A 177,158-nucleotide genomic window follows, 5' to 3' on the forward strand; every position below is an offset into this window, starting at 1 on the left:
TCGGACCACCCTCGGCAATAGACTCTAGGCCCAGCCTACGCCCGCCCCCCGCGCCCCGCAACGGGGAAGATCAACCCGTATTCCCAAACCCGCGCCCATCGCCTATAGAGCGCGCATGTCAAGCAATCCGCCCGACCTCCGCCCCGATCTCGCGCGTGCCCGCGTCACCGAAACCAACCGTCCCGGCCAGCCGACCATCGGCATGGTCTCCTTGGGCTGTCCCAAGGCGTTGGTCGATAGCGAGCGTATCCTGACCCGCCTGCGGGCCGAGGGCTACGGGATATCGCCCGACTATTCCGGCGCGGATGCCGTCATCGTCAACACCTGCGGCTTTCTTGATTCCGCCAAGGCCGAGAGTCTTGAAGCCATTGGCGAGGCGCTCAATGAGAACGGCAAAGTGATCGTCACAGGCTGTCTCGGCGCGGAACCCGACTATATCACCGGCGCGCACCCCAAGGTTCTCGCCGTCACCGGACCGCACCAATACGAACAGGTCCTCGACGCCGTGCATTCCGCCGTGCCGCCCGATCCGAACCCGTTTGTCGATCTCCTGCCCGCCTCCGGCGTCTCGCTCACGCCGCGCCATTTCAGCTACCTGAAGATTTCCGAGGGCTGCAACCACGCCTGCAAGTTCTGCATCATCCCCGATATGCGCGGCAAACTCGCCTCCCGCCCGGCCCACGCCATCCTGCGCGAGGCGGAAAAGCTCGTAGAGAACGGCGTGAAGGAACTCCTCGTCATCTCGCAGGACACCTCCGCCTATGGGCTCGACCGCAAGTACTCCACCCACCCGTGGAAAGACCGCGAAGTGCGCAGCCATATCACCGACCTCTCCCGCGAGTTGGGCCAGCTCGGAGCATGGGTGCGCCTGCACTACGTCTACCCCTACCCCCATGTGCGCGACCTGATCCCGCTCATGGCCGAGGGCCTCATCCTGCCCTATCTCGACATCCCCTTCCAACATAGCCACCCCGATACGCTCAAACGCATGGCCCGCCCCGCCGCCGGTGCCAAGACGCTCGACGAGATCGCCAAGTGGCGCGAAACCTGCCCCGACATCACCCTCCGGTCGACCTTCATCGTCGGCTATCCCGGCGAGACCGAGGCGGAATTCAAACACCTCCTCGACTGGATGGACGAAGCGCAACTCGACCGGGTGGGATGTTTCCAATACGAAAACGTCGACGGCGCCCGCTCCAACGCGCTGCCCGATCACGTGCCCGAGGAGGTCAAACAAGACCGCTGGGACCGCTTCATGGAAAAGGCCCAAGCCATCTCCGAGGCCAAACTCGCCGCCAAGGTGGGCAAGGTCATGGACGTGATCGTCGACGACATCGACGAAGACGGCATCGCCACCTGCCGCACCAAGGCCGACGCCCCCGAGATCGACGGCAACCTGTTTATTGATGAGGGGACGGAAGGGCTGTCGGTCGGCGAGATCGTCTCGGTCGAGGTCGATGAAGCCGGGGAATATGATCTTTGGGGAGAGATTAGAACTCAGCTTCGCCGATAACATCCAACACGGCATATGCATCTGGCGTTAGCGAAGAATAGTATTGCGATCCTGTGCGACGTTCTAACACCAGGTTTTTACGCATGAGGCTCGAAACAGCTGCTTCGTACTCGACCCTCGCCCGTTCTAGATTTGCAACCGTGCGAACATTCCCCTGCAACCAGTCAAGAAAGAACGTTCTAGCCTCTGAATCTAGCCGTGTAAAATAGTTCGCGTTCCTAGTGCTATGCGTCCACCTTTTCTTGGCTTAAATCTGAAGAACAATTCTCTCACACTCATCTAGACCTTCGACCCTACTGGCTACCTTTGGGAAAGCTACCTCATCAGAGCTGTAGTCCTTAGCTTCCTTGATTTCTCGAAATTCATCGATAGCTTTTTTTAGTTCATCTCTGGTCTTAGGATCTTCGATTGTTTCTTCGATCTCTTGATTGATTTGCGCTTCTCGAAGCAGTTTTTCAGCATATATCTCTTTCTCCCTGTTGCGCTCTTCTGCCCAAGCGTTTTTCTTTTTGAGCCGTCGATGGGAAAATTCATCGTCGCGTGTTCTAGTGCGGCTCACTGGCTCACTAACAACGCGATGTGCCCAATCATTGATAAATGGCAACCCTAAAGAAAGTGCAAACCCGATTAGCATAGGAAGGAAAGCCAGCGTCAATAAACTCGTATTTTCATCAAAGTAGTTGAACTTCGTAACTACTCGCACATCAGCAAAAGCAACAAAGAACAGAGCCTTCCAGTTGACAAATATGAAGGCGATAGCGATGGACCCCAAGACATTACTCTTAACTCTCGCACCCCAAGCTTCATATAATTCTTTCAAATATTCCATGCGATATCTCTCTGGCTTTGGGAAAGCAAAACACCCTTTCGTAGTCCAAGTCCAGCGCCCTGGGGGGCGGGGTCGGGCGCGATGCATGATGCCCAGCATCATGCGTTCATGTGGATAGGGCGCTACGGACCCACCAACCCCACAATCACCACAACCCAAGCCACTCCCGCCGCAATCGCCGTGACCGCGACCGCCGCGCTTCCGGCGTCCTTGGCTTGTCCCGCCAAAGGGTGCTTATCGAGCGAGATATGATCCACGGCCCGCTCCAACGCCGTGTTGAACAACTCCGCCGCCAGCACCAAAACGCCCAGCGCCAGGATCAACGCCCGCTCCGCGACGCCAAGCGGCAACCAAAGCGCAAACCCGGCAGACACCACATTCGCCCAAACCCATGTGCGAAACGAATGCTCATGTCTCCATGCATCGACACAGCCGCGCCACGACCACACAAGCCGCCACTTCAGACGTTTCAGGAAATACAACATGGACTCCTCCGGGCCAAAATTTTGCCCCGATCCCCCATGCAAATCAAGGATTTAGAAGATAAGCGCCACGATCCACGCCACGCCCGTGGCCAGCGCCGTGAGCATCACCGCCGCGCTCGCCGTGTCCTTGGCTTGCCCCGCCAGCGGGTGCTGCTCCGTCGAGGTATGATCGACGGCGCGTTCCACCGCCGTGTTGATCAACTCCACCACCATCACCAAAAGGCCAAGCGCGAGGATCACCGCGCGTTCGCCCCCCGTGAGCGGCAGGACGAACGCCAGCACCGCCGAGACGACATTGCAATAGCCCCAGGCGCGAAAGGAATATTCCTCGCGCCAGCAATGCAGAAACCCGGCGACACTCCACCGGGTCCGTTCAATCGTGCGCGTGATGAAATACATGCAGCCCTCCGTAACGGGCCGAGCATGCCGCGCCCGCGCTCTCGATGCAACCGCTCAGGACTCTGCGGCGAGATCCTCGAGAAACCCCTTGTTGAGGCAATAATCCGGCGCGTGATCGGCATGGGCATGGCCCTGCTGCCAGCCCTGACATTCGCCGGTCTTCTGACAATGCGTGCAGTTCAGCACCGCGCTGCGATAGCGCGCCGCGAGATCGGGATGGGCCTCGAACGCCTCGGCCCAATCCACGCCAAGCTTGTCCGACATCCCCGAGACCAAATCGGCATGTTGGCCGAATTTCTGAAATAGGTTCATTGTATCTTCTCCGTTTCAGGCCCTTCCGGCCGCATCCTTCAATCTGTCGAATAGCTTTGCGTGCGGGCATCCCTCGGGGGCGTGATCTGCCCTCCCCGCCTGATGCGCGAGCCAGTATTCGCAATCCGCCACATGGGTGCAGCGGCGGCAATTTGTGACGAGGTCGGCATAGCCCTTCTGCGTCAGGTGCCCCTCGGCCATCGCCTCGCTGAGCGAAAGCCCCATGACCCGCGCCACGCTCCGCGTCATCCAGAAATGCCGGGCCGGATCGCCCAGCGGCTCTACCTTGCTCATGGCTCCACCTCCTCAAGCGCCTCCTTCAGGCGAAGGAACCGCTCCCGGTTGATACAGGCTCCCGGCGCGGCCCCGTCCTGTGCGGTCTCCTCGGCCGCAAGCCACCGCTTGCAGCCCTCGGTCCAATCACAACCTCGGCAGCTCTGCACCATCTCGGCCCAATCCGCATTGCTGAGGTCCGCCCGCGCCATCGCGGCGACAAGATCGGTCTCGGTCGCCTGCGCCATGCGCTGCACAAGCCAGAAATGGGAATTCGTGTCGCCAAGTGGTTTCATGCGCTGTCTCCTGCGAGCCGGGTCATCAGGGCGCGGTTGCGGCAATAGACCGGCGGTGCCTCGGCCCGTGCCTCCTCGCGGTCGAGCCAATGCGCGCAATCCTCGGGGTTCGCACAAGCCACGCAGCGCAGAACCGCCTCCGACACCTCGTCAAATGTCATGCTTCCGGTAAGCACCGCCGCTTCGAGATCAATGCCAAGCCGATCCGCAACGCGATCCATGAGCGCGGCGTGGTGGCGTAGGGTGGATTGGTCTGTCATGGGTGGCGTCCCGGTTTGAAATCGAGTCAGAGGCTAACACGCCCGCGCCCTGCGCCCATTGACCTGCGTCAACCGCCAAAGGGCGCCCTGATGACCTCGATCAAGCCGCCCGCGCCTCGAGATAGGCCCGCACACAGTCCTGCACCCGCCGGAACCGATCGCCGCCAAGCTTCACGCCCCCATACCAACGCGTCACCACGACCACATGATCGTGCAGCCCTTCGCGTTCAAGCATGCGCAGGATGACCATTCCCGCGCCGCTCTCGCCATCGTCGCCCTTGAGCGGCGTGCCATCCGACAGAAGCACGGCCCAGGTGTTATGCGTGGCCTTGGCAAACTTCTTGTCCCGCTTGAGCGTCTTGAGGAAGGCATCCGCCTCCTTCCGGCTCGCCACGGGGCCGCCCGAGACCGCATATTTCGATCCCCGGTCGCTTAGGACATTGGCAAGCTGCAACATGGCCGTCAGAGTCCCGCCGCTGTCTCGCGCACCACATCGATCCGAAGCGCGTTCGGCGGGTGTGTGCCAAGGAACGCATTGCCCGGATCGGGGATACGCCGGAAATATTCGGCCCCGCGCACCGGATCATAACCCGCCTGATGCGCGATCACCGTTCCCATTCGGTCCGCCTCGATCTCGTAATCCTTGGAATACGCCCGCGACCCGACCGTCGCCCCGATATCCAAGGCGGAATCGACCGTCTCGGCACTCGCCCCCGCCAGCGTGGCAAGAACGCCCACAACCACAGCCCCGGTCACGGTATCGCGTTGCTTGCGCCCGAGATGCCCCTCGATGTGATGCGCCGCCTCATGCGACATGACAAAGCCAAGCTCGTCATCATTGCGCGCCCCCGCGATCAGCGCGGCGGTAAAGACGATCTGCGGCCGCCCTGCCCGGTCAAGACTCTGATAGGCATTGGCCGGTGCATCCGCCCGCGGATCGACGCGAATGTTGAAATCGCAATTGCTCCCCGCCGGAAGTCTGTCCCGGCAATAACGCTCTGCAACCGGTTCGACCCGTCGCTGCACGGGCAAGAGCCGCGCCTCTGCCCGACTCACGCTATTGGAAGGGGCAGGCTTGGACACAGCCTGCGGTGCAGGTTCCACACAGCCGACAAGGACAAAAGCCGCACTGACGGCCAAGGCGGTTTGAACGATCTTACGCAATGGGGCACCCAATGTTTGGTGATGATCTTCTAGCCCGGAACTTAGGAAGGCGCGGCGCAAGGGTCCAGTGGGAAACCGGTGCCGCACTGACCTGTGCGCAAACCTGCGCAACGCCGATCACAACCCCAAGGCCCTGAGGCGCGGTTAGGCCCCTCCCCGACAATTTGCAACCATCTGACCCGCACCACATACAATGGTTGATTAGTACACCTTTGATCTATACCTTTTAATGTGTTGGGTGTTTTCCTGATTCTTTTGCATGGTTCTTAAGTGTTGGTAAATCAAGAATACGCTTGTCTTGAGGGTTGGCCGTTTTGAGGAGAGTCACCTTCTCCACTTCGACCGGTGTCGTGCAGTCCGTGTTCCAATCCCCGGACCATACGACCAAGATAAACGCCGCCCTTGCCCCATCTTCAAGCGACCCCAGTATTCTTGAGCCTTCAGGGAACACCCAACACCTCCCCGACGCAGACCCTGCCGGTTTCGGCTTCGGGCACGTGATCACGGCGGTTTGGATCAACGAAACCTACGTCGGGCATTTCGATCACGACCGCCGCAAGGCGTATTTCAACCTGACCGGGCTTGACCTGCCGCCCACCGACCGAACGCATACGCTCCTGCGCCACGCGCTGCATGTCATATTGGGTGTCTTCGCGATCACCGCAATTGGCCTTCTCTTTAGCAGCCAGGTTCTTCTCGGTATTCTATTCCTATTCTTCTATTGCGCTTGGGGCTGTGGCGCGCTCTTGCTCGAAGCCCGCAGGACACACCGCCTGCACGCACGGGTTCTTCGCCTTTGCATGGCGGAAGGCCACCGTCTCTCCCCCGAGCGGTATGCAGCACAGGCCCCGCTCGACAAGACAACGCCCCCCAAACAGGCCCAGCGCCCCGCCGCAGTGTCCCAAGAACACGCCCTGTTGTCGGTACGCGCCTCTTAGCGCCGGGTGCTTTCGGCTGACCGCTTGGCCGTGCTGCGCGCCGCGAATTCCATGAGACGCTTGAACTTCGGGCAATCCATATGGGTCTCCGCCGGGCACTCCGCGACATGACGAAGCGCATCGCGCAACCGCGTGAGGCCACGAATCTGCTGGTCCAACGCATCCGCCCGCAGGTGTAGCTCTGCACGCGGCAGTTGCGGCGTACCGTCCTTGGCAAACATGCCCTTGATGTCCTCAAGCGAGAACCCCGCCATCTTCCCAAGCGAGATCAGCGCAAGCTGCGTCACGACCGGCGCATCGAATTGCCGTCGCAACCCGTGCCGTCCGACCGATTGAATAAGCCCGACCTCCTCGTAATAGCGTAGCGTCGAAGACGGCAGACCGCTTTGCTCTGCGACCGTTCCAATGTCGAGAAGTTTCATGCTTGACCTCAAGTTGACTTCAAGTGGCAGGGTACATCCTCAATGCCATTCCACGCAAGAGGAACCCCATGAGCACCCCCGAGAACGCCCACACCCCTCTCTCCGTCCTGAGCACGCTCACGGCCGCAACGCTGACCGCATCGCTCGGCATAAGCATCGCCTCGGTCCTGCTGCCCACCCTCGCACGCGACTTCACCGCCTCGATGTCGGACGCGCAGTGGATCGTGCTCGCCTACCTGATGTCCATGACCATCGCCATCGTCTCGGCTGGCCGACTGGGCGACCTGTTCGGCCATCGCCGCATGCTGATCGCAGGTCTTCTGCTGTTCCTCGCCGCATCGGTTCTCTGCGCCCTCGCGCCAAGCCTGACGGTCCTTCTCTTGGGGCGGACGGCGCAGGGGCTCGGCGGCGCAATCCTCATTGCCCTGCCCATGTCGCTGGCCCGTGATGCCGTTCCCGCCGAACGGCTTGGCTCGGCGATGGGCTTGTTGGGCACGACATCGGCGCTCGGAACCGCGCTCGGGCCGTCTCTCGGCGGTTTGCTCCTGACATGGGGGGATTGGCGCATGGCGTTCTGGCTCCTTGCCGGGGTGGCGGCGGTAACGCTGGCCCTCGCCATCGGCGTGATCGCACGCGACCCCAAACGCGCGCCCGTCGCGCTCGGCGAACTCGATCTGCCAGGAAGCCTCGTGCTGATGTTGGCTCTCGCCGCCTATGCCCTTGCAACAAGCGGCGGCGCCCAAGGCCTTTCGGTCTCGCCGACCCTCCTCATCCCCGCCGCCATTGCCGCCTTCGCGCTCTTCGTGATCGTTGAAACCCGCGCCCGCGCACCGCTCGTCCCCATGGCCTTGCTGCACGACCGGGCCACCGGCCTCGGCTTTGCGATGAACCTCGCCATCGGCACGGTGATGATGTCGACGCTGGTCGTCGGCCCTTTCTTCCTCGCCTTCTCGTTGGGCCTGAGCGAGGCGCAGGTCGGCCTCGTGCTGGCAGTCGGGCCCGCCGTCGCCGCGGCGGCCGGCATTCCGGCCGGGCGGCTCACGGATCGGCTCGGCGCACGGCGGGTGATGATCTTGGGCCTCGTGCAGACCATCCTTGGGCTTCTGGCTCTGGCAATCTTGCCAAGGGTCTTCGGCGTCTACGGCTATATCGCCGCGCTCATCGCTCTGACGCCTGCGTTCCAGATGTTCCTCGCCGCCAACAACACCGCCGTCATGTCCGGCGCCTCGATGGCACAACGCGGCCGCCTCTCTGGCTTGCTCGGTCTATCGCGCAACCTTGGCCTGATGACCGGGGCTTCCGCCATGTCGTCTCTGTTCGTCGCCGTCCTCGGCACTGGCGACGTGACACATGCCCCCGCGCAGCAGATCGCCCATGCCTTCTCGATGACCTTTGGCTGCGCAGCCCTGCTCGCCCTGTTCACTCTGGCCCTCGCCAGCCTAAGTCACCTCGGAGAGCGCCCCGCCGCCGCGCCTCGGCAAACCCACTGAGCCGCCTTGGTCTAGCTCAACTGCCCGCGCTGCATCATCGGGGTGCAGCCGAAAGCGGTGCGATAGACCCGCGAGAAATGCCCCGGACTCTCGAACCCACAAGCAAGGGCCACGTCAATGATCGACATCTCCGTCTGTACAAGAAGGTGCCGCGCGCGCTCGAGCCGCATCTCCATGTAATATTTCTTCGGTGAAGAGTTGAGATACTTGCCAAAGAGCCGCTCAAGCTGCCGGACGGATATCCCAAGCTCCGCCGCGATTACAGCGGGCGAAATCGGGTCTTCGAGATGCTGCTCCATGCGGGCGATGGCGGCGGCCATATGCGGGTTGCGCATCCCGTTGCGCGACTGAAGCGAAACCTTCTGCGCCGCCGTCGCTTCGCGCACTGCGTTATAGACCATCTGATCGGCCACAGCGACCGACAGGTCCCGGCCATGATCCTGCGCAATCAAGTGCAGCATGAGATCGGCCGTCGCCGTCCCGCCCGAAGCCGTCGGATGTTTGGCATCCGCGACAAAGACATTCCGCAGCAGATTCACCTCCGGAAACTTTTCCATGAAACTGTCGTGGAATTCCCAGTGAATAGACGCGTCCCGCCCGTTCAGAAAGCCACCGATCGCCAAGACCCAGCTCCCGGAACACAGCGCGCCGATACTGGTGTTGGTCAACCGCGCCTTGCGCCGCAATGCGCGCAATAGAACCGAGTGGTCCTTCGACTGCATCCCGATCCCCGATAGCACGAAAACCCGGTCGCATTCCGGCAACGCGTCAAACCTGTGTTGAACGTCAAACCTTGTGTTGTCCGAGCTCTTCGCCGTCTCGCCATCAAGCGACGCATAAGACCAGTGGTAGAGCGTCTCGCCCGAGATCAGGTTGGCAATCCGCAGCGGATCGACCGCGCAGGCAAAGGCCATGTGGGTAAAGTCCTCGACAAGCGCAAAGACGATATGCTGCGAAGCGGACATTGCGATCACCTCTCAAGAAAGCCGAACGCCCCCAAGGGGCCGCCCAGCGACGTGTCACAGGTTGGCTTTTGCGCGGTCTCTGCGCACTTTGCCGGACTTGTCCAAGCCCTCTGCCCGCAAAAAAGCGTCGTTCTGGAATGCGGTCTCATGGGTCTCTCCCTGCCTTCTACAGATCGCTCGGATCTTAATTGTAGACAATATGTATTTTTCTGTTCTACACAACATCTCACAAAACACAATGACACGCAAAGATTCGCACGCGCGGCGTCGGAGACAGATTCATGAGCCAAAAAACAATCAGCAAGAAAGCGACCTGTGTCGAAGATCTGCGCCGTCGCATCCTGACGCAGGATTTCGAACCGGGAAGCTATCTGGAAGAAGCCGAAATCGCAGAGGCCTACGAGATCTCCCGCCCGCCCCTGCGCGAAGTGCTGAACCAGCTCGCTGGCGAGGGCTATGTGGTCCTGCACAAGAACCGCGGCGCTCAGGTTGCGCCCATGACGCACAAGACCTTGCGCAATTTCTTCATGGCAGCGCCGATGCTCTATGCGGCGGTGTCCCGATTGGCCGCCGAACATGCCACCAAGGCCCAGATCATGCGCCTGAAAGACACCCAGACCCTGTTCCGCAAAGCGATCCGCGATGGCGACACCGCCGAACGCGCCTTGATGAACCAACGCTTTCACGCCGTCATCGGCGAGATGGCCGACAATGAATTCCTGACACCAAGCCTGCGGCGTCTGCTGATCGACCACACCCGTATCGCTATGTCTTTCTACAACCCCCGCAACAAATCCATGGCAGAGCAGCGCAGCATCGCGGCCGATCAGCACGATCAAATCATCGAGTTGATCGAAAAAGGCGATGTCGAAGGCTCGGCCCAACTGGCCCTCGACCACTGGGAACTCTCGCGCGCCGAGATCGAAAGCTTCGTGACCCCGGTCGGCATCCAAATCCCCCTTGGCCGCGCGCCCGGGGAACCAACCCTGAAAGGAGCCTCATGAAATTCGATGGCATCTATACCCCTGTTATCACGCCGCACCGCGATGATGGCAGCATCGACCGTGACTCCTTGGCGGCACAGATCGAGTATCTGATCGACTCCGGCGTCCATGGTCTGATCAACGGCGGCTCGACCGGCGAATATTACGCCCAGAGCCTCGAAGAACGGATGGACGTTGCAAGCTACGTCAAAGACGTGGTCGGCGACCGCCTACCGGTGATTGTCGGCACCGTGTCGATCCGGCTCTCGGAATCCATCGCGATGGCGGAACACGCGGCCAAGATCGGCGCCTCTGCGCTTCTGGTCGGTTCGCCGCCCTATTCCGTTCCGACAGAACGCGAGAACGCCCTCAATGCGCTGGCCATTGACCGCGCCGCGGACCTGCCGATCATGCTCTACAACTACCCCGGCCGTATGGGGATCGACATGGGCGAAGAGTTTCTCGACCGCGTCGGCCGTAGCCGCAACTTCTGCGCGATCAAGGAAAGCTCGGGCGATATCAACCGAGTGCACCTTCTGGCACGGGACTACCCGCATATCCAGATGTCCTGCGGCATGGACGACCAAGCCCTCGAATTCTTCGCATGGGGCGCAAAAAGCTGGGTCTGCGCCGGCTCGAACTTCCTGCCCAAAGAGCATGTCGCGCTGTGGAACGCCTGCCGCGTCGAAGGCGACTTCGACAAGGGCCGTCGGATCATGTCGGCGATGATGCCTCTGATGCGCGTCCTCGAACAGGGCGGCAAGTTCATCCAATGCGTCAAATATGGCTGCGAAATGATGGGCAACTACGCCGGTCCTCCGCGCCCGCCGCTGCGCCCCCTCAACAAGGACGACAAACGGCAATTGGAACAAGTGGTCCGTGTGCTGAAACGCACGGTGGCAGACATCGAAGCAGGGTCGAAACCCGGCACACAGGCGGAGGCAGCGGCATGAGCGACCTTTTGACAACCGAAGAATACAAAGCCATCGCGGCAGGTCTGACCCTGCCCACACAGGCCTTTGTCGACGGAAGCTTCCGTCCGGCCCAAAGCGGCAAGACCTTTGACACGATCAACCCGGCGACAGGGGAAGTCCTGGCCAAACTCGCCGCATGTGGTGGCGAAGACGTGGATTTCGCCGTGCAGAAAGCCCGCGATGCCTTCGAAGATGGCCGCTGGTCCCGCCTGCACCCTTCCGAGCGCAAAGACGTTCTAATCAAGCTGGCAAAGCTGATGACGCGCAACGCCCGTGAACTCGCGGTCATGGAAAGCCTCGACAGCGGCAAGACGATCTACGACTGCGAAACCGTCGATATCCCGGAAACCATCCACTGCCTGAAATGGCACGCCGAGTTGATCGACAAGATCTATGATCAGGTCAGCCCGGCCTCAGACGATCACATCTCCATGGTCGTGCGTGAACCCGTCGGTGTCGTCGGCCTTGTCCTGCCATGGAACTTCCCGCTCCTCATGCTGGCGTGGAAGATCGGCCCGGCCCTGGCCGCGGGCTGTTCGGTGATCGTCAAGCCCGCCGAAGAGACGTCACTGACGGCCCTGCGCGTTGCCGAACTGGCGATGGAAGCCGGTGTCCCGCCGGGTGTCTTCAACGTATTGCCCGGATCAGGCCCGGATGTGGGCGAACCCTTGGGCCGCCACATGGATGTTGACGCGCTCAGCTTCACCGGTTCGACCGAAACCGGACGGCGCTTCCTGCGCTATGCCGCCGAAAGCAACCTCAAGGAAGTCACGCTCGAGATGGGCGGCAAGAACCCGGCCGTGGTGCTGGACGACGCCGAGAACCTCGACCGGGTGGCAGCGCATATCGTCAACGGTGCCTTCTGGAACATGGGCGAGAACTGCTCGGCCTCCTCGCGGCTTATCGTGCAACAAGGTGTGAAGGACGCATTGCTCGAACGTATCAAGGCCCACGCCCGCGAATGGCCCATGGGCGATCCGCTCGACCCGCTGAACCGCGTCGGCGCCCTGGTGTCGCAAGAGCATTTCAACAAGGTCTGTTCCTATCTTGGCAAAGGGCCGAAGGTTGTCATGGGCGGCACCGCGAAAGACGGCTTTGTCGAACCGACCATTCTCGATGTCGCCGCCGACGCGCCGCAGGCCCGCGAAGAGATCTTCGGCCCGGTCCTGTCTGTCTTGACCGTTGAAAACTTCGACGAAGCCATCGCACTGGCCAACGCGACCGAATACGGGTTGGCCGCCTCGATCTTCACCGCGAATATCAAGCGCGCGATCCGTGGCGCCCGCGCCATCCGCGCCGGAACCGTGACCGTGAACAGCTTTGGCGAGGGCGATATCTCGACGCCGTTCGGCGGCTTCAAGGCAAGCGGCTTTGGCGGGCGCGACAACGGCATCCACGCGCATGACCAGTACACCCAGCTCAAGACGATCTGGCTCGATCTGGCCGACGACGCGGACGAGGCCGTGAATTGACCCACCTCCAAACCGATAAGCTGTCGGCCCTTCCGGGGCCGGCAGCATGGAATGCCATACTCGGGCCCGCCCCCGACTACGCCCCGCTGCAAGGGGCCCAGACCGCCGACGTCGTCGTCATCGGCGCCGGGTTTGCCGGGCTCTCTGCCGCCCGCCGCGTCCGCCAGATCGAGCCCGAGGCAAAGGTCGTCCTGCTCGACGCCAGCCGCATCGCCGAAGGCTCGGCGGGCCGGAACTCGGGCTTCATGATCGATCTCCCGCACGAGTTGACCTCGGACGACTATGCCGGAGCTGGCGACGACCGGGCAATGATCAGCCTCAACCGCGACGCCATCGCCTTCGCGGCGCAAGCGGTGGACGAGTATCAGATAGACCCCAACTATTTCGATCGCGCGGGCAAGGTGAATGGCGCGGCAAGCGCGACGGCACATGCCCACAACGAAAGCTACGCGCGCCACCTTGCCTCGCTCGGGGAAGCCTCCGAAATGCTGGACGCCAAGGCCATGGCCGCGCTGACAGGTTCGCATCACTACCAATCCGGGCTCTACACACCCGGCACCGTGATGCTGCAACCCGCCGGATACATCCGCGGGCTGGCGGCAGGGCTGGCACGCGACGCGGTGACCATCCACGAAAACAGCGCCGTCCTCTCCCTCACCCGCGAAGGACAGGCCTGGAAGGTGACAACCCGCTCCGGCGAGATCAGCGCTGGCCGTGTCATCCTGACCGTAAACGGCCATCTGGAAAGCTTCGGCTTTGAGAAAGGCCGGCTGATGCAGCTTTTCCTCTACGCCGTGATGACCCCAGAGCTCGACCAAGACGCCTTGGCAAAGCTCGGCGGACAAGACCGCTGGGGCATCACCCCATCAGACCCGATGGGAACAACCGTGCGGCGCATTGATACCGGTCAAGGCGGCAACCGCATCGTCACCCGCACCTGCGCGACCTTGGCCCCCGGACGGCGCGTCGGCCCCGGCCATGTCGCACGAGCAGCGCGCGTGATGCAGAAGAAATTCGACACCCGCTTCCCCAAACTCGCCGGAATGCAAATGCAACACGCCTGGGCCGGCCATCTCTGCCTGACGCTGAACGGCGTGTCGGTGATGCGCCAACTGGACGACGGCCTCTATTCCGGCTGCGTGCAAAACGGCCTCGGCACCGCGCGCGGGACGTTGACCGGGATCGGCGCGGCAGAGCTCGCCTGCGGCGTGCAAAGCCCCATCACCCGCCACTTCACCGCCGAAGCAAAGCCCAAACGCCTCCCCCCACAGCCCTTCCAACAACTCGGCGCCAACGCCGTTTTGCGCTGGAAAGAATGGACAGCACGGGCGGAGTGAACAGCAGCCTTGAGGTCAAAGCCAACCCATTGCGCGGCCACAGCGTTGGGGAATGTGGGTGGGGAGTGGGCGTTCGTTGCTGTCGCGAAGTTGTCAAGTAGCAAACTTCCAAAGCTGACGTTCGATTGCTTTGGCGCATTCACGAGGGACAATGTTGGAGTACATTACTTTGATTCCTTCATATTTAGATGCAAACTGTTATGTGGGCTCCAAAGCTCTCCCGAATTGCCATCAAGCAGATTCGCAAAGATAAGCCAATGCGTAACCACTATCGGAAGAAGCTCAACAAGCTGTTGTCGCGGACTGGCGACGAAGAGTTTATACAGCTCTTGTGGGCCACCCATATTCTACAAACAGATAATCCCGATCCAGCGCTCAAATTCTTTCTGCCTGAAACCATTCCTGAAGGGGCAATCAGCGCGAAGATGCCAAGCAAATATTCGATACATAAATGGGAAATCGAGACGCTGGCAAATGAGTTGATGACGGTTCCAAAAGCCAAGTTGAAGAGAAACCGCCCGATAAGAAAATTGCGCTGCGACCACTTTGGCGCTGCGACGGATTGCGTAAACTGGCTCCCAAGTTGGAAAACGTCGAATATCGTGTCCAGAAGAAACGTGAAGAAATATTCATCGAAATGGGGCGCATCGCTGCGCGCCAGTTCGACTGGCAACGTGGCTTTGTTAACATTCCACAGTTTTACCGAAACGCCTTTGTTTATGGCCAGGGGCCTTGTGCCGCGCAATTCGAGAGAGCGCACGGAATCACGCTGAACCGTTTTTCACAAATCGGGTTCATGCTCTACGTCTCATTGACCAACTTCCCAGTTGTTCGGAACGACAAGTCTTGGGTGGACATGGGAGTCGAGTGGGAGGAAGTCGAAAGAGTCTTGGCGCTGATAGCATTGCCGTTTCCAAAGGCTTCGGCCCTGGCAAGAGACAGGCGGCGCAAAATGATCCACACGGCAGACAAACCGAGCATCCTTCGGCAGGCTCCCTGCTTGCGCTTTGGCGAAGAGGGCGAAAGAATACGCGCACCAGTGCCGGAACTTATCCTTGAGCGTGTCACATCTGGCGTATTCTATGACGTGGTGGACGGCGGCGGTCCGATTCGAGACGACTACGGAAGGCGGTTCGAAGACTACTGTGTGAGGTACCTTGCTGAAACGTTGCCCGGTTTCGAATGGGAAAGAGAATTCAAGTACCGGAAAAAGCCGAACAAACTCGATACCCCAGACATTCTTTGCAAGCTGAGTGACCAGATTTCAGCCGCATTCGAATGCAAAGCAACGCGTATGTCGCAACAAGCAATGTTTGGAATGAACCCGATTGAGGACCGAGGCTATCAAGACATAACGAAGGCTGTTTTCCAGCTATGGCGGTTCTTCTCACACTGCCGGCGGGGCTATGTTGGAAGGGCTGTGAGCGATGAAGCTATTGGCGTCGTGCTAACGCTGGACAACTGGCTTGTGATGGCTGAGACGCTGAGGAAGCAAGTTCTTGCAGACGCCGAAAAAATGGCGCTTGAGAAGGATGCCGATATTTCCGAGGCAGACAGGAAACCTATCGTCTTTGTTGCCGTGCCTGAATTAGAGCGCGCTCTATCGACTTCAACGGAGGCGACCTTGTTGCAAGCCTTGAAGTCATCCAACTCGGAAAAGTATCGAGGTTGGCGTTTGGACGGCGTTCACAAAGATTTGGTTGCTGGCACAGCTCATCCAAATCGAAACTATCCGTTTGCTGATGAACTTGGAAAACTACTCCCTTGGTGGGATGAACTGAGTGAATAGTGAACTAAGCGACGAGATAACTAGACATTGCTTGTCTTTTCAATGGCTTGGCAGAAAGGACTCGCAGCAGCCCTTCGCCGCAGTGGACTTGAGGGTCGCAATTGGCCGCTCGCACCAAACCAGACTGACACCTATAAGGTCAGCTCTGTCTCGCAAAGCTGTCCTTATCAATAGTCCTGGTTGAGCTCATCAGCCGCAGGGATTTCCCGTTCGCGACGCGCAATGAAGTCCCGCAGTTCTTCGTCCTTCGCCACATCAAGCTTCGGCTCCTGATACTCGGACAAGAGCTTGCGGGCGTGCTCGAGCGCGCGCTGGGTGATCTCTTTCGACCCTTCCGCGACCCATTGCTCGATTGAGTTGTTGTCGAACAGCTCGGGCATGAAAAAGGCCGTCTGGAAATTGTCCTGCGTGTGCGGGTGGCCAAGGTAATGCCCCCCCGGTCCCACGTCCGGCACCGCAGAAAGCGCTTGGTCGAAATCGCCCCATTGCGGCCCTTGGGCCATGCGGTGGCCCATGGCGCACTGCTCTGCATCGACCACAAACTTGGCCACGGAACAATGCATCCCGGCTTCGTTCCACCCGGCACTATGCCAGATGTAATTGGCGCCCGCATGCAGGACCGCCGACAGTGTCGTGGCCGATTCATAGCCCGCCTGCGCGTCAAAGGTCTTCGCCCCGCCCAAAGTGTTCGAGGTCCGCCACGGCACCCCGTAGTGCCGCGCCATCTGGCCGATCATAAAGTTCATCAGGCTGATCTCGGGCGTGCCTGCCATCGGCGCACCGGATTTCATCGAGACCGTCGAAAGATAGTGGCCATAGATCGCCGGACAGCCGCGACGGATCACCTGCGTATAGGCCAGCGCGCTCAACGCTTCGGCATTCAACTGCGCAACCGACGCCGGGACCGACGCGGGCGTGTTCGCCCCGCCAAGCACGAAAGGCGAGCACAAGACCGGCTGATTGCGTTTGCACAGCGCCCGCATTGCGCCCAGCATCGTTTCGTCCCAGACCAAAGGCGAGTTGCCGTTACAGTTCCCCGTGGTGACCGGATTCTGCTCCATGAAGTCCTCGCCAAACAGGATGGCGCACATGGCCATCACATCCTCGGCGTTCTTCGGACTGGTGGTCATCGCCATAAAGGTCTTGTCGGAATGCTTCATCGACGAATAGGTGATGCGCAGATGCCGCTGGCTGATCGGATGGTCATAGGGCTCGACAATATGGTGCGCCGAGGAATGCAATGCGGGCATCATATGCGCGAGCTTGTGGAACATCGCGAGATCGTCAAGCGTCGGGTTGCGGCGCACATCGTCCAGATCGCGCAGGAAGGGCGCACCGGTCATCGGAACAAAGATCGAATGCGGCCCCCCAAGGCGCACGTTCTTGGCCGGATTGCGCGCCGAATAGGTAAAGTCCGCCGGGATCGTCGCAATCAGGTCGCGCACCAACCCGCGGTCGAGATAGACCCGCTCACCCTCTACCTTTGCACCAGCTTGCTTCCAGTCTTCCAGCGCAATCGGATCGCGAAACACCACGCCCACGTTTTCGAGGATATCCATCGAGGCGGCGTCGATCTTCTCGACCTGTGCGCCGTCCATCACCTCGCAAAGCGGAATGGCACGGGTCAGGCCGGGTAGCATGGTGAAATCCCGGGTGGTGCGAAGCGTCCGGCGTGCCGAGCGTCCGCCGGAACGCGCGCGGGGTCGGGCCAAAGTGTCGGTCATATCCAGTCTCCTTTGCGATTGAGACGATATTGGACAGCCCGGCACGCGCGCTCACGCAGAATTGCGAAGCGGGTCTCACAAGAAACGACCACGCCCCGCCGGCACAGATCGGCCAGGCTCAGAGCGACAGGCCGACCTGTCTGCCGTCATAGATCGCCGCCGCCGCAAGGCGCGGGGCCGCGGCATCGCCAATGGGAACCACATGCAGCCCGCGCGCGCGCAATTCCTCAAGAAGCGCGCCATCCGCGCGGTTCCCCGTCGCAAGCACAAGCGACTCCGCCGCGATTTCGCGCTCCTCACCGGTCAACAGCGACCGGCACCGCGCCCCGGAAGAGGACCACCCCACAAGCGCGCTTTCAGTGACGAACCCTACCCCCAACCGGGCAAGCGTCTGACGCGCCGGGAAATCCGTCGCGCTGCGGCCCAGATCGCGGGCGATCATCGCATCCGGGGTGACAATCGTGACCTCATGCCCGGCCTCGGCGAGATGCCATGCCGTGCCAATGCCTTTCCAATGCCCGCCCTCGTCCAAAAGAACGACGCGCGGGCCAAGCCGGGCCGCGCGGCCCATCACGTCTTCGCTCGACCAGACGCTGCCGCTCTGGACGCCAGGCAGCTCTGCCACCTGTGGCAAGGCCTTCTGAAACCCGCTCTCCTGCGGTAACGACCCGGTGGCAAGCACGACGCACTCCGCCCCGATATCCGCGATTTCGTCGGCATCGAGATAGTGATTGAACCGCACCGTGACCCCAAGCGCCGCCAACTGCCGCTCGTACCATGCGATCAGGTCCGTGATCTGCGCCCGCCGCGGTTGCAGCCCGGCCAAACGGAACTGCCCCCCAAGCTCCGGCCCCGCCTCGCAGAGCGTGACCTTGTGGCCTCGCTCGGCCGCAACGCGCGCCGCCTCGAGCCCCGCCGGGCCGCCGCCGACGACCAACACGCTCTTTGCCGTCTCCGCCCGCGTGAACCGGTCGCCACCCCAGTCCGCCTCATGGCCAACAGACGGGTTGATCAGGCACGAGATGTAGTAATCACGCCCCCGCCGCCCCCAGCACTGCTGGTTACACGACAGGCACCCGCGGATATCCTCGCTCCGCCCCTCTGCCGCCTTGGTCACTAGATGCGGATCGGCGATCTGCCCACGCACGATTGACACCATATCCGCCTGCCCGGCCCCCACAACGGTATTGGCGTTCTCCGGCGTGCGGATATTGGCTTCGGCGGTCACACGGGCGCGCACCCCCGCTTGTTTGAGCCGTTCGGCCAGATCCGCGCCAAGGTTCTCGGGATACTGAAAGCTGGGGATGATCTTCTGAAAATCGACATAGCTGCCCGCGCCGATGGTGACATAGTCCATCAACCCCTCGGCATCATGCAACGAAACAATCTCGACCATCTCGTCGCGTGTGGGAAAGACACCCGTGGCCGGATCGTCCGACACCGCCAGACCGACGATGAACGCCTCCCCACAAGCGGCGCGAATCCGGCGCAGGATCTCCCTTGAAAACCGCGTGCGGTTCTCAAGACTGCCGCCCCATGCGTCGGTGCGCGTGTTGGAAAACGGGGTCCAGAACTGATCGAGCAGACAATGATAGGCCGCCCAGACCTCGACCCCGTCAAACCCCGCAGCCTGACAGCGGAGCGCGGCCTTCACAAAGGCCTCGATGGTCTCTTCGATCTCGGCCTCGGACATGGCCCGGCTGCCATCATTGTCGTGATAGCTCGGCCCGCCCGAAGGCGACCAGTTCGCATGCCAGCTATTGTCCCAATCGCCATGTGCACCGACGTGATACAACTGCTGGATCATCACCGCGCCCTCGGCCTTACAGGCTTCGGTCAGACGGGCAAAATGCGGGATCACCGCGTCGCTCGAATGCCGGAAATTGCCCCGCGTAAGAACGGCGGCGGCATGCACGGGCATCGGTTCGACCACGATCATCGCCGCCCCGCCTATGGCGCGCTCAAGGTAATAGCCAAGGTGCCGATCCCCGGGCAGGCCATCCTCGGCCATGTTGGTCGTATGCGCCCCGAACACGATGCGGTTGCGCAACGTCTTGTGGCGCAGGGTCAGCGGGCTAAAGATATGTGAGTTGGTCATTCTGCCTCCCAAGCAGAGAGCATCACCCGATTGCGAGCGCGCCCAAGGCACGCCGGGCCGATCGCACGCGGTGCATCAGATATCCTTCATCAGACGCAGCGCGTCATAGATCGCGGCATGGGTGTTGCGGGCGCTGACCGCATCCCCGATCCGGAAAAGCTGAAACTGGCCGTCGGGGTTGCGGGTCACGCTCTGCACCTCACCGCCGATCAAAGCGTCATAGTCCACTGCGCCATGGTTCGATGACAGCGGTTTGAGCTCAAAATAAAGCGTGTCCATCGGCATCGTGCCATAGTTCACCACGACCTGATCATAGGTCTTCTCGCTGGTGAAATCGCTATAGTCGGTGCCGATCACGGCCTTCAAACGGTTGCCGTCGCGCTGAACGTCTTTCAGGCGGCGGGTGACGGTAAAGGTGACATCCTTGTCCTGAAGTGCGCGCATGTAGGGGACAAGGTTCATCGCCATGATGTCGGGCGCAAAGGTGCGGTCCGGGGTCATCACCTCGACCTGGCTACCGGCCTCGGCGGCTATTTCGGCCGCCATCAGACCGGGATGATCGCCGCTTTCATCATAGATGAGAACCTGCGCGCCGGGTTTCACATCTCCCGCGATGATATCCCAAGCACTCACCACCTCGGCCTGCTCCTGCCCGGCTTCGAACAACTCGGTATTGGGCATTCCACCTGTGGCGACAATCACCACATCAGGGTTCAGCGCGGTCACGTCCTCGACCTCGGCCCATGTGTTGAACCGGAATTCCACGTCTCGCGCCGCGCATTGCGCCATGCGCCAGTCAATGATGCTGATCATCTCGCGACGGCGTGGGTTCTGCGCAGTCAGGCGGATTTGCCCGCCCGGGTCCGGCTGTGCCTCAAGAACGACCACATCATGGCCGCGCTCTGCGCTGACACGCGCCGCCTCCAATCCCGCTGGCCCGGCCCCGATGACCACGACCTTCTTGCGGGTCTGCGCCGGCGCGATGCTGTGCGGCATCGTCAACTCCCGGCCCGTCGCAGCATTGTGGATACAAAGCGCATCCCCCGCCTGATAAATCCGATCAAGACAGTAGGTCGCCCCGACACAGGGACGAATATCATCCTCGCGCCCGTCCATGATCTTCTTGACCACATGCGGATCGGCCATATGCGCCCGCGTCATGCCCACCATGTCGAGCAACCCGGCCTGAACCGCATGGCGGGCGGTGGCGACATCCGGGATCTTGGCGGCGTGAAAGGTCGGCATCCCGGTCACCTTCTTCACCTGCCCGGCAAAATCGAGATGCGGCGCGTTCTTCATCCCCTGCACCGGGATCACATCGGTCATCGCCGGGTCGGTATGGATTCGCCCGCGCACCACGTTGAGAAAGTCGACCATCCCCGACTCCGCCAACCGTTTCGAAATCTCGACCCCTTCCGCCTCTGAGATTCCGCCAGCCTCGATCTCATCGGCCGTATAGCGCAGCCCGACAATGAACCCGTCGCCCACGCGCTTGCGGATTCCACCAAGCACATCCATCAATAGCTGCATACGGGTCTCAAGCGACCCACCGCCATACGGCCCATCAAGGTCATTCGTCAAAGGCGACCAGAACTGATCGAGAAGATGGCCATAGACCTGCAACTCGATCCCATCCATGCCCCCCTCTTTCATGCGCTCGGTGGCATCGGCAAAGTCGGTGATGATGCGCTCGATGTCCCAGTCTTCCGCCAGTTTGGGAAAGGCACGGTGCGCCGGTTCGCGATGCTTGGAGGAGGACACCGACGGCAGCCAATCGCCCTTGTTCCACGCCGTCCGCCGCCCAAGATGGGTCAGCTGAATCATCACCGCACAGCCATGATCATGACAGGCATCCGTCAGCTGCCGAACCCACGGCACGACCTCGTCCTTATAGGCCAGAATATTGTTGAACACCGGCGGGCTGTCCTTGGAGACCGCCGCCGAACCCGCCGTCATCGCCAGAGCCACCCCCGCCTTGGCGCGCTCTGCGTGATAGGCCGCATAGCGTTCTTTCGGCATGCCATCCTCGGGATAAGCGGGCTCATGGCTTGTCGTCATGATGCGGTTGCGCAGCGTCAGATGCTTGAGCTGATAGGGCTGAAGAAGGGGATCGTTTGACATTGCAGGACTCCGATGAACTGACAGGACGATTCCAGAAATGTTCACTTGTGTCAATAAATCGTTCATCTCTGACCATTTCCTTGTGACCCGCAAAAGAACCCGCTAGGATCACCGCATGAAAACAAAGCGCGACACCGACGAGAAATCAGGCGGCTGGAGAGGCTCCCGCGAGGTCTGGCTGACTGCCGCCCGCGACGCCTTCATCGAATCCGGAATTGACGCCGTGAAAATTCAGCCGCTGGCAAACCGGCTGAGCCTGTCGCGCACCAGCTTCTATTGGTTCTTCCCGGATCGTGCCGCGCTGCTCGACGCGCTTCTTGCCGAATGGAAAACCGCGAATACCGAAAGCCTGGTGATCGCCACGCAGGACTATGCCGAAACCATCACCGAGGCCGTTCTCAACCTGATCGGCATTTTCCTCGATGATGGCCCGTTCGAAAGGCGGCTCGATCTTGCGGTCCGCGGTTGGGCGCTTCAATCCGATGCCGTCGCCAAACAGGTGCACGCCGCAGACGAAGCCCGGCTCGACGCGATCCGCGCCATGTTCGTCCGCTTCGGCTATGACAAGGGCGAGGCCGACGTGCGGGCGCGCACTGTCTACCTGACGCAAATCGGCTATATCTCGATGCAGGTCAAAGAGACCTTGGCCGTGCGCCTCGCGCGTATCCCCGATTACGTCACCACCTTCTCGGGCCAGCGCCCGACCGAGCGGGAAATGGCCCGCTTTCGCGCCCGGCACGGAGCCGACTGACCAAGGAGCCCCCATGCCTCAGTCTCATCTTTCCCCACTCGCCCACCCCCTGATCTTGCCGTGCGGCGCAACGCTCAAGAACCGCATCGCCAAATCCGCAATGTCTGATTCCCTCGGGGATGGCGCTGGCAACCCGACCGAAGACCAGATCAATCTCTACCGTCGCTGGGCCAAAGGCGGCCTTGGGGTATCGATCATTGGCGAAGTTCAAGGCACCCCTCACTACCCCGAAAAGCCCGGCAATCTGGTCATGAACCGCGATTCGAACCTTGAACGCCTGAAGCAACTGGCCAAGGCGGGCGCAACCGACGGTGCTCAGCTTTGGGTGCAACTGGGTCATGCTGGCGCAATGGCGGACGCTCCGATCAGCACGCCAAAAGGACCGAGCGCGCTTGATCTGCCCGGCTTGACCTGTGGCGCGTTGTCTTTGGACGAAATAGAGGCCCTGCCAGCCGAGTTCGCCCGCACAGCCAAGCTTGCCAAAGAGCTTGGGTTCGGCGGTGTGGAAATCCACGCGGCGCATGGGTTCCTGCTGAACCAGTTCCTGTCGCCGTTGTTCAATCGACGCGATGACGCCTATGGCGGCGCGCTTCGCAACCGGATGCGCCTGCTGCTCGAAGTGATCCGGGCAGTGCGAGACAAGGTCGGACCGGAGTTTCCCGTCGGGATCAAATTGAACGCCACGGATCAGCTTGAAGGCGGTTTCGCCGAAGACGAGGCGCTTGACGTCATCGCCGCAATGGACAAACGCGACATCGACCTGATCGACATCAGCGGCGGCACATACTTCCCCGGTGCGGCGTCCTCTTCTGATCGCGCTGGGTCTGGTCCCTACTTCCTGGATTTCGCAGGCCGCGCGCGCTCAAAGACCAATATCCCTTTGATGGTGACGGGCGGCTTCAAGACATTGGCACAAGCCGAGAGCGCCGTCGCCGAAGGCAAGGCCGACCTCGTCGGCTTGGCACGCGCCCTTGTGGTGGAGCCGGAGCTGCCGTCCTACTGGCTGGCCGGTCAACGGGCCGCGCCTCTGTTCCCCCGTTTCAAAGCCCCGCCCGAAGGCGGCGTTACCGCATGGTATACAATGCAGTTGACCCGCCACGCACAAGGGGCCGCCGCGCTTTCACCCGAAGACATGGACGCCGCGATCGAAGCTTACGCACGCCGAGATGAAGCACGTCGAGAAGTTTGGACGCGCACGTTCAACTGACCGTCCTCGAGTCGAAGCGCTTTGCCTCGCCGCCCGCGCAAGCCCCTTCCGGCAAGCCGCTGCAACGCCCCCCGAAACAAACCATTCCCCTACCCCATGCAATCCGCTAGGCTGATGGCATGTTCAGCATCGAGCACGAATTTGACGCCACGGTTGTCACGCTTGTTGACGAAGGGCCCGCCCCTCTCAAAGAGGATGTCATCATCCAGATGTTCGACGATTGCATCACCGTCGAACAATACGACGCGCGCACGGATACGGTGCAGAAGGTGACCTTCTCCTCGCATCAGATCGAGGAACTCGCCGCCGCGCTCGACCTGCCGGAAGGCGTCTACAAACTGCACAAGCGCGGCACGGAATAGGCCGGGGAAAAGGCTTTTCAAAATGCCTTCCCCAAGCGGTTTCGAAACCGCTTTCGCCCGTTAACCCGAACGCTGCGTTAACGCTTCCCCACAGATGCAATACAGACGCGATACCGACGTAATACCGACGTTGGCTTTGTCGTTAACCTTCGACGCGAAACACCTTGTCGCGGGCGGTCTGGCCGCGCACCAGAACGAGCCGCGATTTCGCCACGCCAAGCGCCTTGGCGAGGAGTTTCTGCACCATTGCATTGGCCTTGCCACCCTCCGGCACGACCGTGACATAGACCCGGATTTGTCCGTCCTCATCGCGCTTCACGGCATTGCGCGAGGCCTTCGGCGTCACCCGCACGGCGATCTCTGTGCCGGGCGCGGCAAGGGCTGCGAATTCGTTGGACATTCGGGTGGGCCTCCATGGCGTCTGCGCGCCTTTATGGCCTGTGACGCCACGCCATGCAAACCGCAAAAACCTGCAAAAACAACTGGAAAGTGGTTGAATTTCCGGCCTTTAACGACAACATGCCAAGCGTGAACTCACTACGGAAACGCCCATGCCAACCCCCAATCCGGCCGCGCTCGAGTTTCTCCTGACGCGCCGCTCCCGCCCCGCCAAGACCCTGACGACACCGGTGCCAACCCGTGCCGAACTCGCGCCCCTGCTCGAGGCGGCGCTACGCAGTCCCGACCACGGCAAGCTCGAACCCTGGCGCCTCCTCGTCCTCGAAGAGGCCGCCCTGCACCGCCTCGGCGATGCTGTCGGCGCCCGCGCCGCCGCGCTCGGGCTGGACGAGGTGCAAACCGGCAAGGGGCGCACCCAATTCGACACCGGCCACCTCGCCGTCGCCGTCATCGAATCCCCCGTCATCGCCGAAAAAGTCCCCGCCATCGAACAAACCTACTCCGCCGGCGCCGTCTGCCTCGCGCTTCTGAACGCGGCGTTGGCGTCGGGCTGGGGGGCGAATTGGCTTTCGGGCTGGCCCTCGCATGATGCTGTTTTCCTTCAGGAATCCCTCGGCCTCGCCCCGCACGAACGGCTTGCAGGGCTGATCCATATCGGCACCGAAACCGCCGCGCCGCCAGAGCGCCCGCGCCCCAGCATCGAGGACAAGGTGACATGGGTCTCTCGCTGATCTTCTCGTCGTTTTTCGCCGCCCTTTCGCAGATGGGCGACCGCCGGTTCCGCAAGGTACTCGGTCTTGGCATCGTGTTGACAATCGCGCTGCTCGTCGGGGCCTATGCCGGGCTACTGACCCTTTTGGATTTCGTCGTCGGGGAAGAGGCCTACGTTCCCGTCATTGGCGAAGTGACATGGCTCGATGATCTCCTGAGCTGGTCCTCGTTGATCTTCATGGTGGTGCTGTCGGTCTTCCTGATGGTGCCCGTCGCCTCGGCCATCACCTCGATGTTCCTCGACGAGGTGGCCCAGGCTGTCGAAGATCGGCATTACCCCAACCTGCCCGCCGTGCCGCGCATGCCCTTCTCGGATGCATTGCGCGATACGCTCGCGTTCCTCGGCGTGCTGATCGTGGCGAACCTTTTGGCGTTTATCCTCTACGCGTTCTTCTCGCCCTTCGCGTTGTTCATCTTCTGGGGTCTGAACGGCTTTCTGCTCGGGCGCGAGTATTTCCAACTCGCCGCCATGCGCCGCTTGGGGCGCGACGGGGCCAAGGCCCTACGCAAGAAGCATTGGGTGACGATCTGGATCGCAGGCACACTGATGGCGATGCCGTTGTCGCTGCCGCTGATCAACCTCGTGATCCCGATCTTCGGCGCGGCGACCTTCACGCACCTGTTTCACGGGCTGAACGCCCGCTCCGAGGCGCGGCCACGCGGGTTCTGAAACCTTGTCTATTCACCCACAGGCGGCAGGCGGTTCATCCAATCAAAGTCGCGCACGGTGATGATGCCTTGGCTGATGATCCAAAACAGGATCAGCCAGATCACCGCGGCAACGCCGGTGGTGATCCATGCCTTGGCCTTAAGGTTATGCTGCGCCGGTGCACCTGCATGGGTGCCCTCCACGATCTCGCCCACGTCTCCTTGGGTCTTGAGCCGGATCGGGATCACGATCAGCAGGGTCAGGAACCAAAGCACGGCATAAAGCACGAGGGCGGAAGTGATCGACATGGGCGCAGTCCTAATCTAGCGGCGACAGGCGGGACAATAGCCCGCCTGCGCCCGAGTTCAAACCGGGATTCGTCCTGCCTCAGACTTGCTCGAGTTCCACGAGGCAGCCGTTGAAATCCTTCGGATGCAGAAACAGGACCGGCTTCCCATGCGCGCCGATCTTCGGCTCGCCCGAGCCAAGCACACGGGCGCCGGTTTCCTTGAGATGATCACGCGCGGCGATGATGTCATCGACCTCATAGCAGACATGGTGAATGCCGCCCGCCGGGTTCTTTTCAAGGAAGCCGTTGATCGGGCTATCCTCGCCAAGCGGGTAGAGCAGTTCGATCTTGGTATTGGGCAGTTCGATGAAAACCACGGTGACGCCGTGATCCGGCTCGTCCTGAGGGGCACCGACCTTTGCGCCAAGCGCCGAGCGATACTGCTCCGAGGCGGCTTCGAGATCCGGCACGGCGATAGCCACGTGGTTGAGACGACCGATCATGTCCTTATCCTTTCCATATCTTTGCAAAACTTGCGCACCTTATGGGCCGGGTGCCGCCCGCATGCAAGAGGGTCAGACCGCGCACAAGGTCTTTCCGTTGCCGCACTTAACCCTTTGTTAGCCAAGCCTGCCTAGCCTCAACTCCAGTGCCCCTGATCACCCGCTGCCGAGGACCAAGACGATGGATGATTTCCTTTCGCAAACGCCCCACCGCCTGCCGACGCCCCAACGCCCGCTTCTGGGCCTGACGGTGCTTGTTGTCGAGGATAGCCGCTTTGCCTGCGACGCGTTGCGCCTCTTGTGCCTGCGCTCCGGTGCCCGCATCCGGCGCGCGGATTGCATTGCCTCTGCCCGTCGCCACCTTCAGGTCTATCGCCCGTGCGTCGCCATCATCGACATGGGCCTGCCGGATGGCAACGGCGCCAGCCTTATCTCAGAGCTTGCCGTCGCCATACCGCGCATTGACGTCATCCTCGCGACCTCTGGCGATACCGCGTTTGAAGAAACGGCGCGGCAGGCCGGGGCCGATGGCTTCCTCGCCAAACCTTTGGACAACCTTGCCACCTTTCAAACGGCCATTCTCGATAAGCTGCCGCGCGATCGCCGCCCCGTCGGCCCGCGTGCGCTTTTCGATGAAACGGTGCGGCCCGACCCCGTGGCCGATCATGACGATCTCTGCCACGCGATGGATACGCTTTCTGGCGATGGTCGGGGCGAGGCGATCGACTATGTCGCGGGATTTCTCTCTGGCATCGCCCTAAGCGCGCGGGACCAGCCGCTCCACAAAGCCGCCGAGACGGTTGCGCGAGGGCGCGCCAATGGCCGAATGCTAAACGCCGACCTGTTGCGCCTGACGCAGGTTCTCAAGAAACGCTTGGCCGAGCCCGTTCCGGTCTAAGATCAAAGGCTCGGGTCGCTGCTTACCCGGACAAGCCGCGTCAGATCGCTCAGACGCTCGACTTGTGCCCCGCGTGCGTCAAAATTTCCCGGCGCAAGCCAAACCTCGTATGCGGCAGCCAGCGCCGGCCAATCACTATCAATCGCCGCGAACCATGCCGTATCCCGGTTGCGCCCCTTGACGACGCTATGCTGGCGAAAGACCCCCTCATAGCTGAGCCCAAGCCGCTCGGCCGCGCGGCGCGACGGACGGTTAAGCGCATCACACTTCCACTCAAAGCGCCGGTATCCATTGGCAAAGGCCCATTGCATCATCAAGACCATCGCCTCGGTCGCAGCCCGCGTCCCCTGTAGCTGTGGCGCGAGGTTGATATGGCCGATCTCGATCGACCCGGCTTCTGGCTTGATCCGCAGATAGCTCACCACCCCACCCCAAGCGCCCCGGTCCTTGTCATAGATCGCGTAAAAGAACGGATCCCCCGCGCCGGTGATCCCCTTGACCCATCTGTGATAGGCGGCTGCGGAATGAAACGGGCCATACGGCAGATAGTCCCAGACCGCATCCTGCCCCTCGTAGGCACGAAACAAGAGCGCGGCATGGGTCTCGGCCTGCAAAGGCTCAAGCCGGGCATAGCGCCCGTCGAGCACCACGCCGGTCGGGGCCGGCGGCGGCGACCACCCGTCTACTGGTGCGCCTATGGGTCTGTCTTCGGCCATACTGCCTCCACTGTATCAGCAAGAGACTGGCACAAAGCCCGCGCGTGTCCAAGCTTTTCGTGGTGTGACAGGGCCTTAGCGGATCAAGCCCGGATCAGCGCCCATCTCGAGCCCGGGAAACACCGTGGTTTCGAGGTGATCCCGCTCCAAGCCGAATGCTCCGCGCATCGCCCAAGCGGCCCAAGCGCGCACGTCGCTCGTCGGCATAAGGTCGCGCCGATCGTAAAGCGCCGCCTCGGCAAGCCCCGGCCACGCGCCATACACCTGTCCGCCCCGCACTGCGCCCCCGGCCAGAAGCATCGCGCCACCGGTGCCGTGATCCGTGCCACGCGTACCGTTCTCGCGCACCGTGCGGCCAAACTCTGTCATCGCGACAACCGTCGTCTTGCCCCAGACATCGGCACCAAGCCCGTCCTTGAGGCGCAAAAGCACCTCTGACAACCGTCGAAGCGGGCGGGCCAGCGTATTGCCTTGGTTCACATGGGTGTCCCATCCACCGATAGAGAAGCTCGCGATCCGCGCCGCGTCGCGTAGTTGCAGCGCAGTGAAATCCGCGATCCTGAGATGCCCTTCTCTGCCGCGGATCGCGCCGCCTTGCATTGATGTCATCATGTCCGCCTCATCCTTGGCCATGACAGAATCCCCATCGGAATCCGCAAGCAACACCGCCTCGGCCATCGCTGCGGCAAGGACCGGATCATCCTGCATCGTCATTTCAAGAAGCCGCAGACCCTGCGCACTCAGGGACAGGTCTACATCGGGCGACCAGCGCGACACCGGCATTTCTCCCGTACTCAGCAGCATGTTTTCCTGCCCGATGGCATAGGTCGTCTGCGCTGTGACCCCCGGCACACCTTGGAGCATTCGATTGAGCCAGCCATCCCGCACGCCACCTGACAGGTCGACAATCCCGGCTTCGAGAAGGTCTTGCCCGTCAAAATGGCTGCGTCGGTCGCGGTAGGGGGTCGACACGGCCTGCACCGCCGCCAATTCCCGCGCACGCCAAAGCGGCATCAGGTCGGCAAGCGCCGGGTGCAGTCCAAAGTACCCATCAAGATCAAGCGCGCTATCCCGTGTCGCCGCAAGGCCGGGCCGCGCCGCTGCGAAATCCGCATCGCCCCACGGGCGCACCGCGTCCAACCCGTCCATCGCCCCGCGCAAGATGATGACGACAAGACGATTGTCCCAAGGGGCTGCGGCAAAGCTGACCGGTGTGACAAGCGGGCTCGCCGCCGCCGAACACCCGATCGCCGCCGCTCGGAGAAGGAAGTCGCGCCGTGTCTGTGTCCGTGCCATCTCGCCTCTCCCTCAGTATCTCTGGAACGCCGGGGCCATAAGCACAAGCGCCACGCCCTCTCTGCGGCTCTCGGCGGCCCTCGCGGCGAACCGAACGCTCTCTGGTGCACCGGGGCCAAGGGCGACCTCGACGAACTCTCGCGGATCCGGACCCGCCTGCCCAAGAAGCTCCGGAAGAGAGAGCGCCCATTGCAGCCGCCCCGCCATACCCTGCGGTGTCGTCCAGGCACTGTCCTCTTCGGCCCAACCGTCCGGGCCGATCGGGCGCTCCCACGGCTGACCCATTCGCATCAGGGGGCGGCGCAGGTTTTGGTTGATCTCTTTGTAGCCCCACGGCGAAAGCACCGCTGGCGCCGCGTCCAACGCCCGCAAGCTCGACGCCACAAAGGCAATCGGCCGTTTGATATTGCCCGGCCCGGCCCACGCCGCCGGATGTCGCAGCATCGCCTCGTATACGGCCGGTAAGTCGCCCCCGGTCTCAAGGAACCGCGCCTCCATCGCCGCCACAAGGTCGTTCTCGGGCTGATCGGCAACGAAATGCACCGCAAGCTTCCAAGCAATATGGCGTGCCGTGGCCGGATGCCGCGCGAGATCGCGCAACACCTCGAGCACCGGGGCGATCCTCGGAGCCCCGCCATAGAGCTTCCCAAGCACGGTCTCCGGCCCCGGCTCTACGGCCTTCTTGCGAAAGAGGGCGCCCCGCTGTGGCGTCCAATCGAGGCCCGTGAACAGCTCGGCCAGTTGCCGCACATCGCCTTGCGTATAGGGCCCGTCCACGCCGAGCGTATGCAACTCGAGCACCTCGCGCGCCAAGTTCTCGTTGAGGCCGCGACCGGGCTTGTTGCGCCCCTGGACGCTATTTGGCCCGATGGAGCGATCCTGATTGAGGAAGTTGAGCATCAACGGGTGCGTCACCGCCGCGATGAGAAGATCTTCGAACCGCCCAGCAAGATTGGGACGCACGGCCTCTTCTAGGTAGGGACCGGTACCTGCCCGGATCACTGCGCCCTTGCCATAGGCCGTAAAGTGATCGCCCCAGAACGCCGCCAAGCGCTCGCGAAACCCGGTCCGCGTTTCGATCCGGCGCAGCATCGCCTGCCGCATCCAGCCAAGACCATCGCGATAGGCTTTCCTGCTGATCGCCTTCTGCCGCGCCTTTGCTGCGGCACGCGCGTCTTCGCTCATATCTTCAGAACGCGACGCCTTGCGGCTTATGGCGCGTTCTGCAATCCGTGCCCGGAATTCATCAAAGGGTTCAATCGGGAAGCGCCGGGCCATCTCATCGCGCACACGCACCCCGTCGAGCATCTCTTCGATGCCAGTCGGTGGCGCAATCCGCGGCGATAGCCCAAAGCCAAAGCGCGTCTCTGCACGTATCGGATCGAATCCCATCCTGCCCTCTCTCGACACCCATAGGGTCACACGCAGGCTACACCCACCGCCGTCGCCTGTTCAGAGGGAAAAACGCCCCCGGCGAAGACCCGCGCATGAAAAAGGCCGCCCCAGATCGGGACGGCCTCTCGCAATCTCTATCGCGGCGCTTAGTCCTGCGGGATGACGCGCAGGCCAAGTTCCATGAGCTGGTCGCTCGTCGGATCGGACGGCGCGTTCATCATAAGGTCTTCCGCGCGTTGGTTCATCGGGAACATCACGACCTCGCGAATGTTCTGCTGATCGGCAAGAAGCATCACAATACGGTCCACACCCGCGGCACAGCCCCCGTGCGGCGGCGCGCCGTATTTGAACGCGTTGACCATGCCGCCGAACCGCTTGCGCACTTCGTCCTCGCCATAGCCCGCGATCTCAAACGCCTTGAACATGATCTCCGGCTTGTGGTTCCGGATCGCACCCGAGACAAGCTCATAGCCGTTGCAGGCGAGGTCATACTGGAACCCCGTCGCCGAAAGCGGATCATTCTCAAGGATATCCATCCCGCCTTGCGGCATCGAGAACGGGTTGTGGTCGAAATCGACCTCGCCGGTTTCTTCGTCCTTCTGGAAAATCGGGAAATCGACGATCCAAGCGAATGCGAACCGGTCCTCATCAAGAAGTCCAAGCTCCTTGCCGATGACATCGCGCGCGCGGCCCGCGACCGCCTCAAACGACTTCGGCTTGCCACCAAGGAAGAAAGCCGCATCGCCGACGCCGAGGCCAAGCTGCTGGCGGATCGCCTCGGTGCGTTCCGGGCCAATGTTCTTGGCAAGCGGACCGGCCGCTTCCATGCCGCCTTCGACCTCACCGGACTTGAGCTTGGCCTGCGCTTCCTTGACGGAAATGCCAAGTTCCTGCGCCACGCTGTCGGCGGTCTTATCGCGCCAGAAGATATAGCCCATGCCGGGCAGGCCCTGCTCCTGCGCGAACTTATTCATGCGGTCACAGAACTTGCGCCCGCCGCCGGTCGGGGCCGGAATGGCGCGAATCTCGGTGCCGTCCTGTTCAAGCAGCTTGGCGAAGATCGCAAACCCTGAGTCGCGGAAATGATCCGATACGACCTGCATCTTGATCGGGTTGCGCAGGTCCGGCTTGTCCGTGCCATACCACTTGGCCGCGTCCGCATAGGAAATCTGCGGCCACTCGGCATCGACTTTACGGCCCCCGCCGAACTCTTCGAACACACCCTGAAGCACCGGCTGGATCGTGTCGAACACGTCCTGCTGGGTGACGAACGACATCTCCATGTCGAGCTGGTAGAAATCGGTCGGGCTGCGGTCAGCGCGCGGGTCTTCGTCGCGGAAGCACGGCGCGATTTGGAAATATTTGTCGAAACCGGCAACCATCATCAGCTGTTTGAACTGCTGCGGGGCCTGCGGCAGGGCATAGAACTTGCCCGGATGCAGGCGGGACGGCACGAGGAAGTCGCGTGCACCTTCCGGCGACGAGGCAGTGATGATCGGCGTTTGGTACTCGCGGAACCCCTGATCCCACATGCGCTTGCGCATCGACATGACCACGTCAGAGCGCAGCTTCATGTTCTCCTGCATCACCTCGCGACGCAGGTCGAGGAAGCGATACTTGAGACGGGTTTCTTCCGGATACTCCTGATCCCCAAAGACCATGAGCGGAAGTTCGTCCGCCGCGCCAAGCACCTCGAGATCGCGCACGAAGACTTCGACCTCACCGGTCGGGATCTTTTCGTTCACGAGATCGGCGTCACGCGCCTTCACGTTGCCGTCGATGCGGATACACCATTCGCTGCGCACCTTCTCCATCTCGGCGAAAACCGGGCTGTCAGGGTCGCAGAGAACCTGCGTGACGCCATAGTGGTCGCGCAGGTCGATGAACAGGATGCCGCCATGGTCGCGGACACGGTGGACCCAGCCCGAAAGGCGGACGGTGTCGCCCACGTTGGATTTGTTCAGGTCGGCGCAGGTATGGCTGCGAAAGGCGTGCATGGTCGCTCCCCGGTGACAGGTGAATAGTGAAGTCGCGCCGATACACCTTTTCGCGCCAGCAAAGTCAAGGGAACAGGGCGTGAAAACCGTTTAAAAAGGGCGCACCACATTGCCGGAATAGAAATAGATGCCAAGCCCGGTGAGAAAGACAAGGTTGCCCGCCACCGCGTGCAGCAGAACCGCAAGCGGAAAAGACCGCCGGATTTCATAGGCCCAGGCAAAGACAAGCCCGCCCGAGAAGGTCATCGCCGCCACGACCCAATTCCAATACATCAGATGCGCAAGCGAAAAGATCGCCGCATTGAGGATGATCCCATGATGCCCTTCCGGAAGGATCGCACCATAGCGGCGGAAAAAGAGGGGACGAAACACAATCTCCTGCGGCAGCGCCGAAAGCACCGGGTATAGAAGCAAGATCATCAACAGGAGCATCGGCTCGTATTGCAAGAGGCTGAAGGCGGATGCCGGCTCGAACGCATAAACCACGGCAAGACAGGTCAGAAAGACCGACACGGCAAACACCGCCAAGAACCGCAAGCTGATCGCCCCGTTGCCCTGCCGCAACTCGCGCCAGTGAAACCCGTCCGTCGCATGCAGCAGCACGACCCCAAGCGCGGTCAACGCGAACAAGGCCGAGAACATAACCGTCGCTGGAAGCAGCGCCGCAATCGCCACCGGGGCAATCACGAAGAACAAGAGGAACTCCGCCCAGAGCCGGCTCTCCGAGGCCGGGGCGACGAGATGTCGATAAGGCATGGTATTTCCTTCGCGGCGCGCTGTTCTTTTGAGATAGGCAAGGCAGCAGGCGGTTCAAGCACTTCTCGCGCCCCTAAGCGAACCGACCCGTCCCGGCGTGTTATTTTCGCCCCGACTCGGCCCGATCCCCCCTTGCACCTTGTCCCGCGATGTCTATAACCCACGACAATTTGCGTATTCGGGCGAGTCTGCTTTCGCAATCGCCCCAACACCCGAGGTCTGCCATGCCCAAAAGAACCGACATCTCCTCGATCATGATCATCGGGGCCGGCCCGATTGTGATCGGTCAGGCCTGTGAATTCGACTACTCGGGGGCGCAAGCGTGTAAGGCGCTGCGCGAAGAGGGCTACCGCGTGATCCTCGTGAACTCGAACCCGGCAACGATCATGACCGACCCGGGCCTCGCGGATGCGACCTATATCGAACCGATCACCCCCGAGGTCGTCGCCAAGATCATCGAGAAGGAACGCCCCGACGCGCTCCTGCCGACGATGGGCGGTCAGACTGGCCTCAACACCTCGCTCGCCCTTGAAGAGATGGGCGTGCTCGAGAAATTCGGCGTCGAGATGATCGGTGCCAAGCGCGACGCGATCGAAATGGCAGAAGATCGCAAGCTGTTCCGCGAGGCGATGGATCGCCTCGGCATCGAGAACCCCCGCGCCTCCATCGTCACCGCGCCCAAGAAAGAAAGTGGCGAGGCCGATCTCGAGGCGGGTGTGCAACTCGCGCTTGAAGAACTTGAAGACATCGGTCTCCCGGCCATCATTCGTCCCGCCTTTACCCTCGGCGGCACCGGCGGTGGCGTCGCTTATAACCGCGAAGACTACATCCACTACTGCCGCACCGGCATGGATGCCTCGCCGGTGAACCAGATCCTCGTCGACGAGAGCCTTCTGGGCTGGAAGGAATACGAGATGGAGGTCGTGCGCGACAAAGCCGACAACGCCATCATCGTCTGCGCCATCGAAAACGTCGATCCGATGGGCGTCCACACCGGCGACTCGATCACCGTCGCACCCGCGCTGACCCTGACCGACAAAGAATACCAGATCATGCGCACGCACTCGATCAACGTGCTGCGCGAGATCGGCGTCGAGACCGGCGGCTCCAACGTGCAATGGGCGGTGAACCCCGAGGATGGCCGGATGGTCGTCATCGAGATGAACCCGCGCGTGTCGCGCTCTTCGGCGCTGGCGTCCAAAGCGACCGGCTTCCCGATCGCCAAGATCGCCGCGAAACTCGCCGTCGGTTATACGCTGGATGAGCTCGACAACGACATCACCAAGGTCACGCCCGCCTCGTTCGAGCCGACCATCGACTATGTTGTCACCAAGATCCCGAAATTCGCTTTCGAGAAATTCCCCGGCTCCGAACCGACGCTCACCACCGCGATGAAATCCGTGGGTGAAGCCATGGCCATCGGCCGCACCATCCACGAGTCGCTCCAGAAAGCGCTCGCCTCGATGGAATCGGGCCTGACAGGCTTTGACGAGGTCGAAATCCCCGGCGCACCGGACAAGGCCGCCGTCATCAAGGCGATCTCGGTCCAGACCCCGGACCGCATGCGCACCATCGCCCAAGCCATGCGCCACGGCCTGACGGATGACGAAATCCACCACGTGACGATGTTCGACCCGTGGTTCCTCGCGCGCATCCGCGAAATCGTCGAGACTGAGGCCGCGATCATCGAAAACGGCCTGCCACAAGACGCAGACGGCCTGCGCAAGCTCAAGATGCTCGGCTTTACCGATGCCCGCCTTGCCAAGCTGACCGGCTACAAAGAAAGCGACGTGCGCAAGCGCCGCGTGAACGCCGGTGTCACCGCCGTATTCAAACGCATCGACACCTGCGCCGCCGAATTCGAGGCCCAGACCCCCTACATGTATTCCACCTACGAAGCCCCGATGATGGGCGAGGTGGAGTGCGAGGCGCGTCCTTCCGACAAGAAGAAAGTCGTCATCCTCGGCGGTGGCCCGAACCGCATCGGGCAAGGGATCGAGTTCGATTATTGCTGCTGTCATGCCTGTTTCGCCCTGACCGACGCGGGCTATGAGACGATCATGATCAACTGCAACCCCGAGACCGTGTCGACCGACTATGACACTTCGGATCGCCTCTACTTCGAGCCCCTCACCTTTGAGCACGTCATGGAAATTCTCGAGACCGAGAAACAGAACGGCACGCTCCATGGTGTTATCGTGCAGTTTGGTGGCCAGACCCCGCTCAAGCTCGCCAACGCGCTCGAGGCCGAAGGTATCCCGATCCTCGGCACGACGCCCGATGCGATCGACCTCGCCGAAGATCGCGAACGCTTCCAAGCGCTGGTAAACGAACTGAGCCTCAAGCAGCCCAAGAACGGCATTGCAGCAACCGACGCCGAGGCGCTCTCGATTGCCGAAGGCATCGGCTTCCCGCTGGTGGTGCGCCCGTCCTACGTTCTTGGCGGCCGCGCGATGGAAATCGTCCGCGACATGGCCCAGCTTGAACGCTACATCACCGAGGCCGTGGTGGTCTCCGGCGATAGCCCCGTCCTCCTCGATAGCTACCTCTCTGGTGCCACCGAGCTTGACGTGGACGCGCTCTGCGATGGCGAGAACGTCCATATTGCGGGCATCATGCAGCATATCGAAGAGGCCGGCGTGCACTCGGGCGACTCTGCCTGCTCGCTGCCGCCCTACTCGCTCTCGGCGGATATCATCGACGAAATCAAACGTCAGACCGTGGCCCTTGCCAAGGCGCTGCACGTGGTCGGCCTGATGAACGTGCAATTCGCGGTCAAGGACGGCGATATCTACCTCATCGAAGTGAACCCGCGCGCCTCGCGTACCGTGCCCTTCGTCGCCAAGGCCACCGACAGCGCCATCGCTTCGATCGCTGCGCGCCTCATGGCTGGTGAACCGCTCTCGAACTTCCCCGAGCGCCCGCCCTATGAAGAAGGCGCAGACATCTCGACACCGCAGCCCATCGCCGACCAGATGACGCTCGCCGATCCGATGATGCCTTGGTTCTCGGTCAAGGAAGCCGTGATGCCGTTCAACCGCTTCCCCGGCGTGGATACGATCCTCGGCCCGGAAATGCGCTCGACTGGCGAAGTCATGGGCTGGGACCGCTCCTTTGCCCGCGCCTTCCTCAAGGCACAGCTCGGTGCAGGCATGATCCTCCCGCAAGAAGGCAAGGCCTTCATCTCGATCAAGGACGAGGACAAGACCGAGTTGATGCTCGACGCGGCCCGCACCCTGACCGACATGGGCTTCACCATCGTCGCCACCTTCGGCACCGCAACTTGGCTGACCGAACAAGGCGTCGCCTGTGAGAAAGTGAACAAGGTCTACGAAGGGCGCCCGAACATCGTCGATCTCTTGAAGAACGGTGACATCTCCCTCGTGATGAACACGACAGAAGGGGCACAAGCCGTCAACGACAGCCGCGAAATCCGCGCCGTCGCCCTGATGGACAAAATCCCCTACTTCACCACGGCCGCAGCCTCCCACGCCGCTACCCACGCCATGAAGGCGCGTGAAGAGGGCGACATCGAGGTGCGCTCGCTTCAAGGGTAGAGCCTGCTACCAGAAAACGAGAAAGGGCGGGCCACATCGGACCCGCCCTTTTCGTCTTGATCGCATTGACCGCAGAAGCCTTGGCACAATGCCCTAGTGGCCCGCCATCTCCGTGACACGCCGGGCGATCATCTTCTTGTCAAAAAGCATATCGGCAAGGCGTTTCGCCCCTGCAAGCTCTTCGCCCGTCGAAGCGTCCATCAACTGGTCAATGAGGTATTGCTCAAGCTGATCCTGTCGGCAGGGTTTCTCCGGCTCGTGCCACCCAAGCGAACACGACATCGCGCGCTCCTCGGCCACCGGCGTCGGGTCTGCAAGGGCCTCTGCCGTCGCGTCGTCAACGAAAACGTTTCCCTCGATACCGGCGAACTTTCGGATGCGGTTGATACGATCCTCGGTGCAGTCCAGCAACGCCGCCATCGCCGCAACCTTGCCCATGGGCTTGGTGCTGCCAACATAGTCATAGGGCGCGCAATCCGAGCGTTTCAGAACGCGGTTCATGATCGGATCAATGACCGTCACGATATCCGTGATTCCGGAATTGCGCGCATATTCAAGCGAGGCCGCCATGAGTTCACAGGTGGCATAGCTGACCGAATTGCGCGAGTTGCCGCGGTCAAGCACCTCAGTGTCGACACAGAACCGCGTGGATTCCCAAAGCGTCGCACTTCGCAGCGGCGCTTCACCATCCAGAATGTCCGAGAACACATCCGCAAGCATATGCGGCCCGGTGGTCTGCAACGCCCGCACACAGGACACAACCCGTCCCTCATCGTTAAGCCCGATGACATAGGCCGGATCGAGCGCATCAAACTGGTCGACCTCCTTGCCATCCACGATATCAACTTCCCAACCCAGACGGTCCCCAAAGACCCTTGCCCGAAGTGCGAACATCTCATCGAGAACCCTGCCATACCGATGGCGGTTCATACCGTCGATAATCAAGATCATGACTGTCCCTCCAAAACTAGGTTTCTGGGGAAATCATGCGCCTTTGTGGAAAATTCTACTATTGGGGAAATCCCGTAGGTTCGCCCGACCTGCCCCGACGTCGCCCTTTAGTCCGGGCAGATCAGGCCCATCCCGATCGCGCGTCCGACCGCCTGCGCCGTCGTGAGCGCGCCGAGCTTGGTGCGGCCCGACCGCAGGTGCACCTCGACGGTCCGGCTCGAGATCGACAGGATATCGGCCACGTCCTGTTGCGATTTCCCGGCTGCGATCCATTGCAGGATTTCCGTCTCCCGCTTTGAAAGCGCCGGATGCATCAAGGTGCGTGTCAGGGCATGTGACCGCACCACATTGTCATGCAACTGCACCGCCGCACCCTGCAAGTCACTCAGGATCTTCGACTTCAAGAGCTGCCATTCCCGGTCCGGACAGTCCCGCGTCACACTGAACAGACCGATATCGCCGAACGGCCCACGCACTGGGATCGTCAGCCCCTGTTCCGCGATGCCGAAATCATGCGCGTCGCGAAAGATCGTCTGAAACGCCGGGGCGCTGCGCAACCCGTGCCAATCCACCGGGGCAATGCTACGCCGGGCAAGGATCAAGGCCGGGTCTTTGTGCTGATAGCCACGCTCGACATAATGGGTCTGCCATTCATCCGGATAATTGACGAACCCATGCACGCTTCCGGCAATCGGATTGACCCCGGCATAGGCCGCATAGTCCAACTCATGCGCCTCGCAGACCTCATCTAGGAACAATCTGAGATTGTTCTCGGGATAGGGAACTTTGCTAAGGTCGATAACGGACAATGGAGCCTCTTCTCTCTGGCATGATGCAGCGGGGTTCGGCGCTCACTCTGATTATTTTCCATTCAATCCCGCCCCAAAGCAAGGAGAAAGGCATAGATCGCCGCTCGGTGCGATCGCGACAAAGCCGCGTAATGCTCTGCCAAGGCTTCGGTGCCCGAACCAAAGGCAACCCCTGTCGCACCGACTTGGGGAACCGGTCGCTCTGCCCAATCAAACAAGCCTTCCACAGGGACATCAAGGCAATCCGCGATCTCAAAGAGCTGCAATGCCGTCGCACGTCGACGCCCCTCTTCAAACGCGGTTACTGTCGCTTCGGAAAGGCGCGCCCGCCGGCCCAACTCTCCGGGGGTCATGCCAACCCGCTCACGCGCCTTTGAAAGGCTCTTGCCTAGCAGTTGATCTATTTCGGTCATGGAATCGGTACTCAGAACTCGCTTACACGCCAAGTATCCGCCGAACCGTCACATCATACAATCAAAAGATGTTTAACAGATTAGTCTTTCTCGCCCGCCGAGAGCGGCACATCAATGTAGAACGTGGTGCCCTTTCCGACTTCGCTCTCATAGGAAATGGCCCCGCCCATCCGCTCGATCAGGATCTTCGCGATATGCATCCCAAGGCCTGAACCGCCAGACACCTTGGAGGCGTTGAAATCGACCTGATTGAACCGGCCAAAGACCTGATCCTCCTTGCCGGTCGGAATGCCAATCCCGCGATCCTCAATAGAAATCCGAAGATGCGCCCCATGCATCGCCGTGGCACAGACCACCTCGCCGCCTTCCGGCGAGAACTTGACCGCGTTTGAGATCACATTTCCCACAACTTGCTTGAGCCGGTGGGGATCGACCCGGAGTTTCTGGTTCACATTCTTTGACTGGTTGACCAGCCGCACATCTGTCTCTGCTGCAAAGGCCTCGTATTCCTCGATGACATTGCGCAGGAACTCGTCCGCATCCAGATCCTGAAGGTTGAGCGTGATGGTGCCAAGGTCAAGCTTCTGCAGATCAAGAACATCATCAACCAACTTCAAAAGCCGCAGACTGTTGCGCTGTGCGATCGTCAATAGGTTCCGAAGCGGCTCGCTGATCTCTCCCATCGGACCATGAAGCGCAAGGTCAAGCCCGCCTTTGACCGATGTCATGGGCGTGCGCAGCTCATGGCTGATCATGGCAAGGAACTGAGACTTTGCTTGGTTCGCCGCTTCTGCATGCGCCAGCGCCTCTCGCAGGGCTTCTGCGGAACGCTCGATCTCGGTGATATCGACAAGGGACACGGTCCACCCCAGATGAGCGTTCTTGTTTTGGATCGGGCTTTCGATCGGCAGGATACGTAGCTTGAAGAACCGCTCTCGCAGGCTGATCGCCTCATCATGGTCAAAGGAGCCCGTCTCAATCAGATCACGAAGAATAGGCCCAATCTGCTCCAACTGCGTGAGCGATTGTCCTTGCCGTAACTTGTCCTTGCCAAAGAACGTCCGCGCCGACGCATTCGCGCCCACGACATGCCCCTCCGTGTCGACGATGATCGCCGGGTCTTGTGTGGCATAGAAAAGAAGAGTCCGCCCCTGCGCCGCTGTGTCCATCATCGTGTTGTTGAGCAGTAACCAACTCAGCGCAATGAGCGCCACCGCGAACATGAACGGCGTCGGGTCGAAACCGTAGAACGTCAGGCCCCAAACCACATAACCAAGATTGGCGGTCAACGGCGCAATCGTGATGATAAACAACACACTTAGGAACGGCCGGATAATGTCCTTTGCCTTGAGATAGGCATAGATCAAAACCCCTAGCGCACCGACCACAAAGATGTAGAGGAAGGCCGCCACCAGATAGAAGAGCGGCCCGTGGTCGAAATAGACATAGTCATACCCCGCCTCCGACATCAGCCGCGTATCGGTGCCGTAGAGAAGGTGCGTGTACCTGTTGGTCAGCACGATCAGCCCAACCACCAGCGGCACTCCGATATAAAGCAACCGCCGCTTGGGTCTGGCGCGCGCCGATCGGTTCATCGTGTAGTCGTAGATGAAGAACGACCACGCCATCGGCAAAAGCGTGATCCCCGGCCATGCCGCAAGCGACCATCCGACCTTACAGGCTTCGCCCTGTGACGCGAGATCGAATGTCACCGTGAACAGCCACCAAAGCATGGCCGCCAAGGTCAGGACAAAGGCCGGTTTGCCGGGAAAACGGTTGTTCCGCACGATCCAGAGCAGTACCGCCGCGCACACCACCCAGAGCGCCGCAGCGGTCGTCGGGGCAATCGTAAAAACCAGATTCGAGAAGCACGTCATTCCCTACACCTACAACTCCTACTTGTGCCGAGGAAAGCACAGAAGCGCCTGAGAAGACAGTTTTCTCCACGCTGCCCCGCCCCCTCCAGTGCTGGAATGCAAAGACCCGCCCCAAGCGGAACGGGTCTCTGTGATTGTCGCACATACGCGTTACAGACGCGATACCGACGCAATACCGACGTGGGTATTAGACCTTCTGCTGCGTGTATTTGCGCAGTTCCTTGCGGGCGACCTGACGACGGTGAACCGCGTCCGGACCATCCGCAAAACGCAAGGTCCGAACCTGAGTCCACGCTGTTGCGAGCGGCGTATCCTGCGAGATACCGGTGCCGCCATGCACTTGGATGGCTTCGTCGATCACCTTGGTTGCAACGTTTGGTGCCACGGTCTTGATCATGCTGATCCAAGGCGCCGCTTCGCGCGGATCCCCCTGATCCATGACCCAAGCCGCCTTGAGACAGAGAAGCCGAGCTTGCTCAATCTCCATACGACAATTTGCGATAATGTCGTAGTTGGCCCCAAGATGTGCGATCGGCTTGCCAAAGGCTTCGCGATCAAGAGCACGCTTGCAGAACCGCGTCAGGGCCGCTTCCGCCTGACCGATGGCGCGCATGCAGTGGTGAATTCGTCCCGGCCCAAGCCGCCCTTGGGCGATCTCGAAACCGCGTCCTTCGCCAAGAAGCATGTTCTTGGCCGGAACACGCACATTGGTGAACCGCATATGCATATGCCCGTGCGGCGCGTCGTCCTGACCATAGACCATCATCGGGCGCACCGTCTCGATACCCGGCGTATCCGCAGGCACGACAATCATCGAATGCTGCTGATGCCGCGGCGCATCATCCCCCCCGGTCTTCACCATCACGATATAGACCTTGCACCGGGGATCCCCCGCTCCCGACGACCAATATTTGTCTCCGTCGAGCACGTAGTCATCGCCATCACGCACGCAAGGCATTGAAATGTTTGTTGCATCCGAGCTCGCCACGTCCGGCTCGGTCATCAGGTAGGCCGAGCGGATATCGCCGTTGAGAAGCGGTTTCAGCCACTGTTCTTTCATCTCGTCCGAGCCGTATTTCTCGAACACTTCCATGTTTCCAGTGTCCGGCGCGGAACAGTTGAAGACCTCAGCCCCAAGCGGTGTCTTGCCCATCTCTTCGGCGAAATACGCGTATTCCACTGTGGTCAGGCCAAAGCCCTTGTCGCTGTCTGTCAGCCAGAAGTTCCAGAGCCCCCGCTCGCGCGCTTTGGCCTTGAGGCCTTCAAGAATCTCGGCCTGCCGCTCGGTAAAGGTCCAGCGGTCGCCTTTCTCGATCTCAGCGTGGTATTCTTCTTCCAAGGGCATGATCTCGTTTTCGATCATATCCTTTACCTGCCCCAGCAGGTCTTCGATTTCCGGGCGAACTCCCAGTTGCATATCAGCCTCCCAAACACTTCTGCGCTCATAACATGGCGTAGCGTCAAACCCCTTGTCCATGCTGCACATCAAGAATGACGCAGGGTCGCGATCCCTCCGCGCCCCTGCCCCTGCGCACGGTCCCGAAGACCTCGTCACAATTTCCACAAGAAACCGCGATTCAGGGCTTGCACCGCACCGAAAGCCCCATTAATTAGCCCCTCACCGTTGGGGTGTAGCCAAGTGGTAAGGCAACGGTTTTTGGTACCGCGTACCGCAGGTTCGAATCCTGCCACCCCAGCCACTTTCTCTTCTATAGAATTTTCGCCTTTCACCGGGAAGTTCGGCCTTCCCGCGGTCCTCGCGGCGGGCGCTTCAGGACAGAGACATGGCCTACTGATTGGTAAATATCGGACAGTCCGCTGCGGTATCGCGTGTGTACTCCGCGCATCCTGACTTGCACGAAGGCGAGGGTGCATTATTCACGATCGTTACCTTCGTCGGGTAGGCATTCAACGGCCATTTTTTGATCACACCATCGAATCGCACCGCGCAGAAGATTTTGTTGTCGCTGATGTCGACTTCATTTCGGATCAACGTATGTCCTAGTGGTGCTATATTGCTCAACGCCACCGTCTGAAGCTGGCTGTTGCCGCGCACCAAAAGGCCTTGACGAATTTCATCGATGTTCGAAAGCCGAATGCCCAAGAAGCCAGAGTTCCGTTCTACGAACAACGACCCGCACAAGGGGCCTGATCCCCCCGCGCAAGCGCTACCGATCTTCTCGAGTTTGGCGAACCCGACGAAAAGGAGTTCCTGGTTATCTGATACATATGCTGCCCCACCGATCTCTTGCAAAGCGTTGAAGAAGATTTGCTTCATCGGCTTCCAGACATTGCGCTCCAATCGGAAATCCCCACCGATGCGTTCAAGCATTGGCAGGAACACCGGCTGGCTCAGGCTCGAGATCTCTTCGAATGCGGTGAATTGCTTGGCATCGGCGACCCTCAGATCTCCCACCACCGACTTGAGGCGTGGCGCTGAAATGAGCTTCAGGTTCTCGTTACCGTTGACTTCGAAACCACCGCCAATGGTCTCAAGATCCGGCAGCCAGATCATCTCGATACCGGTATTGCCATTGATGAAGAGGTTGCCTTTGATCTCCTTGATCCCCGGCAAGACAACGGTCTGAACGCTGTCCTTTGTCTCGATGTAGATGTGGTCGGCTGAGAGGAACTGGCCGGACTTCAGCGCCTGCATATCCATCGGTGAGCGCACGAAAGTCTCGCCCGCGAGATGGCGGTCAATGGCGGCGTCTGGCGCATCCTGAATGACACAGCGGACGCGCCCCACGCGCATGTCCTTTTGAATCCATCCGTTTTGGTCATTCACACCAAGGAAGCCCATGGATGCCGTGCCGGTGTTCTTCCGCAAGTCCGCCGTCGCTGAAATCGTGGTCCCCGCCGATGTGAAGACGTCATCTAGAACGCGCTCTCCGTAGGACATGATGGAGAGAAGCTCTTTGACCGTGGGAAGGCGCCAGCGCTCGCCACCCAGAGTTTGGCCGGAACACGCCGCCGCCGCTTCCTGATACCCGAGCACCGCGTCGTTTCCGCTGCTATCGGTGAGCGGAGCCGACATCCATTTCAGCCCTGTCACCGCATCCTCGACAGTGTCCCCATCTACCAAGAACCTTGTTGTTGGCGTCGGAGCGCTCAGGAACCGATCATAGACACAGCGATAGCGCAGCGCATCACGCGCATAGGCATCAGTCACCAAACCGATCGCCGTGCTCGTGCCGAGCTTATAGTTTACGGCCCACTGGTTCTTGACGCGCCCTGAGCGGTTTTCCGGCGAAGACGTCCAAAACATCTTGGCCATCTCATCGCCAAGTATCGGGTGGACGTAGCCATCGAGACGGGTGAAATCCATAAGAGACAAGGCTTCGGCCCTCGTCGGTAGCCGCAAGAATGGCAGGGGCCTGTAGACATCTCGACCATAGCGGGTGCAGCGATAGCCGGCGCGCTGCAGGTGAACCTCTTCCGTATCCATCTCGGGCCACCAGCCTAATCCGGAGATAGGATCGCTCCGTGTGTCATTGTTCTCGATCTTGAAGCTCGGGGAATCCGCGACCACTCCGAAAGATCCGGCCTTGCCTGGCGCAACTGGCCAAGCTTCGTTCAGGGGGGCCGCAGGTTGTGGACGCCCTTCCGCACCTTGGATCGCCGCCAAGAGATCGAGCCTGGGCTTCGTCGCATCAAGCCCTGTGCCAGCCCGCAGGTTCCGAACAGGTGTGCCCGTGCTCACCAGTCTTTGCTCTCGTTCCTCCGGTGTCATCGTCGGGAAGAGCGAGGCCAAGGCCGCGATAGCCCCGGAGACATGCGGCGCGGCCTGAGATGTGCCGGAATCGTTCATGCCGGCGGCCAAGATCTGCGCACCGGGTGCCAACATCTTTAGCCAACGCGCATGGTTGGAGAAACACGCAACCTGATCGTACTCGGACTGGGTATCTGTGCAGGCAGATGTTGGGTAAGTGACCCCGCCGACATCTGCATCATACACAGCTCCGACCGATAGGATCGCGGATGCACAGGCAGGCCGGGGCATACCATCGGACCAATTGCTATTGCCGGACGCGGCAACAACGTTGATCCCCGCCAAGCGCGCGCGCACCGCGGCGGCGGCATAGGGATCATTGGACATGCATTCACCCTGTGTACGCTTTATCTTTTCCCCCAGGCTCAGGTTCATCGCAACGATATCGTAAATACCTTGGTTCGCGATGACCCAATCCATTGCGGCGAGGATACTCACCGTGGAGGCATTGCGGCCGTTGAAAACATCTAGTGCGAGGATGTCTGTCCGGGGGGCAATGGCGGTGATGATCGCTGCCACGTTCGTACCATGGCCATCGTCATCCGGCTGGCCATCGTCAGGCGCGAAATCGGCCGCAAACTGCACCCTGCAAGATCCACCAGGCACAGAGCACCCATAAGGCGATGCCCGAAAATCGACACCTGTATCAAGGACGGCGACAGCAGTCCCCTGCCCAAAGTCCCGTGGCGTTTCCCCGGTCAGGCGTTCGATTAGGTCGCGATTGATGATCTTTGTGCTTTCCGTCGTTTGGGTCGACAGAGTGCTGTTCGGTTCAATCGACTCGACCAGATCGTCATTCGCAATCCTGCCGCGAAGCTCGCTACCCGCCTCAAGTATTTGAAAGATCGGAAGTTTGGGAAGCTCCGGGCCCAAGAATAACCCACAGGCACGTGAGTTGAGCAGGATTTTGTCTTTGTTGCGAGCCGACAAACGCACGGCATCGTCGAGATCCTTCGCAGACGGTCCCCCCACCTTTTCCTCTTGGGATGTCTTGAGCACAACCAACTCTCCCCCGGCGAGGTCGGCAGCAGGATCAGGGGTGTAAGGCGTCGCCGCCGTCGCGTCTCCTATAGCACTTTCAACGCGCACCATTCCTGAAGAAGCCTGCGGCTCGGCTATCGCGATAATCTGACGATCCGTCCTGCTAAGAATACGCGGTTCGCTATCGCCAAGGAAAAGCCTCAGCCCCTTCGCATCTAAGTTCTGACCTTCCACGCAAATCACGGTCCGGACATTCGAAGGCGATGTGCTGGGCTGGAAACTTGTGATTTCAGGCGGCCGTTCAACGTAAGTGAAGATAGGTTCTTCTTCGCTGGTTCCGTCGCTGTTGCGCACTTTGACAACCACCGGGCCGGACTGCTCCGACGCAGGAGCAAACGCTTCGATCGAGGTATCCGTCGAGGATCTCACGCGCCCTTCGACACCGCCAAACGTCACTTGGACATCACCTGTGCCGAAATCCTCACCATTCACTGTGACCAGGGTTTCGCTCCCAATATACCCTTCGTTCGGCACAACCGAGAGCACGCTTGGTTTGCAAGACGCCAGCAATAGGATTGCACACATGCCCGCGATTGCATTGCGTATCGTGTCAAAAGTCATTCTGAAATCCCAAGAAAAAATCGATTCTCTCAGAGCATGGTATGTCGAATGACCGCAGGACCAAGAAAAATCTTGGCGGCGCGCTCTCGGCTTTCGACCATCGAAGCCCGGGGAAAACGAGAGAAAAGATCAGGCCTCCGGGCGCACTGCCGGGAAGGCCCAAGGAGCCGCGAAAGGTATTCTAGTGGCTCTCAGCCGCCTAGCCTTGGCTCAAGGACGGTAGGAACCCGGCGTGCGATTTGTCCATTTCCGAAAGGCCCGATGGAAATTCTCAGGCGCAGAAAACCCGGTATCAAAGGCGATTTTCTCGATACTATCTGAACCTTGCTGAAGGGCGCGTATGGCCATGTCTCGGCGTAGGGCATCTTTGATGGACTGAAACGATGTGCCTTCCTCTTTCAGGCGGCGATTGAGGGTCCGTCGGGTCATCTTGAGCGCCGCTGCGGCTTCGGGAAGTTGGCACGATTGCCATTCGACACCATAAAGGAAGGCACGGACGCGGAGGCTGTGCGTATGCGCGCGCGATCCGGTAAATATCCAATCGAGAGGTGCGCGCTCAAGGAATACCGAAGCCTCTTCCGGGCTGCGTGTGGCGGGGCGCGTGAACTGGTTTGGGTCAAACCGAATACACGTCTGAGCCGACGCGAAGCGCACGGGACAGGGAAAGATGACAGCGTAATCCGCAGCAAAATCCGGGCGCGGGAAGGCAAAGCGCACTTCCTTGACCGGCGTTTCTATGCCCGCCAACCAAGACAACAACCCATGCGCCAGCTTCAACAAGAGCATATGCCCAAAGCGCTGCGGCGTGGCGTCCTCTGCATAGGGGTGCAACACGAGCTCCACGTCTTCGGGTCCGCTCCGAAGATCGAGACGAAAGTCATCTAGAAGCAGGTTCCAGTAGGTTGAGAAACGATAGAGCGCCGAAGGCAAACTGCGCGCCTCCCGCATGACGGTGACAAGGTGTTGCAGCGCGCGCGGCCGAATAGGGCGGCTCCAGAGCCCCATCATCTCATCTCCGGTCTCGGGCGCGGCAAGCTGATAGAGCCGCGTGATTTCATCGAGGGTCACGCGCTGCGAGGGCGCCATCGGGCCGATTTGCATCCCCGAGCGACGCAGCAGCGACTCCATAACGTCAGGCGCGCATCGAGAGTCGAGCGCGTCGAGCCAATCCTGAACAAAAGCGGCGGACACTGTGGTTAAAGATATCGGATCTTGGTGGGTCACAGACAGATCCCATTGGCGCAATCGGATAGTAGTTTGGCAACAAATGCACTTCTGCGCAATCGTTTCCGGCGCTATATGGCGAAAGGTCATAGTTTTCCGGCAAGGAGTTCCACATGTCATACCAACCGCCATCAAAGGATCTGTTGTTTTGTATCGAGCACCTGTCCCATTGGGAGACGGTGTCTGAGCTCGAACCTTATGCCGACTACGACCTTTCAGACATTCAGGCCGCGCTGGACGGTTTCGGCCGTTTCTGTGCCGAGCAAGTCGCGCCCCTATCGCAGATCGGCGACGAACTTAGCGCCACATTCGACAATGGGCGCGTGACGCTTCCAGAGGGGCACGCTCGCGCTTACGCGCAGTTCGTCGAGATGGGCTGGCAATCACTGACTCATCCTGCCGAGTTCGGCGGAATGGGCCTGCCGCGCGCCGTCGGGGCCGCAGGTGTCGAGATGCTGAACGCAGCAGACATGAGTTTTGGTTTGTGTCCGCTTCTGACCGATGGAGCGATTGAGGCCTTGCTCCTGACCGGTTCGGAAGATCAGAAAACAACATACCTTGAACCGCTCATCGCAGGGCGTTGGTCGGGTACCATGAACCTGACCGAACCACAGGCGGGCAGCGATCTTGGGCGTGTGGCAACAAAGGCCGTGAAACGAACCGACGACACGTATGGGATTACCGGCACCAAGATCTTCATCACCTATGGGGCCCATGATCTTACGGAAAACATCATTCACCTTGTGCTCGCCCGCACCCCTGATGCGCCTGCGGGCCCGAAAGGCCTAAGCCTTTTCATCGTGCCGCAAAAACTCCTGAATGAAGACGGTGTTCCTGCGACGGAAAACACCGTGACCTGTGTCAGCATCGAACACAAGCTGGGCGTCCGGGCGAGCCCCACAGCGGTCTTGGACTATAGGGACGCGACCGGTTTCCTGATCGGAGAAGAGAACCGCGGCCTAGAATATATGTTCATCATGATGAACGCCGCACGCTTCTCTGTTGGCGTGCAAGGCATCGCGACATCGGAGCGCGCCTATCAACGCGCACTTGCCTACGCGCAAGACCGGGTCCAGAGCCGTCCGGTCAACGGATCGGCCAAGGATGCCGTCGCGATCATCGAACACCCGGATGTACGTCGGATGCTTCTGCGCATGCGCAGCCTGACCGAGGGTGGACGCGCCATGGCGGCGGCGACGGCAGGTTTGTTGGATATCGGCCACCATCAGAAAAACCCGGAAGCGGCGGCACTGGCTGAATTCATGGTGCCACTGGTCAAGGGGTTCTGCACGGAACGCGCGGTGGAGGTCGCCTCGCTCGGAGTGCAAATCCACGGCGGCATGGGCTTCATTGAAGAAACCGGCGCGGCGCAGCACTATCGCGACGCCCGCATCCTGCCAATCTACGAAGGCACGACGGCCATTCAGGCCAACGACCTTTTGGGCCGCAAGGTCATGCGGGATGGTGGGGAAACCGCGCGACGCTTCTCTGCGCAGATCGCAGAGACAGAGGCGGCATTGGCCCAAGGCGACGCCAATGCACAGGCCATCGGTGCGGCCCTGACGCTGGCCCGTGCGGAATTCGATGCCTCGTTGGAGTGGCTCCTAGAAAACAGCCGCAGCGATATCGATGCGAGCTTTGCCGGGTCCGTCCCGTTCTTGATGCTCACCGGGACGCTTGCCGCGGGATGGAAACTCGCCAAGGCGGCGCTGGCCGCAGAGGCGCGCCTGCAGACAGGTGAAGACCCGGCGTTCATGACCCAGAAAATCGCCACCGCGCTCTTCTACGCCCAGCATATCCTGCCGGAGTGCAGCGCAGAGAAAGCACGTATCTTGCATGGTGCTGGCAGTGTTCTCAACGCCGCTTTCCCCGAATAACAACCCGCGAAAGGACTTGATCGATGAATGATGTCGTAAACCCCGACACCTATGAGACCCTTGCCATTTCCGAGCACGACAACGGCCTCTACGTGGTGAAACTCAACCGCCCCTCCAAACGCAATGCATTGGACGTGCTGACCATCGAAGAGTTGATCCGTTTCTTTAGCAGCGCGCGCATGGCTGGGGTGAAAGCGGTTGTGCTCGCCGGCGAAGGCGCGCACTTCTGTGCGGGCTTGGATTTGGTTGAACATTGGAAAGCCGATCGCAGCGCAGATGATTTCATGCATGTGTGCCTGCGGTGGCATGAGGCCTTCAACAAGATGGAATATGGCGGCGTGCCCATCATCGCGGCCTTGCAGGGGGCGGTCGTCGGCGGCGGCCTCGAACTTGCCAGCGCAGCGCATGTCCGTGTGATCGATTCCGGCACCTATTTCGCCCTGCCGGAAGGCCAGCGGGGTATTTTCACTGGTGGTGGCGCCACGATCCGCGTCTCTGACATGATCGGCAAATACCGCATGATCGACATGGTTCTAACAGGGCGCGTTTACCAAGGACAGGAAGCCGTCGATCTTGGCCTTGCACAGTATATCGTCGAGGATGGCACCAGCTTTGACAAGGCCATGGAACTGGCCGAGAAAGTCGCGCAGAACTTGCCGTTGACCAACTTCGCGATCTGTTCAGCCGTGAGCCACATGAACAATATGTCTGGCATGGACGCGGCATATGCTGAGGCTTTCGTTGGCGGCATTGTTAACACGCAACCCGCCGCCCGTGAGCGCTTGGAAGCCTTTGCGAACAAGACGGCCGCCCGCGTGCGGCCCAAAAGCTAAGGCGCCCCGCACCACACGATAATACTGGTCGGGCACCTGCGCCATCGCACTGCCCGACCAGACCAGCAGGCGCATTGCTCCCCAATCGCGACCGGCCTTCCCCAAAAGCTCAGCCCCGTTTCGTTCTCCGCATTGGCAGCAATGCCAGAGCGCAAGCCATTCTAGCCCTCTCACGGGTTGCAAAATGCTATGTTATATCATAACAGATTCTTCAAACATCGCTGACCAAGTGACCTAGGCAAAACCCAATCGCCGCCCGGGACAATCTCATCCAACGTTTTGAACACCTAACAGGAGCGCAATATGACCAAGCAAGATACCCGTCTCCCCGTCACCGTCCTTTCCGGCTTTCTAGGGGCCGGGAAAACCACATTGCTCAACCGTGTCCTCAACAACCGCGAAGGCCGCCGCGTGGCTGTGATCGTCAACGATATGTCCGAGGTAAACATCGACGCCGATCTCGTGCGTGAGGGGGCCGGGCTATCGCGATCCGAAGAGAAACTGGTCGAGATGTCCAACGGCTGCATCTGCTGCACCCTGCGCGATGATCTTCTCAAGGAAGTGCGCCGGTTGTCCGAAGAAGGCCGGTTTGACTACCTACTGATCGAATCGACCGGCATCTCCGAACCTCTGCCCGTGGCTGCCACCTTCGATTTCCGCGACGAACTCGGCGAAAGCCTCTCCGATGTGGCGCGGCTGGACACAATGGTAACCGTCGTCGACGCAGTGAACCTGTTGAAGGACTTCTCGAGCCACGATTTCCTCGCTGACCGTGGCGAAAGCCTCGGTGAAGGAGATGACCGCAGCCTTGTCAGCCTGTTGACCGAACAGATCGAATTCGCCGATGTGGTGATCCTCAACAAGACGGCCGATGCCGGGGCCGAGCGCACCGACGCGGCGCTAAAGATCATCCGTGCGCTCAATGCGGACGCAAAAATCATTCAGACAAACCATTCCGATGTGCCCGCTGGCGCGATCCTCGACACCGGGCTCTTCGACTTCGACAAGGCGCATGAGCATCCGATGTGGGCGCAAGAGCTCTATGGTTTCGCCAACCACACACCCGAAGACGAGGAATACGGGATCACCTCCTTCGTCTATCACGCACGCGCACCGTTCGATCCCGCCAAGGTCCATGCGGTGCTTGCGGGCGACCTGCCCGGAGTGATCCGCGCCAAGGGTCATTTCTGGATCGCCACACGCCCGGAATGGGCTGCCGAGTATAGCCTAGCTGGTGCTCTGTCATCGGTGACGCCGCTCGGGCGCTGGTGGGCTTCGGTGCCACAAGAACACCTGCCCGCCCACCCCGAGGCCCAAGCGGAAATCGCCCGCAACTGGGTTGAGCCTTGGGGGGACCGTCGCCAAGAGATTGTCTTCATTGGCGTTGACCTCGACCGCGAGGCCATCTGCGCCAAGTTGAATGCGGCACTGGTCGACGGGGAGGACTTTGCGCCTGACACATGGAAGACACTGGCAGATCCCTTCCCACAATGGGGGGCCCGCCGGGTTGCTTGATCGCACCACCGTCTGAGCGCTCCTGCGCTGCCATTCGCAGCGCAGGAGCGCTCAGTGATCTGAAAGGACCAACTCTTGATCAAGACGGCGGCGTACGGCCTCGGGATCAAACCGGTTCGCCTCGCCGATCAAAACGAGCGTGCATCCCTCTTGCTCCCGCGCCGCGGGAGCAAGGCTCGCCCGACGCCCCACGAGTTGAAACAAAACGCTTTCGCCCGGCTTCTCGCGGAAGGTCAGAAAGCCTTTCGCGCGAAGCAACTCGCCGGACAACGTGCCGATGATCCGTTGAAACCGGGGCATGGACACCGCTCCCTTGTATGACCATTCAAGGGTGGTAAAGCGTCCGCTATCGATCACAGGTCGCGCCGCATTCGCCGTGCGTGTGGTCCCGCGCCCGATCAAGTCACGCACCGCAAGCGTCGAACCGTCCTGCCCGAACACCGCCGCCTTGCCCATCGCGCCAAGGCGGGCTGTCAAAGAGGCCACCCGGTCATCCCCTCGCGGAACTTTCGAAAGCTGCACGATATCTGCACTTGCGATCTGCGCTTGCCAAAGCGCGTCCTTCCAACGGTCCGGCGTCGCCAAAAGGTCCTCGGCATCGGCCAGACAAAGGATTGTATCTAGTGTCACCGCCTGCCAGAGCACCGGGTCCATGAGCCCCGACACGATCCCCTGCGGGTCTGCAATACCGCTGGCTTCGATCACGATCAGGTCGGGCGCCGACTCGCGCAAGACCTGCCGCAGAGTCCGCAGCAGATCCCCCTGCAGGGAACAACAAATGCACCCGTTCTTGAGGCCAATCACATCTTCTGTCGCGGTCTCGAGAAGCGCGGCATCAATGTTGATACTGCCGAAATCGTTGACGATCGCGGCAATACGCATCCCGTCGGAGTCCTTTAGGATATCGTTGATAAAGCTCGTCTTTCCGGCGCCGAGAAACCCGGTGACCAGCAGGATCGGAACTCTCATCCCTGTGGGCAACGGATCGGCTGACCTGGCGCGGCGTCAGTGTCGAGAACACCATCCACAATCACGCTCGTACCTGCCACGATCAGATGTGCGACGCCTTCAGACGCGCGGTTCATATCGGTGAAGGTTGCCCGGTCTGTGACGGTTTCAGGGTCGAAGATCGTGATATCCGCGTCGAACCCTTCGCGTAGCCGCCCCTTCTGTGCGATTTGTGGCGCGCAACGTTCGATGACACGTGCCGGGTAGAGCGTGCATTTCGCGATCGCTTCCACAAGAGGCATGGTCTCGCGCTCGCGCATGTATTCACGCAGGAACCGGGTAAAGGTCCCCGAAGACCGCGGATGCGCCGAAACCTCCGGTGGCAAGGGCCAATCGTTGCCATCATAGATCGACCCATCCGGCCGCACCCAGGGCATCGCGTCCGATGCGATAGACGCGCCCGGATAGGTCACCGACGCGTCGAGCATGCGGCGATGCTCTGCATCTGCTTCCACATCAAGATAGTGCCACATCACAAGATCACTCGGGTCTTCATGCGCCGCGCTCAATAGATCATCGCGGTCGGCGAAACGGTGGTGGTTCTTGACCAACTCAATTGCGTTATAGGGGCTGCCTGTCCGTTTGGTGAACTCTGGATCGGCAAAGAACCCTGCCCCGACGACGGTTGATCCCGTGCCATATGGGTAGGCCTCGGTTGTGACCGGCAAGCCCTGCGACTGCGCTTTGGCAATCACCTCGACCACCCGGTCGATATCCTGAAGGCTGGTCGAGTTGAGATGGCAGATATGCATATGCGCACCGGTCGCTCCGGCAAGTCCGATCAATCGAATATAGGCATCGACAGAGCTCTTCGGGTCGATATTCGCCATATAGGCGATGTGGGTATAGGTCGGGCGGTCAAACTCGGCTGCCAGATCACAGATCAGCGATAGCTCTTTCATCCCGGCACCGGGGAGATAGCCATTCGGCATCCCGATCCCGATCGCACCTTCCTCAAGAGCCTGCCGGGTGATCTCAACGATCTCATCTGTCTGTTGCGGCGTCGCGGCGTCCGTCGTCCAGCGCAGGTCGTTCGACGCAGCCATGTGATCAATCGGGTTCTTGGTGCCATCTGGGGTAAATCCACCAAAGGCCGCACGACGGGCAAACCCCCAAGCTGCGGCCGTGCCATAATGCAAAGCGCGCGGCACGGTCGCCTGATGCGCGTACCACTCCCCTACCGGCAAAGAGCCGACCTCAAGCTCAAGCGCGGTGGTCACCCCATCAAACGCCTGCATCCGGTCCGCCGCAACCGACTGGCCATGCGCATGGATATCAATAAAGCCGGGAGACACCGCAAGGCCCGTCGCGTCGATCTCACGCGTCGCAGGTCCAAGCTCTGTGCCGACCGCCGCGATGATACCATCCGACACCGCCACATCACAGATTTCGTCAAACCCGGTCTCTGGGTCGATCACACGTCCATTCCGGATCAAAAGATCATGGGTCATTGCTGTATCTCTCCTGCAAAAGGGTCTTCCGTCTTCGGCCAGAACCTGTCGTCTCGCTTGGTATAGGGGATAATCGTATAGTCAGGCGGGATCGCGCCCGGCGTCGCAAGGTGGATCACTTCCGCAGCAATTGGCGCAAAACCATCGTAGAAATGCTGCGACGATTTCACGACGATGATCTTCATCTTCGCAAGATCCAGTCCGAGGCTCTCGAAGGCTTCGGGATGGAAACATTGGGTCCGCCGCGTGTTGACGATGAGATGCACCCCGTCCGCTTCGAGCCAAACAGCCTCGCCCATCCCCATCTCGGCTGTACCAAGGTGTTGCACCGCATTCGTTGAAACGCCCCGCACCGTCACCGTGAGATCGACCGGATCGCCCGACATTGGACCGATTTTGCCACCGATCCGAACGGGCATGACCGCCCCAACGCCTGCATCCATGCACATTGCAACAAGGACGGGATCCCAGAAAATGCCAAAGGCGATATCGCGCAAACCGCGCTGGAGCGCCGCCTGCAAGACAAAGGTTGAATCCGAAGGCGCGCCGCCGCCCGCATTGTCCGCGAAATCCGCAAGCACAACGGGATGGGCCGTGGCCGACACAGCGCGATCAAGCCCCTCCTCGAGCCCCGGAAAACTGCGCAATTCGTGGCGCATCTCCCAAAGTTCCTGACCGAGGGCGCGAGCGCGCTCAAAAGCCAGCTCGGGGTCGCCATCGGAAATGACCAGCGTCCGGGTGCCGACCCGCGGGCTATCTCCCCAAGGGAATCCATGGGCAAGCGAAACAGACAGGATCCCCCCCTGTCCTTCCATCGCCGACATACGATCCACATATCCCCGCACCGGTTCGAACGGGGTGTGATACATCGCCATCATCCGACAATCGTAGTCCCGCATGACGGGCTGTGTCTTCCCTTCCGCCGCATCGGCACAGAGACGAAACAGGTCTTCGGCTCGCTCGGTAATGTCGATATGGGGGTATTCCTTGTAACAGACGATCGCCGTCGCCGCCTGCATCATCTCGTCGGTCAGATGGCAATGCGGATCGATCTCAAGTCCGATGGTCGCATCCGGGCCAACAATCGCCCGTGCACGTTGCAACATGTCACCTTCGCAATCGTCATAGCCTTCGGCGATCATCGCGCCATGCATCGACAAGAGGACGACATCGACTGGCATCGCCGCCTCGAGATCACCGAGGATATCGTCGCGCATCGCCTCGTAGACAGAACGCACCGTTGGCCCTGCGGGTTGCGCATAGGTCGCCAGCCCTTCGACAACCTCCCAGCCCTTCGCCTCGGCCATGCGGCGCCACGCAGTCACCGCCGTGGCGTAAAGACCGGCCTCACCTGTCGAGGCGGTCTTCGAGTATAGGTGTTCGCGAAACCCGCTCCACCCGGTGGGGATCGGCGAGAAGGAATTGGATTCCGTGGCAAGCGAGGCCATGAACATTTTCATGCGACAACGTCCGTATCTGGGTCCGCCTCAGAGGCTCCGGCAGGCGCTTCTCTTGGCAAGGCCAGCCGAGCGATATCCGCGAACACGTGAATGATGATGAAACTAAAGGCGATCGGGATGGCGATTCCGAAAACAAGCATCGGCACATCCATCGTCTCCGCCTGCCGCCCGGCAAGCCGCGCAATGTAGCCCCTCGCCGGGTTCATGCCCGCGCCGAAGATACAAAACCACAAGGTCACCGAAACAAAGATCAGAACGCCCACGCTTCGGATCAGCGTCGTCAAGACACCGAGCGGCCCGCGCAGCAACAAAGCCTCAGGAAAAAGCGTCGGGTCGGCTTTGAACCGGAACGCGCAGGACGCCCCCATAAGACCGCCCCAGACCATCGAGAACCGGGCGAGCTCTTCTGTCCACGCGGGCGGTTGAGCAAGGACATAGCGGGCGATGACCTGCCACGACGCCGCCATCAACATGACGAGCACCGCCAACACCGCGACGACAAGTCCGACGCGGTTGAGCTGGACCGAAAGACGGTCCAACCCCTGTGCTATGCGACGCGCGGTGCTCACCGGCCGACCGCGCTTTTCCAGGCCTCGAAGGCACCTTCCGGCATCTCCACCGCCTCATAGAGCGGCTGCGACGCCTCGCGGAACTTCGCCCGCTCTTCATCGGTCAGGCGGATCACCTCGATGCCGGCCTCTTCGAGATCGGTGAAGACCTGTTCGCGCTGCTTGACGAAAGCACGGTTGGCGTCATGGGCTTTCTGCGCCGCCTCGTCGACGATCGCGCGTTCTTCGTCGCTCAAGCCCTGATACCAGTCCTCCGACGCAATCGCGATCCGCACTGAGGCCGAAGTCTTCACGTCGGTGAAGTAGTTGATGAACGAGGTGTGACCATAGACGAGCGGCACAAAGGGCGGGTTGATATAGCCTTCTGCGACCCCGGTCTGAAGCGCGTTCGGCACCTCGGACCATGACACGATCGTGCCTTTCGCGCCCCAGGCTTCAAAGGTCTGGATCTGAAGTTCGTCCAAAGCGCGCATCCGCAACTTCGAGAAGTCGTCAAAGCTCCGGACTGCTGATTTGGTGGTGAAGATCCCGGAAGGCTGACCAAGGTAGACCAGGTCAAGAACCCGCACACCATGTGGTGTCGTGCCGGCGTTGATCCGCGCGAGCATACCGCCTTTGTCGAGCGCCATGTCGAGTTCGTCGCCATCCTTGAAGAAGAACGGCATCATGCTGCCAAAGATCGTGCCGTCAAGCTGACCGGCTGACTTCGCATCCGACATCGAGATCTCGAGAAGCCCAGTGCTCACCTGGTCAAGGCGCTCGGCCTCTTCGCCAAGCGAGTTGCGCTCGTATTCGACGGCGCTCATGCCGTTGGCATTGAGATGTTCGCCAAAGGTGTGGGCCCAGACATAGGTGCCCGACTGTTCGAGGTCCGGCGGGCCGTCCAGCGCGATCTTGACTTCTGCCTGCGCTGGCAGGGCCAACATGATGGCCGCGGCCGACGCCGCAATATACGTCTTGATGTTCATAGTTTTCTTCCTCTCCGTTGTATTTTTCTAGTGCCAAAGCCCCATCATGCGCGGAAGGGCGAGGCTGATCTCTGGCACTGCCACGAGCAGGCCCAGAACCACGATTTCCGCCAAAACAAAGGGGATGATTTTCCGCGCGAGATCCCAGTATCGGACCCCGGTCACGGTCGAAACGATCAGCAGGCACCCACCCAGAGGCGGCGACACAAGGCCGATCGAAAGGTTGAAACAAATCACGATGCCGAGGTGTACCGGGTCGGCCCCGTTCGCCAACGCGACAGGCGCAAGAAGCGGCACGAGAAGCGCCAACGCAACGGTCACGTCAAGCACCATCCCCGCGATAATGAACAGGACGTTCATCACTAGGAGATAGCCCACCGGGCCAAGCCCCATCCGCTCCACCAGCGCGGCAAGTGCCTGCGGAATACGTTCGAGCGCGGCAAGATGGCCAAAGGCCGCGACCGCGCACAGGATCATAAAGATTGACCCAGTCAGCACAGCCGTGCGCGACAACGCCTGCCAGAAGTCCGCCCGGTTCAGGCCCTCATAGAACCACGCCACTGCTGTCGCGGAAACAACGGCCACCGCGGCGGCCTCGGTGGGTGTCATCCATCCAAAGACAATCCCGCCCACGATGATGATCGGCAAGGACATGGCCGGCAGCGCCTTCCAGATCGCCGGCCCGATGGGCGGAGCCTCTCCCTTGGCAACTCGGGGGTGATCCTCGCGCCAGGCATACCAACCGTTGATGATGAACAACGCCATGGCCAGAACGAGACCCGGCAGGATCCCTGCCACGAAAAGCGCTGCGACCGAGGTCTGCATCAGCGCGCCATAAAAGATGAGGATGATCGAGGGCGGCACAATCGGCCCGATGATCGAAGAGGCCGCCGTGATCGCCCCAGCGTAGGCCGCGGAATATCCCCTTTCCCGCATCGCCGGGACGAGCGTATTCGACAACGCCGCCGCATCGGCCACGGCAGAGCCGGAGATACCAGCAAAGAACACCGAGGTCATGATGTTCACATGCCCAAGCCCACCACGCAGCCGCCCAACAAGCGCCATCGACAAGTCGATCAGCGCCTTTGTGACTCCGCCTCGGTTCATCACCTCACCCGCGAGAATAAAAAGCGGCATCGCTAAAAGGGAAAAGACACTGATCTGCGAAAACACCTTCTGCGGCATGATCGCGAGATAGCGCGTCTTCTCCTGCGCCACGAAGGCAAGCATCGCCGAGCCACCGATGACATAGGCCAGGGCCAACCCCGATGCGAGAAAGACGAAAGCTGCGGCGGGAACGAACCAAATCATGCTGCCACCTCAAGACGCTCGGGTGACACGCTTGCAGGGTCGAACCCGGTCTCCATGACCCGCGCTGGCATCTCTCGTTTCTGGATCGCTGCCGCTGCGTATTGCGCCAAGCCAGGCGCAGATTGAATACCGTACCCCCCCTGCCCCGCGAGCCAGAAGAACCCCTGCGCCACGTCTGAATACCCAACCACAGGCACCCCGTCGGGCACAAAGCTGCGCAATCCGGACCAGCTGTTCTCAATCCGGCGAATATCAAGATCGAACGCCGTCATGATCCGGTCGGCACAGATCGCGATATCAAGCTCTTCTGGCTGTGCATCGCAAGGTGCCGAAGGGGTCTCATCCGCCGGGGAGATCAACAAACGCCCGGCATCCGGTTTGAGATAGAACTGCTCTTCGACATCAATGGTGATCGGCAAATCGGCCGTGGCAATGGTCGGATGATCCGCGATCATCATCGCAGTCCTGCGCTTCGGGGTGAGTGCGATCCGTTCCGCGCCCGCCATCTGTCCGACCACATCGGCCCATGCGCCGGCCGCGTTGACAACGACCGGGGCACGCAGCGTGCCTTTCTTGGTGATCACGCACCAATCATCGCCCTCCCGCTCAAGCGCCGTAACTTCTGCGCCTGTTTCCAAAGTTCCACCCAAGGCGCGGAACTGGCGCAGGTATCCCTGATGCAAGGCGTGCACATCGATATCCTGCCCCATCTCGTCGAGCATACCATCGCTCGCATAGTCGGGCCGCAGCATGGGCTGGTGCGCCGCAAGCTCGTCACCGCTCAGACGCTGAACCCGCGTCTCCCGCGACAAGGCCTCGGTCAGAGCCTCAAGAACACCGCGCTGTTCGGGCCGCGCGATCATCAGAATCGGGCGTGGCGCGAAAAGAGACGTATCGGTGAAGCCTACAGGCGGGTTGCGAAAAAAGCTCTCGGAGGCACGGGTCAATTCCCGGATCGGCGTCGGACCATAGCAGGGCGCAAAAACCGCGGCGGAACGGCCCGTCGTGTGGTAGCCCGGTTGGCGCTCCATTTCGAGCATCACAACCTTTGCAGAGCCCGCCAACTCAGCCGCTACCGACGCCCCTGCAATTCCGGCACCGATCACAACGATGTCCGCCTGATTATCTTCTACCGTCGCCATATCTCGTCCTGTCGCTTCGCTTGCGATCAGAGTTGATGGATTCGGATTTTATTACAAGAAAAATTTTCCTATACGAAAATTTCTTTGATTTTCAGCTATGATACTGCCGGAAATCGTGGCAAATACCCGCGAAGCCAGCATAGGATGAAGCATGTCTTACAAAAGTGAAGTGGGTCAGCGCCTCAGAGTGCTGCGCAAATCAGAGCAAATGACCCTCGCAGAACTGGCAAAGCGGTCTCAGGTCTCGGTCTCGACGATCTCCAAGATCGAAAACGGCGCGCTCTCTCCTACGCTCGACGTCATCCTAAAGCTTTGCGATGGGCTCTCCGTATCAATCAGCGACCTTGTCTCGGGCTCCGATACCAGTAAGCCGCGCTCCTCCGCCCCCAATAGCCGCTTTGCGCCAAGCTACAAGGGCGAAGGCGCCCTCATAAGCACACCGAACTACGACTATTACTATCTCTGCCCGGACGTGAAGAACAAATTCATCGTCCCCATCCTCGCACGCTTGAAGGCTCGCGATCTAAAGACCTTCGGAGAGCTCTTCCGCCATGGAGGCGAAGAGTTTCTCTATGTGCTCGATGGTCAGGTCGAAGTGCATAGCGAACACTACGCCCCTATCACGCTCTCCAAGGGCGACAGCGTCTATCTCGATAGCCAGATGGCGCATGGATACCTGAGCACCGGCGAGGCGCAGGCCGAAGTCCTATGCATCTGCACAGAGCCGCAGGCCCAAACCGTCTAAGGCACTTCTGCCTACAGATTGGCACGAACGCCGGTTGCGGACGCCATGCCTGACTTATACGGTGCGAACCGAATGACGGCCACGGCATCCCCATGGTCCGACGCGATGAGTGTATCCAATTTATGGCTTCAGCAAGCAGCATTTCCGGCTTTACGCCCCTCCAAAGCCTGATCTGGCCCGAGACGGGTATCTGCACAGAACGCGACCTGTATTTCCGCCTTCACCGTCCAGCAGGCCTGTCGACGGAACACCGCACGATTTCCTTTGCCGCTGGCGGCGTGGTTGAGACAAACACCTGGTTCAACCTTTTCAACATCGGCAAATGGCGGCGACACTGCGACCTCCAGAGCCTCTTTCTTGCGCTCTCCGGACAGGGTTCGTTCGAGATATCGGTATTTCTCGCATATCCGAACCGCTCTTGGGAACGGCTCCTGAATGAAACCCTGACCCTGACCGCAGACGGCCCAACCCGCATTGATCTCGCCCACGGGTTCGACGAGACCTATGACGAAGGCGTGCTGTTTTTCGAACTTCAGGCTCTTGGCGACGGTGCGTTGACCGGTGCGGAATGGCAAACCGTAGACTCCCCTCGCCGCACGCCCGACCTCGCGCTTTCGGTCACCACCTTCAAGCGCGAAGACGAAGTAAACCGCACCATTGCGCGCTTTGAGGACTACATCGCCCAAAGCCGTCACCGCGATCACATGCGCATGGTGATCGTCGACAACGGGCAATCCCTGACACATACCGACACCGACCGCCTGACGATTATTCCGAACGAGAACCTCGGGGGATCGGGCGGCTTCGCGCGCGGACAGTTAGCGGCCGCCGATCTCGGTGCGAGCCATTGTCTCTTCATGGATGACGATGCCTCGATCCATATGGCAAGCCTTGATCGCACCTACCAATTTCTCGCCTATGCCACGGATCCCGCCACCGCCGTTGCCGGCGCAATGATCAACGCCCAGCACCGCTGGTCGATCTGGGAGAACGGGGCGATCTTCGACAGGCGGTGCAAACCTCTCTTCATGGGCACAGACCTGCGCGATCCACGCCAGGTTTTTGATATGGAGTTTGCCACCACCGGGACGCCGCCCAACCAGCTCTATGGCGGCTGGTGGTATTTTGCCTTTCCGCTGGCACAGGCAAGGCACATGCCTTTTCCGTTCTTTGTACGCGGCGACGATGTGAGCTTTTCCTTGGTGAACGATTTCAACATCGTGCGCCTCAATGGTGTCGTCTCTTTCCAAGAAAGCTTTACCGACAAAGAAAGCCCGCAAACCTGGTATCTCGACCTACGCAGCCACATGGCCCATCACCTGAGCCTACCCGCAATGGAGGTTGGCCGCTTCGCAGTCCTGAAAATCGCGATCTGGTTCTTCCTGCGCAACCTGCCGCGCATGCACTACGATACGCTCGCCGCGATCAATCTCGCGATGGCGGACACGCTGCAAGGACCAGAGTATTTCGCCGAGAACGCCGACATGGCCCAGCGCCGGGCTGACATCAAATCTCTGACACAAGACGAAAACTGGCGACCGACCGAGGGACCGACACCGACAAGTGCCCGACGGAGACTGAACCCGGATCGCACCGCATTACGCCTGCTGATGATGCTAAGCCTAAACGGCCACCTGCTGCCGTTCTTCTCGCGCTGGGGCGATACGCTCGTGCTGCATTCGGAGGAGCGCGGCAATATCCGCAAGACGTTCGGCGCAAGCAAGGTCACCTACCTGAGCGCGAACCGGAAATCCTCTTATACGGTGCGCCATTCCAAGCGCAGGCTATTTCGTGAGGCAGGGCATTTTGCGCTCTATGCGATCACCTTCCTGCTGCGCTACAAGCGCCTGACAGAGGCCTATAGAGACGGCTACCAGACGCTGACCGCTGAACCGTTCTGGCGTCGCAAACTGGGACTGGTGTCGCCCGACAGCCACGACAAAGTGGCCTAAGAGGCAAATCGAACTGCCCAATGGGCAACAGGAGTGAAGATGAAGGTTATCCTGTTCATAGGCCATCACAAGGTCGGATCGACAGCGCTACAGGACTTCCTGAGCCGCAATCAGGTTGCCTTGATGAAGTCCGGAATTCTCTATCCCAGCACGGATTTTCAGGGCATGTCCCTTGCCCTTGGAACGGCTGCCGGGCTGTGTGAACCGCCCAAGGACATCCCGCTCAACGCCCGCGAGCCTCATAACGCGCTGGCTTTCCGTATGCTCAGCAGCCACAAGCTCGGAAAGGTGCCGCCTTTTCATACGGATCTTCCCGGCCTGCCGCAGATGAAACAGGCACTGCAACAGCAAATCCAGTTTCTCAAACCACACACCGTCATTCTCGCAAGCGAGGTCTTTTCAAATTTCGCGCGCGGCGGGGCACCGATCATCGAAGACCTGATCGACGTATTCCCGGTGCAGGCCGAGATCACCATCATTGCAACCCTGCGGCGCATTGATGAATACCTCGCGTCATGGCACGGCCAGCGGCTCAAATTCGGTCATGAGCTCTCTCCGCTACGACAAGACGGGATCGACGAGTATTTTGACGGGATTCATTTCGACTATCGCGACATGTTGCAATGCTGGCTCGAAACCGTGCCAGAGGCCCGTTTCGTTATCCGCGACTACGCAGAGGTCCGGGCAAATGGCGGTTCGGTCACAGACTTTTTCGCCCAAGCAGGTGTCGACCTCCCACCAGACCTCGTATCAGAGCGCCGGTCCAACCGCTCCCTGCATCGCGGCGTCTACGAGATTGCTCGCCTCGGCAACCGTGCCCTTCCGCCGCCGCAAGCACAGCTCCTGCGTGAGACCCTGCGCAGGATGACGCCAGAGCTGGACCTGCCACCCTCACATGACATTGAACTTTTCGGTGCAGAGAACCGTGCCCGCCTTCAAGAACGGTTTGTCCACGTACAGGACTATCTCGCAGAGATCACCGGCAAGGCTCCCTTCTTTGCAAACGCCGACGCCGTCGCAACGCCCTGCCCCGTGCCGGAGATGGAGATCTTCCCCAAAACCGTGAAGACAATGAACGCACGCATGCCGAGGCTCGGTATTCCGAAGATCCGCAAATTCCTCCGGGAGCTCGAAGATCAAGAGTTCTCCCCCACCGCCCGCACGCAGGACACCACGGCATGACCAAAGAGCTCATCATCCATCTGGGCGATACCAAAACAGGATCAACCTCGATTCAGCAGGCACTTGTAAATGGCGCCTGCGAACTTCCCGGCAAGAGTTACTACTTCCCGACACATTCCAATCACAACCTGCTGGCGCACTCGCTGACGCAAAAGACGCGCCTCAATGAACAACCCGCTCGGTTCAAGCGCATCGCAAAGGCTCTGGATCAAAGCGATGCTGACTTTGGAGTCATTTCCGCCGAGCACTTTCAGTTCGTCCGCCCAAAGGTGCTACTCGAGGCGATTGAGACCTATCTTCCGGCCTACAAGGACAATATGCGCCTTGTCGCCTATGTCCGCCCGCATCCGGAAAAAATCCTCTCCGCCTTCTCCGAACGCCTCAAGCTCGGCGAAGAGATCAAGAGCGTGCCTGCCTTCTTTGAACGCACAAGCAAACGTGGGATCTTCCTCTATCATCCCCGCTTCAAACGCTGGAGAAACATCTTCGGCGATCGCTTTGAATTGCGTCCCTTCGCGCGCAGTTATCTCCACGATCAAGATGTGGTGAGCGATTTCTTCCACTTCATGCTCGGCACGTCCGATTTTGAACTGGCGAAAACGGTGAATGCCAACACGTCCCTGACCCTCGGCCAACTCGCGCTTCAACGCGAGGTGCAGCTCATTCTGCGCGATACGCTGAAGGGCCTTGAAGACATGCGCTACGACGAAGCAAGAACAGCGATTGGCCGCTTGCTTGCCGAATACATGCGGACTGGCGACCTCGGCGCGCGTGACGACAAGCTTCTCATTCCCGCGTCTCTCGTGGGGCCGATCCAGAAGTTTTATGCCGCCGATGCCGAAGCCATGGACGCAGACTTTTTCGAGGGCACCCCGATGACCGACGCCTTGGCCAAGATGGACGACAAGACCATCGACACGCCGCAATCGCTCGAGGCCAAGGACCATTTCTCCAAAGAAACGATCGAAGCATTCCATATCTTCAGCAGGATGTTGGGTGATATGGTGCGCCTGAGACCACAGAGACTGCGCGAGACCCTGACCGAGACCCGCCGCCATCTGGGATTGTCCTAAGCCGCTCTAGCGACGCGGGCGCACACCGTTGAGGAAAAGGCGAATGGCGCGGTCGCGCCGTGCCGCACGATCATTGGCGAGGCGCGCAATCCGGTCCGGGTCGAGCATACAGTGGATGGTATCGCCAAAGACCATATCCACCAAAAGCTCTGCCGAAGGAGCGATCTCTTCCGGGGCGATCTCAACTTCTCCTACCCGCGCTGCGCGCCTCAACTCATCCGTCAGGAACGTCGCCACCTGCCCCGGCCCCTTCCGGCTTAGGCTACGCCCGAGATCGGGGAAGTTTCGCACCTCCGCAACGATGATACGCAAGATTTCAATGGGAAGCTCCGGCGCGTCCATCGTCGGATCGAACGTCAGCAGAATGCGCAGCCGATCTTCAAGCGACGCACTGCGTTCATCGGGGCGCAAGGGTCGGAAAATCGTGTCGCTGATCCGTCGAAGCGCCGCCCCGAGAAGCTCTTCGCGACTGCGATACAAACTGTAGAGCGTGCGTTTCGACATACCCGCCCGCTGCGCAATATCGGCCACCGTCACCTCTTCCGCACCGCGTTCCGACAAAAGCGCAATCGCGCAATCAAGAACCAACGCTTCCCGCTCTGCCGGGCACATCTGAACCGGCCTCCCCCGGCGACGGCTGGTCTGCGCTTCGGAAAGTGCCGGTTCGCTGGGCATATGAAAGGCTCCTTGCTGGGCATAACGAAAGGTTCACAGGATCATATCCTATCCAATCTTTACAAAACCCTCCAGTTTCCTTATCGCCGCAGGTAACCATCCGCCACCGTGGCGGCAGACCAATCCCGGAGTCCACATGTCGCGCCTTCGTCTTTTCGCCCCGATCTTCACCCTCGGGCTTGTCCTGTCGTTCAACGCGCCAAGCGCGCAAGCACAGCAGCAAGGCGGAGAGCGCCCGCCGACACCTGTCACCGTGGTGACGCTGAAGACGCAGGATGTGACCCTTTCCTCTGCCTTGCCCGGTCGTGTGACCGCCTCAGGCGTTGCCGAGGTGCGACCACAGGTCAGCGGCATCGTGATGGAACGCATCTTCGAAGAAGGCCGCCCTGTTGCGAAAGGTGACCCGCTCTACCGCATTGATCCGGCCACCTACGAGGCCGCCAAGGCCGCCGCCGAAGCCAATCTCGCACAGGCCGAGGCCCAGCTCCGCTCGGCCCAGCGCGAAGAAGCCCGCCAGAAAGAGCTGCGCGAACGCAATGTCGCAAGCCAACAAGCCTTTGATGATGCCGTCGCCGCCCGCGACGTGGCCGAAGCCGCGGTCAAAGTTGCAGAGGCGCAGGTGCTTTCGACAACCATCGATCTCGACCGCACCACCATCACCGCCCCCATCTCCGGCACCGTCGGTCTGAGCCAGACAACCCAAGGCGCGCTTGTTACGGCTGGGCAAACCACCGCCCTGACCGTCATCCGCAAGCTCGATCCGGTTTATGTCGACGTCACACAATCCGCGTCCGAGCTCCTGCAATGGCGCCGCTCTGGACAGGAACTTGCTGAAGAGGCAGGAGCCGTCGTGACCCTGCGCCTTGCCGATGGCGAACCCTACGAGCACGAAGGCATTCTCGCCGCCGCCGAACCGCATGTGAACGAACAGACCGGGGTTATCGTCCTACGGCTCGAGTTCCCGAACCCCGACAGGTTCCTGTTGCCGGGCATGTACGTGCAGGTGGCCATGCCCCAAGGCATCGTCCAAGACGCCATCCTCGCGCCGCAGGAAGGTGTGACACGGGATCGTCGGGGCCGCCCGACGGCCATGGTCGTCACCGCCGAAAATGTCGTCGAAAGCCGGGAACTGACCGTGCAGCGCGACCTTGGCAACCACTGGGTCGTCACAGAGGGTCTTGCGCCCGGCGACCGCATCATCGTCGCGGGCCTGCAAAAGGTCTCGCCCGGCATGACGGTCGCCCCCGAAGAACGCGCGGAAGCGCCTGTAGACAACTGATCCAAACCCCGGGGAGTCCATCATGGCCCGCTTCTTTATCGACCGCCCCGTCTTTGCCTGGGTGATCTCGATCCTCATCATGGGGGTCGGCCTTCTGTCGATCTACACCCTACCGATCGCGCAATATCCCAAGATCGCACCGCCCTCTGTCCGCATCAACGCGCAATATCCCGGCGCGTCTGCGGAAACCGTCGCCAACACGGTAACCCAGATCGTCGAACAGCAAATGACCGGTCTCGACGGCATGCGCTACATGTCGTCCTCATCGACCTCTGCGGGCACGGCAAGCATTACTCTGACCTTCGAGGCCGGAACCGACCCGGACGTGGCGCAGGTGCAAGTGCAGAACAAACTGGCACAGGCAACACCGCTGCTGCCCGAAACCGTGCAACGCCTCGGCGTGCAGGTGCAAAAAGCGTCGTCTTCCTTCTTCATGGTGCTGGCGCTGATTTCCGAGGATGGCCGCCTCGACCAAGCCGACCTCTCGGACTATCTCAGCTCGAACCTCGTGGATGAGTTCAGCCGCATCGAAGGCGTGGGCGGCGCACAGGTGTTTGGCGCGCAATACGCCATGCGCATCTGGCTCGACCCTTCAAAGCTCGCCGCCTTCGAGATGACGCCCTCTGATGTCGTGAATGCGGTCTCTGCCCAGAACGCCCAAATTTCCGCCGGCGCTTTTGGCACCCTGCCTGCCCCAAGCGGGCAACAGCTCAACGCAACGATCACTGCGCAATCGCTCCTGTCCACGCCCGAGGACTTCCGTAACATCGTCCTGCGGGCTGAAACCGATGGCGGTCTTGTGCTCCTGCGGGATGTGGCACGTGTCGAAATCGGTGCTGAAAATTACGCCACCATCGCCCGCTACAACGGTCAGCCCGCCTCGGGCATGGCGCTCAACCTCGCTTCTGGGGCCAACGCGCTCGATACCGCTGAACGGGTAAAACACCGCATCGAAGAGTATAAGGAATTCTTCCCCGTAGGGGTCTCCTACGTCATCCCCTATGACACCACACCCTTCATCGAGATTTCCATCCACGAAGTGCAAAAGACGCTGTTCGAAGCCATCGGCCTCGTCTTCCTCGTGATGCTTCTCTTCCTGCAGAACCTCCGTGCGACGCTTATCCCGACGCTCGCCGTGCCGGTCGTGATCCTCGGCACCTTCGCGATCCTGTCGATCACGGGCTTTACCATCAACACACTGACCATGCTCGCCATGGTGCTCGCCATCGGCCTGCTTGTGGATGACGCCATCGTCGTGGTCGAAAACGTCGAACGCATCATGGAAGAAGAGGGCCTCTCTCCGCGTGAGGCGACGCGTAAATCCATGGGCCAGATCACCGGTGCCCTGATCGGGATCGCACTCGTTCTGTCCGCGGTCTTCGTGCCGATGGCCTTCTTCGGTGGCTCCACCGGTGTGATCTATCGCCAGTTCTCGATCACCATCGTCTCGGCCATGGCGCTTTCGGTGCTGGTCGCCCTGACCCTGACTCCGGCCCTCTGTGCCACGCTCCTGAAAGCCAAGGATGCCCACCATACGCACCGCGGCCCTCTCGGCTGGTTCAACATCGCCTTCGAAAAGGTGACAGGCGGGTATGCCGGGACGGTTGGCCACGTGATCCGCCGCCCCTTCCGCGTTCTCGTCCTCTATGCCGCCCTTGGCTATGGCATGGTCTTCCTGTTCAACAACACGCCAACGGGTTTTCTCCCCGATGAAGATCAGGGCATTTTGATGACCCTCATCCAAGGCCCGACCGGCGCCTCCGCCGAGCGCACGCTCGACGTGGTGAAACAGGTCGAATCCCATTTCCACGGAGCCGAAGGAGAGAACGTGGAATCCGCCTTTGGCGTCGTCGGGTTCTCTTTCGCCGGCCAGGGTCAAAACATGGGCCTCGCCTTCGTGCGCATGAAAGACTGGGACGAACGCCCCTCGCCCGCGCAATCGGTGCAGGCGGTGGCGGGCCGTGCCTTCCCGGCGTTCTCAGCGATCCGCGATGCGATGGTGTTCCCCATCGTGCCACCCTCGGTCATCGAACTCGGCAACGTCTCGGGCTTTGACTTCTACCTTCAGGCGCAAGGCGGTCAGACCCACGAACAGCTCCTGAACGCCCGCAATCAGCTCTTGGGCATGGCAGCACAAAGCCCGCTGATCGGCTCGGCCCGCCCCTCGGGCCTCGAAGATGCCGCACAGTTCAAGCTCGATATCGACTGGCGCGCTGCCGGGGCGGTTGGGGTGAGCCCTGCCAATGTCGGCACCACGCTCAACATCGCGTGGGCCGGGGCCTATGTGAACGACTTCAACGACAATGGCCGCATCAAGCGCGTGTATGTCCAAGGCGAACCCGATAGTCGCGCCACACCCTCGGACCTACAGAAATGGCGCGTCCGCAACGCCAGTGGCGATCTTGTGCCTTTCGCCAACTTCACCACCGAAAGCTGGGAATACGGCCCCCAAGGTCTGACGCGTTACAACGGTGTGCCCTCGATGCAGGTCCAGGGCTCGCCCGCGCCCGGCGTTTCGACCGGCGACGCCATCGCCGAAATAGAACGCCTCGTCTCGCAACTCCCGCCCGGCTATAGCGTCGCATGGACGGGTCTCTCTCTCGAAGAACTGGATTCCGGCGGTTCCGCCCCGATGCTCTATGCGCTCTCGCTGGCCGCGATCTTCCTTTGCCTCGCCGCGCTCTACGAAAGCTGGGCCATTCCCTTCTCGGTCATGCTGGCTATGCCGATCGGGGTGCTTGGCACCATGGGCGCGGCCTATTGGTTCGGCTTTGAAAACGGTGTCTTCTTCCAAGTCGGCCTGCTGACCGTGATCGGCCTCACCGGCAAGAACGCGATCCTAATCGTGGAATTTGCCCGCGAACGGTTCGAAGCAGGGGAAGACCTCTATACCGCCGTCCGCGAAGCGGCGCGGCAACGCTTCCGCCCGATCATCATGACCTCGCTGGCCTTCTCGCTCGGTGTCGTGCCTCTCGCCCTGTCGAGCGGCGCGGGCGCGGGTGGGCGCACGGCCGTCGGCTCCGCCGTGCTTGGTGGCACGATCACTGGCACGGTGCTCGGCGTCGTCTTTGTACCGCTCTTCTTCGTGCTTGTGGCGCGCGTCTTTAGCCGCAAGCGTGTCGCCGCACAGAAAGGCGCCCCGGCGCCCGATACTGCGCACTAAACTGGTCTCGGCGCGCGGCTCATGGCGCGCGCCCGGTCTACGCATTGCCAAACGGCTCTGAGACCCCCATCTTTCCTCCTGACACTGCACCCGGAGGAAATCCCCATGCTCGATATCGACCGTTCCGCGCCCGTGATGGTCACAGGCGCGACAGGCTATGTTGCGGGCTGGATCGTCAAAGCCCTGCTCGACGCAGGCCTGACCGTTCATGCCCCCGTCCGTGATCCTGCCAAGACCGAAAAGACCGCCCACCTGACCGCACTGGCCGAAGCCGCGCCCGGCGAAATCCGCTTCTTCAAAGCCGACCTGCTAGAGCCCGGTTCCTATGGCGAAGCGATGCAGGGGTGTTCCGTGGTGTTTCACACCGCCTCGCCTTTTATCGTGAACGTCAAAGACCCCCAGCGCGACCTGATCGACCCCGCCGTCAAAGGCACGCGAAACGTCCTCGAAGAAGCCAACCGCACCGAGAGCGTGCGCCGCGTTGTCCTGACAAGCTCCTGCGCCGCGATCTATACCGATGCCATCGATTGCGCCTCTGCGCCCGGAGGGATGCTGACGGAAGACGTCTGGAACACCACGGCTTCACTCGACTATCAGCCCTACTCCTACTCCAAGACACTGGCCGAGAAAGAAGGCTGGACCATCGCGGCAGAGCAGGACCGTTGGGATCTTGTCGTCATCAACCCGTCTCTCGTGCTTGGCCCTGCGATCAACGACCTGCCCACTTCCGAAAGCTTCCGCATCATCAAGATGCTTGGCGACGGCACCATGAAGGCGGGCGCCCCCAAGCTCGGGCTTGGCGTGGTCGACGTGCGTGACCTCGCCCAAGCGCATCTCGCCGCCGCCTTCACCCCCAAAGCCGAAGGCCGCCATATCACTTCAGGCCACGGCACCAACACGTTCGAGATCGCCACACTGCTTCAGGACAAGTTCGGCGCGGATTATCCGCTCCCCAAGCGCCCCCTGCCGAAATGGCTCTTCTGGCTGCTCGCCCCGACCGCGGGCGTGGAACGCAAGTTCGTCTCCCGCAATGCCAACATTGTCTGGAAGGCGGACAATTCCAAGGGACGCACCGCGCTCGGCCTGACCTATCGGCCGCTGAAGGAAACCGTCGAAGACATGTTCGCTCAAATGGTCGAACGCGGCGCCTTCACGAAAAGCTGATACATTTTCCGCGATCCTTCCAGTCGCTGGAAGGGTTGCGGGCCTCCATCCTTCCAAATACTGGAGGGTTGTCGCGCGCCGTTCGCGCGTTCAGGAGGCATGTCATGACCACGCTACGCTTTGAGATCGACGGAATGAGCTGTGCCGGATGCGCCGGACGGGCTGAACGCGCGCTTCAGGCCATGCCGGGACAGACTTCCGCTGCGGTGAACCTCGCCAACACGATGGGGACCGTCGACCTTGATGGTGCAAAGGCCGCTGACATCCGCGAGACCCTGAAGAGCGCAGGCTACCCGGCCCGCGAAGAGAACATCACGCTCGATATCTCCGACATGAGCTGTGCCTCCTGCGCCGCACGGGTCGAGGCCGCACTACAAGAGGTGCCCGGCGTTCTCGAAGCATCAGTCAATCTCGCCTCCGAAACCGCCCAGGTACAGGTGCTGCGTCGGTCCGTCGCTGCGACCGACCTCGCCGCTGCCGTGCGCGCCGCAGGCTACACCGCGACACCCCGCACGGACGAAACCACCCGCGACGCCGGGGCCGAGGAAGCTGCGAAAGTCGACGATGCCCGCCGCATCGCCCTGATCTCCGCCCTCCTGACCCTACCGGTTTTCCTGATCGAAATGGGCGGCCACGCGATCCCCGCCCTGCATCACTGGATCATGGCCAATATCGGCCAGAGCCAATCCTGGCTCCTGCAATTCGTGCTGACGAGCCTTGTCCTGATCTGGCCCGGCCGCGGCTTCTTCCTGAAAGGCATCCCGCTTCTCTTGCGCCGCAGCCCCGACATGAACTCCCTCGTCGCCATGGGCGCCTCTTCCGCATGGGGCTATTCGACCGTTGCGCTTTTCGCACCTGCGATCCTGCCGCCTGGCGCACGCTATGTGTATTTCGAGGCCGCCGCCGTCATCGTCACACTGATCCTCGTCGGACGCTGGTTCGAAACCCGCGCCAAGGGCCGCACAGGCGGCGCGATCCGCAAGCTGGCTCGTCTCAAGGCCGATACCGCCCGCGTTGAACGCGACGGCAAGGTCACCGAGGTTCCCGTCGATAGCGTCACTGTTGGCGATCTCCTGCATCTGCGCCCCGGCGAACGTCTCGCCGTCGATGGCACGGTCGATTCCGGCGAGAGCTATGTCGACGAAAGCATGATCACGGGCGAACCGCTCCCCGTTGCGAAAGCCAAAGGCGACACCGTGGTCGCCGGGACGATCAATGGCGACGGCGCCCTGATCTACCGCGCCACGGGCGTTGGAAGTGACACCATGCTCGCCCGGATCATCACGATGGTGGAACGTGCCCAGGGCGCGAAACTCCCGGTGCAGGCGTTGGCGGATCGCGTGGTGCTGATCTTCGTGCCTGCGGTGATCCTTGTTGCTGCGCTCGCGCTGTCGGGTTGGCTCGCCTTTGGACCGGACCCGCGCCTGCCGCACGCCCTCGTCGCCGCCGTCTCGGTGCTCATCATCGCCTGCCCCTGCGCCATGGGCCTCGCCACGCCAACCTCAATCATGGTCGGCACCGGGCGCGCCGCCGAACTCGGCGTGCTTTTCCGCAAGGGCGAAGCGCTGCAAAGGCTCGAAACCCTCTCGGTTGTCGCGTTCGACAAGACCGGAACCCTGACCGAAGGCCGCCCCACACTGGCAACCCTGTCCCCCTGCACCGACATTGCGCCGGACACCCTCCTGCGCCTTGTCGCCGCTGCCGAGGCCCCTTCGGAGCACCCAATCGCACGCGCCATCACCGCCGCCGCCAACGAACAAGGGCTTACCCTGCCCAAAGCCGAAGGGTTCTTGGCCATTGGCGGCTTTGGCATCCGCGCCACGGTCGAGGAAAAGACTGTCCTCATCGGGGCCGCCCGCCTCATGACGCGCGAAGGGATCGACGCTGCCCCCCTCGCAGACGATGCCGAAGCACTGGCCGCGCGCGGCGAGACCCCCTTCTATGTCGCCATCGACGGCACCCTTGCAGGGTTGATCTCTGTCGCCGATCCGATCCGCCCAACCGCCCGCGCCGTCGTCAATCGCCTCAAGGCCATGGGCAAGTCTGTCGCCATGATCACCGGCGACAGCAGCACCACAGCCTGCGCCATCGCCGCCGATCTTGGCATCGACCATGTTGCGTCCGAAGTCCTCCCCGAGGGTAAAGCCGCCGAAGTCGAGGCTCTGCGCGCAGCACACGGCCCGATCGCTTTCGTCGGAGACGGGATCAACGACGCCCCCGCCCTCGCAAGCGCCGACACCGGGATCGCCATCGGCACGGGCACCGATATTGCCATCGAAAGCGCCGATGTCGTCCTCATCGGACCGGACCTCTCGGGCGTCGTCACGGCCATTGACCTGTCGCACCGCACCATGCGCAATATCCGCCAGAATCTGTTCTGGGCCTTTGCCTATAACATCGCGCTGATCCCGGTCGCGGCGGGCCTCTTCTACCCCCTGCTTGGCTGGCAGCTCTCGCCGATGCTCGGTGCCGGGGCTATGGCCCTCTCCTCTATCTTCGTGCTATCCAATGCTTTGCGGCTGCGGCGAGTCTCTCCGTCCGCGATCTCGCCAGCACGCGAGGAGGTATAGTATGAATATCGGAGAAATTTCCAAACGATCCGGCGTCCCGGCCAAGACAATCCGCTACTACGAGGATATTGGCCTGATCCAACCGGAACGTACTCCGAACGGGTATCGTGTCTTTTCGGAAACGGATCTACACCGTCTCTCCTTCCTTGGACGCGCGCGAAAACTCGGCTTTTCGATCGAAGACTGCCGGGCCCTCATTCGTCTCTACGAGGACGAGGCCCGCGCCAGTGCAGAGGTCAAGGATTTGGCCATGAACCATCTCGGTCGGGTCGAAGAGAAAATCGCGCAACTTCAACACATGCGAAATTCCCTGGTCGAAGTGATCGAGGATTGCGCCGGGGATCATAGCCCGGACTGCGCCATTCTCGACCGTCTCGCCGGGCGTATGCTCTAGAAGGACTGGACGCCGGGCCGCGGGGCCTTACTTTGCCGGTCATGACTGTTTCGATCCATTGGTTTCGCCGTGATCTGCGGCTGTCCGACAACCCCGCCCTGTCCTACGCCGCCAAGCGCGGCGCGCTTCTACCTGTCTACATATTGGAAGAGGCCGATGCCCCCGGCGGGGCGACCCGTGCTTGGCTGCACCGGTCTCTTGAAGCCTTGAACGCAGCGCTGACTGGGGCGCTGCACGTCTACAGGGGCGACCCTGCCGAGATCCTGCCCCGCCTTGCCGAAACCCACGGCGCCGAGACCCTGACATGGAACCGCCGCTATGACGCCCGCGGCATGGACTGCGATACAGCGCTCAAGACCGAGCTGCGCACCCGTGGTCTCAATGTGCATTCCGCGAACGGAGCCCTCCTGTGGGAACCAATGGATGTGAACAAGGCTGATGGCACACCCTATCGCGTATTCTCGCCCTTCTTCCGCAAAGGCTGTGCCGCCGCCGCACCACCGCGCGAGCCGCTTCCTGCGCCGTCGATTGCCTTGCTCGATGTCCCGAATGACACCGCCCTTGATGATCTCGCCCTGCGCCCGACACCGGCTTGGGATGAAGACGTGCTCGCGGATTGGACGCCCGGCGAAGCAGGCGCAACGGCCCGCCTTGAGGCCTTTCTCGAAGAGGGCCTTTCCGGCTACAAAGAGGGGCGCGACATACCATCCGCGCCACATGTCTCGCGCCTCTCACCACACCTCGCCTTCGGGGAAATCTCACCCAATACGGTATGGTATGGCGCCAAGGCACAACCCGCCTCCCGCGATCGCGATCATTTCCTGTCGGAACTCGGCTGGCGCGAATTCTCCTACAACCTCCTGTTCCATAACCCGGACATGGATTGGCAGAACCTCAACCGCAAATTCGATGGCTTCCCCTGGCGCGATGCCCCCGACCTCCTGACCGCATGGCAAAAGGGCCAGACCGGCATCCCCATCGTCGATGCCGGGATGCGAGAGCTTTGGCAAACCGGCTACATGCACAACCGCGTGCGGATGATCGTGGCCTCTTTCCTCGTCAAGAATTTGCGCGTGCATTGGCGCCACGGCCTCGCTTGGTTCCACGACACGCTCTTTGACGCCGATCCCGCCAACAACCCGGCAAGCTGGCAATGGGTGGCCGGATCAGGGGCCGATGCTGCACCCTATTTCCGTATCTTCAACCCGGTGACACAATCGGCAAAGTTCGATGCCGAAGGTGCCTACCTGCGCCGCTATGTGCCGGAACTCGCCCGCCTCCCCGACAAGCATCTCCATGCCCCGTGGGAGGCCCCAGCCGAGGTTCTGCGCGGGGCGGGAATCGTTCTTGGCACGGACTATCCCCACCCGATCGCCGACCTGCGCGAGTCGCGGCAAGGCGCGCTTTCGGCCTATGACCAGATCAAAGGCAGCCCAAGCTGACGCGGCGTTATCGCTACCACGCGGGAACCGGCCAATCTTTATCGCTAACACCATGATTGGCTGCCAAAAGCCCCCTTTCGTCATGGGAGGGAGCCGTCTATACCCCGCCTGAATTCAGGACGAAGGGATACCTCATGACCGTGACTGTTGGCATCAACGGGTTTGGCCGCATTGGCCGCTGCACCCTCATGCACATCGCCGAAAGCGCCCGCGACGACGTGAAGGTCGTCAAGGTGAACGCCACCGGCCCGCTCGAGACCGCAGCACACCTGATCCGCTACGACTCTGTGCATGGCCGCTTCCGCAACGAAGTCAAGATCGGCGACGGCATGATGGATCTCGGCGCAGGCGAGATGGAGATGTTCTCGACCTATGACATGGACGAACTGGACTGGTCCGGCGTCGACGTGGTCATGGAATGCACCGGCAAGTTCAATGACGGCGACAAAGCCAAGGCCCACCTCGACCGCGGTGCCAAGAAAGTGCTTCTGTCCGCTCCCGGCAAGAATGTCGACAAGACCATCGTCTTCGGTGTCAACGACGAGATGCTCGAAGCCTCGGACACGATGATCTCCAACGGCTCCTGCACCACCAACTGCCTCGCGCCGGTGGCCAAGGTTCTGCACAACGCTTTCGGCATTGAATCGGGCATCATGACCACGATCCACGCCTATACCGGCGACCAACCGACCCTCGACCGTCGCCACAAGGATCTCTACCGCGCCCGTGCCGCCGCCATGTCGATGATCCCGACATCCACCGGCGCCGCCAAGGCGCTTGGCGAAGTCCTTCCCGATCTCAAGGGCAAACTCGACGGCTCTGCCGTGCGTGTGCCGACGCCGAATGTCTCCGCCGTGGACCTGACCTTCGTGGCACAAAAAGACGTGACCGAGGCGGACGTGAACGCTGTCATGGCCGAAGCCGCCGCCGGCGCCATGAAAGGCGTCCTCGGTTACACCGAAGAGAAACTCGTCTCCGTCGATTTCAACCACACCAGCGAAAGCTCGACCTTTGCCGCCGACCAAACCAAGGTCATCGGCGGCCGCCTCGTGCGCGTGCTGGCATGGTATGACAACGAATGGGGCTTCTCCTGCCGCATGGCCGACGTGGCCCAGAAGATGGGCTCCATGTAAGCCTAGGCAATCGCCTGCAAAACTTGCGCCTCCGGGCGGTCTGAGGCATACCTTTGCCCAAGGACCACCCGGAGGCGCAATTCGTTATGACCAACCCGATCGCCGTTTTCCTGGCCGTGCTGATCTTCTCCGGCCTGGCATACGATCTTATCTGGCTCGATGGTCAGGCGACGCTTCTGCTCGCCCGCAAGTTCTTCCAACTGGTCGAGTGGGTCGCCTTCTGGCGCTAGTCCATCCGCACCTTGACCCAGACCTTGCCGCGCACTGGCACATCCCACTTGAGATGCACTTCGTCGCCATTGGCGCCTTTCTCGACCTCAACATACGGCATCGTATAGACCGGATTCCCCGCCCCATCCTCGATCCGCCCTTTCGCGACCACAGACTCGACCGTGCGCGCGCGCCATTCAAACGGTAGCCGCCCCTGCGTCTCGACGACCCAAGTCTGTGCCGCGCTGTTCTGGTCATGCTCGACCAAAAGCGGATTGCGCATCCCGTCACCGACCGCGTGATAGGTGTTGCCCTCGACATGGATGTTCTTGCTCTTGGTCTTATCCAACTCGGCAAAGCTGGTATCGATCCGGTCCACCCGGTCGATATGCCCGTTGATCGAACGGAACTTGTTCCCGGTCACGGTGAACCCGGTGAAATAATGGTTCGCCCCATGCGGTTTCACCACGAGATAGGCAAACCACGACGCCACATGCCCGGACAGGAACACATTGTCCGTCACCGAAAGCGCACTGAAAGAGTAGCCGCTGGTAAAGTCAGGTTCCGCCTCGTACTCGTTGCTCCATTCAATCGTGGCATTGTCGATATAGTTGCCATCAATGCTCGCCGCACAATGCGCCGCCCCAAGCAAGATTCCCGCCGTGCGAAGTCCCGCAGGCTCTGAATCGCCTTGGAAGAAATGGTTGCCCGTGATGATCGAGTTTGTCCCGCCGATCACAAGGAAATGGCGAAACTGGCTGGCCCTGTTGTTGCGGATTTTCACATCATTGGCATTGGTGTTGATCGCCACCGTCTCCCGATCTTGCGCCGGGGTGCCACCCTCGCGCGTCTTGAAATCGCAGCGGTCGACAAGCATCCCCTGACACCCGTCCCCAATACTTGTGATCGCGCGCCAGCCGGGGCGGTTGAAATGGCAATCCTTGACATGAAACGCGACCCCCGCCGCAGACAAGGCAATCCCGCTCGCGACAGAGTTGCAAAGGAACTCGATCCCTTGAACCTCGAAAGAGCTGATCTTGCTGAAGCCGGTGAAATCGAGCACGTATTTGAACCGCGTGAAGGTAAAGGTCTGCGTGCCCTCCGCATCATAGAGTGGTTGCGAAAGCGTGATCTCCTGCGTCGCTTCGTTCTTGTCCTTGACGTAGATCTCGCGCCCGACACCGCTCCCCGTGACATGACTGCCAATGGCGATATTGGCCACGTTGGTCACATTGGTCAGCGTCCGCGACTGGTTCGAGTCATAGCTCGCCACCGAAGTGACAATATCCGGATCCCAGACCGTATCACCCGTGACATAGAACTGCCCGTTGCGGATCACCCGCCGCTGTTTGTATTCCGTGCGATTGGCGACGATCGCCTGAAGGTCGAGCGGTTCATCAATCGTCACCCGTCGACCGCCCATATCAAGCGATTCATGGTCTGCGTTGTTGAGAAGCGACTGGAACATCTTCTTGAACCCAAGCGTTTCATCCCCGAACGCATCGATATAGGCCGCCAGCTCGAAATTCTTGGTCAATGAGAAATACTTGTCCTCCGGCATCGTGACCGTCCCGACGAACCGCACCGGCGTGTTGAAGGTCACGTTGTCGTCGAGAAAGAACACCCCCTCCGAGACCAAAACCTCGCGCCCGTTCGCCGCATCGTCCGCAGCGGCAAAGGCGGCCGAGTCATCCGTGACCCCATCGCCCACCGCGCCGAAATCGCGCACATCGACCCAATCCATCATATCGCGCAAGAAGGCGCTGGTGACATCCTCGATGCTGATGTCGTCGATACGCACCACACCGCCAATCGCCCCGGTGAGGTCGAGCCCGAAATGCCCGTAGACAGGTTCCGAGCCCCAGGTCATGTCAACACCGCCGCGCGCGCCTGTGCCGATGATCGCGCTGACCTCAACGACCGATCCATAGGAGGTCAGCGTCACCTCGTCGCCCGCCTCCACAAGGCCGCTCACGTGGTCACCGCTGCCATCCCCGGCCCAGGCCGCGATACGCACTTTCGGAAGGTTGCCAGACACCGCCTTGACCCGCGCTGTGACCCGGAGGTAGCACCCGGGCAGGATCGGCGTCTCTCCCATATAACGGAGCTTCTGAACCGCCTCGAGCTTCACCAGCTCGAGACAGCCGCCAAAATCCGCATCTGCCGGAACAAGCGCCGCATTGACCGCGCCGTCATACGTGTCCGATCCCGGCGTGCCATCGCCGCTCGACCACTGGGCCAGCCCCGCCGCAAAGGCCGGTGGCATCAACAAAAGACCGTCGGTAATCGCCTTGTTCATCTCTTCCCTTTCCTGATCGCTCAGCGCATGGGGCGCATGACTTCGGAAAGGGAAATATCAACCGCGCCTTAACGCGCCCCGACAGCACCGTGACGGTGCCTGTCGACCCAAGCGATTTCGAAAAACCTTGCCCGCCTCAGACGCCCACATCAGGAAGCGGCAGGCGCTGCACCGCGTTGATGCGCCACGCGCCCTCATGTTCGACCATCTGGTAGTCGAATAGGTGCATCGCCCCGCCACTATCCTCGACCAGCACCTTTTGCCAAAGATTGCCCGCAATCTCGCGCCGTTCAAGAAGCCGGACATACCCCGGTTGCCAGACTTCAGGATATCCCGTCCGTACCATCGTGCCGAACCGCTCTGACGAGCCAAAGAAGCGCTGAAGTCTCGGGCTGGCATAGGAAAACGCATCCTCGACATCGCCCGCCCGAAACGCATCCATCTGCGCCCCGATCACCTGTTTTATTCCTTGCTCAGAGGCGCTCGCCGCGAGCCCCCAAAGCGTCATCGCCATCACCAAGATCATCCGCATAGCGTTTCCTCCTTACCCGGAGAGCTAGCGCAATCGCCGAGCGCGACCAGACCGCCTAAAGCGTTTCGACTTATACTTGAGGCACGAAGATAGGGCGAAACGCGCGCAACGTTCCTATGTTGCGCGCGTTTCGCGAAAAGCTGAGCCTCAGGTTTTTCTCGAAACGCTTTAGCCAAGCACCCAGCGGAACGCCCGGCGTAGCTCGGTCACCGCGTCGCCCTCAAACCACGCCCCATGCGCAATCACGATCCGCTCCGGTTCCCAGCCGATCATCTCCTCGATCCCGGCGCGCAGCGTGTCGTGATGACCCATGAAACTCATCTGCATGTCGCGCGGCATCTGCCCGTCCGGCGCGATGATCCGACCGAACCGCCCGGCGATTCGCATCCACCACGGGATCTTCTCCGGCTCGAAATTCTCGATCAGGTCGGTCAGGATCAGGGTCTTCGACGCCTCGTGAAAGAACACCGCCTCGCGGTGAATCTTGCTGCCTTCGATGATCCTTTGCTTGATCTCCCCGCGCCATGGCGCCTCTGCCGCATCGCCCCGCAGATCATGGTCAACCCGCATCGCGACGCCGTGCTTTTCCGCCCGTTCCGCAACGCCCGGCGCGGCCCAGGCCTTGGCCTCGGGATAGACCTCCTGCCACGCGCCCACATAGGCATAATGGATCCAGTTCGGCGCGATGAGATGCCGGATCGGCCCCAACGCCTCGAGCGCCCGCGCCAAAGCCGCATCATAGGCGACCGGCGAATGCAGCCAGAGATCGCCATTCGCCAGCCGCACCACGGTCATCCGCGTTGAAAACGGCATGCCGTAAAACCGGATCGCGGGGCCATCCACGATCCAGATATCTTTGCCAATCGGCTTTAACGTGTTGAGCGGTTCATATCCGGTTGCCATGGCCCAATCCTGCGCCATGGCCCCCTGTCGATCAAACCAATTCGCCGGCCAGCGCCTTGTTGATCAGCGCAACGCTCTCTTCGACGCCATAAAGCGCGATGAACCCGCCGAAACGCGGCCCCTGCGATGCACCCAAAAGCACCTCGTAAAGCGCCTTGAACCAATCGCGCATCGGGTCGAACCGTTCGCGGCCAACCGAGAACACCACCGACTGAAGCTCATCGCCATCCACCGGGCCATCATAAGCCACAAGCTTGTCGCGCAACTCTTCAAGCGCCTCACGCTCAAGCTCTGTCGGCGCGCGGTAGACCTTCGTGGGCTGCACGAAGTCCTCGTAATACTTCACCGCAAAGCCCGCCGCCGCATCGAGGTCCGGGTGGCTCTCCGGCGTCGCCTCTGGCGCATAGCGGCGGATAAAGCCCCAGAGCGTTTCCTTGTCATGCGCCGAGGCAACCGACGCAAGGTTGAGCAGCATCGAGAACGGCACGACCATGTTCGACTGCGGCACCTTCCCGCCGTGGATATGCCACACCGGATTGTTCAACTGCGCCTTGAGATCTTGTCCGTGATAGGCCCGAAGCTGCTGGTGGTATTCATCAACCGCCTTGGGGATCACATCGAAGTGCATCCGCTTCGCCGTCTTCGGCTTCTGATACATGAAGTAAGACAGGCTCTCGGTGCTCGCATAGGTAAGCCACTCGTCAATCGACACACCATTGCCGCTCGACTTGGAGATCTTCTGCCCGTTCTCATCAAGGAAAAGCTCGTATGTGAAATGCTCCGGCGCCCGCCAACCGAGGATACGACAGATCTTGTCATAGATCGGCGTGTTGGTGCTGTGGTCCTTGCCATACATCTCGAAATCGACCTCGAGCGCCGCCCAGCGCGCGCCGAAATCCGGCTTCCACTGAAGCTTTACGTTGCCGCCGGTGACAGGCAGGGTCCATTCCTTGCCGTCCTCGTCGTCAAAGGTGATCGTATGATCCTGCGCGTTCACCTCTTTCATCGGCACATAGAGAACCCGTCCCGTCTCGGGATGGATCGGCAGAAAAATGGAATAGGTCTGGCGACGCTCTTCACGCAGGGACTTGAGCATCACCTCCATGATCTCGTCGTATTTCTCGACCGCGCGCTTGAGCACCTCGTCGAACTGCCCCGACCCATAGAATTCAGTTGCCGAAAAGAACTCATACTCGAACCCAAAGGTATCAAGGAACCGGCGCAGCATGGCGTTGTTGTGATGGCCAAAGCTCTCATGCGTGCCGAATGGATCCGGCACCGAGGTCAGCGGCTTTTGCAGATGTGTTTGCAATTCCTCTTGGTTCGGCACGTTACCCGGCACCTTGCGCATTCCGTCAAGGTCATCAGAGAAACAGATGAGCCGCGTCGGAATATCCGAGATAAGCTCGAACGCGGTCTTGATCATCGTGGTGCGCGCCACCTCGCCGAAGGTGCCGATATGCGGCAGGCCCGACGGCCCATAGCCTGTCTCGAACAGCACGTAGCCCTTCTCGGGCGCCTGCTTCTGATACCGTTTGAGCACCCGGCGCGCCTCTTCAAAGGGCCAGGCTTTCGAAACGAGGGCAGCTTCGCGCAGTTCAGACATTCTTACTTCTCCAGTCGAGCGTCGCCCGCCCCATGCGGACCGACTTCCGGGGTCTATTGTGCCGTTGCAGCATCGTCAAGATTTTAGGGGCGAAAACGGCGTCCTACTCCAAGCCGAAGCCGATTCAGAACAGCTTGTCCCGCCGCCTCAAACCACCCCGGCGCGCGCGACGATCCAGTCGAACACCGCCCGCGCATCGACCCGCGCCGCAAGCCCCTCGCGTAGCGCGATATGATAGCCGCGATCCGAATGCGCCACCTCGTCGCCAAGCCGCAGCACCGCACCGCTTTCAAGAAACTGCTCAAGAAGCCCACTCCAGCAGAGGCATATCCCCTGCCCGGCAAGGGCTGCGTTGACGAGATGGGCATAGGAATTGAAATCAAGCTCCCGCACCCGGCCCGGCATCGCGCGCCCCACCGCCTCGAACCAGCTTGGCCAGTCGTGCCAATGGCTTCGCGCGCTCTCCATCGTCAACAACGTCAGCCCCTCGAAATCGACCGCGTCCGGCGCAAGCCCCCGGCGCTGTAGATAGAGCGGGCTGGCCACCGCAAACACCTCGTCACCAAGGATTCGCTCTTCCCCCGCGACGCTTGTATCCGGAAGGCCAAAGCGCACGGCAACATCGCCGGGACGCTCTGGATCACCATGTTCTTGGCTGATGATGCGAATGGTGATCTCGGGAAAGGCCTCTTCGAGATCACCTAGGTTCTGGATAAGCCAGTATCCGACAAATCCTGACGGCGCGCTAACGGTGACGACGCGCCTGGCCGCGCCGCGCCGGAGTCGCTCTACCACGGTCTCGATCGACCCAAAGCTCGCACGCAGCGTCTGGGAAAGCTCTCGCCCTTGTTCTGTTAGCTGTATTGGCTTTCGGCTTCGGTCAAAAAGGTGGCACCCGAGATCCGCTTCCAAGGCTGAAATCCGGCGCGAGATGGCCGGCTGTGACACGTTCAGCTCCTGCGCCGCTCCGGTGAGCGTGCCATGGCGCACCGCGGCATAGAAGGCAACGAGACCGGAGAAGGCAGGCAAGCGTACAGACATCATAACCTCAGCGTATAGTATCATGCCCTTTTAGCGGATTGTCAGAAGGCCGAAAACCCCGTTACGTGAAGCGACAGGAGAACACGCCATGACCATGCACACCGACGCCGCCCCGTTCGAGATCGACTTCGACGAAACCTTCGACGCGCCGACCCCGGACAATAGCCCCTTTGCGCCCTCCGACCGCGCCTATTCCCTCGATAGCGCGGATGTTCCCCTCGAAGGCGGCACCGATCCGACCTTCGGCACCGTGCGCTGGCGGACCCTCGTCAACGGCCATTCGGACGATCCCAAGGATCTCGTCTTCGGCATCGCCGAATTCGAAGCGGGCGGCACCCTCCTGCCCCATCGCCACCGGCAAGCCGAGATTTACTTTGGCCTCGAAGGCGACGGCGTCGTGACCATCGAAGGCGTGGCGCACCGTATCGCCGCCGGCGTCGTGATCTATGTCCCCGGCGAGGTCGAGCACGGCACAGTCGCGGGTCCCGACGGCCTCAAGTTCGCCTACGGCTTTGCCGAGCGGAGCTTTGCCGAAATCGACTACCGCTTTAGCGCGCAAATGGCCTGACAAGGCGGCAAGCCCTCTTGCTGGCACGGGGCGCGATGCCTATTCTCTGACAGTGGTCAAGAATAAGGATGAGCGCCCGTGCCCCAAGACACCCCGACCCCCCTCACACCGCAGGATAGCCTCGTGGCTGTCATGGTCGCGATTTCCGCCTCGGACGAAAACATCCGCACCGCCGAACTCGTCAAGATTCAATCCGCCGTGAACAACCTCCCGGTCTTTGCGAGCTATGATCTCGACCGGCTCAAGTTCGTGTCGCAAACCGTGTTCGATCTCTTCGAACAGGAAGACGGCCTCGCCGCTCTATTCGGCCTCATCCGCGACAACCTCCCCGAGCGTCTCTACGAGACCGCCTATGCTCTGGCCTGTGACGTGGCCGCCGCCGATGGCGCCATCGCCGAAGCTGAACTGCGCCTGCTCGAAGAGATCCGCTATGAGCTCGAGATTGATCGCCTCCATGCTGCCGCGATCGAGCGTGGCGCGCGGGCCCGGCACATGACGTAACCACACGTTTGCGTGAAGAGGTTTTGACAAACCGCCTATCGCTGCGTCAACATCGTCCGACAGATTTCCTAACTGACCGGACTCCATGCGTTTTTCCCTGATTGCCGCGACGCTCCTGACCTTGGCGCCCGCCTTGCCCGCCTTTGCCCAACCCCTCATGGGACGCGACCTCGTCGCCCACGGCCCGCAAAGCTATTCCGTCTCTCTGTCCCAGACCCCCAAGGCGCCAAGCACCGTGCTTGCTCTCGTCGACAAGTCCGATCAGCACCTCAAGGTCTTTGTCAACGGTCGGCAGCGCTATACCTGGCCCGTCTCCACCGCCCGACGCGGTAAGATCACGCCAAATGGCGAATACACCGCCTATCTCCTGTCGCGCTATCACAAGTCGAGCCTCTACAACGATGCGCCGATGCCCTACTCGATCTTCTTTCATAGCCACTATGCGATCCACGGCACCGATCAGGTCTCGCGCCTCGGGCGCCCGGCCTCGGCCGGCTGTGTGCGCCTGCATCCCGACCATGCAAGCGTCCTCTTTGACCTGACCAAACAGGTCGGACTCGAGAACATGAAAGTGGTGATCCGCGACTAAAGCGACCGCCCTAGCCGTGATCGGCATAGAGCGCATCCCAACGCTCGATAAGCCGCTGTTGCAGGTGGCGCGCCTTATGGACCCAGCGCCGCGCCCCTTTCGGGCGCTCCCTGTCATGTGCCGGCACCGCCGCCCGCGCCTCGAGATCTGCGCTCAGGATCGCAAAGGCAAGCATCCGCCCGTTGTGCAATGTCACATAGCCCGCAAGCCCACTGACAAAGTTGAGCGTCCCGGTCTTGGCCTGAACGCTCATCGGCGCGCCTTCCTTGACCCGGCCCTTGGCATCGCGCAGGCGGATATCCTTGAGGATCGGGCGCAGCACATCGCGCCGCTTCGCCGCCGCCAAGGCGCGGACCAACTCGTCCGGCCGCATCCGTGACGCCCCGCCAAGCCCCGAGTGATCGACCAGCGCCGCATGCGGCATGTTGAGCGCCTCATGCGCCCACGCGCTCATCGCCGCCGCCGACTCCGCCAGTGTTTCGATCGCGACGCCCCGCGCCTTGCTCGCCGCCATCCCGACCATTTCCGCCGTGAGATTCGTCGAATAGCGCAGCATCCCGCGCAGGATTTCCCGAAGCGGCTCGCTCAAATGGAAGGCCACGACCCGCCCCTCTGGCACGCCAAAATCAAGCTTTGCAGGCTCAAGGACAATGCCATGCGCCCGCGCCAAGGTGCGGAACACGTCGCCCGCGTATAGCTCGGGCTGGCGCACCGGCAACCACCGCGCGCCGCCCCGGCCCAGCGCTCCGCTCGCCACGGTCCAGACGTCCTGCGACCCCTTGGATTCATAGGTGTAGACCGGAAGCGCCCGATCCGCGACGGCGATCTTGGCAATGCTCACGTCGGGCCGATACTTGGCCGAGCGCGCGTCCATCGTGACACTGTATCCCTCGGCCGCCGGCTTCCATTCGAAATGCACCCGGTTGAAATTGAGGCTCAACCCCGAGACCGCCGGGCTATACCCCGCGTGGGCAGGCTGAACCGGATCAATGCTGCGGATCGACGGCAAGGCCGCCCCGTTGACAAGGAACCGCCCCTTGACCTCGTGGATGCCCGCCTCCTTAAGCCCCCGCGCCAGATCGCCAAGCGCATCTGTGTCAAAGGTCGGATCGCCTCCCCCGACAAGGATCAAATCGCCCTTGAGAATCCCGTTCGAAATCTCGCCCCGCGCCATGAGACGGGTGACAAAGCGATGCTCCGCCCCAAGCGTCTCAAGTGCGTACATCGCCGTCACCGCCTTGGTGACGCTCGCGGGCGGCAAGGTCGCCTCAGGTTGATGCCCTTCGAGAATCTCTCCGCTTTCCACATCGGCCAACGCAAAGCCCACCGCGCCGGAAACCCCGGCCCGGCGAATAAGCTCTCCCGCCCCCGGCGCCGCGCGCTTGGCAAACCCTTTCGGGCGAAGCTTCGGTCGCAAGGATTGCCCCGGCGGACCTGCCAAGGCCGCACTGCCCGCAAGGGAGGCGCTCAACGCTATGAAAACCCGACGTGAAACACTCTGAACCATGGCAAGACATTAACCCCACGTCACAGCCCCCGGCAAGCCGCAGCCCGCTCACAATCGCGCTTCCGACGTCGCACCCCCCATGCTATCGCCCTCTCCATGGGACAGGCCATCTTCATCATGTTCATCGCCATGTCGATGATCCCCTCCGGCGACACAGCAGGCAAGCTCTTGACCATGGAGCATGGCGCCTCGCCGCTGTTTGTGGCCTGGTCTCGCTTTGTGATCGGCACCGCGCTGGCCCTGCCCTTCCTCAATGGCGAAACGGCACGCCTTCTACGCGACTGGCGCATCTGGCTGCGCGCCCTGCTGCTCACCGGCGGCATCACCTCGATTCAGACCGCGCTTCAAACCGTGCCTGTCGCCGATGTCTTCGCCGCCTTCTTCGTCGGCCCGCTCCTAAGTTACGCGCTCTCCGCGCTTCTGCTGCGCGAAACGATCACGCCTGCGCGCACCGCGCTTATCGCGCTCGGCTTTGTTGGCGTGCTTCTGGTGGTGCGCCCCGGCCTGTCGCCCACTCCGGGCATCGGTTTCGCCCTCCTCGCGGGGTGTTTCTATGGAGCCTTCCTGACCGCTTCACGCTGGCTGTCCTCTGTCGGCCGCCCAACCTCTCTGTTCTTTACCCAACTCGCGCTCAGCGCCCTGTTCCTGACGCCCTTCGCCTATGCTTCCCTGCCGCCCCTGACCGCAACCGTAGGTGCGCTGACCGTCGCCTCGGCGTTGTTTTCCGCCGGAGGCAACCTGCTCCTGCTCTATGCCTATGCCCGCGCGCCCGCCTCGCAACTCGCGCCCTTGGTCTATTTTCAACTGATCGCCGCTACAGGCTTGGGCTGGGCCGTGTTCTCCGATCTGCCCGACGCCTGGACGCTGACCGGCCTCGCCCTCATCATCACCTCAGGCCTCGCCTCGGCCCTCCTCGCCACTCGGCCCGCCAAGGCCTGACCCACTCTTCTTCTCTGGAGAAATACTCGGGGTGAATTGAGCCAAAGGCTCAAGAGGGGCAACGCCCCTAGCGCACCCAACCGCCGCGCGCACGGATGGCCGAGGAACTCACATCAACCATCGCCACGTTGACATAGGCCCAGGCCGGCGCCGCGCGCCGCCCAAGCCCCTGCGCCGGAACCCGCGCCTCGCGGAAGACCTGTGCCGCCTTCGCCGTGCGCCCGGCGATCCGATCCCCGGGCCGCGCCATGACACCGACCGGCACCCGCGCCATAATCTCGCGCCAGTCCTTCCAGCGATGAAACTGCGCCAGGTTATCCGCCCCCATGAGCCAGACGAACCGCACACCAGGACACACCGCCTGCAACCGTGCAATCGTCTCCGCCGTATAGCGCGTCCCGGCACGCGCCTCGACATCGCTCACATGCACGCGCGGATGCTGCATCACCGCCCGCGCCGCCGCCATCCGCCGCTGCAAATCCGCTGGCCCCTCGGCCTTCAAAGGATTGCCCGGACTGACAAGCCACCAGACATGATCCAAGCCGAACCGCTTCAGCGCCTCGCGCGTGATATGCACATGGCCCTCATGGGCCGGATCGAACGATCCTCCCAACAACCCGATCACTTGGCCGGGGCGCGTATGCGGCAATCCCAAAGTCATTGCGCTTGCATCGCTTGCGGCCCGCGCCCTGTCAACAAGAACCCCTTGACCGCCCCCATTGGTTGACCTAAGCAAACTATTAAAGTTGACGAAGGTAAACCAAATGCACAACTCCGCCGACATCGTCCGCGTCCGCCGCTTCTACCGCGCCGCCACGCGGGACACTGGCGCGCTCGACCAATCCTTCCTCGGTCGTGGCCGCCCCCTCGGCCCGGCCCGCGTGCTGCATTCCGTCGCGCCAGAAGGCACGCCCGTCGATACGATCCGAACCTATCTCGACCTCGACAAAACGCTCCTGAGCCGCTTCCTGCGCGGCCTCGCCGACGAGGGCCTCGTGACGCTCGACACCGACCCCGACGACCGCCGCCGCCGCATCGTCCGCCTGACCGACACGGGCCGCACCGAACAGGCGCTTTATAACAAACTCTCTGACGACCACGCCGCCGCGCTCCTGTCCCGCGCCAAGGATCGCACGGCCCTCCTCGCCGCCATGGACCTCATCACGATGACCCTGAACCAGACCCACATCACGCTCCGCGAAACCGACCCGCAGCATCCCGACGCCGTCGCCTGCCTCGAAGCCTATTACGCCGAACTCGCCGCGCGGTTTGAAACCGGCTTTGATGTCTCTCTCTCCCGCGACCCCGACGCCGCCGACATGCGCTCCCCCCGCGGCGCCTTCCTCGTCGCCTACCGCGACGACGCCCCCATCGGCTGCGTCGGCCTCAAAGGCTCGGACAAGGGCTACGCGGAAGTCAAACGCCTCTGGGTCTCCCCCGACGCCCGCGGCTTGGGGCTGGCCAAACGCCTGATGGACGCCACCGAGGACGCCGCCCGCGCCTTGGGCATCACCACCCTGCGCCTCGACACCAACTCAAGCCTCCCCGAAGCCGTCCGCCTCTACCAAACCACCGGCTGGACCTCCATCGACCGCTTCAACGACGATCCCTACCCGGATTACTTTTTCGAAAAACACCTCTGACCATGCGCGTGCTCAGCACGCGCAGCGCCCGAACCGCCCCCACGGGGCGGGCGCACACATCGCCACAATCAAAAGCACTCCCCAGCCCTCATAGGCCGGGCTTCAACCCGGCAATAACCTCACAAATCGCATTTTAGATAGTTCTTGAGAACATCCACCCACACACTTCTGGCATTAAATCCTTTTACCAAACCGTCGCCCGCATCCTTTGTGAATGCTCCCATGCCATGTTGAATCATATATCGTGGCGAATGCGTGGGAGGCCCCACTTGCTTCTGAACGGCACAGAGCTGCTCATGCCTCGTTGACCCGGCGGCACCAAAACGCTCAAACGCACGCGACATCCTCTGTTCCCATGTTGCCCCACCGGCGTTGTGTAGGTTCAGGGCCAACACCCGCCCGGCTTGATGCGCCGTTCGGTCCTTCACGCGACGAATATCAAAAGCAGCCCGTAGCTGCATCACTACCAACATTTCCACCGCCTGGTCGTCTTTCCCCTCGCGAAAACACGCACGTACACCACCGGCAATATCAGCCGGTGAGTACTCATTACGGATTTTCGATATTTCCAGACATGGCACATCATTCGTCGCTTCGAGATTACCTTCGGCGGCATGGTTTGTAACCTGTGCAACCACTGGCGTCGCAAGAGATACCGCAAGAAACAGCAATCTCAGTATGTGAATTCTCCTATGTTCCATGCTTCCACAATTGCCCTTTCCCTTCCTCTTGGCTAGACCCGCTGAAACACGTTTTCCAACCGGAGTCGCGCAGCAATGGCATCTTACCAGTACGTCTACCACATGCAGGGGGTCTCCAAGACCTATCCCGGCGGCAAGAAATGCTTTGAGAACATCCACCTCTCGTTCCTGCCCGGCGTGAAGATCGGTGTTGTCGGCGTCAACGGCGCCGGTAAATCGACCCTGATGAAGATCATGGCCGGCCTCGACACCGACTTCACCGGCGAGGCCTGGGCCGCCGAGGGCGCCAAGGTCGGCTACCTCCCACAGGAGCCGCAGCTCGACGAGAGCCTCTCCGTGCGCGAGAACGTCATGCTTGGCGTCGCCGAGAAGAAGGCCAAGGTTGATCGCTTCAACGAGATCGCCATGCAGATCGCCGAGGATTATTCCGACGAACTCATGGAGGAAATGACCACCCTTCAGGACGCCATCGACGCCGAGAACCTCTGGGATCTCGACAGCCAGATCGACATCTCCATGGAGGCCCTGCGCTGCCCGCCCGACGATGCCGACGTCAAAACCCTCTCGGGCGGGGAACGCCGCCGCGTCGCGCTCTGCAAGCTGCTGCTCGAAGCGCCCGACATGCTCCTCCTCGACGAGCCGACCAACCACCTCGACGCCGAGACCATCGCCTGGCTGCAACAGCACCTGATCGACTACAAAGGCACGATCCTCATCGTCACCCACGACCGTTACTTCCTCGACGACATCACCGGCTGGATTCTCGAACTCGACCGCGGCGCGGGTATCCCCTACGAGGGCAACTATTCCGCATGGCTCGAGCAAAAGGCCAAGCGCCTCGAGCAAGAAGCCCGCGAGGACAAGTCGAAACAGAAAACCCTCGAACGCGAACTCGAATGGATGCGTCAGGGCCAGAAAGCCCGCCAGGCCAAATCCAAGGCCCGTATTCAGGCCTATAACGAACTCGCCAACCAGTCCGAGCGCGAAAAGATCACCCGCGCCCAGATCGTCATCCCCAATGGCCCGCGCCTCGGCTCCAAGGTCATCGAGGTCGAGGGCTTGGGCAAACACATGGGCGACAAGCAACTGATCGAAGACCTCTCGTTTTCGCTCCCGCCCGGCGGCATCGTCGGCGTCATCGGCCCCAACGGGGCCGGTAAATCGACCCTGTTCCGCATGTTGACCGGTCAGCTCGAGCCCGACACAGGCACGGTCGAATATGGCGACACGGTCCAGCTTTCCTACGTCGACCAATCCCGCGATGACCTCAATGATGGCGACACCGTCTGGGAAGCGATCTCCGGTGGGGCCGAGATCATCGAGCTGGGCGATGCACAGGTCAACTCGCGCGCCTATTGCTCGTCCTTCAACTTCAAGGGCGGCGACCAGCAAAAGAAACTCTCGCTCCTGTCGGGCGGGGAACGCAACCGCGTCCACATGGCCCGGCTCCTGAAAGAAGGCGGCAACGTCCTCCTCCTCGACGAACCGACCAACGACCTCGACGTGGAAACCCTCCGCGCCCTCGAAGACGCCCTCGTCGATTTCGCCGGTTGCGCCGTGGTGATCTCGCACGACCGCTTCTTCCTCGACCGCATCTGTACCCACATCCTCGCCTTTGAGGGCGACGCGCATGTGGAATGGTTCGAAGGCAACTTCGAGGACTACGAAGAAGACAAGAAACGCCGCCTTGGCCCAGACGCGCTCGAGCCGAAGCGCTTGAAGCACAAGAAGTTCACGCGATGATCAATCGGGGCGGCCTTCTTCGGGCCGCCCTTCTCGTTTTCGGCCCCAGCGCCCGCCCTGGGGGGCGGGTCGGGCGCGATGCAGGATGCCGAGCATCATGCGTTTGTTCGCTCAAATCCCCACCCCCTAGACTCCTCACCCCTTAATCTGCCAACCTTCCTGCACCCAATAGGGAGGCTCGCATGATCCGGTTCCGCTCGTTCCTTGCCCTTCTCGCCACGCTGACGCTGGTTGCCTGCGCGGCGGCCACGATCCCGCGCGACGCCGAGACGACGATCATCGCCCTGCGCCATGCCGACCGCGATCTGGAACAGCTCAACGCCAAGGGCCGCGCCCGCGCGGCGGCGCTTCCGGCTGCACTCTCTGACTACAAGATCGACGCGATCTTCTCCCCCGGCATGGACCGCAACCGCGACACAGCCGCGCCGCTGGCCAAGGCGACGGGCCTGCCCGTGACGATCATCACCACCGACAAGGTCGCCGCCCAGATCACGAGCCGCTATCCCAAGGGCACGGTCGTCTGGGTCGGCAACAAATCGAACCTGACCCCGCTTTGGGAAGACCTCGCCGCGCCCGGCCCCGCCCCCCTCGAATACGGCGATCTCTTCATTGTCCGCCTGCACCCGGATGGCCGCCGCACCGTCACACGTCGTCACGTCGCCCCATAAGCGCGGCCTCATTCCGCGCCACCCGCGCCTCAAGCGCCGCGTCGAGCTTTACCTCCTCGGCGATCTTCATCTGCACCCATGTCCTGAGAAGCCGGTTGATCCGCGATTGATACCCCTTGCCCATCGCCTTGAAGACCTTCGCCACCGACTTGTCGAGGTAGAGCGAGATCTTTTCCTTCGGCTCCTCGGTCGGGATATCCGCCTCAAGCGTGTGCCACGCCTCCGGCACCTCGTCACGGATATCGGCATCAATAAGCCGCTCGCGGCGCAGATAGGTCAGATCCCAGATGAGCTGCGACCGTGCCGCTTGGGCGGCTTTCGTCTGAGGGCGTTTTCTCGTCTCTGTCATGGGCAGGTCTCCTTTGCGGCCATCCTCGCAAACCCGCCTTACCCTCGCCTTAGCGCCCCGCACGCTGCACCACCGCGATATAGACGCAATACCGACGTGATACCGACGTGGGTTTTTCCCCTCCTGAACGCAAAAGGCCCCGCCATGTGGCAGGGCCTATGCGTGAGTGGTGTGGCGGGATTTAGAAGGCCTTGCCTTCCTTCGCGCCGAGCTTCTTGAAGACAATCGCCGCCGGGCAGAACCCGGTGATCGACGATTGCATGAGGTTCGCTCCGACGAACACTGTCAACCACATGAAAAGCGGCGAGACAAAGACGGTCAGCGCAACGCTAAGCAGCACCATACCGCCAGCGAACATGAACATGATGCGATCCAAGCACATTGTTTTTATTCCTTTTTCCGGTGCCACAGCCCAAGAATCAGCGCGGCTTCAGGAACGACAATACGCGAGTGGAAATAAATATTCAATAGTCAGAATATAACTCACTCCGGCGGCACGGGACGCGGGCTGCCATCGTCGTCAATCGCCACATAGGTAAAGACGGCCTCGGTGACCTTTTCCATGTGAAGCGCCCGGTGACGCACCACCCAGGCCTCGATCTTGATCCCCATCGACGACCGTCCGACCCGCTCGACCCAGGCCCAGACGCACAGGATATCCCCAACCCCCACAGGCCGAATGAACTTCATCGCATCCACCGCCACAGTCGTCACCCGCCCCTTGGCGCGCGCCGCCGCGACGATGCCGCTGGCGATGTCCATCTGGGCAAGCACCCACCCCCCGAAAATATCGCCATTGACGTTGACATCCGCAGGTGTCGCAACCGTGCGCAGGGTGGCTTCGCCTTCTGGTTTGATCTCTTCGCTCATTGCCAGTTTCCTCTTGTTTTGCCCAAGACTAACCCTATGCGACCTCACAAGAAAGCTGGTAGAAGCACGCATGACCGAAGACACCAGTTCAGAGCCATTCGACATCGTCGTGATCGGGGCCGGCCCCGCCGGAAGCGCCGCGGCTTTCTGCGCCGCGCGCGCAGGTCTACGCGTCGCCCTTGTCGACAAGGCGCGCTTCCCACGGGACAAGCTCTGCGGTGGTCTCTTCACCGGTCGGAGTCGCGCCTATTACCGCGAGATTTTCGGGCAAGAGTTCGAGACGGACCGTGCTGTTAACCTCTCGGAAATCGAGTTCTGGTATCAAGATCGCCGCCTTGCCCGGCTCTCGGATATTCCGCCGGTCAATCTCACCATGCGTCGCGATCTCGATGCGACGCTTCTGGATCATGCGCTTGCGGCTGGGGCCGAGGATTTCACGGGCCGCGCCATCGCAACGCTTGATGATGCGGGTGTGGCGCTGCGCAACGGGACGCGGCTCGAGGCATCGGTGCTGATCGGTGCGGATGGCGTCAATTCCATCACCGCGCGCCATCTCTTTGGCGCCCCTTTCGACAAAGAAACGATCGGTTTCGGGCTTGAGATCGAAGCCACCCCAGAGGAACAGCCCCCAAAAGATCACCCCCTGCGCATCGACTTTGCCGCCGCCACATGGGGCTATGGCTGGTCCTTCCCAAAACAGCACTCGACAACCGTCGGCGTTGGCGGATTGCACGCCCCAAACCCGGATATGAAGGCGCATTTTTCTACGTATCTTCAATCACTTGACTTGCCTGACGACACCCGCCGCTTCAAGGGGCATTACCTGCCCTTCGGCGATTTTCGCAAGGCTCCGGGACGGGCGCATATCCTGCTTGCCGGAGATGCGGCAGGGCTTGTCGATCCGATCACCGGTGAGGGCATCGCGCTTGCCATGAAGAGCGGCCAGCTTGCCGCCGAGGCCGCCATGGCCGCGCTCCGCGACGGACGTCCAGAGACCGCCTACACCCGCTACCACACCGCGCTACGCGACATGCACCGGAGCTTGCGCATCGCGCGGATGCTGCGCCCAATCATCTTTGCGCCACGCTGGCAGGGCGCTTTTACCCGCACCTTCGAACGCTCTGGCACGGTGCGGATGCAATACATGCGCCTCCTCGCGGGCGAGGTTGAATATCCCGAATTGGCCCGCGCCGTGCTGCGCCGCCTGCCGCGTTATCTCATGAACCGGATCAGACGCTCGCGCGGACCCATTTGACGATCGCCCCCGCAGGCATCGCCCCGGATTCACGCGCCCGCTCGCGCCCCCCGGCAAAGGCCGCCATGGTCGGTATCCCCCGGATACGGTATTTCGCGCCTGCCTGCGGGTGATCCTCGGTATTGAGCTTCACAAGCCGCGCCTGACCCGTAAGCTCTTGCGCAGCCTGCTGAAATTGTGGTGCCATCTGGCGACACGGACCACACCACGGCGCCCAGAAATCCACGACCAAAGGCACCTCATCATTGCGCGCCGCTTTCTCAAGCGTCGCAAGATCGACCTCAGCGACTTTCGCTTTCATCAAGGGCGCGCCGCAGGTGCCGCATTTTGGCCCGGCGCCGAGCTTGTCCTCAGGCACCCGGTTGACCTGACCACAATCGAAACAGGTGATTTTCTTGCCGCTCATGAGTTTCGCTCCGAAATCACATTCATTTTTTCATACATAAGGCTTCGGTCACGTTTGTGAACCCCGGCCAAGCATCAGCGGCAGCAACACCGGGAGGATGAGGAGCCGCCCAAGATGGCAGGCCGCGACGAACCCGGCATCCGCTCCGAGGATCGCGCCCATAGCGATCATCGTCTCAAGGCCGCCGGGCGCAAAAGCGACCACGACATGCGCAAGCGGCATGGCAAGAAACCCCGCCACAGGCACCGCAATCAGAACCGTCAGGCCAAGCGTCACTGCCGCCGCGCTCAACGCCGCAAGAAGCGCGCGCCAGAGATCGCGGAACGTGATCCCGCGAAATCGCGTCCCGATCAACGTGCCAATGGTCGCGAACCCCGCAAGCGCGATGGCCGGATGCACCGCTCCCGGCGTGAGATCAAAGAAATGCGCAATCGCCGACACAAGAAGCCCCGCGATGAGAAAATGCGCCGGCACCCGAAGCCGCTTCAAAACCGGACCTAGCGCACCGCCAAGCCCGAGAAGGATCGCCATCGCGCCGACCCCCATGATCTCCTGCGCCATCGGAAACGAGGTCTCGACATCCGCGCCAAGCCCGCCAAGCGCGAAGGGAACAAGCACCGAGAGGATCAGGACGCGCACCGTCTGGATCACGGTGATCCGCTCGGCATCGGCATGAAGCGCCGAGGACATGGCCACGACAAAGCTAAGATGCCCCGGTGACGCTGCCAGAAGCGCCGCGCGCCGCTCAAATCCAAACGCCGCGACAAGCAGCCAGCGATTGACGAGCAGGATCAAGACCATCAACCCCGCCAACGCGGCAAAGGCCACGGGCCAGCGCAGCATTGCCTCGCGCGCAGCCGCGTTCATACCCGCTCCGATGCCGACACCCACGACAAGGAATGCCACGTTGCGAAACGGCACGGCAAGCCCAAGCGGCACCCCGGCAAGGCTCAGCAGACTGATGAAAAGCGCAGGCCCGGTGATCGGAAAAAGCGGCAGCCCGACCCACGCACCAAGCGCCGCCCCGACCGCGCCAAGCGCCAGCGTCACGAGCGTTTGCACGACCGGGTTTGCATCGATGAAGAACCGCATGTCCCGCGCTACCACATTGCTCTGCCTCGAAAAAGCAAAAGGGCCGGAGGTCTCCCCCCGGCCCCTTTCCCGCTCCCCGCGGGTCAGGCTCAGTTCAGAGCCTTATCCGTGATCGCATGGGTCCATGCGCCTTCCGGCTGCTTTGTGATGACCGGATCCGAGCCACCCGACAGAAGACTGTCAACGGTGCGCTGATAATCGGCCGGGTCAAGCGCGCCGTTCGAACCGGCGGTGAGCTTGGCCACTTCCGTCATCATGCGGATCTGGTGTTCCTCGGTCTGTGCGCCCGATGCGTCGTTATCGAGAACGATCATCGCCGCGTCTTCCGGGTTCTCCTCGGCCCATTTCCAGCCCTTCATCGAAGCGCGCACGAAACGCACCATCTTGTCGACGAAGGCCGGATCTTCGAGGTTTTCCTCGAGGACATACATGCCATCCTCGAGCGTCGCGACGCCCTGATCCTCATACTTGAACACCACGAGGTCATCCGGGGTCAGGCCCGCATCGATCACCTGCCAGTATTCGTTATACGTCATGGTCGACACACACGCCGCCTGCCCCTGAAGAAGCGGATCGACGTTGAAGCCCTGCTTGAGAACCGTGACGCCATCCTCGCCACCGTCGGTCGAGAGGCCAAGCTTGCTCATCCAGCTCAGGAACGGATACTCGTTGCCAAAGAACCAAACACCGAGCGTCTTACCCGCGAAATCGTCGGGGCTTGCGACGCCTGCATCCTTGCGGCAGGTGAGCATCATGCCCGAGGATTTGTAGGGCTGCGCGATGTTGACCAGCGGCAGACCCTTTTCGCGGCTGGCAAGCGCCGACGGCATCCAGTCGAGCACGACATCAGCACCGCCACCGGCGATGACCTGCGCCGGTGCGATATCCGGGCCGCCCGGCTTGATCGTGACGTTGAGGTCTTCTTCCTCGTAGAACCCCTTGTCGAGGGCGACATAATAGCCCGCGAACTGGGCCTGCGTGACCCATTTGAGCTGGAGCGTAACGTCATCGGCGGCCTGCGCCATCGACGCCGCGAGGCCAAGCGCCGCAGCGCTCATTGTCTTCATCATGGTTTTCATTTTCTTTCTCTCCTTGTTGGACTTGGCTATTTGGACTTTGGTCTTTTCTTTGCTCAGCCTCTTTGTGACGGGTGCCAGAAGGTGACTGCCTTTTCGAGCAGTGCGACCCCGCCATAGAACGCGGACCCCACCACAGCGGCAACAACGATCTCGGCCCAGACGAGGTCGAGCGCGAGTTGCCCCACGGATGTGGAAATCCGGAATCCCATGCCCTTGATGGGCGAGCCGAAGAACTCGGCCACGATGGCGCCGATAAGCGCGAGCGTGGTGGCGATCTTCAGGCCATTAAAGATGAACGGCATCGCTGCGGGCAAGCGCAGTTTGAGCAGCGTCTGCCCATAGCTTGCCGCATAGGTGCGCATCAAATCGCGCTGCATGTGATCGGTCGCCTGAAGCCCCTGCACCGTGTTGACGAGCATCGGGAAGAACACCATCACGACAACGACCGCCGCCTTGGATTGCCAGTCAAAGCCGAACCACATCACGAGGATCGGTGCCATGCCGATGATCGGCAGCGCGGCGACGAAATTGCCAACCGGCAGAAGGCCGCGTTGCAGGAACGGGAAGCGGTCGATCAGCACCGCAATGAGGAACGCCGCACCGCACCCAAGGATATAGCCCGACAAGGCGCCCTTGATGACGGTCTGTACGAAGTCCTCCCAGAGGATACCCGTCGAGACCCCGAACCGCGCCGCAATCATCGACGGCGGTGGTAGGAGCACGGGCGAAATCTCAAGCCCGCGCACCATACATTCCCAGATCAGGATCAGCGTGATCCCGAAGATCGCCGGAACAGCAAGCCCCGTCGCCCGCGTCTTCGGACGCCGCGACAGAAGGACATTGCTCCACCAACCAATCGCCCAGATGGCGAGCCCTGCGATTACCCAGATCATCGCACCATCCCCATCCGTTTGAGAACCACAGTCTGCATAAGCCCGATCAACCCGACAAGCGCCGCCGCAAGGGCCGCCGCCGTGATGAGCGCGCTCCAGATCTGGATCGTCTGCCCGTAGTAGCTCCCCGCGAGAAGCCGCGCGCCAAGGCCCGCAACCGCGCCAGTCGGCAATTCGCCCACGATGGCCCCCACGAGGGACGCCGCCATCGCGATTTTGAGCGAGGTAAAGAGATAGGGCATCGACGACGGCAGGCGCAGTTTCCAGAACTCCTGACCGCTGGTCGCGTTCCATGTTTTCATCTGGTCAAGCTGCATGTGATCGGGGCTGCGCAGCCCTTTCACCATACCGACGACGACCGGGAAGAACGAAAGATACATCGAGATGACCGCCTTCGGCAGCAGCCCGGAAATCCCGACCGCGTTGAGCACCACGATAATCATCGGCGCAATGGCAAGGATCGGGATGGTCTGACTCGCGATGACCCAAGGCATCACGCTCATATCCATCGTGCGGTTGTAAACGATCCCCACCGCCAGCGCGATACCAAGCGCCGTGCCAAGCGCGAAACCGAGAAGCGTCGAGGATAGCGTCACAGTGCTATGGAACAGAAGCGAGCGCTTCGAGAAGGCCCGCCCTTTGACGACCATCTCGCCTGTGGTTTTCCAGATCTCCTGCCCAACCTGATGCGGCGCGGGGAGTTTCGGTTTCTTCTGGCTCATCGTGTCCGCGACAAGCTCGGAAAAACTCAACTCAACCCCTGCCCGCTTGGCCTTGTCCTGCGCCCACGGCGCATTCAACGCGAGCGTCCCGGCGTACCAAAGCACGAAGATCGCGATCACCACCGTGACGATGGGGCCAAGCCTATGCCAAAGCCCCGCCATCACGCGTCGTCCTCGTGGCCCGCGCGAAGCCCGTCACGGACCCGGTGCGCGATCTCGATAAATTCCGGTGTATCGCGGATTTCAAGCGGCCGTTCCTTGGGGAGCGGGCTGTCGATCACGTCGGTAATCCGCCCCGGCCGCGGACTCATCACCACGATCTTGGTCGAGAGATAGACCGCCTCGGGGATCGAGTGCGTGACGAACCCAATCGTCTTGTTGGTGCGCGCCCACAGCTCGAGAACCTGCTCATTGAGGTGATCGCGCACGATCTCGTCCAACGCCCCGAACGGCTCATCCATCAAAAGAATATCGGCATGGAAGGCAAGCGCCCGCGCAATAGACGCGCGCTGCTGCATCCCGCCCGAAAGCTGCCAGGGGAACTTGCGCTCGAACCCGTCAAGGTGGACCAGCTCAAGAACTTCCTTCACCGCCGCGTCCTGCTCGGCCTTGCTCACACCCATGATCTCGAGCGGCAGGCGGATATTGCCGCCAATCGTGCGCCACGGATAAAGCCCCGCGTGCTGAAACACATAGCCATAGGCACGCGCCTTGCGGGCCTCTTCGGGGCTGACGCCGTTGACCGTGATCTCGCCCGCCGTGGGCTTTTCAAGGTCCGCCATCACCCGCAGCAAGGTGGTCTTGCCACAGCCCGACGGGCCGATGAAGCTCACGAAATCGCCCTTCTCGATATCGAGGTTGACGTCTTTCAGGGCATGGACCGGACCATCGTTGGTCTGGAAGGTCAGCGACAGGTTTTTTGCGCTGATCACAGGTTCGCTTGTCAAAGTCTTCGCTCCGCTGGCCATTTTGGCTTGCTTGTTGGCCGCCCCGCCGGGTCTGGCGGGGCCGCAGGTTTCTGTCTTAGATGCCCGCCGGGATGTTCATCGGGTCCCGGTGAATCTGTTTCGGGGCGGTAAGCTCTTTCCACTTCGAAAGCGCCACATTGGCACTCGGGAAGGCCGGACGCGGCACGAACCGGCCCCGACCGGGCTGCGGCTGGCTGTTTTGCCCCCAAGCCCAGATCACTTCACCCCGGCTCAAGGTGTAGCGCGACTGCGCCTTGACCTCAAAGCCCTCAAACACGTTGTAGTCGAGAATCGAGTGATGGTTCGAGGCGCTGATCGTCTTGGTGATCTTCGGATCCCACACCACGATATCCGCGTCCGCGCCCTCCACGATCGCCCCTTTCTTGGGGTAAATGTTGAGGATCTTCGCCACATTGGTCGAGGTCGCCGCAACAAATTCGTTCGGCGTCAGGCGGCCGGTCTCGACCCCTTCGGTCCAAAGCACGGCAAGCCGTTCCTCAAGCCCGTTCGAGCCGTTCGGGATCTTGGTGAAATCGGCAACCCCCATGCGTTTCTGCTCGGTCGAGAACGCCGCGTGGTCCGTCGCCACGACCTGCAGGCTCCCGGCCTGAAGCCCGGCCCAAAGGCTATCCTGATGATCCTTGTTGCGGAACGGCGGGCTCATGACCCGGCGCGCGGCATGGTCCCAATCGGTGTTGAAATACTCGCGCTCATCAAGCGTCAGGAACTGCACCAGCGGCTCGCCATAGACGCGCATCCCCTTCTGGCGCGCGCGCCGGATCGCCTCATGTGCCTGCTCACAGGAGACATGCACGATATAAAGCGGCACACCGGCAGCATCCGCGATGGTGATCGCCCGGTTCGCGGCCTCACCCTCGAATTCCGGCGGGCGCGAATAGGCGTGCCCCTCCGGCCCGGTGATCCCCTTCTCAAGCATCTGCGCCTGCATATCGGCCACAAGGTCGCCGTTCTCGGCATGCACCATCGGCAGCGCGCCAAGCTCCTTACAGCGCTTGAACGAGGCGAACATCTCGTCATCCTCGATCATCAGCGCGCCCTTATAGGCCATGAAGTGCTTGAACGAGTTGACGCCCATATCCACGGCGTCTTTCATCTCTTCAAAGATGGTCTCATTCCAGCCCGTGATCGCCATGTGATAGCCCACGTCCGAGCAAATCTGCGGCGCGCTCTTGCGGTGCCATTCGTTGATCGCGTTCTTGATCGACCCATCTTCGCCCGGAAGACAGAAATCGACGACCATCGTCGTGCCGCCCACGGCCGCGGCCCAAGTGCCGGTCTCGAAGGTCTCGGCGGCAGTGGTGCCCATGAAGGGCATCTCGAGGTGCGTATGCGGGTCGATCCCGCCGGGGATCACATAGGCGCCTTCCGCGTCGATATATTCGTCGCCCTTGAGGTCTTCACCAATCTGCTTGATCGTCTCTCCCTCGATCAGCACATCCGCTTTCCATGTCCGGTCGGCGGTGCAGACCATGCCGCCCTTGATAACCTTGGTTCCCATTGTTCTTCTCCCTGTCGGCAAGGGACGCCCCCCTTGCATCTTCTTGGTTGAAATACCTCGGGGGTCCGGGGGCTGGCCCCCGGTCCTCCTTTATCCGTTCACTCGACGATCTCTGCCGTCTCGAGAACCGCATGCAGAAGCACATCCGCCCCCGCTGCGGCCCAGTCTTTGGAAATCTCTTCCGCCTCGTTATGCGAAAGCCCGTCCACGCAAGGGCACATGACCATCGCCGTCGGCGCCACCTGGTTGATCCAGCAGGCATCATGCCCCGCGCCCGAGATGATATCCTTGTGGCTATAGCCAAGACGCTCCGCCGCGCCCCGGATCGCGCCCACGCATCCGTCGTCGAACTTGACCGGGTCGAACCCGCCCACTTTCTCAAAGGAAATCGTCAGGCCCATATCATCGGCGATCTTCTGACCTTCTACCTTGAGACGGTTCTCCATGTCGGTGATCACGTCAAGCTCGGGGCTGCGGAAATCGACGGTGAACACCACCTTACCGGGGATCACGTTGCGCGAGTTGGGATACACATCAATATGCCCCGCCGCGCCAACCGCATGAGGCGCGTGGCTGAGGGCAATCTCGTCAACCTTCTCGAGAACGCGCGCCATGCCAAGGCCCGCATTGCGGCGCATCGGCATCGGGGTCGAACCGGTATGCGCGTCCTTGCCCTCGATCGTAACTTGCGTCCAGCTAAGGCCCTGCCCATGCGTGACAACGCCGATATCCTTGCCTTCCGCTTCAAGGATCGGTCCCTGTTCGATATGCAGCTCAAAGAAGGCATGCATCTTGCGTGCGCCAACTTCTTCCTCGCCGCGCCAACCGATCCGCTTCAGCTCGTCGCCAAAGGACTTGCCCTCCGCATCCTCGCGCTCATAGGCCCAATCCTGCGTGTGGATGCCTGCAAAGACACCGGACGAGAGCATCGCCGGGGCAAACCGCGTCCCTTCCTCGTTGGTCCAGTTGGTGACAACGATCGGGTGTTTCGTCTTGATGCCAAGGTCTTTCATAGTCCGCAGGATTTCCAGCCCGCCAAGCACGCCGAGCACCCCGTCATACTTGCCGCCCGTCGGCTGCGTGTCGAGATGCGAGCCGACATAGACCGGGAGCGCCTGCGGGTCGGTGCCCGGATATTCAGCAAACATATTGCCCATCTGGTCGAGCCCCATGGTGCAGCCCACCGCCTCGCACCATGTCTGGAACAGGGCGCGGCCCTCGCCATCCTCGTCCGTCACGGTCTGGCGGTTGTTGCCACCCGCCACGCCGGGGCCGATCTTGGCCATCTCCATGAGACTATCCCAAAGCCGGTCGGCATTGATCTTGAGGTTTTCACCGGGCGCCGCCATCTCGTATCTCCCTTGCTTGCCGGGCCGGGGGCTGCATTTTTCGGCACTCACCCCGCCCGCTGCTTGCTTTTTATGTCCTCCCGGCGTCCGGTCCGACTGGACTCTTGCGCTCGGGTAAATCCTGACCATATGGTCAATGTGAGGCCACCACAGTCTGACCAACCGGTCAAGATTTTTCTCCACAGGGATTTTCCCATGCCGCGCGCGCAAAAACCAAACAGCAAAAAAGAACGCCGCCTGGAAAGCGAAAAGCTTATTTTGGATGCAGCGGAAAAAGTCTTTGCCGAGGCAGGCTTTGGCGGTGCCACGATGCAGCTCATCGCGGACCTTGCTGGGCTTCCCAAGGCCAACCTGCACTATTACTTCCCGACCAAGGAATCTCTTTATCGGCAAGTGGTGCAAAACATCTTTCAGATCTGGCTCGAGGCCGCGGACGTCTTTGACAAGGCCGATGGCCCGGCCGAGGGAATCGGTGCCTATATCGACGCCAAGATGGAAATCTCTCGTCTGCACCCCGCCGGGTCCAAGGTCTGGGCCTCCGAAGTCATGCACCGCGCGCCGGTGATTCAGGACTATCTCGAGACAACACTGACCGAATGGACCGAAGGGCGCGCCGCCGTGATCGACCGCTGGATCGCCGAGGGGCGCATGGCGCCTGTCGACCCTCGCCATCTGCTCTATATGCTGTGGGCCACAACCCAGCACTACGCCGACTTCAACCACCAGATCGAGACACTGAACGGTGGGGCCCCGCTTTCTGAGGCGCAATGGGACGCGGCCAAGAAAAGCGTGAAAGAGATCATCCTGCGCGGTATCGGCATCCCCGCGTGATTTCGTCCGCTGGACGCCCCGCCCGGTCTGACGTATCCTCGCCCCCCCGACCACGGATCAGGACAGGCGTCATGGCTGAACCCGCCACCAAGAGCGAGAAGAAACCGAGCCGCATTCAACTGCGCAATCGCAAACGCATTCTCGACGCTGCGCTCGAGGTTTTCGCCCAGCACGGCTTTCGCGGTGCCACCCTCGACCAGATCGCCGCAGAGGCCGGACTGTCGAAGCCCAATATCCTCTATTATTTCTCCGGCAAGGAAGAGATTCACGTCACACTCCTGAATCAGTTGATGGAGACGTGGCTTGACCCGCTCGCGCATCTCGACCCCGAAGGCGACCCGGTCGAGGAGATCCTCGCCTATGTCTATCGCAAGCTCGACATGGCGCGCGAATTCCCCCGTGAAAGCCGCCTTTTCGCCAACGAGATCCTGCAAGGCGCGCCGCGCATGCGCCCGCATCTCGAAACCGCGCTGAAACCGCTTTTCGACGCCGAATGTGCACTGATCCAAAGCTGGATCGACGCGGGCAAGCTCGCGCCGCTCGATCCACGTCACCTGATCGTATCGATCTGGGCCACGACCCAGCATTACGCAGATTTCGACGCTCAGCTTCAGGTGCTCATACCCGGCGACGAAGACGTGATCGACGGCGCACGCACGTATCTTGACACGATGTTCCGCAAGATGCTCGCCCCCTGACATCCCCTGACACCCGGACATGAAAAACCCGGCGGGAAGGAGAACACCCCGCCGGGTCTCTTGTCGTGGGTGGGCTGCAACCTGCCTACCCTGCACAGAGAGCTTGTGCTGTTACTCCGCCGCCTGCGACGCCGGGTTGTTCGGATGCGCAAGCCAATTGCCATATTCCGCCGCAACCGGCTGGCCCGTGCGCTCGTCCATCTCGCCGGGGGCAAGCGTGCGCATGGTGATGCAATCCTCAACCGGGCAGACATTCACGCAAAGGTTACAGGCGACGCACTCGTCGTCCTTGACCCGGAACACCCGATCCTCGGTCATCTCGATCGCCTGATGGCTGGTATCCTCACAAGCCGCATAGCAGCGCCCGCACTTGATACAATCATCCTCGTTGATAACCGCCTTGGTCACGTGGTTGAGGTTGAGATACTGCCAATCGGTGACATTCGGCGTTGCCATACCAACGAAGTCGGCAGTGCTCGTATGGCCCTTCTCATCCATCCACTGGCTCAGGCCCGAGATCATCTCCTGCACGATCTTGAACCCATAGGTCATCGCCGCCGTGCAAACCTGCACATTCCCCGCGCCAAGCGCCATGAACTCCGCCGCATCGCGCCATGTCGTGACGCCACCAATGCCGCTGATCGGGAGGTTCGCCGTCTCCGCATTGCGCGCGATCTCGGCCACCATGTTCATCGCGATGGGCTTAACTGCCGGACCACAATAGCCCCCATGCGTGCCCTTGCCGTCAATCGTCGGCATCGGCGCCATCACATCGAGGTCCACCCCGGTGATCGAGTTGATGGTGTTGATGAGGCTGACCGCATCAGCGCCCCCCTTCATCGCCGCCGTCGCCGGGTTGAGGATATTGGTGATGTTCGGCGTCAACTTGACGATCACCGGCATCCGCGTGTTCGCCTTGCACCAGCGCGTGACCATCTCGACATATTCCGGCACCTGTCCCACGGCCGATCCCATGCCGCGCTCGGCCATCCCGTGCGGACAGCCAAAGTTAAGCTCGATCCCGTCTGCGCCCGTCTCCTCGACCAGCGGCAGGATCGCTTTCCACGCCTCTTCCTCGCACGGCACCATGAGCGAAACGATCACCGCACGATCCGGGTAATCCCGCTTCACCGCCTTGATCTCCTGAAGGTTCGTCTGGAGCGGGCGGTCCGTAATAAGCTCGATATTGTTGAGGCCCAAAAGCCGCCGATCCGCCCCGTGGATTGCGCCATAGCGCGGGCCGTTGACGTTGACGACGGGCGGACCTTCCTCGCCAAGGGTCTTCCAGACGACCCCGCCCCACCCCGCCTCAAAGGCGCGGCGCACGTTATATTCCTTGTCCGTCGGCGGCGCAGAGGCGAGCCAAAACGGGTTCGGGGATTTGATCCCCACGAAGTTGCTTTGAAGATTGGCCATGTCGCTGATCTCCCTTTCTTACGCCGTCAACGCGGCGTGGATGTCTTCGGCGGCATCGCGCCCTTCGGCCACTGCGGTCACGGTGAGGTCATCCCCCCCGCTCGCACAATCGCCCCCGGCCCAGACGCCTTTGACGCTCGTGCGCCCCGCGCCGGTCACCTTGATCTTGCCGCGCTCCGTCTCCGGCAGGGCCGCGCCCTCAAGGGTCTGACCGATTGCCTTGAAAACCTGGTCGGCGGCAATACGCACCGTCTGGCCCGTAGGCTTGAGATCGTCATCGGTATATTCGAACTCGATCTCGCGCACCGCGCCATTGCCGATCACGGCCTTGGGCGAGGCATTGGTGATGATCCGCACGCCTTTCGACGCCGCTAGGTCTTGCTCAAAGACGCTGGCATTCATCCGCTCCCGGCCCCGTCGATAGACAAGGCTGACGTTCAGCGCGCCCAGAAGTTTCGCCTGAACCGCGGCATCCACCGCCGTCATGCCGCCGCCGATCACAACCACGTCGCGCCCGATGGCCACATCCCCAAGGTCCGACGCCTGGCGCAGCTCGGCAATGAAGTCGACCGCGTCAAGAACGCCGCCCTTCTCCTCGCCATCGACGCCAAGCGCATTGACCCCGCCAAGCCCGATCCCAAGGAACACCGCATCATAATCGCCCTTGAGCGCCTCGAGCGTCAGACCCGCGCCAAGCGCCTTGCCGGTCTCAACGGTGATCCCACCGATCTTCAAAAGCCAGTCGACCTCCTTCGCCGCGAAATCATCGACCGACTTGTAGCTCGCAATGCCGAACTCGTTGAGCCCGCCCGGCTTCTGGCGCGCATCGAACACGGTGACGTCATGGCCATGCATCGCCAGCCGGTGCGCCGCCGCAAGACCCGCAGGCCCCGCCCCGACCACCGCGACGCGCTTTCCCGTCGCCGCGGCGCGCTCGAACGGGTGCACCCCCGCCTGCATGAGCGTGTCCGTCGCATAGCGTTGCAGCCGTCCGATCTCGACCGGCTTACCCTCCGCCGTCTCCCGCACACAGACCTGCTCACAGAGCGTCTCCGTCGGGCAAACCCGCGCACACATACCCCCAAGGATATTCTGGTTCAGGATCGTCTTGGCCGCCGCCTCCGGCGTGCCGGTCGCGATCTGGCGAATGAATAGCGGGATGTCGATATCGGTCGGACAGGCGTCCATGCAGGGCGCGTCGTGACAGAAGTAACACCGATCCGCGGCGACCAGCGCCTCGTGATCCTCGAGCCGGGGATGCAAATCCCCGAAATTGTCGGCAAGCTGGTCGGGGCCAAGACGCCCTCCCACGATACCTTCGCTCAACGGTGAATTGGTCATTCCTCTCCCCATGTCATCGTTTGGCTAATGGAATCAGGCTGTCACGGGTTCTGTTTTTTATCAACTGGTAAAATTTAAACTGGTGGCCAAAAAACTTCAGATGCCCGAAAATTCAGCGAATTTTGCCGCTCATCGCGAGGCGTTTCGCCAGACAATGCTTGCGAAAAAACCGACTCTCGCGGATACTCACCGCGCAACGTTACCTCTATCGACCTACTGTTCCTTCGGCTCAGGCACTCGATTTTGCACTGACCGAGCCACGCTGCCGCAGGATCGCGGGCAGTTACGATACAGACAGGAGATACGACGATGGCAACTGGCACCGTCAAATGGTTCAACACCACCAAAGGCTACGGCTTTATCGCACCCGATGAGGGCGGCAAGGACGTATTCGTTCACATTTCGGCCGTGGAACGTTCCGGGCTGACCGGCCTCGCCGACAACCAGAAGGTCACTTACGAACTTCAGGCCGGCCGTGATGGCCGCGAAAGCGCGGTGGACATCGCTCTGGCCTGATCCGCCGGCGCGACTGACAGATTTCGAAAAGGGCGTGAGGGCTTCCTCCCGCCCTTTTTTCATACGCAAACGCCCCTGCTTCTCCTTTGCCCAAATACTCCCGCCGGAGGCGTCCCATCCAACGCAAAAGGCGCGCCGCCCGCAAGCAACGCGCCGTTTTCTCAACCCGCGACGGGCCCGGACCCGGCCTTGGCCGGGGCTGGGCGAAACCTGCGGCGGCGTAAGCCGCCCCCGCTTTAGTCCACGTAGTCTTCCATCGGCGGACAGATACAGACGAGGTTGCGGTCGCCATAGGCATTGTCGACCCGGTTGACCGGCGGCCAATACTTATCGACCCGGAAAGACCCCGGCGGGAAACAGCCCTGCTCGCGGCTATAGGGCCGGTCCCATTCACCCACGAGGTCTTGCGTCGTGTGCGGCGCGTGTTTGAGCGGGTTGTTCTCCGCATCCATCTCGCCCGCCTCGATGACGCGGATTTCCTCGCGGATTGCCAGCATCGCATCGCAGAACCGATCGAGCTCGGCCTTGGTCTCGCTCTCCGTCGGCTCGATCATCAGCGTGCCCGCCACGGGCCAGCTCATGGTCGGCGCGTGGAACCCGCAATCCATCAGGCGCTTGGCAATATCATCGACCGTCACGCCCGCGCTTTCGGCAAAGGGGCGCGTGTCAATGATGCACTCATGTGCAACCCGGCCCGTCGGCCCTTTGTAAAGGACGTCATAGGCCCCCTCGAGACGCTTAGCGATGTAGTTGGCGTTGAGGATCGCCGCCCGCGTGGCCTGCGTCAGGCCCTCTCCCCCCATCAAGAGGATATAGGCCCAGGAGATTGGCAAGATCGACCCCGACCCGACCGGCGCCGCGCTGACTGCGCCCGCCTTCTCTGGCAGGTGCGGCACGAGATGCGCCTTGACCCCGATCGGCCCCATGCCGGGACCACCGCCACCATGCGGGATGGCAAAGGTCTTGTGCAGGTTGAGGTGGCTCACATCCCCACCAAGATCGCCGGGCCGCGACAGGCCCACCATGGCGTTGAGGTTGGCGCCGTCGATATAGACCTGCCCACCATGCTCATGGGTGATCGCACAGACCTCGCGCACCGTTTCCTCGAACACACCATGCGTCGAGGGGTAGGTGATCATGCAGCCTGCAAGCTCGTTCGAGTGTTTCTGCGCTTTCGCAAGGAAATCGTTGAGATCAATGTCACCGTTCTCGCTCGACTTCACCGGCACGACCTTCCAGCCAACCATCTGCGCACTCGCCGGGTTGGTGCCATGCGCGCTCATCGGGATGAGACAGACATTGCGATGCCCCTCGCCCCGCGCCGCGTGATAATCCGCAATGGTCAGGAGACCGGCATATTCCCCCTGCGCGCCAGAATTGGGCTGCATCGAGAAATCGTCATAGCCGGTAATCTGGCAAAGCTTCGCGGTGAGATCGTCAAGCATCTCGCGATAGCCAAGCGCCTGATCCTCTGGACAATAGGGATGTAACAACGAGAATTCGCGCCAGCTTACCGGCATCATCTCGGCGGCAGCGTTGAGCTTCATCGTGCACGACCCAAGCGGGATCATCGCCCGATCAAGCGCAAGATCACGATCCGCAAGGCGGCGCATGTAGCGCATCATTTCCGTCTCGGCGCGGTTCATGTGGAACACCGGATGGGTGAGAAAATCGCTCCGGCGGTGCATGTTGTCCGGCACGCGATACTCGGCCTCGAAATTGTCATCCTTGCGGTCGATCCCAAAGGCTCGCCACACGGCCTCAATCACTGCCGGGCGCGTGGCCTCGTCCACGGTGATCCCTACCCGTGTCTCGCCGACCGGGCGCAGGTTGACGTTCTCGTCCACCGCCGACTTGATAACCGCCGCCTGAAGCGGGCCCACATCGACAGTGATCGTGTCGAAGAACACCTTGGGATCTACCTTGAACCCCGCCGCCTCAAGCCCATTGGCAAGGCGCACGGTCTTGCGGTGAATCCGCTGCGCAATCGCCTTGAGCCCCTTCGGCCCGTGGAACACCGCATACATCGACGCCATCACCGCCAAAAGCGCCTGCGCCGTGCAGACGTTCGACGTCGCCTTTTCGCGCCGGATATGCTGTTCGCGGGTCTGGAGCGAGAGACGATACGCCTTGTTGCCGCGCGCATCGACCGACACGCCGACAATCCGCCCCGGCATCTGCCGCTTATAGGCGTCCTTGGTCGCCACATAGGCCGCGTGCGGCCCGCCATATCCCATCGGCACGCCAAAGCGCTGGGTGGTGCCCACGGCGATATCCGCCCCCATTGCACCCGGCTCTTTCAGCAGGGTAAGCGACAGCGGATCGGCACTGATAATCCCGATCGCCTTGGCCTCATGCAGCGCCGCAATATGGTCGGTGAAATCCCGCACGTGCCCATATGTGCCCGGATACTGGAAAATCGCGCCGAAAACCTTGTCGGCCTCCAACTTGTCCGGATTGCCGACGATGACCTCGATGCCAAGCGGCTTTGCACGGGTCTGGATCACAGCGATATTCTGAGGGTGGCAATCACGGTCGACAAAGAACGCCTTGGCCTTCGATTTCGACACCCGCTGCGCCATGGTCATCGCCTCGGCACAGGCCGTCGCCTCGTCAAGAAGCGACGCATTGGCAACCTCAAGCCCCGTCAAGTCCGACACCATGGTCTGAAAATTCAAGAGCGCCTCAAGGCGGCCCTGCGAAATCTCTGGCTGATACGGCGTATAGGCCGTGTACCACGCCGGGTTCTCAAGGATGTTGCGCTGGATCGCGGGCGGCGTCACCGTGCCGTGATATCCCTGCCCGATAAGGCTTGTCAGAACCTTGTTCTTCGCCGCCGTGACCCGCATCCGATAAAGCAACTCGCGCTCCGAGAACGGCCGCCCGAAATCAAGCGGTGCCTCTTGCCGGATGCTCTTGGGCACCGTGTCCTCGATCAGCGCATCAAGGCTTTCGGCCCCAACCACCCCAAGCATGTCGGCCATTTCCTCGGGCGATGGCCCGATGTGGCGGCGGTTGGCGAAATCATACGGCAGGTAGTCCGTCGGCGTGAACGGCATGGTGTCCTCCATAACTTACCCATCGGCGCTCCGGCATCGGTCGCGCCCTGCCCTCTCGGGCGTCATTTCCCTTGCAAACCCGGCACACCCCGCGCCGGACAGTCGCGCGTCAGCCCACGAAGTCCTTGTAGGCCGCCTCGTCCATGTAATCGTCCATCTGGCTGGCATCCGCGGGCTTCATCTTGAAGAACCACGCATCACCAAGCGGGTCTTCGTTGACCTTGCCCGGATCCTCGACCAAGGCCGCGTTGACCTCGACAATCTCGCCATCAAGCGGCGCAAGGATATCGCTTGCCGCCTTGACCGACTCGATGACGCAAACCTCGTCATCCTTCGACACCTCGGTGCCTTCTTCCGGCAATTCGATGAACACCACATCGCCAAGCTGCTCGCTCGCGTGTTCCGTGATGCCCACGACAACCACGTCATCCTCGACGCGCAGCCATTCATGTTCTTCGGTGAATTTCATCTTCCGAGGTCTCCCTGTTCGTTCAACGTTTGAAACCGGCCGGCACGAAAGGCAGTCTGACAACCTTCACAGGCATCCGCTTGCCGCGCACCTCGCCAAAAAGTTCGCTATCCTTGCTCGCATATTCCGCAGAGACATAGCCCATGGCAACAGGTCCGTTGACGCTCGGACCAAATCCGCCGCTCGTCACCGTTCCGATGGGCGCACCGCCCTCGTCACTTGCATAGATTTCCGTACCGCCGCGCATGGGTGCCCGGCCCTCCGGCAAAAGACCAACCCGCTTGCGTGCCACGCCCTCGGCCATCTGGCCTAGGATCGCCTCCGCGCCGGGGAAACCACCCGCACGCGCTCCGCCCGTGCGCCGCACCTTCTGGATCGCCCAGGTCAGTGCCGCTTCGACCGGGCTGGTGCCCGCATCAATATCGTTTCCATATAGGCAAAGCCCGGCCTCGAGCCGCAGACTGTCACGCGCGCCAAGGCCGATCGCCTCGACCTCCTCCATCTCGAGAAGCGCCCGGCAAAGCGCCTCTGCGCTGCCGTCCGGAACCGAGATCTCGAACCCGTCCTCGCCGGTATAGCCCGAACGCGACACCCAACAGTCCACGCCCAAGATCTCGACCGTCGCCACATCCATGAACCGCATCTCCGCAATCTCCGGCGCGAGCCGCGACAACGCGGCCTCCGCCTGCGGCCCCTGAAGCGCGACAAGCGCCCGGTCCGTGATCGTCTCAACCGTGATCCCCGGCTCCAACGCCGCCTTCATCCGCGCGATATCCGCCGCTTTGCAGGCCGCGTTGACCACAACGAAAAGATGATCGCCCCGGTTGGCGAACATGAGATCGTCCTCGATCCCGCCTGTGTCGTTGGTGAAAAAGCCGTAGCGCTGGCGCCCCGTGTCAAGGCCAAGCACATCCACCGGCACAAGGCCCTCGAACGCTTTGGCAATCGCCTCGAGGCTCTCGCCGCGCAGGATCACCTGCCCCATATGGCTGACATCGAACAGCCCAGCCTCGGCGCGGGTATGAAGATGCTCCTTCATGACGCCGAGCGGATATTGCACCGGCATCTCGTATCCCGCGAAAGGCACCATCTTGGCGCCAAGCTCCAGATGAAGATCGTATAGCGGCGTGCGCTGCAACGCGTCCATGGTCTCGCTCCCTGTCTTCCGGAGCGTCTTCTGATCATGAAGGCATCCGGCATCACTCTCTCGCGCGAATGTGGCCCGCGCGGGCAATGCCCCCTCTGTCCTTTCGCCTGAGATCGCTATCCCTTCGGCGGCCTGCCTCTCGCAGGCTCTCTCCAGAGTGTTATCGGTGCGTGTCGGTCCCTGTGGCCTGAGAGTTTCCGGGGCGGTTGCTCCTTCGGCACCGGGTCAACCCGGTTCTCCCGACTCGCGTCAACCGATACCTAGTGTTATGCGGAGGCGCTGACAAGCCCTGCCGACGCAGCGCCACGCTCGCGGCAATTCCGCGGCGCAAGGATATCAAGCAACGCCGCGTTGTTGCAGACCAGCGCATTCAGCGTCACACCGTCAAGAACGTCATAGAAGGCTTCCGCCGCATCCTGCAACGCCACCCGCAATAGGCAGGCATTGACAAGCGGGCAGGAGTTGTCTGCATCCGCGAAACACTCTGCCAACGGCACAGGGGCCTCCATGTGGCGGAAAATCTGGCCAACCTCGATCTGTTCCGGCTCAAGCGCAAGCTCGATGCCGCCGTTGCGCCCGCGATGGGTATGGATGATCCCCATCTGGCCCAATTGGTTGATCACCTGCGCAAGGTGGTTCTCGGAAGATTTGCACACCCGCGCAATCTCCGCCTTGGTCACAAGACGGTCGCGGTGCGCCGCGCAAAACATCAGCACGCGGATCGCAATATTGGTTCTTTTCGTAATACGCACAGTCTTCTCCGAACTAGGGTTATGGCCGAAAACATCCACGGAAAATGCGGGTTTTGACGCCTAAATGCTTTGACATGGATCAACAGATACTAGTGAATGTCGGCCAATATGCACCAAAAATACTTCTTTGGCTATGGAAGTCTCGTGAACCGCGCCACCCACGCGTATGGTCAGGCCCGTCCCGCGCGACTGTTCGGTTGGCGACGAATCTGGCGCCATACCGACCTGCGACCCGTGGCCTATCTGACAGCGATCCCCGATCCGGACTGCGCCATCGACGGGCTGATCGCGCATGTGCCCGGCGACGACTGGCGCGCACTCGACATCCGCGAACACGCCTATGATCGCGTCGCCGTCTGCGATGACGTCACCCACGACGCGCCCGACCCGATCCACATCGCCGTCTATACCGTCCCCGAAGGCAAACACGGCCGCCCAAGCGCTGAACACCCGGTGCTGCTCTCCTATATCGACACGGTGGTGCAAGGCTACCTACAGGAATTCGGCGCGTCCGGCGTGGCGCATTTCTTCGCGACAACCTCAGGCTGGTCCGCCCCGATCCTCGACGACCGCTCCGCTCCGATCTACCCGCGCGCCCAGACCACGACCGACGCCCTGCGCAAACGGGTCGATACCCATCTCGCGCACCTCGCCACAACGCGCATCCCGCTGGCCGAGGCACACCCGTCCCTTAGGCGCTGACGCCCGGATCTTCCTCTTGCTGAAAATATCCCCGCCGGAGGCCATCCGAGGAGCCGCGCCGGAGGCGCGGGGACGAGATATCCTGCGCGCGGCCCTGGCCGCGCACATTCAAGCGACAGACCTTATCCGCGCGCCTTCACCACCTGCAAAAGCGGCATCACCGCGCTCATGTCCGGCCCGTTGCTCTGTCCGGTAAGCGCCTTGCGGAGCGGCATGAAAAGCCCCCGCCCCTTGCGGCCCGTCGCCTCTTTCACGGCCTTGGTCCAAGTGCCCCAGGTCTCGCCGTCAAACGGCCCCTCGGGCAAAAGCGCCATCGCCTCGGCGATGAACGCGCGGTCTTCCTCGTCAATCTCCGGCTCCGCGCCGTTGGCGAACAAATCCCACCAGGTGGCAAGGTCCTTGCGCGTGACGATATTCTCGCGCGTCACCTCCCAGAACTGCTCGGCCAGATCATCCGGCACGCCCGCCGCCTTCACATCCGCCGCCATCGCCGCGAAAGGCTGTTCATGCAGGATGCGTGCGGTGAGCGGGTAAAGATCCTGCTCGTCGAACTTCGTCGGGGCCGACCCGAAATGGCCGATATCGAACCCATCAGCCACCTCGTCCATGCTCTCGCGCAACTCGACCGGATCGGACGACCCAAGCCGCGCCATCAGGCTGACAAGCGCCATCGGCTCAACGCCCGCGGCGCGCAGATCGCGCAGCGAAAGTGTCCCCAAACGCTTCGAAAGCGCCTCGCCCTGCGGCCCGGTCAAAAGCGAATGGTGCGCAAATTCCGGCACCGCCCCGCCAAGCGCCTCGATGATCTGAATCTGCGTCGCGGTGTTGGTGACGTGATCCGACCCGCGCACCACATGCGTCACCCCGAAATCCACGTCATCGCAGACCGACGCAAGCGTATAAAGGAACTGCCCATCGCCGCGAATAAGAACCGGGTCCGACACGCTGGCCGCATCAATCGACAGATCCCCAAGGATGCCATCGGTCCATTCGATCCGCTCTTGAATGAGCTTAAAGCGCCAATGCCCGTTGCCCCGCTCCGCGCGCAGCGCCTCTTTCTCCGCCTCGGACAGATCGAGCGCAGCGCGGTCATAGACCGGCGGCTTGCCCATGTTGAGCTGTTTCTTGCGCTTCAGGTCCAACTCGGTCGGCGTCTCGAAACACTCGTAGAACCGCGCCTTCTCGCGCAGCTCTTCAGCCGCCTGCTCGTAACGCTCGAGCCGCGCCGACTGGCGCTCCATCCGGTCCCATGTGATGCCGAGCCATTCAAGGTCTTCCTGAATCGCATCGACATATTCCTGCTTCGAGCGCTCCGGGTCGGTGTCATCGATGCGCAGGATAAAGGTGCCGCCTGCCTTCTTCGCGATGAGAAAGTTCATCAACGCAGTGCGCAGGTTGCCAACATGGATATAGCCCGTGGGAGAGGGCGCGAAACGTGTCGTGGTCATGGGAATCTCCGGATATCGCGCGCTACCTCTCATACGCGCGCGGTTTTGTCCATAAGAAGCCCGCACCAGGTGCCGTTCCCGCCGGACACACAAAGTTGACATGGCGGCGGCGCCGTTCCGCGCTACCCTCTCAGACACGCACATATCAGGAGGACACAGGAAATGCCCTTGAAGACCCCCCATATCAATCGTCGCTCAGTCCTGCTTGGCGGAGCAGCCCTGCCGCTCGCCGCTGCAACGGCCTCCCCCGCCCTCGCCGCTGCCGAGATGATGGGCGTCGGCACCACCCGCTTCAATCGCGTGAAACTCGGTGGGTTCGAAGTCACCACGTTGCTGGCCGGAACCCGCACCGTGCCCAATCCGCAAACCATCTTCGGCATGAACGTCGATGCCGATACCTTCGCCGCCGCCTCTGCCAAGGCCAATATTCCCACCGACGCGGCACAGTTCTTCTTTACCCCGACCGTGGTCAATACCGGTTCCGAGTTGATCCTCATTGACACCGGCCTCAACCCCGCAGGCATCACCGCCGCCCTCGAGACCGCAGGCTATCGCCCCGACCAGATCGACACCGTGGTGATCACCCATATGCACGGCGACCATGTGGGCGGGCTGATGGGCGACGGCGGAGAAACCTTTGCCGGAGCCAAATACGTGACGGGTGCGGCCGAATTCGACGCATGGGACATGGCGGGCAACGACACGTTCGAAGCCAAGGTCCGCCCGCTCGAAGACAAGATCGCCATGATCAAGGGCGGCGATGCGGTTGCCTCAGGCGTGACCGCGATCGAAGCCTTCGGCCACACCCCCGGCCACATGGCCTACATGCTCGAAAGCGAGGGCAAACAGCTCGTGCTCGGTGCCGATTTCGCCAACCACTATGTCTGGTCCCTCGCCCACCCCGACTGGGAAGTGAAATTCGACCGCGACAAAGAAGCCGCCGCCGCCACTCGCCGCAAAATGCTCTCGATGATGGCCGGGAGCGAGATTCCCTTTGTCGGCTATCACATGCCTTGGCCCGGCATCGGCTATGTCGAAACCCGAGGCGACGGGTATCACTATGTTCCGGCGAGCTATCAGCTTATGCTCTAGGTCCAAACGGACCAGAGACCGGAGACACGTCCCTTGCAGGACATCCTGACGATGACGCTGAACCCGGCGGTGGACATGTCCACCGCCGTCGACCACGTGGAGGCCGGGCCGAAATTGCGCTGCGACCGGCCCGCTGTCGATCCCGGCGGGGGCGGCATCAACGTCTCCCGCGCCATTCGAACCCTTGGCGGGCAAACCCGCGCCCTTGTCGCCGTGGGCGGATCGACCGGCAAGACGCTGCGCCACCTTCTGCTTGATGAAGGCATCGCCTACCTGCCCTTCCGCGCCCCCGGCGAAACCCGTCAGAGCCTCGCTGTGACAGACCGCGACAGTGGCGCGCAATACCGCTTTGTCCTGCCCGGCTCAGACTGGAGCGCGGCGGATGTAGAGCGCCTCCTCGACATGATTCCCGGCATCGTGCCAGACGGCGGTTTTGTCGTGCCAAGCGGCAGCCTGCCGCCCGGCGTACCGCCCGACTTCATCGCCCGGCTCTGTGCTTTGCTGTCCGGACGCGATGTGCGGGTGGTCGCGGATGTGTCCGGCACCGCGCTCGAGGCGCTTGTCGCGCGCCCGGCTCCCGGTCTCGACACGCTGCGCATGGATCAGCACGAAGCCGAGACCCTGCACGGCGCGCCCCTGCCCACACGCACCGACACCGCCGGTTTCGCCCGCGCCCTCGTCGGCAAAGGCGTGGCCCGCACCGTCATCGTCGCACGTGGCGCCGATGGCTCGGTCCTTGCCACCGCCGCCACCGCCCTTCACGCCGCCGCCGCAGATGTCCCGGTGCAAAGCCGTATCGGCGCAGGCGACAGTTTTGTCGGCGCCTACACGCTCGCGCTGGCGCTGGGTGCCGACCCCGGCACCGCCCTGCAACGCGGTGCGGCCGCGGCAAGCGCGGCGGTGATGACAGGCGCCACCGACCTCTGCACCCGCGCCGACGCCGAGCGCCTCCTGACCGACTGCCCGCTCACGGTTCTGGGCTAAGGAAGAACGCGCCGCCCGCCCCCGCGAGGGGGCCGGTCGCCCCGGCCCGCCACCGCGGGCATCGCACCCTCACCGCAAAGACATCGACTCAGGAGACGTCCAGTATGAGTATTTTCGCAGAGAAGAAACGGACCCCCGCTCTTCTTCTCTGTTCCAAATACCTCCGGGGTGAATGGCCGCTTGCGGCCAGAGGGGCAGCGCCCCTTTCGCCCTATCAAGACGCGCCCGCATAGGGCGCGCAGAGGTCTAGCTCTTGTCGCGGAAGCGGTTGACGATCGGATAGCGGCGATCCAGCCAGAACGCCTTTTTCGAAAGCCGTGCGCCGGGGGCGGACTGGAACCGCTTGTATTCCGAGATGTAGAGCAGATGCTCCACCCGTTTCACCGTCTCACGCGCGAACCCCGCCGCGACGCACTCGGCGACCGAGCGCTCCTCGTCCACCAGCATCGTCAGGATCGCGTCCAGCTCGTCATAGGGTGGCAGGCTGTCCTCGTCCTTCTGATCCGGGCGCAGCTCGGCGGAGGGGGGCTTGTCGATGATCGACACCGGGATCACCTCGCCGCCGGGGCCGTTCATCCAGTCGCGATGCACGGCGTTGCGCCAGCGGCAGGTCTCGAAGACCCGTGTCTTGTACATGTCCTTGATCGGATTATAGCCGCCCGCCATATCGCCATAGATCGTCGCGTATCCCACCGCGACCTCGGATTTGTTGCCCGTGGTGAGAAGCATCTCTCCGAACTTGTTGGAAAGCGCCATGAGCAAAAGCCCCCGCAGGCGGGACTGGATATTTTCCTCAGTGATATCCGGCGCCGTGCCTTCGAACAGGGGCGCCAGCGCCTCTGTCACCGCATCGCGCGGCCTGGAGATCGGCAGATAGTCATAGCGACAGCCCAATCGCTCGGCGATGTCCTTTGCGTCATCAAGCGAGCCTTGCGAAGTATATTCCGACGGCAGCATCACGCAGCGCACATTCTCCGCCCCGAGCGCATCGACCGCGATCGTCGCCACGAGCGCCGAGTCGATCCCACCCGAGAGACCAAGAAGCACCTTGGAAAACCCGGTCTTTCCCATGTAATCGCGCAGCGCTTCTGTGCAGACGCGGTAATCCTGTTCCTCGCCCGCGGGCAGCACCGCCTTTTCGCCATGCGCCGCGCGCCAACCGGTATCGGTGCGGGTGAAATCCACATGCACCACGCGCTTGTCGAAGACCGGGAGCTGCACCGCCAGCTCACCACCGGGGTTGAGCACGAATGAGCCGCCGTCAAACACCTGATCGTCCTGACCACCGACCATGTTCAGATAGACCAGCGGCAGGCCTGTCTCGATCACCCGGGCGACCATGTGGCTCATGCGGCGGTCGAACTTGTCGCGATAATAGGGCGAACCGTTGGGCACCACGAGAATCTCCGCACCGGTCTCCTCCATGGTCTCCGAGACATCCTCAAACCACGCATCTTCGCAAATGGGTGAGCCGACCCGCACGCCACCCACGTCATACGGCCCGCCAAGAGGCCCGGCATCGAACAGGCGTTTTTCGTCGAAGACCGTGTAATTCGGCAGGTGGTGCTTGCGCTGGCGGTGCACGATCTTGCCACCGCGACAGACGAAATAGGCGTTATAGAGCGCCCCGTCCTCTGCCAGCGGCCCACCAATGGCAAGCACCGGGCCATCGGCGCAATCGCGGGCCAGCGCCTCGATCTCCGCCATTGCGGCCTCTTGAAACGCTGGCTTGAGGATCAGGTCTTGCGCGTTATAGCCAGTGATGAACATCTCCGGCAGCGCCACGAGGTCCGCCCCCGCCGCTTTGCCTTCCTGCCAGACGCGACGCGCCTCGGCGGCGTTGCCTTCAAGGTCGCCCATCACCGGGTTGACCTGTGCCATGGTGAGACGGAAACTGTCGGCCATCAGGCTCTCCTGTCGCATTTCTTCGTCGCAGATTTAGCAGATGCACGCGTGAGGGGAAGAGCCAAGGCAAAAGGCGTTGCCCCGAAACCGCCCCTGTTCTAGGATTCGCAAAACGCCACGCACGTGACCGGGCTTGGCCCGAGGGGATGAATATGAGCAGAAAACAGGCGATCACAAAGCGGACGATCACTCTCGCCGTTCTCATGGCCATGGGTGCATGGTCTGCGCCCGTGGCGGCGCAGGATGGGGAAATCCTGACCAAGCAATATGATGACGGCGGCGTCTATGAAGGCACCTTCAAGGACGGGCTGCAACACGGCACCGGAAGCTACCGCCTCCCCAATGGCTATGAATATACGGGCGCATGGGTCGAAGGCGAAATCCGCGGCGAAGGCCAGGCACGCTTTCCCAACGGGTCGGTCTATGTCGGCGAGTTCGCCAAAGGCAAACCCGAAGGCATCGGCAAGATCACATTTACCGACGGCGGCACCTATGAAGGGGAATGGAAAGACGGCAAGATCAACGGCCAGGGCGTCGCGGTCTATGCCAACGGGGTGCGCTATGAGGGCGGGTTTAAGAACGCCATGCATCACGGCAAGGGCACCATGCTGTCGCCCGGTGGCTACGTCTATGAAGGCGATTGGGTCAATGGCGTCAAGGAAGGCCAAGGCACCATCAGCTATCCCGACGGCGCCACCTACCAAGGCGAGATCGTCGCGGGCGAACGCTCTGGTCAAGGCGTGCTGACAACCGATGACGGTCTCATCTACGAAGGCCTCTGGGCAGCGGGCCAGATCGAAGGCACGGGCAAACTCATTCAGCCCAATGGCGATATTTACGAAGGCGATCTCGTCGCCGGACAGCGTCAAGGGCAAGGTCGGGTGATCTATGCCAATGGCGACACCTATGAAGGCAGCTTTGAAGCCGACAAACGCCACGGCCAAGGCGAATTCAAAGGCGCGGACGGCTATCACTATGTCGGCAACTGGGTCGCTGGACATATCGAAGGCAACGGCACCGTGACCTATCCCGACGGGTCGGTCTATGTCGGAGAATTCCGCGAAGACCTCGCCGATGGCACTGGCAAGATCACCTACCCGGACGGGTCGACCTATGAAGGTGAATGGGAAGCCGGGGTGATCGAAGGGTCCGGCACTGCAACCTTCGCCAACGGGCTGACCTATGTCGGCCAGTTCCACAATGCCCGCAACCACGGGCAGGGCGTGATGACCTATTCGACAGAGACCGGCGACTATCGCTACGAGGGCGAATGGGTCGACGGCCAGCGCCATGGCATCGGCACCGCCTCCTACCCGGATGGCTCGGTCTATGAAGGCCAGTTCGCCAACGGCCAGCGCCACGGTGTCGGCGAGATCACCATGGAAGACGGGTTCAAATATGCCGGTGAATGGCAAAACGGCGAGATCAGCGGCCGCGGCGTCGCAACCTATGCCAATGGCGATGTCTATGAAGGCATGTTCAAATCCGGCAAACGTCAGGGCGAAGGCACGATGCGCTATGCCAGTGGCGACGAAAGCTCTGGCACCTGGGAAAACAACGCCCTCAAGACCGACGGGTAATTCCTAATCGAGAGGGGGCGCTCCCGCCCCTTTCGCGGCGCAGCAAAGCTGCACCCGAAAGCGTTGGGCGTGGCTGGGGGACGCTGTCCCCCAGACCCCCTGAGGTATTTTCACCAAGAAGAAGACAAGGCGCTTCACCAGGGAAGACGCGTGCCATCCCAGCTATAGAATTGACCCGTGTCGGCCGGAGTGAGGTTTTCGAGCACTGTAAGAAGGTTCTCGGCGCTTTCCTCCGGGCTATGCTTCCGGTGCGCCTTGTGATCCGCGGTAAATTGCGTCGCCACGGTGCCCGGATGCAGCGTCACACAGATCGCCTCTCGATGAGAACGCGCCAGTTCTATGGCGCCGGTGTGGACGATCTGGTTCAGCGCCGCCTTGGCCGCGCGGTAGCTATACCAACCGCCCAACTGGTTATCCCCAATGGACCCGACCTTCGCCGAGATCGCCGCAAAGACCGCCCGCCGGTCGCGGCGCAAAAGGCGCGGCGCATGGCGCAGGATCAGCGCCGGGCCGATCGCATTGACCGCGTATTGATCCGCAAGCGCCGCCGCGCTCAGGCTGCGCAGGGATTTCTCTGGCGGCTGGCCCGCACCATGAAGCGCCCCGGTCGCGACGAAGATCATGTCGACCCCCGGTGTCACCCCGCCGAGCACGGCCTCGACCGAGGCCTCGTCGGTGATCTCCAGACCGTTTTCGCGCCGTGATAGCCCCGTCACCGCCACGCCGCGTGCAGCAAGCGCCGCACAAAGCGCGCCGCCAATACCGCCCGAGGCGCCGATGACCAATGCCCGTGTTCCTGTCATGGGGGGCAAAGGTGGCGCAGGACGCGTGGAAGTCAATCGCCCTGCTTTGCCGCGATCTGCAAAAAGCCTCTTCCCTTTTGGACCATGTTCCGTATAGTCCGCCCCCATGACACGGGTTTCTCATATCCACATTGCACAGGTTGCCGCGCGCGACCTGCGTCCCCGTGACCTCCTTCTTCTTCTCAGCCTCCGCTGAGCGCGCTTCGGCGCGGGCCGCTCAGTATGGACAGCGCCGACCCCGAATAGCCGACCCCAGAAGAACACGAGACAATCGACATGACTGATACCAAACCCCAGGACCGCGTCCTGATTTTCGACACGACCCTGCGCGACGGTGAGCAATCCCCCGGCGCCACCATGACCCACGACGAGAAGATCGAGATCGCGGGCATGCTCGACGAGATGGGCGTCGACATCATCGAAGCGGGCTTCCCGATCGCCTCTGAGGGCGACTTTGCCGCCGTGAGCGAGATCGCCAAGAACGCTGTCAATAGCCGCATCTGCGGCCTCGCGCGCGCCAATTTCGCCGATATCGACCGCTGCTGGGAGGCGGTCAAACACGCCGAGAAGAACCGCATCCATACCTTCATCGGCACCTCGCCGCTGCACCGCGCGATCCCGAACCTGACCATGGACGAGATGGCCGACAAGATCCACGAGACCGTGACCCGCGCCCGCAACCTCTGCGAGGACGTGCAATGGTCGCCAATGGACGCGACGCGCACCGAATGGGACTATCTCTGCCGCGTGATCGAGATCGCCATCAAGGCGGGCGCCACCACGATCAACATCCCCGACACCGTGGGCTATACCGCGCCAGAGGAATCGGCCGACCTGATCCGCCGCCTGATCGAAACCGTGCCGGGCGCCGATGAGGTCATCTTCGCGACCCACTGCCACAACGACCTCGGCATGGCGACAGCCAACGCGCTGGCCGCCGTCGCAGGCGGTGCACGTCAGATCGAATGCACCATCAACGGCCTCGGCGAACGCGCCGGCAACACCGCCCTCGAAGAGGTGGTGATGGCGATGAAGACCCGCCACGACATCATGCCGTGGACGACCGGCGTCGACACCACCAAGATCATGGCCATCTCGCGCCGCGTCGCGACCGTGTCGGGCTTCCCGGTGCAGTTCAACAAGGCCATCGTCGGCAAGAACGCCTTCGCCCACGAAAGCGGCATCCACCAGGACGGCATGCTGAAGAACCGCGAGAACTTCGAGATCATGCGCCCCGAGGATATCGGTCTCGCAGGCACCTCGCTGCCCTTGGGCAAACACTCCGGCCGCGCCGCGCTGCGCGACAAGCTCGAGCATCTGGGCTTTGAGCTGGGCGATAACCAGCTCAAGGACGTGTTCGTGCGCTTCAAGGATCTCGCAGACCGCAAGAAAGAGGTGATGGACGACGACCTCATCGCACTGATGCGTGTGGGCGGGGACGACGAGAGCGATGCGCTCAAGCTGGTGTCGATGAAAGTGATCTGCGGCACTGGTGGTCAGGCCGAGTCGACCGTCGAGATGGAGATCAACGGCAAGGACATCTCGGCCACCGCCTATGGCGATGGCCCGGTGGACGCGACCTTCAAGGCCGTGCGCGAAATCCATCCCAACGAGGCGCGCCTGCAGCTCTATCAGGTGCACGCCGTGACGGAAGGCATGGACGCACAGGCGACCGTCTCGGTCCGCCTCGAGGAGAACGGCAATGTCGTGACCGGCCAATCCGCCGACACCGACACCGTGGTCGCTTCGGCCAAGGCCTATATCAACGCGCTGAACCGCCTGCTGGTGCGGCGCGCCAAGATGGGCGAAGGCGCCGACACGCGCGAAATCTCCTATCGCGACATGAGCTGAGCCAGCGCCAAGAGGTTTCGAAACCGCTTGAAAAACGTGTTGCGAAACACGGTCCCCAAGGCCCCTCGAAGGGCCTTGGGCACCTCTCAGAAGGAGAAACCCCCATGAAAACCCTTCTGATCCATACAGGCGGCACGATTGGCATGGTGGCGACCGACGCGGGATTTGCCCCGGCCGAGGGGGTGGTCGAGGGTTTTCTCGCCGCCCATGCACCCGATACCGTCGACCTCTGCCTGCTCTCCCCGCTCATCGATAGCGCCAACGCGACGCCCGCCGACTGGGGCCGCATCGCCGCGACCATCGCGGACCACTACGCCGCCTATGACGCCTTCCTCGTCACCCATGGCACCGACACGCTCGCCTATACCGCCGCCGCGCTCTGTTTCGCGCTTGAGGGGCTAGGCAAGCCGGTGATCCTGACCGGAGCAATGTTGCCGCTCACGGTCGAGGGCTCGGACGGCGGACAGAACCTCCTCGACGCGATCGTTGCGGCGCATGGCGCGCCCGCCGGGGTCTGGGTGCAATTTGCCGGACGCCTCTTGCATGGCGCGCGGGTGCGCAAATCCCATTCCCGCGCCTTGGATGCCTTTGCGGCCGATCCCTCCGACATCGCTCCGCGCCGCCTTGGGGATACGCTCCTGCGCCATACGACCGGCCCGGCCAAAACGGCCTTTCTCTCGGTCGCACCCGGCGTCCCAACCGACCTCTTCCAACATGCTGCCGAGACCTGTGACGGGTTGATCCTGCGTTGCTACGGCTCGGGCACCGTCCCCGGAACCCCCGGCCTCGCCCGCGCGCTCGCCACCGCCCGCGCCCGCGACATCCCCGTGCTCGCCGTGTCTCAATGTCCCGAGGGCGGCATGGTCCTTGGCACCTACGCCGCCGCCGCGATCCTCCTCGATCATGGCGTGATTGACGGGCGCGACATGACGGTCGAGGCCGCCTATGCCAAACTCGCCTATACCCTCGCCGAAAGCCACGATCCAGCCACCCGCCGCGCCCACCTCGAACGCTCTCTTTGCGGCGAATTCACTCCCTGAGCGCGCGTACCGTTCACCTCGCCGCCGCGCGAAACCGCACAGACGCGATACCGACGGAATACCGACGTGATACCGATCCGCGTTTCCCGGTCTGCCAATGCGTTAACCTGACCCATGAATCACGGGCGGAAACACGCTGATTTCCCCTCATGTGGCCTTTCCGTCGCCCCCTCCCATGACTATAAGGGGCATCGGCCCGGGATTTGCAGAGTCGCGGGCCCAAATGGAATTTCTGTGGGAAGAAATACGTATGCTGGGAAATCTGGGCGGTCTGTTCACCTCCGACATGGCCATCGACCTCGGAACGGCGAACACGCTGGTCTATGTCAAGGGGAAGGGCGTGATCCTGTCCGAACCCTCCGTGGTCGCCTATCACGTCAAGGACGGCGTCAAGAAGGTTCTCGCCGTCGGTGAAGACGCCAAACTGATGCTTGGTCGAACCCCCGGCTCCATCGAGGCCATCCGCCCGATGCGCGACGGCGTGATCGCCGATTTCGACGTGGCCGAAGAGATGATCAAACACTTCATCCGCAAGGTCCACAAACGCTCGACCTTCTCCAAGCCCAAGATCATCGTCTGCGTGCCCCACGGCGCAACCCCCGTTGAAAAAAGGGCTATTCGTCAATCGGTTCTGTCCGCTGGCGCCCGCCGCGCAGGCCTCATCGCCGAACCCATCGCAGCCGCCATCGGGGCTGGCATGCCGATCACCGATCCGACCGGCAACATGGTCGTCGACATCGGCGGCGGCACGACCGAAGTCGCCGTTCTCTCGCTTGGCGATATCGTCTACGCGCGCTCTGTCCGCGTCGGTGGCGACCGCATGGACGAGGCGATCATCAACTACCTGCGCCGCAACCAGAACCTCCTTGTCGGAGAGTCGACCGCGGAACGCATCAAGACCCAGATCGGCACCGCCCGCATGCCCGATGACGGGCGTGGCACCTCGATGCAAATCCGCGGCCGCGACCTTCTGAACGGCGTGCCCAAAGAGACCGAGATTTCACAGGCCCAGGTGGCCGAAGCGCTTGCCGAACCGGTGCAGCAGATTTGCGAAGCCGTGATGACCGCGCTCGAAGCAACGCCGCCGGACCTCGCCGCCGACATCGTCGATCGTGGCGTGATGCTGACCGGCGGTGGCGCCCTCCTCGGCGACCTCGACCTCGCCCTGCGCGAACAGACCGGCCTCGGCGTCTCCATCGCCGATGAATCGCTGAACTGTGTTGCCATGGGCACCGGCAAGGCGCTTGAATACGAAAAGCAACTGCGCCACGCCATCGACTACGATAGCTGAGGCCCGCGCCGCCCGTCTGGCGCACCATGCGCAACGAACCTGAGTAGGGGAAAGCTTGGCCCGGGATCGGACACAAGGCGAAGACTATATCGCGCCGCTCAAGCGGCTTCTTCTGGGCGTGCTGATCGTTGTTCTGCTCGGGATCTTCCTCGTCTGGCGCATCGATTCTCCCCGCGTTGAACGCTTCCGCGCCCAAGTCGTCGACCGCGTCATGCCCTCGTTTGACTGGGCCATGACCCCGGTTACGACAACCGTCGCGCTCTTCAGAGACCTGCAATCTTATCAACGCCTTGCCGAGCAGAACCGCGAGCTGCGCCGCGAGTTGCAGCAAATGAAAGCCTGGAAAGAGGCCGCGCTTCAACTCGAACAGGAAAACGCCCGCCTGCTCGATCTCAACAACGTGCGCCTTGATCCGCGCCTGACCTTCATCACCGGCGTTGTTCTGGCTGATAGCGGCTCTCCGTTCCGCCAGTCCGTGCTGCTCAATATCGGGTCGCGCGATGGGTTGGTGGATGGCTGGGCGGCGATGGATGGCATCGGGCTCGTCGGTCGCGTCTCTGGCACTGGTGACAATACAAGCCGCGTGATCCTACTCACCGATAGTTCCTCGCGTATTCCGGTGATCGTCCAACCCTCAGGCCAACGCGGCCTCGTGGTCGGCGACAACACCCCCGCGCCGCATATCGACTTTCTCGAGAACCGCGAACTGGTGCGGCCTGGTGACCGGGTGATTTCCTCTGGCGACGGAGGGGTTTTCCCGCCCGGCCTCCTCGTCGGTCAGGTGGCCAGCGATCCCGGTGGTCGCCTGCGTGTCCGCCTTGCCGCCGATTACGAGCGGCTCGAATACCTGCGCGTGCTGCGCCATCACGGACGCGAACGCATCCACAATCCCGGCGCCCTGATTGGTCCCGAACTGCCTGCTGCCTCCTCTGCCCCTGCCCCGTCGTCCGAGGCCACGGAGGGGGACAATGGCTGAGTCTGGCGCACGCTCTCCGAAATGGCCCATGCGGCTTGCCTATATCGGGCTGTCGCTCCTGTGCCTTGCGCTGGCGCTGCTGCCGTTTCAGACCGTGCCGCGTGGCTGGGCCGGGCCTGACTGGATCATGGTCCTGACCCTCGCATGGGCCGCGCGCCGCCCGGACTATGTGCCGGTGCTTGCTGTGGGCGCCGTGGTGCTCTTGGCCGACTTCCTCCTGATGCGCCCGCCGGGGTTGCTCGCGGCGTTCATGGTCATCGCCCGCCAGGCCCTGCGCAAAAGAACCATCGCACTGCGCGATGCCTCCTTCCCCAATGAATGGCTGACCATTGCTGCGCTGATGATTGCCATCGCGCTGGCAGAACGGCTCGCCTATGCTATCTTCCTGCTTGATCAGCCGCCACTTGGCCTTGCCCTCATGCGCCTTGTGACAAGCATCGTCGCCTATCCGGTTGTGGTCTTCGCCTCGCAGTTCCTGCTTGGCCTGCGCAAACCACAACCTGGCGACGGAGACACCTTTGCGAGGCAGCCATGAAACGCCCCGTTGCAGATACGGCAGAAAGCCATCGTCGCCTGACCCGGCGCGCGCTTCTCCTTGGTGGCGCGCAGATCGGATTCATGGCCATGCTCGGCCTGCGCATGCGGCATCTACAGGTCGATCAGGCCGATCAATACCGCCTTCTGGCCGAGGAAAACCGGATCAACATCCGCCTCTTGCCGCCGACACGTGGCGAGATTTTCGACCGGAACGGCACGCCCCTCGCCGTCAATCAACCCTCCTACCGCATCACCATCGTCCGAGAAGACGCAGGCGACGTGGACAAGGTCATCGACCACCTGTCGACCCTCGTCTCTCTCGATCCGGTAAAGCTCGAACGCGCCCGCACCGAGATGGCCCGGTCGGCGCCGTTCCTACCGGTGACGCTCGCCGATCACGTGAGCTGGGAAGAGATGAGCCGCGTTGCCGTCAATGCCCCCGCCCTGCCCGGCATCACGCCCGAGGTCGGCCTGTCGCGGCGCTACCCGATCAAAGGCGACTTTGCCCATGTCGTCGGCTATGTCGGCCCAGTGTCCGACTATGATCTCTCCAAGATCGAGGACCCGGATCCGCTCCTGCGCATCCCGCGCTTCCAGCTTGGCAAGGTCGGCGTCGAGGCCAAACACGAAGACCTGTTGCGCGGCAAGGCCGGGACCAAGCGGGTCGAGGTGAACTCTGTGGGCCGCGTCATGCGCGAGCTTGACCGCCGCGAGGGCCAGCCCGGCGCCGACCTGCAACTGACGCTGGACCAAACGCTTCAATCCTATGTGCAGGCCCGCCTCGGAGAGGAAAGCGCCGCCGCCATCGTCATGGATTGCGAAACCGGCGACCTACTCGCCCTGAATTCCGCGCCGAGTTTCGACCCCAACCTCTTTGTCACCGGGATTTCCGTCGCCGACTACGGCGCCCTGACCGAGAATACCTATCGCCCGCTGGCCGCCAAATCCGTTCAAGGCACCTATCCGCCCGGCTCGACCTTCAAGATGGTCACCGCGCTGGCCGCGCTCGAAGCGGGAGTCATCGATTCCGAAGACACCGTCTGGTGTCCGGGCCACCTCGAGGTCTCCAACCGCCGGTTTCATTGCTGGAAACGGGTCGGCCACGGGCACATGACCCTGCAACAAGCCCTCCGCGAAAGCTGTGATGTCTTTTTCTACAAGGTGGCGCTCGAGCTTGGCATCGACAGGCTTTCGGCCATGTCGGAACGCCTTGGTCTTGGACAACGCTTTGACCTGCCGCTCTCCGGGATCGCCAGCGGCCTCAACCCGTCTCGCGAATGGAAAGAAACCGTGCGCGGCGCACAGTGGCTGGTCGGCGATACGGTCAACGCGTCGATCGGACAGGGCTTTGTCCTCGCTTCGCCCTTGCAACTGGCGGTGATGACGGCCCGCCTCGCCACTGGACGCGAGATCATGCCGCGCCTCGTGAAATCCATTGATGGCGTCGAGACAGGCGGCGGTCCCGCTGAGCCTCTTGGCGTGAACGAGAACAACCTGCGCCATATCCGCAAGGCGATGTTCGACGTGTCCAACAACCGCCGCGGCACCGCCTACGGTAGCCGCATCATCGACGATGCCTACCGCATGGCAGGCAAGACCGGCACCAGCCAGGTCCGCAACATTACCGCCGCCGAACGGGCCGCCGGGGTGACTCGCAACGAAGACCTGCCGTGGGAGCGCCGCGACCACGCGCTCTTTGTGAACTTCGCGCCCTACGATGCGCCGCGCATTGCCGTGGCCGTCGTGGTGGAACACGGCGGGGGCGGCTCGACCGCCGCCGCGCCCATCGCCCGTGACATTACGCTGCGCGCCTTGCATGGCAGCACACCGCCGCTCGAGGCCTACCCGAGGAAAGACCGCGACCGCATCAAGAGCCAGCAGGAGCGCCTCAACGCCCTGATCCCTGATCGCGACGGCAATGTCGGGGGGGATCGGGTATGAGCTATCTCGAGTATTCGATCAAACATGTCCCCACCGGCCCGCGCAAACTCCTCTACCTGCATTGGCCGCTGATCCTCTTGCTCTGTGCCGTCGCCGGGGTTGGCTTCCTGATGCTCTACTCGGTCGCAGGCGGCAATCCGGATCCATGGGCCGAACCCCAGCTCAAACGCTTCGGCATGGGCCTGACCCTGATGCTCATCGTGGCCATGGTGCCGATCTGGTTCTGGAGTAGCCTCTCGTGGATTGCCTATGGTGGCACGATCCTCTTGCTCATCCTCGTCGAAGTGATGGGCAGCGTCGGTATGGGCGCGCAACGCTGGATTGACCTTGGTTTCATGCGCCTACAACCCTCGGAGCTAATGAAGATCACCCTCGTGATGGCGCTTGCGGCCTATTACGACTGGCTCTCGCCCAATCGCACGTCGCGCCCGCTCTGGCTCTTGCCACCGATCGCGCTCATCCTCCTGCCCACAGCCCTCGTGCTGCGCCAACCGGACCTCGGCACCTCGATCCTCCTGCTCGCGGGGGGCGGCATGGTGATGTTCATGGCGGGCGTCCACTGGGGCTATTTCGCCGCCGTGATCGCCATGGGCGTCGGCCTCGTGACCGCCGTCTTCCAGTCGCGCGGCACGACGTGGCAGCTCCTTAAGGACTACCAATATCGCCGCATCGACACGTTTCTTGATCCTTCAAGCGACCCGCTCGGTGCAGGCTATCACATCACCCAATCCAAGATCGCCCTCGGCTCTGGCGGCTGGACCGGGCGCGGCTTCATGCAAGGCACACAATCGCGGCTGAACTTCCTGCCCGAGAAACACACTGACTTTATTTTCACGACACTGGCCGAGGAATTTGGCTTTGTCGGGGGGATGTCCCTCCTGACGCTCTATGGGTTCATCATCGTCTTTTGTGTCATCGCTGCCCTGCGCAATCGAGACCGCTTTTCTTCGCTCCTCATGCTGGGCATTGCGGCCACCTTCTTCCTGTTTTTCGCCGTCAACATGTCGATGGTCATGGGCATGGCCCCCGTCGTCGGCGTGCCATTGCCGCTCGTGAGCTACGGCGGTTCGGCCATGCTGGTGCTGCTCGTCGCCTTCGGTCTTGTGCAGAGCGCCCACGTGCATCGCCCGCGCTAAGGCGGGCTCCCGCCCCTTTGCCCCGCGGCAAAGCCGCGCCTCAAAGCGTTGGGCGTGGCCCCACGCGCGCCGCGCGCGGGGCCCGCGAGGGGCCAGCCCCTCGCCTTGCTATTGCCTCGGCCAAAGCAAGGCTCACCCCGGAGTATTTTCGCAAAGGTGAAGTTCGGGAGAACGGGTTGCCACCGCGCGCCAGATATGGCCTCACTGGCGAAACGCAGCGAAGGGAACCTCCATGTCGATTTTTCACTTGGCCTATAACGTCACCGACCTTGCCGAAGCGCGGGCGTTTTACGGCGATCTCCTGGGATGCACCGAGGGCCGCAGCACCGAGACCTGGGTCGATTTCAACTTTTTCGGCCACCAGATTTCGCTTCATCTAGGCACCCCTTTCGCCACCGCCGCGACAGGCCATGTCGGCGATCATCTCGTGCCCATGCCGCATCTCGGCGTGATCCTCCCCAAGGCGGACTGGGACGCGCTGGCAGCCCGGCTCGAGGCCGCCGGCGTCGAGTTCGTCCTTGCGCCTTTCACCCGCTTCGCCGGCGAGCCCGGCGAGCAAAGCACCATGTTCTTCCGCGATCCCTCCGGCAATCCGATCGAGATCAAGGGCTTCGCCGATATGTCCGGAGTATTCGCCACATGATCAACGTCCTTTTCGCCGCCCGCCCCGAACGCTGGGCCACCTACGAAACCCCGCTACGCAAAGCGTTTGCCGAGGCTGGTCTCGATGTGGACCTGCGCACTGAATTCGCGCCGGATGAGGTGGATTACATCGTCTATGCCCCCAATGGCGACGTGCAGGATTTCACGCCCTACAGCCGCTGCAAGGCCGTGCTGAACCTCTGGGCCGGGGTCGAGGACGTGGTCTCGAACCCGACCCTGACCCAACCGCTCGCCCGTATGGTCGATCACGGCTTAACCCAAGGCATGCGCGAGTGGGTGGCGGGCCACACGCTGCGCCATCACCTCGGCATGGACCTGCACATTCACGGCCAGGATGGCGAATGGCGCAGCTTCGTACCGCCGCTTGCCGAAAATCGCCCCGTGACGATCCTCGGCCTCGGGGCTCTCGGGCGCGCCTGCGGCGAGACACTGGCAAGTCTCGGGTTCCCGGTCACCGGTTGGAGCCGCAACCCGAAGGAGATCGAAGGCCTGACCTGCCTTCACGGCGCGGATGGCCTGCGCGCCGCGCTCTCCACCGCGGAAATCCTTGTGCTGCTCCTTCCCAACACCCCCGCGACCGAGAACACGCTGAATGCCGAAACCCTCGCGCTCATGCCCAAAGGTGCCTGCATCATCAATCCCGGACGTGGCCCCCTGATCGACGACGACGCGCTCCTCGCGGCGCTCGATACGGGCCAGATAGGCCATGCGACACTTGATGTCTTCCGCACAGAACCCCTGCCGTCGGACCATCCCTACTGGGCCCACCCCAAGGTCACGGTCACGCCGCATATCGCCTCGGAAACCCGCCCCGGCACGGCAAGCGAGGTCATCGCCGAGAATATCCGCCGCGGTGAGGCGGGCGAACCTTTCCTGCACCTCGTCAATCGCGAGGCCGGCTACTAACGCACCCCGACCCGCTCTTCCTCTTGCCGGAAATATCCCGGGGTGAGCGTTGCTTTTGCCGCAGCAAAAGCAACGTGAGGGGCTGGCCCCTGATCTGCGCCAAAGGCGCTCATCCTGTGCGCCGCCGTGGCGGCGCGCCGCTGGACTACCGGAGCTTGGGGGGATTGTCGGGATCGCTACCGGGCATTACCGGCGTGTAGTCGCGCGGCTGTTCCGGCTCGGGCAGGTCAAAGCGCAACCCCACCCGCGCGAGCTGTGCCGAGACCGGGTCACTGCTGGCAAAAAACGCCACATCAAGCGCCCCCGCTTCGATCCCGGAAAAAGTCAGCGCCTCAGACACCGCCTTGGCCAAGGCCCCCTGTGCCGCATCCACCGCATCCACGACCCCAAGAAGATGGCCCTTGGCGCCGCTCTCATAGGTCACACCGACAAGGTAAGCGGATTTCGCCAACCCCGCCGCCGTGGCAAGCTTCTGATCCAGAGCGCTGAGCAAGATCTCCGGCAATCCTGTCGGGCGCTCGAAACTCTCGGCCCGTGCCGCGATCTCGTCCGGCGCATGCGTCAGCGTCTCCGTCAGCCAGCCCAGCGCCTCCGGCGGGATCAGGATCGACGACGGCGCCACCTCGAGATTGACCGCAAGACCGATCCCTTGATCACCCAGCATCGAGGCGATGATCCGCCCCGAGAGCGCCGCATAGGGCGCGGGCTTGCCAACAAATTGCGTCAGGCGCTCCTCGGTGTCGAACACGAGGACAAAGCGGTGATCCGAGAGGTCGAACACCTCCGGCGCGATCTTGTCATCCGCCGCTTCCTTGCTCAGCAGCAGGAAAAGCTCCACATCCGCCAGCCGTTCAAAGAACCGAAGGCGGGCGGCATCATCCTGCGCTGCGGCCTCCATCGCCGCATGCGCGCGGTCCAGCGGGGTTTCTTCACTCATCGCAACACCTCTTCGAGCCTCTGGCGCAGGTCGGGCAAAAGCTCTGCCTCGAACCACGGGTTTTTCCTGAGCCATGCCGTATTGCGCCACGACGGATGAGGCAAGGGGTAGAGCTCCGGCGCATGGTCGCGCCAGCGTCGCACCGTCTCGGTCACACCAAGTTTGCCACCCAGATGCCATTTCTGCGCATAGCCCCCGACAACCAGCGTCAACCGCACCTCGCCAAGTGCTGCCATCACACTTGCCCGCCATGTCTTGGCACAAATCGGCGGCGGTGGCAGGTCACTGCCCTTGGCATCATAGCCCGGAAAGCAAAACCCCATCGGCAGGATCGCAAACATGTCGCGGTCATAGAACAGGGCCTCGTCAATCCCGAGCCACGCCCGAAGCCGATCCCCAGAGGGATCCGTAAACGGTCGTCCGCTCTCATGCACCCGCGCGCCGGGGGCTTGCCCGACAATCAACACCCGCGCGCCGGGCCGGAACCAGACCACAGGCCGCGGACTATGCGCCGTCGCAGTGTCCTTGAACCGCTCGGCGCAAAGACGGCAGGCGCGAATTTCCTGAACCAGATCGTTGCTCATGATGTGCGAGTGTGCGTCAAACGCGGCCGAACGGGAAGAGGCAGTCATTTCGAACATCGTCGAAATAATTCTTGCCCGCCAGAAATCATTTCGATATTTCTAAAAATATGAAACGCGAATCAACAGACGATATCTCGCTCACCGTCGCCGCCTCGACCTTTGCGGCGCTCGGCTCGGAACAACGGCTCTCGGTGCTGCGCGTGCTTGTGCGTGCCGGCGAAGAGGGGCTGTCCATCGGCGAGTTGGGCAACCGCACCGGCGTGACCGGTTCGACGCTGACCCACCACATGAAGATCCTGGCCCAGGCGGGCCTCGTCACCCAACAGAAGCAGGGCCGCTCGATCATTTGCGCAGCGGTCGCTTACGATGAAATCCGCGCGCTTTCCGCATTTCTGCTCAAGGAATGCTGCGCCGATTGCGCGTCTCCGAACAAGGACCACGACCATGGCTGACACGACCCACGGACACACCCCGCTTTCGAGTCGTTGGAAACAGATCGACAAGGCCTGGCTCGCGCTTGTCGTCATCCTCGCCTTGCAGGCCATCTTTGATTTCGCCCATCTCGGCGACACGATCCGCTTTGCGCTCGAGGCCTTGCTTAGCACCGCGCCTTTCATCCTCTTTGCCGTGCTTGCCATCGGCTATCTCAAGGCCTCAGGCGCCGAGAACCTGCTCGCCAAGGCTTTTGAGGGGCGCGAGTTGCGCATGATCGTCTTCGCTGCGCTTCTGGGCGGCCTCTCGCCCTTCTGCTCCTGTCAGGTCATCCCCTTCATTGCCGCCCTTCTTGCTGTGGGCGCGCCACTCTCGGCGGTCATGGCTTTCTGGCTCGCATCGCCCCTGATGGACCCCGCGATGTTCTCGATCACCGCAGGCACCCTCGGCCTTGACTTCGCCATCGCCAAGACTTTCGCCGCCGTCGGCCTTGGCCTCATGGGCGGGGCGCTGACCATGCTCTTTGCCAAATCCGTGGTCTTTGCAGATCCGCTGCGTGAGAAACCACAGGTCGGGGGCTGCTGTGGCGTCAAGAAACCTTTCTCGGGTGCACCGGTTTGGAAATTCTGGGGCGAGGCAGAGCGCCGCGAGAGCTTCCGCGAAGCGGTGGTTGAGAACGGAGTGTTCCTGCTCAAGTGGCTTGCCATCGCCTATGTCATCGAAGCGATCATGATCCGCTATGTCCCGGCAGACCTTGTCGCGGGGATCCTCGGGGGCGCGGGCGTCGTGCCGATCATGCTCGGCGCACTTGTCGGGGCACCGGCTTACCTCAACGGCTATGCCGCCGTGCCGCTGGTCGATGCGCTCCTGCAACAGGGCATGTCGAACGGTGCCGCGATGAGCTTCGTGATCGCAGGCGGCGTAAGCTGTATCCCCGCCGCCATCGCGGTCTGGGCACTGGTGAAACCACGGGTCTTTGCCGCCTATATCGGCTTTGCCATGCTCGGCGCCTTCCTTGCCGGTCTGGCCTGGCAATCCCTCGCCTAAGTCCCTTTGAGACAGAACAAACATGTGCGGCAAAATACTCTTTTTGCCGCACATGGCTTTCTTTGCACCGGGTTTCGTTGCCCGAATGGCGAATTTCGGCTACTCCCTGTTGAACGATAAAAACAAAGAAGACCAACAGTGGAGGCCCCATGTATCGCGTCTGGAATTTTCTGACCGAGTATTCGCTGCTCCTTATTCTCGGCGCGGTGATCGCGCTGGTCTGGGCCAATGTCGATTACACGAGCTATCATGACTTCGTTGAAATGGTCCTCTGGGACCACGCCCCGATTGGCCATGCTCATGGCGAGTATCGCACCCTGACGCTGCACTACCTCGTCAATGACCTCCTCATGGCCTTCTTCTTTGCCATCGCGGCCAAGGAAGTCTGGGAGGCCGTGATCCTCGAGAACGGCAGCCTGCGCGGAAAACGCGCCGCGACGCCGCTCTTTGCCACGGCGGGTGGCATGTTCGGTCCGATCGCCGTCTATCTCGGCCTTGCGATGGTGCTTGGCTCAGATACCTACAACGCTGTCGCCAATGGCTGGGCCATCCCGACCGCGACAGATATCGCCTTCTCCTATCTCGTCGGTCGCCTCGTCTTTGGCGCAGGCCACCCGGCGGTGCGCTTCCTGCTGCTCTTGGCGATTGCCGATGACGCTGCGGGCCTCATTATCCTTGCGATCTTCTACCCTTCGGGCGATCTCGCGCCGGAATGGCTCCTTGTGTCGCTGGCCGCCGCGGTGAGTGTCTTTGTCCTCGCCAACTGGCTCCCGCGTCACCTCGACCGGGGCAAGCAACACCGCCCCAACTCGACCTTCGTGCGCAAGACCCTCTCGTTCCTGCCCTACCTGATCGCCGCCGCCGTAAGCTGGTATGCCTTCATGCGTTCGGGGCTTCACCCGGCGCTCGGCCTCTTGCCCATCGTGCCGACGATCCCCCACGCAGACCGCGCCTTCGGGATTTTCTCCGAGGCCGAAACCCACCTGCATGACCTGTTGAACGAGATCGAACACGCTCTGAAAACCCCGGTCGAAGTCGTCCTGTTCTTCTTCGGCCTCTGCAATGCGGGGGTGCAGTTCTCCTCGATGGGCGACGCCACATGGCTTGTGCTCGCAGGTCTCCTGATCGGCAAACCCGTCGGTATCCTCATCTTCGGCTGGCTCGCCGCCGTGCCATTGCGGCTCGGGATACCGGAGGGCATGCGCATCATCGACCTCGTGGTGATCGGCTTTGTTGCCGCCATCGGCTTTACCGTTTCGCTCTTTGTGGCCTCTGTCGCCTTCGACGCCGGGCCGGTGCAGGATGCGGCCAAAATGGGCGCGCTCCTGTCCTTCGGGGCGGCTCTTATCGCGATCTTCTCGGGAAAACTCTTCCGCGTCGAAAAGCAGGACTTCTAAGGCCAATCCCCCTGAAAACCGCAAGAAACCGGCACCATCGTGCCGGTTTTTTGTCTCTTATCGTCAAATTCTTGCCGCAGAGAGTTGCTAAAAACCTATATAAACAACATTATTGAGGCCCAAGACGCCGTACAGAGCGTTAATCCAAACCCGTTAAAAGGTTGGCCGGAGCAGAGCCGGAGCGTCCAATGCTCGAATTCGACAACGTGAGTAAGTCCTTCTGGACTGGGAGTCAGCGCAAGGTCATCCTTGATCGCGTGTCCTTTCGCGTTGAACTTGGCCGCTCCCTTGGCATCCTCGCCCCGAACGGCACCGGCAAGACAACCCTGATCAACATGATGGCGGGCCTCGAGAAACCCGACGAGGGCGAGATTCGCCGCTCTTGCCGGATCTCTTTCCCGCTCGGTTTCATGGGCGGCGTCGTCAGCAAACACTCCGCCGTCGAGAATAGCCGCTATATCGCGCGCCTCTATGGTCTCGACCCCGACTATGTCGAGGCCTTCTGCCGCTGGCTCTGTGGGCTGGGTGAGTATTTCGAGCAACCCCTCGGAACCTATTCCTCGGGGATGCGCTCTCGTTTCACCTTCTCGTTGCTTTTGGCTCTCGATTTCGACATGTACTTGATCGACGAGGGCATGCCGTCTTCAACGGATGTGGAGTTCAACAAACGCGCCGGTGACGTCCTCAAGGAACGCCTGCGCACCACGACGATCATCATCGTTTCGCACAAACCCAAAGTGCTTGAAAAATTCGCCCGTTCTGCGGCCGTTCTCCTGAATGGCCAATTGTACATGTTTGATACCTTGGAAGAGGCCGCGCAGCTCTATGACTACCAAACCCAAGGCTAAAAAGTTCCGTATCCGGCGCAGTGCGCCGACCTCTGGCACCGGCACCCCCGAGGCCGAGCAAGGCAATGATCTGCCGGCGCATCGCTTTACCGGCGAGATGCCAGAGACGACGCCGTCTCGACAAACCCCGCCACAGACCACAGCCACACCGCCCGCGCCGCAACCGCCGCTCAAGCCAAGCGCCCCGCAGGGCGCACCGCAAAGTCCGGCTCAAGGCGCGACAAGCCCGGATCAGGAAATCGACGCGATCAAACGCGAAGGCCTGACCGGCCGACAGCTGCGCATGGCCCGCCGCATGGCCCAGAAGAATGGCCTTGCCGCAACCTCCGATTATGACGCGGTGCGCCTGTTGCGCGCCAACGGCCTTGACCCGTTCCAGCGCACCAACATGCTCGAGCTGGTGGTGCCGGATGGCGGCACCGGCGGCGACGACGGGGGCCGCGTACAACTGCCCCAAACCCTGCCGATGGGCGGCAATACCCTGCCGTCGACCGAGACCTATTCGCAATCCCCCGCAGAGAAGCGCGCCCGCGAAATTGGCGAGATCCAGCGCGACATCGCCAAGCGCCGCCGCCGCCGTCTCGCGCTCTTGTTCACACGCCTCGCGGTCTTCGTCTTCCTGCCGACGATCATTGCCGGGTGGTATTTCTTCTCCATCGCCACGCCGATGTATGCGACCAAGTCGGAATTCCTCATCCTCCAGGCCGACAATGCGGGCGGTTCGGGCATCGGGTCTTTCCTGTCTGGCACGCAGTTCGCCACCAATCAGGATTCCATCGCGACCCAATCCTTCCTCGTCTCCAAGGACGCCTTGGTGCGGCTCGACAAGGACGAGAATTTCAAAGAGCATTTCGCCGATCCCTCGATCGACCCAATTCAGCGTCTGCCGGAAAACCCGACCAACGAACAAGCCTACAGCCTCTACAAGAAATACGTGAAGGTGGGGTACGACCCGACCGAGGGTGTGATCCGCATGGAGGTTTCCGCCGCCGATCCTGAGGTTGCGGCCCGCTTCTCGCGTGCCTTGATCTCCTACGCGGAACAGCGCGTCGATGACCTTTCCCAGCGCAAGCGCGAAGACCAGATGCGCGACGCCCGCAGGGGGCTCGAGAAAGCCAAGAAAGAGCGCCGCGAAGCGCAGGCACAGCTTGTCTCACTACAGGAAGGCTCGCTGGTGGATCCGGAGGGCCTCATCGCGTCGCTGCGCTCACAGATCTCCAACGTGCAGATCCAGCTTCAGGAAAAAGAGCTGCAACTCGCCGCGCTCGAAGACAACCCGCGCCCCAACCGTGCGCGTGTTGAGGGGGTGAAGGGCGATGTGCGCCGCCTTCAGGATCTGCAAGCCCAACTCGAGGCCAAGATGACCGACGCCACTGCCGGTGGCTCATCTCTGGCCCAGAAAACGGCGCAGATTCAGATGGCGCAGGCCGACCTCGCCACCGCTGATCTCTTGATGCAGACAGCGCTGCAGACACTCAAGCAGACCGAACTCGAGGCCAACCGGCAAGTGCGTTACCTGACAACGAGCGTCGAGCCTGTCGCCTCGCAGGATCCGTCCTATCCGCGCGCATTCGAGGATACGATGCTTGCCTTCCTGATCTTCTCGGGCATTTACCTGATGATCTCGCTCACGGCCTCGATCCTTCGGGAACAGGTCTCCTCCTAATCCAAATGGACTCGTCCACCTGATGAAACAGATTGATATCGCCGGCCTCACGGTCGCCAACGACTTGCCGCTGACCGTCATCGCCGGCCCCTGCCAACTCGAAAGCGCCGACCACGCGCAGATGATCGCGGGCACCATGAAGGAGGCCTGTGACGCCGCCGGGGCGCAATACGTGTTCAAGGCCTCCTACGACAAGGCCAACCGCACGAGCCTGTCCGGCAAGCGCGGTCTTGGTCTCGACGCAGGGCTAAAGGTGTTGCAAGGCGTCAAAGAGGCGATCGGCGTGCCGGTGCTGACCGATGTCCATACCGAGGCCCAGTGCGCCCCCGTGGCCGAGGTCTGTGACATCCTGCAAATCCCGGCCTTCCTCTGCCGCCAGACCGATCTCCTCGTCGCCGCCGCTGCGACCGACGCCGTGGTCAACGTCAAAAAAGGCCAGTTCCTCGCACCGTGGGACATGGACAATGTCGTGGCCAAGCTCGAAGGCTCCGGCACCGAGCGCATCATGCTGACCGACCGCGGCACGTCCTTCGGATACAACACCCTTGTCGCCGATATGCGCGGCCTGCCCCGCATGGCGCAAACCGGCTATCCGGTCATCATGGACGCCACCCATTCCGTGCAACAGCCCGGTGGCCAGGGCGGCTCTTCTGGTGGTCAACGCGAATTTGCCCCGGTCATGGCCCGTGCTGCCGTGTCTCTCGGAATTGCCGGAGTTTTCATCGAAACCCATGAAGATCCGGACAATGCCCCCTCCGACGGGCCGAACATGATACATTTGCACCACATGCCTACCCTAATAGACACATTGATGGCCTTTGATCGTCTGGCTAAGGCTAACCCAATTCAAATCTGATCTATTTGGTGAGACCCCCCATGACCAAACCTGCCGCGACCGTGACCCCGAACACCTGGGAATTCCTGCGCGACCCGATGATGACGCCGACCGGTTTCCGCGAATATGACGCGCGCTGGAAATACCCGGATGAAATCAACCTCCCCGGCATGACGGCCCTCGGCCTCGGCATCGGCACCCAGATGCGCGCCCACGGCCTCGACCCCGTGATCTCGGTCGGCAACGACTACCGCGACTACTCGCTCGCCATCAAGAACGCTCTCATCATCGGCCTCATGCAGGCAGGCATCCACGTCAAGGATATCGGCCCCTGCATCACACCGATGTGCTACTTCTCGGCCTTCCACCTCGGCACGCCCGCCGTTGCCATGGTCACGGCCTCGCATAACCCCAACGGCTGGACCGGGGTCAAGATGGGCTTTGACATGCCCCTGACCCACGGCCCCGACGAGATGGCCGAGCTCAAGGACATCGTTCTGAACGGCAAGGGCGCGCCCCAGCCGGGCGGCTTCTATGAGCCCGTCGCAGGTGTCTGGGACGCCTATATGGACGACCTCGTGGGCGATTTCAAAATGACCCGCAAGCTCAAGGTCGTCTGTGCAACGGGCAATGGCACCGCCGCCGCCTATGCGCCCGCCCTCTTCGAACGCCTCGGCGTCGAGGTGGTCGATAGCCATACCACGCTCGACTACACCTTCCCCAACTACAACCCGAACCCCGAAGCCATGGAAATGCTGCATGACATGGCCGATAACGTGAAGGCCTCTGGCGCCGACATGGCGCTTGGCTTTGACGGCGATGGCGACCGCTGCGGCGTGGTCGATGACGAGGGCGAAGAGATTTTTGCCGACAAGGTCGGTGTCATCATGGCCCGCGACCTGTCCAAGCTCTACCCGGGCTCGACCTTCGTGGCCGATGTGAAATCCACCGGCCTCTTCGCCTCCGACCCCGAGTTGCAGAAACTCGGCGCCAAGGCCGACTACTGGAAAACCGGCCATAGCCATATGAAACGCCGCGTCCACGAGATCGGCGCGCTCGCGGGATTCGAGAAATCGGGCCACTACTTCCTCGCCGGAGACGTGGGTCGTGGCTATGACGACGGCATGCGCGTCGCTGTGGAAATCTGCAAACTGATGGACCGCAACCCGGATATGAAAATGTCCGACCTGCGCAAGGCGCTGCCGAAAACATGGTCCACACCGACCATGTCGCCCTATTGCGCCGACACCGAGAAATACGAGGTGCTCGATCGTCTTGTGCAGAAACTCGTCGCCAAGCACGACGCGGGCGAACCCCTTGCCGGTCGCCCGATCCAAGAGGTCGTGACAGTGAATGGCGCGCGCGTCATCCTCGACAACGGCTCTTGGGGCCTCGTGCGTGCATCGTCCAATACCCCGAACCTCGTCGTGGTCTGCGAAAGCTCTGAGAGCGAGGCCGAGATGCGCGCCATCTTCGCCGACATCGACGCCGTGATCCGCACCGAACCCTCGGTTGGTGACTACGACCAGACGATCTGAACGTGACCACGGGCCGGGGGGCCAGCCCCCCGCCCCCCCCGAGGTTTTGTCGCCAAGAAGAAGATCAGGGCGTGCGCTTCAAGCCGCCAACCCGCGCCCTTTCAAGAGCGCCTCCACCCCCGGAAGCCGTCCGCGGAACCGCTTGTAGAGGTCCGCCGCCTCGACCGATCCCCCGGTCGACAGGATATGCGCCTCGAGCGCCTGGGCGGTCTCCGCGTCAAACGCATCGCCTGCTTCCTCGAAGGCCTCGAACGCGTCGGCATCCATGACCTCGGACCACATGTAGGAATAATACCCGCTCGAATACCCATCGCCAGAAAACACATGCGCGAAATGCGGCGAGGCATGGCGCATGGTGATCGCGGCGGGCATCCCGAGGCCCTCCAAGACCTCCGCCTGCATCGCCATCACATCCGCCGGGGCCGCGCCCTCATGGAACGCCAGATCGACCAGCGCCGAGGCCACATACTCTACCGTCTGGAACCCCATGTCGAAATTCGCCGCGCCAAGCACCTTGTCGAGCATCTCTTTGGGCATCGCCGCGCCCGTCTCCGCATGGGTTGCGAACTCCGCGAGCACCTCGGGCACCTCGAGCCAATGCTCATAGAGCTGCGACGGAAGCTCGACGAAATCGCGCGCCACGGAGGTGCCGGAAATCGACTCATAGGTCACATCCGACAGCATCTGGTGAAGCGCATGGCCGAACTCGTGGAACAACGTGCGCGCATCGTCATAGGAGAGAAGCGCCGGATCGCCCTTGGCAAAGTTGCACACGTTGATGACCACCGGCCCCTGCTCCTTGGGGAATTTCGCCTGAGACCGCATCGCCGAACACCACGCGCCCGACCGCTTTGATCCCCGTGCGAAATAGTCTCCGATGAACACGGCCACATGTTTGCCTCCCCGCGTGACCTCCCACGCCCGGCAATCGGGATGGTAAAGCGGCACATCGAGCGGCTTGAACTCCAACCCGAAAAGGCGATTGGCACAGGCAAACGCCGCCTCGATCATCCGGTCGAGTTGCAGGTAGGGTTTGACCTCCGCCTCATCGAGATCATGCTCCGCCTTGCGTCGCTTCTCCGCGTAATAGCGCCAGTCCCACGGCGCGAGGTCGTCATTGATCCCATCCTCGCGCATCATCTCGGTCAGCACCTCCGCATCCGCTTCGGCTTGGCGCTTGGCCGGCCCCCAAACCGCCATAAGCAACTCGCGCACCTTCTCAGGTGTGCCTGCCATCTGCGTCTCTAGCTTGTAGTCGGCAAAACTCTCATAGCCGAGAAGCTTGGCCCGCTCTTCGCGCAGTTTGAGGATTTCAGCAGCGATCTCGCGGTTGTCGGTCTCGCCCCCGTTCGCGCCTCGTGCGGCCCAGGCCTTGAACGCCTGTTCACGCAAGTCACGACGCGGCGAAAATTGCAGGAACGGCGTGATGAGCGACCGCGAGAGCGTCACGACTGGCCCCTCCTGTCCCTTCTCTTCGCCCGCTGCCCGCGCGGCATTGACGACGAAACCGGGAAGCCCTTCGAGATCCGCTTCGGTGAGCGGCATGAACCAACCGCTTTCATCCGCAAGAAGGTTCTGGGTGAACGCCGTGCCCAACTCGGCCAGCCGCCCCATGATCTCCTGCATCCGTTGATCCGCCGCGCCAGTCAGCGCCGCGCCCGAGCGCACGAACCCGCGATGCGTCAGCATCAGAACCCGCGCCTGTTCCTCCGTGAGGTCAAGCGCATCTCGTTTTTCCCAGACCTCGGCCACCCGCGCGAACAACGCCTTGTTCGACGAAATCGCCGAGAAATGCGCTGCGAGCTTGGGAGAAAACGCCCGCTGCAATTCCTGCCGCTCGGGATTGCTATCCGCGCCCGCCACCGTGAAGAACACCGAAAGCACCTTGTCGAGCGCCTCGCCCGCCGCCTCGAGTGCCTCGACCGTGTTGGCGAAATCCGCCGGGCGCGAGTCCTCGGCAATCGCCTTGATCTCGGCATCATGCGCCGTCAGCGCCGCGTCGAGCGCAGGCGCGAAATCTGCGTCGGAAATGGCGTCAAACGGGGCGATCTCAAACGGGGTGTCCCACGGGGACAGGATCGGGTTGGTCATGGGCGTTTTCTCCTTTGCGCCTAACCTAAGCCTGCCTACGGGATGCGCAATGGCCGACCTACGCTTTACCGCAAACCGGGCACCCCTCGCGCCGCTTGAGCGTGATCTTCCGGCTCTCGCCATAAAGCGCGTCATAGATGAGCATCTCGCCGCGCAACACGGCGCCCGCGCCGGTGATGATCTTGACGGCCTCGACCGCCATCATCGTGCCAACCACCCCCGGCAACGGCCCGATCACCCCTGCCTCTGCACAGGATGGCGCAAGCCCCGCCGCCGGGGCCTCGGGAAAGACGCATTCATAACAGGGCGCCCCCGCCTTCGGGTCGAATACGCTGAGTTGCCCTTCCCATTGTGAAAGCGCGCCGGAAACAAGCGGCACCCCCGCCGCGACACAGGCCCGGTTCACAAGGTAGCGCGTCTCGAAATTGTCCGTCCCGTCAAGGACAAGATCATACTCTGCCACAAGTGCCGCCGCCGTCTCTTCGTCGAGACGCCGCTGGTAGGGCTTCACGATGACAAACGGGTTCTGTGCTTCCATGGCGGCCTGTGCCGAAAATACCTTGGGCATGCCGATCGCATCATCGCGATGGATCACCTGCCGCTGGAGGTTCGAGTTGTCGACATCGTCATCATCGACAACACCGATCGTACCCACACCCGCCGCTGCAAGATACAAGAGCGCGGGCGAGCCTAACCCCCCAGCTCCGACGACCAAAACCTTGGCATCCTTGAGCTTTTTCTGACCCAAACCACCAACCTCGCGGAGCACGATATGACGCGCATAGCGGTTGAGCTCGGTGTCGCTGAACGGTCCTTCCTGTGCGCTGGACTCGCCTTCCGGCTCCCGCACCCGAGCCCGAAGCCAGCGAAGCCCCGCGCGGTAGAACGCCACGATCACCGCCGCACCGCCCACGATAGCCCAGAGCGCCGGACTCTCTCCCGTCGCCATGCGCAACGGATGCCCATCCGGCAGCACGAGATGCGCGCCCAACACCGCAGCCCACAATAGCGCCACCATGGACCAACGCGCCCGGTGCGGCGCGCCCATAAAGGCCCCGATCCCCCAAAGAACCGCCGCCATGATGAACACCAACGCCATCAGGCCGTCCCCGTAGACCCGAACCCGCCCGCGCCGCGCGCGGTCTCGTCAAGGCTTTCGACCGTCTCAAACGTGGCCTGCACCACAGGGGCAACGATCATCTGCGCAATGCGCGCGCCATGGGCGATGTGAAACGGCTCTTGGCCTGCGTTCATCACGATGATCCCAAGCGGCCCGCGATAATCGCTGTCGATGGTGCCCGGGGTATTGGGCAAGGTGATCCCGTGCTTGAGGGCAAGCCCCGAACGCGGTCTGATCTGCACTTCATATCCCAAAGGAATCCCAATCCGAAGCCCGGTCGGCACAAGCACCCGCTCTCCGGGGGCAAGCGTCACCCCCTCGCGGGCGTCTTGTGGAAAATTGGCACGGATATCCGCCCCTGCCGCGCCTGCGGTCTCGTAGGAAGGCAGCGCGACCTCCCGGTCCGCACCCTCAAGCCAGTTGAGCCGGATTTGCACCACGGCACTCCCTCCGTTGTTGCTATAGTGAGCCGAGCGCTGTCGCGATCCGCTCGGCAAGCTGATGCGCAACCTCGTGCTTGCCCATGCGCGGCCAATGCTCTGCACCCTCGTCTGAAATGAGTGTCACAGCATTCTCATGCCCGCCCATGATCCCGGTTTCCGGGCTGACATCATTGGCCACGATCCAATCACACCCCTTGCGCGCCCGCTTGGATGTCGCGTTGGCGATCACGTCGTCGGTCTCGGCGGCAAAGCCAATGACAAGGCCGGGCCGTCCCGCCTCCATCTGGCTCACCGTGGCGAGGATGTCGGGATTCTCCGCAAACTCAAGCGCCGGAATCCCGCCCTTGGTTTTCTTCAACTTGCTGTCCGATGCGCTTGCCACGCGCCAATCGGCCACGGCGGCGGCAAAGATCGCCGCATCAACCGGCAGCACACCCTGCACCGCCTCAAGCATCTCCTGCGCGGTTTGAACTTCGACGATGTGCACCCCTTCGGGGCGCTCCGCATCTGCTGGGCCTGTGACAAAGACAACTTCTGCCCCCATCACGGCAAGCGCACGGGCAATCGCCGTGCCCTGCGCACCCGAGGAACGGTTGGCGATATAGCGCACCGGGTCAATCGGCTCATGCGTCGGTCCCGAGGTGACAAGGATCCGTCGCCCCGCAAGCGGCCCTTCGGCCAGCGCAGTCTCGATTGCGTTGACGATTTCCTCAGGCTCCGACATCCGCCCCGGCCCGTATTCGCCACAGGCCATATCGCCCTCGTTCGGCCCCACGACCATGACGCCATCCCCGCGGAGCGTCGCGATATTGCGCCGTGTCGCCGGATGCTCCCACATGCGCACATTCATCGCCGGCGCAATAAGAACCGGGGTATCCGTCGCCATGAGAAGGGTCGAAGCAAGGTCATTCGCGTGACCGCCCGCCATCTTCGCCATGAGGTCCGCGGTTGCCGGGGCCACCACGACAAGATCGGCAGAGCGTGAAAGCTGAATATGGCCCATCTCCGCCTCGTCCGTGAGGTCAAAGAGGTCGCGATAGACCTTCTCCCCCGCCAGTGCCGACACGGCCAGCGGGGTGACGAATTCCGCCCCCGCTTTGGTCAGGACCGGCGTGACCCAAGCACCGCGCTTGCGCAACTGCCGGATCAGGTCGAGCGACTTATAGGCGGCAATACCGCCCGCGATGATGAGGAGAATTCGTTTGTCGGTCAGCATATGAGCGCCCGCTTCTTCAGGGTTTTCCGGAGACTATGCCGTGGGGACGATGGAAACAAGCGATGCGCATCTTTCCTAGTCCTTCTTGAACCCTGCACAGGGGTCTTCGCGCTCCGCTTCCTGCGTTACGATCCATGCATTATGCGGCGGCGTGTCTTCCGGCGCGCGTTCAAGCTGGCCGATGCTGGTGACGCTGAGACGTTCCGGCAAAAGACGCGGCGCACCCCAGTCGAGCCGCGCATGGCCATTGCCAGTAATGACAACAACTGGTCCGCCAGTCTCGTCATGGGCACGCACGATTTCCCGCGCCATGGTCGCATCACGCAACCGCTGACCAAGCACCATCCCCGGCAAAAGCGTTTCGGGAAGCGCATCGCAATGCGCCCTCATCTGCGCCGCTTCGCGCTCGGCCTGTTCTTCTTCCGCAAGCGGCGCCGCGAGACCATAGAGATCCGCACCCTCGCCAAAACTGGCCGTCGCGTCGCCGCCCATGATCGCTTCGCGCACAGCCTCCCGCGGCACAAGCGCGCCATAGATCTGCGCATCCTTCGCAGCGGCGAAAATCGGGTAATACATGTCAAAACTCGGCCAACCGCTCTCGGCCCAGCCCAGCGCCTCCGACAATGCCGCCTTATCCTGAAGAAGCTCCGGCGTGACCTTGGCCGCTGTCTCTGCGGTGATCATCTCGAACACCACGGCCTTCGGTCCAAGCGCCGCGATGGCCTCGGCCTGATTGGCGTGGTGCCACGGGTTGTCATGCAACTCACCAAGAAACACCACGTCTGCGCCGGGCAGCGTGGTGATCTTATCAATGGTGATTTCTTCTGCGAGTGCGGGGGCCGCGGCAAGCGCGAGAGCCAGAATCATGCGTTTCATGACACGAAGTCATGCACGCCCACTCCCTGCTGTTCAAGACGACGCCGCATCTTCTGAAGCGCTGCCGCCTCAAGCTGACGCACCCGCTCTTTCGACAGGCCCATCTCGTCCCCAAGGCTCGCCAATGTGCGCGGCTCATCATCAAGCCGCCGCGCCGCAAGGATATGGCGTTCGCGTTGGCTCAGGCCCTCCATCGCATCCAGAAGCTGCCCCCGAAGCGACTCGACATCGCGCCGCGCCTCAACGGTTTCCGCGCCCGCCGCGGCCTCGTCCTCCAAAAGCTCGAGCCATTCACGCCCGCTCTCATCCGTGCTCTGGCGCGCATTCAGAGACATATCGCTCCCCGACATCCGGCCAAGCATCATCTCGGCGTCTGTTCGGCTCACGCCAATCTCGCTGGCGATCTTCTCAACGATCTGATGCGTATCGAGGCTCTCGCCCCGCGCCATCGCCTCGCGCTCGAACTGCGCACGCACGCGGTTGATGTTGAAGAAAAGCGATTTCTGCGACGTCGTAGAGCCGGTACGCACCACGGACCAGTTGCGCATCACATGATCCTGAAGCCCGGCTCGGATCCACCACACAGCATAGGTCGAGAACCGAACACCGCGCTCTGGATCGAACTTGTCGGCCGCTTTCATCAGGCCAAGCATCGCTTCTTGGATCAAATCATTCTGGCTCACCCCGGCACGCCGGAATTTGCCCGCCATCGAGATCGCAAGCCGCATGTAGGCCCGGATCAAACGGTGCAGCGCCGCCGCATCCCGCTTGTCCCGCCATGCGCTGGCAAGCGCGAGCTCGGTCTCGGCATCAAGCATTTCCTGACGCATCGCATTGCGCGTCAATTCCCTGTTCACATTGGATTGCAGGCCCATCTTGGCATCCTTCCTCCTTGCGCTTTCATGGGGAATTACGCAGGTTGCGCCGGATTGGATCACATTTGGCGACAGAAAAGATGCTCTCGAACTTCACCTTCGTGCTCGGCGGCGCGGCCTCAGGCAAATCGCTCTACGCGGAATCCCTCGTGACAGGGACCGGCGCACCGCGCGTCTATATCGCTACGGGCGAGGCTTGGGACGAAGAAATGCGCACCAAGATCGCCGCCCATGTGGATCAGCGCGGCCCCGGCTGGCGCACGATCGAGGCGCCCCTTGATCTTGCCCCGGCGCTGGCCTCGGTGTCCCAGGACGAAGTCGCCCTGCTCGACTGTGCAACCATGTGGATGTCGAACCAGATGCTTGCCGAAAACGATCTTGAGGCCGAGACCGCCCGCCTGCTCGAGGCGCTTGCCGCCTGTAAGGGCAAGGTCGTCGTGGTCTCTAACGAGGTCGGCATGGGGATCGTGCCCGAAAACGCCCTCGCCCGCCGCTTCCGCGATGTGCAGGGACGCCTCAACAAACGCCTCGCCGCCGCCGCAGATACCGTGCTGTTTGTCGCTGCGGGCCTGCCGCTCACCATGAAAGCCCCGGCATGAGCCGCCTGTTCCTCGTCCGCCATGGTCCGACCCATGCGCGCTCCATGGTCGGCTGGTCCGACCTGCCCGCCGATCTTTCCGACACCGCCGCCCTGGCTCGGCTCGACGCGCACCTCCCCGACGACGCCCTCGTCATAAGCTCGGACCTGTCGCGCGCCGTGACAACTGCCGACGCCATCGCGGGCGCCCGCACGCGCCTGCCGCATGATCCCGACCTGCGCGAAATTCATTTCGGGGACTGGGAACTCAAACGCTTCCCCGATATCGACGCCGAAGACCCCGGCCTCGCTCGTGCCTTCTGGGAAACACCGGGCGATACGGCCCCTCCCGGCGGCGAAAGCTGGAACAGCGTCTGCGCCCGCGTCGATGCCGCCGTAGACCGCCTCTTGGCTGCACATCCGGGCCACGACCTCGTCATCGTTGCCCATTTCGGCGCCATCTTGACCCAAGTCGCCCGCGCGGGTGCCCTCTCCGGCGCCGAGGCCTTTGCCCACAAGATCGACAACCTTTCCGTCACCACGATCAGCACCCTGCCCAATTGGGGTGCGGAGAGGATCAATCACTGCCCGTGATGGACCTCTCAGAAAGTTTCATTTTGTCGGGGCCCACGGCCACGCTAGCCTGAGCGCATGACATATACGCTCTATATTGGTGACTTCACCTATTCCTCATGGTCCCTGCGCGGCTGGCTTCTGTTTGAGAAGTTCGGCATCCCCCGGCGCGAGGTCCGCATTGATTTCAATACCGATGACTCCGTGGCCGATCAGCTTGCCGCGCTCTGCCCCCCGGCCCGCACCGTTCCGACTGTCGTAACCGAGGATGGCGCGATCCTCTCGGAATCCCTTTCCCTCGCCGAGGAACTGGCAAGCCGCCACCCCGAGGCGCATCTGTGGCCCTCGATCCCGCTGGCCCGCGCCACGGCCCGCACCCTGACCTCCGAGATGCACGCCGGGTTTACGGCCTTGCGCGGCGACTGTCCGATGAACCTCGCCACCGCCTATCTTGACTCAGACCCCTCTGACGCGGTGCTCGCCGATCTTGCCCGGCTCGAAACCATCTGGAGCCACGCCCGCGCAACATGCCGTCCCAATGGCCCTTGGCTCTGCGGCGACTATAGCATCGTCGATGCCTTCTATGCCCCGGTCGCCGCACGGCTTGCCGGGTATAACCTACCGATGGGACAAACCGCCCGCGCCTATGTCGCCGCGCATCTCGCCGACCCGGCCTTCCGCCGCTGGCGCGCCATGGGACTCGCGAAAAAGGAATACCTGCCGTGGTATGCCAAGGACTACCCGACGCGCGATTGGCCCGGTCCAACGCCGCGCGTCGCCAAGGCCGTCGACGGAACAGAGGCCGAGAACGGCGCCTGCCCCTATTCCGGTAAACCGATCACCCATGTGCTCGAAATGGAGGGACGGCGCTTTGGCTTCTGCAATGCCTTCTGCCGCGACAAGACGGTCGCCGATCCGACGGCATGGCCCGCTTTCATGGCCTTGGTCGAGGGCCAATAATTCTCGACAATCATGGACCAGGCGATTGCGAAATCGCTTGGTCCTCGCACTCCGCACCACCGCGATACAGACGCAATACCGACGTGATACCGACGTTGCTTTTCAACGGGGTTTTTCAGGCCCCGTGGCTCCGATCATAACCATTCACAGCCGGGCTTTCCCACCCCGCGAGCGCACCCTTACGGGGCTGAAACACTTCCACGAGAAGCGGATAACAGGCCGCCGTATCCGAGGAATGCTCGCTCGAACAATCGCCGCCGGGACAGGCGCTCAACGCGCCAAGAAGGTCAATTTCCGCAAAGAATTCAAGGTAATCACCGGGCCGCACCGGTGAGGCCTTCATGAAATACTGCCCTGTATCCCGCGTGAACCCGGTGCACATGAAGACATTGAGAACGTCATGCACATGGGTCTCGGCCTCGGCCAGCGACAGCCCCCTCTCCTCTGCGAGCGCCCGCGTCAGGTTCGAGTGACAACAATGATGGTATTGTGACCCACTCAAGAGATTCCCCGTATAAGGATCACACCGCGTCCCAATCACGTCATGCACCGAGCCGCCGAACGCGTCCATCCCGTACCAGCCGAGCGTATCTTCCGTGATCGTCGCCATCGGCCTCAGATACGGGAAAGAGGACCACATCCGCTCCCCTTCCGTCAGGTGTGTTCCGTGCAAAGCTCTTGATTTTCCAGAGTAAAATTGCTCCGTAAGATCATTGGCATTCCACAGGTTGAGATCACCGACCTGCGGCCCCTCAACGCTTGAAATCCGGAAAAAGGCGCCCGCCGGAACGTGAAAACACTTCGCATCCCGCGCTGGCATTAACACTTCATTAACCTTTTCGGCCCCCTCCCGCGCGGCCCGATAAAGCGCCATCGGCGGCTCCGGCAGGGTCTCGTTCGGATAACAAATCACCGGCCGGATCGCGCGGCGCTCGTCTGCATCTGGTGGCGGGGTTCGGGTCATGGGCGGCCTCCTTCAACTCCCTGCCACCCTGCCCCGAACGCCCGCCGATGAAAAGCGCTCTCGCGCTCCTCAGATGATCTCAACTGCCAGGGGCGGGAACCCGTTGAAGCCGACCGAGGAATAGCTCGACGTGTAGGCCCCGCAGTTGCGGATCATGATCTTGTCGCCCGCCGCAAGCCCCAACGGAAGCTGCACCGGTTGTTTCTCGTAAAGCACATCCGCGCTGTCACAGCTCGGCCCCGCAAGCACGCACGGCCCGGCGGGCTGCATGTCTTTCGCGGTCGCAAACTGATAGCGGATCGCCTCGTCCATGGTTTCAGCAAGCCCCGAGAATTTCCCGATATCGAGATAGACCCAGCGATGCAGCTCACAGTCAGATTTTCGTGAAACCAGAAGGACTTCCGCCGCAATCGCACCCGCCGAGGCGACCATGCCACGGCCCGGCTCGGCCATGATTTCCGGCACTTCGCCAAAGCGTTTGCGCACCTGTTTCATCACATTCGCCGCATAGGGCGTCGGGGCCTCAACCGGGTCGCCATAGAAGGCCGGGAAGCCGCCGCCGATATTGAGCACGCGCAGGTCATGCCCCGCCGCTTTCGCCGCGTGCCAAACAGTCGCGACGCGCTCCAGAACCGGTGCCCACATGGCCGCGCGGCGGGTCTGCGAGCCGACATGAAAGCTCAGGCCCGCCGCATCGAGCCCGAGATCGCGCGCCAAGTTCAAAAGCGCAAGCGCCTTGCTCGGCGCACAACCAAACTTGCGCGTCAGCGGCCAATCCGCTTCGCTATTCTCGACGATGAGGCGCAGCACGACGCTCGCGCCCGGCGCATGTTCTGCAATCTTTTCAAGCTCTTCCTCCGCGTCGAATGCGAACTGCGTCACACCCGCTTGATGCGCAAAAGCGATATCCGCCACCCGCTTCACGGTGTTGCCAAAGGAAATGCTCTCGGCCCGCGCGCCCACGGCAAGACAGGCTTCGATCTCACCCCGGCTCGCCGCGTCGAAGGACGAGCCTTCCGCCACCAACGTGGTAAGCACCTCACGCGCCGGATTCGCCTTGACGGCATAGTGAATCCGCGCCCGGTCAAGCCCGGCCTTGAGCGCGCGATAATTCTCCGCGACCTGCGCGGTGTCGATCACGAGGGTCGGTTGATCGAACGTGTTCTGCCAGATGAAATCTTCGAGTCGCGAACGGGTAGAAACAGCGGCGCCAGCCACTGAGGTCAGGTGAGCAGTCATGGTCATCTCCAAAAGGACCCGGCCGGATCATCCGACCAAATTGCAAAAGGAGACGTTACCGTCGCTGCGTAACCATGGAGAGGGCCCCTACGACAGAGGCGCGTGCGTTGGCGTCTGATCGCGCATATGGGGCCAAACGATGAGTCGATCAATCCCTTTTCTGCATGGCCGTGAAAAAATCTGCACAGGCCTCAGACCGCCCGCCCCGCCGCGCGCCCCGAGAAGATACAGCCGCCAAGGAACGTGCCTTCAAGGGCGTTGTATCCGTGATACCCCCCGCCGCCGAACCCGGCGACCTCTCCGGCGGCAAAAAGCCCCTCAAACGCGCTGCCATCCGGGCGCAGAACCTGCCCTGTCTCGTCCGTGTGCAACCCACCAAGCGACTTGCGCGTCAGGATATTGAGGCGCACCGCGATGAGCGGCCCGGCCTCCGGGTCGAGAATGCGATGCGGCTTGGCCGTGCGGATGAGACGGTCGCCCCGATAGGCGCGCGCGCCACGGATCGCCGTGACCTGCGCGTCCTTGGCAAAAGGGTTTTCGATCTGCGCATCCCGCGCCTCGATCTGCGCCCGGATGTGGTCGAGAGCGACCGGCACATCCGGCGTGATCCTGTTCATCCCCGCGACCAACGCCTCCAGCGTATCGGCGACGACGAAATCCTCACCATGGTCCTTGAACGCTTCCACAGGCCCCGGTGCCCCCTTCTTGAGCACCCGCCCCCGGATGACCTCTGACCACTTGCCCGAGGTGAAATCCGGGTTCTGCTCTGACCCCGAAAGGGCAAACTCCTTCTCGATGATCTTCTGCGTCAGGATGAACCAGCTATGCTCATGCCCAGTCGAGAGGATACGCCGTAGCGTGCCAAGCGTGTCGAAACCGGGCAGGAACGGCGCTTCCATCCGCTCCCCAAGTGCATCGAACCACATCGAGGACGGCCCCGGCAGGATGCGGATCCCATGGTTCGGCCAGATCGGATCCCAGTTCGCGACCCCCTCGGTATAGTGCCACATGCGATCCCCGTTGATGAGGCCCGCGCCCGCGCTTTCCGCGACGCGCTGCATCTGTCCATCAACGTAATCCGGCACCCCGGCAACCATGCGTTTGGGCGCAGGTCCAAGCCGGTCTTCGGGCCAATAGTGGCGCACCATGTCATGGTCGCCCCCGATCCCGCCCGTGGTCACGATCACGGCCTCGGCCCGGTGCTCGAAATCCCCCACGACCTCTCGATTGGTTGACCGCCCCCGCTCTGCGCCGTCTTCGGCGAGAACATCGCCCCGCACGCCCTTGACCGCGCCGTTCTCGACGATCAGCCCTGTCGCCTTGTGCCGGAACCCAAAGCGGACCTGCCCGGCCTCTGCCGCCTGCCGCACGAGTAGCTCGAATGGCGCGACAACGCCCGGCCCAGTGCCCCAGGTGATATGAAACCGCGGCACGGAATTGCCATGCCCATGTGCCATCTCCCCGCCCCGCTCGGCCCAGCCGACCACGGGAAACCAGCGCATCCCCAAGGACTTGAGCCAGCCACGCATTTCCCCGGCGGCGAAATCGACATAGGCCTCGGCCACCTTTCGGGGATTGGCATCCTCTGGTCGGTCGAACTGTGCCGAGCCCATCCAGTCACCAAGGGCAAGCGCAGGACTATCCTTGATCCCCATCCGGCGCTGCTCGGGCGTGTCGACCATGAACAAACCGCCAAGGCTCCAGAACGCCTGCCCGCCAAGGCTCTGTTCGCCCTCCTGATCGAGAAGCAAAACCTTGCGCCCACGCGCGGCGGCCTCGCTCGCGGCCACCAACCCGGCCAAACCGGCCCCGACGACGATCACATCTGCCATACCGTGTCCTCCCTTGCCGGAAGGCTACCCAAGGCACGGGTCGATCGCCAAATGAAACCTGACGTAAAGAAAAAGCGCCCCGCAAGCGGAGCGCCTTTCGAAAACCGAATGGAAGGGGAAGATCAGGCCGCCTTGACGTATTCGTAGTAGGTCTCGGCATCCTGCGGAGCTTGGGCCTTGGCAACCGGCTTGAGCGGCGGGGTGTAGTAGGCATAGGCCTGCTCAAGAAGTTCCAGCGCGCGTTCCGCGATGTTTTCCGGCGTGTTTTGCGAGTTCGACATGGGTCTCTCCGTTGTGTCAGAACTCCTCCCTTGCCCGGTACCTAACGACACCAGATACGAAAGACACCTGTCAAAAACTGCATCCTCGCTATGCGTCGAGCGCAAATTTCCCTTGGGTCAGCAATAGGGTAGCCCCAAAGAAAAACCCCCGACGCGCGCGGCATCGGGGGTTTCTGAAACTGCTTTGTGGGCGCGATCAGATGTTGCGCTCGACCATCATCTTCTTGATCTCTGCGATGGCCTTGGCCGGGTTGAGACCCTTCGGGCAGGTCTTCGCGCAGTTCATGATCGTGTGGCAACGATAGAGCTTGAACGGGTCTTCAAGCTGGTCAAGACGCTCGCCGGTCGCCTCGTCGCGGCTATCGATGATCCAGCGATACGCATGCAAAAGCGCCGCCGGGCCAAGATAACGATCGCCATTCCACCAGTAGCTCGGGCAGGAGGTCGAGCACGAAGCACACATCACGCATTCATAAAGCCCGTCGAGCTTCTTGCGGTCCTCGATCGACTGGCGCCATTCCTTTGCCGGACGGTTGGTCTTGGTCTCAAGCCACGGCATGATCGACGCGTGCTGAGCATAGAAATGGGTGAGGTCCGGGATAAGGTCTTTCACCACCGGCATATGCGGCAGCGGGTAAATCTTTACGTCGCCCTTGATCTCGTCCATGCCGTAGATACAGGCCAGCGTGTTGATCCCGTCGATGTTCATCGCACAGGAGCCACAGATCCCTTCGCGGCAAGAGCGGCGGAAAGTCAGGGTCGGGTCGATCTCGTTCTTGATCTTGATAAGCGCATCAAGAACCATCGGACCACAGGTATCCATGTCGAGGAAATAGGTGTCCACCCGCGGGTTCTTCCCGTCATCGGGGTTCCAGCGATAGATCTGGAACTTGCGCACGTTGGTTGCGCCTTCGGGCTTGGGCCAAGTCTTACCAGTGGTAATCTTGGAGTTCTTCGGAAGTGCAAATTCAACCATGGCTCAGTCTCCTTGCTTGACCGCGGTGCGCTCGTGGGAAAGCACCTGCCGTCCCGCATTGCGTGCGTTGCTGGGGCCTGTCGCATACGCGCGGCAGGCTGGGTTGGGATTAAGAGAGCACGTCACAGGACGACCTCCCCTGAAATCGTGTTCTCCCGTGCGATCCGACCGAGGATTTCGGCGTCGGCAGGGAAAAGGGTTTGGATGCGGGCGACAAGCGTCTCGTCGCGCGCGGCAATCTGTAGAACGGCCTGATAGAGCGGGTTCTGCATCATCTCGACGAACCGTCGATCCGTTGCAAGCTCGCCGCTCTCGGCGGCCTCTTTCTGAAAGGACGAACCGCCCCCATAGCGCGTGACCTGCCCCAGACCGTTGTCGCGAAGGTCCAGACCAAGCGCGGCAAGACACTCGGCGCGATAACCTGCGTCCGCGACCCAGCGATCATAGCAGATCGTGACTGCATCCCCGCCCTCGATCACCTCGCCAAGCAGGTCGGCATATAGATCGACGCCACGCAGGATCACCGCCATGCGACGCGACACGCTATAGCCTTCGTTCGGCTCGAGCTTCTTGGTGAGCGACGCCGCCCAGTTCAGGAAGCCTCGATAGACAAGCACCTCATGATCAATGAGGCCCCGGTCGAAATGCCCCGAAAGCGGTTTGCGCGGGCGGTCCTGTGCCGGCGAATGGTCCTCGTAGGAGATCAGGAGAAGCCCCCCGTCCCCAACCTCTGCACCATAGGCGGCAAGATCCGCCTGCGCCTTGTCGGTTACAAGCTTGCGGTCGTTGACCTCGGCCGAGGCGAATGCATCGAGCGGATGCGCGCCGCGACGGCAGTTGTTGAGGAAAAGCGCGCCGCCCTCCGGAGCATTGCGCTGAAGCCACGAGGCGATCGCATGATTGCCCGACCGGCGCATCCCATGCATCCGCAGCACGAGACCCGGCTCAAAGCCGAGACGCGCCCGAAGTGCCGGTTTGCCCATGAGGCCGTCCGCCATCGCGTTCATCGCTCCTCTCCCGCGCCACATTTGCGCACGGACCCGCACGGCCAATGGCCGATCAAGCGTGATATGCTCCGGGTCCGCAACAAACGCGTCTCCTTAGAACGTCCGCGCCTTGGGCGCGATGGTCTTGAGAGAAATCCCGCCTTGGTCCTCGGTGGTGAGCGGATCAACGATCACCGGACGATAGGTAAGATCGACCTTGTTGCCTTCGACGCGGCTGACGGTGTGCACACGCCAGTTCTTGTCGTCACGTTCCGAGAAGTCCTCATGTGCATGGGCACCGCGCGATTCCTTGCGCGCCTCTGCCCCGGTAATCGTGGCAAGCGCGTTCGGCATCAGGTTGGTGAGTTCGAGCGTTTCCATCAGGTCGCTGTTCCACACAAGCGAGGTATCCGTCACCTTCAGATCGTCAAGCTTGGCCGCGATCGCGGTCATCTTCTCGACGCCTTCCTTGAGGGTCTTGTCGGTGCGGAACACGGCAGCATCGGCTTGCATCGTCTTCTGCATCTCAAGGCGCAGCTCGGCGGTCGGCACATTGCCCTTGGCATTGCGCAGCCCGTCGAAACGGTCAAACGCCTTGTCGACCGACGCTTGGTTGAGAACCGGGTTCGGCGCCTCTGCATCGACAACCTTGCCGGCACGGATCGCAGCGGCGCGGCCAAAGACCACGAGGTCGATGAGCGAATTGGACCCGAGACGGTTCGCCCCGTGCACAGACGCACAGCCCGCTTCGCCGACGGCCATAAGGCCCGGCACAACGGCGGTCGGATCGTCTGCGGTCGGGTTGAGCACTTCGCCCCAGTAGTTGGTCGGAATACCGCCCATGTTGTAGTGCACCGTCGGAATGACCGGGATCGGTTCCTTGGTGACGTCCACGCCGGCGAAGATCTTCGCGCTTTCCGAAATCCCCGGCAGACGCTCTGCAAGCGCTTCGGCAGGCAGGTGGCTAAGGTTCAGGTGGATATGATCGCCATCGGCGCCCACACCACGACCTTCGCGAATTTCCATCGTCATCGAGCGCGAAACATAGTCCCGCGGCGCGAGGTCTTTGTAGGTCGGCGCATACCGTTCCATGAAACGCTCGCCTTCGGAGTTGGTCAGATACCCGCCCTCACCGCGCGCGCCTTCCGTGATGAGACAGCCCGAACCGTAGATGCCGGTCGGGTGGAACTGCACGAACTCCATATCCTGAAGCGCAAGGCCCGCACGGGCCACCATGCCGCCGCCGTCACCGGTGCAGGTATGGGCCGACGTGGCCGAGAAATAGGCACGGCCATAACCGCCGGTCGCCAGAACAACCATCTTGGCGTTGAAGATGTGCATGGTGCCATCATCAAGCTTCCAGCAAACCACACCCTGACACTGACCATCGTCGCTCATGATGAGGTCGATGGCGAAATATTCGACGTAGAACTCAGCGTTGTTCTTGAGGGACTGCCCATAAAGCGTGTGCAGGATCGCGTGTCCGGTCCGGTCGGCCGCAGCACAGGTACGCTGTACCGGCGGGCCTTCACCATACTCGGTGGTGTGACCGCCAAAGGGGCGCTGATAGATCTTGCCTTCCTCGGTGCGCGAGAACGGCACGCCATAGTGCTCGAGCTCATACACCGCCTTGGGTGCTTCACGGGCGAGGTATTCCATCGCGTCCGTATCGCCAAGCCAGTCCGACCCCTTCACGGTGTCGTACATGTGCCACTGCCAGCTATCCGGCCCCATGTTGCCAAGCGAGGCGGCGATCCCGCCCTGAGCGGCCACAGTGTGCGAACGGGTCGGGAAGACCTTGGTCACGCAAGCGGTGCGCAGGCCCTGTTCGGCCATACCGAGCGTGGCCCGCAGACCAGCGCCACCGGCGCCAACCACGACCACGTCATATTCATGTGTTTCGTATTCGTAAGCAGCCATCTGTCGAAGCTCCGAGTCTTAAAGGGCGATGCGCGCCAGCGCGAAGAGGCCAACGCCCGCGATGCCATATGCGATGCAGGTGAACGCGATGATGAGGAACTTCTTCTGAAGCCCGCGGGAGTAATCCTCGATCACCACTTGGATGCCATGGCGGAAATGCACCATGGCAACGAGGATCGTCAGAGCCGCGACAATCGCCGGGAAGGGGCGCTGGTAATAGGCCAGAACCTCTTCATAGGACGAGCCGAGCACACAGCCAAAGGTGATGACGAAAAGCGGGATGAGCACGGCAAGGCCCACGGCGCTGATCGTCTGGCCCCAGAAATGCTCGGTGCCGTGACGCGAAGAGCCGCGATATTCGGCGCGTTTGCGGTCGGTAAGAAATGCCATTGTCCGATCCCTCCTCAGAGAACCAGCGCGCCGAGAACGGCAAGGATGACGGACCCGAAGATCACCATCCAGCCAAGACGCTCGGCCTGTTTGAGTTCAAAACCCCGGCCCGTGTCCCAATACAGGTGACGCAGCCCCGACAGGAAGTGATAACAGACCGCCCAGAGCGCGGCGAACATCACAAGATCGCCGAACCACGAGGTCATGAGCCCGTTGACGAAGGCGAAATATTCCGGCCCCGATGCGGCGGCCAGGAACCACCAAACAACAAGAACCGCCGCGCCCAGCAGGGCCACGCCGGTAATACGGGCAAAAATCGACGATACCGAGGTGAGCTGTGGGCGGTAGATCGACAAGTGCGGCGAAAGCGGGCGATTGCCCCTGTTCACATCAGCCATACTGAATCCTCTCAGTTTTCCTTGCGTTCTTACTAACGCTTTTTTGCCCTATGTCACTGTAGTGACAGCGCAAACACATGGTTTTTTTAACCTGAGAGGGCGAAAAATGGGAAAAGAACGGGATATGTGATCACGTTTTTCTTGGCCGTGATCACACATTCAAATCCGACTAAAATAATTGGATTTGCGACGAGTCGCGAAACGGCAGCGCAGGAAGACCCGCGCCGCCGCGCTTTGTCAGAGCGGCATCAACGCCCAATAGTCCAGATCGAGGAGCACATCCGGCAGGTATTTCCCGTCCTCGCCTTTGAGCGCGAAAGGCGCCCCGCCCTTGGTCGCCACGAGACGCAGACGGATTGCGCCGACGCCCGGCACATTGGTCTCTGCCTTGTCGAGCACTTCCGACCACGCCTTGACCGTCAGACCCGAGAACGCCGGGTTGGCATGCGCGCCACCATTAAGACCGACGATCATCTGCGCATTGGCAAGACCATTGAACGAGAGCGCACGCGCGAGGCTGATGATATGACCGCCATAGATGAGCCGTTGGCCATCGGGGCGGAAGGTCGCGTCGAAATGCACCTTGGCCGTATTCTGCCAAAGCCGCGTCGCCATCATGTGCTCGGCTTCCTCAAGCGTCACACCATCCACATGGTCAATCGTCTCGCCGATCTCATAGTCGCCCCAGCGATGCGCCTCGCCCGCCAGCGTGAAATCATAGTTGGAGAAGTCGAGGCCCTCGGGGATCACGAGATCCTCTGCCGCGATCACCTTGGCAAGCTCCGGCACAACCGTTTCCGGCGCCGGTGCATCCACATCACGTTTGCGCACCATGACCCAGCGCACATATTCCATCACGACCTCGTCGTTCTGGTTCATGCCGCGCGTGCGCACATAGACGACGCCGGTCTTACCATTCGAGTTCTGCTTGAGCCCGATCACTTCCGAGGTCGAGCGCAGCGTATCACCTTCGTAGACCGGCTTGAGCCAGCGCCCTTCCGCATAGCCAAGGTTCGCCACCGCGTTGAGCGACACATCCGGGACCGTCTTGCCAAAGACCACGTGAAACGCCGCAAGATCGTCGATCGGCGCTTTCGGCAGGCCGCTCGCCCGCGCGAATTCATCCGACGAATAGAGCGCGTGACGCGCCGGGTAGAGCGCATGATAAAGCGCCCGCTCGCCGCCTGAGACGGTGCGCGGCACCGCGTGCTCGATCACCTGCCCCAGCGTGTAGTCTTCGAAAAACCGGCCCGGATTGGTCTTGGCCATTAGTGCTCTCCTAGTTTTGTCTCGGGCGTGTAGGTTCCTTCGACCTCCTTCACCACTGCCTGACCGCAACGCATAATGCCCTTGGCGGCATCGAACGCATAGGTCGGCGAGCCGTGAAGCTCCCAGCCCTTGTTGAGGGCCTCCGTCACCTTGTGACAAAAGGCCGATGTGTCGTCTTCACTTAGAAATCTGTAGAGTTTCATGGCGTTAGCTCGGATAGGGCCAGGGGCCGACCCAGAAATGCACATAGCCGATCACCACCATGAGGATGAGAGAGCCGACAAGGAACATCCCGTCCTTGGCATAGGTGCCCTTCGGCCCCGGTGTCCAGTTCGGCTCGGTCCGGTTGATGACGATGACCTCGGCCACGGCCCAGGCCAGAAGCCCGCCAAAAAGGATCACAGAGGCCACGTCGCCATTCACCAACAGGTGCGCAAAGGCCCAGGCCTTGAACCCTGTAAGCATCGGATGCCGCATTCCCGCAAGGATACGCCCGCGCTTTGGCGCCGGGCTCATCATGAAGATGGCGATCAACACGAGGAAGTTGTTCACATGCACCGCCCAACCGGGCTTACCCCAAAGGTCGATGATCTCGGCACGCTGATAGCCGATCACCATGAGAACCACCGCCGCGACCAGCGCCAGTGCCACAAGCCCCTTGCCGCCATTGCCAAGCTTGGCCCGCGCCTCCGGCATGAGCCGCTTGAAGAAATGCGCCCCGGCCCAAAGCAGAACGCCTAGTATAAGAAGTGCCATATCCGTCTCCCTGTTTTCGCGTTGGGAGAAACTTAGCCCTCAAGCGCGGCGATTGCATCTGCCTTGGCAAGAATTTCCTTCGCCGTCGCCACGTGCAGGTTCTCGACGATCTTCCCGTCCACGACGGCAACGCCCTGCCCGGCGGCCTCGACCTCCTCAAACGCCGCGATCTGACGGCGGGCAAGGTCGATTTCGTCCTCGGTCGGGGCGAAGGCTGCGTTGGCAACGTCAACCTGCGCCGGGTGGATGAGTGTCTTGCCGTCCATCCCCATATCGCGGCCCTGATCGCATTCCGCCTTGAGGCCCTCGACATCCTTGAACGCATTATAAACGCCGTCCACGATCACGATCCCCTCGGCCTTCGCGGCAAGGAGGCACATCGAAAGCGAGGTCAGCATCGGAAGACGATCCGGACGGAACCGGCACTGAAGCTCTTTGGCAAGATCATTCGTGCCCATCACGAACCCGCTCAATTGCGCGTGCGCCGCGATCTCGACCGCGTTGAGCATACCCCGCGGGGTTTCCATCATGGCCCAGATCGGCTTGTCCCCAACCAGAGCGGCCAGCGCATCAACCTGTGCCGCGCTCTCGACCTTCGGCAACAGGACCGCGTCGCAATCCATCTCGGCTGCGGCCTTGGCATCCGCCTCACCCCATTGGGTATCAAGCCCGTTGATCCGCACGATCCGCATACGCGAGCCATAGCCCCCCGCCGCAAGCGCCGCTTTGAGCGTCTCGCGGGCATTGTCCTTTTCATCAACCGACACCGCATCCTCGAGGTCGAAGATGATCGCATCGACCGGCAGGGTCTTGGCTTTCTCCAAGGCCCGCTCTTTCGAGCCGGGAATGTACAAAACCGAACGATAGGGGCGTGCGCGCTGATCCATGAGTCTCTCCGTAATTTTGTTGCGCGGAATGGGCCATTATTTCCCGAAAACTTCAAGCCTGAATTTGCCGCAGCGCAGAAGAAACCCCGCGTCTCGATGAGAACAAACCGGGTCCGCCCGCCCGTTTAACGCTGATTTCGCGGCTTTTGCTGAACCTCAGGCCATAGAAAACCGAAAGGGCAGCCTCATGAAAAACAAGTCGTCTAAACTCCTCGCCGCCACGATGGGCCTCGGCCTCCTCGTCCTCGCCGCCGCTCAGGTCAAGGCACAGACCCAGAACTGCGCCCCGCGCGACGTGGTGCTTGAAAAGCTGGCCGAGGACTTCTCCGAGACCCGCCGCGCCATCGGCCTTGGCGCCGAGAATGTCGTGGTCGAGATCTTCGCCGCCACAAGCGGAAGCTGGTCAATCATCGTCACCTTCCCCAATGGCGCAACCTGCCTCGTCGCCTCCGGCGAAGCCTTTGAGATGATCGTAGAGCCGCTCCCGGCCAAGGGCGACAAGGTCTAGATGACCGCATCCCAGATCAGCCTCGCCCCGGTGAGGCTGAGCAGCACATAGGTCAGGCCAAAGAACACGCGCTCTGAGACCATGTTATGCGCCCTGACCCCAAGCCACGCCCCAAGAAGCGCGAAAGGTGCGAGCCACAGATCGAACCAGAGCGTCTCGAGCGTGAACACCCCAAGCACAGCATATGGCACCGCCTTGGCGATATTGATGATCCAGAAACTGAGCACCGTCGTCGCCTGATAGGCCGTCTTTCCAACACCGCGCGACAAAAGATAGACGGCGACGGGCGGCCCACCCGCATGGCTGATGAAACTTGTGAACCCCGCCGCGACTCCGGCCAGCGCCCCCGCCCAGACCGGCAACGCCTTGTGCCGCGCCTCGCCCGGCCAAAGACGCCAAATCACAAAGCCGAGCGCCACCGCTCCGATCAGAAAGCGCAGCACATCCTCATTGGCCACCGCCATGAGCGCCACGCCAAGCGCCACACCAGGCAACCCGCCCGCAATCAGCACCTTCGCATCGGGCCAGCTCCACCTCTTCCAATAGGGTCGTAGCGTGGCGAGATCGATCAACATCAAGAGCGGCAGCATCAACCCCAACGCCTCTGTTGGCGGCAGCACGAGCGCCAGAATCGCCGCGCTGGCAAAGGCCGCACCCGAGCCGAAACCGCCCTTTGATACGCCCGCAAAAACCACTGCAGGCGCGGCAATCGCAAAAAAGCCAAGATCGAAATTCACCCTACAGACCCCTCGAAAGTCCCGTATCTGCGCGACCTTACGGGGCTTTGCCTGCTCTGCCCAGAGCCTGCTTCCCGCTGCGCTGCGGCGCAAAAACCTTGCGTTGCGGGTGTTTAAGGCCTAAGCCACCGGCGATATTTCAACCGGACCGGAGAAAATTCCATGGCCAGACCCAAGATTGCCCTTATCGGCGCAGGCAACATCGGCGGCACCCTCGCCCACCTCGCAGCCCTCAAAGAACTTGGCGACGTTGTTCTTTTTGATATCGCTGACGGCCTGCCCCAGGGCAAGGCACTGGACATCGCAGAATCCGGCCCCGTCGAGAAAATCGACGCCGCCATGTCCGGCACCAGCGACTATGCTGACATCGCTGGCGCAGACGTCTGCATCGTGACCGCAGGTGTGGCCCGCAAACCCGGCATGAGCCGCGACGATCTTCTTGGCATCAACCTGAAAGTGATGAAATCGGTTGGTGAAGGCATCGCCGCCCACGCACCGGACGCATTCGTCATCTGCATCACCAACCCGCTCGACGCGATGGTTTGGGCCCTGCAGAAGTTCTCGGGCCTGCCCGCGCACAAGGTCTGCGGTATGGCTGGCGTTCTTGACTCCGCGCGCTTCCGTCACTTCCTCGCAGAAGAATTCAACGTTTCGATGCGCGACGTAACCGCGTTCGTTCTGGGTGGCCACGGCGATACCATGGTGCCGTCGGTGCGTTACTCGACCGTTGCAGGCATCCCGCTCCCCGACCTCGTCAAGATGGGCTGGACCACGCAAGAGAAACTGGACGCCATGGTTCAGCGTACCCGTGACGGTGGCGCCGAAATCGTCGGCCTGCTGAAAACCGGCTCGGCATTCTATGCACCGGCTGCCTCGGCGATCGAAATGGCCGAAGCCTACCTCAAAGACCAGAAACGCGTTCTGCCCTGTGCCGCCTATTGCGATGGCGACCTTGGCGTGAAGGACATGTATGTCGGCGTCCCGACCGTGATCGGCGCAGGCGGCATTGAGCGTATCGTCAACATCAAGCTCAACAAGGAAGAGCAAGAGATGTTCGACACCTCGGTCAACGCCGTCAAAGGCCTCGTGGACGCCTGCAAAGGCATCGACAGCTCGCTCGCATAAACCGCGACCGACCAAGCCCTTACGAGAAAGCCCGGCCCCTTTGGCCGGGCTTTTTCCTTGCCCCCGCGTCACCGTCGGCCACGGCGCACAAGCCGCGTCAGGCCAGATTGACGCCATTCTAGGCGCAAAGCATTGATTCCCTCGAATGTAACGCCAACTTCCGATTTGTGATCACTATATTTTTACCTGTGATCACAAATAGCGGAAAAATCCCCTGAATCGAAGAAAACGCTTAGAAACCTAGGCGGCCTGTGCCACAACGCGCGACAAATCGCAGCAAGATGGGACAGTTCCATGAACATCCACGAATATCAGGCGAAAGCTCTGCTTCGCTCCTATGGCGCCCCTGTTTCCGAGGGCCGTGTCGTTCTCAAGGCAGAAGACGCTAAGACCGCAGCAGGCGCACTCGACGGTCCGCTCTGGGTCGTCAAAGCGCAGATCCACGCAGGTGGTCGCGGCAAAGGCTCTTTCGTTGAGGCCGACGCGGGCGAAAAAGGCGGTGTCCGCCTCGCCAAGTCGGTGGAAGAAGCCGCCGAAGAAGCCAAGAAGATGCTGGGCCGCACCCTTGTGACCCACCAGACCGGCCCGGCGGGCAAACAGGTCAACCGCATCTACATCGAAGACGGCTCCGACATCGAACGCGAACTTTACCTCGCCTTCCTCGTCGACCGCGTGACCTCGCGCGTCTCCATCGTGGCCTCGACCGAAGGCGGCATGGACATCGAAGAAGTTGCCGCCTCGACCCCGGAGAAGATCCTCTCCTTCTCAATCGACCCGGCCACCGGCTACATGCCGTTCCACGGCCGCCGCGTCGCCTTTGCCCTCGGCCTGACCGGCGGCCAGGTCAAGCAATGCGTCCAACTCCTCGACAAGCTCTACCGCGCCTTCGTCGAGAAGGACATGGAGATGCTCGAGATCAACCCGCTGATCGTTATGCCCGATGGCAACCTCAAACTGCTCGACGCCAAGCTCGGCTTCGACGGCAACGCGGTCTACCGTCACCCGGACGTCTCCGAACTGCGCGACACGACCGAGGAAGATCCCAAGGAACTCGAAGCCTCCAAGTACGACCTGAACTACATCGCGCTCGACGGTGAGATCGGCTGCATGGTGAACGGCGCGGGCCTTGCCATGGCGACCATGGACATCATCAAACTCTACGGCGCAGAGCCTGCCAACTTCCTCGACGTGGGCGGCGGCGCGACCAAAGAGAAAGTCACCGAAGCGTTCAAGATCATCACCTCGGACCCGAACGTCAAAGGCATCCTCGTGAACATCTTCGGCGGCATCATGCGCTGCGACATCATCGCCGAGGGCGTCATCGCCGCGGTGAAAGAAGTCGGCCTGCAGGTTCCGCTCGTTGTCCGCCTCGAAGGCACCAACGTTGAGAAAGGCAAAGAGATCATCTCGACCTCCGGCCTCAACGTCATCGCCGCCGACAACCTCAGCGACGGCGCCGAGAAGATCGTGAAGGCGGTCAAGGGCTGATGCGGCGCGCAACCGCCTTTCTCGGAGCGATCGCCTGTGCTGCCCTCGCTGGCTGCATGGGACCGTCCAATGGTACGCTCGAGAACCCACGCACGACCGACAAAGACGGTCGCGCCGTGGTGTCCGCAGCAACGGCCTCGCAGGCATTCCTGGACGCTTGCTATAAAACGTCCGGGTCGCGCAACGGGGTCAAAGCCTATGCCAAACGGAACGGCTACGAGATCACGAGCGATGACGACCTGTTCTTCACCGCACGTGCCCCGTCCCGCTCTATTAGCGTCATGCGGCTTGATACCGGTATCTGCGCGGTCATGTTCGACGCGGGCATCCCGAATGCCAACGCTGGTGCGCAAGCGGCCCAGATCTTGCTTCCCAAGGTCAAGGCCAAGAGCATCGGCGGCAAGAAAGGCGGCGGCCAGATCAGCCTCAAGACGGCCAAGGGCAGCGTCATTGTCGGGAACAACGCCCGCCTGAAAGCTGACGGTGCTTCCATCACCCTCTACAAGCCCTAGGCCCTCGAAATCAAATCATGGGCGCATAGCGGCGTCCGACACATTGTTAAGGAGAACGCCAAAATGGCAATCCTCGTAGACGAAAACACCAAAGTCATCTGTCAGGGCTTCACCGGCTCGCAGGGCACCTTCCACTCCGAACAGGCCATCGCCTATGGCACCAAGATGGTCGGCGGCGTCACCCCCGGCAAAGGCGGCACGACCCACCTTGACCTGCCTGTCTTCAACTCCGTGCACGAAGCCAAGCACGTGACCGAGGCCAACGCCTCCGTGATCTACGTGCCGCCGCCCTTCGCGGCCGACTCGATCCTCGAGGCCATCGACGCCGAGATGGAACTGATCGTCTGCATCACCGAGGGCATCCCGGTCCTCGACATGATGAAGGTCAAGCGCGCGCTCGAAGACAGCACCTCCAAGCTGATCGGCCCGAACTGCCCCGGTGTCATCACGCCGGACGCCTGCAAGATCGGCATCATGCCCGGCCACATCCACAAGCGTGGCTCGGTCGGCGTTGTGTCGCGCTCGGGCACGCTCACCTATGAAGCCGTGAAGCAGACCGCCGACATCGGCCTAGGCCAGTCGACCGCCGTCGGCATCGGTGGCGACCCGATCAAGGGCACCGAACACATCGACGTGCTCGACATGTTCCTCGACGACGACGAAACCAAGTCGATCATCATGATCGGTGAGATCGGTGGCTCCGCAGAAGAAGAAGCCGCCGAATTCCTCAAGGAACAGAAGAAAAAAGGCCGCTGGAAACCGACCGCTGGCTTCATCGCAGGCCGCACGGCGCCTCCGGGCCGCCGCATGGGCCACGCAGGCGCCATCGTCGCCGGCGGCAAAGGCGGTGCCGAAGACAAGATCGAAGCCATGAAATCGGCTGGTATCGTCGTCGCTGATAGCCCCGCGGGCCTCGGCGAAGCGATGCTCAAAGCGATCGAGATCGGCTAAGCATGACGATCCGTCCGGCATATGCATCTAAGGCAGCGCCTGTCCCTCATGGGGCGGGTGCTGTCCGGCTATGCCGTCGGTCTCTGCGAGCAATCGTAGCTGGGGTACTTTTTGCATTCGCCGCGCTGAGGGTCGAGGCCGCTTCGGAAGATGCTCTTCAAAGCCTCATAGACACCTGTTCAAGCACAAGCGCCGCTTTCCCCAATACGATTGAAGAAGACCTTGTCGCCTCCGGGTGGCAAATGATTGCTCCGAAAGACATCGACTTAATTGCTGGTCTAGAGGCGGATTTGATCCTTGCCACTGATATAAGGGAACTGAACCGGATCGGCTTCAAAACAGAACCAGACCCGGAATTTTCCGCCCGGAACGAGCGTCTTTGGACTGAATGGCGGGCACGAAATGAAAAGATACTTCTGCCTATTCTTGAAAACACCGTCAGCACTAGATGGCAAATCGCGCTTCGCCACGAAGGCGGTCATTTCGCTTGGTTATTTGGTGTCGAAGGTTTCACACTGAGCTGTCGAGGCTATTCTCTGAATCCAGCTCCGCTGCCAAAGCAACTAGCCCAAAACGCACCTGCCTCTGACCCCGAGACAGGTAGAGAAGAGTCGGGCGTCATCACCCGCATCAAACGCGCCCAGAAAGACGACAGCTCAGCAATGAGCTTTATTGGGGCGATCCTTTCGACGGAAAGACTCGAACCATACTTTGTTGATCACAAGCCTCGCCTCTCAACTTTTGCTGCGGTCGACAAAATGTTCCTTAGGACGAAATGACATGACAGAACAAAGCCCAAACGACATCTTCCATGCCTCCTCCTTCATGCAGGGGCATAACGCGGAATATCTCGAACAGATGTATGCCCGCTATGCCAACGACCCGAACGCGGTGGACGAGGCGTGGCGCGACTTCTTCCGCCAGCTTGGGGATGACGACATGTCGGTCAAACGCGAGGCCGCCGGTCCGTCCTGGCAGCGCGCCGACTGGCCGCCGCAGCCCGCCGATGAAATGACCTCCGCCCTGACCGGCGAATGGCCCGAACCCGTCGAGGCCAAAGCCGCAGGCGACAAGATCAAATCCAAGGCCGCCGAGAAGGGCGTCGAGGTAACCGATGACGCGATTCAGCGCGCCGTGCTGGACTCGATCCGCGCCCTCATGCTCATCCGCGCCTACCGTATTCGCGGCCACCTGATTGCCGACATCGACCCGCTCGGCATGCGCGACCAGACCCCGCACCCCGAACTTGATCCCAAGTCCTACGGCTTTACCGACGCCGATATGGACCGCCCGATCTTTATCGACAAGGTGCTCGGCCTCGAGATCGCCACCATGCGCCAGATCGTTGAGATCGTGAAGCGGACCTATTGCGGCACCTTCGCGCTCCAGTACATGCATATCTCCGATCCCGAACAGGCTGGCTGGCTCAAAGAGCGGATCGAGGGCTATGACAAGGAAATCACCTTCACCCGCGAGGGCCGCAAGGCGATCCTGAACAAGCTTGTCGAGGCCGAGGGCTTCGAGAAATTCCTGCACGTGAAATACATGGGCACCAAGCGTTTCGGCCTTGATGGCGGCGAGGCGTTGATCCCGGCGATGGAACAGGTGGTCAAGCGCGGCGGCAACCTCGGTCTCGAGGAAATCGTGATCGGCATGCCGCACCGTGGCCGCCTTTCGGTGCTCGCCAACGTGATGCAGAAACCCTACCGCGCGATCTTCAACGAATTCCAGGGCGGTAGCTTCAAACCCGAGGACGTGGACGGCTCGGGCGACGTGAAATACCACCTCGGTGCCTCCTCTGACCGCGAATTCGACGGCAACAAGGTGCACCTGTCGCTGACCGCCAACCCCTCGCACCTCGAGGCGGTGAACCCGGTCGTGCTCGGCAAGGTCCGCGCCAAACAGGATCAGCTCGGTGATGCCGAACGCCGCAAGGTGATGTCCATCCTCCTGCACGGCGACGCGGCTTTTGCCGGTCAGGGCGTCGTGGCCGAATGTTTCGCCCTTTCGGGCCTGCGCGGCCACCGCACCGGCGGCACCATGCATATCGTGGTCAACAACCAGATCGGCTTTACCACTGCGCCGCACTTCTCGCGCTCCTCGCCCTACCCGACGGATAACGCGCTCGTCGTCGAAGCCCCGATCTTCCACGTCAATGGCGACGATCCCGAGGCCGTGGTGCACGCCGCCAAAGTCGCAACCGAGTTCCGCCAGAAATTCGGCAAGGACGTGGTCATCGACATGTTCTGCTACCGCCGCTTCGGTCACAACGAGGGCGACGAGCCCATGTTCACCAACCCGGTGATGTACAAGCGGATCAAGAAGCATAAGACGACCCTGACGCTCTACACCGAGCGCCTCGTTCAAGACGGCCTCATCCCCGAGGGCGAGATCGAGGACATGAAGGCCGCCTTCCAAGCCAAGCTCAACGACGAGTTCGAGTCGGGCAAAGAGTTCAAGCCGAACAAAGCCGATTGGCTCGACGGTCGCTGGGCGCATCTTGACCGCGAAGACGGCGATTATCAGCGTGGCCAGACCTGGATTTCCGAAGAGACGCTCAAGGATGTTGGCACCGCTCTGACAACGGCGCCCGAGGGCTTCCCGCTGCACAAAACCGTGGGCCGCCTTCTTGAAGCCAAGAAAGAGATGCTCAAGACCGGCAAGGGCTTTGACTGGGCCACCGCCGAGTCCCTGGCCTTTGGCTCGCTCTTGACCGAGGGCTACCCCGTGCGCCTCGCCGGGCAGGATGCCACCCGAGGCACCTTCTCGCAGCGCCACTCCGGCCTCATCAACCAGGACACCGAAGAGCGTTACTACCCGCTCAACAACATCCGCAAAGGCCAGTCGCAATACGAAGTGATCGACTCCGCCCTTTCGGAATACGCGGTGCTTGGCTTTGAATATGGCTACTCGCTGGCCGAACCGAACGCCCTGACCCTCTGGGAAGCCCAGTTCGGCGACTTCGCCAACGGCGCACAGATCATGTTCGACCAGTTCATCTCGTCGGGCGAAGCCAAATGGCTGCGTATGTCGGGCCTCGTCACCCTCCTGCCGCACGGCTTCGAAGGTCAGGGACCGGAACACTCTTCCGCCCGCCTCGAACGCTTCCTGCAAATGTGCGGTGGCGACAACTGGATCGTGGCCAACTGTTCGACGCCTGCGAACTACTTCCACATCCTGCGCCGCCAGATTCACCGCTCGTTCCGCAAACCGCTGATCCTGATGACGCCGAAATCGCTCCTGCGTCACAAGCTCTGCATCTCCGAGGCCGAGGACTTTATCGAAGGCTCCTCCTTCCACCGCGTCCTCTGGGACGATGCGCAGAAGGGCAACTCCGATACCAAACTCAAGGCCGACAAGGACATCAAGCGCGTCGTCATGTGCTCGGGCAAGGTCTACTTCGATCTCCTCGAAGAACGCGACGCCCGCGGCATCGACGACATCTACATCCTGCGGATCGAGCAATTCTACCCGTTCCCGGCCCACTCCCTCATTCAGGAGCTCGACCGCTTCAAAGGGGCCGAGATGGTCTGGTGTCAGGAAGAGCCGAAGAACCAGGGCGCCTGGACCTTCATCGAGCCGAATATCGAATGGGCCCTGACCCGCATCAAGGCCAAGCATACCCGCCCGGTTTATGCCGGTCGCCCGGCCTCGGCCTCGCCCGCAACGGGCCTCGCAAGCCAACACAAAGCACAACAAGCAGCGCTGGTGGATGCCGCGCTGAGCATGGAAGGAAACTAACCCATGACCGAAGTTCGCGTCCCTACCCTCGGTGAATCCGTGACCGAGGCCACCGTCGCCACATGGTTCAAGCAACCCGGTGACGCCGTTGCCGCCGACGAAATGCTCTGCGAGCTGGAAACCGACAAGGTGACCGTCGAAGTGCCCGCCCCCGCCGCTGGTGTCATGGGCGAGATCGTGGCCGCCGAAGGCGAAACCGTCGGTGTCGATGCCCTGCTCGCCGTCATCAACGCTGGTGACGGTGCCGCAGCAGCCCCCGCGCCCAAGGCCGAAGCGGCCCCCGCCGCAGCCCCGGCAGAGTCCGGCGGCGATAGCGTCGATGTGATGGTGCCCTCGCTTGGTGAATCTGTGTCCGAGGCCACCGTCTCGACTTGGTTCAAGGCTGTCGGCGATAGCGTCGCCCAAGACGAAATGCTCTGCGAACTGGAAACCGACAAGGTCTCCGTCGAGGTGCCTGCACCCGCCGCTGGCGTTCTGGCCGAAATCGTAGCCGCCGAAGGCACCACCGTGGACGCAAGCGCGAAACTCGCGGTGATCTCGTCCTCCGGCGCCGTCGCGGCGCCTGCCGCGGCCCCGGCGGCCGCTGCCCCGGCCGCATCGACCGGCAAGGACGTTGAGAACGCGCCCTCGGCAAACAAACTGATGGCCGAGAAGGGCATCGACCCGGCAACCGTCCAAGGCTCGGGCCGCGACGGTCGCGTGATGAAAGAAGATGTGCTCAAGGCCGCCATTGCGCCCGCCGCCGCACCGGCCCCGGCTGCTGCGCCGCGTGCACCGGTCGCCGCCGATGACGCCGCACGCGAGGAACGGGTCAAGATGACCCGCCTGCGTCAGACCATCGCGCGCCGCCTCAAGGACGCCCAGAACACCGCCGCGATCCTCACCACCTATAACGAGGTGGACATGACCGAGGCGATGGCGCTCCGGAAGCAGTACAAGGACGAGTTCGAGAAAAAGCACGGCGTGCGCCTCGGCTTCATGTCCTTCTTCACCAAGGCCTGCTGCCACGCCCTCAAAGAGGTGCCCGAGGTCAACGCCGAGATCGACGGCACCGACATCGTCTACAAGAACTATGTCCACATGGGCATCGCTGCGGGCACGCCCCAAGGCCTCGTCGTGCCGGTCATCCGTGACGCCGACAAGATGTCCTTCGCCGAGATCGAGAAAGCCATCGGCGAGAAAGGCCGCCGCGCCCGCGACGGCAAGCTCTCCATGGCCGAAATGCAGGGTGGCACCTTCACCATCTCCAACGGTGGTGTCTATGGCTCGCTGATGTCCTCGCCGATCCTCAACCCCCCGCAGTCGGGTATCCTCGGCATGCACAAGATCCAGGACCGCCCGATGGTCATCAACGGTGAGATCAAAATCCGCCCGATGATGTATCTCGCGCTCTCCTACGATCACCGCATCGTCGACGGCAAAGGCGCCGTGACCTTCCTTGTTCGCGTCAAGGAAGCGCTCGAAGACCCGCGCCGCCTGCTGATGGATCTGTAATCGGTGGATCAAAGCCCCACCCTGCGCCAAACCCGTAGGGTGGGTTTTCAACCCACCAACAAACCAAGACTAGGCGGGGCTTCAGTCCGCCATGAAGTTGGAGGCTCCTATGGATCTCGGTTCAGGACTGTCTGCTGCATCAACGGCAATCGGTATTGTAAGAGAGCTGAGAGAGATCGACCGGAGCGTCGATGAGGCTGCCTACAAGCTCAAACTAGCAGAACTAACTGAAGCCTTAGCAGACGCAAAACTCGCGCTTACTGACGCTAAGGTCAAGGTTGCGGATTTGGAAATGGCTCTCGCAGATGCAACCTCAGGTGAAATCTGCCCGAAATGTAAGGTGGGCCGACTACAGCTAGTCAGTACTAGGCCAAAACTGCAAAGGGGATTAAACCACTTTGGTGTAGAGGTTTGGGATTTTCAGTGCGATAACTCAGACTGCGCATTTGAAAGCTCGAAACTCCATGATCCACACGGAGTTCTGCCCGCAGAAGCTCGCAAGAAATGACCCCCGAACTCACCGCCCTTACCCTCGCCGCGATCCTTCAGATCGGCCAGATCGTCCTCATGGCGGTCCCTGCCAATCTCGAGCTTGGCACGGGCAAGACGCTCTCGCCCCGCGATCCGGACCGGCTCAAGAAGCCGCTGATGGAACAGGTCTCGCGCCGCACCGCGCGGCTGCACCGGGCAATGAACAATCATTTCGAGGGGCTGATCCTGTTTTCCATCGCCGTGCTGGTGGTCACACTGGCCGAGAAATCGACTCCGTTCACCGCCGCCTGCGCCTATACCTACCTTGTCGCCCGAGTCCTCTATGTCCCGGCTTATGCCTTCGGCTGGGTGCCGTGGCGCTCGCTATTCTGGGCCGTGGGGCTACTGGCGACGCTCCTTCTTCTCGTGGCGGCACTCCTGTGACACACTGAAACCGCACCGACGCAATACCGACGCGATACAGACCCCTGTTTTCGCCCCGCACCAAAGGACAAGACCCATGGCAACGCATATCCTCTGGCAAGCCGATGTCGCCGATTTCGACGCCTGGCTCAACGTGTTCAAGGCCGATGCCCGCTCCCGCAAGGCCGTTGGCATTGTCGATCTCAATGTCTGGCGCGACCCGGATCAGCCGAACCACGCCGTTGCCCTTTTCGCCGTGGCCGATCTCGACAAGGCGCGCGCTTTCTTTGACTCCGAAGAACTCGCCATGCACCTTGAACGCGATGGCGTCACCCATGTGAGCCTCAAGATGCTGACCCCGGCCTGACCCGGCAACCGACGGAAAAGAAAAGAGAAACGCGTATGACACTCGAACTCGCCGCCTTGGCCGCAACCGCCCTGATCCACCTCGTTGCCGTGATGTGGTCGCAGAAATCGCTCGAGTCCGATATCGGCCGCAAGGCCAATGTCGGCACCCGTGAAGGCATCGAAGACCGCTGCTCCGAGACCACGGGCCGCCTGCGTCGCGCGCTCTCGAACCATACCGAGAATATCGGCCCCTTCATCATCGCTGTCGTGCTGGTCTCCCTGACCGAGAGCAACTCGCTCTTCACCGCCGCCTGCGCCTGGATCTTCGTCGCCGCGCGCGCCCTCTATCTCCCGGCCTACGCCAACGCCTGGGTGCCCGGCCGCTCTTATCTCTATCTCATTGGACTCGCTGCCACTTTTGCAATGATCATCGCGAGTTTCTTCTGAATTACACGCCACGCGTCTCCCCGCGTTTTCAAGAAAGGACCATCCCCATGTCCCAATATGACGTCATCATCATCGGCGCCGGCCCCGGCGGCTACGTCTCCGCCATCCGCTGTGCACAGCTCGGCCTCAAGACCGCCGTGGTCGAAGCCCGCGAAACCCTCGGCGGCACCTGCCTGAACGTCGGCTGTATCCCTTCCAAAGCCCTCCTGCACGCGACCCATAGCCTGCACGAAGCCCAGCACAATTTTGCCGACATGGGCCTCAAGGGAAAAGCGCCCTCGGTCGACTGGAAACAGATGAAGGAATACAAATCGAACGTCGTCGGCCAGAACACAGGCGGCATCGAATTCCTCTTTAAAAAGAACAAGATCGACTGGCTCAAAGGCTATGGCACCATCGAGGCCGCGGGCAAGGTCAAGGTCGGAGATACGACCTATGAGACCAAGAACATCGTGATCGCTTCCGGCTCTGTGCCCTCCGCGCTTCCGGGTGTCGAAGTCGAGAACGACAAGGGGATCGTCGTCGATTCCACCGGCGCGCTCGACCTGCCGAAAGTGCCCAAGAAAATGGTCGTGATCGGCGCAGGCGTCATCGGGCTTGAGCTCGGCTCCGTCTATGCCCGCCTCGGCTCTGAGGTGACGGTCGTGGAATACATGGATGCCGTCTGCCCCGGCATGGACGCAGACGTCCAGCGCAGCTTCAAGCGCATCCTTGAGAAGCAAGGCCTCTCCTTCATCATGGGCGCCGCCGTGCAAGGCGTCGAGGCCACCAAGACCAAGGCCAAGGTCAAGTATCAGCCCAAGGCCGGCGGCGATGAAGAGGTGCTCGACGCCGATGTCGTTCTCGTCGCCACGGGCCGCAAACCCTTTGTCGAAGGCCTCGGCCTCGACACGGTTGGCGTCAAGATGACCGAACGCGGCCAGATCGCCACAGACGCCCATTGGGCGACCAACGTGCCCGGCATCTACGCCATCGGCGATGTCATCGAAGGCCCGATGCTCGCCCACAAGGCCGAGGACGAAGGCATGGCCGTCGCCGAGGTCATCGCGGGCAAGCATGGTCATGTGAACTACGGCGTGATCCCCGGCGTGGTCTACACGACCCCCGAAGTGGCCACCGTCGGCGCAACCGAGGCAGACCTCAAGAAAGACGGCCGCAAGGTCAAGACCGGCAAGTTCATGTTCATGGGCAACGCCCGCGCCAAAGCCGTGCATCAGGCCGAGGGCGGCTTCGTCAAGATCATCACCGACGCCGAAACCGACCGCGTGCTTGGCGCCGCGATCATCGGCCCGGCCGCGGGCGACATGATCCACGAGATCTGCGTCGCGATGGAATTCGGTGCCTCGGCGCAGGACATCGCCCTGACCTGCCACGCCCACCCGACCTATTCCGAAGCCGTGCGCGAGGCCGCGCTGGCCTGCGGTGATGGCCCGATCCATAGCTGATTCCCGGCCTTCAGAAATCAGAAACGGCGGGCCTCTCGGTCCGCCGTTCTTCTTTCAAGCCCAAGAACTTTCTAGAAAACACTTCCGCCGCAAAAGCCTTCCAAAGACTATTTCGGCGCTACCACATCGACTTCGCCGCCCGCTCGGCCCAGCCCTCATCATAGGCCGCGCCGCCCTCTTCTCCGTCCGAGGCTTCGGCAAGCAGCGCGCCCACCGTGGGCAGGTCCGCGCTTTGGTCTCCGCTCTCCCATAGCTGCGCCCGCATCGGCGCACGGGCACATTGGCTGTAGATTTCGCCGATGCGGATCACGATGACAGAACGCGGATGCTTGCCTTTGATCTCGAAGATCTCGCAAAGCGCGGTGTCTGTCGTGACCTTCGCCCGCCCATTCACGCGCACAACGGTGTTTGACCCCGGCACCATGAAAAGAAGCGAAATGCGCCCATCGGCAACGATATTGCGCAGCGTGTCCATACGGTTGTTGCCGCGCCAATCCGGTAGGGCAAGCGTCTGATCATCCAGCGCCCGCACCACAGGACCATCATCGCCCCGCGGGCTGCCATCCGTGCCGTCTGGCCCGACGGTCGAGACGATGCAAAAGCGCGAAGACACTATCCATTCGCGATAAAGCGGCGTCAGGCGATGCACCACCTTGCGGAGCGATGCCGCCCCCGGCGTGCCATAGAGCGCCTCAAGCGTTGCGATGTCCTCAACGTATGGCATCTGCGTCAAACCCCGCTTCGCGCATGAGCGCATTGGACCGGTCTTCGACCACTGTCTCGAGATGCTGCATGAATGGCTCCTGGCCACGGCCCGGCGCGATCGGGTCGAGGAAATCAACCACGGCCAACCCAGGCGTGCGCAGCATGGTGCCCTTGGGCCAGAACAGCCCCGCGTTGGTCGCCACAGGCACCGCCGCCTGCCCCGTTTCCTTGTAGAGGACGTAGGGGCCAACCTTGTAGGGTCGATACTGCCCCGCCGGAACCCGCGTGCCCTGCGGATAGATCACGAGCTGTCCCGGCGCCACGCGCCCGCTGTCCACATCCTCAAGCATGGCCTTGATCGCCGCGCCCCGCTTGCCGCGCCGCACCGGCACACAGCCGAGCCGCCATGCGTAAAGGCCGATGATCGGCGTGAACATCAGCTCGTATTTCATGATGAAACGCGGCTGAGGCACCGCGTTGAAGATCATAAGGATGTCGAGGAACGACTGATGCTTTGCCGCGACAAGCACGGCATCTGTAGGCACCGTGCCGCGCACTTCGCTGCGGATACCCACCATCCAGCGCGCGGTCCAGATCGCCCAGCGTGCATAGCTCTTGCAGGCCATCATCGCGCCCTTCGGCGAAAAGATCGCCCAAGGCAGAAACACGATCCCCATCACGAGCATCATCACTGCATTCTGCACCACATAAAGAATGGACAAAGCCCAGCGTATTGCGATCATCAAGCCAACTCCCTCAAGACCCGCCGCGCGGCCTGTCCGGTCGCGAGATAGGCCACCGCCCCCGCCAGTGGCGGGGTCAGCAGCGGCCCGAACCCACCCCCCCCCCCGGACCCCCCCCCCCTTTTCC

At 61.7% G+C, this 177,158-nt stretch carries 168 protein-coding genes, 1 tRNA gene and 1 riboswitch (1 of these 170 only partly in view); of the genes, 79 read left to right on the forward strand and 90 right to left on the reverse strand.

Features of this window, described 5'->3' with window-relative positions:
- On the reverse strand, nt 1 holds a 1-nt sliver of the coding sequence (locus MK745_RS06765; protein ID WP_243612523.1) for an AsmA family protein. The gene continues 1,946 nt to the left of window position 1, outside the view; just 1 of its 1,947 coding nucleotides falls inside the window; only part of the start codon is in view: it crosses the left edge, with 1 base visible at nt 1; its stop codon lies beyond the left edge, outside the window.
- A gap of 114 nt (nt 2-115) precedes the next feature.
- Between MK745_RS06765 and rimO the strand changes: the two genes are divergently transcribed.
- The gene (gene rimO, locus MK745_RS06770; protein ID WP_243612524.1) at nt 116-1,513 is read left to right on the forward strand and encodes a 30S ribosomal protein S12 methylthiotransferase RimO; all 1,398 of its coding nucleotides are present in this window, start codon (nt 116-118) and stop codon (nt 1,511-1,513) included.
- Between the two features lie 247 nt (nt 1,514-1,760).
- Here the strand turns inward: rimO and MK745_RS06775 are convergent, their stop codons facing one another.
- From MK745_RS06775 to MK745_RS06815, 9 genes are all read right to left on the reverse strand, one after another.
- A complete protein-coding gene (locus MK745_RS06775; RefSeq protein ID WP_243612525.1) occupies nt 1,761-2,342 on the reverse strand; it encodes a type IV secretion system protein in 582 nt (193 codons plus the stop codon).
- A gap of 122 nt (nt 2,343-2,464) precedes the next feature.
- Nucleotides 2,465-2,827, reverse strand: a complete 363-nt coding sequence (locus MK745_RS06780; protein WP_243612526.1) for a diacylglycerol kinase — start codon at nt 2,825-2,827, stop codon at nt 2,465-2,467.
- Nucleotides 2,828-2,878: 51 nt separating this feature from the next.
- Complete coding sequence (locus tag MK745_RS06785; RefSeq protein ID WP_243612527.1) at nt 2,879-3,226, reverse strand: diacylglycerol kinase; 348 nt, start codon at nt 3,224-3,226, stop codon at nt 2,879-2,881.
- Between the two features lie 54 nt (nt 3,227-3,280).
- Complete coding sequence (locus MK745_RS06790) at nt 3,281-3,538, reverse strand: DUF6455 family protein (protein ID WP_243612528.1); 258 nt, start codon at nt 3,536-3,538, stop codon at nt 3,281-3,283.
- Between the two features lie 15 nt (nt 3,539-3,553).
- A complete protein-coding gene (locus MK745_RS06795) occupies nt 3,554-3,832 on the reverse strand; it encodes a DUF6455 family protein (RefSeq protein ID WP_243612529.1) in 279 nt (92 codons plus the stop codon).
- The gene (locus MK745_RS06800) at nt 3,829-4,107 is read right to left on the reverse strand and encodes a DUF6455 family protein (protein WP_243612530.1); all 279 of its coding nucleotides are present in this window, start codon (nt 4,105-4,107) and stop codon (nt 3,829-3,831) included. The genes MK745_RS06795 and MK745_RS06800 overlap by 4 nt, the downstream gene beginning before the upstream one ends.
- On the reverse strand, nt 4,104-4,367 hold the full coding sequence (locus MK745_RS06805; protein WP_243612531.1) for a DUF6455 family protein: 264 nt from the start codon (nt 4,365-4,367) through the stop codon (nt 4,104-4,106). The genes MK745_RS06800 and MK745_RS06805 overlap by 4 nt, the downstream gene beginning before the upstream one ends.
- 100 nt (nt 4,368-4,467) lie before the next feature.
- Entirely contained in the window at nt 4,468-4,824 is a 357-nt protein-coding gene (locus MK745_RS06810) for a YigZ family protein (RefSeq protein WP_243612532.1), read from the reverse strand.
- Between the two features lie 5 nt (nt 4,825-4,829).
- Nucleotides 4,830-5,531: a M48 family metalloprotease gene (locus MK745_RS06815; RefSeq protein WP_279391757.1), complete on the reverse strand. Its 702-nt coding sequence runs from the start codon at nt 5,529-5,531 to the stop codon at nt 4,830-4,832.
- Between the two features lie 314 nt (nt 5,532-5,845).
- On the opposite strand from MK745_RS06815, the gene MK745_RS06820 reads away from it, so the two are divergent.
- On the forward strand, nt 5,846-6,469 hold the full coding sequence (locus tag MK745_RS06820; protein ID WP_243612533.1) for a hypothetical protein: 624 nt from the start codon (nt 5,846-5,848) through the stop codon (nt 6,467-6,469).
- Here the strand turns inward: MK745_RS06820 and MK745_RS06825 are convergent.
- The gene (locus MK745_RS06825; protein WP_243612534.1) at nt 6,466-6,891 is read right to left on the reverse strand and encodes a helix-turn-helix domain-containing protein; all 426 of its coding nucleotides are present in this window, start codon (nt 6,889-6,891) and stop codon (nt 6,466-6,468) included. The two genes, MK745_RS06820 and MK745_RS06825, sit on opposite strands and share 4 nt — an antisense overlap.
- 68 nt (nt 6,892-6,959) lie before the next feature.
- On the opposite strand from MK745_RS06825, the gene MK745_RS06830 reads away from it, so the two are divergent.
- Nucleotides 6,960-8,381 carry an MFS transporter gene (locus MK745_RS06830; RefSeq protein WP_243612535.1) on the forward strand — a complete coding sequence of 474 codons (1,422 nt, stop codon included), beginning with the start codon at nt 6,960-6,962 and terminating at the stop codon, nt 8,379-8,381.
- A gap of 11 nt (nt 8,382-8,392) precedes the next feature.
- Here MK745_RS06830 and MK745_RS06835 read toward each other — a convergent pair whose 3' ends face one another.
- Complete coding sequence (locus MK745_RS06835; protein WP_243612536.1) at nt 8,393-9,346, reverse strand: GlxA family transcriptional regulator; 954 nt, start codon at nt 9,344-9,346, stop codon at nt 8,393-8,395.
- A gap of 281 nt (nt 9,347-9,627) precedes the next feature.
- Here MK745_RS06835 and MK745_RS06840 point away from each other — a divergent pair, with 281 nt between their 5' ends.
- The 6 genes from MK745_RS06840 to MK745_RS06865 all read left to right on the forward strand — a co-directional run bounded on the left by MK745_RS06840 (nt 9,628) and on the right by MK745_RS06865 (nt 15,901).
- Nucleotides 9,628-10,350, forward strand: coding sequence for a GntR family transcriptional regulator (locus MK745_RS06840; protein ID WP_243612537.1), 723 nt, complete (start codon nt 9,628-9,630; stop codon nt 10,348-10,350).
- On the forward strand, nt 10,347-11,282 hold the full coding sequence (locus MK745_RS06845) for a dihydrodipicolinate synthase family protein (protein WP_243612538.1): 936 nt from the start codon (nt 10,347-10,349) through the stop codon (nt 11,280-11,282). Before MK745_RS06840 ends, MK745_RS06845 begins: the two co-directional genes overlap by 4 nt.
- Nucleotides 11,279-12,775 (forward strand): aldehyde dehydrogenase, encoded by a 1,497-nt coding sequence (locus MK745_RS06850; RefSeq protein WP_243612539.1) that lies wholly within the window; start codon nt 11,279-11,281, stop codon nt 12,773-12,775. The genes MK745_RS06845 and MK745_RS06850 overlap by 4 nt, the downstream gene beginning before the upstream one ends.
- Complete coding sequence (locus tag MK745_RS06855; RefSeq protein ID WP_243612540.1) at nt 12,772-14,112, forward strand: NAD(P)/FAD-dependent oxidoreductase; 1,341 nt, start codon at nt 12,772-12,774, stop codon at nt 14,110-14,112. The genes MK745_RS06850 and MK745_RS06855 overlap by 4 nt, the downstream gene beginning before the upstream one ends.
- Before the next feature lie 257 nt (nt 14,113-14,369).
- Complete coding sequence (locus MK745_RS06860) at nt 14,370-14,885, forward strand: hypothetical protein (protein ID WP_243612541.1); 516 nt, start codon at nt 14,370-14,372, stop codon at nt 14,883-14,885.
- A gap of 179 nt (nt 14,886-15,064) precedes the next feature.
- On the forward strand, nt 15,065-15,901 hold the full coding sequence (locus tag MK745_RS06865; protein WP_243612542.1) for a hypothetical protein: 837 nt from the start codon (nt 15,065-15,067) through the stop codon (nt 15,899-15,901).
- Nucleotides 15,902-16,068: 167 nt separating this feature from the next.
- On the opposite strand, the gene MK745_RS06870 is transcribed toward MK745_RS06865, so the two are convergent.
- The 3 genes from MK745_RS06870 to MK745_RS06880 form a co-directional block, all read right to left on the reverse strand.
- Entirely contained in the window at nt 16,069-17,625 is a 1,557-nt protein-coding gene (locus MK745_RS06870; protein ID WP_243612543.1) for a trimethylamine methyltransferase family protein, read from the reverse strand.
- Between the two features lie 118 nt (nt 17,626-17,743).
- Nucleotides 17,744-19,723: an FAD-dependent oxidoreductase gene (locus MK745_RS06875; RefSeq protein ID WP_243612544.1), complete on the reverse strand. Its 1,980-nt coding sequence runs from the start codon at nt 19,721-19,723 to the stop codon at nt 17,744-17,746.
- A 75-nt stretch (nt 19,724-19,798) separates the two neighbouring features.
- Nucleotides 19,799-21,844, reverse strand: a complete 2,046-nt coding sequence (locus tag MK745_RS06880; protein ID WP_243612545.1) for an NADH:flavin oxidoreductase — start codon at nt 21,842-21,844, stop codon at nt 19,799-19,801.
- Between the two features lie 115 nt (nt 21,845-21,959).
- Between MK745_RS06880 and MK745_RS06885 the strand changes: the two genes are divergently transcribed.
- From MK745_RS06885 to MK745_RS06895, 3 genes are all read left to right on the forward strand, one after another.
- Nucleotides 21,960-22,595, forward strand: a complete 636-nt coding sequence (locus tag MK745_RS06885; protein WP_243612546.1) for a TetR/AcrR family transcriptional regulator — start codon at nt 21,960-21,962, stop codon at nt 22,593-22,595.
- Nucleotides 22,596-22,608: 13 nt separating this feature from the next.
- Nucleotides 22,609-23,802, forward strand: a complete 1,194-nt coding sequence (locus MK745_RS06890) for an NADH:flavin oxidoreductase/NADH oxidase family protein (protein WP_243612547.1) — start codon at nt 22,609-22,611, stop codon at nt 23,800-23,802.
- Between the two features lie 119 nt (nt 23,803-23,921).
- Nucleotides 23,922-24,164, forward strand: coding sequence for a hypothetical protein (locus MK745_RS06895; RefSeq protein ID WP_243612548.1), 243 nt, complete (start codon nt 23,922-23,924; stop codon nt 24,162-24,164).
- Nucleotides 24,165-24,306: 142 nt separating this feature from the next.
- Here the strand turns inward: MK745_RS06895 and MK745_RS06900 are convergent, their stop codons facing one another.
- Nucleotides 24,307-24,564 (reverse strand): DUF167 domain-containing protein, encoded by a 258-nt coding sequence (locus tag MK745_RS06900; protein ID WP_243612549.1) that lies wholly within the window; start codon nt 24,562-24,564, stop codon nt 24,307-24,309.
- A gap of 151 nt (nt 24,565-24,715) precedes the next feature.
- Between MK745_RS06900 and MK745_RS06905 the strand changes: the two genes are divergently transcribed.
- The gene (locus MK745_RS06905) at nt 24,716-25,294 is read left to right on the forward strand and encodes a nitroreductase family protein (RefSeq protein WP_243612550.1); all 579 of its coding nucleotides are present in this window, start codon (nt 24,716-24,718) and stop codon (nt 25,292-25,294) included.
- Nucleotides 25,279-26,004 (forward strand): EI24 domain-containing protein, encoded by a 726-nt coding sequence (locus MK745_RS06910; protein ID WP_243612551.1) that lies wholly within the window; start codon nt 25,279-25,281, stop codon nt 26,002-26,004. The genes MK745_RS06905 and MK745_RS06910 overlap by 16 nt, the downstream gene beginning before the upstream one ends.
- A gap of 8 nt (nt 26,005-26,012) precedes the next feature.
- On the opposite strand, the gene MK745_RS06915 is transcribed toward MK745_RS06910, so the two are convergent.
- Together MK745_RS06915 and mce are read right to left on the reverse strand one after the other, a co-directional pair.
- Nucleotides 26,013-26,291 carry a DUF1467 family protein gene (locus MK745_RS06915; protein ID WP_243612552.1) on the reverse strand — a complete coding sequence of 93 codons (279 nt, stop codon included), beginning with the start codon at nt 26,289-26,291 and terminating at the stop codon, nt 26,013-26,015.
- 79 nt (nt 26,292-26,370) lie between these two features.
- Nucleotides 26,371-26,775 (reverse strand): methylmalonyl-CoA epimerase, encoded by a 405-nt coding sequence (gene mce, locus MK745_RS06920; RefSeq protein WP_243612553.1) that lies wholly within the window; start codon nt 26,773-26,775, stop codon nt 26,371-26,373.
- Between the two features lie 181 nt (nt 26,776-26,956).
- Between mce and MK745_RS06925 the strand changes: the two genes are divergently transcribed.
- Nucleotides 26,957-27,673, forward strand: a complete 717-nt coding sequence (locus MK745_RS06925) for a response regulator (protein ID WP_243612554.1) — start codon at nt 26,957-26,959, stop codon at nt 27,671-27,673.
- A gap of 2 nt (nt 27,674-27,675) precedes the next feature.
- Here MK745_RS06925 and MK745_RS06930 read toward each other — a convergent pair whose 3' ends face one another.
- From MK745_RS06930 to MK745_RS06950, 5 genes are all read right to left on the reverse strand, one after another.
- The gene (locus MK745_RS06930) at nt 27,676-28,389 is read right to left on the reverse strand and encodes a GNAT family N-acetyltransferase (RefSeq protein ID WP_243612555.1); all 714 of its coding nucleotides are present in this window, start codon (nt 28,387-28,389) and stop codon (nt 27,676-27,678) included.
- A gap of 75 nt (nt 28,390-28,464) precedes the next feature.
- On the reverse strand, nt 28,465-29,685 hold the full coding sequence (locus tag MK745_RS06935) for a DUF1501 domain-containing protein (RefSeq protein ID WP_243612556.1): 1,221 nt from the start codon (nt 29,683-29,685) through the stop codon (nt 28,465-28,467).
- Between the two features lie 12 nt (nt 29,686-29,697).
- Entirely contained in the window at nt 29,698-31,077 is a 1,380-nt protein-coding gene (locus MK745_RS06940; protein WP_243612557.1) for a DUF1800 domain-containing protein, read from the reverse strand.
- Between the two features lie 149 nt (nt 31,078-31,226).
- Entirely contained in the window at nt 31,227-33,077 is a 1,851-nt protein-coding gene (gene aspS, locus MK745_RS06945; protein ID WP_243612558.1) for an aspartate--tRNA ligase, read from the reverse strand.
- Nucleotides 33,078-33,167: 90 nt separating this feature from the next.
- Nucleotides 33,168-33,833: a CPBP family intramembrane glutamic endopeptidase gene (locus MK745_RS06950; RefSeq protein ID WP_243612559.1), complete on the reverse strand. Its 666-nt coding sequence runs from the start codon at nt 33,831-33,833 to the stop codon at nt 33,168-33,170.
- Nucleotides 33,834-34,057: 224 nt separating this feature from the next.
- Between MK745_RS06950 and carB the strand changes: the two genes are divergently transcribed.
- Nucleotides 34,058-37,390 (forward strand): carbamoyl-phosphate synthase large subunit, encoded by a 3,333-nt coding sequence (gene carB, locus MK745_RS06955; RefSeq protein ID WP_243612560.1) that lies wholly within the window; start codon nt 34,058-34,060, stop codon nt 37,388-37,390.
- 93 nt (nt 37,391-37,483) lie between these two features.
- Here the strand turns inward: carB and MK745_RS06960 are convergent, their stop codons facing one another.
- From MK745_RS06960 to MK745_RS06980, 5 genes are all read right to left on the reverse strand, one after another.
- Nucleotides 37,484-38,341, reverse strand: coding sequence for an acyl-homoserine-lactone synthase (locus tag MK745_RS06960; protein ID WP_243612561.1), 858 nt, complete (start codon nt 38,339-38,341; stop codon nt 37,484-37,486).
- 107 nt (nt 38,342-38,448) lie between these two features.
- Nucleotides 38,449-39,150, reverse strand: a complete 702-nt coding sequence (locus MK745_RS06965) for an autoinducer binding domain-containing protein (RefSeq protein ID WP_243612562.1) — start codon at nt 39,148-39,150, stop codon at nt 38,449-38,451.
- Nucleotides 39,151-39,212: 62 nt separating this feature from the next.
- On the reverse strand, nt 39,213-39,563 hold the full coding sequence (locus MK745_RS06970) for a helix-turn-helix domain-containing protein (protein WP_243612563.1): 351 nt from the start codon (nt 39,561-39,563) through the stop codon (nt 39,213-39,215).
- Between the two features lie 80 nt (nt 39,564-39,643).
- The gene (locus MK745_RS06975; protein ID WP_243612564.1) at nt 39,644-41,440 is read right to left on the reverse strand and encodes a sensor histidine kinase; all 1,797 of its coding nucleotides are present in this window, start codon (nt 41,438-41,440) and stop codon (nt 39,644-39,646) included.
- 187 nt (nt 41,441-41,627) lie between these two features.
- A complete protein-coding gene (locus tag MK745_RS06980; RefSeq protein WP_243612565.1) occupies nt 41,628-42,857 on the reverse strand; it encodes an acyl-CoA dehydrogenase family protein in 1,230 nt (409 codons plus the stop codon).
- Between the two features lie 208 nt (nt 42,858-43,065).
- Here MK745_RS06980 and MK745_RS06985 point away from each other — a divergent pair.
- Nucleotides 43,066-43,140: transfer RNA gene (locus MK745_RS06985), tRNA-Gln, on the forward strand.
- Between the two features lie 89 nt (nt 43,141-43,229).
- Here the strand turns inward: MK745_RS06985 and MK745_RS06990 are convergent.
- Entirely contained in the window at nt 43,230-46,814 is a 3,585-nt protein-coding gene (locus MK745_RS06990) for a S8 family serine peptidase (protein WP_243612566.1), read from the reverse strand.
- Nucleotides 46,815-47,024: 210 nt separating this feature from the next.
- Nucleotides 47,025-48,038, reverse strand: a complete 1,014-nt coding sequence (locus MK745_RS06995; protein ID WP_243612567.1) for an AraC family transcriptional regulator — start codon at nt 48,036-48,038, stop codon at nt 47,025-47,027.
- Nucleotides 48,039-48,151: 113 nt separating this feature from the next.
- Here MK745_RS06995 and MK745_RS07000 point away from each other — a divergent pair, with 113 nt between their 5' ends.
- The 3 genes from MK745_RS07000 (at nt 48,152) to MK745_RS07010 (ending at nt 52,263) form a co-directional block, all read left to right on the forward strand.
- Complete coding sequence (locus MK745_RS07000; RefSeq protein WP_243612568.1) at nt 48,152-49,915, forward strand: acyl-CoA dehydrogenase; 1,764 nt, start codon at nt 48,152-48,154, stop codon at nt 49,913-49,915.
- A 23-nt stretch (nt 49,916-49,938) separates the two neighbouring features.
- Entirely contained in the window at nt 49,939-50,748 is an 810-nt protein-coding gene (dmdD, locus tag MK745_RS07005) for a methylthioacryloyl-CoA hydratase (protein ID WP_243612569.1), read from the forward strand.
- Nucleotides 50,749-51,051: 303 nt separating this feature from the next.
- Nucleotides 51,052-52,263, forward strand: a complete 1,212-nt coding sequence (locus tag MK745_RS07010) for a GTP-binding protein (RefSeq protein WP_243612570.1) — start codon at nt 51,052-51,054, stop codon at nt 52,261-52,263.
- 51 nt (nt 52,264-52,314) lie between these two features.
- Here MK745_RS07010 and MK745_RS07015 read toward each other — a convergent pair whose 3' ends face one another.
- The 7 genes from MK745_RS07015 to MK745_RS07045 are packed head-to-tail and all read right to left on the reverse strand — an operon-like array spanning nt 52,315 to nt 60,172.
- Nucleotides 52,315-53,232, reverse strand: a complete 918-nt coding sequence (locus MK745_RS07015) for a CobW family GTP-binding protein (RefSeq protein WP_243612571.1) — start codon at nt 53,230-53,232, stop codon at nt 52,315-52,317.
- Nucleotides 53,229-54,722: an amidohydrolase family protein gene (locus MK745_RS07020; RefSeq protein ID WP_243612572.1), complete on the reverse strand. Its 1,494-nt coding sequence runs from the start codon at nt 54,720-54,722 to the stop codon at nt 53,229-53,231. The genes MK745_RS07015 and MK745_RS07020 overlap by 4 nt, the downstream gene beginning before the upstream one ends.
- Nucleotides 54,719-56,182, reverse strand: coding sequence for a M81 family metallopeptidase (locus MK745_RS07025; protein ID WP_243612573.1), 1,464 nt, complete (start codon nt 56,180-56,182; stop codon nt 54,719-54,721). Before MK745_RS07025 ends, MK745_RS07020 begins: the two co-directional genes overlap by 4 nt.
- Nucleotides 56,179-56,751, reverse strand: a complete 573-nt coding sequence (locus MK745_RS07030) for a TRAP transporter small permease (RefSeq protein ID WP_243612574.1) — start codon at nt 56,749-56,751, stop codon at nt 56,179-56,181. The genes MK745_RS07025 and MK745_RS07030 overlap by 4 nt, the downstream gene beginning before the upstream one ends.
- Nucleotides 56,748-57,719: a TRAP transporter substrate-binding protein gene (locus MK745_RS07035; RefSeq protein WP_243612575.1), complete on the reverse strand. Its 972-nt coding sequence runs from the start codon at nt 57,717-57,719 to the stop codon at nt 56,748-56,750. Before MK745_RS07035 ends, MK745_RS07030 begins: the two co-directional genes overlap by 4 nt.
- A 27-nt stretch (nt 57,720-57,746) precedes the next feature.
- A complete protein-coding gene (locus MK745_RS07040; protein ID WP_243612576.1) occupies nt 57,747-59,030 on the reverse strand; it encodes a TRAP transporter large permease in 1,284 nt (427 codons plus the stop codon).
- Nucleotides 59,027-60,172, reverse strand: coding sequence for an NAD(P)/FAD-dependent oxidoreductase (locus MK745_RS07045; RefSeq protein ID WP_243612577.1), 1,146 nt, complete (start codon nt 60,170-60,172; stop codon nt 59,027-59,029). The genes MK745_RS07040 and MK745_RS07045 overlap by 4 nt, the downstream gene beginning before the upstream one ends.
- 151 nt (nt 60,173-60,323) lie before the next feature.
- On the opposite strand from MK745_RS07045, the gene MK745_RS07050 reads away from it, so the two are divergent.
- The 4 genes from MK745_RS07050 to MK745_RS07065 all read left to right on the forward strand — a co-directional run bounded on the left by MK745_RS07050 (nt 60,324) and on the right by MK745_RS07065 (nt 65,124).
- The gene (locus MK745_RS07050) at nt 60,324-60,917 is read left to right on the forward strand and encodes a helix-turn-helix domain-containing protein (protein WP_243612578.1); all 594 of its coding nucleotides are present in this window, start codon (nt 60,324-60,326) and stop codon (nt 60,915-60,917) included.
- Nucleotides 60,918-61,039: 122 nt separating this feature from the next.
- On the forward strand, nt 61,040-62,869 hold the full coding sequence (locus MK745_RS07055) for a hypothetical protein (protein ID WP_243612579.1): 1,830 nt from the start codon (nt 61,040-61,042) through the stop codon (nt 62,867-62,869).
- A gap of 39 nt (nt 62,870-62,908) precedes the next feature.
- Entirely contained in the window at nt 62,909-64,051 is a 1,143-nt protein-coding gene (locus MK745_RS07060; RefSeq protein WP_243612580.1) for a hypothetical protein, read from the forward strand.
- On the forward strand, nt 64,048-65,124 hold the full coding sequence (locus tag MK745_RS07065) for a hypothetical protein (protein WP_243612581.1): 1,077 nt from the start codon (nt 64,048-64,050) through the stop codon (nt 65,122-65,124). The genes MK745_RS07060 and MK745_RS07065 overlap by 4 nt, the downstream gene beginning before the upstream one ends.
- Before the next feature lie 6 nt (nt 65,125-65,130).
- On the opposite strand, the gene MK745_RS07070 is transcribed toward MK745_RS07065, so the two are convergent.
- On the reverse strand, nt 65,131-65,799 hold the full coding sequence (locus MK745_RS07070; RefSeq protein WP_243612582.1) for a TetR/AcrR family transcriptional regulator: 669 nt from the start codon (nt 65,797-65,799) through the stop codon (nt 65,131-65,133).
- A gap of 136 nt (nt 65,800-65,935) precedes the next feature.
- Here MK745_RS07070 and MK745_RS07075 point away from each other — a divergent pair, with 136 nt between their 5' ends.
- The 8 genes from MK745_RS07075 to MK745_RS07110 all read left to right on the forward strand — a co-directional run bounded on the left by MK745_RS07075 (nt 65,936) and on the right by MK745_RS07110 (nt 77,174).
- Entirely contained in the window at nt 65,936-67,078 is a 1,143-nt protein-coding gene (locus MK745_RS07075) for an efflux RND transporter periplasmic adaptor subunit (protein WP_243612583.1), read from the forward strand.
- 22 nt (nt 67,079-67,100) lie between these two features.
- On the forward strand, nt 67,101-70,241 hold the full coding sequence (locus MK745_RS07080) for an efflux RND transporter permease subunit (RefSeq protein ID WP_243612584.1): 3,141 nt from the start codon (nt 67,101-67,103) through the stop codon (nt 70,239-70,241).
- Between the two features lie 105 nt (nt 70,242-70,346).
- The gene (locus MK745_RS07085) at nt 70,347-71,405 is read left to right on the forward strand and encodes an NAD-dependent epimerase/dehydratase family protein (protein ID WP_243612585.1); all 1,059 of its coding nucleotides are present in this window, start codon (nt 70,347-70,349) and stop codon (nt 71,403-71,405) included.
- A 104-nt stretch (nt 71,406-71,509) separates the two neighbouring features.
- A complete protein-coding gene (locus MK745_RS07090; protein WP_243612586.1) occupies nt 71,510-73,975 on the forward strand; it encodes a heavy metal translocating P-type ATPase in 2,466 nt (821 codons plus the stop codon).
- A 1-nt stretch (nt 73,976) separates the two neighbouring features.
- A complete protein-coding gene (cueR, locus tag MK745_RS07095; RefSeq protein ID WP_243612587.1) occupies nt 73,977-74,369 on the forward strand; it encodes a Cu(I)-responsive transcriptional regulator in 393 nt (130 codons plus the stop codon).
- 41 nt (nt 74,370-74,410) lie between these two features.
- Nucleotides 74,411-75,811: a cryptochrome/photolyase family protein gene (locus MK745_RS07100; RefSeq protein WP_243612588.1), complete on the forward strand. Its 1,401-nt coding sequence runs from the start codon at nt 74,411-74,413 to the stop codon at nt 75,809-75,811.
- A gap of 134 nt (nt 75,812-75,945) precedes the next feature.
- Nucleotides 75,946-76,944, forward strand: coding sequence for a type I glyceraldehyde-3-phosphate dehydrogenase (gene gap / locus MK745_RS07105; protein WP_243612589.1), 999 nt, complete (start codon nt 75,946-75,948; stop codon nt 76,942-76,944).
- 86 nt (nt 76,945-77,030) lie between these two features.
- Nucleotides 77,031-77,174 (forward strand): glyceraldehyde-3-phosphate dehydrogenase, encoded by a 144-nt coding sequence (locus MK745_RS07110; RefSeq protein ID WP_243612590.1) that lies wholly within the window; start codon nt 77,031-77,033, stop codon nt 77,172-77,174.
- Here MK745_RS07110 and MK745_RS07115 read toward each other — a convergent pair.
- The 5 genes from MK745_RS07115 to MK745_RS07135 all read right to left on the reverse strand — a co-directional run bounded on the left by MK745_RS07115 (nt 77,171) and on the right by MK745_RS07135 (nt 83,535).
- Entirely contained in the window at nt 77,171-79,453 is a 2,283-nt protein-coding gene (locus tag MK745_RS07115; protein ID WP_243612591.1) for a glycosyl hydrolase family 28-related protein, read from the reverse strand. The two genes, MK745_RS07110 and MK745_RS07115, sit on opposite strands and share 4 nt — an antisense overlap.
- Before the next feature lie 136 nt (nt 79,454-79,589).
- Complete coding sequence (locus tag MK745_RS07120; protein ID WP_243612592.1) at nt 79,590-79,985, reverse strand: DUF4864 domain-containing protein; 396 nt, start codon at nt 79,983-79,985, stop codon at nt 79,590-79,592.
- A 168-nt stretch (nt 79,986-80,153) separates the two neighbouring features.
- Entirely contained in the window at nt 80,154-80,888 is a 735-nt protein-coding gene (locus MK745_RS07125) for a DUF4336 domain-containing protein (RefSeq protein ID WP_243612593.1), read from the reverse strand.
- A gap of 31 nt (nt 80,889-80,919) precedes the next feature.
- Nucleotides 80,920-82,494 carry a lysine--tRNA ligase gene (locus MK745_RS07130; RefSeq protein ID WP_243612594.1) on the reverse strand — a complete coding sequence of 525 codons (1,575 nt, stop codon included), beginning with the start codon at nt 82,492-82,494 and terminating at the stop codon, nt 80,920-80,922.
- A 147-nt stretch (nt 82,495-82,641) separates the two neighbouring features.
- On the reverse strand, nt 82,642-83,535 hold the full coding sequence (locus MK745_RS07135; protein ID WP_243612595.1) for a LysR family transcriptional regulator: 894 nt from the start codon (nt 83,533-83,535) through the stop codon (nt 82,642-82,644).
- An 88-nt stretch (nt 83,536-83,623) separates the two neighbouring features.
- Between MK745_RS07135 and MK745_RS07140 the strand changes: the two genes are divergently transcribed.
- The 3 genes from MK745_RS07140 to MK745_RS07150 all read left to right on the forward strand — a co-directional run bounded on the left by MK745_RS07140 (nt 83,624) and on the right by MK745_RS07150 (nt 85,193).
- Nucleotides 83,624-84,103: a cupin domain-containing protein gene (locus MK745_RS07140; RefSeq protein ID WP_243612596.1), complete on the forward strand. Its 480-nt coding sequence runs from the start codon at nt 83,624-83,626 to the stop codon at nt 84,101-84,103.
- A 132-nt stretch (nt 84,104-84,235) separates the two neighbouring features.
- Nucleotides 84,236-84,604: a tellurite resistance TerB family protein gene (locus MK745_RS07145; RefSeq protein WP_243612689.1), complete on the forward strand. Its 369-nt coding sequence runs from the start codon at nt 84,236-84,238 to the stop codon at nt 84,602-84,604.
- Nucleotides 84,605-84,689: 85 nt separating this feature from the next.
- A complete protein-coding gene (locus tag MK745_RS07150; RefSeq protein WP_243612597.1) occupies nt 84,690-85,193 on the forward strand; it encodes a L,D-transpeptidase in 504 nt (167 codons plus the stop codon).
- A 10-nt stretch (nt 85,194-85,203) separates the two neighbouring features.
- On the opposite strand, the gene dacB is transcribed toward MK745_RS07150, so the two are convergent.
- Nucleotides 85,204-86,700: a D-alanyl-D-alanine carboxypeptidase/D-alanyl-D-alanine endopeptidase gene (dacB, locus tag MK745_RS07155; RefSeq protein WP_243612598.1), complete on the reverse strand. Its 1,497-nt coding sequence runs from the start codon at nt 86,698-86,700 to the stop codon at nt 85,204-85,206.
- Nucleotides 86,701-86,796: 96 nt separating this feature from the next.
- Between dacB and MK745_RS07160 the strand changes: the two genes are divergently transcribed.
- Nucleotides 86,797-87,639 carry a DMT family transporter gene (locus MK745_RS07160; RefSeq protein WP_243612599.1) on the forward strand — a complete coding sequence of 281 codons (843 nt, stop codon included), beginning with the start codon at nt 86,797-86,799 and terminating at the stop codon, nt 87,637-87,639.
- A 67-nt stretch (nt 87,640-87,706) separates the two neighbouring features.
- Here the strand turns inward: MK745_RS07160 and MK745_RS07165 are convergent, their stop codons facing one another.
- The gene (locus MK745_RS07165) at nt 87,707-88,300 is read right to left on the reverse strand and encodes a nicotinate-nucleotide adenylyltransferase (protein ID WP_243612600.1); all 594 of its coding nucleotides are present in this window, start codon (nt 88,298-88,300) and stop codon (nt 87,707-87,709) included.
- Nucleotides 88,301-88,403: 103 nt separating this feature from the next.
- Here MK745_RS07165 and MK745_RS07170 point away from each other — a divergent pair, with 103 nt between their 5' ends.
- Nucleotides 88,404-89,282, forward strand: coding sequence for a GNAT family N-acetyltransferase (locus MK745_RS07170; RefSeq protein WP_243612601.1), 879 nt, complete (start codon nt 88,404-88,406; stop codon nt 89,280-89,282).
- Between the two features lie 119 nt (nt 89,283-89,401).
- On the opposite strand, the gene MK745_RS07175 is transcribed toward MK745_RS07170, so the two are convergent.
- Nucleotides 89,402-89,983, reverse strand: a complete 582-nt coding sequence (locus tag MK745_RS07175) for a hypothetical protein (protein ID WP_243612602.1) — start codon at nt 89,981-89,983, stop codon at nt 89,402-89,404.
- Nucleotides 89,984-90,058: 75 nt separating this feature from the next.
- On the opposite strand from MK745_RS07175, the gene ettA reads away from it, so the two are divergent.
- Entirely contained in the window at nt 90,059-91,726 is a 1,668-nt protein-coding gene (gene ettA / locus MK745_RS07180) for an energy-dependent translational throttle protein EttA (RefSeq protein ID WP_243612603.1), read from the forward strand.
- A 182-nt stretch (nt 91,727-91,908) separates the two neighbouring features.
- A complete protein-coding gene (locus MK745_RS07185; RefSeq protein ID WP_243612604.1) occupies nt 91,909-92,394 on the forward strand; it encodes a histidine phosphatase family protein in 486 nt (161 codons plus the stop codon).
- On the opposite strand, the gene MK745_RS07190 is transcribed toward MK745_RS07185, so the two are convergent.
- The 3 genes from MK745_RS07190 to MK745_RS07200 form a co-directional block, all read right to left on the reverse strand.
- Nucleotides 92,369-92,743 carry a BrnA antitoxin family protein gene (locus tag MK745_RS07190; RefSeq protein WP_243612605.1) on the reverse strand — a complete coding sequence of 125 codons (375 nt, stop codon included), beginning with the start codon at nt 92,741-92,743 and terminating at the stop codon, nt 92,369-92,371. The genes MK745_RS07185 and MK745_RS07190 overlap by 26 nt on opposite strands.
- Nucleotides 92,744-92,924: 181 nt before the next feature.
- A complete protein-coding gene (locus MK745_RS07195; RefSeq protein WP_243612606.1) occupies nt 92,925-93,125 on the reverse strand; it encodes a YgaP family membrane protein in 201 nt (66 codons plus the stop codon).
- 101 nt (nt 93,126-93,226) lie between these two features.
- Complete coding sequence (locus tag MK745_RS07200) at nt 93,227-93,613, reverse strand: acyl-CoA thioesterase (protein WP_243612607.1); 387 nt, start codon at nt 93,611-93,613, stop codon at nt 93,227-93,229.
- Between the two features lie 70 nt (nt 93,614-93,683).
- Here MK745_RS07200 and MK745_RS07205 point away from each other — a divergent pair, with 70 nt between their 5' ends.
- The gene (locus MK745_RS07205) at nt 93,684-94,868 is read left to right on the forward strand and encodes a geranylgeranyl reductase family protein (RefSeq protein ID WP_243612608.1); all 1,185 of its coding nucleotides are present in this window, start codon (nt 93,684-93,686) and stop codon (nt 94,866-94,868) included.
- Here MK745_RS07205 and trxC read toward each other — a convergent pair.
- The 8 genes from trxC to MK745_RS07245 form a co-directional block, all read right to left on the reverse strand.
- Complete coding sequence (gene trxC / locus MK745_RS07210) at nt 94,843-95,274, reverse strand: thioredoxin TrxC (protein ID WP_243612609.1); 432 nt, start codon at nt 95,272-95,274, stop codon at nt 94,843-94,845. The two genes, MK745_RS07205 and trxC, sit on opposite strands and share 26 nt — an antisense overlap.
- A 48-nt stretch (nt 95,275-95,322) precedes the next feature.
- Entirely contained in the window at nt 95,323-96,366 is a 1,044-nt protein-coding gene (locus MK745_RS07215) for an AbrB family transcriptional regulator (protein ID WP_243612610.1), read from the reverse strand.
- An 89-nt stretch (nt 96,367-96,455) separates the two neighbouring features.
- Nucleotides 96,456-97,445, reverse strand: a complete 990-nt coding sequence (locus tag MK745_RS07220) for an ABC transporter substrate-binding protein (RefSeq protein ID WP_243612611.1) — start codon at nt 97,443-97,445, stop codon at nt 96,456-96,458.
- A gap of 53 nt (nt 97,446-97,498) precedes the next feature.
- Nucleotides 97,499-98,338, reverse strand: coding sequence for an ABC transporter permease (locus MK745_RS07225; RefSeq protein ID WP_243612612.1), 840 nt, complete (start codon nt 98,336-98,338; stop codon nt 97,499-97,501).
- Nucleotides 98,335-99,222, reverse strand: a complete 888-nt coding sequence (locus MK745_RS07230; RefSeq protein WP_243612613.1) for an ABC transporter permease — start codon at nt 99,220-99,222, stop codon at nt 98,335-98,337. Before MK745_RS07230 ends, MK745_RS07225 begins: the two co-directional genes overlap by 4 nt.
- Nucleotides 99,222-100,028 carry an ABC transporter ATP-binding protein gene (locus MK745_RS07235; RefSeq protein ID WP_243612614.1) on the reverse strand — a complete coding sequence of 269 codons (807 nt, stop codon included), beginning with the start codon at nt 100,026-100,028 and terminating at the stop codon, nt 99,222-99,224. The genes MK745_RS07230 and MK745_RS07235 overlap by 1 nt, the downstream gene beginning before the upstream one ends.
- Before the next feature lie 55 nt (nt 100,029-100,083).
- Nucleotides 100,084-101,547 carry a dihydropyrimidinase gene (hydA, locus tag MK745_RS07240; protein WP_243612615.1) on the reverse strand — a complete coding sequence of 488 codons (1,464 nt, stop codon included), beginning with the start codon at nt 101,545-101,547 and terminating at the stop codon, nt 100,084-100,086.
- Nucleotides 101,548-101,645: 98 nt separating this feature from the next.
- Entirely contained in the window at nt 101,646-102,896 is a 1,251-nt protein-coding gene (locus MK745_RS07245; RefSeq protein ID WP_243612616.1) for a Zn-dependent hydrolase, read from the reverse strand.
- A gap of 195 nt (nt 102,897-103,091) precedes the next feature.
- Between MK745_RS07245 and MK745_RS07250 the strand changes: the two genes are divergently transcribed.
- A complete protein-coding gene (locus MK745_RS07250; protein WP_243612617.1) occupies nt 103,092-103,727 on the forward strand; it encodes a TetR/AcrR family transcriptional regulator in 636 nt (211 codons plus the stop codon).
- 71 nt (nt 103,728-103,798) lie between these two features.
- Nucleotides 103,799-104,425, forward strand: a complete 627-nt coding sequence (locus MK745_RS07255) for a TetR family transcriptional regulator C-terminal domain-containing protein (protein ID WP_243612618.1) — start codon at nt 103,799-103,801, stop codon at nt 104,423-104,425.
- A 111-nt stretch (nt 104,426-104,536) separates the two neighbouring features.
- Here MK745_RS07255 and preA read toward each other — a convergent pair whose 3' ends face one another.
- Together preA and MK745_RS07265 are read right to left on the reverse strand one after the other, a co-directional pair.
- Nucleotides 104,537-105,841: an NAD-dependent dihydropyrimidine dehydrogenase subunit PreA gene (preA, locus tag MK745_RS07260; RefSeq protein WP_243612619.1), complete on the reverse strand. Its 1,305-nt coding sequence runs from the start codon at nt 105,839-105,841 to the stop codon at nt 104,537-104,539.
- A gap of 18 nt (nt 105,842-105,859) precedes the next feature.
- Nucleotides 105,860-107,182, reverse strand: coding sequence for an NAD(P)-dependent oxidoreductase (locus MK745_RS07265; protein WP_243612620.1), 1,323 nt, complete (start codon nt 107,180-107,182; stop codon nt 105,860-105,862).
- A gap of 309 nt (nt 107,183-107,491) precedes the next feature.
- Here MK745_RS07265 and MK745_RS07270 point away from each other — a divergent pair, with 309 nt between their 5' ends.
- A complete protein-coding gene (locus MK745_RS07270) occupies nt 107,492-107,698 on the forward strand; it encodes a cold-shock protein (RefSeq protein ID WP_243612621.1) in 207 nt (68 codons plus the stop codon).
- Nucleotides 107,699-107,934: 236 nt separating this feature from the next.
- On the opposite strand, the gene gcvP is transcribed toward MK745_RS07270, so the two are convergent.
- The 4 genes from gcvP to MK745_RS07290 all read right to left on the reverse strand — a co-directional run bounded on the left by gcvP (nt 107,935) and on the right by MK745_RS07290 (nt 113,125).
- Nucleotides 107,935-110,757: an aminomethyl-transferring glycine dehydrogenase gene (gene gcvP, locus MK745_RS07275; protein ID WP_243612622.1), complete on the reverse strand. Its 2,823-nt coding sequence runs from the start codon at nt 110,755-110,757 to the stop codon at nt 107,935-107,937.
- Between the two features lie 109 nt (nt 110,758-110,866).
- Complete coding sequence (gene gcvH, locus MK745_RS07280) at nt 110,867-111,226, reverse strand: glycine cleavage system protein GcvH (protein ID WP_243612623.1); 360 nt, start codon at nt 111,224-111,226, stop codon at nt 110,867-110,869.
- Nucleotides 111,227-111,248: 22 nt separating this feature from the next.
- Nucleotides 111,249-112,373, reverse strand: coding sequence for a glycine cleavage system aminomethyltransferase GcvT (gcvT, locus tag MK745_RS07285; protein ID WP_243612624.1), 1,125 nt, complete (start codon nt 112,371-112,373; stop codon nt 111,249-111,251).
- A gap of 164 nt (nt 112,374-112,537) precedes the next feature.
- Nucleotides 112,538-112,625: riboswitch (glycine riboswitch) on the reverse strand.
- 14 nt (nt 112,626-112,639) lie between these two features.
- Entirely contained in the window at nt 112,640-113,125 is a 486-nt protein-coding gene (locus tag MK745_RS07290; RefSeq protein WP_243612625.1) for an RrF2 family transcriptional regulator, read from the reverse strand.
- Between the two features lie 96 nt (nt 113,126-113,221).
- On the opposite strand from MK745_RS07290, the gene MK745_RS07295 reads away from it, so the two are divergent.
- On the forward strand, nt 113,222-113,827 hold the full coding sequence (locus MK745_RS07295; protein WP_243612626.1) for a gamma-glutamylcyclotransferase family protein: 606 nt from the start codon (nt 113,222-113,224) through the stop codon (nt 113,825-113,827).
- A gap of 122 nt (nt 113,828-113,949) precedes the next feature.
- On the opposite strand, the gene gltX is transcribed toward MK745_RS07295, so the two are convergent.
- Entirely contained in the window at nt 113,950-115,275 is a 1,326-nt protein-coding gene (gene gltX, locus MK745_RS07300) for a glutamate--tRNA ligase (protein WP_243612627.1), read from the reverse strand.
- A gap of 162 nt (nt 115,276-115,437) precedes the next feature.
- On the opposite strand from gltX, the gene MK745_RS07305 reads away from it, so the two are divergent.
- Together MK745_RS07305 and MK745_RS07310 are read left to right on the forward strand one after the other, a co-directional pair.
- Nucleotides 115,438-116,367 (forward strand): MBL fold metallo-hydrolase, encoded by a 930-nt coding sequence (locus MK745_RS07305; RefSeq protein ID WP_243612628.1) that lies wholly within the window; start codon nt 115,438-115,440, stop codon nt 116,365-116,367.
- 33 nt (nt 116,368-116,400) lie between these two features.
- Entirely contained in the window at nt 116,401-117,351 is a 951-nt protein-coding gene (locus MK745_RS07310) for a 1-phosphofructokinase family hexose kinase (protein ID WP_243612629.1), read from the forward strand.
- Nucleotides 117,352-117,597: 246 nt separating this feature from the next.
- Here MK745_RS07310 and MK745_RS07315 read toward each other — a convergent pair whose 3' ends face one another.
- Nucleotides 117,598-119,256 (reverse strand): NAD+ synthase, encoded by a 1,659-nt coding sequence (locus MK745_RS07315; RefSeq protein ID WP_243612630.1) that lies wholly within the window; start codon nt 119,254-119,256, stop codon nt 117,598-117,600.
- Nucleotides 119,257-119,459: 203 nt separating this feature from the next.
- Here MK745_RS07315 and MK745_RS07320 point away from each other — a divergent pair, with 203 nt between their 5' ends.
- The gene (locus tag MK745_RS07320; protein WP_243612690.1) at nt 119,460-120,836 is read left to right on the forward strand and encodes an MORN repeat-containing protein; all 1,377 of its coding nucleotides are present in this window, start codon (nt 119,460-119,462) and stop codon (nt 120,834-120,836) included.
- Nucleotides 120,837-120,970: 134 nt separating this feature from the next.
- Here the strand turns inward: MK745_RS07320 and MK745_RS07325 are convergent, their stop codons facing one another.
- A complete protein-coding gene (locus MK745_RS07325) occupies nt 120,971-121,639 on the reverse strand; it encodes an SDR family NAD(P)-dependent oxidoreductase (RefSeq protein ID WP_243612631.1) in 669 nt (222 codons plus the stop codon).
- A 276-nt stretch (nt 121,640-121,915) separates the two neighbouring features.
- Between MK745_RS07325 and MK745_RS07330 the strand changes: the two genes are divergently transcribed.
- The 9 genes from MK745_RS07330 (at nt 121,916) to MK745_RS07370 (ending at nt 131,980) form a co-directional block, all read left to right on the forward strand.
- Nucleotides 121,916-123,490, forward strand: a complete 1,575-nt coding sequence (locus MK745_RS07330; protein WP_243612632.1) for a 2-isopropylmalate synthase — start codon at nt 121,916-121,918, stop codon at nt 123,488-123,490.
- Nucleotides 123,491-123,594: 104 nt separating this feature from the next.
- Entirely contained in the window at nt 123,595-124,530 is a 936-nt protein-coding gene (locus MK745_RS07335) for an asparaginase (RefSeq protein WP_243612633.1), read from the forward strand.
- A gap of 250 nt (nt 124,531-124,780) precedes the next feature.
- Nucleotides 124,781-125,821 (forward strand): rod shape-determining protein, encoded by a 1,041-nt coding sequence (locus tag MK745_RS07340; RefSeq protein WP_243612634.1) that lies wholly within the window; start codon nt 124,781-124,783, stop codon nt 125,819-125,821.
- A gap of 55 nt (nt 125,822-125,876) precedes the next feature.
- A complete protein-coding gene (mreC, locus tag MK745_RS07345) occupies nt 125,877-126,797 on the forward strand; it encodes a rod shape-determining protein MreC (RefSeq protein WP_243612635.1) in 921 nt (306 codons plus the stop codon).
- Entirely contained in the window at nt 126,790-127,332 is a 543-nt protein-coding gene (locus MK745_RS07350; protein WP_243612636.1) for a rod shape-determining protein MreD, read from the forward strand. Before mreC ends, MK745_RS07350 begins: the two co-directional genes overlap by 8 nt.
- Nucleotides 127,329-129,275 (forward strand): penicillin-binding protein 2, encoded by a 1,947-nt coding sequence (gene mrdA / locus MK745_RS07355; protein ID WP_243612637.1) that lies wholly within the window; start codon nt 127,329-127,331, stop codon nt 129,273-129,275. The genes MK745_RS07350 and mrdA overlap by 4 nt, the downstream gene beginning before the upstream one ends.
- Entirely contained in the window at nt 129,272-130,411 is a 1,140-nt protein-coding gene (gene rodA / locus MK745_RS07360) for a rod shape-determining protein RodA (RefSeq protein ID WP_243612638.1), read from the forward strand. Before mrdA ends, rodA begins: the two co-directional genes overlap by 4 nt.
- 232 nt (nt 130,412-130,643) lie before the next feature.
- Complete coding sequence (locus tag MK745_RS07365; RefSeq protein ID WP_243612639.1) at nt 130,644-131,054, forward strand: VOC family protein; 411 nt, start codon at nt 130,644-130,646, stop codon at nt 131,052-131,054.
- A complete protein-coding gene (locus MK745_RS07370) occupies nt 131,051-131,980 on the forward strand; it encodes a 2-hydroxyacid dehydrogenase (RefSeq protein WP_243612640.1) in 930 nt (309 codons plus the stop codon). The genes MK745_RS07365 and MK745_RS07370 overlap by 4 nt, the downstream gene beginning before the upstream one ends.
- 145 nt (nt 131,981-132,125) lie before the next feature.
- Here MK745_RS07370 and MK745_RS07375 read toward each other — a convergent pair whose 3' ends face one another.
- On the reverse strand, nt 132,126-132,917 hold the full coding sequence (locus MK745_RS07375) for an SseB family protein (RefSeq protein WP_243612641.1): 792 nt from the start codon (nt 132,915-132,917) through the stop codon (nt 132,126-132,128).
- Nucleotides 132,914-133,501 (reverse strand): uracil-DNA glycosylase family protein, encoded by a 588-nt coding sequence (locus MK745_RS07380; RefSeq protein ID WP_243612642.1) that lies wholly within the window; start codon nt 133,499-133,501, stop codon nt 132,914-132,916. The genes MK745_RS07375 and MK745_RS07380 overlap by 4 nt, the downstream gene beginning before the upstream one ends.
- A gap of 107 nt (nt 133,502-133,608) precedes the next feature.
- On the opposite strand from MK745_RS07380, the gene MK745_RS07385 reads away from it, so the two are divergent.
- The 7 genes from MK745_RS07385 (at nt 133,609) to MK745_RS07415 (ending at nt 141,264) form a co-directional block, all read left to right on the forward strand.
- On the forward strand, nt 133,609-133,953 hold the full coding sequence (locus tag MK745_RS07385) for an ArsR/SmtB family transcription factor (protein ID WP_243612643.1): 345 nt from the start codon (nt 133,609-133,611) through the stop codon (nt 133,951-133,953).
- Entirely contained in the window at nt 133,946-134,980 is a 1,035-nt protein-coding gene (locus MK745_RS07390; RefSeq protein WP_243612644.1) for a permease, read from the forward strand. Before MK745_RS07385 ends, MK745_RS07390 begins: the two co-directional genes overlap by 8 nt.
- Before the next feature lie 149 nt (nt 134,981-135,129).
- Entirely contained in the window at nt 135,130-136,377 is a 1,248-nt protein-coding gene (locus MK745_RS07395; RefSeq protein ID WP_243612645.1) for a Na+/H+ antiporter NhaA, read from the forward strand.
- Between the two features lie 188 nt (nt 136,378-136,565).
- Complete coding sequence (locus MK745_RS07400; RefSeq protein WP_243612646.1) at nt 136,566-137,225, forward strand: ABC transporter ATP-binding protein; 660 nt, start codon at nt 136,566-136,568, stop codon at nt 137,223-137,225.
- Nucleotides 137,203-138,891 carry a capsule biosynthesis protein gene (locus tag MK745_RS07405; RefSeq protein WP_243612647.1) on the forward strand — a complete coding sequence of 563 codons (1,689 nt, stop codon included), beginning with the start codon at nt 137,203-137,205 and terminating at the stop codon, nt 138,889-138,891. The genes MK745_RS07400 and MK745_RS07405 overlap by 23 nt, the downstream gene beginning before the upstream one ends.
- Nucleotides 138,892-138,913: 22 nt before the next feature.
- Nucleotides 138,914-139,747 (forward strand): 3-deoxy-8-phosphooctulonate synthase, encoded by an 834-nt coding sequence (gene kdsA, locus MK745_RS07410; RefSeq protein WP_243612648.1) that lies wholly within the window; start codon nt 138,914-138,916, stop codon nt 139,745-139,747.
- Between the two features lie 20 nt (nt 139,748-139,767).
- Nucleotides 139,768-141,264, forward strand: coding sequence for a phosphomannomutase/phosphoglucomutase (locus MK745_RS07415; RefSeq protein ID WP_243612649.1), 1,497 nt, complete (start codon nt 139,768-139,770; stop codon nt 141,262-141,264).
- 78 nt (nt 141,265-141,342) lie between these two features.
- On the opposite strand, the gene MK745_RS07420 is transcribed toward MK745_RS07415, so the two are convergent.
- From MK745_RS07420 to MK745_RS07445, 6 genes are all read right to left on the reverse strand, one after another.
- Complete coding sequence (locus tag MK745_RS07420; protein ID WP_243612650.1) at nt 141,343-143,355, reverse strand: M3 family metallopeptidase; 2,013 nt, start codon at nt 143,353-143,355, stop codon at nt 141,343-141,345.
- A gap of 58 nt (nt 143,356-143,413) precedes the next feature.
- The gene (locus tag MK745_RS07425) at nt 143,414-144,454 is read right to left on the reverse strand and encodes a HesA/MoeB/ThiF family protein (protein ID WP_243612651.1); all 1,041 of its coding nucleotides are present in this window, start codon (nt 144,452-144,454) and stop codon (nt 143,414-143,416) included.
- Complete coding sequence (gene dut, locus MK745_RS07430) at nt 144,454-144,915, reverse strand: dUTP diphosphatase (RefSeq protein WP_243612652.1); 462 nt, start codon at nt 144,913-144,915, stop codon at nt 144,454-144,456. The genes MK745_RS07425 and dut overlap by 1 nt, the downstream gene beginning before the upstream one ends.
- Before the next feature lie 19 nt (nt 144,916-144,934).
- Nucleotides 144,935-146,134 carry a bifunctional phosphopantothenoylcysteine decarboxylase/phosphopantothenate--cysteine ligase CoaBC gene (coaBC, locus tag MK745_RS07435; protein ID WP_243612653.1) on the reverse strand — a complete coding sequence of 400 codons (1,200 nt, stop codon included), beginning with the start codon at nt 146,132-146,134 and terminating at the stop codon, nt 144,935-144,937.
- A 75-nt stretch (nt 146,135-146,209) separates the two neighbouring features.
- Nucleotides 146,210-147,010, reverse strand: a complete 801-nt coding sequence (locus MK745_RS07440) for a ChaN family lipoprotein (protein ID WP_243612654.1) — start codon at nt 147,008-147,010, stop codon at nt 146,210-146,212.
- The gene (locus tag MK745_RS07445) at nt 147,007-147,885 is read right to left on the reverse strand and encodes an RNA polymerase factor sigma-32 (protein ID WP_243612655.1); all 879 of its coding nucleotides are present in this window, start codon (nt 147,883-147,885) and stop codon (nt 147,007-147,009) included. Before MK745_RS07445 ends, MK745_RS07440 begins: the two co-directional genes overlap by 4 nt.
- An 80-nt stretch (nt 147,886-147,965) precedes the next feature.
- Here MK745_RS07445 and cobU point away from each other — a divergent pair, with 80 nt between their 5' ends.
- The 3 genes from cobU to MK745_RS07460 are packed head-to-tail and all read left to right on the forward strand — an operon-like array spanning nt 147,966 to nt 149,995.
- On the forward strand, nt 147,966-148,484 hold the full coding sequence (gene cobU / locus MK745_RS07450; RefSeq protein ID WP_243612691.1) for a bifunctional adenosylcobinamide kinase/adenosylcobinamide-phosphate guanylyltransferase: 519 nt from the start codon (nt 147,966-147,968) through the stop codon (nt 148,482-148,484).
- Nucleotides 148,481-149,056 (forward strand): histidine phosphatase family protein, encoded by a 576-nt coding sequence (locus MK745_RS07455; protein ID WP_243612656.1) that lies wholly within the window; start codon nt 148,481-148,483, stop codon nt 149,054-149,056. The genes cobU and MK745_RS07455 overlap by 4 nt, the downstream gene beginning before the upstream one ends.
- A gap of 57 nt (nt 149,057-149,113) precedes the next feature.
- Nucleotides 149,114-149,995, forward strand: coding sequence for a glutathione S-transferase (locus MK745_RS07460; protein WP_243612657.1), 882 nt, complete (start codon nt 149,114-149,116; stop codon nt 149,993-149,995).
- Between the two features lie 115 nt (nt 149,996-150,110).
- Here MK745_RS07460 and MK745_RS07465 read toward each other — a convergent pair whose 3' ends face one another.
- The 13 genes from MK745_RS07465 to MK745_RS07525 form a co-directional block, all read right to left on the reverse strand.
- On the reverse strand, nt 150,111-150,959 hold the full coding sequence (locus MK745_RS07465; protein WP_243612658.1) for an urea carboxylase-associated family protein: 849 nt from the start codon (nt 150,957-150,959) through the stop codon (nt 150,111-150,113).
- Between the two features lie 69 nt (nt 150,960-151,028).
- A complete protein-coding gene (locus MK745_RS07470) occupies nt 151,029-152,204 on the reverse strand; it encodes a type III PLP-dependent enzyme (RefSeq protein ID WP_243612659.1) in 1,176 nt (391 codons plus the stop codon).
- Nucleotides 152,205-152,389: 185 nt separating this feature from the next.
- Nucleotides 152,390-154,030: an FAD-binding dehydrogenase gene (locus MK745_RS07475; RefSeq protein WP_243612660.1), complete on the reverse strand. Its 1,641-nt coding sequence runs from the start codon at nt 154,028-154,030 to the stop codon at nt 152,390-152,392.
- A 122-nt stretch (nt 154,031-154,152) separates the two neighbouring features.
- The gene (locus MK745_RS07480; protein WP_243612661.1) at nt 154,153-154,311 is read right to left on the reverse strand and encodes a hypothetical protein; all 159 of its coding nucleotides are present in this window, start codon (nt 154,309-154,311) and stop codon (nt 154,153-154,155) included.
- Nucleotides 154,312-154,507: 196 nt separating this feature from the next.
- Nucleotides 154,508-155,287 (reverse strand): succinate dehydrogenase iron-sulfur subunit, encoded by a 780-nt coding sequence (locus MK745_RS07485; protein ID WP_243612662.1) that lies wholly within the window; start codon nt 155,285-155,287, stop codon nt 154,508-154,510.
- A 122-nt stretch (nt 155,288-155,409) separates the two neighbouring features.
- Nucleotides 155,410-156,294, reverse strand: coding sequence for a hypothetical protein (locus MK745_RS07490; RefSeq protein ID WP_243612663.1), 885 nt, complete (start codon nt 156,292-156,294; stop codon nt 155,410-155,412).
- Nucleotides 156,295-156,387: 93 nt separating this feature from the next.
- Nucleotides 156,388-158,193: a succinate dehydrogenase flavoprotein subunit gene (sdhA, locus tag MK745_RS07495; RefSeq protein ID WP_243612664.1), complete on the reverse strand. Its 1,806-nt coding sequence runs from the start codon at nt 158,191-158,193 to the stop codon at nt 156,388-156,390.
- Nucleotides 158,194-158,211: 18 nt separating this feature from the next.
- A complete protein-coding gene (gene sdhD / locus MK745_RS07500; protein WP_243612665.1) occupies nt 158,212-158,583 on the reverse strand; it encodes a succinate dehydrogenase, hydrophobic membrane anchor protein in 372 nt (123 codons plus the stop codon).
- Nucleotides 158,584-158,597: 14 nt separating this feature from the next.
- Nucleotides 158,598-158,981: a succinate dehydrogenase, cytochrome b556 subunit gene (gene sdhC / locus MK745_RS07505; protein ID WP_243612666.1), complete on the reverse strand. Its 384-nt coding sequence runs from the start codon at nt 158,979-158,981 to the stop codon at nt 158,598-158,600.
- Between the two features lie 237 nt (nt 158,982-159,218).
- Entirely contained in the window at nt 159,219-160,250 is a 1,032-nt protein-coding gene (locus MK745_RS07510; RefSeq protein ID WP_243612667.1) for a MaoC family dehydratase, read from the reverse strand.
- Nucleotides 160,250-160,453: a DUF1737 domain-containing protein gene (locus tag MK745_RS07515; protein ID WP_243612668.1), complete on the reverse strand. Its 204-nt coding sequence runs from the start codon at nt 160,451-160,453 to the stop codon at nt 160,250-160,252. The genes MK745_RS07510 and MK745_RS07515 overlap by 1 nt, the downstream gene beginning before the upstream one ends.
- Nucleotides 160,454-160,457: 4 nt before the next feature.
- Nucleotides 160,458-161,006: an NnrU family protein gene (locus MK745_RS07520; RefSeq protein WP_243612669.1), complete on the reverse strand. Its 549-nt coding sequence runs from the start codon at nt 161,004-161,006 to the stop codon at nt 160,458-160,460.
- Nucleotides 161,007-161,038: 32 nt separating this feature from the next.
- Nucleotides 161,039-161,893, reverse strand: a complete 855-nt coding sequence (locus MK745_RS07525) for an HpcH/HpaI aldolase/citrate lyase family protein (protein ID WP_243612670.1) — start codon at nt 161,891-161,893, stop codon at nt 161,039-161,041.
- 187 nt (nt 161,894-162,080) lie between these two features.
- On the opposite strand from MK745_RS07525, the gene MK745_RS07530 reads away from it, so the two are divergent.
- Nucleotides 162,081-162,401: a hypothetical protein gene (locus tag MK745_RS07530; RefSeq protein ID WP_243612671.1), complete on the forward strand. Its 321-nt coding sequence runs from the start codon at nt 162,081-162,083 to the stop codon at nt 162,399-162,401.
- Here MK745_RS07530 and MK745_RS07535 read toward each other — a convergent pair.
- Nucleotides 162,398-163,138, reverse strand: coding sequence for a sulfite exporter TauE/SafE family protein (locus MK745_RS07535; protein ID WP_243612672.1), 741 nt, complete (start codon nt 163,136-163,138; stop codon nt 162,398-162,400). The genes MK745_RS07530 and MK745_RS07535 overlap by 4 nt on opposite strands.
- A gap of 162 nt (nt 163,139-163,300) precedes the next feature.
- Here MK745_RS07535 and mdh point away from each other — a divergent pair, with 162 nt between their 5' ends.
- From mdh to lpdA, 12 genes are all read left to right on the forward strand, one after another.
- On the forward strand, nt 163,301-164,263 hold the full coding sequence (mdh, locus tag MK745_RS07540; protein ID WP_243612673.1) for a malate dehydrogenase: 963 nt from the start codon (nt 163,301-163,303) through the stop codon (nt 164,261-164,263).
- Between the two features lie 294 nt (nt 164,264-164,557).
- Nucleotides 164,558-165,751, forward strand: coding sequence for an ADP-forming succinate--CoA ligase subunit beta (gene sucC, locus MK745_RS07545; RefSeq protein WP_243612674.1), 1,194 nt, complete (start codon nt 164,558-164,560; stop codon nt 165,749-165,751).
- Complete coding sequence (locus MK745_RS07550; RefSeq protein WP_243612675.1) at nt 165,751-166,263, forward strand: hypothetical protein; 513 nt, start codon at nt 165,751-165,753, stop codon at nt 166,261-166,263. Before sucC ends, MK745_RS07550 begins: the two co-directional genes overlap by 1 nt.
- A gap of 63 nt (nt 166,264-166,326) precedes the next feature.
- Nucleotides 166,327-167,214 carry a succinate--CoA ligase subunit alpha gene (gene sucD, locus MK745_RS07555; RefSeq protein ID WP_243612676.1) on the forward strand — a complete coding sequence of 296 codons (888 nt, stop codon included), beginning with the start codon at nt 166,327-166,329 and terminating at the stop codon, nt 167,212-167,214.
- A gap of 2 nt (nt 167,215-167,216) precedes the next feature.
- Nucleotides 167,217-167,993 carry a hypothetical protein gene (locus MK745_RS07560; RefSeq protein ID WP_243612677.1) on the forward strand — a complete coding sequence of 259 codons (777 nt, stop codon included), beginning with the start codon at nt 167,217-167,219 and terminating at the stop codon, nt 167,991-167,993.
- A gap of 1 nt (nt 167,994) precedes the next feature.
- Nucleotides 167,995-170,955 carry a 2-oxoglutarate dehydrogenase E1 component gene (locus tag MK745_RS07565; RefSeq protein ID WP_243612678.1) on the forward strand — a complete coding sequence of 987 codons (2,961 nt, stop codon included), beginning with the start codon at nt 167,995-167,997 and terminating at the stop codon, nt 170,953-170,955.
- A gap of 3 nt (nt 170,956-170,958) precedes the next feature.
- Nucleotides 170,959-172,449: a 2-oxoglutarate dehydrogenase complex dihydrolipoyllysine-residue succinyltransferase gene (gene odhB / locus MK745_RS07570; protein WP_243612679.1), complete on the forward strand. Its 1,491-nt coding sequence runs from the start codon at nt 170,959-170,961 to the stop codon at nt 172,447-172,449.
- Nucleotides 172,450-172,558: 109 nt separating this feature from the next.
- On the forward strand, nt 172,559-172,957 hold the full coding sequence (locus tag MK745_RS07575; protein ID WP_243612680.1) for a hypothetical protein: 399 nt from the start codon (nt 172,559-172,561) through the stop codon (nt 172,955-172,957).
- Entirely contained in the window at nt 172,954-173,364 is a 411-nt protein-coding gene (locus tag MK745_RS07580) for an MAPEG family protein (protein WP_243612681.1), read from the forward strand. Before MK745_RS07575 ends, MK745_RS07580 begins: the two co-directional genes overlap by 4 nt.
- A 76-nt stretch (nt 173,365-173,440) precedes the next feature.
- Nucleotides 173,441-173,710: a hypothetical protein gene (locus MK745_RS07585; protein WP_243612682.1), complete on the forward strand. Its 270-nt coding sequence runs from the start codon at nt 173,441-173,443 to the stop codon at nt 173,708-173,710.
- Nucleotides 173,711-173,745: 35 nt separating this feature from the next.
- A complete protein-coding gene (locus tag MK745_RS07590; RefSeq protein WP_243612683.1) occupies nt 173,746-174,138 on the forward strand; it encodes an MAPEG family protein in 393 nt (130 codons plus the stop codon).
- 47 nt (nt 174,139-174,185) lie between these two features.
- Complete coding sequence (gene lpdA / locus MK745_RS07595; protein ID WP_243612684.1) at nt 174,186-175,583, forward strand: dihydrolipoyl dehydrogenase; 1,398 nt, start codon at nt 174,186-174,188, stop codon at nt 175,581-175,583.
- A gap of 118 nt (nt 175,584-175,701) precedes the next feature.
- Here the strand turns inward: lpdA and MK745_RS07600 are convergent, their stop codons facing one another.
- Nucleotides 175,702-176,307, reverse strand: a complete 606-nt coding sequence (locus MK745_RS07600; RefSeq protein WP_243612685.1) for a pyridoxamine 5'-phosphate oxidase family protein — start codon at nt 176,305-176,307, stop codon at nt 175,702-175,704.
- Nucleotides 176,294-177,034, reverse strand: a complete 741-nt coding sequence (locus MK745_RS07605) for a lysophospholipid acyltransferase family protein (RefSeq protein ID WP_243612686.1) — start codon at nt 177,032-177,034, stop codon at nt 176,294-176,296. Before MK745_RS07605 ends, MK745_RS07600 begins: the two co-directional genes overlap by 14 nt.
- Nucleotides 177,035-177,158: the final 124 nt, after the last annotated feature.

Source organism: Shimia aestuarii, assembly GCF_022814865.1.
Lineage (GTDB): Bacteria > Pseudomonadota > Alphaproteobacteria > Rhodobacterales > Rhodobacteraceae > Shimia > Shimia aestuarii_A.

What these genes read in the sequence shown, in the direction of transcription:
- rimO (WP_243612524.1), top strand. Translation starts at nt 116, where the DNA reads ATGTCAAGCAATCCGCCCGACCTCCGCCCCGATCTCGCGCGTGCCCGC.
- MK745_RS06775 (WP_243612525.1), bottom strand. Translation starts at nt 2,342, where the DNA reads ATGGAATATTTGAAAGAATTATATGAAGCTTGGGGTGCGAGAGTTAAG.
- MK745_RS06780 (WP_243612526.1), bottom strand. Translation starts at nt 2,827, where the DNA reads ATGTTGTATTTCCTGAAACGTCTGAAGTGGCGGCTTGTGTGGTCGTGG.
- MK745_RS06785 (WP_243612527.1), bottom strand. Translation starts at nt 3,226, where the DNA reads ATGTATTTCATCACGCGCACGATTGAACGGACCCGGTGGAGTGTCGCC.
- MK745_RS06790 (WP_243612528.1), bottom strand. Translation starts at nt 3,538, where the DNA reads ATGAACCTATTTCAGAAATTCGGCCAACATGCCGATTTGGTCTCGGGG.
- MK745_RS06795 (WP_243612529.1), bottom strand. Translation starts at nt 3,832, where the DNA reads ATGAGCAAGGTAGAGCCGCTGGGCGATCCGGCCCGGCATTTCTGGATG.
- MK745_RS06800 (WP_243612530.1), bottom strand. Translation starts at nt 4,107, where the DNA reads ATGAAACCACTTGGCGACACGAATTCCCATTTCTGGCTTGTGCAGCGC.
- MK745_RS06805 (WP_243612531.1), bottom strand. Translation starts at nt 4,367, where the DNA reads ATGACAGACCAATCCACCCTACGCCACCACGCCGCGCTCATGGATCGC.
- MK745_RS06810 (WP_243612532.1), bottom strand. Translation starts at nt 4,824, where the DNA reads ATGTTGCAGCTTGCCAATGTCCTAAGCGACCGGGGATCGAAATATGCG.
- MK745_RS06825 (WP_243612534.1), bottom strand. Translation starts at nt 6,891, where the DNA reads ATGAAACTTCTCGACATTGGAACGGTCGCAGAGCAAAGCGGTCTGCCG.
- MK745_RS06830 (WP_243612535.1), top strand. Translation starts at nt 6,960, where the DNA reads ATGAGCACCCCCGAGAACGCCCACACCCCTCTCTCCGTCCTGAGCACG.
- MK745_RS06835 (WP_243612536.1), bottom strand. Translation starts at nt 9,346, where the DNA reads ATGTCCGCTTCGCAGCATATCGTCTTTGCGCTTGTCGAGGACTTTACC.
- MK745_RS06840 (WP_243612537.1), top strand. Translation starts at nt 9,628, where the DNA reads ATGAGCCAAAAAACAATCAGCAAGAAAGCGACCTGTGTCGAAGATCTG.
- MK745_RS06845 (WP_243612538.1), top strand. Translation starts at nt 10,347, where the DNA reads ATGAAATTCGATGGCATCTATACCCCTGTTATCACGCCGCACCGCGAT.
- MK745_RS06850 (WP_243612539.1), top strand. Translation starts at nt 11,279, where the DNA reads ATGAGCGACCTTTTGACAACCGAAGAATACAAAGCCATCGCGGCAGGT.
- MK745_RS06860 (WP_243612541.1), top strand. Translation starts at nt 14,370, where the DNA reads ATGCGTAACCACTATCGGAAGAAGCTCAACAAGCTGTTGTCGCGGACT.
- MK745_RS06865 (WP_243612542.1), top strand. Translation starts at nt 15,065, where the DNA reads ATGATCCACACGGCAGACAAACCGAGCATCCTTCGGCAGGCTCCCTGC.
- MK745_RS06870 (WP_243612543.1), bottom strand. Translation starts at nt 17,625, where the DNA reads ATGACCGACACTTTGGCCCGACCCCGCGCGCGTTCCGGCGGACGCTCG.
- MK745_RS06875 (WP_243612544.1), bottom strand. Translation starts at nt 19,723, where the DNA reads ATGACCAACTCACATATCTTTAGCCCGCTGACCCTGCGCCACAAGACG.
- MK745_RS06880 (WP_243612545.1), bottom strand. Translation starts at nt 21,844, where the DNA reads ATGTCAAACGATCCCCTTCTTCAGCCCTATCAGCTCAAGCATCTGACG.
- MK745_RS06885 (WP_243612546.1), top strand. Translation starts at nt 21,960, where the DNA reads ATGAAAACAAAGCGCGACACCGACGAGAAATCAGGCGGCTGGAGAGGC.
- MK745_RS06890 (WP_243612547.1), top strand. Translation starts at nt 22,609, where the DNA reads ATGCCTCAGTCTCATCTTTCCCCACTCGCCCACCCCCTGATCTTGCCG.
- MK745_RS06895 (WP_243612548.1), top strand. Translation starts at nt 23,922, where the DNA reads ATGTTCAGCATCGAGCACGAATTTGACGCCACGGTTGTCACGCTTGTT.
- MK745_RS06900 (WP_243612549.1), bottom strand. Translation starts at nt 24,564, where the DNA reads ATGTCCAACGAATTCGCAGCCCTTGCCGCGCCCGGCACAGAGATCGCC.
- MK745_RS06905 (WP_243612550.1), top strand. Translation starts at nt 24,716, where the DNA reads ATGCCAACCCCCAATCCGGCCGCGCTCGAGTTTCTCCTGACGCGCCGC.
- MK745_RS06910 (WP_243612551.1), top strand. Translation starts at nt 25,279, where the DNA reads ATGGGTCTCTCGCTGATCTTCTCGTCGTTTTTCGCCGCCCTTTCGCAG.
- MK745_RS06915 (WP_243612552.1), bottom strand. Translation starts at nt 26,291, where the DNA reads ATGTCGATCACTTCCGCCCTCGTGCTTTATGCCGTGCTTTGGTTCCTG.
- mce (WP_243612553.1), bottom strand. Translation starts at nt 26,775, where the DNA reads ATGATCGGTCGTCTCAACCACGTGGCTATCGCCGTGCCGGATCTCGAA.
- MK745_RS06925 (WP_243612554.1), top strand. Translation starts at nt 26,957, where the DNA reads ATGGATGATTTCCTTTCGCAAACGCCCCACCGCCTGCCGACGCCCCAA.
- MK745_RS06930 (WP_243612555.1), bottom strand. Translation starts at nt 28,389, where the DNA reads ATGGCCGAAGACAGACCCATAGGCGCACCAGTAGACGGGTGGTCGCCG.
- MK745_RS06935 (WP_243612556.1), bottom strand. Translation starts at nt 29,685, where the DNA reads ATGGCACGGACACAGACACGGCGCGACTTCCTTCTCCGAGCGGCGGCG.
- MK745_RS06940 (WP_243612557.1), bottom strand. Translation starts at nt 31,077, where the DNA reads ATGGGATTCGATCCGATACGTGCAGAGACGCGCTTTGGCTTTGGGCTA.
- aspS (WP_243612558.1), bottom strand. Translation starts at nt 33,077, where the DNA reads ATGCACGCCTTTCGCAGCCATACCTGCGCCGACCTGAACAAATCCAAC.
- MK745_RS06950 (WP_243612559.1), bottom strand. Translation starts at nt 33,833, where the DNA reads ATGCCTTATCGACATCTCGTCGCCCCGGCCTCGGAGAGCCGGCTCTGG.
- carB (WP_243612560.1), top strand. Translation starts at nt 34,058, where the DNA reads ATGCCCAAAAGAACCGACATCTCCTCGATCATGATCATCGGGGCCGGC.
- MK745_RS06960 (WP_243612561.1), bottom strand. Translation starts at nt 38,341, where the DNA reads ATGATCTTGATTATCGACGGTATGAACCGCCATCGGTATGGCAGGGTT.
- MK745_RS06970 (WP_243612563.1), bottom strand. Translation starts at nt 39,563, where the DNA reads ATGACCGAAATAGATCAACTGCTAGGCAAGAGCCTTTCAAAGGCGCGT.
- MK745_RS06975 (WP_243612564.1), bottom strand. Translation starts at nt 41,440, where the DNA reads ATGACGTGCTTCTCGAATCTGGTTTTTACGATTGCCCCGACGACCGCT.
- MK745_RS06980 (WP_243612565.1), bottom strand. Translation starts at nt 42,857, where the DNA reads ATGCAACTGGGAGTTCGCCCGGAAATCGAAGACCTGCTGGGGCAGGTA.
- MK745_RS06990 (WP_243612566.1), bottom strand. Translation starts at nt 46,814, where the DNA reads ATGACTTTTGACACGATACGCAATGCAATCGCGGGCATGTGTGCAATC.
- MK745_RS07000 (WP_243612568.1), top strand. Translation starts at nt 48,152, where the DNA reads ATGTCATACCAACCGCCATCAAAGGATCTGTTGTTTTGTATCGAGCAC.
- dmdD (WP_243612569.1), top strand. Translation starts at nt 49,939, where the DNA reads ATGAATGATGTCGTAAACCCCGACACCTATGAGACCCTTGCCATTTCC.
- MK745_RS07010 (WP_243612570.1), top strand. Translation starts at nt 51,052, where the DNA reads ATGACCAAGCAAGATACCCGTCTCCCCGTCACCGTCCTTTCCGGCTTT.
- MK745_RS07015 (WP_243612571.1), bottom strand. Translation starts at nt 53,232, where the DNA reads ATGAGAGTTCCGATCCTGCTGGTCACCGGGTTTCTCGGCGCCGGAAAG.
- MK745_RS07020 (WP_243612572.1), bottom strand. Translation starts at nt 54,722, where the DNA reads ATGACCCATGATCTTTTGATCCGGAATGGACGTGTGATCGACCCAGAG.
- MK745_RS07025 (WP_243612573.1), bottom strand. Translation starts at nt 56,182, where the DNA reads ATGAAAATGTTCATGGCCTCGCTTGCCACGGAATCCAATTCCTTCTCG.
- MK745_RS07035 (WP_243612575.1), bottom strand. Translation starts at nt 57,719, where the DNA reads ATGAACATCAAGACGTATATTGCGGCGTCGGCCGCGGCCATCATGTTG.
- MK745_RS07040 (WP_243612576.1), bottom strand. Translation starts at nt 59,030, where the DNA reads ATGATTTGGTTCGTTCCCGCCGCAGCTTTCGTCTTTCTCGCATCGGGG.
- MK745_RS07045 (WP_243612577.1), bottom strand. Translation starts at nt 60,172, where the DNA reads ATGGCGACGGTAGAAGATAATCAGGCGGACATCGTTGTGATCGGTGCC.
- MK745_RS07050 (WP_243612578.1), top strand. Translation starts at nt 60,324, where the DNA reads ATGTCTTACAAAAGTGAAGTGGGTCAGCGCCTCAGAGTGCTGCGCAAA.
- MK745_RS07055 (WP_243612579.1), top strand. Translation starts at nt 61,040, where the DNA reads ATGGCTTCAGCAAGCAGCATTTCCGGCTTTACGCCCCTCCAAAGCCTG.
- MK745_RS07060 (WP_243612580.1), top strand. Translation starts at nt 62,909, where the DNA reads ATGAAGGTTATCCTGTTCATAGGCCATCACAAGGTCGGATCGACAGCG.
- MK745_RS07065 (WP_243612581.1), top strand. Translation starts at nt 64,048, where the DNA reads ATGACCAAAGAGCTCATCATCCATCTGGGCGATACCAAAACAGGATCA.
- MK745_RS07070 (WP_243612582.1), bottom strand. Translation starts at nt 65,799, where the DNA reads ATGCCCAGCGAACCGGCACTTTCCGAAGCGCAGACCAGCCGTCGCCGG.
- MK745_RS07075 (WP_243612583.1), top strand. Translation starts at nt 65,936, where the DNA reads ATGTCGCGCCTTCGTCTTTTCGCCCCGATCTTCACCCTCGGGCTTGTC.
- MK745_RS07080 (WP_243612584.1), top strand. Translation starts at nt 67,101, where the DNA reads ATGGCCCGCTTCTTTATCGACCGCCCCGTCTTTGCCTGGGTGATCTCG.
- MK745_RS07085 (WP_243612585.1), top strand. Translation starts at nt 70,347, where the DNA reads ATGCTCGATATCGACCGTTCCGCGCCCGTGATGGTCACAGGCGCGACA.
- MK745_RS07090 (WP_243612586.1), top strand. Translation starts at nt 71,510, where the DNA reads ATGACCACGCTACGCTTTGAGATCGACGGAATGAGCTGTGCCGGATGC.
- cueR (WP_243612587.1), top strand. Translation starts at nt 73,977, where the DNA reads ATGAATATCGGAGAAATTTCCAAACGATCCGGCGTCCCGGCCAAGACA.
- MK745_RS07100 (WP_243612588.1), top strand. Translation starts at nt 74,411, where the DNA reads ATGACTGTTTCGATCCATTGGTTTCGCCGTGATCTGCGGCTGTCCGAC.
- gap (WP_243612589.1), top strand. Translation starts at nt 75,946, where the DNA reads ATGACCGTGACTGTTGGCATCAACGGGTTTGGCCGCATTGGCCGCTGC.
- MK745_RS07110 (WP_243612590.1), top strand. Translation starts at nt 77,031, where the DNA reads ATGACCAACCCGATCGCCGTTTTCCTGGCCGTGCTGATCTTCTCCGGC.
- MK745_RS07115 (WP_243612591.1), bottom strand. Translation starts at nt 79,453, where the DNA reads ATGAACAAGGCGATTACCGACGGTCTTTTGTTGATGCCACCGGCCTTT.
- MK745_RS07120 (WP_243612592.1), bottom strand. Translation starts at nt 79,985, where the DNA reads ATGCGGATGATCTTGGTGATGGCGATGACGCTTTGGGGGCTCGCGGCG.
- MK745_RS07125 (WP_243612593.1), bottom strand. Translation starts at nt 80,888, where the DNA reads ATGGCAACCGGATATGAACCGCTCAACACGTTAAAGCCGATTGGCAAA.
- MK745_RS07130 (WP_243612594.1), bottom strand. Translation starts at nt 82,494, where the DNA reads ATGTCTGAACTGCGCGAAGCTGCCCTCGTTTCGAAAGCCTGGCCCTTT.
- MK745_RS07135 (WP_243612595.1), bottom strand. Translation starts at nt 83,535, where the DNA reads ATGTCTGTACGCTTGCCTGCCTTCTCCGGTCTCGTTGCCTTCTATGCC.
- MK745_RS07140 (WP_243612596.1), top strand. Translation starts at nt 83,624, where the DNA reads ATGACCATGCACACCGACGCCGCCCCGTTCGAGATCGACTTCGACGAA.
- MK745_RS07145 (WP_243612689.1), top strand. Translation starts at nt 84,236, where the DNA reads ATGGTCGCGATTTCCGCCTCGGACGAAAACATCCGCACCGCCGAACTC.
- MK745_RS07150 (WP_243612597.1), top strand. Translation starts at nt 84,690, where the DNA reads ATGCGTTTTTCCCTGATTGCCGCGACGCTCCTGACCTTGGCGCCCGCC.
- dacB (WP_243612598.1), bottom strand. Translation starts at nt 86,700, where the DNA reads ATGGTTCAGAGTGTTTCACGTCGGGTTTTCATAGCGTTGAGCGCCTCC.
- MK745_RS07160 (WP_243612599.1), top strand. Translation starts at nt 86,797, where the DNA reads ATGGGACAGGCCATCTTCATCATGTTCATCGCCATGTCGATGATCCCC.
- MK745_RS07165 (WP_243612600.1), bottom strand. Translation starts at nt 88,300, where the DNA reads ATGACTTTGGGATTGCCGCATACGCGCCCCGGCCAAGTGATCGGGTTG.
- MK745_RS07170 (WP_243612601.1), top strand. Translation starts at nt 88,404, where the DNA reads ATGCACAACTCCGCCGACATCGTCCGCGTCCGCCGCTTCTACCGCGCC.
- MK745_RS07175 (WP_243612602.1), bottom strand. Translation starts at nt 89,983, where the DNA reads ATGGAACATAGGAGAATTCACATACTGAGATTGCTGTTTCTTGCGGTA.
- ettA (WP_243612603.1), top strand. Translation starts at nt 90,059, where the DNA reads ATGGCATCTTACCAGTACGTCTACCACATGCAGGGGGTCTCCAAGACC.
- MK745_RS07185 (WP_243612604.1), top strand. Translation starts at nt 91,909, where the DNA reads ATGATCCGGTTCCGCTCGTTCCTTGCCCTTCTCGCCACGCTGACGCTG.
- MK745_RS07190 (WP_243612605.1), bottom strand. Translation starts at nt 92,743, where the DNA reads ATGACAGAGACGAGAAAACGCCCTCAGACGAAAGCCGCCCAAGCGGCA.
- MK745_RS07195 (WP_243612606.1), bottom strand. Translation starts at nt 93,125, where the DNA reads ATGTGCTTGGATCGCATCATGTTCATGTTCGCTGGCGGTATGGTGCTG.
- MK745_RS07200 (WP_243612607.1), bottom strand. Translation starts at nt 93,613, where the DNA reads ATGAGCGAAGAGATCAAACCAGAAGGCGAAGCCACCCTGCGCACGGTT.
- MK745_RS07205 (WP_243612608.1), top strand. Translation starts at nt 93,684, where the DNA reads ATGACCGAAGACACCAGTTCAGAGCCATTCGACATCGTCGTGATCGGG.
- trxC (WP_243612609.1), bottom strand. Translation starts at nt 95,274, where the DNA reads ATGAGCGGCAAGAAAATCACCTGTTTCGATTGTGGTCAGGTCAACCGG.
- MK745_RS07215 (WP_243612610.1), bottom strand. Translation starts at nt 96,366, where the DNA reads ATGCGGTTCTTCATCGATGCAAACCCGGTCGTGCAAACGCTCGTGACG.
- MK745_RS07220 (WP_243612611.1), bottom strand. Translation starts at nt 97,445, where the DNA reads ATGAAAACCATGATGAAGACAATGAGCGCTGCGGCGCTTGGCCTCGCG.
- MK745_RS07225 (WP_243612612.1), bottom strand. Translation starts at nt 98,338, where the DNA reads ATGATCTGGGTAATCGCAGGGCTCGCCATCTGGGCGATTGGTTGGTGG.
- MK745_RS07230 (WP_243612613.1), bottom strand. Translation starts at nt 99,222, where the DNA reads ATGGCGGGGCTTTGGCATAGGCTTGGCCCCATCGTCACGGTGGTGATC.
- MK745_RS07235 (WP_243612614.1), bottom strand. Translation starts at nt 100,028, where the DNA reads ATGGCCAGCGGAGCGAAGACTTTGACAAGCGAACCTGTGATCAGCGCA.
- hydA (WP_243612615.1), bottom strand. Translation starts at nt 101,547, where the DNA reads ATGGGAACCAAGGTTATCAAGGGCGGCATGGTCTGCACCGCCGACCGG.
- MK745_RS07245 (WP_243612616.1), bottom strand. Translation starts at nt 102,896, where the DNA reads ATGGCGGCGCCCGGTGAAAACCTCAAGATCAATGCCGACCGGCTTTGG.
- MK745_RS07250 (WP_243612617.1), top strand. Translation starts at nt 103,092, where the DNA reads ATGCCGCGCGCGCAAAAACCAAACAGCAAAAAAGAACGCCGCCTGGAA.
- MK745_RS07255 (WP_243612618.1), top strand. Translation starts at nt 103,799, where the DNA reads ATGGCTGAACCCGCCACCAAGAGCGAGAAGAAACCGAGCCGCATTCAA.
- preA (WP_243612619.1), bottom strand. Translation starts at nt 105,841, where the DNA reads ATGGCCAATCTTCAAAGCAACTTCGTGGGGATCAAATCCCCGAACCCG.
- MK745_RS07265 (WP_243612620.1), bottom strand. Translation starts at nt 107,182, where the DNA reads ATGACCAATTCACCGTTGAGCGAAGGTATCGTGGGAGGGCGTCTTGGC.
- MK745_RS07270 (WP_243612621.1), top strand. Translation starts at nt 107,492, where the DNA reads ATGGCAACTGGCACCGTCAAATGGTTCAACACCACCAAAGGCTACGGC.
- gcvP (WP_243612622.1), bottom strand. Translation starts at nt 110,757, where the DNA reads ATGCCGTTCACGCCGACGGACTACCTGCCGTATGATTTCGCCAACCGC.
- gcvH (WP_243612623.1), bottom strand. Translation starts at nt 111,226, where the DNA reads ATGAAATTCACCGAAGAACATGAATGGCTGCGCGTCGAGGATGACGTG.
- gcvT (WP_243612624.1), bottom strand. Translation starts at nt 112,373, where the DNA reads ATGGACGCGTTGCAGCGCACGCCGCTATACGATCTTCATCTGGAGCTT.
- MK745_RS07295 (WP_243612626.1), top strand. Translation starts at nt 113,222, where the DNA reads ATGTCGGCCAATATGCACCAAAAATACTTCTTTGGCTATGGAAGTCTC.
- gltX (WP_243612627.1), bottom strand. Translation starts at nt 115,275, where the DNA reads ATGACCACGACACGTTTCGCGCCCTCTCCCACGGGCTATATCCATGTT.
- MK745_RS07305 (WP_243612628.1), top strand. Translation starts at nt 115,438, where the DNA reads ATGCCCTTGAAGACCCCCCATATCAATCGTCGCTCAGTCCTGCTTGGC.
- MK745_RS07315 (WP_243612630.1), bottom strand. Translation starts at nt 119,256, where the DNA reads ATGGCCGACAGTTTCCGTCTCACCATGGCACAGGTCAACCCGGTGATG.
- MK745_RS07320 (WP_243612690.1), top strand. Translation starts at nt 119,460, where the DNA reads ATGGCCATGGGTGCATGGTCTGCGCCCGTGGCGGCGCAGGATGGGGAA.
- MK745_RS07325 (WP_243612631.1), bottom strand. Translation starts at nt 121,639, where the DNA reads ATGACAGGAACACGGGCATTGGTCATCGGCGCCTCGGGCGGTATTGGC.
- MK745_RS07330 (WP_243612632.1), top strand. Translation starts at nt 121,916, where the DNA reads ATGACTGATACCAAACCCCAGGACCGCGTCCTGATTTTCGACACGACC.
- MK745_RS07335 (WP_243612633.1), top strand. Translation starts at nt 123,595, where the DNA reads ATGAAAACCCTTCTGATCCATACAGGCGGCACGATTGGCATGGTGGCG.
- MK745_RS07340 (WP_243612634.1), top strand. Translation starts at nt 124,781, where the DNA reads ATGCTGGGAAATCTGGGCGGTCTGTTCACCTCCGACATGGCCATCGAC.
- MK745_RS07350 (WP_243612636.1), top strand. Translation starts at nt 126,790, where the DNA reads ATGGCTGAGTCTGGCGCACGCTCTCCGAAATGGCCCATGCGGCTTGCC.
- mrdA (WP_243612637.1), top strand. Translation starts at nt 127,329, where the DNA reads ATGAAACGCCCCGTTGCAGATACGGCAGAAAGCCATCGTCGCCTGACC.
- rodA (WP_243612638.1), top strand. Translation starts at nt 129,272, where the DNA reads ATGAGCTATCTCGAGTATTCGATCAAACATGTCCCCACCGGCCCGCGC.
- MK745_RS07365 (WP_243612639.1), top strand. Translation starts at nt 130,644, where the DNA reads ATGTCGATTTTTCACTTGGCCTATAACGTCACCGACCTTGCCGAAGCG.
- MK745_RS07370 (WP_243612640.1), top strand. Translation starts at nt 131,051, where the DNA reads ATGATCAACGTCCTTTTCGCCGCCCGCCCCGAACGCTGGGCCACCTAC.
- MK745_RS07375 (WP_243612641.1), bottom strand. Translation starts at nt 132,917, where the DNA reads ATGAGTGAAGAAACCCCGCTGGACCGCGCGCATGCGGCGATGGAGGCC.
- MK745_RS07380 (WP_243612642.1), bottom strand. Translation starts at nt 133,501, where the DNA reads ATGAGCAACGATCTGGTTCAGGAAATTCGCGCCTGCCGTCTTTGCGCC.
- MK745_RS07385 (WP_243612643.1), top strand. Translation starts at nt 133,609, where the DNA reads ATGAAACGCGAATCAACAGACGATATCTCGCTCACCGTCGCCGCCTCG.
- MK745_RS07390 (WP_243612644.1), top strand. Translation starts at nt 133,946, where the DNA reads ATGGCTGACACGACCCACGGACACACCCCGCTTTCGAGTCGTTGGAAA.
- MK745_RS07395 (WP_243612645.1), top strand. Translation starts at nt 135,130, where the DNA reads ATGTATCGCGTCTGGAATTTTCTGACCGAGTATTCGCTGCTCCTTATT.
- MK745_RS07400 (WP_243612646.1), top strand. Translation starts at nt 136,566, where the DNA reads ATGCTCGAATTCGACAACGTGAGTAAGTCCTTCTGGACTGGGAGTCAG.
- MK745_RS07405 (WP_243612647.1), top strand. Translation starts at nt 137,203, where the DNA reads ATGACTACCAAACCCAAGGCTAAAAAGTTCCGTATCCGGCGCAGTGCG.
- kdsA (WP_243612648.1), top strand. Translation starts at nt 138,914, where the DNA reads ATGAAACAGATTGATATCGCCGGCCTCACGGTCGCCAACGACTTGCCG.
- MK745_RS07415 (WP_243612649.1), top strand. Translation starts at nt 139,768, where the DNA reads ATGACCAAACCTGCCGCGACCGTGACCCCGAACACCTGGGAATTCCTG.
- MK745_RS07420 (WP_243612650.1), bottom strand. Translation starts at nt 143,355, where the DNA reads ATGACCAACCCGATCCTGTCCCCGTGGGACACCCCGTTTGAGATCGCC.
- MK745_RS07425 (WP_243612651.1), bottom strand. Translation starts at nt 144,454, where the DNA reads ATGGCGTTGGTGTTCATCATGGCGGCGGTTCTTTGGGGGATCGGGGCC.
- coaBC (WP_243612653.1), bottom strand. Translation starts at nt 146,134, where the DNA reads ATGCTGACCGACAAACGAATTCTCCTCATCATCGCGGGCGGTATTGCC.
- MK745_RS07440 (WP_243612654.1), bottom strand. Translation starts at nt 147,010, where the DNA reads ATGAAACGCATGATTCTGGCTCTCGCGCTTGCCGCGGCCCCCGCACTC.
- MK745_RS07445 (WP_243612655.1), bottom strand. Translation starts at nt 147,885, where the DNA reads ATGGGCCTGCAATCCAATGTGAACAGGGAATTGACGCGCAATGCGATG.
- cobU (WP_243612691.1), top strand. Translation starts at nt 147,966, where the DNA reads ATGCTCTCGAACTTCACCTTCGTGCTCGGCGGCGCGGCCTCAGGCAAA.
- MK745_RS07455 (WP_243612656.1), top strand. Translation starts at nt 148,481, where the DNA reads ATGAGCCGCCTGTTCCTCGTCCGCCATGGTCCGACCCATGCGCGCTCC.
- MK745_RS07460 (WP_243612657.1), top strand. Translation starts at nt 149,114, where the DNA reads ATGACATATACGCTCTATATTGGTGACTTCACCTATTCCTCATGGTCC.
- MK745_RS07465 (WP_243612658.1), bottom strand. Translation starts at nt 150,959, where the DNA reads ATGACCCGAACCCCGCCACCAGATGCAGACGAGCGCCGCGCGATCCGG.
- MK745_RS07470 (WP_243612659.1), bottom strand. Translation starts at nt 152,204, where the DNA reads ATGACCATGACTGCTCACCTGACCTCAGTGGCTGGCGCCGCTGTTTCT.
- MK745_RS07475 (WP_243612660.1), bottom strand. Translation starts at nt 154,030, where the DNA reads ATGGCAGATGTGATCGTCGTCGGGGCCGGTTTGGCCGGGTTGGTGGCC.
- MK745_RS07480 (WP_243612661.1), bottom strand. Translation starts at nt 154,311, where the DNA reads ATGTCGAACTCGCAAAACACGCCGGAAAACATCGCGGAACGCGCGCTG.
- MK745_RS07485 (WP_243612662.1), bottom strand. Translation starts at nt 155,287, where the DNA reads ATGGTTGAATTTGCACTTCCGAAGAACTCCAAGATTACCACTGGTAAG.
- MK745_RS07490 (WP_243612663.1), bottom strand. Translation starts at nt 156,294, where the DNA reads ATGAACGCGATGGCGGACGGCCTCATGGGCAAACCGGCACTTCGGGCG.
- sdhA (WP_243612664.1), bottom strand. Translation starts at nt 158,193, where the DNA reads ATGGCTGCTTACGAATACGAAACACATGAATATGACGTGGTCGTGGTT.
- sdhD (WP_243612665.1), bottom strand. Translation starts at nt 158,583, where the DNA reads ATGGCATTTCTTACCGACCGCAAACGCGCCGAATATCGCGGCTCTTCG.
- sdhC (WP_243612666.1), bottom strand. Translation starts at nt 158,981, where the DNA reads ATGGCTGATGTGAACAGGGGCAATCGCCCGCTTTCGCCGCACTTGTCG.
- MK745_RS07510 (WP_243612667.1), bottom strand. Translation starts at nt 160,250, where the DNA reads ATGGCCAAGACCAATCCGGGCCGGTTTTTCGAAGACTACACGCTGGGG.
- MK745_RS07515 (WP_243612668.1), bottom strand. Translation starts at nt 160,453, where the DNA reads ATGAAACTCTACAGATTTCTAAGTGAAGACGACACATCGGCCTTTTGT.
- MK745_RS07520 (WP_243612669.1), bottom strand. Translation starts at nt 161,006, where the DNA reads ATGGCACTTCTTATACTAGGCGTTCTGCTTTGGGCCGGGGCGCATTTC.
- MK745_RS07525 (WP_243612670.1), bottom strand. Translation starts at nt 161,893, where the DNA reads ATGGATCAGCGCGCACGCCCCTATCGTTCGGTTTTGTACATTCCCGGC.
- MK745_RS07530 (WP_243612671.1), top strand. Translation starts at nt 162,081, where the DNA reads ATGAAAAACAAGTCGTCTAAACTCCTCGCCGCCACGATGGGCCTCGGC.
- mdh (WP_243612673.1), top strand. Translation starts at nt 163,301, where the DNA reads ATGGCCAGACCCAAGATTGCCCTTATCGGCGCAGGCAACATCGGCGGC.
- sucC (WP_243612674.1), top strand. Translation starts at nt 164,558, where the DNA reads ATGAACATCCACGAATATCAGGCGAAAGCTCTGCTTCGCTCCTATGGC.
- MK745_RS07550 (WP_243612675.1), top strand. Translation starts at nt 165,751, where the DNA reads ATGCGGCGCGCAACCGCCTTTCTCGGAGCGATCGCCTGTGCTGCCCTC.
- sucD (WP_243612676.1), top strand. Translation starts at nt 166,327, where the DNA reads ATGGCAATCCTCGTAGACGAAAACACCAAAGTCATCTGTCAGGGCTTC.
- MK745_RS07560 (WP_243612677.1), top strand. Translation starts at nt 167,217, where the DNA reads ATGACGATCCGTCCGGCATATGCATCTAAGGCAGCGCCTGTCCCTCAT.
- MK745_RS07565 (WP_243612678.1), top strand. Translation starts at nt 167,995, where the DNA reads ATGACAGAACAAAGCCCAAACGACATCTTCCATGCCTCCTCCTTCATG.
- odhB (WP_243612679.1), top strand. Translation starts at nt 170,959, where the DNA reads ATGACCGAAGTTCGCGTCCCTACCCTCGGTGAATCCGTGACCGAGGCC.
- MK745_RS07575 (WP_243612680.1), top strand. Translation starts at nt 172,559, where the DNA reads ATGGATCTCGGTTCAGGACTGTCTGCTGCATCAACGGCAATCGGTATT.
- MK745_RS07580 (WP_243612681.1), top strand. Translation starts at nt 172,954, where the DNA reads ATGACCCCCGAACTCACCGCCCTTACCCTCGCCGCGATCCTTCAGATC.
- MK745_RS07585 (WP_243612682.1), top strand. Translation starts at nt 173,441, where the DNA reads ATGGCAACGCATATCCTCTGGCAAGCCGATGTCGCCGATTTCGACGCC.
- MK745_RS07590 (WP_243612683.1), top strand. Translation starts at nt 173,746, where the DNA reads ATGACACTCGAACTCGCCGCCTTGGCCGCAACCGCCCTGATCCACCTC.
- lpdA (WP_243612684.1), top strand. Translation starts at nt 174,186, where the DNA reads ATGTCCCAATATGACGTCATCATCATCGGCGCCGGCCCCGGCGGCTAC.
- MK745_RS07600 (WP_243612685.1), bottom strand. Translation starts at nt 176,307, where the DNA reads ATGCCATACGTTGAGGACATCGCAACGCTTGAGGCGCTCTATGGCACG.